The following is a 228,300-nucleotide window of genomic DNA, read 5'->3' as shown; positions in this document are numbered from 1 at the left end:
TTCGCACGATTCCTTGCTGCCGTACTTCATGCGCAGCATGGTCACCGTGCTGCCAAGGCCCAGGAAGCCCATGCCGTGGCGGCGCTTGCGCATGATCTCGTCCCTTTGCTGTGGCAAGGGAAGCCCGTTCACTTCGACGACGTTGTCGAGCATGCGGGTGAACACGCGCACGACTTCCTTGTATTCCTCCCAGTCGAAGGAGGCCTTGTCGGTGAACGGGTCGCGCACGAACTTGGTCAGGTTGACCGAGCCCAGCAGGCACGCGCCGTACGCCGGCAGCGGCTGCTCGCCGCACGGGTTGGTGGCGCGGATGTTCTCGCACCACCAGTTGTTGTTCATCTCGTTGACGCGGTCGATGAGGATGAAGCCCGGCTCGGCGTAGTCGTACGTCGAGACCATGATCATGTCCCACAGGTGGCGCGCGCGGATGTGGCCGTAGATCTTGCAGGCCACCAGGCCGTCGTCGCGCACGATGTAGTTGCGGTGCGTCGGCCAGTCGCGCCACACGACCTGGGTGGCGTCCTCGATGTCGAGGTCGCCGCGCTCCTTGATGTTCACCGGGAACACGAGCGGCCAGTCGGCGTCGTTCTCCACGGCCTGCATGAAGCCGTCGGTGATCAGCAGCGACAGGTTGAACTGGCGAAGGCGGCCGTCCTCGCGCTTGGCGCGGATGAAGTCCTTCACGTCCGGATGGCTGACGTCGAACGTGCCCATCTGCGCGCCGCGGCGACCGCCGGCGGAGGACACGGTGAAGCACATCTTGTCGTAGATATCCATGAAGGACATCGGGCCCGACGTGTACGCGCCGGCGCCGGCGACGAACGCGCCGCGCGGACGCAGCGTCGAGAACTCGTAGCCGATGCCGCAACCGGCCTTCAGCGTGAGGCCGGCTTCATGCACCTTCTCCAGGATGCCGTCCATCGAATCCTCGATGGTGCCGGACACGGTGCAGTTGATGGTCGAGGTGGCGGGCTTGTGCTCGAGCGCGCCGGCGTTGGACGTGATGCGGCCGGCGGGAATGGCCCCGCGGCGCAGCGCCCAGACGAAACGCTCGTTCCAGTACTGCTGCTTCTCGGCGGACGGCTCGGCTTCGGCCAGCGCCCTGGCGACGCGCTGGTAGGTGGCGTCGATGTCGGCGTCCACCGCGGTGCCGTTCTTGGTCTTCAGCCGGTACTTCTTGTCCCAGATGTCCTGGGAGGCGGGCTGCATGGGGATTTCCCGCTCGGCCGCGGCTGTCTTGACCGCCTCGAGGCGCACTGTGCTCATGCCTGTCCTGTCTCCTTTCAATGGCGTTGCCGGGCTCGGGCCCCGGTCACCGCCGGTGGATTCTTATGTTGGCTACCGCACCGTCGGGGACGCGTACTCGGCGCCCGCCGACGGCTATGCCCGCGACCGCGTTTTCAGCGGTCGCGACGGCATGGTTTTTCGAAGGTTCCTGCGCTCATCCTGCTCCGTTCCGGACCTTCCCCCGAAGGCGCCGTCAGTCAGCAAAAAGCAAGCCGAAAACCCAAAGTTTGGGTTTCCGTCGCCGTTGTTACCACTAGATGTAGTGGCGAATGGCGAGGGCTCAAGCTACCCCCGCCTCCGGGATGTGTCAACGGTTTTTTGATGGCAGTCACACGGCTGTGATGACGGTCAAGCACTGCCGCACGGGCGCTTGCCGAAGCTGGCGCGAACGTGCGCGCCGTGCCTTCGGATGGCGTAGGAAACGGCATCGCGGCGGAAAAACTTCATCGCGTATTTAATGCCGTTCAGGGACACTGGCCCGACGCCGCGGCGGGGAGCAGCGGCACGGTGCGGCGATGCCGCCGGCCGGTGCCGACTTCCCGCACGCCCCTTCATCCACGAACCGAACGACGACGCGATGCGCCCGCTTCCGACCCTGCTGACCCTGTCCCTCGCCGCCGCCTTCGGCGGCTTCGCCGCCACCGCGATCCGCGACGGCCTGGAAGCGCCGGCGCAGGCCGCGCCCGCTTCGGCCGTGGCCTCGACGCCGACGGTGGCGGCGCTGCCGGCGATCGTCGGCGGCCAGCCGCTGCCCTCGCTCGCGCCGATGCTGGCCAAGGTGACGCCGGCGGTGGTCAGCGTGCACACCAAGCAGCGCGTGCGGGTGAGCCCGTTCGGCAACGATCCGATGTTCCGCCGCATGTTCCCCGAGCTGACCCAGGAGCGCATCAACGAATCGCTGGGCTCGGGCGTCATCGTCGATGCGAAGCAGGGCTTCGTGCTCACCAACCACCACGTGATCGAAGGCGCCGACGAGGTGTCGGTGACGCTCGCCGACGGCCGCACGCTGACGGCGGATTTCGTCGGCTCCGATCCCGACACCGACGTGGCGCTGATGCGCATTCCCGCGCAGAACCTGACCGCGCTGCCGCTGGCCGATTCCAGCGCGTTGCGCGTGGGCGATTTCGTGGTGGCGGTGGGCAATCCGTTCGGCATCGGGCAGACGGTGACGTCGGGCATCGTCTCGGCCGTCGGCCGCAGCGGCCTGCGCGGGCTGGGCTTCCAGAACTTCATCCAGACCGACGCGTCGATCAATCCGGGCAATTCCGGCGGCGCGCTGGTGAACCTCAACGGCGAGCTGGTGGGCATCAACACGGCCAGCTTCAATCCGCGCGGTTCGATGGCCGGCAACATCGGCCTGGGTTTCGCGATTCCCACCAGCCTGGCGCGCAACATCATGGGCCAGCTGATCGCCAACAACGGTGTGGTGATCCGCGGCACGCTGGGGCTGGAATCGCAAGACGTGGACGAGCGGCTGGCGAAGGCGCTGGGCCTTCCCGAGGCGCGCGGCGCGGTGGTCACGCAGGTGTTCGCCGGCAGCGCGGCGGCGGCGGCAGGGGTGAAGATCGGCGACGTGGTGCTCGCCGCGAACGGCCAGCGCATCGACGGTCGCGACGAGCTGCGCAACTTCGAAGGCCTGCAGCCGGTGGGCAGCCGCATCACCCTGGACGTCCGCCGCGACGGCAAGCCGCTCACGCTCGCCACGGTGCTGCGCGAACAGCCCAAGTCGTACCTGGGCACCGACCTGGATGCGCGCCTGGACGGCGCGACCTTCGCCGAACTGCCCGAACGCCTGCGCCAGGCCGGGCTGTCGGGCGTGATGGTGGAGTCGGTCGCGCGCGGCAGTCGCGCCGAGGCCAACGGCCTGCGCAAGGACGACGTGGTGATCGCCTCCAATGCGGGCAACTTCGAGGACCTGCCCGGTTTCCGCGCGAGCTTCACGCAGCGTCCGGCACAGTTGGTGCTGCGCATTCTCCGCGGCAATCGCCGGGCCGACCTGCTGATGCAGTGAGGCCGCGCGCCGCGCATCGCACGTCCTTCGCACCACGTCCTTCCAGATAGGGAGCCGCTCGATGAATACCCCCGTTGATCCGACCAATCCCGGCGGCACCGCCATCAACACCGGCCCGGGCGCGAGCCTGGGCACGAATGCGGGCACCCACGCCGGCATGAATGCGGGCACCGGCGCCGCGTCTAATTACACCGAAGGCGTTCGCAGCAATCTTTCGCAGGCCGGCGGCCACGTGAAGCAGGCCGCCAGCGACGCCGGCAGCGCGCTGCGCGACGCGGCCGTCGCCGCGGGCGAGGAACTGCGCGTGGGCAAGGCGAACGTCAAGGCGGATCTGGCCGACGGCGCGCTCGCCGGCCTCGCCGCGGCGGAGAACGCCGGCGGCGCGGCGCGCGAGCAGATGGACGCGCTGATGGACAAGGGTCGCGACCTGGTCGACAGCGCCGCCGAGCTCATCCGCGAGCGTCCGCTGGCTTCGTTCGGCGTCGCCTTCGCAGCAGGATGGATCCTGGCCAAGCTCGCCCGCAGCGGCGACAAGTAAGACAGCACGTGAGCGAAGGGGACGAGCGCCGCGAGCACGATCCGGCGGACGAGCCATCGGCCGCCGGGCCGCCGCCGGACCTGGCCGAGTCGCTGCGCGACATCGGCAAGACCGCCAAGGCCAGCCTGGGCGCCGCCGCCGGTTCGGCGCGCGCCCTGCGTTCGCTGGTCGCGGCCGATCTGTCGCTGGCGCGCAGCGCGATGGGACGCGCGCTCGCCTTCGCCGGCGTGGCGGTGGTGTTCGGCGCGTCGGCGTGGCTGTTCCTGATGGCCACGCTGGTGGCGCTGCTGCGCAACTTCGGCCTCTCGTGGCTGATGTCGATGCTGATCGCCGCCGGCCTGAGCCTGATCGTCACCGCCTATGCCGGCCTGCGCGCGATGCACTATTTCGAACACACGCGGTTGCAGGCCACGCGCCGGCAACTGGCGCGGCTGGGCATCGGCGAACTCGCCGACCTGATGCCCACCGCCGATTCGCCCGAATCCGCGCGCGACAAAGCCAAGGACCTGCGCGAGAACGGCGAAGCGCTGAAGCAGCGCAACGACGGCATCGACATCACTCCTCCCTGACGTATTCCTCCCCGACCGCGACGCCATGGTCCTCAAGCCGAAAAAGCCGACGTTCAAGCAGCTGATCGCCAAGGTGCACCAGTGCGAGGACGTCGTGGAGGCGCGCGAGCGCGAGGTGGTCGACGATGTGCGGCAACTCAAGGCGTCGTGGCTGGCGGCGTGGACGCCGGGCCGGATCATCGTCGCGGGGCTCGCGAGCGGGTTCGTGATCGGCCGCGCCGAGCCGATCCGCGCGCTCGGCAAGAGCGGCGGGCTGATGCACATCGTCTCGCTGGTTTCCTCGCTCGTGGCCGGCGGCAGCGCGAAGGTCGCCGCCGACCAGGCGACCGAGGCGAAGGAAGAAGTCGCCGAGGAGAAGATCGCGGCTGGCGTCGCGGTCGATCCGGGCGTGGCCGCCGCGGTGGCGAGCGTGCATCCGGATGCGGTGGCGGACGATCTCGACGACGAGACCTTCGCCCTCGCCCAGGCCGAAGCGCGAGCACGCGCCGCGCGCACCGCCACCGTCGACCAGGTGGCGCCATGAGCGCGCAGCCCCCGGCGCCCGCCGCCGACAACGCGATCGCGCTCGACGAGGACGGCGAGCTTCCTCCCAGTCCGCCAGCCGCGCCGAGGCCGCGTTCGTCCACCGCCGCGGTGGTGCTGGCGACGCTCGCGGTGCTCTTCACCTTGTGGGCGGCACAGGAACTGGTGCTGCCGATCCTGTTGGCGATGTTCTTCGCGCTGATCGGCAACCCGATCATCCGCGGACTGCAGCGCCTGTACGTGCCGCGTTTCCTCAGCGCGCTGGTGGTGCTGCTGGGCGGGCTGTTCGTCGCCGGGGCACTGGCCAACCAGCTGATCGAACCGGCCGGCGAATGGATCCGCCAGGTGCCGCGCGAGATGAAGCAGGTCGCGCCGAAGCTGCGCGATCTCTACAAGCCGATGCTGGATGCGAACAAGGCCGCGCAGAACATCGCGCGCGCGGCCGGTGGCGAGAGCAGCCGTCCGGTGCAGGTGATCCGCACCGAAGCCAACGAACCGTACAAGGTGCTGACCGCCACGCCGCGACGCGCGGCCTCCGTGCTGGCGGTGGTGCTGCTGACGTTCTTCTTCATGGTGTACGGGCAGCAACTGCAGCGCAACGCGATCGCGCTGCTTTCCACGCGGCAGCAGAAGAAGCTCACGGTGGACATCCTCACGTCCATCGAGCGGGCGATCTCGCGCTACGTGCTGACCATCACCGTGATCAACACCTGCCTCGGGCTCGCGCTGGCGGGATCGCTGTACTGGCTGGGCGTGCCGATGCAGGAGGCGCTGCTGTGGGGCACGATGGCGGCGATCCTCAATTTCGCGCCGTACGTGGGTCCGCTGATCGGCATCATCATCATGCTGCTGATGGGCTTCGTCGCCTTCGACGACCTGTGGCCGTCGCTGCTGCCGGCGGGCATCTACCTGGCGCTGCACACGCTGGAGGGGCAGATCGTCACGCCGATCATCCTGGGCCACAGCATGCGGCTGTCGCCGCTGGTGCTGATCCTGGCGCTGATGGTGTTCGGATGGCTGTGGGGGATCATCGGACTGCTGCTCGCCGTGCCGCTGCTGGTGTGCGTGAAGCTGGTGCTGGCGCGCATCGAGGGGCTGACGGGGTGGGCGAAGTTGTTGGAGTGAGCGTTTGATTGAGCCCGTCGCGCTGCGGGGCGTGCGTGCGGTGCGGCTCCTGTAGCTCCTGTAGCCCGGGTAAGCGAAGCGCACCGGGGTGTTGCGTCTCCGGTGACGCTGCCCCGGGTGCGGCCTGCGGCCTTACCCGGGCTGCAAGGGCCACGAAGGCCTTCGTCAGCGGAGCGCGCGTGCGGTACGGCTCTTGTAGCCCGGGTAAGCGAAGCGTACCCGGGTGTTACGTCTCCGGTGACGCTGCCCCGGGTGCGGCCTGCGGCCTTACCCGGGCTACAAAGGCCACGAAGGCCTTCGTCGCGGAGCGTGCGTGCGGTACGGCTCTTGTAGCCCGGGTAAGCGAAGCGCACCCGGGTGTTGCGTCTCCGGTGAGGCTGCCCCCGGCTGCGGCCTACGGCCTTACCCGGGCTACAAAGGCCACGAAGGCCTTCGTCGCGGAGTGTGCGTACGGTACGGCTCTTGTAGCCCGGGTAAGCGAAGCGCACCCGGGTGTTGCGTCTCCGGTGACGCTACCCCGGGTGCGGCCTGCGGCCTTACCCGGGCTACAAAGGCCACAAAGGCCTTCGTCAGCGGAGCGTGCGTTCGGTACGGCTCTTGTAGCCCGGGTAAGCGAAGCGCACCCGGGTGTTGCGTCTCCGGTGACGCTGCCCCGGGTGCGGCCTGCGGCCTTACCCGGGCTACAAAGGCCACGAAGGCCTTCGTCGCGGAGTGTGCGTGCGGTACGGCTCTTGTAGCCCGGGTAAGCGAAGCGCACCCGGGTGTTGCGTCTCCGGTGACGCTGCCCCGGGTGCGGCCTGCGGCCTTACCCGGGCTACAAAGGCCACGAAGGCCTTCGTCAGCGCTGACGTGTCTGATTTCACCCCTCCCCTGCATTCGCAGGAGAGGGCGCAAAAAGCAGCAACAGAAGCAGCAGCTAGCCCCCCGGGCACGCCAACGGCTCGATCGTATAAACCTCCGTGCGCACGCCGAAGAAGCTGTAGCTGTTGTCGCAATGGCCGATCTGCCAGCCGACCGCGTTGCCGGCGTCGTCGAAGAAGGTCTGGATGTACGGCCAGCGGCCGGCGCTGGCGGTGCCGGCCATCGCCAGCAGCAGCGCGACGATGGCGAGGGAACGCACGAAGCGGATGAGCGGGATGTTGCGCATGGAATCCTCCTTGAGTGCGGCAGCGCCGCGACGGGGCGCCCGGGATGCGATCCGCACGCGCGCCGGTGGAGCAGGCTCCGCGCGTGCCATGCCCGGATACACCCGCCGCGCACCCGCGAACCGCGACCGCGTCCGCAAAGCCCATCTCGCGGGCTCGCGCGGGCGACGGACGGTCGTCGCGCCCGGTGAGGCTAAAATCGCCGGATGGCTTTCCCCGTCCGCGCGATCACCCTCGACCTCGACGACACGCTGTGGCCCTTCGCGCCGATCGGTGCGCGGGTCGAGCGCGTGCTGCACGACTGGCTCACCACGCACTGCCCGCGCACCGCGCAGCGCTATCCGATCGAAGCCATGCGCGAGTTGCGCGAACGCATGTATGCCGAGCGTCCCGACCTCGCCCACGACTTCAGCCGGCTGCGCCTGCTGAGCCTGGTGCGCGCGATGGAGGACGCCGGCGACGATCCGCTGCACGCGGAAGCCGCGTTCGAAGCCTTCTACGACGAGCGCAACCGCGTGGAGTTCTACGAGGACACGCTCGACGCGCTGGCGCGCCTGGCCGCGCGCGTGCCGCTGGCGGCGATCAGCAACGGCAACGCGGATCTCGCGCGCGTCGGCATCCACGCGCATTTCGTCTTCCAGCTCGGCGCGCGCGAACACGGCACGCCCAAGCCCCACGCGGGCATCTTCCACGCCGCCTGCGCGCGCTTTCCGTTCGCGCCGCACGAAGTGCTGCACGTGGGCGACGACATCGAGATGGACGTCGTCGGCGCGCATCGCGCGGGGCTGCGCAGTTGCTGGATCAACCGCATCGGCGCGCAATGGCCGCACGACGACGTGCGCCCCGATCTCGAATTCACCACCCTCGCCGAACTGGCCGACTGGCTGGACGCGGCGCAACCCCTGGAAATCGCCGCCGCATGAGCCTGCCGTCCGGATTCGCCGACCCCACCACCGCCCACGCGTTGCCGCTGCACGTCGTCACGCGCGACACCCTCGCCTCGTGGCGTTCGTCGCAGCCCGCCCCCATCGGCGCGTGGCTCGATGCGCAGGGCTTCGACGGCTCGCCGTTCTCCGCGATCACGCTGCCCGGCAGCGACGGCGGCATCGCCGGTGCGGTGATCGGCGTGGGCGACATGCTCGATCCGTTCGCCTACGGCCATGCGCCGCATGCGCTGCCGCCGCGCGCGTTCGCGGTGGCGGGCGACCTGTCGGCGGACGCGCGCTTCGCATTGCAGCTGGGCTGGGGCCTGGGCGCGTACCGCTTCAATCGGTACCGCGCACCGCTGCGCGCGCCGGCGGAACTGGCGATCGCGCAGGCGGATGCGGATGCGTTCGCGCAACTCGCCGCCTGCGTGCGCGTGCGCGACCTGGTCAACACGCCGACCGAGCACATGGGGCCGGACCAGCTGGAACAGGTGGCGTGCGAGATCGCCGAACGCTTCGGCGCGCGCATCGAGGTGGTGAGCGGCGACGACCTGATCACGCGCAATTTCCCGGCGATCCACGCGGTCGGACGCGCGAGCCATCGTGCGCCGCGCCTGATCTCGCTGCAGTGGGGCGACGAATCGCATCCGCACGTGGTCATCGTCGGCAAGGGCGTGTGCTTCGACACGGGCGGTCTGGACCTGAAGCCCGCCGACGGCATGCGCAACATGAAGAAGGACATGGGCGGCGCGGCGCACGCGATCGCGCTGGCCGAACTGGTGATGGCGCGCAATCTGCCGCTGCGCATCACGCTGCTGGTGCCGGCGGTGGAGAACGCGGTCGGGCCGAACGCGTTCCGTCCCGGCGAAGTGGTCGATACGCGCAAGGGCGTGACCGTGGAGATCGACAACACCGATGCCGAAGGCCGCGTGATCCTGTGCGACGCGCTGACCTACGCCGCCGAGATGCAGCCGGCGCTGCTGCTGGACTTCGCCACGCTCACCGGCGCGGCGCGCATCGCGCTGGGTCCGGACCTGCCGGCGCTGTACAGCAACGACGACGGGGTGGCGCAGCAATGGCTCGACGCGGGCATGCAGCTGCGCGATCCGCTGTGGCGGATGCCGCTGTGGCGGCCCTATGTGCGCTATCTCGTCAGCAACGTCGCGGACATCGCCAATGGCGGGCCGTCGAAGATGGCCGGCTCGATCACCGCCGCGGTGTACCTGGACCGCTTCGTGCCGCCGGCGCAGAAGTGGGCGCACCTGGATGTGTACAGCTGGAACGACAACGACCGGCCGGGACGTCCCGCGGGCGGCGAGGCGCAGGGCCTGCGCGGTGCGTATGCGTTGTTGAAGCAGTACGCGGCTGCTTGAGCGCTGCCTGATTCCTCCTGCGTAACCCGGGTAAGCGAAGCGCACCCGGGTTGGCGTGACAGGCCCCGGGTGGCCCGATGGCGTTCATCGGGATGCGCGCCAGCGTTGCCGACATTCCGGCGCCACGCGAATCCCTCCAAGGTGACCCGCCCTCCCGCATCGAATACCCTTGGCACCGTCGCGGCCGTAGAAAGTTACTTCCGGCCCCTTGGCGCGGCTCCGCCCGCTGCCCACACTTGCCCCCCTTCCCATCGTCCGGATCGTCGATGAACAACTCTGCCGATTTGCTGAAGGAACTGCGGATCGACCGCTCGGCACCGCCGCCGCCCACCTCGCATCGCGGGCTGTGGATCGCGCTGGCCGCGGTCGCGGCATTGCTCGTGCTCGCGCTCGTCGCCTGGGCGGTGTTCGGCCGCACGCGCGGCGTGGAAGTGCGCACCGCGACGGTCGCCGCCATCGGCAACGGCAGCAGCAGCGGCTCGGTGCTCGACGCCACCGGCTACGTCGTCGCACGCCGCATGGCGACGGTGTCGGCGAAGATCACCGGCAAGGTGCGCGAGGTGTTCATCGAGGAAGGCATGAAGGTCGAGGAAGGCCAGGTCATGGCCACGCTCGATCCGCTCGACGCCGACGCCGAACGCACGCTCGCCAGCGCGCAGCACAGCGCCGCGCGCAGCCAGGTCGAAAGCGTGCGCGCGCAGCTGTCGGAGGCCGAAGCGAACGCGCGCCGCCTCTCCACGCTGGTACAGCAGCAGCTGGTCTCTAAGGCGCAGTACGACGAGGCCGTCGCCGCGCGCGATTCGCTGCGCGCGGAGCTGATCACCTCCGAACGCAACGCCAAGGTCGCCAGCGACCGCCTGCGCATCGCCGACATCGGCGTGGACAACACCATCGTGCGCGCGCCGTTCGCCGGCGTGATCACGGCCAAGGCCGCGCAGCCAGGCGAGATCGTCTCGCCGCTCGCCACCGGCGGCTTCACGCGTACCGGCATCGGCACCATCGTCGACATGGATTCGCTGGAAGTCGAAGTCGAGGTCGGCGAAGCGTTCATCGGCCGCGTGCAGCCGAAGATGCCGATCGAGGCCACGCTCAACGCCTATCCGGACTGGAAGATTCCCGGCGAGGTGATCGCGATCATCCCCGCCGCCGACCGCGGCAAGGCCACGGTGAAGGTGCGCGTGGCGCTGAAGCAGAAGGACGCGCGCATCGTGCCGGACATGGGCGTCAGCGTGCGCTTCCTGCAGACCGAGCCGCCGAAGGATGCCGCGCCGGTCGCGCGCGGCGTGCGCGTGCCGGCTTCGGCGCTCACGCAGCGCGACGGTGCCGACGTCGCCTTCGCCATCGCCGGCGAGGACGCCGACCGCGTCGAACTGCGCACGGTGAAGACCGGTCGCAGCCTGGGCGACGACCGTGAGGTCCTATCCGGCCTGTCCGCGGGCGACGAAGTGGTACTGGATCCCCCGGCGGAACTGGACGACGGTGCGCGGGTGCGCGTCGCCGGCGCCACCGCGCAGTAGTCCCCGCACGCGCGGGGGAGCGCGGCCCGCAACAACGTTGTCGCTAAAGGCATGTCGAAATGTGCCCCGCCCGTTCGTCGAACGGCCATGGCACGCATCAGCGGGGCGACGTCCCCCGCGTCGTTTTCCGTTCATGTCGGGGACGTCGCCCGACCGTTGACGAGGCAAACGCGATGGCTTCCCTGGTTTCGCTCCGCAATCTGCACAAGACCTATCAGCGCGGTCCGGAAAAGGTGGACGTGCTGCACGGCATCGACCTGGACATCGAGAAGGGCGATTTCGTGGCCCTGATGGGCCCGTCCGGTTCGGGCAAGAGCACGCTGCTCAACCTGATCGGCGGCCTCGACACGCCGACGTCGGGCGAGATCGAGGTCGGCGGGCAGCGCATCGACCGACTCACCGCCGGCCAGCTGTCGCAGTGGCGCAGCGACCACGTCGGTTTCGTGTTCCAGTTCTACAACCTGATGCCGATGCTCAGCGCGCAGAAGAACGTCGAACTGCCGCTGCTGCTCACCAACCTGGGCGCGGCGCAGCGCAAGCGCAACGCCGAGATCGCGCTGCAGCTGGTCGGCCTGGCCGAGCGCGGCAGGCATCGTCCGAACGAACTCTCCGGCGGCCAGCAGCAGCGCGTGGCGATCGCGCGCGCGATCGTCTCCGATCCGATGCTGCTGATCTGCGACGAGCCCACCGGCGATCTCGACCGCCAGTCGGCCGAGGAGATCCTCACGCTGCTGCAGGCGCTCAACCGCGACCACGGCAAGACCATCGTGATGGTCACGCACGACCCGAAGGCCGCCGAGTACGCCTCGCACACGCTGCATCTGGACAAGGGCACGCTGGTCGAGCAGGCCGCGCACGCGGCATGAGCCAGGAGGCAACGCCATGAAATACCTGCACCTGATCTGGGCCGAGCTGTTCCGGCGGAAGACGCGCACCGTGCTGACGCTGCTGTCGATCCTCGCCGCGTTCCTGCTGTTCGGCCTGCTCAACGGCGTGCGCGAGAGCTTCGCCGAAGCCGGCAAGAGCGCCGCCGGCGCGCAGCGCCTGCAGACGGGCTCGCGCCTGTCGTTCATCCAGACCCTGCCGCTCGCGCTGAACGAGCGCATCAAGCAGGTCGACGGCGTGTCCACCGTCACCTACGCCAACTGGTTCGGCGGCGCGTACCAGGACCCGCGCAACCAGATCTTCAGTTTCGCGGTGGCGCCGAATTACCTGGACCTGTATCCGGAGATCGAGGTCGATCCGGCGCAGCGCGAAGCGTTCGACAACACGCGCACGGGCATCCTGGTCGGCGAGACGCTGATGAAGCGCTTCGGCTGGAAGGTCGGCCAGAAGATCCCGCTGCAGTCGACGATCTTCCCCAACAGCGACGGCACCAAGAACTGGAGCTTCGACATCGTCGGCACGCTTCGCGCCAAGGACAAGAAGAGCGGCGGCTGGTACGACAGCCTGGTGCTGATGCAGTGGAAGTACTTCGACGAGTCCACGCCGTACAACCGCGGCGAGGTGGGCTGGTACGTGGTGAAGGTCGCCGATGCGAACCAGGCCGATCGCGTCGCCAAGCGCATCGACGCGCTGTCGGCCAATTCGTCGAACGAAACCAAGACGATGACCGAGCAGGCGGCGTTCGCGTCGTGGATGAAGCAGACGGCGAACATCGGCATGATCGTGACCTCGATCATGGGCGCGGTGTTCTTCACGCTGCTGCTGCTGACCGGCAACACCATGGCGCAGGCGGTGCGCGAGCGCATCCCGGAACTGGCGATCCTCAAGACCATCGGCTTCAGCAACCGCAGCGTGCTCGGACTGGTGCTGACCGAATCGGTGCTGCTGGTGCTGATCGGCGGCGCGCTGGGGCTCGCGCTGGCCGCGGTGCTCGGGCCGATCGTCAATCTCGGCAGCGGCGGAATGATCAACATGCCGCCGGTCGGTCTGAACAGCTGGGCGCTGGGCGTGGCGCTGATGGTCGGCATCGGATTGCTGGTCGGCGCATTGCCGGCGCTGCGTGCGATGCGCCTGAACATCGTCGACGCGCTGTCGGGCCGCTAAGGAGATCCCCATGAAGAAGGTGAAATCGTTCTTTGGCGGCCTCGGCCTGCTGCTGGTCGTGGTGCTGGGCCTGGTCGGCTGGCTGGCGCTGCCGTGGTATGCGCTGCTGGTGCTCGCGGTGCTGTTCGCGCTGTGGGTGCTGCTCACCCGCCGCGGCCGGCAGGCCGGTTCGGTGACGCAGGTGGGCGTGTCGACGCTGCGACAGCGCCTGGGTTCGTCGTCGGTGATCGTGATCGGCATCGCCGGCGTGGTGGCGGTGCTGGTGGCGATGCTGGCGATGGCGGAGGGCTATCGCGAAACGCTGCGCCGCAGCGGCAGCGAGGACACCGCGATCGTGCTGCGCGGCGCGTCGGCGGCGGAGGTGATGTCCACGCTCAGCCTCGACAACATCAACGTGATCGCGCAGGCGCCGGGTATCGCGCGCGATGCGCAGGGGCGTCCGGTCGCGTCGGCCGAGCTGGTCGTCGCGGCCAACCTGCCGTTGCGCGACGGCGGCCCGGACGAGGACGGCAGCGTGCAGCTGCGCGGCGTCGGCGAGCAGGCCTGGGCGGTGCGTCCGAACGTCAAACTGGTCGAAGGCCGCCGCTTCAACACCGGCATGCGCGAGATAGTCGTTGGCGCCGGTGCGCAGCGGCAGTTCCGCGGGCTGGAGGTCGGCAAGCAGGTGCGCATCGGCAGCGATCTGTGGACGGTCGTCGGCGCGTTCCGTTCGGGCGACGCGATGGAGTCCGAGGTCTGGGCCGACGCCGAGGTCGTGGCGACCACGTACCGGCGCGGCAGCACGCGCACGTCGGTCACGGCGCGGCTGGAGAACGCCGGGGCGTTCAAGACGTTCAAGGCGGCGCTCGCGGCCGATCCGCGCCTGGACACCGACGCCACCACCACGCTGGAGTACTTCAGCAAGCAGTCCGAGCAGATGGTGAAGATCATCCGCGTGATCGGCATCGTGGTCGGCGCGATCATGGCGATCGGCGCGGTGTTCGGCGCGCTCAACACCATGTTCGCCACCGTCGCGACGCGTGCGCGCGAGATCGCCACGCTGCGCGCCATCGGCTTCCGCTCGGTGCCGGTGGTGGTGGCGGTGATGCTGGAGACGATGCTGCTGGCGCTGGTCGGCGGCCTGATCGGCGGCCTGCTCGCGTGGCTCATCTTCAACGGCTACACGGCGTCGACGATCGCCGGCGGCGTGGGGCAGCTGACGTTCGAGTTCAAGGTCACGCCGGCCGTGATGTGGACGGGACTGAAGTGGGCGTTGGCGATCGGTTTCGTCGGCGGTCTGTTCCCGGCCCTGCGCGCCGCGCGGTTGCCGGTGACGGATGCGCTGCGGGCGGCGTAAGCCGCGGGCTGTCCGGAAGCAGCACGACGAAGAGGCCGCGAGGGATCGCGGCCTCTTTCTTTGCTGTCGTCTCCGCGCAGTCGCGCGGCCGGCGTCCAGAGTCGGCGATGCTCCGGACAGCGTGACAAGCCGGAGCGATGGTTTCCCGCCTTCGCGGGAAGGCCGGCCTCAGGACGGCGGTTTGGCGCTGGCGAACACGGCAGGGAGCGGCACGCGCTTACACGCCCGCCTTCAGCACCCGCTCCGCTTCGATCTTGCCCAGCAGCCACTGCAACCCCGCCAGGTGCTGCTGGTCATGGCTGCACAGGTAGTGCACCAGGCTGCGCAGGGTGAGCGGGCCGTAGCCTTCGAACTCCGCCGTGCGCGCGAGTTGCGCCTCGTCCAGCCGCGCGATCGTCTCCACCGTGCGCGCACGCGCGTCGCGGAAGGCGTGCAGCACCGCTTCGGCATCGGCGCGCGCGTAGTCGCGTTCGATCGCCAGCGGCTCGCTTTCGATCGACGGCAGCAGCGGATGCGATTCCTCCAGCGTGCGGCGGATGCGTTCCTGGTAGCCCTCGATCTCGATGTCGCGCACGTGGCACAGTTGTTCGATCGCGGTGAAGCGCTCGCTCGGAATGCCGTCCCAGCTGGGCGGCGCCCAATGGCGGTGCGACGCCGGAATCGCCTTGTAGTGCGCCTCCAGTTGCAGCGGGAACAACGCGAGTGCGTTCAGCGTGGTCCTGTCCATGGCCATGCCCTCATGCCGCCGCCGCGATCGCCGCCTGGCGACGCGCCCGCCACAGGCCTTCGCCGGCGAAGATCGCCAGCGCGATCCAGATGAAGACGAAGCCGGTGGCACGGTCGCGATCGAAGGCTTCGCCGAAGAACAGCACGCCCAGCAGGAACTGGATCGTCGGTGCGATGTACTGCATCAACCCGACCACCGACAGCGGCGCGCGCCGTACGGCGTAGGCGAAACCGATCAGCGGGAGCGCGGTCAGCACGCCGGCGAAGATCAGCAGCGCGTCGGCCGCGATCCCGTAACCGCCGCCGAAGCCGCCGGCGCCATGCGTCTCGCTCCACAGCAGCAGCGCCAGCGCGGGCAGGAACAGGTACACGCCTTCCACGCCGAGGCCGCTCACCGCATCCACCGCGACGAGCTTGCGGATCAGGCCGTACAGGCCGAACGAGAGCGCCAATCCGAGCGCGATCCACGGCGGCTGCCCGTACTGCCAGGTGAGCCACGCCACGCCCGCCGTCGCCAGCGCGACGGAGAGCCATTGCATCCGCGTGAGCCGCTCGTGCAGGAACACCACGCCCAGCACGACGCTGATCAGCGGATTGATGAAGTAGCCCAGGCTGCTTTCGACCACGTGGCCGGCGTTCACCGCCCAGATGTACAGGCCCCAGTTGAAGGCGATGAGCACGCCGCTCAGCAGCAGCATCCACGCCGCGCGCGGTCGCGCGAGCGTCGCCTTCAGCCAGCCGCGTCCCTGCTTCCACGCCAGCCAGCCGGCGACGAGCAGCGCGCTCCACACGATCCGGTGCAGCACGATCTGCAGCGACGGCACGTTCTTCAGCAGGTGCCAGTACAGCGGCATCAGGCCCCACAGGACGAAGGACGCCGCGGCGATCCACAGGCCGTTGCGGGTGTCGTGGTGGGGACTCATGCGGCCGGCTCCGAGGACGACGTCGTGGATACGGCGGGCGCCGGCGCGGCGGGCTTCGCAGCGCGCGCCTTCGACAGCGTGATGATCACCACGCCGAGCAGGATCACCGCCATCGCGCCGAGGTCGTGCGCGGTGAAGCGTTCGCCGCCAATCAAGGCGCCGAACAGCACCGCGATCGGCGGGTTCACGTACGCATAGCTGGTCGCCAGCGCCGGGCGCACGTGGTGCAGCAGCCAGATGTAGGCGGTGAAGCCGAAGATCGAGCCGGCAACGACGAGGTAGAACATCGCGGCGGTGGCCGACATCGACGGCATCTGTGTGATGCGCTCGCCGTGGATGACCGCGGCGATCAGCATCCACACGCTGCCGGTGAGCATCTGCCCGGCGGCCGACATGAAGGGCTGCGGCAGGTCCTGGTCGCGGCTCCAGATCGAGCCCCAGGCCCAGGCGATCGGGGCGATCACCAGGCAGATGAGGCCGAGCATGGAGGACGACAGCTCGCCGCCCGCGTTGAGCCAGAGCACGCCGAGGAAGCCGATGATCAGGCCGACCCATTCGACCTTCGACGGATGGCGCCCACGCAGCATCGCGAACACGCCGGCGAACAGCGGCATCGAGGCGACGGCGATCGCGGCCAGGCCGGAGCCGACCTCGGTCTCGGCCAGGTTCACCAGGCCGTTGGACAGCAGCACCATCCAGATCGAAAGCACCCAGAGCGTGCGCCATTGCCGGCCGGTCGGCGAGGCGACCCCGCGTGCGCGCAGCACGACGTACATGATCAGCCCGGCGAGGAACATGCGGCCGGCGCCGAGCAGGAACGGCGGGTAGCTCTCCAGCGCGAAGCGGATCGCCAGGTACGTGGAGCCCCAGAGGATGTAGACCGAGGCCAGGGCGAAGGCAACGGCCAGCGCGCCGGGCGCGGCCCGGCCGGTGGGTGAAGCGGTGCTCATGCGGATTCCATGCGTGGGGTGGAGGTGCGGCACTGCTCTGGATGAACGCGACGGCGGGAAACACAGCGTTGCGCCAGCCGCGAACGCCGGACGACATCGAGGCACCGTGCGGTGGGAGCGTTCCTGCCCGTTGGGACAGAAGCGCCGCACGCGCGGTGCCGGAAGTCGTTCGGATAGGCGAAGCGTAACGCGCGAAGCCCGCGACGTGCTTGATAAATCGTGCGCCTGCACGCAAGAATTTTGCATGCCGCAAACGCCCGTCGCACTGGATGAGTTCGACCACCGCCTGCTCGAGCTGCTCCAGCGCGACAGCGCGGCGACGTTGACCGCGCTGGGCGAGGCGGTCGGCCTGTCGGCCAGCGCCGTGCAGCGGCGCATTACGCGCTATCGCAAGCAGGGGTTGATGCGCGAGGTGGCGGTGCTCGATTCGACGCTGCTCGGCACGACCACGCTGGCGACGGTGCTGGTGGCGATGGAGCGCGAGTCGGCCAAGCTGCACGCCGCCTTCCACGCCCGCATGCGCGCCGCGCCGGAAGTGCAGCAGTGCTACACGCTGGCCGGCGAGTGGGATTACCTGGTGATCCTGTGCACCACCGGCGTCGCGCATTGCCGCGAGGTCGCCGATCGTCTCTTCATGGACGAAGGCAACATCAAGCGTTACGAAACGCGGATGGTGTTCGACGTGGTGAAGTCGGGCCTGCAGGTGCCCACGCGCGTGCCGACGCGGCGTCGCAAGTAACGGCTGCGCACCGCGACCGGTGCGGACGGCTCACGCGGTTCCGCGGAACACCAGCACCGGGATCGTGGAATGGGTCAGCACCTTGACCGTCTCGCTGCCCAGCACCAGCGCGTCGATGCCGCGCCGTCCGTGCGAGGCCATCGCGATGAGATCGCAGCCGCGCTCCCGGGCGATGGCGATGATGGCCCGGTACGGCGATTCGTCCTCGATCACCAGCGTGTCGCAGTGGATGCCCAGCGCCTGCGCCTTGGCGCTCACGTCGTCCAGTTGCCGGCGTGCGGCGTCGTGCACGACGCGGTTGTAATCGACCACGCCGACCATCAGCTGCTCCGGGGTGATCGCGAACACGTGGTAAGGCGTGGTGACGCGCAACGCCGTCACTCTGGCGCGCAGCGAATGGGCGAGCGCCAACGCCTGTTCGACCGCGCGGTCCGACAGCTCCGAGCCATCGGTTGGGACGCACAGATGGCGGTACATGGGGCATCTCCTGATGGCGACGTGGGCCAGCGTCCTCCGGAATGGGTGCTGGTGCCATTGCCGAGCGGCGTTACAGCGCGCGTCGCCGACGAACGGTGGCCTTGCGCTTCTGTAGCCCGGGTAAGCGAAGCGCCCCCGGGGAGGCGTGACGTGCTGACCGGGCGCTGTCGCTTGCGCTTCACCCCTCCCAACCATCCCCTGCATTCGAAGGGGAGGGAGCATTTGGCCCCTCTCCCTTCGGTGACCGAAGGAAGTGCGGAGCTGATAGGGATTGGGTGAGGGGCGGGACGTGCGATGTAGTGATGCGGCTGGCACTTACGTCGCTGCGTTGAAGGTTGCGTCTGCACTCGTCAGCGCTGCGGTGCTTCACTTCACCCCTCCCCAACTCTCTCCTGCATTCGCAGGGGAGGGAGCATTTGGCCCCTCTTCCTTCGGTGACCGAAGGGAGTGCGGAGCTGAGCGGGGTTGGGTGAGGTGTGGGACGTGCGATGTAATGATGCGGCTGGTACTTACGTCGCTGCGTTGAAGGTTGCGTCTGCACTCGTCAGCGCTGCGGTGCTTCACTTCACCCCTCCCCAACTCTCTCCTGCATTCGCAGAGGAGGGAGCATTTGGCCTCTCTCCCTTCGGTGACCGAAGGGAGTGCGGAGCTGAGAGGGGTTGGGTGAGGTGTGGGACGTGATGCGGCTGGTACTTACGTTGCTGCGTTGAAGTTTGCGTCTGCACTCGTCAGCGCTCCCAACCCTCTCCTGCATTCGCAGAGGAGGGAGCATTTGGCCCCTCTCCCTTCGGTGACTGAAGGGAGTGCGGAGCTGATAGGGATTGGGTGAGGGGCGGGACGTGCGATGTAGTGATGCGGCTGGCACTTACGTCGCTTCGTTGAAGGTTGCGTCTGCACTCGTCAGCGCTGCGGTGCTCCACTTCACCCTCCCCAACTCGCGGCCATCGGGCTAACCCGATGGCTCTCGTCGCGACGCGCGCCAGTGGCGCGCAAACGTCCCCTCCTCACCCCTGCATTCGCAGGGGAGGGTGCATCAGTTCGCCATGCTTATCCGGCCACAGGGGAGCTGCCTTCACGCGACGCGCTCACGCTCCAACACCCGCTGCTTCATCGGCAGCCCCCACCGATAACCGCCCAGAGAACCATCGCCGCGCACGACGCGATGGCACGGCACGACGATCGCCAGATGGTTCTGCCCGCACGCATTGGCCACCGCGCGCGAGGCGCGCGGGTGGCCGATCTGCTGCGCGATCTGCGCGTAGCTGCGCGTCTGTCCGCGCGGGATCTTCATCAGCGCGTCCCACACTTTCTTCTGGAACGCGGTGCCGATGAGATCCACCGGCACCTGTGCTTGCCGCCCGGCGAGCGCGTCGGCCACCGCGCGCAGGCGCGGAGCGAGGAACTCGTCGCGTCCGGCGTCCACACGTTCCAGCTGCGCCTTCGGGAATTCCTCGTGCAACCGCGCTTCCAGCATCGCCGCGTCGTCGCCCAGTTCGATCATGCAGATGCCCCGTTCGGTCGTCGCGACCAGCGCCTGGCCGAGCGCGGTGTCGGCGATGCTCCAGCGGATCTGCTCGCCCTCGCCGCCGGCGCGATAACGCGCGGGCGTCATGCCGAGCTTCGCCGCGCCGCCTTCGTAGACGCGCGACGGCGAGCCGTAGCCGGCGTCGTACAGCGCCGCGCTCACGTCGCTGCCCTCGCGCAGCGCGCCCTTCAGCGTGCCGAGCTTGCGTTGCGACAGGTACTCCGCCGGGCTCAGGCCGAAGCGCTCGGTGAAGCGGCGCTGCAGGTGCGAGGCGCTGAGACCGACGTCGGCGGCGAGTTCGTGCAGCGTCGGCTCGCCGTCGTCGAGGAGGCGGCGGGCGTGATCGAGCTTGTCGCGCAGCTGGCGGGCGGTGTTCATGGCCCAAACAGTAACGGGCGCCCGAGGGCGCCCGCTATCCGATTCTTGTTTTGCCTCGCGTGGGGATTTCCCCCGGCGTGATGTCAGTCCGCCCAGTGTCCCAGCGTCGTCGCCGTCGGCAGGACCTGCGCCGAGAGCTGGCGATCGTTGTTCAGCAGGCGCACCGCGTCGGCGAGGATCGCGGCCGATTCGCGAAGCAGCGGGTCGGGACGCTTGTCGGCCAGCTTCTCGCGTTCGGCGTCCTTGGCGATGTCGCGCTCGTTCGCGGCGAGGCCGTCGTCGTTGTAGTCGTCGGCCAGCGGATCGAGGTCCAGACCCAGCGCCTTGCGCTGTTCCTGGCGCGACTTGCGCTTGGCTTCCTCGCGGTCGCGTTCGGCGCGGCGATCGGCCTCGTTGAGGCTGACCCACTTCTTCGCGCGCTCCTCGCGGAACTGCGCGACGTCCTCGCTCCACCACTGGAATTCCTTGTCGCCGGCGATACGCGCGGTGTGCAGCGATTCCAGCTTCGGCAGCAGCGGCGAGAAGTTGCCGTAGGTGGTGTGCGGCACGGCCGAGATGCGGGTCCACGGCAGCGCGTTGTCGTAGGTGCTTTCGCCGTACTCGCTCGCGTCGACCGAGACCGGGAAGGCCACGTCCGGCACCACGCCCTTGTTCTGCGTCGAACCGCCGCTGACGCGGAAGAACTGCGCGATGGTCAGCTTCACCTGCCCGAAGCGGGCCTCTTCATTCGCCGGCCAGCGGTCGAGATCGACCAGGTTCTGCACCGTGCCCTTGCCGAAGCTCGTCTCGCCGATGACCAGGCCGCGACCATAGTCCTGGATCGCGCCAGCGAAGATCTCCGACGCCGAGGCCGAACCACGGTTGATCAGCACCGCCAGCGGGCCTTCCCACGCGATGCCGGTGTCGCTGTCGCCTTCCACGCTGACGCGGCCGCCGGACTCGCGCACCTGCACGACCGGGCCACGGTCGATGAACAGGCCGGTGAGTTCGATCGCTTCGTTGAGCGAGCCGCCGCCGTTGTTGCGCAGGTCGAGCACGACGCCGTCGACGTTCTTGCCGCGCAGCTCTTCCAGCAGCTTGGCGACGTCGCGGGTGGCCGAGGCGTAGTCGTTGCTGTTCTTCCGGCGGCCTTCGAAGTCCTGGTAGAAACCGGGCAGTTCGATCACGCCGATGCGCTGCTCGGGCGCGCCTTCCTTGCCGGGAATGGTGATGACCTTCGACTTGGCGGCCTGGTCTTCCAGGCGCACCTTGTCGCGCACCAGCACCAGCCGCTGCGGCTGGCTGTCCAGGCCCGCTTCGGCCGGGATCACGTCCAGGCGCACCTTGGTGCCCTTGGCGCCGCGGATCTTGGCGACGACGTCGTCGATGCGCCAGCCGATCACGTCCTCCATCGCGCCGCTTTCGCCCTGCCCCACGCCGACCACGCGGTCGCCGGGCTTGAGCTTGCCGGACTTGCCGGCGGGGCCGCCGGGCACGATCTCGCGGATCGCGACCACGTCGTCCTGCTTCTGCAGCACCGCGCCGATGCCTTCCAGCGAGAGCGACATCGACACGTTGAAGTTGTCGGCGGTCTTCGGCGTGAAGTAGTCGGTATGCGGATCGACCGAGTTGGCGTAGCTGTTGAGGAAGGTCTGGAACACGTCCTCGCCCTTCAGCTCGGCGATCGACTTGCCCATGTTGGTGTAGCGCTTGTCGAGCGTCTTGCGGATGTCGTCCGGCTTCTTGCCGGCGAGCTTCAGGCGCAGCCAGTCGTTGCGCACCGACGCCTTCCACAGCGTGTCCAGCGCGGCCTCGTCGGTGGCCCACGGCGCGTCCTCGCGGTCGTACTCGTAGCGATCGGTGCCGGTGAAATCGAAGATGTCCTGCTTGAGCAGCGTGCGCGCGTAGCCCACGCGCTGGTCCACGCGCTGCTTGTAGGTGGCGAAGATCGCGTAGGCCGGCGCGAGGTCGCCGCTCTTGATCGCGTCGTCGAACTTGAGTTTGTGCGCGTCGAACTTGGCGATGTCCTGCGCGGTGAAGAACTGTTTGCCGCCATCGAGCGCTTCCAGGTAGCGCTTGTAAATGTCGGCCGAGAGTGTGTCGTCCAGCGCGACCGGGCGGTACGCGTAGCGGCTGTCGGAGAGCAGGCCGTAGACGAGCTTGGCCGCCGTGGTCTGGTCGGCGGTCGCCGCGCGCGGCAGCGGCGAGGGCTCCATCGACTTGATCAGGTTCGGCTTTTCGTGCTGTGGCCGTTCGACCTGCGAGGTCTTCTGGTCCGCGCTGTCGGACTGCGCGAGCAGTGCCACGGGGGAGGCCAGCGCGAGGGCGACGAGGACGGAGGCGGAAGTGGTCTTGAGTTTCATCGAGGAGGCTTCGCGACCGCGGCGCGGCCGAATGGGGAGTCCTGAGGAGACGAACGCAGAATGGACGGCGGTTCGACAACCCCACAGTGCCGAAAGTTGCAGCGGCTGTCACCCACCGGGGGTGGGAATTACCGTGCCGTCAGCCGCACTTCGCCCATTCACGTCCGCGCGTTCAGCTGGGCGACGGTCGGCGGTCAGGCAGGGGTTAGCGTCGGCCTTTGCCGATCAATGAGATGTGAGCGGTAGACGGGCTCAACCGGCCGCGACGACGCCGGCTTCGATCGCCGAACGGTCGGCGTGGTAGGACGAGCGGACCAGCGGGCCGGAGGCGACGTGGGTGAAGCCCAGCGCGTAGCCGTAGTCCTCCAGCGCCTTGAACTCCTCCGGCGTCCAGTAACGCAGCACCGGATGGTGGTGCGCGCTGGGCTGGAGGTACTGGCCGATGGTGATCATGTCCACGTCGTGGTCGCGCAGGTCGCGCAGCGTGGCCTGCACCTGCTCCATCGTCTCGCCCAGGCCGAGCATGATGCCGCTCTTGGTGGCGACGTCCGGATGCTGCGCCTTGAACTTCTTCAGCAGCGTCAGCGACCACTGGTAGTCGGCGCCGGGGCGGACGTTGCGGTACAGGTCCGGCACGGTCTCGACGTTGTGGTTGAACACGTCGGGCGGATTGGTGGCGAGGATCTCCAGCGCGCGCTCCATGCGGCCCTTGCCGCGGAAGTCCGGCGTGAGGACCTCGATGCGCGTGCGCGGGCTGTGCTCGCGGATCGCTTTGATGCAGTCGACGAAATGCTGGGCGCCGCCGTCGCGCAGGTCGTCGCGATCGACGCTGGTGACGACCACGTACTTCAGGCCCATGTCGGCGACGGTGGTCGCCAGGCTCAGGGGCTCGGACGGATCCGGCGGCTTCGGCCGGCCATGGGCGACGTCGCAGAAGCTGCAGCGGCGGGTGCACACCTCGCCGAGGATCATGAAGGTCGCGGTGCCGTGGCTGAAGCACTCGTGGATGTTCGGGCAGCTGGCTTCCTCGCACACCGTCACCAGACGGTTCTCGCGCAGCTTCGACTTCAGCTGCTGCACCGAGTTGCCCGAGGGGATGCGCACGCGGATCCACGACGGCTTGCGCAGCACCGGCGCGTCGGCGAACTGCACCGGCGATCGGGCGATCTTGTCGCCGGCGATCTGCTTCACGCCCGGCTGCAACGACGGCGCGGCGTCGCCGCTCACGACCGAAAGCGGGATGGTCTTGGGGGCGGTCTCGGACATGGCGTGGGGGAATCTCTGGATCGGCGAAAAGACGGCGCCGGGGAAGGTCAGAACGTCGGCGGCGGGGCCGTTTCGACGGTCAGGCCGAACTGGCGGGCGACGTGCCCGATCAGCACCGGCTTGACCGGCTCCAGCCCGGACGGGCCGCCCAAGTCTAGCATCGAGGTCACCTGCAGCCCCTGGTAGCCGCAGGGGTTGATGCGCCGGAACGGCTCCAGGTCCATGGCGATGTTGAACGCCAGCCCGTGGAAGGTGCAGCCGCGACGCACGCGGATGCCGAGCGCGCCGATCTTCGCCCCATTCACGTACACGCCGGGCGCGCCGTCGCGGCGCTCGGCGTGGAGGTTCCAGTCGCCCAGGGTGTCGATCATCGCCTGCTCGATGCGGTGCACGTATTCCTTGACGCCGATCTTCAGGCGCTTCAGGTCGAGCAGCGGGTACAGCACGATCTGGCCGGGCCCGTGATAGGTCACCTGGCCGCCGCGATCGACGTGGATCACCGGGATGTCGCCGGGGAACAGCACGTGTTCGGCCTTGCCGGCCTGGCCGAGGGTGAACACCGGGTCGTGTTCGACCAGCCACAGCTCGTCGGGCGTGTCGGCGGTACGCGCGTCGGTGAAGGCCTGCATCGCGTGCCAGACCGGTTCATAGGCGCGGCGGCCGAGGTCGCGCAGCTGCGCCGGTGGCGCTGCGCGAAGCGGTTCCTGCGCGATGACGGCCTCGCTCAGAGCGTCCACTTCACTTCCGGGTGGTCGCGCAGCACCTGGTGCGCCTTGTCGTATTCCTCGCGGCTACGCGCGCGGAAGGTGATCCGAACCGAGACGAAACGGCCGTTGCTGGAGAGCTTCCAGTTGACGGTTTCCTGGACCACTTCGATGCCCGCGTCGAGCAGCAGCGTCGGCAGCGCCGTTTCCAGATCCTTCTCGGCAGCGCCCATGGCGCTCAGCTCGAACGTGCCCGGGAACTGGAAGCCGTGCTCGGGGTTGTCGGATTTGATTTCCATGGCGGAATTATGGGTCCGGGCCGGGGCAAACCCAAGGCGGGGACCGGCTCCCACCCGCTCAGGCCAATCGCGTCCTCGCAGGCGTGAGCGTGGCCGCATGCCGCGGCCCCACCCCAACCCCTCTCCCGGAGAAGCTTTAGAGCCGCCCCGCTTTCGGATTCGTCCTATTCGACCGCGAACGCGCGGCGAACAGACTTCGCGCCCTGTTCCACGCCATCCACCGCCACCATGCCCAAGCCGTTATCGCATCGCTCCCTGGTGCTGTTGCTGGTCGTCTACACCGCGTCGATGGCCGCGCTCATGCTGATCCTCGCGCTGATGATCGCCGGCTACGGCGACACCGGCACCGGCGATGCGCTGTCGATCGCCGCGCCCTTCGTCCTGCTGCTGTGCGCACTTGGGCTGGCGACGTACCTGGTCGCGATGCGCATGCTCCGGCAGGGCCGCGAGAAACGCGCGCTGGCGTGCATGTGCGGCTACGCCTGCCTGCCCTGGCCGATGATGGCCGCGCTGCTGTACTGACGCCGGAAGCAGGAAGGCCGGCTTGCGCCGGCCTTCCTCGGGATCGATGCGGAACGCGGACCTCAGTCCGACTCCCACCACATCCAGAACTCGTCCCACAGGCGCTTGAAGAAGCCGCCCTCCTCCACCGCGTTCAACGCGACCAGCGGGCGCTGCGAAACGACCTTGCCGTCCAGCATCACCTTCACCGTGCCGATCTTCTGGCCCTTGGCGATCGGCGCGACGAGTTGCTTGGGCACGTCCATCATCGGCTTGAGCTGGTCGTACTTGCCGCGCTGCACCGTCACCAGCAGCGGTTCGGCAACGCCGAGCTGCACTTCGTCGGCCGCGCCCTTCCACACCTTCTGCTTCGCCACGGCCTTGCCGACGTCGTAGAGCTTGTGCGTCTCGAAGAAGCGGAAGCCCCAGTTGAGCAGCGCCTGCGAATCGACCGCGCGCTGGTTCTCGCTGGTGGAGCCCATCACGACCGAGATCAGGCGCTGGTCGCCGCGCTTGGCCGAAGCCATCAGGCAGTAGCCGGCGCCGGAATGGTGGCCGGTCTTGATGCCGTCGACGGTGGAGTCGCGCCACAACAGCAGGTTGCGGTTCGGCTGGGTGATCGGGCCGACTGTGTATTCCTTGATCTTGTTGTACGAGTACGCGACCGGGTAGTCGTGCACCAGCGCGCGGCCGAGCAGCGCCAGGTCGTGCGCGGTGGAGTAATGCTCCGGCGCGGACAGGCCGGTCGGGTTCACCCAATGGGTGTTCTTCAGGCCGATGCGCTGGGCGTACTGGTTCATCAGCGCGGCGAAGGCGTCGGTGCTGCCGGCGACGTGTTCGGCCAGCGCGATGGCGGCGTCGTTGCCCGACTGCACGACCATGCCCTGTTCCATTTCCAGCAGCGGCGCGGTCTTGTTGACCTCGAAGCCGGAGTAGCTGCCGTCGGTGCCAGCGCCGCCGACGCGCCAGGCGTTCTCGGTCATCATCACCTGGTCGTCGGGCTTGACCTTGCCGGCGGCCATCTCGGCGGCGATGACGTAGCTGGTCATCACCTTGGTGATGCTCGCCGGCTCCAGGCGCTGGTCGTAGTTCTCGCCGGCCAGGACGTTGCCGCTGGCGGCGTCCATCAGCACCCACGCGGTGCCGACGATCTTCGGCGGCGGCGGGACCGGGAGCGACTCGCTGGCGGCCGGCAGCTGCGTGCGCGGCGTCGGGGTCGGCGTGGTCTGGGCGAGGGCGAGGCCGGCCACGAGGGTCGTGGCGGCGGCCAGTACGGCGGCTCTGGCGAGAGCGGGGACTTTCATTTTCTGGACGGCTCCGGCGCCGGCGCGGACCGGCGGTTGACGATGAGTGAGAAGAATTCTAGTCGCGGACGCGCTGCGGCTGCCCGAATCCCAGACCCGCGATGCGCTGCGCAAGTTCCGTGGCCTGCGCGGCCTGCAGCGGACCGACGCGCAACCGCCACACGGTCTGGCCGTTGGCGCTGGCGTCGCTGATCTGGGCCGTATCGATGCCGGCCGCGCGCAGGCGGCCCAGGGCGCGATCGGCGTTGGCACGGGCGGTGAAGCTGGCGACCTGGAAGACGACGTTGTCCCCACCGAGGTCGATTGCCGGTGCGGGAATCGCCGGCGGCGGCGCGGCCTTCGCCGCCGCGACGGCCTGGGCGAACTTGCCGGCCTGGCTCGCGATGGGGGTCGGTTTGCCGGTGGCGATGCGCACGCCGGGCGGGAGCTCCGCGGCGTTCGCGGCCGACACCGGGATCGCCGCGACCAGCCGGTCCATCGCGCTCGGCGGTTTCACCGGTGCCGGCGCCGTGACGGGCGAAGCGGGCTCGGGCGTCTTCGGCGCGGACGCGTAGACGCGTTCCTCGTCCCCCGGCATCAGCGCGCGCACTTCCACCTTGCCGGTGCCGCGCTGGGTGATGCCGAGCTTCACCGCCGCCGCGTAGCTGAGGTCGATCAGGCGTCCATCATGGAACGGCCCGCGATCGTTGACGCGCACCACCACAGACTTGCCGTTGTCGAGGTTGGTCACGCGCGCGAAGCTCGGCAGTGGCAGCGTCTTGTGCGCGGCGGTGAAGGCGTACATGTCGTACACCTCCAGGTTCGACGTGCGGCGGCCGTGGAATTTCTGCCCGTAGTACGACGCCGTTCCGCGCTCGACATAGCCCTTCGGCGTGTCCAGCACCTTGTAGGTCTTGCCGAGCACGACGTACTTGGGCCGGTTCCCCACCGGCGAACGCGGTTCGTTGGTGACGTCCGGCTCGGGGATGGCGTCCACGTCGGGGATGTGATCCGGCGTGCTGTCCTTCACGCCCGGCTTGTACAGGCCGCCGGCGGTGTAGTGGCCGCGCGTGCTGGGATCTTCCTTCGCCGGCGCGTACGGGGATTTCTTCTTGCCGCCGGGCAACGGCGCGTGGTGCACGCCGCGATCGGGCATCGCGACCGACTCGGAGCCGGACTTCTTCGGCGAACTCGCGCACGCCGCGAGGGTGAGCACCGCGACCGCCAGGAGCGTCCGGGCGACCACGGTGCGCAGGGCGGCCGGGCGCATCATGCCGACGGCTGCCCGTTCGGAACGGCGGCGACGTCCGCGTCGCTTCGGCCGGCGATCGCCTCGCCCAGCAGGTACACCGCCATCGCGTAATGCTTGGAGATGTTGTAGCGGGTGATCGCGTAGAAGTTGCGGAAGCCGAACCAGTACTCCGGCCCGCTGGTGCCGTCGAGCATCACCACCGTGGCGTGCTGCGCGGCCGGCGTCACCGGCGTGAGCGGACGGAAACCGCGCTGCGCCAGCTCGTCCATCGTGTACAGCGGGTCCAGGCTTTCCGGCTCGATCGGCTGCGCGTTCGCGGCGGCGTTGGCACGCACCGTGACCGGACCGCCGCGCTCCCAGCCGCCCTTCTTCACGAAATAGTTGGCGATGGAGGCGAACACGTCGTCGAGGTTGTTGAACAGATCGCGCTTGCCGTCGCCGTCGCCGTCCACGGCGAACTCGCGGTAGCTGGACGGCATGAACTGGCCCCAGCCCATCGCACCGGCGTAGCTGCCCTTGAGCGTGGTGATGTCCAGCCCGGTTTCCTTGCCCAGCGCGAACAGCTGCGCCAGCTCGCCACGGAAGAAGGCCTCGCGGCGGTTCTCGCGATCGAGCCTGGCCGGATCGCCGCTGCGCGGATAGGCGAAAGCGAGCGTGTAGAGCGCATCGAGCACCGGGTACGAACCGGTGTTGCGGCCGTAATTGGTTTCCACGCCGATGATCGAGACGATCACTTCGGCCGGAACGCCGAATTTGGCTTCAGCGCGCATGAGTTCGTCGCGATGCTCGGCGAGGAACGCGCGACCGCCGTCGACGCGCGACCGGGTGATGAAGATTGGCCGGTAATCGCGCCATGGCTTGGCCTCGGCCGGCTTCGACATCGCGGCGATGATGCTGTCGCGGATCTCGGCCTGGGCGAGCACCGATTCGATGTACGCCGGATCAATGCCGTACTGCGCGGCGGTCTCGCGCACGAACGCGGCGCGCGCGATGTCGATCGGCTGCTGCACGACGGGCTCCGGCAAGGCCGGCGTGCCCGGCACGGGGCGCGGCTTCGCGGCGGCGGCGGGAGCGGAGGCGGCGGGGGTCTGCGGCGCGGGCGCCTGGGCCTGGGTGGCGCAACCGGCCAACGCGGCAACAAGCGCGCTGATCGCGGCGCTACGGGTGAAGTGGCGTCGGGTCATCGCCGGGAGGGTAGCACGCGTTCCGCGAGGCAAAAACCGCGTGTTCATGCGCGCAGGGGGCATCAGTCAGGTTCGCTCGAGCCCGCTTCGATACGCGCTCCAGGTGCGTATCGCGTCGCCACGCTCGTGCAGGAAAAAGGATCAGCGAAGCGCATCAGCGCGCGTAGATCGGCCGATGCGCCCGCACCGCCATCACCACGCCCAACCCGGCCAGCAGCGACACGGCCGAGGTACCGCCGTAGCTCAGCAACGGCATCGGCACGCCGACCACCGGCAGCAGGCCGGAGATCATTCCGCCATTGACGATCACGTACACGCAGAACGCCAGGCCGAGCGCGCCGGCGATCAGGCGCGAATAGCCGTCGCGCGCCTCGGAGGCGATCCACAGGCAGCGGCCGATCACGAAAAGGTACAGCGCCAGAACGGTGGCCACGCCCATCCAGCCGAATTCCTCGCTCAGCACGGCGAAGATGAAGTCGGTGGTGTGTTCAGGCAGGTAGTTCAGGTGCGACTGCGAGCCCTGCCCCCAGCCCTTGCCGGTGAGGCCGCCGGCGCCGATGGCGATCTTCGACTGGATGATGTTCCAACCGGTGCCGAGCGGGTCGGATTCGGGGTTGAGGAAGGTGAGGATGCGGTCCTTCTGGTACGGCCGCAGCAGCCAGAACCACGCGACGGGCGCGACCGCCGCGACCGCGCCGAACGCCATGCCGAACCACCACCACGGCAGGCCGGCCAGATACAGGGCGAAGGCGCCGCTCATCGCCACCAGCATCGCGGTGCCGAAGTCCGGTTGCAGCAGGATCAGCCCGGTCGGCGCGGCGATCAGCAGGCCCGCCATCAGCACGGTGCGGAAACGCGGCGGCAGCGCCTGGCGGTCGAGGTACCAGGCGACCATCATCGGCAGGCTCAGCTTGAGCAGTTCCGCCGGCTGCACGTAGACCACGCCGAGGTTGATCCAGTGGCGGCCGTGCTTGCCGGTGCCGATCAGCAACACCAGCAGCAGCGGCAGCAGCGAGGCGCCGAACACGATCGGGGTCCAGTTGCGCAGTTGGTTCGGCGGCACGCGCGACAGCGCCCACATCACGCCCAGCCCGGCGACGAAGAATGCGCCCTGGCGCACTACCAGACCGACGGAATGATCGGCGGCGCTGTAGAGCACGGCCAGGCCGATTCCCATCAGCGCGAGCAGCGCGCCCAGCAGCGGCAGGTCGAGCGTGCGCGCGAAGCGCACCAGCAGGTCGAACAGCCAGCGCAGGATCTGCCTCATCGGGTGGGCTCCTGGGGCGGGGTCTGCGTCTGCGGTTGCGACGGTTGCGGCTGCGCTTGCGTCGTTCCGCTCGCGGCAGGCGGAGTTGCGACGACGGCGCGCGGCGTCGGCAGGATCGGTGCCACCGGCGCGCCCTGCGTCGCGGCGGCGGCCACGACCGGCGCCGCATGCGGTTGCGCCGGACGCGTGTACTTCGGATCGGTCGGCACCGGTTCGGGCATCTTGCCCAGCAACCATGCGTCGAAGATCTTGCGCGCGATCGGCGCCGCGGTGCTGCCGCCGAAGCCGCCGTGTTCGACCGAAATGGCCACCACGATCGTCGGGTTGTCGGCCGGCGCATAGCCGACGAACAGCGCCTGGTGACGCAGGTGGTACGGCAGCGAGTGCGGATCGAAACTCTGGCTGCCCTTGCGACTGATCTTCTGCGCGGTGCCGGTCTTGCCCGCCATCAGGTACGGCGCGCCGACGGCCATGGCGCGGCCGGTGCCGCCCGGCCCCATCGTCGCCATCATCCCTTCCTGCACCGCGCGCAGGTTGTCGGGCTTGTCGGTGATGAGCGGCGGCGTCGGCTGCGGCAGCGGCACCCACGGCGTGTCGTAACCGTTGCGGCGTTCCGCGACGAGGTGCGGGCGCACGAGGCGCCCGCCGTTCGCGATCGCCGCCGTCCCGCGCACCAGCTGCAGCGTGGTGGCGATCCAGTAGCCCTGGCCGATGCCGGCGTTGACCGTCTCGCCCGCGTACCACGGCTCCTTGCTGCGCGTGCGCTTCCATTCGGGCGACGGCACCACGCCCTTGTTCTCGCCGGCCAGGTCGATGCCGGTGCGTTCGCCGAATCCATACCTGCGCATGTATTCGTCGAAGCGCTCGATGCCCATGTCGTAGGCGAGCTTGTAGTAGTAGTAGTTCACCGACGCGGCGATCGACTTGCGCAGGTCGGTCCAGCCCGCGCCGCCGTGCGCGTCGCGCCAGCCGCGGCGCTGGCCGGGGATGTAGAACGTACCGGTGGAGAACACCGCGTCCTCGGGCCGGCGCAGGCCGCTGTCGAGGCCGGCGAGCGCGATCAGCGGCTTCACCGTCGAACCCGGCGGCCCGCCGCCGAGCACGTTGCGGTTGAACAGCGGCCGCGACGGGTTGTCCATCAGCGCGCGGTAATCGACGTTCGAGATGCCGTTGACGAACAGGTTCGTGTCGTAGCCCGGCAGGCTGACCATGCCGAGGATCTCGCCGGTGCGCGGGTCCATCGCGATGGCCGAACCGTCCATGTCGCCGAACGCGGTCACCATCGCCTGCTGCAGGTCGAGGTCGATGCTCAGGCGCAGATCGGCGCCCGGTGTCGCCGGCACGTGGCCGACCTGGCGCATCGGGCGGCCGTCGACGTTGGTTTCGATCTGCTCGTAACCGACCTTGCCGCGCAGCGCCTCCTCGTAATAGCGCTCCAGCCCGGTCTTGCCGATGTGGGTCAGCGCCGCTCCGCCCTCGCCGAGTTCCTTCAGGTCGTCGGCGTCGATGCGGCCCACGTAGCCGATGACATGCGACAGCAGTTCGCCATAGGGGTAGCGGCGATTGAGGTACGGGACGAGGTCCACGCCCGGATAGCGCCAGCGATCGACCGCGAACCGCGCGGCCTCCTCCTCGGTGACGCGCAGCTTCAGGGTGATCGGCTTGTAGCCGCGGGTGGCGCGGCGTTCGTCCTCGAAGCGGGCGATGTCCTCGGGCGTCAGCGCGACGATCTTCGCCAGCGACGGCAGCCAGTCGCCGGACTTGCCGGCTTCGAAGGGCGTTACCTCGATGCGGTAAGCCGGCACGTTGTCGGCCAGCACGCGGCCCTTGCGATCCAGGATCAGCCCGCGTCCGGGCACCACCGGACGCAGCTTGACACGGTTGGCTTCCGAGCGCGTGGCGTAGTCGTCGTGCTGCCAGACCTGCAGGCGGAAGTACCAGAACCCCAGGCCCAGGATCGCCACCAGCACGCACAGGAAGGCGATCGCGGAGCGCAGTCGGAACTGGTTGGCTTCGGCTGCGCTGTTCTTCAGGACGCGGCGGCGCGGGCCCATCTCAGCGCGCCCTCCACCGGCCGTGGCGCAGCGAGTCCAGCGCGACGTAGGCCAGCGGCCACAGCACCATGCCGGTCACCGGCGAAAGCCACCGCAGCGGATGCAGCGGCTGGCTGCCGACGGCGATGTGGATCGCGGCGGTGACGATGCAGTCGTTCAGCAGCAGGCCGCCGATCGCCAGCGCCTGCTGCGACATCGGGAAGAAGCGCAGCCGCGCGCGGAAGCGCTGCAGGATGTAGGCCATCACCACCAGCCGCAGCGCCTGTTCGCCGAACAGGCTGCCGGTGACCAGGTCGCCAAGCAAGCCGATGATGAAGGCGACGCCGAGGCCGACGTGGTCGGGGTTCTCGATCACCCAGTACGCCAGCACCAGCGCCAGCCAGTACGGACGCAGCGGCTGCACCGCCGGCGGCAGCGGCATCAGCATGAGCAGGAGCGCGACCAGCAGGCTGACCGGCAGCACCCATTGCGGACGGGCGCGGGTCATCGGCGGGGCTCCGGAGGCGGGGTGCGCGTCGCCGGGGCATTCGCCGGCGGCGTGGGCGAAGGCGTGCGTGTGGCGGGCGCCTGCGGGGCGGCCGGGCGCGTCGCGGGATCGTTCGCGGGCGCGGGGTTCGCCGTGTTCGGAGGAACGGAAGCGCCCGTGTTGGCCGGCTGCGTCGTTCCCGCCGGAACGGCGCCCTGCGGCGCAGCCGTCGTGGCGCCGGGCGTCGCACCCTGCGTGCCCGCAGCGGGCATCGGGCCGGTCCCCGCTGGATCGGCCGGCGTGAACGCGGTCGCGCCCGGCAACGGATTGGGCATCGACAGCAGCACCAGCACTTCGCGACCACGATCGAGCTGCGCCGCCGGCGTGACTTCGCCGACGAGGAACGCGCGGCTGTCGTCGGGCTTGAGCGAGGCGATCTTGCCGACCGGGAAACCCGGCGCGAACCGGCCGCCCAGGCCGGAGGTGACCAGCACGTCGCCGACCTTCACGTCGCTGGACAGCGGCACGCTCGTCAGGCGCAGCTTGTCGCTGCGGCCCTCGCCGTACACGACCAGCCGCACCCCGTTGCGTGCGACCGCCACCGGCACGGCGTGCGAGGGATCGGTCAGCAGCAGCACGTTGGCGTACATCGGCGTCACGGCGATGACCTGACCGAGCAGGCCGTTGGCGTCGATCACGTTCTGCCCGACCTGCACGCGCTCGCGCGTGCCGGCGTTGAGGACGAGGCGCTGCCGCGCCGGGTCCAGGTCGATGTCGAGCACCGGCGCCAGCACCACGTCGAGGTTGCCGGTCTGGGCGGCGTCGAGCAGGCCGCGCAGGCGGGCATTGTCCGCCGCGAGCGTGGCGAGGCGCGCCATCCGCGCCTGGTTGAGCATCGCCTCGTTGCGAAGGCGTCGGTTCTCGGCGGTGAGCTGCGCGAGCGTGCCGGCGTCCTCGCGGACCCGATCGACCACCTGCCCCGGCCAGCCGGCGACCATCCACAGCGGCTGCACCATCAGCGTCACCTGCCGGCGCGCCTGCGCGAGCCAGCCGCCACGATGGTCGAGCACGATCAGCACCACCGCCAGCGCGAGGTACGCCAGCAGCTTGAGCGTGCCGGCCACGTCACCGGAGCGTGCGGAGGTGGGAGGGCCGGCGTAAGTGGGCATCGGGGCCGGAAGAGGCGGATCAGGTGTGGGACTTCGACATTCGCGGCCGGGCGGGAATCCCCCTCGGCCGGCCGCGATGCAGGTTCATGCCGGGACGTGTCGGCTCGGGGCTTGCGAATACCCCGTTCCGGCGCCCGGTTTCGATCATTCCGGCGCGAAGAACTCGTTGCCGTGCATGTCGACCAGCTCCAGCGCGCGGCCGCCGCCGCGGGCGACGCAGGTCAGCGGGTCGTCGGCGACCTGCACGTGCAGGCCGGTTTCCTCGCTGATCAGGCGGTCCAGGTCGCGCAGCAGCGCGCCGCCGCCGGTCAGGACGATGCCGCGCTCGGCGACGTCGGCGCACAGTTCCGGCGGGGTCTGCTCCAGCGCCAGCTTGATCGCCGAGACGATGCCGGCCAGCGGCTCGCGCAGGGCTTCCAGCACCTCGTTGGAGTTGATGGTGATCATCTTCGGCACGCCCTCGGCGAGGTTGCGGCCGGAGACTTCGACCGTCGCCGCCTTCTGCTGCGGGTAGGCGCAGCCGATCTCGAGCTTGATGCGCTCGGCGGTGGCTTCGCCGATCAGCGTGCCGTAGGTGCGGCGGACGTAGCTGATGATCGACTCGTCGAAGCGGTCGCCGCCGATGCGGACCGACGCCGAATAGACGATGCCGTTGAGCGCGATGACCGCCACTTCCGTGGTGCCGCCGCCGATGTCCACCACCATCGAGCCGCGGGCCTCGGTCACCGGCATGCCGGCGCCGATGGCGGCCGCCATGGGCTCCTCGATGAGGTAGACCTCGCGGGCACCGGCCTCTTCGGCCGATTCCTTGATCGCGCGGCGCTCCACCTGGGTCGAGCCGCACGGCACGCAGACCAGCACGCGCGGGCTCGGGCGCAGGAAACGGCTCTTATGCACCTTGCGGATGAAGTGCTTGAGCATTTCCTCGGTGTAGGTGAAGTCGGCGATGACGCCGTCCTTCATCGGCCGGATAGTCGTGATGTGGCCCGGGGTGCGCCCGAGCATCATCTTGGCCTCGCTGCCGACCGCCGCCACCGTGCGGTTGCCGCCGATCAGGCGGTCCTGGCGGACGGCCACGACCGACGGCTCGTTCAGGACGATCCCCTGGCCGCGGACGTAGATGAGGGTGTTCGCCGTGCCCAGGTCGATGGACAGGTCGTTGGAAAACATGCCGCGGAACTTCTTGAACATCGAGGATCGGCCGTCGGAAAGGTGGGCGTGAGAGGCGCGTGAGGGGTTCGCTAGCCTAGCAACCGCCCCCTTGCGGCACAAGGAAAAAACCTGCAATTCCGGGCACTTCGTGCCATCGAAGGTCACGTTTCGGAAGCGTCCTATCCCGAGCCGCCGGAACGGTTCAGCTCCCCGGCGGCTGGCCGCCGGCGCCCCCAGCCGCTACCCTAGCGCCCGCGCGGCACCTGGCCGTCGCTCCGTGACCTCACGCACCACGCCGGAACCGCGCCGCGGACGGCCCTCGACCCTGGGAATTTCGATGTCTGCACTGATCTGCGGCTCGCTGGCCTACGACACCATCATGGTGTTCCCCGACCAGTTCAAGAACCACATCCTGCCCGACAAGGTGCACATCCTGAATGTGTCCTTCCTGGTGCCGCGGATGCGCCGCGAGTTCGGCGGCTGCGCCGGCAACATCGCCTACAACCTCAAGCTGCTGGGCGGCGACCCGATCCCGATGGCCACCGTCGGCCAGGATTTCGCGCCGTACCGCGAGCATTTCGAACAGTGCGGCATCAACCTGTCGCAGGTGAAGGAGATCGAAGAGCTCTTCACGCCGCAGGCCTTCATCACCACCGACCACGACAACAACCAGATCACCGCGTTCCATCCGGGCGCGATGATGCGTTCGTACGAGAACCACGTGCGCGACGTTGCGGGCGTGACCTTCGGCATCGTCAGCCCCGACGGCCGCGAAGGCATGCTGCAGAACGCGCAGGAATTCGCCGACACGGGCATCCCCTTCATCTTCGATCCGGGCCAGGCCATGCCGCTGTTCAACGGCGAGGAACTGCGCAACTTCATCGAGCTGGCCGACTACGTCACCGTCAACGACTACGAGTCCAACCTGCTGCAGGAACGCACCGGCTGGAGCGAGAACGACATCGTCAAGCGCGTGAAGGCGTACATCACCACACGCGGTCCGCACGGTTCGCAGATCCACACGCCGGAAAAGACCATCGACGTCCCGCCCGCGCACGAGCGTCGCGTGACCGATCCGACCGGTTGCGGCGATGCGTTCCGCGCCGGCCTGATCTTCGGCATCGAAAAGGGCTACGACTGGCTGACCATCGGCCGCATGGGCAACCTGATGGGCGCGCTGAAGGTCGAACATCCCGGCACGCAGAACCAGCGCTTCGATTTCGACGAGTTCAACGAGCAGTTCAAGCAGCAGTTCGGTTACGCGCTGTGAAGCCGTGATTCGCGAATGGTGATTCGTGATTCGGGGAGCGCCGTGTTTTCGCTCTTCGAATCACGAATCCCGAATCACCAATCACGGCTCTACATCATGTGCGCCAACCAGAGCATCTCCGGCGCCGCGAGCCGCTCGAACTCCGCATACGGCATGCGCACCACTTCGGTGTGGTTGCCTGCGTTGAACGCGATTTCCTCCTGGTGCGCCAGGCGCGAGTCGATGTAGACCGGCATGCCGTACAGATGGCCGAACGGCGGCATCGCGCCGGGTTCGCAGTCGGGGAAGGCGTCGCGGAATTCGGTCTCTTCCGCCAGTTCCACCGGCACGCCGCCGAGCGCCAATGACAGCCGATACAGATCGGCGCGATACGTCGACGGCATCACCACCATCGCGAGCCGGCCGTCGGCCTTGATCATCACCGTCTTGGCGAAGTGGTTGGGCTCCACGCGCACCGCCGATGCGGTTTCGTGCGCCGTCACCGTGCGCGGGTGCGTGAGCGTCGTGTAGGGCGCCTGGCCCTGGTCGAGCAGGTTGTGCAGACGTGGGGAGAGCATGGCGTCCTCCACCCGATGGGCCACGCCGCCGGCGTTCCGTTCGCGACCGCGTGGCTGGCGAACCGGCGCGCCTTCCGTGTGCGTGCCGCCCGATGCACGGCGAACGCCGGCATCGGTGCGGAGCTTACGAAGGCAATGCGTAAGGCTGCGTGCAGGCGCCGGACGTTCAGGGATGTCCGCGCATCAGTTCCATTTCGACGGCATCTTCGACGAATCCAGCCCGCCCACCTCGAACACCGCGGTGCGCGTGCCGCCGGCCTTCACCGGGAATTCGATCGCGATGACCTTCGCGGACTTCACCGTCTTCCACAGCATCTTCTCGTCCTCGATGAACATCGCGATGGCTTCGTCGGTCTTCGGGCGGCTCGCATCCACGCGCTTCGGCTCGGCGTCGTCGACCTTCAGCTTCACCTTGCAGCCGCCGTAGCAGTCGAAATCGCCCTTCTCCAGCACGAGGTAGCTGCTGCGGCCCCAGTCCGGTCGATCGCGGAAGATCAGCTGCACCGGGCGCGGGCCGCTGCCGTCGGTGTCGACGTAATCCTTCGCGTAGATCGATGCCGACACCTGTTCGCCCTTGTCGAGCGGCTGGGCCTGGTAGGTCCACAAGGCGGCGGTCCGGCGCTGTTCGCGTGCCTGCGCGGCCTTGTCCTTGACCTCGTTGTAACGCGTTTCGATGCGGGCGAACGCGGCGCTCGCCGGATACTTGGCCGCCAGTACGTCGCCGTGTGCACGCGCGAGTTCCCAGTTCTGCTTGCCGTATTCGGCTTCGAACGCCTTCGCCATTTCATCCGCGGCCTGTTCCTGCGCGGCAGCCTGCGCGGCCGCCTCGGCCTTCGGATCGGTGGCCGGCTGGCATGCGGCCAGTGCCCCTGCGAGCACGATGGCGGACCACTTCGGTGCAGCGTGTTTCATCGGTGTTTTCCTCGTTCGATCAGCTCGGTCACGGCGCGCGCGACCGCCTCGGGTTTTTCCATGATCGACATGTGTCCGCAGCCGTCCAGCAGCACGCGTCGCGCCTGCGGCATGCGCTGCGCGTAGAGCTCCAGCGCGCTCGCGTCGATCACCGCATCCTGGCGGCACCATAGCAGCAGCGCGGGCTGGTCGATGCGCGCGGCCTCGTCGCCGGGCAGGAAACGTTCGTCGCCGCGGCCGATGCGGTCGAGCACGCGCTGTTCGAACGCGGCATCGCGCTTGCGGCGCGCGATGTAGATGCGGTCGGCGGGCCACGGAATCAGCGGTCTGGCGTCGTCGTCGAAGAACACCGTGTCGAGATAGCGCTGCAGCGACGCTTCGTCGTACACGGCGAACGGGTTCTTCCCGGCGAGCACGTCCAGGCCGAACCGGTTGTCGTGGAACCGGACGCCGGCGGCGTCGACGAGCCCCACGCGTGCAACGCGCTCGGGATGCCGCGCGGCCGTGAGCGCCGCGACGCCGCCGCCCATCGAATGGCCGAGCAGTACGACAGGTTCTTCCGGAGATGCGGCATCGAGGAAGCGTGCAACGCGTTCGCTTTGCGCGAGGAAGCCGTAGTCGGCGTTTTCGATGCGGTTCGATTCGCCCCAGCCGGGGAGGTCGGGAACGATCACGCGGTAACGTTCGCGCAGAAGGCGCGCGACCGGAAACCAGTTTTCCTTGCTGCCGGTGAAGCCGTGCAGCATGACGATGGTGGGCACGTTGGCCGATGCGGTGTCGTCGTGGGCGTAGACCCAGTGGTCCTCGCCAATCTGCACGCTGGCTTTCGACAGACCCGCGGCGAGGCGCTGGCGGGTGAAGTCGCCGCTGATGAGCGCGTAGGGGTTGTGCCAGAGGGAGGCTGCTGCGAGGAGCAGCAGCGCGGTGGCGATGATTGCAATGAACCGCAGCGATCGAGAACGCACGTGTTCCCTCCCCTTCCCGGCGGACTCCCTCCCCTGCTTGCAGGGGAGGGTTGGGGAGGGGTGGCGTACACGGCGCGGTCACGCTCGGGAACCCGGCGCTTGGGCGCCGCTTACCCCCTCCCAACCTCCCCCTGCACACAGGGGGAGGAGCAGAAGCGCAGCGCTTTTACGACTTCGGCGGCTGTTTCGCCCCAGCGATCGTCTCCTCCACCGACTGCGTCGTGATCGGGTGATACCCCGCACGCGCCTTGGCGAAGGTTTCTTCCGCGAGCTTCAAACCTTCCGGCGTTTTCACCAGTTCCGCATACGTGGGCATGATCAGCTTGCGACGGCCCACGCGTGCGATGAACTCCGCCGCGGCGGCATTGGCCTGCGTGTAACCGCTACGCACGGCCAGCGGATACCAGCGCTGCGCGATCTCGCCGTTGGGCGTCCCGGTGAAGTGGAACGCGGCGTCGAGCGCGGCCAGCTGCCCGGGCTTGAGCGTTTCCGGCATGCCGTCGATGAAGTGCACCCACTCCTGCGTGCTCCACTTCGACGTCGCGTCCTTCACGGGAAGCGTGCCGCTGTCGAGCCACGCCTTGCGCGCGGCGTCCACCGCGTCGAAACGCGGCGACACGGTCTTGGGCGCCGTATCCGGCACGCCCGGTTCGTAGATCCACTGGTCGAGCTCGGCTTCGGTCACCTTGCCCGGGTACTTGTCGAGCAGGTTCGCCTTGGCGTACTCGATGAACTTCGTCGTCGGGATCGACTGGAACGCGAAGTGGTTGAAGTATTCCTTCAGGAACGGGTCGAATGCCTCGCGGCCGAAACGCTCCTCCAGGAACTGCAGGAACCACGCTCCCTTGGTGTACACGGTCGAGCTGCTCTGCCCGTCCGGGTCGGCCAGCGTGCCCGGACGCAGCGCCAGCACCTGCAGCTTGGGATCGAGCTCCTTGTATTCGGCGGCCAGTTCGTTGCGCGAGATGACCTTCTCCATGTCGGCCGCTTCCTTGCCGTACAGGTCCTCGACGATGCGGTTCTCGACGTAGCTGGTGAAGCCTTCGTTGAGCCAGCTGTCCTTCGGCGTGGAGAACGTCACCAGGTTGCCGGACCAGCTGTGCGCCAGCTCATGCGCGACGAGCGAGACCAGCGACTTGTCGCCCACGATCACCGTCGGCGTGGCGAAGGTCAGGCGCGGGTTCTCCATGCCGCCGTACGGGAACGACGGCGGCAGCACGAGGATGTCGTAACGGCCCCAGCGATACGGGCCGTACAGGCGCTCGGCGGTCTGCATCATCTTGTCGGTGTCGGCGAACTCGTCGGCCGCCTTTTCCACCATGCCCGGCTCGGCCCACACGCCGGCGCGTTCGCTGATCGGCTGGAAGACCAGGTCGCCCGCGGCGATCGCCAGCAGGTACGACGGAATCTTCTGCGGCATCTTGAACGTGTAGTCGCCGTCGCGCGCGGCCTTGGGATCGTTGTCGGCGCTCATCAGCACCATCGCGTCCTGCGGCGCGGTCACGTGCGCGGTGTAGGTGAATCGCACGCGCGGCGTGTCCTGCAGCGGCACCCACGAACGCGCGTGGATCTGCTGCGACTGGCTGAACATGAAGGGCGTCTTCTTGCCCTGCGTCATCTCCGGCGTGAGCCACTGCAGGCCCGACGCATCGGGCGAGGTGTGGTAGGTGACGCGGATGCGCGGATTGCGCTGCGGCGTCTCGATGGTGAGCTTGCTGCCGAGCACCTTGTCCTTGTCGGCGAGCGCGAACTTCAGGTCTTCCCACTTGCCGTCGCTGCGTTCGCCAACGACCTTCTCGATGGTGAGATCGCGCGTGTCCAGCACCAGCTGCGTGGCGTTCTGGTCGAGCCACTGCAGCGTGTACGTCGCGCTGCCGCCGAGCTGTTTGTTGTCGAAGTCGACCTTCAGTTCCAGCGCGAGGTCGTCGATGCGGACCTTGTCGGGCTGCGCGAAGGAGTACTCGTCCACTTCGGCGACGTTCTTCTGGTCGGCGGTCGTGGCGGCGGCGGTGTCCTTCGCGGCGGTGTCGGCGGGCGGCGCGGCATCGCGCGAGCAACCGGCGGCGAGGGCGGCGGCAAGGCACAGGGTCAGCATCGAATAACGCATGGGAGGACCGGATATGGCGGGTGAGCGGGCGAGTGTAGCGCGGCCGGGCGCGTCGCCTCACGCGACGGCGATGCGCGCCCGCCTACCCTGCCCGGACCCTCGCCGGGAGCCTGCCTTGAGCCGTCGCGCCTTCGACCACGCCATTCGTCCGTCCTTCGTCGTCCTGCTGCTGGGCGCCCTCGCCGCCTGCACGGGCGCGCCGGTCCAGCAGCGCGCCGCAACCGCCGCGCCGGAAACGTCCGCGCTTGCGCCGGTCGAAACGCCCGATGGCACCTATCCGGCCTTGTTCGCCGCGGTGCAGCAGGCGGGCCTGTTCGACGACCAGAAGACCTTCGCAGACGCACGGCCTTTGCGCGATCCGGCCGCGATCCATGCCGGATTCCTCGCCATGCGCGACGCGCCGGACTTCGACCTGCGCGCCTTCGTGCAGGCGAATTTCGAACTGCCGCCACGGGCGATGACGTCGAAGGTCGCGGTCGGGCGCACGCTCGCGGCGCACATCGACGGACTGTGGCCGCAGCTCACGCGTACCGATCCCGCGCCGCTGCCTTACGACAGCCGGCTCTCGCTGGCGCATCCGTACGTCGTGCCGGGCGGGCGTTTCCGCGAGATGTACTACTGGGATTCGTACTTCACGATGCTCGGCCTGATCGAAAGCGGCCGGCGCGATTCCGCGCGCGACATGCTGGCGAACTTCGCGGCGATGATCGACGGATACGGCCACATTCCCAACGGCGCGCGCACGTACTACCTGAGCCGTTCGCAACCGCCGTACTTCTCGCACATGGTCGAACTGGAAGCGCGCGCGGACGGCGACGCGTTGTATCGCCGTTACCTGCCGCAACTGCGCCGCGAGCACGCGTGGTGGATGCGCGATGCGCAGTCGCTCGCGCCCGGCGAGGCGTCGCGTCGCGTGGTCCGGCTGGCCGATGGCAGCGTGCTCAACCGCTATTGGGACGATCGCGACACGCCGCGCCCGGAAGCATGGCAGCACGACGTGCGCACCGCGGCGGGCGTCCCGGATCGTCCTGCGCCCGAAGTGTTCCGCGAGCTGCGCGCCGGTGCGGAAAGCGGCTGGGACTATTCGAGCCGCTGGCTCGGCGATGGCCGGACGCTGGGCACGATCCGCACCACCGCCTTCGTGCCGGTCGATCTCAACAGCCTGATGCACCACCTGGAAACGACGATCGCGCTGGCATGCCGCAAGGACGCGCAGCCCGAGTGCGCGCGCGAGTTCGACGAACGTGCGAAGCAGCGTGCCGCCGCCATCGCAAAGCACCTGTGGAACGCCGACGGCTTCTACGCCGATTACGACTGGAAGCGTCGCCAGGTCAGCGCGCAGGTGACGGCCGCATCGCTGACGCCGCTGTTCGTCGGCATCGCGTCGCCGCAGCGCGCGAAGCTCACGGCAGCGACGGTCCGCACGCACTTGCTGCAACCCGGCGGACTGCTCACGACGACGTTGCGCACGGGCCAGCAATGGGACGCGCCGAACGCGTGGGCGCCGTTGCAGTGGGTCGCGGTCGAAGGCCTGCGTCGTTACGGCGAGGATGCGCTGGCCGCGGACATCGCGAACGGATTCCTGGGCGAGGTGCGGCGCGTGTTCGAGCAGAAGCACAAGCTCGTCGAGAAGTACGACGCCACGGGCCAGGCGCACGGCGCCGGCGGGGAATATCCGCTGCAGGATGGGTTCGGGTGGACGAACGGGGTGGTGCGCGCGTTGCTGGTGCGCTACCCGCAGGCGCGCCAAAGCGCGCGGTAACAGCATGGGCCTGGACCCCGGCTTTCGCCGGGATGACGTTTACCTCAACGCCCGTTCGCTGCGCTGCTTCAAACTTTGTAGCCGGTGTGGATCGCCACGATCCCCGCCGACAGATTGCGATAGTCGCAACGTCCGAACCCCGCCGCCTGCATCATCGACTTCAGCTCGTCCTGCGGCGGATGCTTGCGGATGCTCTCGGCCAGGTACTGGTAGCTGTCGGCGTCGTTGGCGAACAGCTTGCCCAGGCGCGGCAGCACCTGGAACGAATGGAAGTCGTAGATCGGCTTGAACCAGTCCGCCTTCACTTCCGAGAACTCCAGCACGCGCGCCTGGCCGCCGACTTTCAGCACGCGATGCATCTCGCGCAGCGCGGCGTCCTTGTCGGTGACGTTGCGCAGGCCGAAGGCGATCGTCACCAGGTCGAAGCTGCCGTCCGGGAACGGCAGCTTCTCGGCGTTCATCTGCACGTATTCGAAGCCGGCGACCTTGCCCATGTCGGTCATGCGGTCGCGGCCCACGCGCAGCATCGCGCCGTTGATGTCGCCCAGCACGATGCTGCCCGACTGGCCCACGCGATCGCGCAGCAACAGCGCGATGTCGCCGGTGCCGCCGGCGAGGTCGAGCACGCGGTCGCCGCGCTTGACCTGGCAGGTGCCGACGAAATAGCGCTTCCACACGCGGTGGATGCCCAGCGACATCAGGTCGTTCATCAGGTCGTAGTTGCGCGCGACCGACGAGAAGACCTGCCCGACGAGCTTCTGCTTCTCGCCCGTGGGCACGTCGCGGAAACCGAAGTGGGTCGTGCCGGATGTGGCGCCTGGCTTGTGCTGGGAATCGTTCATGCGGCGATTATCGCACCCCGTGCGAGAATTCACCGTCGCCGGGCGGGCCCGCCTCCTCGCCCATGCCGCTGCCAGGAGGACGTCCGCGCCGATGAGCCGTTACGCGCCGCGCGAGTGGGCCGAGCACGAGCGCCCGAAGGTCCCGGGCTCGCCCTCCACCCCGCTGCACTCGCCGCCCCGCCGGGCCGCCTTCGCCCTGGTGGGGTTCCTCGTGGCGATCACCGGCGGCCTGGGCAACGCGCTGGTCACGGCCAACCTGCTCAACCTGCAGGGCGCGTTGGGGGCGACGTCGGCCGAGGTGCAGTGGCTGCCCGCGGCCTACGTGATGACCAACGTGTCGGTGAACCTGATCCTGGTGAAGTTCCGCCAGCAGTTCGGGCTGCGCGCCTTCACCGAGGTGTTCCTGGCGCTGTACGCGCTGGTGGCGTTCGCGCACCTGTTCGTCCACGGACTGGAATCGGCCATCGCGGTGCGCGCCGCGCACGGCATCGCGGGCGCGGCGCTGAGCACGCTGGGGCTGTACTACATGATGCAGGCCTTCCCGGCCGCGCACCGCTTGCGCGGGCTCGTGGTCGGCATCGGCGTGGCGCAGCTGGCCACGCCGCTGGCGCGCATCTTCTCGGCCGAACTGCTGGAGTTCGGCGAATGGCGCGGCCTGTACCTGTTCGAGCTCGGCATGGCGCTGATCGCCCTCGGCGGCGTGCTGATGCTGCGGCTGCCGCCGAGCGACCGCATGAAGATGTTCGAGAAGACCGACTTCCTCACCTTCGCGCTGTTCGCGCCGGGCATGGCGCTGCTGTGCGCGGTGCTGTCGCTGGGACGCGTGGAATGGTGGTTCGACGCCGAATGGATCGGCTGGGCGCTGTCCGGGGCGATCGTGCTGCTCACCGGGGCGATCGCGGTGGAACACTTCCGCACCAATCCGCTGATCAACACGCGCTGGCTCGCCAGCGGCACGATGGTGCGCCTGGGCGTGTCGGTGCTGCTGATCCGTTTCGCCTTGTCGGAACAGAGCACCGGCGCGGTGGGCTTCATGCAGGCGCTGGGCCTGACCAACGACCAGATGCATGGCATGTTCGCGATGACCGCGCTGGGATGCGCGCTGGGCATCCTCGCCAGCGCGCTCACCATCGTGCCGGGGCGCATGATCATTCCCTCGTCGATCGCCCTGGCATGCATCGCGACCGGCGCGCTGCTCGATGCGCATTCCACCAGCCTCACGCGCCCGCAGGACATGTGGCTCAGCCAGTTCCTGATCGGCTTCGGCAGCACGTATTTCCTTGGCCCGGCGATGATCCTGGGCATGGGCCAGGTCATCGCGCAGCCGCGCAACCTGATCACCTTCGTGGTGCTGTTCGGCATGGCGCAGAACCTGGGCGGGCTGGTCGGCACGGCCGCGCTGGGCACGTTCCAGACGGTGCGCGAGAAGTACCACTCCAGCCAGCTCGTCGAACACCTCACCCTGCAGGACCCGCTCGTCGCCGCGCGCGTGCAGGCCGGCGGCGCCGCGTACGCGCAGGCCATCGCCGATCCCGCGCTGCGCAGCCAGCAGGGCGTGCGTGCGCTCGGCACTGCCGCTTCACGCGAGGCGAACGTGCTGGCCTACAACGATGTGTTCATGCTCATCGCGATCATCGCGCTGCTCACCATGGCGTGGATGCTCGTCCATCGCCTGCGCCTGCTGCGACGCGATCGCGCCGCCGCGCGCGCCGCCTCCTCCGCCCTTCCCGCCACGACCGCCGCTCCATGAATTCACCCACGCCGACCGAACCTTCCCGCACCGACGCCGCCCGCAGGCGCCGACGACGCTGGCAGATGGCCGCCTTCGCCGGCGTCGCGCTGGCGGGCGTGCTGGTCGTGCTCTACGCGTGGCACCTGCCACCGTTCCGCACCCCGATCCAGACCACCGAGAACGCGATGGTGCGCGGGCAGGTGACGATCATCGCGCCGCAGCTGGCCGGCTACGTCACGAAGGTGGCGGTGCAGGATTTCGAGCACGTGAAGCGCGGACAACTGCTGGTGCAGATCGACGACCGCATCTACCGCCAGCGCCTCGAACAGGCCCAGGCGCGCCTGCAGAGCGAACAGGCCGCGCTTGCGAACGCCGCGCAGCAGCAGCGCAGCGCGGCGGCCGGCATCGAGCAGAGCGAAGCCGCCGTGCGCAACGCACAGGCGCTGCAGCGCAAGGCCGCCGCCGACCTGCAACGCATCGAACCGCTCGCGCGCCAGCGACTGCTGTCGCAGGCCGATCGCGACCAGGCGCAGGCGGCGAGCACGCAGGCGCAGGCTGGCGTATCGGAAGCGCAGGCCGGGCTGGAAATCGCCCGCCAGAACGCGCGCAGCGTCACCGTCAACATCGGCGTGCTGGAAGCCGCGGTCGCCAGTGCGCAGGCGGCGATCCGGCTGGCCGAGATCGACCTGGAAAACACCCGCATCCTCGCGCCCCGCGACGGCCAGCTCGGCCAGGTCGCGGTGCGCGTCGGCGCGTACGTCAACGTCGGAACGCAGCTGATGGGGCTGGTGCCCGAGCGCATGTGGGTGGTGGCGAACATGAAGGAAACGCAGATGGAGTTCGTGCGCATCGGCCAGCCGGCGAGCTTCACCGTCGACGCGCTCGGCGGCGCGCGCCTGCATGGGCGGGTGGAGGAGATCTCCCCCGCCACCGGGTCCGAATTCGCCGTGCTCCCGCCCGACAACGCCACCGGCAACTTCGTGAAGATCGCGCAGCGCATTCCGGTGAAGATCGCGATCGACGCCGGCCAGTCGCTAGCGCCGCGGCTGCATCCGGGCATGTCGGTGGAAGTGAGCATCGACACCTCGGGCGCGCGGCGCTGAGGTTGACGACAGTCGAAAAGAGGCATCATTCCGGCATGACCGAAACCGCAGAACCGAACATCCGCTGGCAAACCAGCACCTTCGCCGGACTCGACGCCGCCACGCTCTACGCGCTGCTGAAGCTGCGTTCGGAGGTGTTCGTCGTGGAGCAGCAATGCGTCTACCTCGACCCCGACGGCAAGGACGCGCATCCCGGCACGCTGCACGTCATCGGCCGCGCCGAGGACGACGGCATCGCCGCCTACCTGCGCATCCTGCCGGCCGGCCTCGGCTATCCGCAGGTGAGTTTCGGCCGCGTGCTCACCGCGCCGGCGTATCGCGGGCGTGGACTCGGCGATCCGCTGGTGCGCGTCGCGCTGGAACAGATCGAACATCGCTGGCCCGGCAGCGACGTGCAGATCGGCGCGCAGGCGCACCTGGAGCATTACTACGCGCGGCACGGATTCGTGCGCAATTCCGACACCTACCTCGACGACGGCATCCCGCACATCGACATGCTGCGACGTGCCGCTGGAGCCTCCGCATGATCGAAACGCCCGACTACCGCGCCCTGCTCGCCACCGCCGTGGAGGAAGCCCGCAAGGGACTGGCCGAAGGCGGCATTCCGATCGGCGCGGCGCTCTATCACCACGACGGCCGGCTGCTCGGCTGCGGCCACAACCGCCGCATCCAGGAGAACGATCCGTCCGTGCACGGCGAAACCGACGCCTTCCGCAAGGCCGGACGCCAGCGCCGTTATCGCGACACCCTCATGGTCACCACGCTCGCGCCGTGCTGGTACTGCAGCGGGCTGGTGCGGCAGTTCAACATCGGCACGGTGGTGGTGGGCGAATCGGTGAATTTCCGCGGCGGCATCGACTGGCTGCGCGAGAACGGCGTCAAGGTGATCGACCTGGAAGACGCGACGTGCATCCGCATGCTCGGCGACTACATCGCCGCCCATCCCGACGTGTGGAACGAGGACATCGGCGAGGATTGATCGCGCCGCATCCAGGCACAAAAAAAAGGAGGCGCCGCGCGCCTCCCACAACCAATTTATATAGCGCCCCGGGGCTTGCGGCAAGCCGCGGCGCATGGTGCAGCATCGCCGGCCTGTCGAAACGGCAGGCCACCGGAATCCGCGCCATGTCGCATGCACCGACGTACTACCACGGCACGAAGGCCGACCTCGCGGTCGGCGACATGATCGAACCCGGCCGCGTTTCCAACTTCGGCAAGCGCAACGCGGCGAAGTTCGTGTACCTGACCGCGACGCTGGACGCCGCCATCTGGGGCGCCGAACTCGCCATCGGCGAAGGCCGTGGCCGCATCTACCTCGTCGAGCCCACCGGCCCGATCGAGGACGATCCGAACCTCACCGACAAACGTTTTCCCGGCAACCCCACGAAGTCGTACCGCTCTGCGCATCCGTTCCGCGTGGTCGGCGAGGTCATGGAATGGGAAGGGCATTCGCCGGAGCGGCTGCGGGAGATGCGTGCGCATCTGGAGAAGCTCGGGCTGGCGGGGATCGAGGCGATCGAGGAATGAGGCGGACGTCCTGCCGCTTGCCTCAGATCGAGAACCCGCCGTCCATCGTCAGGCTCGCGCCCGTCATGTAGCCGGCTTCCGCGCTCGCTAGATGCGCAGCGAGCGCCGCGACTTCCGCGGGCGTGCCGACGCGTCGCAACGGATTGCGCTCGACCAGTTGCTCGAGGAAGCCGGCCGTGATGTCGGTTTCGATGGGGCCGGGCTGGATGTTGTTGATGGTGATCCGGCGTGGAGCCAGGTCGAGCGCGAGTTCGCGCACCAGCGTCGCGACGGCGGCCTTGGTCATCGCGTAGACGCTGCTGCCGACCACGCCACTGCGCACGGCCGTGTTGCTGCCGATGGTGATGATCCGGCCGCCGTCGACCATCCGGGCCGCTGCCGCCTGGATCGACAGGAACACGCCGCGCACGTTGACCGCGAGCAACCGGTCCAGCATGTCGAGCGGGAAGGCGTCGAGCGGGCTGCCCTGGTAGAGCCCCGCGTTGACGACCGCGATCCTCGGCGGGCCAAGCCGGGCGGTCGCGCTCGCCACGGCCGAAGCGAGCGCGCCCGCCTCGGCGCTGTCGGCCTGCAACGCGAGCGCCGTTCCGCCCTCGGCTTCGATCGCGGCGACCACCTCGGCGGCCTTGTCGGCGCGCGACGCGTAGGTCAGGGCCACGGGATGACCGTCGCGAGCCAGGCGTCGCGCGATGGCGGCACCGATGCCGCGGGACCCGCCGAACACCAGCGCGGCGTTGGCGTGTGAAGGAGATTCGTTCGTCATGGCCTCGTCCTTTCGAATGTCGCCGGCGGGCGATCCGTCGGCGTCGTGGCCATTACGTGCTTTCCATTCGTCCGGCACGTGTCATGGAAACCGGGGTTTCGTAAGCGGGCCGCAGCGATCCGGCATCGGATGCATTGGGATACAAAGCCGGCCACTTCGAACCACGGCCGGACCACGCGGACATCGCCTTTTCAACCCCGGGCCGGGCCCGCGCATCCCAACGAGGACCCAACCTCCGTCACTGGCCGGCGGCCACCGCATTGCCCAGGATCCGCCCATGCACGCCCACACCGGCTTCGAAACCCGCCATGACGCCCGCGACGTGCTGCGCACGCACCGGCACGATGGCGCGTACGCGGCGCTGGTGATCGACGGCAGCCACGTCGAGGCGAGCGCCGACGGCCCGGTCGACTGCGTGCCGGGCACGCTGGTGCTGCATCCGCGCTGGCATGCGCACGGAAACCGCTTCGGCCGGCTCGGGGCGAAGGTGGCGAACCTGGATCTGGACGGCGACCTCGTCGGCGAGTCCCTGCGCGTGTTGCGCGTGCACGATGCGAAGGACGCCTTCGCGGTGTTCACGCGCGCGCCGCATCGGCTGGGCGAGCTGATCGCATCGTGCCGTGCGGCGCCGGCGCCCACGCTGCAGTCCTGGCAGCACGCGTTCCTTCGCGAACTCGAAGGCGGCGACGACATCGCGTCGCTCGCGCGGAAGGCCGGCGTCTCGCTCGCGCATGCCTCGCGCACGTTCGTCAGGTCGCACGGCATGCCGCCGCAGTTGCTGCGTCGGGAATTGCGCTGCCGCCGCGCGTTGCGGCTGCTCGCCGACGGAACGCCGCTGGCCGACATCGCGGCGACGACGGGGTTCGCCGACCAGGCGCACCTCACGCGCACGCTGCGCGCCGCGACCGGCGCCCCGCCCTCGCGGCTGCGCCGGCAGATCAAATCCGTTCAAGACGCCACCGCGCCCGCCGCGCTGCAATGAGCGCGAAGGCGGCCGTCGGTCGTCCAGCGAACGGATCCCCATGAATTCCCGGCACATCGCTCCACTGTTCCTCATGCTCGCCGCCCTGCTGCCGGCCGCGCGCGCCGCCGACACGGCCGGTTCCACGCCGGCGGCGAAGGCCGCCATCGACGAATCCACCAGCTTCATCCTCCAGGGCGACAGCCAGCGCGCGGTGCGTGCGCTGCGTGCATCGCCGGCAAATGGCTTCGAAGGCGACGACGCGGTGTATCGCGCGTGCATGCTGGCGCGTCATGGAGACGCGCCGGTGTTCGCCATCGATGGCGTCGCCGACGGCTTCGTCCGGCAGATCCTGCGCGACTACCAGGACTACTGGTGGCACGCGTTGAAGGCACCTACACAGCGCGCCGCACTGGAAGCGAAGCTGCTGTCCACGCTGCGCCAGCGCCTCGGCGCCGACGCGGCCGGCGCGAAGGACATGGACGCGCTGGAACCGATCCTGCAGGGCCAGCTGCTCGCGCATGGCTATCGGGCGCAGGCGGGCCGCACGTTGCCGCTGCGCGAGCTGATGCTGTGGCGCAAGCAGGAAACCCGTCCGTGGAAGGTCGATCTGCCCGAAGGCCAGTACACGGTGAAGGTGGAGCTGCTCGAGGACTGGGCGAGCCGTGGCTGGATGGGCTATGGCCGTTGCGAACGCGGTGCCGCTGGCGGCTGGGCCACGGCCGATGCGCTGTACGCCGTCGTGCCCCGATACACCGAAGGCCTCGACAGCGAAGCCTTCCGCGTGGTGTTCCTGGGACACGAAACGCAGCATTTCGCCGACCAGAACGCGTTTCCCGGCCTGGCGTCGTGGGAACTGGAGTACCGCGCCAAGCTGGTCGAACTGGCGCAGGCCCGCGAGGTCAGCGCGCAGCGGCTGGGTTACATGCTCACCGCGCAGAGCGACGACATCCAATCGCCGCACACCTACGCGAACAAGCGCGTGGTCGCCGACCTGACCGCACGGCTGGGTGCATCGCCCGACACGGTGAGCATCGAGCGCCTGCAGCAGGCCGCGCACGACCAGCTCGTCGAGGACACGGCCCGCCGCCGCAAGGCCGCCGGCGCATCCCCCGCGCCTGTCGCCCGCTGACGCGGCTGTGGCATGGTGGCGGCCCGCCCACACGGAAGCCGCCGCCATGTCCGAACACCTCGCCTCGATCCGCTGGACCCGCAACGACCAGCCGTTCGACTACGAGCATTACCCGCGCGACCACGAGGTGCGGTTCGAACGTGGCCAGCGCGTCACGGGTTCCGCCGCGCCGGCGTATTTCGGCAGCGCGCAGGGCGTGGATCCGGAGGAGATGCTGGTCGCCGCGCTGTCGTCCTGCCACATGCTGACGCTGCTGGCGATCGCGGCGAAGAAGGGCTGGACGATCGACGCCTACGAGGACGATGCGATCGGCACGCTCGACAAGAACGCGGAAGGCCGCATGGCCGTTACGCACGTGACGCTGCGGCCGAAGATCACGTTCGGCGGCGATGCGCCGGATGCGGCGGCGCTGGAGAAGCTGCACGAATCGGCGCACCGGAACTGCTTCATCGCCAGTTCGGTGAAGACGGACGTGGTGGTGGAGCCGCGTTGAGCATTGCTCCTCCCCTGCTTGCAGGGGAGGAGCAAGGAAACAGCAAGCGCTTACAGGATGTACCGGCTCAGATCCGGATCCTGCACCAGCTCGCCCAGGTGCGAATCGACGTAGGCGCGATCGATCTTCACCGACTGCCCATCGCGGTCCGGCGCCTCGTAGCTCAGCACGTCGAGCAGGCGTTCGAGCACGGTGTGCAGGCGGCGCGCGCCGATGTTTTCCTGCCGCTCGTTCACCTGCGCGGCGATTTCCGCGAGGCGATCCACCGCATCCGGCGTGAACTCCAGGCTGACGCCTTCGGTGCGCAGCAGTTCGACGTACTGCGTCGTCAGCGCGGCCTTGGGCTCGGTGAGGATGCGCACGAAATCGTCCTTGCTCAGCGCCGACAGCTCCACGCGGATCGGGAAGCGGCCCTGCAGCTCGGGAATCAGGTCGCTCGGCTTGGCCAGGTGGAACGCGCCGGACGCGATGAAGAGGATGTGGTCGGTCTTCACCGGTCCGTACTTCGTGCTCACGGTCGAGCCTTCGACCAGCGGCAGCAGGTCGCGCTGCACGCCTTCGCGGCTGACGTCGCCGCCGGTCATGCCGGCTTCGCTGCGCTTGGCGACCTTGTCGATCTCGTCGATGAAGACGATGCCGTGCTGCTCGCAGGCCTCGATCGCCGCCTCGCGCACTTCCTCCTCGTTGACGAGCTTGCCGGCTTCCTCTTCGGTCAGCTGCGTGCGCGCGGTGCGGATCGGCAGCGTCTTCTTGTGCGTCTTCGCGCCGGCGACCTGCGAGAACATCTGCCGCAGCTGCTGGCCCATTTCCTCCATGCCGGGCGGCGCCATGATGTCGACGCCGACGTTCACGGCCGTTTCGATCTCGATCTCGCGATCGTCGAGCGAACCGGTACGCAGCTGCTTGCGCAGCTTCGCGCGCGTCTCGTTTTCCTGCGAGGACGGCTCGTCCTTCGCTTCCTCGGTCGCGCTGAAACCGAACACGGTCGGCGCACCCTGGCGACGCGGCAGCAATGCATCGAGGATGCGCTCTTCCGCGCGTTCCTCGGCCTGCGTGCGCACGCGCTGCTTGGCCTGTTCGCGATACAGCTTGACCGCGGTGTCGGCGAGGTCGCGCACGATCTGCTCGACGTCCTTGCCGACGTAGCCGACCTCGGTGAAACGCGTGGCTTCCACCTTCACGAACGGCGCGTTGGCGAGCGTCGCCAGGCGGCGCGCGATCTCGGTCTTGCCCACGCCGGTGGGGCCGATCATCAGGATGTTCTTCGGCATCACCTCGTTGCGCAGCTCGGCCGGCAGCTGCATGCGGCGCCAGCGGTTGCGCAGGGCGATGGCGACGGCGCGCTTGGCCGAATGCTGGCCGACGATGTGTCGGTCCAGCTCCTGCACGATTTCGCGCGGCGTCATGGTGGCGTTGGAATTATCGGGCTTGATGGGCATGTCGAATGGGGGATTCGGGAGTGGAGATTCGGGATTCGCGAAAGCGCGTGTCGGAACGGGGCTGGAATATCGAATCCCCGATCCCGGATCCCGGCGTCAGAGCTCTTCCACCACCACGTTGCGGTTGGTGTAGATGCACACGTCGCCGGCGATGTTGATCGCCTCGGTGGCGATGGTGCGCGCGTCAAGTCGGGTATGCGTGATGAGCGCGCGTGCGGCCGACAGCGCGTACATGCCGCCGGAGCCGATCGCGATGATGCCGTCCTCCGGCTCGATGACGTCGCCGGTGCCGCTGATGATCAGCGAGGTTTCCCGGTCGGCGACCGCGAGCAGCGCTTCCAGTTTGCCCAGGCGGCGTTCGGTGCGCCAATCCTTGGCGAGCTCGACCGCGGCGCGGGTGAGCTGGCCGTGTTTCTCGAGCTTGGCTTCGAACAGTTCGAACAGCGTGAAGGCATCGGCGGCGGCGCCTGCGAAACCGGCGAGCACCTGGCCGTCGCGGCCGAGGCGTCGCACCTTGCGTGCGTTGGCCTTCATCACCGTGTTGCCGAGGGTGACCTGGCCGTCGCCGGCGACGGCGACGCGGCCTTCGCGGCGCACGGACACGATGGTCGTGGCGTGGAAAACGTTGGGGTTCTGTCGTGGGTCCATGCGACCTCCGGGGGATTTCCCATCGGTGGGGGCATGGACGCGCCGGTTCAAGCAGGCAGGCCGCGCCGATCGTGCCGCCGCATCACGCGCGGACGGTCGCGCGCTATCGATTGGCCTACCCCTGCGCCATGCGTGGATGGTCGGGGCACGGCTCGATGGCCCACTCCTCGTACCACTTCTCCCCCCTGCGTTTCGGCCCGGATGCATGTCGCGGCCGGAGCCATTTCCGCAGGCCGGCGCCTGCGTCGGGCAATGGCGATCGCAGCCCCGGCAGATGCGCTCGGGGTGCTTGGGATTGAGAGGGAAGTCCTTCGCCATGAGCGGGGCTCCACGAGATATTTGCTCGTGCAAACAATGGGCCAGCCCGGATTGGATTGCGACTAATCAGAACAAGCGCGGGAAGTTCGCGAGCAGGGCCTGCCGGGGGCGCCGTACCGGAAGCGTTCAGCCTTCGCCGGTCTTCCGCTTCGCCCGCGGGTGTGCGGCGTCGTACACCTTCGCCAGATGCTGGTAATCCAGATGGGTGTAGATCTGCGTGGTCGCGATGTCGGCATGGCCGAGCAGTTCCTGCACGCCACGCAGGTCGCCGGAGGATTCCAGGATGTGGCTGGCGAAGGAATGCCGCAGCAGGTGCGGATGCACGCGCTTGAACAATCCCTGCTGCTGCGCGAGATGGCGCATGCGCAACTGCACCGCGCGCGGCGTGATCGCGCCGCCTCCGCGTCCGGGGAAGACGTGCGCGTCGTTCGCCGCACCGGTGGACTTTCGCCACTCCGCCAATGCCGCACGCGCATGCGATCCGAGCGGTACGCTGCGCTGCTTGTTGCCCTTGCCGAGCACGTTCACCAGCGCATCGCCCAGGTCGAGGTCGCGCCAGCGCAGCGCGCACAGTTCCGACAATCGCAGGCCGGAGGAATAGAACAGCTCAAGCAGCGCGCGATCGCGCAAGCCGAGAGGCGCGTCGGTGGGCACTTCGACCAGCGCCTTGGCTTCGTCGGGATCGAGCACCTGCGGCAATTTGCGCGGCGCTTTCGGCGAACGGATCGACGCCGCGGGACTGGCGGCGATGCGCCCCTGCTTCAGCAGCCAGGCATAGAAACTGCGGCAGGCCGAAAGCCGGCGTTGCAGGCTCTTGGGCGACAGGCCGCGACGGTGTTCGGCGGCGACGAAACCGCGCAGTTGTTCGCCCTGCAACGAAGCGACATCGCCGCCTTCGTGCCGCGCCCATTGCGCGAGCGCGAGCAGGTCGCGGCGGTACGCATCGAGCGTGTGCGCGGACATGCGGCGCTCGACCTGCAGGTGCGCGAGGTAGTCCTCGATGTCGGCGACCGGCGGTGTTTCGTGCGTGTCCTTCGCGTTCATCGCGCCGCGTTCCTGCCCGCATCCCCGCCCGCATGCGGGAGAGGATGAAACGCGATGCGCGAAGCGGACATCAGCCCTCGAAACGCTTCAGCGCCGTGGCGAGCGATTCGCCCATCATGCGCAGGAACAGCGTGCCCATGCCGGGGAAGAACCGGTTCGCGTCGCGGCTGCCGACGGCGATGAGGCCGACGCCCGGCAGCGGCAGCAATGCGGTGGACTGCACGTCCTCGGCGCGCATGCCGTACAGCAATGCGTGCTTTTCCGGCTGCAGGCGCCCGCACAGCGGCTCGCCGTCGGCGAGGCAGTCACGGAATGGCTGCAGCCGCGCGTCGTCCTGCGCGATCACCTGCAGCCATTCGGTCTCGTCCATGCCCTCGACCGGATGGAACACCACCAGCCGCACCAGATCGCCGTTGAAATCCTCGGCGAGGCTGGCGGCCATCGCGCGCAGGGTGTCGGCGGCGGTCTTCTGCCGCATCAGCGCGAGCGTGAGCTGGTGCGTGCGCACCGACAGCCGCTCGTTCTCCTGCGCGTTGGCGAACAGCTCCTGCAGGCGGCGCGACAGCTCGCGGTTCTTGTCGCGCAGCACTTCCAGCTGATAGCTCGCGAGCGAGGCGGCGGAGCCTTCCTCGCGCGGCACCACCATGCTCAGCGCAAGATCCGGGAACTGCTGCAGAAAGCGCGGATGGCGGCGCAGGAACGCGGCGACCTCGTGGGCTCCGAGCTTTTCCTGGGTTTCATTCATGGTTCCACTCCCCTTCGAACACGAACGCGGTCGGGCCGGACATCGTCAGCGGCGCGTCGTCGGCCGGCCAGGCGATGCGCAGTTCGCCGCCGGGCAGCACGACGGTCACTTCACGATCGACGCGCCCGCGACGCATCAGCACCGCCGCCGCCGCGCAGGCGCCGCTGCCGCAGGCCAGCGTTTCGCCCACGCCGCGCTCGTACACGCGCAGCAGGATGCGGTCGCGCGATTCGACCTTCGCGAAGCCGACGTTCACCGATTCTGGAAACGCCGGATGCGCCTGCAGCATCGGGGCGACGGTCTCGACCGGCGCGTGCCGGATGTCGTCCACTTCGATCACCGCGTGCGGATTGCCCATCGACACCGCGCCGAAGGTGAACACCGAGTCGAAGTGGTACAGCACGTACTCGTCCTGCGCGCCTTCGAAGCCGTGCAGCGGGATGCTCGCCGGCGCGAAACGCGGCAGGCCCATTTCGATGCGGAAACGCCCGCCGTCCAGGCGCGTGACCGCGTGCGCGCCGACCGGGCTGTCGAGCACGAATTCGTCGCCGAGCGTCTCGCCACGCGCCTGCGCGTCGCGCACGACCCACGCGGCGATGCAGCGGGCGCCGTTGCCGCACTGCTGCGAGGACGAGCCGTCGGCGTTCCAGATGCGGTAGCTCGCCACGGCGCCATCGCCTGCGCCTTCGACGGTGAGGATCTGGTCGCAGCCCACGCCCGTGTGACGGTCGGCCAGCGCGCGGCACAACGCGGCGTCCGGCGCCGGCGTGTCGCCGCGCAGGTCGAGGACGACGAAGTCGTTGCCCGCGCCGTGCATCTTGGTGAAGCGGAGCGTCATGGTCGCGGCCCGTTACGGCGTGTCGGTGTCGGTGTTTTCCGGCGGATCGGTGTCGCCGTCGTCCAGGTCCGACTCCGCATTGGTGTCGTCGACCTGCGGAGCCTGGTCGAGCGAATCGCTGGGATCGTCGATCTGTTCGGCCGGCGGTGCGCCGGTCGGCATGGCGACATCGGGCACCGTCTTCGGGGGCAGGATCAGGGGTCCCTTGTTGCCGCACGCCGACAGCAGCAGCGGCAGGGCGACGAGGAGCGCGGTGGCGGAAAGTCGGACGGGATTCATGCCCGAAGTGTAGCCCGCACGGCGCGGGATGGGTCGTCAGGGACCCGGCGGCGACGGCGGTTCAGGCCGGCGCCAGAGCCAGATCGCGACGATCGTCATGATCGCGGTGCCGCTCGCGGCCATCCACCAGCGCGGCGCGGTGAGGAACATGATCACCGCGCAGGCGGCCATCATCGAAACCGCAAGGCGCTTGGCGCGGCGCGAGACCGCACCGTGCGCCTGCCAGTCGCGGATCATCGGGCCGAACCGGGGATGCGCGAGCAGGCGGTCGTGCAGCTTCCGGGAACCGCGCGCGGCGGCGAAGGCCGACAGCAGCACGAACGGGACCGTGGGAAGCCCGGGCACGACGATGCCGATCACGCCGAGCGCGAGGCTCGTGTACGCGAGCAGCCACCAGGCCCAGCGGAAGCGGACCTTGGGGGGCTCGGGCGGGTTGGGGGACGTCGTCACGGGTGGATCATAGGAAAGCCTGGCATCGCGAGTGCGGGCACGTTCGTGCTCCGACCCTCACCCCAACCCCTCTCCCGGGGGAGAGGGGGCTTGAGGCCGTGCGGGCGTTCGACTTACTTCGCGGCCGTTGCAGCCGGGAGATCCGCCAGCCCCAGCTGGTCGAGCATGAACGCATACATCTCCGACAACTCGCGGTAGCGGCGGAAGCGGCCCGACTTGCCGCCGTGGCCGGCGTCCATGTTCGTGCGGAACACGATCGGCGCCTTGCCCTGGTCCAGGTCGCGCAGGCGCGCGACGTACTTGGCCGGCTCCCAGTACTGCACCTGCGAGTCCCACAGGCCGGTGCCGACGAACATCGCCGGATACGCCTGCCTGCTCAGGTTGTCGTACGGCGAGTACGACAGCATGTAGTCGTAGTACTCCTTCTTTTCCGGATTGCCCCACTCGTCGTATTCGTTGGTAGTAAGCGGGATGGTCGGATCGAGCATCGTCGTCACCACGTCCACGAACGGCACCTGCGAGAGGATCACGCGGTACCGGTCGGGCGCCATGTTGGAGATCGCGCCCATCAGCAGGCCGCCTGCGCTGCCGCCGTACGCGGCGACGCGATCGGCCGCCGCGTAGCCCTGCTTCACCAGGTCGTCGGTCACGTCGATGAAGTCGGTGAAGGTGTTCTTCTTGTGGAACAGCTTGCCGTCGTCGTACCACTTGCGGCCCATCTCCTGGCCGCCGCGGATGTGCGCGATCGCATACACCATGCCGCGATCGAGCAGGCTCACCACCGGCCCGTTGAAGCGCGGATCGGTCGAGCTGCCGTAGCTGCCATACGCGTACTGCAGCATCGCGGCCTTGCCGTTCTTCTCGAAGCCCTTCCGGTAGACCAGCGACACCGGCACCTTCACGCCGTCGCGGGCGGTCGCCCACACGCGTTCGGTGACGTACTTCTCCGGGTCGTAGCCGATGACGGGCTCGCGCTTGAGCAGCTTGCGCTCGCCGGTGAGCACGTTGACCTCGTACGTCGTGCCCGGCGTGGTCAGCGAGGTGTAGCTGTAGCGCAGCCACGGTGTGTCGTGTTCGGAATTGACCGACAGGCCCATCGAATACGCCGGCTCGTCGGCCTTCACGTATTCCTCGGAGCCGTCGTTCTTCAGCACGCGCAGTCGCTCCAGCGCGTCGGAGCGCTCGGCGATCGTGGTGAAGCCGTCGAACAGCTCGAAGCCTTCGATGAACACGTCATCGCGGTGCGGCACCCACTCCTTCCACTGCTTGCGCGAGGTCGCATCCGACGGCGCGGTCATCAGCTTGAAGTTCGCCGCGCCGCCTTCGTTGGTGCGGATCACCCAGCGGTCGCCGAGGTGGTCGGCCTGGTATTCGACGTCGCGCTCGCGCGGCGCGAGCACGGTGAACTTCTCCGGATTGGACGCCGGCGCGCAGCGCATCTCGCTCGACACCGTGCTTTCGACGCCGATGCAGATGAACTTGTCGTCGCGCGAGCGATCGATGCCCATGTAGAAGCTGTCGTCCTTCTCCTCGTACACCAGCACGTCCTTCGATGCGGGCGTGCCGAGCACGTGCTTCTTCACGCGCACGGTGAGCAGCGTTTCCGGATCGTTCTCGACGTAGAACAGGGTCTTGTTGTCGTCGGCCCAGACGAGGTTCGGCGAGACGCCCTTGATCTCATCGCTGTAGACCTCGCCGGTTTCCAGGTTCCTGAAGCGGATGACGTACTGGCGACGGCCCACCGCGTCCTCGGCCCACGCAAGGATCCGGTTGTCCTGGCTGACTTCCCAGTCGCCGACGTTGAAGTAGTCCTTGCCTGCGGCCATCTGGTTGACGTCGAGCAGGATCTGCTCGGCGCCCTCCATCGTGCCGGCGCGGCGCGCATAGATCGGATAGTCCTGGCCGGTCTCGAAGCGGCTGTAGTACCAGTGGCCGCGCTCGCGGTACGGCACGGAGCTGTCGTTTTGCTTGATGCGGCCGACGATCTCCTCGTACAGCTTGTTTTCCAGCGGCTTCAGCGGCGCCATCACCGTGTCGGCGTAGGCGTTCTCGGCGTTGAGGTACGCCAGCATTTCCGGGTTCTGGCGCGCGTCGTCGCGCAGCCAGTAGTACTCGTCGTTGCGCTGCGCGCCGAACGGCGCCTTCACGACGTGCGGCTTCTTCGTGGCGTCGGGCGGCGTGGCGATGGCGGCGAGGGTCGGGGCGGTCGTGCTCATGAGAAGGGCCGAAAGCAGGAAGTGGGTCGGATTCATGGATGGGGTCCGGTTGTGCGTTGGACAACTGTGATCGGACTTTCAGCCCCGCCCCTGCTTTCAGGGGGGAGGTTGGGAGGAGGCGATGCGCGACAGCGCCGAGCTCACCGCTACGCGGCTTCGCCCCCTTCCCGACCCTCCCCTGCGGGCAGGGGAGGGAGACTTCGTTACTTGCCGCTCAACTCATTCCACAGGAACGTAAACGCCAGCGCGCTCATATGCGCCGCCTGCGCATTGTTGGCCGAACCGCCGTGGCCGCCCTCGATGTTCTCGTAGTAGCGCACGTCCTTGCCGGCGTCGAGCATCTTCGCCGCCATCTTGCGCGCATGGCCCGGATGCACGCGGTCGTCGCGCGTGGAGGTCATGAACAGCGCCGGCGGATAGCTCTTCTTCGCGTCGAACAGGTGGTACGGCGAGAAGGTGCGGATGTAGTCCCAGTCGGCCGTGTCCGGATCGCCGTATTCGGCCATCCACGACGCGCCGGCGAGCAGGTGGCTGTAGCGCTTCATGTCGAGCAGCGGCACCTGCACGACGACGGCGCCGAACAGTTCCGGATACTGCGTGAGCATGTTGCCGGTGAGCAGGCCGCCGTTGCTGCCGCCCTGGATGCCCAGGTGCTTGGTCGAGGTGACCTTGCGCGCGATCAGGTCCTGCGCGACCGCCGCGAAGTCCTCGTAGGCCTTGTGGCGATTGGCCTTCAGCGCGGCCTGGTGCCAGCGCGGCCCATATTCGCCGCCGCCGCGGATATTCGCGACCGCGTACACGCCGCCCTTCTCCAGCCAGCCCTTGCCGACGCTGCCCGAATACGCCGGCGTCAGCGAGATCTCGAAACCGCCGTAGCCGTACAGCAGCGTCGGCGCGGTGCCGTCGAGCTTCAGGTCCTTCGGACGCACGAGGAAGTACGGCACGCGCGTGCCGTCCTTGGACGTGGCGAAGTGCTGCTCGATCACGTTCTTCGACGCATCGAAGAACACCGGCATCGTCTTCAGCACTTCCGGGTTCGCACCGATCTGCGCCAGCGACAGCGTCGTCGGCGTCAGGTAATCGGTGGCGGTGAGCCACACCGCGTCGCTCTCGTCCGGATCGACCGGCGAAACGGCCAGCGTGCCGAACGTCGGCGCGCCGGTGAATTCGCTGCGCTTCCACTCGCCCGCCGCCGGCGTGAGCACGCTCAGGCGGTTCTTGACGTCATCGAGCACGTTGAGCACGAGGTGCGACTTCGTCCAGGTGTAGCTCGACAGCGACGTGCGCTCGGTCGGCGTGAACAACGCGGTGAACTCGCGCTTGCCGGCGATGAAGGCGTCGAAGTTCGTGGCGATCAGGCTGCCGGCCGGCCAGGCCCTGCCGCCCGCTTCGTACGGTTCGCGCAGTTCCAGCAGCAGCCATTCGCGATGCACCGACTTGCTGACCGAATTGGGCACGTCGATCTTCGCGAGCTTGCCGTCCGCGCCACGGAGGTAGAGCTCATCGTTGTAGAACGCCAGCGTGCGGCTGACGAAATCGCGCTCGAAGCCCGGCGTGTGATCGCGCAGTGCCGCGATGTACATGTCGGTCGGCTTGCCTTCGTACACCACGCGTGCCTGGTCGAGCGGCGTGCCGCGCTTCCATTCCTTGACGACACGCGGATAGCCGGAGCTGGTCATCGAACCGGCGCCGAAGTCGGTGTAGACGTAGACCGTGTCGCGATCGATCCAGCCCAGCGCGCCCTTGGCTTCGGCGCGGAAGAAGCCATCCTTCACCCAGGATTTGGTCGACAGGTCGAATTCGCGCGTGACGTCGGCGTCGGCGCCGCCGCGCGAGAGTGCGATCAGGCAGCGCGTGTAGTCCGGACGCAGGCAATCGACGCCGTGCCACACCCAATTCTCGCCTTCGGTCTTGTTCAACGCGTCCAGGTCGATGACCGTTTCCCAGCGCGGCTTGTCCTTGCGGTATTCCTCAAGCGTCGTGCGCCGCCACAGGCCGCGCTCGTGCTGCTTGTCCTTCCAGAAGTTGTAGTAGTAGTCGCCGATCTTCTCCACGCCCGGGATCTTGGCGTCGGAATCGAGGATCGCGCGGATGTCGGATTCGAGCTGCTTGAACTGTGGCGTGGCGGCCAGTTCGGTCTCGGTCGTCGCGTTGCGCGCCTTGACCCAGTCGAGCGGCTGCTGGCCGGTGACGTCTTCGAGCCAGGCGTAGGAATCGGCGGACACGTCGGGGGACTCCTTGGGTGCGGCGCCGGCCAGGGACGCGGCCGCGAGGCCTGCGGAAATCACCAGGCTCTGGCAGGCGGTCGTCAGCTTCGTCATCGGCGCTCCGGGTACGTGATTGGACCCGGAACGCTAGCACAGCGCGCGAAGGCCGCCGCCGACGCCGGACGTCGCGGCGCCGGAGCGGGCGGCCCGCTCAGGCCGCCTGGGAGTGGCGCCGGCGCAGCATCGACGGACGGCGCCGGCGCGCCTGTGCCCCGCTGCGGCGACGCGCGCGCAGCGGCGCCGCCTCGGCGGCGGCCTCGCGCGCCGGCAGGCGGAAACGGTGCAACGCCCACCACGCGCACAGCGGCATGGCGACCAGCCACAGCGGCATCCAGCCGAAGGTCGGGCTGAAACCGCGCGCGGCCGGCAGCAGCGCGACGACGACGGCGCCGATCGCGACGGCATGGCGCAGGATGGCATCGAGGCCGGAGTGGGTGTCGGAACGGGTCTGCATGGCTGGGGCTCCGTTGGGATGGAGCCAGCGTGCGGGCGGGGGATCTCAGGGGCTGCGACGGTGGGGCCCGGATGGGGAATTCGCAGAAGCGGCTTTTGTACCAATGCGAACACGAGCGTGATCGCACGGCGCGCCTCACCCCAACCCCTCTCCCGGTGGGAGAGGGCCTCAAAGCTCACCGCTCGTAATTACTCAACGCCAGCTGCAGCAACGCGCGCGCCTGCTCGCGCAGCACCGGCGGCTCGACGATTTCCGCGTCGCTGCCGTAATGCATCACGTCCATCAGCAGCTCGCGGCCGGCGCTGTAGGGCACCTTCAGTTCGTAGCGGCCATCCGGCAGGAATCGGCCCTGCTGCTGCGAATGCCAATGCTCGTCCGCCACCCAGCGCGCGGCTTTCGGGCTGAACACGATCGTCGCCCAGCCCTTCGGCGTGCCGGAGAAGATGCCGTAGCTCGACGCCAGGTGCTGGTCGAGTTCCTCGTCGGGCACGTCTCGCGCGGGCTGGTCGGAGATCTTGGCGGCGCTGATGCGGTCCACCGCGAAGCTGCGCAGCGCCTCGCGATTGTGGTCCCAGGCGTCGAGGTACCAGTTCTCGCGATAGTGGGTCAGGCGCTGCGGCGACACGGTGCGGCGCGTCTGCTCGTCGGTGGAACGCGCTCGGTATTCGAAGCTCAGCTGCTTGCGATCCAGCACCGCCGTGGCGACGGTGCGGAACGCGGTTTCGTCCAGGCGGCGCGTGCGATGCGGGATCACGCGCACGCGTTCGACCGGCACGCGACGTCCGCCGGCGTGTTCGTCGAGCAGCTTCTCGATGCGGTGCTGCAGCGGCGCCAGCGCATTGGACAGCACCCCGCCCCCGCTGCGCACCAGCAGCTGTTGCGCGGCCAGCAGCGAGTGCAGTTCCTCGGAGCTGAGCCACAAACCGGGCAGTTCGAAGCGCTCGCCTTCGCTGTGGTCGTAGCGGAATCCGGCCTCGCCGTTGCCGACCACCGGCGCCATCAGGTAATCGCGCAGGTACGCCAGGTCGCGGTAGACCGTGGCCCGCGAGCATTCCAGGTCTTCCTGCAGCCGCTGCACCGTGACCGGATAGCGCGCGGCGCTGAGGATGCGGTGAAGGGCGTGGATGCGTTCGATGCGTTCCATGGTCGCGGTCGGGGGAAGCGGTGAGGAAAGGATCGCACTGCGCCACGGTGGCCGCCAGCGCGCGGGCTAACTCCGGTTTAACCGGGCGCCCACGATACTGCGCCGGCGTCGTCAGGAGGTGTGCCCGCCGTCCCCCTCCGTCGTCCACCTCGACCAGACGCGTGACGTTGCACAACCGGCGATTTCGACGGCCGATCCGCTCGCGGAGCGTCGTGAACGGGATCGGCCGCATGTCCGGCGGTCGCGATCCCGACGAACCTGCCGCAAGAACCGCAGGAACATCGGCGAACTGGCGCTCGACGGCGACAGCGGGGCGCTGCGCCAGCAGCTGGACTACGAACATCGCCTGTGTCGCCCCTGGCGTCGCGCAGGCACAATGTCGGGATGCGCCAGCCCGAGCCCGCCATCGACACCTCGCCCAGCGTCGGCGACGAGGTGAGGACCACCACCTGCTACATGTGCGCCTGCCGCTGCGGCATCAAGGTGTGGCTCAAGGACGGGCAGATCCGCTACATCCAGGGCAATCCGGACCATCCGGTGAACCAGGGCGTGCTGTGCGCCAAGGGGTCGGCGGGGATCATGCAGCACTACTCGCCCGCGCGGCTCGACAAGCCGCTGCTGCGCGTGGGCGAGCGCGGATCGGGCGAATTCCGCGAGATCGAATGGGACGAGGCGCTGGAAATCGCGACCTCGTGGCTGAAGCCGATCCGCGAACGCAATCCCGATGAACTGGCCTTCTTCACCGGCCGCGACCAGTCGCAGGCGCTCACCGGCTGGTGGGCGCAGCAGTTCGGCACGGTGAACTACGCCGCGCACGGCGGTTTCTGCTCGGTGAACATGGCCGCGGCAGGGCTGTACACCGTCGGCGGCAGCTTCTGGGAGTTCGGCGAGCCCGACTGGGACCACACGCAGTACCTGATGCTGTGGGGCGTGGCCGAAGACCACGACTCCAATCCGATCAAGCTCGGCCTGGGCAAGCTCAAGGCGCGCGGCGCGAAGATCGTCGCGATCAATCCGGTGCGCTCGGGCTATGGCGCGATCGCCGACGAATGGATCGGCATCCGCCCCGGCACCGACGGCCTGTTCGCCTTCGCGCTGATCCACGAACTGCTGAACGCCGACCGCATCGACCTCGATTACCTGGTGCGCTACACGAACGCGCACTGGCTGGTGATCGACGATCCGGGTGGCGCGGAAGACGGCCTGTTCGCGCGCGATCTGGAAGGCCATCCGCTGTGCGCAGTCGAATCGCACCGCTTCACGCGGGCGAACGACACCGGCATCCAGCCGCGCGTCGTTGGCGAGTACACGCTGCGCGATGGCCGCCGCGCGGTGCCGGCGTTCCACCTGGTCGCGCAGCGTTATCTCGATCCGCAGTATTCGCCCGACGCGGTGAGCGAACGCTGCGGCATTCCGGCCGATACGATCCGCCGCATCGCGCGCGAACTGGCTGACGCCGCGTTCGATCGCGCGTTCACCCTGCCCGTCGCGTGGACCGATGCATGGGGCCGCCAGCACGACTCGATGCAGGGACGTCCCGTGTCGATGCATGCGATGCGCGGCATCAGCGCGCACAGCAACGGCTTCCACACCTGCCGCGCGCTGCACCTGCTGCAGATGCTGCTCGGCGCGGTGGATGCGCCGGGTTCGTTCCGCTACCAGCCCCCGTTCCCGAAGCCGCTGCCGCCGCCGAATCGCCCGGGCAAGGCGCGCCAGGCGAACGGCGTTCTCGATGCGGCGCCGCTGGGTTTCGTGCACGGGCCGGAAGACCTCGTCGTCGATGACGCCGGCGCGCCGCGGCGCATCGACCACGCGTTCTCGTGGGCGTATCCGCTGTCGGCGCACGGGATGATGCACACCGTCATCCGCAACGCATGGGCGGGCGATCCGTACCCGATCGACACGCTCATGATGTTCATGGCGAACATGAGCTGGAACTCGTCGATGAACACCGCGCAGACCATCGCGTGGCTCACCGACAAGCGCGACGACGGCGAGTACCGCATCCCGCGCATCATCTACGCCGATGCGTACGCGTCGGAGATGGTCGCCTACGCCGACCTCGTGCTGCCGGATACGACCTACCTGGAGCGCTTCGACGCGATCAGCCTGCTCGACCGGCCGATTTCCGATGCGGATGGCGCGGCCGATGCGATCCGTCATCCCGTGTTGAACGCCGCGGAGCAGCGCGAGGGCCGCGACGTTCGCGGCTTCCAGTCGGTGCTGATCGACCTGGGCGCGCGCCTCGGGCTGCCGGGCCTGACGAACGAGGACGGCTCGCCGAAGTATCGCGACTACGCCGACTACATCGTCCGCCATGAACGCGCGCCCGGCGTCGGCCTGCTCGCGGGTTGGCGCGGCGCGCACGGCGACGTCGAGGCGAAGGGTCAGCCGAATCCCGAGCAGTTGCAGCGCTACATCGATCACGGCGGCTTCTGGCGCAGCGAGATCCCCGAGGACGCGCGCTATTTCAAGATGGCCAATCGCGGTTATCTGGATTGGGCGCAGAGGATGGGCTTCCTCGGCCACGCCGATCCGATCGTGCTGCAGGTTTACTCGGAAACGATGCAGAAATTCCGCCTCGCCGCTCAGGGACACGGTTCCGTGCAACCGCCGGACGAACACCGCGAGCGCGTGGCGACGTATTTCGATCCGCTGCCCCTCTGGTACGAACCCTTCGAAGGCGAACAGACCACGCGTGAGGATTTCCCCCTCAGCGCCGTCACCCAGCGCCCGATGTTCATGTACCACGCGTGGGGTTCGCAGAATGCGTGGCTGCGGCAGATCGCCGCGCGCAACTGGCTGTACCTGCATCCGGACACCGCGGCCCGTCACGGCATCAAGGATGAGGACTGGATCGAGGTGACCTCGCACCACGGCACGATCACCGTGCAGGCGAAATTCGCCGCGAACGTGCAGCCCGACACCGTGTGGACGTGGAACGCCATCGGCAAGCGGCGCGGCGCGTGGGGACTGGGCAAGGATGCGCCGGAAGGCCGCGAGGGCTTCCTGCTGAACCACCTGATTTCCGACATCACGCCGCGCGGCGACTACGCCAATGCCGATCCGGTCACCGGCCAGGCCGCGTGGTTCGACCTGCGCGTGCGCATCGCGCGCGTGGCGCGGACCGGGGCGAGTTCGCCGCAGTTCGCACCGTTGCCGATGGGCGCGGCGAACGACGCACCGCTGCGCTACGGCGCGCAGTTCCGCGCCAGACGCGAAGGAATCAAGCAATGAAATCCGTCCGACTCCTGGCCGGCTGGCTGTGCATCGTCGCCGCCTTTGCGGTGATCATCCTGATCAGCTTCGGCGTGTTCGACCCCATCGGCCCCTCGGAAACGACGGGGTCGATCGTGCCCGTGCTGGTCGGCATGCTGCCGAGCGTGAGCTTCGGCATCGCCCTGTTCGCGATCGGCGTGTGGCTGATCAGTACCCGCAAACGCTGAAGATCCGCATGACCGACCTGCCGCCGCCGTCGAAGAAGAAACTCGGGCTCGTCATCGACCTGGACACCTGCGTGGGCTGCCACGCGTGCGCGGTCAGCTGCAAGGAATGGAACGCCGGCGGCTTCGCCGCGCCGCTGACCGACGAGCAGCCCTATGGCAAGGACCCGGCGGGCGTGTGGTTCAACCGCGTGCACAGCTACGAGGTCGCCGCGACGGAAGGCTGCGCGTCCAGCCCGGCGCCGCAGCCGGCGATGACGCTGCATTTCCCGCGTTCGTGCCTGCACTGCGAAACGCCCGCATGCGTGACCGTGTGCCCCACCGGCGCCAGCTACAAGCGCGCCGAGGACGGCATCGTGCTGGTCGACGAGGACAAGTGCATCGGCTGCAAGCTGTGCTCGTGGGCCTGTCCGTACGGCGCGCGCGAGTACAGCGCGGTCGAGGGCGTGATGAAGAAATGCACGCTGTGCATCGATCGCATCTACAACGAGAACCTCGACGAAGCCGAGCGCCAGCCCGCCTGCGTGCAGGCGTGCCCGACGCGCGCGCGGCATTTCGGCGACCTTGGCGATCCGGAGTCGAAGGTCTCCAGGCTGGTCGCCGAGCGCGGCGGCGTCGATCTGTTGCCGCAACTGGGCTACCAGCCCGTGAACAAGTACCTGCCGCCGCGTCCGCGCCGCACGGGCGAAGCGTCCGCCGCTCCCGCGCCGCAGGACGAAACCCTCGACACCGCCGCGCTGCCGCCGATGCTGCGCTGGCTCGACCGCGTGCTCAGCCGCTGAGTCCACCGCATGCATCCTGCGTTTTCCGTCCTTTTGTTCACCACGCTTTCGGGTGCGGGCTACGGCCTGCTGATGTGGGCCGGCGTGTTCATCCTGACGCCCTACGTGCAGGGCCGTCCGCCGACCCAGGGCGCACTGCCCGCCCTGTGGGCGGTGATGCTGGTGCTCGGGCTGGTCCTGACCACCGCCGGGCTGGTCAGCTCGATGTTCCACCTCGGCAAACCCGGACGCGCATGGCGGGCCTTCTCGCAATGGCGCACCTCGTGGCTGTCGCGCGAAGGTGTTTTCGCCGTGCTCACCGCGTTGCCGGTCATCGCGCTGCTCGGCTTCGTCGCGGTGCTGGTGGGCACGGGTTCGTATGCGGTCATCGGCAGCATCGCCGTGCCGATCCTCGCGGGCCTGATGGTGCTGCTCTCGGTGGTCACCGTCGCCTGCACCGCGATGATCTACGCCTCGCTCAAGCCCGTCCCCGCGTGGCGCCATCCGCTGGTGCTGCCGGGCTATTTCGTGTTCGCCATCCTCACCGGCTGGCTGGTGCTGATGGCGCTGGTGAACTGGGCCGGGCTGTCGGATGAAACGCTGGGCGTGATCGTGCTGGTCACCTTCGCGCTGACGATCGTCGCGGCGCTGCTGAAGCTCGCCTACTGGTACCGCATCGACCGCCAGCCGCTCGGCGCCACGCGCGGCGAGGCCGTCGGCCTGCCCGGCCGCGAGGTCGATCTGTTCGAACGCCCGAACACGCAGGCGAACTACATCAACAAGGAAATGGGCTACGTGCTCGCGCGCAAGCACGCGCGTCCGCTGCGGGCGGTCGCGCTGCTGCTGTTCGCGGTGGTGCCGATGGTGGCGGCGTGGTTCGCGTGGGCGAATCCCGACTTCGCGGGCCCGGTGCTCACGCTCGGCGCGCTGCTCGCGCTGGCCGGAACGCTGGTGGAACGCTGGCTGTTTTTTGCCCAGGCCCGGCACCTGGTCACGCTTTATTACTGAAGTGGCTGAATGGAAAGCGGTTTTTCGGAGCCGTCCCATTTGCCTGTAACCGTTTTCATGGGCAACATGGCGGCTTCCCAGTTGCCCCATTCACGACGATGCTCGGTGTGCTCGGGCTCGCCCTGCTAGGCGGCCCCTTCGTGACATTGCCGATGCCGGTCACCACCGGCGATCCGACGCTGATGGCCATCGCGAGCGATCCGGCGCAGATGCGGCTGTACTGCTTTTCCACGCGCTGCGGCGACGAGGAATGGCAGATCGCGATGTCCGCGCCGATGCCGGCCGAATCGACGACCGATGCGCGCCAGCGCCCGCTGCGCCTGCCCGGCAGCCAGAGCTTCGCCGCCCTCAGCGCCCCGGCCACGCCGCGCGACAGCAAGGCGCTGTACTCCAACGACTTCCGCATCGGCACGCGCTACAGCGTTCAGGCCGTGCGCAATGGACCGACCCAGCTCGGCCTGACCCTGGGCGCCGGCTACCGTCTTGCGCCGCTGTACGACGACGGCATCAACCAGCCGGGCCCGGTGCTGCGCGGCGAACTCAACCTCGGCCAGCAGATCGGCGAACGCGCGACGTGGACGCAGCGCGTGCAGTTCGAAAGCGGCCGGGGCGAGGCGTTCGTGAAGCAGTCGGTGAGCCTGGACGTGACGCTGGCGCCGAACTGGACGCTGGAAAGCGACTTCGCCATCCGCCACGACACGCAGACCGGCGGCGGCAAGGAAACGGCCGAGAGCAGCATCGAGTTGCGCCGGCGCTTCTGAGCGGACGGCCGTAGCCGAAAGGCTGTCGGCCCGCGCTTAGCCCGACACGAACACCGCGAACAGCAGCAGCACCAGCGCGGTCGCGGCGACCAGCGCATGCACGACCACCAGCCACGCCGGCAGCAGGCGTTGCCGCCACTTGAACGCCAGGCTGAGGATCGCGCCACCGCCCGCCGCCAGCAGGAACAGCACCAGCGCGATCAGCACCATCGGCGGCACCGGCTGCGTGCACAGCGCATAGACCACCAGGGTCAGGCCGGACGCCGCGAGCAGGCCGTGCAGCATCGCCAGCCAGGCCGGCGGATTGCGTTTGGTCGAGAAGCGGATCACGGCCATCGTCAGGCCGCCCAGCGCGGTGATGAGGAACAGGATCGAAGCGGTCTGGAGCATGCGCGGCTCCTCGTCTGGACCGTACTCAGCCTAGGCCCCGTCCGGTGAGCCGACCGTGTTGGGGGCGTGGATGCAGCGTGGTCCGTGGCCACCGGTGTCCGATGGCGGATGCCGGGAGTTCCGCCCCGATCCGCGCGTCTTCGGTGCCGATGCGCCGTCGTTCGACGACGCGTCGAGGACCTGCGGTACGTCAGTGCGAGGCGGCGATCAGCTCGCCGGCGCCCTGCGCCAACAGCTGTCTGGCGACGTCGAGTCCAAGCGCTTCCGGCGCATCGCCCTCACCTTCGCCCTCGGCACGAACGAGCACGCCATCGCTCGCCGAACCGACCAGGCCCGACAGGTGCAGGCGTCCGTTCTCCAGCCGCGCGAACGCCGCCACCGGCACGTGGCAGCTGCCGTGCAGCGCGCGGTTCATCGCGCGCTCGGCTTCGGCGCAGGTACGCGTCGCGGCGTCGTCCAGGCGCGCGAACAGCTCGCGCGTGGCGAAGTCGTCGTCGCGGCATTCGACCGCCACCGCGCCCTGCGCCGGCGCCGGCAACCAGTGCGGCGCCTGCAGGCGATCGCGGATGCGATCGTCGAAGCCCAGCCGTTGCAGCCCCGCGCAGGCCAGCACGATCGCGTCGTACTCACCCGCGTCGAGCTTGGCCAGGCGCGTGTTGACGTTGCCGCGCAGGTCGGCGAGCTGCAGGTCCGGACGCAGCGCGCGCAACTGCGCCTGGCGTCGCAGCGAGGACGTGCCCACGCGCGCGCCCTGCGGCAGCGCGGCGATGTTCGCGTAGTGGTTGCTGACGAAGGCGTCCGCATAGTCGGCGCGCGTGAGGATCGCCGGCAGCGTGAAGCCCGGCTCCAGTTCCATCGGCACGTCCTTGAGCGAATGCACGGCGCAGTCGGCGTCATCGCGCAGCATCGCCAGTTCCAGTTCCTTGAGGAACAACCCCTTGCCGCCGATCGCCGCCAGCGAGCGGTCCAGCACCTCGTCGCCGCGCGTGCTCATCGGCACCAGTTCGACCGTCAATCCGGGATGCGCCTCGCGCAGGCGGTCGGCGACGTGCTCGCTCTGCCACAGGGCGAGCGGACTTTTGCGGGTGGCAATGCGGAGCGTCTTCATCGCGACATTATCGCGGAAAGGCGCGGGGGCCTCACGGCCATGTCAGCCGTCGTAGCCGGGTAAGCGGAGCGCACCCGGGGAACGAGCGCGATCGCGGCTCCGACCCGGGTGCGCTTGAGTACGCGGGACTACAGAAGCGGAGCTTCAGAGGTGCTTGAGGGTTTCCTTCAGCCCCGCCACGCAGCGGCGGCTGACCTCCAGCGGCGCCTTGCCATGGCGCAGCACCGCCTGCACGTGGCCGTCCGGCGCGCGGCGCAGTTCGACGATCTCGTGCCGCGCGACCAGGCAGTTGCGATGGATGCGGACGAAGCGCTCGCCGAATTCGTCCTCCAGCGACTTCAGCGACTCCTCGATCAGGTCCTCGCCGCGCGCGTGATGCACGACGACGTACTTCTCTTCGGCGTGCAGGTAATGCACGTCCTCGATCGGGATCAGCCGCAGGCTGCCGCGCAGGCGCGCGCAAAGATGGCTACGGCGCTGGCCGGTCGGGGTGGCGCCGTTGTCGCCGGTCTTCTCGCGGCCCGCGGCGAAGGTGCGCACGCGTTCCAGCGCGGCGGCGAGGCGTTCGGCGCGCACGGGTTTCACGAGGTAGTCGATCGCCTCGGCTTCGAACGCCGACAGCGCATGCGCGTCGTAGGCGGTGCAGAACACCACCGCCGGGCGCGGCTCGAACGCCGCCAGGTGGCGCGCGGCTTCCAGCCCGTCGATGCCCGGCATCGCGATGTCCAGCAGCACCAGGTCGGGACGGTGTTCGGCGCAGGCGTGCAGCGCGTGCTGCCCATCGGCCGCCTCGGCGACGACCTCGACGCCGCGCTGCTCGGCCAGCAATCCACGCAGGCGCTCGCGCGCCAGCGGCTCGTCATCGGCGATCACTACCCTCATCGGCGCCTCCATCCCCCAGGCCGGCAGAGCCGTTGGGGGGAGGATAGCCCCGGCCGGGGCCGGCTACCAATCGTCGGAAGCGCCTAGCCGGCAAAGCGGCGCGAGAGCCAGTCGCCCAGGTCGCGGATCTCCTCGGCGCAGACCTGGTGGGCCATCGGGTAGTCGTGCCATTCCAGCTCGAAGCCCATCGCCTTCATGGCTTGAGAACTGCGCAAGCCTATCGCCGCCGGAACCACCGGATCGAACTGCCCGTGCGCCATGAACAGCGGCTGCGAGGTCGCCGCCGGCTGCAGTGCGTCGGCGGCCAGCGCGGGCGCTTCGGGCAGGTAGGTCGACAGCCCGGCGAGGCCGGCCAGCGGCACGCGCCGGCGCAGTCCGGCCGACAGCGTGATCGCCCCGCCCTGCGAGAAGCCCACCAGCACGATGCGCTCCGGACCGATCCCGCGCTCGTGTTCGCGCGCGATCAGCGCCTCGACCTGCGCCACCGATTCGGCCACGCCTGCCTCGTCGGCGCGGCTCCTGCCAGCGTCGGTGTGCAGCGCGTCGAAATCGAAATGCACGATGTCGTACCACGCACGCATGCGCATGCCGTTGTTGATCGTCACCGGACGCACCGGCGCATGCGGGAACACGAAGCGCAGCGCGGGCCAGTCGGGGCGGACGAGTTCCGGCACGATCGGCGCGAAATCGTGGCCGTCGGCGCCCAGGCCATGCAGCCAGAGCACCGTCCACGACGGCGACGGGGCGGTTTCGAATTCGACGGTGTCCAGCAGCGGGGCGGTGGCGTTCATGGCCGCATTGTCGCCGCTGTGCGACGGCGCGCCAATCAGCCCTTTGAATCCGGCGGCAGGCGGAACGTCAGCGTGCGCGTGGTGCTCACGCGATGCGGCGTGGGTTCGAACTGCCAGCGCGCGGCCGCGGCGAGCGCGGCCTGTTCGAACAGGCCTTCCGGCTGCGCGGACACGGTGCGCACGTCGGTGACGCTGCCATCGGGCTGGATGGTGAAGGCGACCTGCACACGGCCTTCGATGCGGCGATTGCGCGCGGCCAGCGGATAACGCGGGGCGGCATCGCGAAGCAGGCGCGGCAACGAGGCCGGTTCCGGTGCGCTGCGAACGACGGGTGCGGGCGGCGCGGTGTCCTTCGGCGCGGGCGGCGGTGCGGCTTTCGCGACCACCGGCGCCGGCAACGGCGCACTCGGCGGCACCGTGCGCGCGAGCGCGGACGACGGCGCGGGCTTCGCGGGAACCGGCTTCGGCGCTTCGGCGATGCGCGCGCCTTCGTCGCGATCGGCGCGTTCCTGCGCGACACGCAACGATTCGCGCAGACGCGGCAACGCCGGCGCCTGCGCGTCCATGCGCGCGAGCAGCCCGATCAGGCGGCGCGCTTCGTCGAGCTGCTGCTGCGCGAGCGCCTGCTCGGTGGAGATCAGCACGTACGGCTGCAATTCCGCGAGCGCCGCCGCGACGCCCGCATCGGGCTCGCGTTCGCGCAATGCGAGGTAATGCTCCACCGCGTTGTCGCCCGCCGGCGTGTGCAGGCGTTGCGCGCGCAGCGCGGCTTCGGCGCGTTCGCGCAGCGGTGGCGCGTCCATCCGTTCCTGCACGGGCTCGGGTAGCGAAGCCCCGGTCCCGGCCGACGCCTCCGTGGTGGCCGGCGCGCGCGACCGCTCGCATCCGACCAACATCAACAACAACACACCCGCACCCGCAAGACCGACCCAACGCATCGCGCATTCCCCCGCAAAACGCGCACAGGCTAGGCAGCGCATGTGACGGCAATGCGGCAAGGCGACGGACGCACGCATTCCGGCCGCAACGAAATTGTGTATCGCCACGTCCGGCACGTACCCTTCGCCGGATGTTCCGCATGCGCGCCCGCTTCTTCGTCCAGTTCGTGATGCTCGGCCTGCTGCTGGCCGGGCTCGCGATCAAGCCTGCACTGGCGGCGAGCGAGGAGCTGCACGATCTGGTCGCGCACGCGGCGCTGTCCGACGGCGGCGGCACGCACGAAACGCCGGATGAAGCCGATGCTCCCGACGAAGGCGCGCCCGGCGGCGAGCACGACGACGGCCACATCCACCTGACCCATTGCTGCGGCCACCAGGCCGCCGTGCCCGCGCGCGTGCAGGTTCCCGCGCATGCGCCGCGCAACGCGTCGCCGCTGGAACGCGCGCGCATCGCCTTCGCGCCCACGCCACGCACCGCACCGTTCCGTCCTCCGATCGCGGCCTGACCTCGCCGCCGGTTCCGCACCGGCGTTCCGTCCGTCTTCCATCGGAGAGATTCCATGTCCGTTCGACCCGCGGCATTTGCCGCGCTGGTCGCCGTGCTCGTTGCGGCCCTGCCCGCACGCGCCGGCGATCGCCTCACCCTGGACGACGCATTCGCGCGCGTCGCCCGTTTCCACCCGGATCTTCGCCTCGACGTCCCGCGTGCCCGCACGCTCGAAGCCGAGCGCGACGAAGCCGCGCAACGGCCCGCGTTCACCGCTGGCGCTTCGCTCGAGAACGCCATCGGCACCGGCGACTACGCCGGCCTCGATGGCGCCGAACTGAGCCTCACCCTCGCCTCCGTGCTGGAACGCGGCGGCAAGCGCGAGGCGCGCGTGTTGCTGGCACAAAGCCGCATCGACGCGCTCGCGCTGCAACGCGAAGCCACGCGCCTGGACCTGCTGGCCGAAACCGCGCGGCGTCATCTCGCCGTGGCGGGCGCACAGCGGCAGGCGGAGATCGCGCGTGCCGACATCGAACAACGCCGCCGGGCCGTGACCGCCGCGCGCGAGCGCATGAACGCCGGCGCATCGCCCGAATCGGTGCTGCTGACGGCGCAGGCCGCGCTCGCACGTGCCGAGCTCGACGTGCGACGCGCGGAGCAGGCGACCGTCGCGGCGAAGCAGCACCTCGCCGCGCTGTGGGGCGAACGCGAGCCGCGCTTCGAAGTCGCGGCGGGCGATCCACTCGCGCTTCCCGTCATCGCCGATTTCGACGCGCTCGCCGCCGCGTTGCGGCGCACGCCGGAACTGCTCGCATTCGCCGACCGTCGCCGCGTCGGTGAAGCGCGTCTGCGCCTGGCACGGGCGCAACGCAGCGCGGACCTCGACTGGCAGGTCGGCGCGCGCTGGCTCAATGCGAGCGACGACGTCGCACTGATCGCCAGCGCGTCGATGCCGCTGGGCGCCACACGTCGCGCGCAACCCGGCATCCGCGCCGCCGAAGCCGACCTGGCCGCGCTGGAGATCGAACGCGAATCGCAGGACGTGTCGCTGTATTCGACGCTGGTGGAGGCGCACGGGCGTTATCGCGTCGCGCAACTGGAAGTGTTGCGCCTGGGCGACGACGTGCTGCCGCGCCTTGCACGCGCCGAAGCGGCGGCCGAACACGCATGGCGCGCGGGCGCGACGAGTTACCTGGAGTGGTCGCAACTGCAGTCCGAGCGCACCGCCGTGCGCCGCCAGCAACTCGACGCCGCGCTCGACGCGCAGCGCGCCCTCATCGAAATCCAGCGACTGACCGGCGAGGCGTTCACCACGCCGGCGGTCGCCAGCGGAGTCACGCCATGAATCCCCACGAAACCGCCCTGCCGCTGCGCCTGGTCGCCCTCGCGCTGGCCTGCCTGACCCTCGCTGCGTGCGTCGACCAGGACGTCGCGAACACGCACGCCCACGACGAAGAACGCCACGCCACACGCGAAACGCGCGGCGAACAACAACCCGCCGGCACCGTCATTCCCGCCGCGATCGCCGCGCGTTCCGGCCTGCGCGTCGTGCCGGCCGTCGCGGGCGTGATCGCCGACGAGCATGAAGTCCAAGGCCTGATCACCCCGGTCGAAGGCCGCGTGGCGCGCGTGACGGCGCGTTATCCCGGCCCCGTGCGCGCGTTGCGCGCGAACGTCGGCGACCGCGTGCGCGCGGGGCAGGCGCTGGCGACCATCCACAGCAATCTCAGCCTCACCTCCTATTCCGTGGACGCGCCGATCGCCGGAATCGTCCTGGCGCGCAACGCCTCGGTGGGCGAACTCGCTGGCGAAGGCGCGCCGCTGTTCGAGATTGCCGACCTGTCCACGGTGTGGGTGGATTTGCACGTGTTCGGCGCAGACGCCGCGCACCTCGCGCCCGGCCACGCCGTCACCGTGTCGCGCATGGGCGACGAAAAACGCGCCATCCGCACGACCATCGACCGCATCCTGCCCGGCACGGCGACCGCGAGCCAGAGCACCATCGCGCGCGCCTCGCTGCCCAATCCCGATGGCCTGTGGCGGCCCGGCTCGGCGGTGCAGGCGCGCGTGACGGTGGACGAAACGCCGGTCGCGCTCGCGGTGCCGCTGGCCGCGTTGCAGCGCATGGACGACGCCGACGTGGTGTTCGTCCGCGAGGGCGAACGCTTCCTCCCGCGCAAGGTGAAGCCGGGCCGCCGCGATGCGAGCAACGTTGAGATCGTTTCCGGGCTTCGCGCCGGCGAACGGGTCGTCGTCGAGCAGAGCTTCCTGGTGAAGGCCGACATCGAGAAGGCGGGGGCGTCGCATGACCATTGAACGCGCTCCATCGTCCGGTCTGCTGGAACGCGTGCTGCGCTTCGCCGTCGCCCACCGCTGGCTGATGCTCGCGCTGACGCTGGCGTTGATCGCGGTGGGCGCGTGGAGTTTCCAGCGCCTGCCCATCGACGCCACGCCCGACATCACCAACGTCCAGGTCCAGATCAACACGCAGGCGCCCGGCTATTCGCCGCTGGAGGCCGAGCAGCGCGTCACCTTCCCCATCGAAACGGCGCTGGCCGGCATGGCGAAGCTGGATTACACGCGCTCGCTGTCGCGCTACGGGTTGTCGCAGGTGACGGTGGTGTTCGAGGATGGCACCGACCTGTACTTCGCGCGCCAGCAGGTCGCCGAGCGCCTGCAGCAGGTGAAATCGCAACTGCCGGCCGGACTGGAGCCCGCGCTCGGTCCCACCGCGACCGGCCTGGGGGAGATCTTCCTGTACACCGTCGATGCCGAACCCGGCGCGCGAAAGGCCGACGGCTCGCCCTACACCGCCACGGACCTGCGCACGCTGCAGGACTGGGTCGTGCGTCCGCAGCTGCGCAACACGCGCGGCGTGACCGAAGTGAACACGATCGGCGGCTTCGCGCGGCAGATCCACGTCACGCCCGATCCCGCACGCCTGTCGGCGCTGCAGATCACCCAGCAGGACATCGTCGCCGCGCTGGCGGACAACAACCGCAACGTCGGCGCCGGCTACATCGAACGCAACGGCGAGCAGTATCTGGTGCGCGTGCCGGGCCAGGTGGAGAACCTCGCGCAGATCGGCGCGATCGTGCTCGACCGTCGCGAAGGCGTGCCGATCCGCGTGCGCGACGTCGCCACCGTGGCCGAAGGCGAGGAACTGCGCACGGGCGCGGCGACACAGGACGGCCACGAGGTCGTGCTCGGCACCGTGTTCATGCTGGTCGGCTCGAACAGCCGCGAGGTGTCGAAGGCCGCCGCCGCGCGCCTGCGCGAGGCCAACGCGAGCCTGCCCGAAGGCGTCAGCGCCAACGCCGTCTACGACCGCACCGCGCTGGTGGACCGCACCATCGCCACCGTCGCGCGCAACCTCATCGAAGGCGCGCTGCTGGTCGTCGCCGTGCTGTTCCTGCTGCTGGGCAACGTGCGCGCGGCGCTGATCACCGCGCTGGTGATCCCGCTGTCGATGCTGTTCACCATCACCGGCATGGTGCGTGGCGGCGTGTCGGGCAACCTGATGAGCCTGGGCGCGCTGGATTTCGGCCTGATCGTCGACGGCGCGGTGATCATCGTGGAGAACTGCCTGCGCCGCTTCGGGCAGGCGCAGCTCGCGCTGGGCCGCGCGATGAGCGACGAGGAACGCCACGAACTCACCGTGTCGGCGACCGCGGAGGTGATCCGCCCGAGTCTGTTCGGCCTGTGCATCATCGCCGCGGTCTACGTGCCGGTCTTCGCGCTGGGCGGGATCGAGGGAAAGATGTTCCACCCGATGGCGATCACCGTCGTGCTCGCGCTCACCGGCGCGATGCTGCTGTCGCTCACGTTCGTGCCGGCGTCGGTGGCGATCTTCCTCTCCGGCCGCGTGTCGGCGCACGAGAACCGCGCGATGGCGTGGCTGCGCCGCCGCTACCAGCCGATGCTCGAATGGGCGCTGCGCCAGCGTGCATGGGCGATCGGCGGCGCGCTCGCGCTGCTGCTCGCCAGCGGTGCGCTCGCGCTGCGCCTGGGCACCGAGTTCGTGCCGAGCCTGGACGAAGGCGACATCGCGGTGCACGCGCTGCGCATTCCGGGCACGGGCCTCGCGCAGTCGGTGTCGATGCAGCAGACGCTGGAGAAGACGCTGCTGACGGTGCCGGAGATCGAACGCGTGTTGAGCCGCATCGGCACGGCGGAAGTGGCGAACGACCCGATGCCGCCGTCGCTCGCCGACACCTTCGTGATCTTCAAGCCGCGCGCGGACTGGCCCGATCCCGGCAAGCCCAAGCCGGTGCTGGTGCGCGAGATCGAGGCGCTCGCGCGCACGCTGCCGGGCAACAACTACGAGTTCACCCAGCCGATCCAGATGCGCATGAACGAGCTGATTTCCGGCGTGCGCGCGGACGTGGCGGTGAAGGTGTACGGCGACGACCTCGAGCGCCTCGCCTCGATCGCCGCGCAGATCGAACGCGTGGTGCGCGAGGTGCCCGGCGCCAGCGACGTGCGCAACGAACCGCTGGGCGGACTGCCGATGCTCAGCATCGAACCCGATCGCCGGGCGCTCGCCGCGTACGGGCTGAATCCGGCCGTCGTGCAGGACACCGTCGCCACGGCCGTCGGCGGCGAAGTGGCCGGACAGCTGTTCGAAGGCGATCGCCGCTTCGACCTGGTCGTGCGCCTGCCCGAACACCGGCGAAGCGATGTCGCGGCGCTCGCGGACCTGCCGATCCCGCTGTCGCCGGACGACGCCGGCAATCGCGACGAATCCAGCCTGCAGGCGAACTGGAGCGCCGGCGCGCCGCGCAGCGTGCCGTTGCGCGAAGTCGCCGCGATCCGCACCGTGCTCGGCCCGAACCAGGTCCAGCGCGAGAACGGCAAGCGTCGGGTCGTGGTCACCGCGAACGTGCGCGGGCGCGACCTGGGCGGTTTCGTCGCCGAACTGCGCGGGCGGCTCCAGTCGCAGGTGACGCTGCCGGAAGGCTACTGGATTGGCTACGGCGGCACGTTCGAGCAGCTGATCTCGGCCAGCTGGCGGCTCGCGGTGGTGGTGCCGGCGACGCTGGCGATCGTCTTCGCACTGCTGGTCTGGGCGTTCCGCTCGGCGAAGGACGCCGCGCTGGTGTTCAGCGGCGTGCCGCTGGCGCTGACCGGCGGCGTGATCGCGCTCGCGCTGCGCGGGATCGCGTTGTCGATCTCCGCCGGCGTGGGCTTCATCGCGTTGTCGGGCGTGGCGGTGCTCAACGGGCTGGTGCTGGTGAGCTTCATCCGGCGGTTGCGCGAACACGGCACGCCGTTGCGCGAGGCGATCGTGGAAGGCGCGCTCGGCCGTCTGCGTCCGGTGCTGATGACCGCGCTGGTCGCATCGCTGGGCTTCGTGCCGATGGCGCTGAACGTCGGCGCGGGCTCGGAAGTTCAGCGTCCGCTGGCGACGGTGGTGATCGGCGGCATCGTCTCCTCGACGCTGCTCACGCTGCTGGTGTTGCCGGCGCTGTATGCGTGGGCGCACCGGGGAGCGAGGAACGGGAAGAGCGAGAGAAGCAGGGCCTGAGCCTGTGGAGCCCGGGTAAGGCGAAGCCGCACCGGCACGCGTGTCCGCGATGGTTCAATCCGGGTGCGCTTCGCTTGCCCGGCTACGGGAGCCTGCTTGTTGCGGCCCCAGAACGCACAAGGGCAGAAGGGAAAAGCGACCAGAAAGCGGCAACCCGCTCCTGCCCACTCCTCACTTCCGCCCTTGCTACTGCTGCAACAGGATGCGGTGGCGTCGCGCCACCGCATCCGGCGGTCATCAGGCCGCGGCGTCCTTCAGCTTCTTCAGCGGACGGACCTTGACCTTCACCGTGGCCGGCTTGGCGGCGAACCACTGCTCTTCCTTGGTGAACGGGTTGATGCCCTTGCGCTTCGGCTTGGCCGGAACGTTGACGGCGGTGATCTTCAGCAGGCCCGGCAGGGTGAACGCACCCGCGCCCTTCTTGCTGATCGACGCGTGGACGGCGCCTTCCAGCGCGGCCAGGACGTTGCGGACGTCCTTGGCGACGACGCCGGTCGTTTCCGACAGGTGCGCGACCAGGCCCGACTTGGACAGGACTTCCTTGATCGGCTTCGGAGCGGCCGGCTTCGCAGCGGCCTTCTTCGGGGCGGCCTTCTTTGCCACTTTCTTCGTCTTCGCCATATGTGTCTCGTGATACTCGATGGTTGATGGATGCCCGTAAACCGCAGCCAGGCAAGCGGAATGTAGGGCAACACCATCGCGCCGCCAAGTGGTTTTTTGCGAAAAAGTGCGGGAAATGGCCGCTTTGGCGAATCCGGGCGAATCCAGGTGCCGCAACGGCGGCGAAATGCCGGTTTTTCGACGCGCCGCATCACTGCCCGGCGAGCGCCACCGCCTCGCGCGCGAGACCTTCGATGCGCGCCCAGTCGCCTTCGCGCAGCGCATCGGCCGGCGTCAGCCACGAGCCGCCCAGGCATGCGACGTTGGGCAGCCGCAGGTAATCGCGGGCACGCGCGGCGTCGATGCCGCCGGTCGGACAGAAGCGCGCCTGCGCGAACGGGCCGCGCCAGGCCTTGATGAGTTCGAGCGCGCCGATCGGTTCGGCCGGAAACACCTTCAGCAACCGATGGCCCGCGGCGAGCGCGGCCATGACCTCGCTTCCGGTCGCCACACCCGGCAGGTACGCCAGGCGCAGGTCGACCGCCGCATCGAGCAGTTCGCGCGTGCTGCCGGGCGACACCGCGAAGGTCGCGCCCGCCTCTTTCGCGCCCTGCATCTGTCCGATGTCGAGCACCGTGCCGGCACCGACCTGCATGCCGGGCACCTCGCGCGCGATGGCGGCGATGGCGTCCATCGCCACCGGCGTGCGCAGCGTCACCTCGATCGCACCAAGCCCGCCGGCCTGCAGCGCGCGCGCCACCGCGAGCGCTTCGTCCACGCTGGACGGCGTGTACACGGGCACGATGCGGTGCCCGCGCAGCACCGCCTGCGCGTCAACGGCGGACATGGAAACCCGCCTGCGAAGTGACGTCGGAGATTTCCTGCGCCGACGCCAGGCAGAAATCGCCCGGGATCGAATGCTTGAGCACCGCCGCGCCGAGGCCGAAATGCAGCACTTCCGGCGGCGCCATGCCGTGGATGAGCCCGTGCAGCACGCCGCCGGCGAACGCGTCGCCGGTGCCGATGCGATCGACGATGCCTTCGAGCGCGTAGTCCGGTGCGCGGCGTCGCGTGCCGTCGCGTTCGACCATCACCGCCGACAACGTGTGCCGGTCGACGCTGTGTTGCGTGCGCAGCGTGCAGGCGAGCCATTGCAGGTTCGGGAACGCGGCGAACGCGCGCGTCGCCGCTTCGGCCACGGCCTTTTCGCCCTCCGACGGCACGCGTTCGCCCAGCACGATGGCGATGTCGCGATGATCGGCGAAGACGATGTCGGCTTCCTCGAAGATCCGCCGCAGCAGTCCGGCGGCGTCGCCATCCCACGCCTGCCAGAGCTTGCCGCGGAAGTTGCCGTCGAAGGACACCTTCACGCCGAGCCGGCGCGCGGCGCGCGCGGCATCGATGGTCGCCTGCGCCGTCGCGGCACCGAGCGCGGGGCTCACGCCGGACAGGTGCAGCCAGCGCGCGCCGTCGAGCAGCGCGTCCCAGTCGTAGTCGGCGTTGCGCACGAAGGCCGAATCGGCGCGGTCGTACAGCACTTCGCTCGGGCGCTGCATCGCGCCGTGCGAGAGGAAGTACAACCCCATGCGTCCGGATGCCGCGCGCACCGCGCGCGTGTCCACGCCATGCCGGCGCAGTTCGCCGACCGCCGCCGCGCCCAGCGCGTTGTCGGCGACGGTCGAAACCACCGCCGCGTCGTGCCCCAGCTGCGCGAGCAGGACGGCGACGTTCGCCTCCGCGCCACCGACGTGCACGTCCAGCGCCGGCGATTGCAGCACCCGTTCGCGTCCGGGCGCCGACAGGCGCAGCAGCAGCTCACCGAAACAGACGACGCGGCTCACGCCGGGCTCCTCATTGCGCTCATTCCAGTTCCCCGTTGGTTCTGCAAACCGCACGATTCTGCCTGCTCCCCGGCCCCGCGCGACCGCGCGGCGAGGCGGTCCGCGGACTCATGGCGCACCGCAGCATGCGGTTGGCCATCCCAGGTGCTAGGGTTTTGACCATCGGTGTCATTTCGCCGACAGGACCACCTTAGCAAGCATCGCAAGCCAGTCAACAAGCACCTTTGAAGCTGTTGCCATATGGGAGGGGAGAACCTATGCAATTTCAGCGTGCGCCAAAAAAGACACCGGTTACCTTGCTGGCCGCTTCGATCGGCCTTGCGCTGCAGCTGAGCGCCGCAACCGCCCTCGCGCAGGACGCCGCGCCGACGGTCGACGCCGCCGCGACACCCGCAGCCACCGCCGCCGCACCCCCGACGGATGCACCACCCACCGAGCTGGACACCGTCACCGTCACCGGCTTCCGCGGCGCGCTGGAGAAGGCGCTGGAGAAGAAGCGCAGCGAGATCGGCGTGGTGGACGCGATCGTCGCCGAGGACATCGCCGACTTTCCCGACCTCAACCTCGCCGAATCGCTGCAGCGCATCCCGGGCGTGTCGATCTCGCGCGACGCCGGCGAAGGCCGCAACATCTCCGTGCGCGGCCTGGACAGCCAGTTCACCCGCGTGCGCATCAACGGCATGGAGGCGCTGACCACCACCGGCGGCACCGACAGCTCCGGCGGCGCGAACCGCGGTCGCGGCTTCGACTTCAACGTCTTCGCCTCCGAGCTGTTCAACAGCATCACCGTGCGCAAGACCGCCTCGGCCGACGTCGAGGAAGGCGCGCTCGGCGCCACGGTGGACCTGCAGACCGCGCGTCCGTTCGACTACGACGGCTTCACCTTCGTCACCGGCGCGCAGCTGGGTTACAACGACCTGGCCGGCGACATCGATCCGCGCGCGACCATGCTCATCAGCAGCACCTGGGCGGACAATCGCTTCGGCGCGCTGATGTCGGTGGCCTACACCAAGCGCCGCCTGCTGGAGGAAGGCCACAGCACCGTGCGCTGGGATCGCGGCACCAGCAGCGGCGGTTTCTCCGAGGATTCGCCGTTCGCCGACGCGAACAGCGAGGACGTGTTCCATCCGCGCATCCCGCGCTACGGCGTGATGGAGCACGAGCAGGAACGCCTGGGCGTGACCGCGTCGCTGCAGTTCGATCCCACCGACAAGACGTCGCTGGGCCTGGACGTGATGTACGCCGACCTCGACGCCACGCGCACCGAGAACTTCCTCAACGGCCTGTCCTTCAGCCGCGGCGGCGCGGGCAAGCCGCAGACGGTGGTGCGCGACGGCGCGATCGATGGCCGCGGCAACCTCGTCCATGGCGTGTTCGACAACGTCGACGTGCGTTCGGAAGCGCGTTACGACGAGCTGGAAACCAGATTCACCCAGTTCAACTTCTACGCCGACCACGAGCTGACCGACGACTTCAGGCTGCATTTCGAGGCCGGCCGTGCGAAGTCGGAGTTCGAGAACCCGATCCAGACCACGATCACGCTGGACCACCTCGACGCCGACGGCTACGTCTACGACTACCGCAACGACGATCGCCTGCCGGTCATCACCACTGGGTTCGACGTGAACGACCCGGCGCAGTGGGGCTTCATCGACGGCACCTCCGAAATCCGCCTGCGACCGCAGTACGCCGACAACACCATCGACAACGTGTCGCTGGGCATGGCGTGGACGCTCACGGACCACTTCACGCTCAAGGGCGGCGGCCAGTTCAAGGAATACACCTTCGACACGCGCGAGGAACGCCGCGCGTCCGAGCTCGTCGTGCCCGCGCTGCCGGACGGCACGACGCTGGCCGACCTCACCCGCACGATCGGGCTGGAGGACATCGGCGGCGTCGGCGACGGGCGCTGGCTGATTCCCGACATCGACGCGTTCAACCGCGCGTTCGACATCTACAGCGACGACGGCATCTTCGCCGTCAGCGACCAGGTGGCCTCGGTGCTGGGCAACAACCGTTCGGTGACCGAACGCGACCAGGGCTTCTGGCTGCAGGCGGACTTCAACGCGCAACTGGGCTCGCTGCCGCTGAGCGGCAACATCGGCCTGCGCCAGGTAACGACGCGGCAGAGTTCCACCGGCTGGTCCACGGTGGGCGGCGAGCCCGTGCTGACCACCGTCGAACGCAGCTACGAGGACACGCTGCCGTCGCTGAACCTCGTCGCCGACGTGACGCCGGATTTCCTGGTCCGCTTCGCCGCGGCGAAGGTGATGGCGCGCCCGGGCCTGAACAACCTCACGCCCGGCGTGACGGTGAACGTCTCCGGCGGCAATCGCGTGGTGAACGGCGGCAACCCGCTGCTCGATCCCTTCCGCGCGAAGACCGCCGACCTGTCGTTGGAATGGTATTTCGCCGAGGAATCGCTGCTCGCGCTGGGCCTGTTCTACAAGGACATCGACAGCTTCGTGCAAACCTCGCGCGAAACGCGGCCGTATTCCACCTCGGGCCTGCCGGCGAGCCTGCTGGAAGGCACCGGCGCGACGGTGAACGACGAGTTCCAGTTCAACATCCCGCTCAACACGCCAGGCGGTCCGCTCAAGGGCCTGGAATTCACCTACCAGCAGCCGTTCGTGTTCCTGCCCGGCTTCTGGAGCGATTTCGGCGTGCAGCTGAACTACACCTACGTCGATTCGAAGATCCAGTACATGACCTCGGCCGGCGAGACGTCGCTGCGCACCGACCTCACCGGCCTGTCGAAGAACGCCTACAACGCGACGCTCTACTACGAAGGCGAGAAGTTCAGCGCGCGCGTGTCGGCGGCGTATCGCGACGACTTCCTGACCACCGTGCCGGGCCGCAACAACAACGACGTGGAAGGCACCGCGGAAACGCTGACGATCGACATGTCGGCGTCGTACCGGATCAACGATCACTTCGAACTGACGCTGGAAGGCCTGAACCTCACCGACGAGTTCCAGGACCAGTGGGTCGATTCGATCGGCGACCGCGCCTCGGTCTACCACCACACGGGCCGGCAGTACTTCCTCGGTGCGCGTTACAAGTTCTGAGGAATGGAACGGCGCCGCCGTGATGCGGGCGGCGCTGTTCTCGGCGAACGCGGAGCCGCGCGAATGAGCGATGCGCGGTTGCCGCGATGCGGTGATGCTGTTCCGGATTCGCGACGAAGGTTCCTGCAAACCACCTTCGCGTGCTGCACCGCCGCGTTCCTGCCCCCTCCCCTGCTCGCAGGGGTGAGGAGGGACGCTTGCGCGCCACTGGCGCGCGTCCGGACGAACGCCATCGGGCGATGCCCGATGGCCGCGGGGCGGAGCGGGGCGAAGTCGCTCGCGAAAACGTACGGGCAAACAGCCTTCGACGCCATCGCCGCAAAGACGCCACGCCCCGAAGCCCCTACCTACCCCACCATCGCCGAAGCCCTCGGCGCAGCGCCGGCGAACGGGACGAAAGCCTTCCGCATCCTCGTCACCCGCGGTCGCTGGCACGAAAAACTGCTGGTCGACAAACCGAACGTGCACCTCGTCGGCGAGGATCGCACCGGAAGCGTCCTCACCTTCGACGCCGCCGCCGGCATGAAGCGTCCGGACGGCGAACCCTGGGGCACCTGGGGCTGCGCGAGCGTCATCGTCCGAGCACCGGATTTCAGCGCCACGAACCTCACCATCGAGAACGCCTTCGACTACGTCGGCAATCTCGCCGCACCGAAGTTCGAGCCCATCGGTCCGAACGGCGCGCAGGCGGTGGCGTTGATGCTCGACGCGGGCAGCGATTGCGCCGCGTTCGAGCGCGTGGATTTCATCGGTCACCAGGACACGCTGTTCGCCGATGCCGGCCGCAGCTTGTTCCACGATTGCCGCATCGACGGCAGCGTCGATTTCATCTTCGGCGGCGGCAATGCGCTGTTCGAGCGGTGCCAGCTGCATTCGCGCTACCGCCCGGGAAAGGATCGCCAGGGCTATGTCGCCGTGCCGTGCACCCCATCGGCGCAGCCGTTCGGCCTCACGTTCGTTACTTGCCGGCTCACGCGCGATGCGGCGATTCCGGACGGCAGCGTCGCGCTTGGCCGCGCGTGGCGACCCGGACGCACCTTTCCTGACGGCAAGTACGGCGATCCGGACGCGGTCGGCGCAGCGGTCTACCTGTCGTGCTGGATGGACGCGCACATCGACGCGCGCGGCTGGGACGAAATGGGCTACACCGCGCGCGACGGGCGCCGCGTGATGCTTCGATCCGACGACGCGCGGCTGTTCGAACACGACAGCTCGGGCCCCGGCGCGCACCGCTCCGGCTCGCGTCGCCTCCTTCCGCGCGAACGTGTCTCCGCCTTCGCGCGCGAGCGTGTGCTCGACGCGTGGCGGCCCGGTTGAGGCACTTCATGTTCAAGCACCTCCACGTCGCCCTGCTCTTCCTCGTCTTCATCGCGCCCGCGGTCGCTTGCCCGTTCCGCCGACGACGGACGTGAAGGGCAAAAGCCGTTGTAGACGTTGTAGCCCGGGTAAGCGAAGCGCACCCGGGGACGCGGTCGACTCTCCAACCCGGGTGCGCTTCGCTTACCCGGGCTACAAGAGCAGCCGCGTCGTAGGTCGTCGTTCCGAGAAAAACAGTTCTCTCGATAAAGCCGTCCTCGCGGGATAGTCGTCATCCCAGCAGGAGCAAAAGCAGAGTGGATTCCAGCTTTCGCTGGAATGACGAAGAGGTGGGTCACCACTAACAGAGTGCCCCTGAGATGCGCGCCTGGATCCCGGCCTTCGCCGGGATGACGGAGAGAGGATGGGAGGGCGGAAGGGAGACGGCGGCGAGAAAGGGCGCAACCGCGCACCATGCCTCCCCTACTTCAACGGCTCCCGCCGCGGCAGCGCCTTCAACGGCTCCATCGTCTCCAGGTCCCAATCACCGGGAACGAACGCCTGCCGCGTCTCCTTCTGCACCGGATAGCCCCCCACCTGCTCCTGGCTGTCGATGATCCGCCCGCGTCCTTCGATCGCATCCGCGAGGATGCGCCGGTCCACGTCGTCGCGATCCCACGGACGCGCACCCGCGTTCGCGATCACCGCGTCCTGCACCTTCGACGACGGCAGCAGCGTCACGCCGAACGGCAGCGCCGGCGCGCGCTCCATCGCATCCACGCGGATCGGCGTCGTGGTGTAACGGCCCTGCTGCGGCAGCGGGTTGCCGAGGCGGTCCACCGCCAGGTTGTCCTCGAGGAACACGTCGACATCGCCCGAGCCGCCCACCTGGAAGAACGCGACGTCCTCGGTCGAGAGGCCCGCACGCATCACGTTGCCGCGCGCGACGACCCGCCCACGCGAATACTGATGCCCCCGCCATTCCTCGGCGATGAGGTTGTAGTGCACGGCGCGCTGGCCCGGGTCGTAGATCAGGTTGTTGAGCACCTGTCCGCGCGCGCCGCCCTTGAACAGCGGGTTGCGCTCGTAGTTGTGCGCGTAGAGGTTGCCGATGATCAACACGTCGTTGACGTGGTCGTGGATCAGCGTGCCCTTGGAATGCTCGCCTTTCTTGTGCGTGGCGTTCGCCAGGCCCTCGGCGATGATGTTGTTGCTGTAGGTGATGCGGCGCGAGGCCGCGTCCATCCACGCCTTCTCGTCCTCGCCATGGAAACGCGTGCTCGACGCCGACAGGTTCTCGTCCGTCGCCCACGTCAGCGAACAATGATCGACGATGACGTCGCGCGCGCCGCGCACGGTGGTGATCGCGTCGATGTCGCCGGAAAACGTCGGCATGCCGCCGTCCCCCGGGCGCATGCGGACGTGGCGGATCACCACGTCGTGCGTGGCGATGGTCAGGCCGCCCTTGATGAAGGTGATGCCCGGCTGCGGCGCGGTCTGTCCGGCGATGGTGAGGAAGGGCTCGGTGATGCGCAGCTCCTTCATGCCCAGATCGATCACGCCGCCGACCTCGAACACGACGATGCGCGGGCCCGGCATTGCGATCGCCTCGGCGAAGGAACCGGGGCCGCTCGCGGCCAGCGTGGTCACGCGCAGGATCTTCCCGCCGCGGCCGCCCGGCGTGTGCGCGGCCCAGCCCTGCGCGCCCGGGAAGGCGAGCGCCGCTGTCCCGGGGGACATGGGTTCGGGCGACTGCGTCGCGGCGGAAAGGCCCGGGAGCGCGGCGGACACCAGCAACACGCCCCACGCGAGCGCGCGCGCCGTCCCATGAATCATGCCGTTGCTGCGGTGCTTCCCCATCCGTCCCCTCCCCGAGCCGTGATCCGAGTGTATGCCCCGATTGTCAATGACACCGGTTTCCTATACAACAGGCCCAACAGCCGATCAGCAGGGGACCGCCGCCGCATGGACAGACACCCGCCCGACGCGGGCAGCGACCGCGCAACGATCGCCGGCCGGCTCGTGGACGCGCGCCGCCAGGCGCGGGCGCTCCCCCAATACCCGGGTTCCGTGCCGGCGAACCTGGACGAAGGCTATGCCTGCCAGGACCTCGCCATCGCGCTGTGGGACCGCCCGGTCGTGGGCTGGAAGGTCGGCAGGATTCCGGCGGACTGGGAAACCACGCTCGGCGAGGAACGCCTGGTCGGTCCGATCTTCGAAGGCGCGGTGCAGGCGCCGCGTGCGGGCGCGAGCGGCACGTTCGCGGTGATCCCCGGCGGTTTCGCCGCGGTTGAAGCCGAGTTCGTGTTCCGCGTCGATCGCGACGCGCCGCCGGACAAGACCGCCTACACCGCCGCCGAAGCCGCCGCGTTCGTCGGCGCGCTGCACGTCGGTGTCGAACTCGCCGGCAGCCCGCTGCCGCTGATCAACGTGCTCGGCCCACCGGTGGTGGTGTCGGATTTCGGCAACAACGCGGGGCTGGTGCTCGGCGCGGAAATCCCCGGCTGGCAGCGACGTGCGGCGGAAGAACTCACCTGCGAGACCTTCATCGACGGCCGCCTCGTCGGCGAAGGCGGCGCGGCCTCGATCAGCGGCGGGCTGCTCGCCGCACTGGCGTTCGCGCTGTCGCGCTGCGCGCGTCGCGGCCATCCGCTCAAGCGCGGCATGCTGGTGACCACCGGCGCGGCGACCGGTATCCACGACATCGTCGCCGGCCAGCGCGCGCGGATCAGCTTCGGCGAATGGGGGGAGATCCATTGCGACGCCGTGGCCGCCACGCCATCCGGGGAGCGCGCATGAGCGAAGGCCGACACGACCCGCATCCGCAACGACGCCGTTTCCTCGCCGGATTGGGCGCCGCATGCGTCGCCGGTGCCCTGCCCGACGCACTGCGCGCGGCGGAACCGGCGCGCGTGCTCACCGCCACCGACGTGCACGTGAAGGGTTACCCGACCGTGCAGGCGGTGAAGTGGATCGGCGAGCAGCTGGAACGCGAAACCGAAGGCCGCGTGCGCCTGCGCCAGTACCACGCGGGTCAGCTCGGGCGCGAATCGGAAGCGATCGACATGGCGCGCTTCGGCGCCATCGACATCACCCGCGTCTACACCGGCGCGCTGAACAACGCCTTCCCGCTCACCCAGGCGCTGTGCCTGCCGTACGTGTTCGATTCCACCGAACACCTGCGCCACGCGATCGACGGCGACGTCGGCGCACAGGTGCTGCGCGGGTTCGGAGCGCGCGGCCTGGTCGGCCTTGCGATCTACGACAGCGGACCGCGCTGCTTCTACAACATCAAGCATCCGATCGTGGCGCCGCCCGACCTGGACGGCCTGAAGATCCGCGTGCCGGTGTCGGACATCTTCATCCGCATGCTGCGCCTGTTCGGCGCGAACCCCACGCCGTTGCCGCTGGGCGAGGTGTTCTCCGGCATGGAGACGCACATGATCGACGGCGCGGAGAACAACATCCGCAGCTTCCAGTCCAGCCGCCATTTCGAAGCCGCGCGCTACTGGTCGCACAGCGATCATTCGTGGGCGCCGGACGTGCTGCTGCTCTCGCGCCGGACCTTCGATTCGCTGCAAGCGCGCGACCGCGACACGCTGCTTCGGCTCGCGCGCGAATCGGTCGGCGTGATGCGCACGATGTGGGCGCAGCAGGAAGACGACGCGCGGCGCATCGTGAAGGAGGCCGGCGTGCTGTCCAACGAATGCGACATCCCCGCCTTCCGCGCCGCCGCGCAGCCGCTCCTGGCGTTCTACCGCCAGGATCCGGCGATCGACGCGCTGTACCGGCAAATCCGCGACCTTGCGTGAGGACTCCCATGGTGGCCACCGCACTACCGGTTCCTTCCTCGATCCTGCAACGCACCTGCGATCGCCTGGCCGACTGGACCATCGCGGTGGCGGCCCTCGCGCTGCTCGCGCTGGTGCTGGTGCAGGGCTGGCAGGTGATCGCGCGCTACGTGTTGAACGATTCGCCCAGCTGGACCGAGCCGGTCACGCTGTTGATGCTGAGCACCGCGATGAGCATGGGCGCCGCCGCCGGCGTGCACACGCGCCGGCATTTCGCGTTCTCGTTGCTGGCCGAAGCATTGGGGCCGCGCGCGAAACACGCGGTGCACCTGCTGCAGTCGGCGGTGATCGTGGTGATCGGTTTGATGCTGGCGTACTGGGGTGGCGTGCTGTTCGTCGACGGCGTGCACATTCCCACCGCCGGTGCGCCGCTGCCGGAAAGCATCGACTACCTGCCGCTGGCGGTCGGCGGCGCGCTGATGGCGCTGTTCGGGCTGACCCGGATGATCTTCGACGCGCCCGCGCCGGAGGGCCACTGACATGGCGATCGCATTGCTGTTCGTGATGTTCGGCGTACTGCTGGTGCTGGGCGTGCCGGTGGCGTACGCGCTGGCCGCCGCATCGCTGGCGACGCTGCTGTACCTGGACGTGCCGTCGATCGTGATGGTGCAACAGGTGTCCGCCGGTTCGGGCTCGGCGAGCCTGATCGCGATTCCATTGTTCATCTTCGCCGGCGAGATCATGCTGCGCGGCGGGATTTCCGAACGTCTGATCGGGCTGGCCTCGTCGCTGGTCGGGCGCATGCGCGGCGGACTGGGTCAGGTGAGCATCCTGTCGTCGCTGTTCTTCGGCGGCGTGTCGGGCTCGGCGCTCGCCGACGTGTCGGCCGTCGGCGGCACGATGATCCCGCAGATGGTGCAGCGCGGATACGACCGCGATTTCGCCGTGAACGTGTGCATCACCGCCGCGCTCGTCGCGCTGCTGGTGCCGCCTTCGCACAATCTGATCCTGTATTCGGCCGCGGCGGGCGGCGGCCTGTCGATCGCCGACCTGTTCGCCGCGGGCATCGTGCCCGCGCTGCTGATGACGCTGGTGCTGATGGTCACCTGCTACGCGGTCGCGCGGCGTCGCGGCTACGGCGTGGAGATCTTCCCCGGATGGCGCGCGGTCGCGCTGCGGCTGGTGTCGGCGCTGCCGGGCCTGGGCCTGGTCGCATTGATCTTCGTCGGCATCCGCGCGGGCATCTTCACCGCGGTGGAAAGCGCGGCGATCGCGGTCGTGTACGCGCTGCTGGTCACCAGCGTGCTGTACCGGCAGATGCCATGGCGTGAGTTCCTCGGCACGGTGGTGCATGCGGCGCGCAGTGCGGGGGCGATCCTGTTCGTGATCGCCACGGCGGCGGTGTTCGGCTGGTTGCTGGCGTACCTGCAGGTGCCGTCGGCATCGGTGGATTTCCTCACCGGCCTGACGCAGGACCGCAACCTGATGCTGCTGATGATGATCCTGGTGCTGCTGGTGCTGGGCACGTTCCTGGATCTGGCGCCGATGATCCTGATCTGCACGCCGATCTTCCTGCCGGTGGCGCGCGCCATCGGCATCGATCCGGTGCACTTCGGCGTGATCCTGGTGCTCAAGGGCGGCCTGAGCCTGATCAGCCCGCCGCTGGGGTCGGTGCTGTTCGTCGGTACCGCGATCGGCAAGATCAGCATCGGCCAGAGCATGCGGACGATCTGGCCGTTCTGGCTGGCCGGCCTCGCGGTGCTGCTGGTGGTGGCGTTCGTGCCGGCGCTGTCGCTGTGGCTGCCGGCGGTGTTGAAGGCTTGAGGCGTTTTAAAGCCCGGATTCGGGACTGCGAATTCGGGATTCGCCAAAGCCGGCCGGATCAGGGCGTCGCGCATGCGGCATTCCGGACGATGGGTATCGCGGTGCCTGCTGTTCCAATCCCGAATCCCGGCACGATGCGACAGGCGGCGGCCAAGGCCCGGAGGGGCGGCTAGAATTCCCACATGACCGAACCCGCGCCGCGCACCCGACGTTCCCGCACCGCCTCGCCGCTGCCCGCGCCGGAGGACGCCGCACTGACCGGAAAGGCGACGATCAACGACATCGCGCGGCTCACCGGGGTTTCGAAGAAGACCGTCTCGCGCGTCATCAACAACTCGCCGCTGGTGCATCCGGAAACGCGCGAGAAAGTACTCGCGCTGATGAAGCAGTTGGGCTACACGCCCGATCCGCAGGCGCGCGGACTGGCGTTCCGGCGCTCGTTCCTGATCGGGCTGGTGTACGACAACCCGACCGCGCAGTACATCGTGAACATGCAGTACGGCGCGCTGGATGCGCTGCGCGATTCAGGCTACGAACTGGTGGTGCATCCGTGCGATTCCTCGAAGGAGGACTACATCGACGGCGTGCGCCGCTTCGTGCAGCAGCAGAAGCTGCACGGCGTGATCCTGATTCCGCGCGTGTCCGAGGACGAACAGCTGGCCGCGGCGATGCGCGAGATCGGCGTGCGCTACGTGCGCATCGCCTCGGTGCCGATGGACGCGGCGGCGCACATGCTGGTCACGCAGGACCGCCAGGCCAGCACCGAAGCGGCGAACTACGTCGAATCGCTGGGCCATCGCACGATCGGCCTGATCACCGGTCCGCGCCGCTACCGTTCCACGATCGAGCGCGGCGGCGGCTTCCTGGCCGGCCTCGACGCGCGCGGCATCCAGCTGACGCCGGATTACATTTTCGAAGGCGGGTACACGTTCGACTCGGGCGTGGCGGGCGCGGAATACCTGCTCGCCAAATCGCCGCGTCCGACGGCGATCTTCGCCTGCAACGACGAGATGGCCGCCGGCGTGTACAAGGCGGCGATGCGTCGCGGACTGTCGATTCCGGGCGACCTGTCGGTGGTGGGCTTCGACGACAGCCCGCTCGCCGCGCAGCTGTGGCCCGCGCTGACCACGATCCATTCGCCGACGCGCGACGTCGGCCGCCAGGCGGCGCAGATGCTGCTGGGCGAGGAGCCTTCGGCCGCCGATGCCGCCACCGTCGAGCCGCGCACGGTGAGCCCGCAGCTGGTGGTACGGGATTCGACGCAGCGACCCAGGGGTTGATTCGAACCCCTCTCCCCGCGGGAGAGGAAGCCTTTGTAGCCCGGGTAAGCGAAGCGCACCCGGGGCACCGGGCGCCTCCCCGGGTGCGCTTCGCTTACCCGGGCTACAAGAGCTGGTTCAGCGGTGCGCGCCATGGTGAACCGGCGGCCTCCCTCACCCCATCCACTTCCCACTCTCTCCTCCGCACCCTCCCCAGCCTTTTGACACCGGTTACCAAAACCCGCCATCATCCCCCCAATCACCCGCCGGGCGGCGTCGCGCGCCGGCCCGAACCACCGGAGAGGCCCGATGTTCCGCAAGACCTATCACGCCACCCACCCGGACATGATGGCCGGCGCCAGCAACGACCAGCTGCGCGAGCGCTACCTCATCGACGGTCTCTTCGTCCCGGGCCAGGTCGTCCTGAACTACTCGCACAACGAGCGCTTCGTCATCGGCGGCGCCGCGCCGACCACCGCCTCCGTGTCGCTGCCGCAGCAGACCGAGCCCGCCTCCGCCGCGGGCAAGCCGTTCCTCGAACGCCGCGAGCTTGGCATCGTCAACGTCGGCGCGGGAACCGGAACCGTCACCGTCGACGGCACCTCCTACACGCTGGAACCCAAGGACGGCCTGTACGTGCCGATGGGCAGCGCCGACGTCGCGTTCGCGTCGAACGACGCCACCACGCCCGCGAAGTTCTATCTCGCCTCCACGCCGGCGCACGCGCGCTTCGAAGCGAAGCACATTTCCATCGCGCAGGCCGTGCCGCTGGAACGCGGCGCGCTGGAGACCTCGAACGAACGCACGATCTACCAGTACATCGTCCCGGCGACCGTGAAGTCGTGCCAGCTGCTGCTCGGCCTGACCATCCTCAAGCCCGGCAGCGTGTGGAACACCATGCCGCCGCACCTGCACGACCGCCGTTCGGAGGTCTATTTCTACTTCGGCCTCGACGACCAGCGCGTCATGCATTTCATGGGCGACCCGGCCGACATGCGCCACCTGGTGATCGCGAACGACGAAGCCGTCGTGTCGCCGCCGTGGTCGATCCACATGGGCTCGGGCACGAAGAACTACTGCTTCATCTGGGCGATGGGCGGCGAGAACCTCGACTACACCGACATGAACCAGCTGGACATCTGCCAGCTGAAGTAGGCCTCACACGAAACAGGGGAGACGTCCGTGGCAAATCCGTTCAGTCTGCAGGGCAAGGTCGCGCTGGTCACCGGCGCCAACACCGGTCTCGGCCAGGGCATTGCGGTGGCGCTTGCCGAAGCGGGCGCGGACATCGCCGCCGCCGGCATCCAGGCGCCGCGGGAGACGGAGGAAAAGGTGCGTGCGCTCGGCCGCCGCTTTGTCGCGATCGAGGCGAACCTGTCGAGCGTGGAGCCGATCGGACGCGTCGTGCGCGAAACGCTCGACGGCCTGGGCGGACTGCACATCCTGGTCAACAACGCCGGTCTGATCCGTCGTGCCGACGCGGTGGATTTCACCGAGAAGGACTGGGACGACGTGATGAACGTGAACATCAAGGCCGCGTTCTTCATGGCGCAGGCCGCGGGCCGGCACATGATCGCCAGCGGCGGCGGCAAGATCGTCAACATCGCCTCGATGCTGTCGTTCCAGGGCGGCATCCGCGTGCCGTCGTACACCGCGAGCAAGAGCGGCATCGCCGGCATCACGCGCCTGCTCGCCAACGAATGGGCGAACAAGGGCATCAACGTCAACGCGATCGCGCCGGGCTACATGGCGACCGACAACACCGCGCAGCTGCGCGCGGACGAAGCGCGCAGCGCGGAGATCCTCGGCCGCATCCCCGCGGGGCGCTGGGGCACGCCGGCGGACCTGGGCGGCGCGGCGGTGTTCCTGGCGTCGAGTGCGTCGGATTACGTGAACGGCGCGATCCTGCCGGTGGATGGTGGGTGGCTGGCGCGCTGAGTACCGCGGTGCGCTTCCCCGGGTGCGCTTCGCTTACCCGGGCTACAAGAGCGTAGTTGCCGGAAGGGAGAGATGACGTGAATCGACGCATCCGCTTCATCGCCCACGCATCGATCGTTGCCACGTGCGTGACCACCGCCCACGCCGCCGAACCGCGCCGCGACTCCTACGTCGAGAATGCGCGCGACATCGCGGTGCAGCAACCCGGCCCGCACGAAGGCGAAGGCACCACGACCGCCTACCCCTTCTTCGAACAGGCCGAAGGCTTCGACATCGTCTTCCGCCAGCGCGCACTGCATCCGGGCGCGACGATCGGCGAGCACCGCAACGACAAGGACGAGATCTACTACGTGCTCTCCGGCCGCGGCGAACTGCTGCTCGACGGCAAGCGGCGCGAGGTGGGCGCCGGCGACGCGATCCTCACGCGCGATGGCAGCACGCACGCGCTGGTGCAGCGCGGCGATGAGGACCTCGTGATCATCGTCGTCTATCGCAGGCGCGCGCAGCGCTGAGGCGCATCCGCGCGAAGTCGACGGTGAAGATGCCGTGAGGCGCGCGCACAGCGCATGAAGGCGGCCTTCATTCGCCCTGTCTTAACCGGCGCCGGACCAGCATGAGGCATCGTCCAGCGAAGGAGGCATGCCGATGGCATCGAGCAAGCGCGAACTCATCGCCCCGAACGGCGACAAGCGTTACGTGCGTCGCGACGAGAAGGGACGCTTCAAGGAATCCGACGACGTCGGCCGCTCGTTGTCGCAGGATCGCCGCCGTCATTCCGACACCGAAGTGAAGTCCGGCCAGGGCGATCGCGGCGACCAGAAGCGTCGCTGAGGCCGCACGCATGAACGGACGCCAGATCGTCATCGCGATGGTGATCATCCTCGCCATCGCGGTGATCGCCTACATGTACCTGCACAGCCGCGAAGCGGCGCCGCTGCAGGACCCTTCGCCGGATGCGACGACGACGTCGCTGGTGGAAATGCGCGACGCGACGGTGTGACCGGACGCATCGGCGTCATATCGCCACGCGCCGCCCGATCTCGATCAACCGGTTGTCGGGGATGCGGAAGAACGATGTCGCCGGCAGCGCGTTGCGCGTGAGGTAGGCGAACAGGTGGTCGCGCCAGTGGGCCATGCCCGTGCGGTCGCCGGAAATCACGTCCTCGCGACTGGTGAAGAACGTGGTCTGCATCAGGTCGAAGTGCAGGCCGTGGCCGCCGCAGGCTTCCAGCGCGCCGGGGACGTCCGGCGATTCGGCGAACCCGAAGCGCGCGCAGATGCGATGGAAGTCGTCCCCCTGCGAGTCGATGCGCACGCGCTCGTCCGGCGGCACATGCGGTTCATCCAGGATCACCACGGTCAGCAGCACGTTGCGTTCGTGCAGCACGCGGTTGTGCTTGAGGTTGTGCAGCAGCGCCTGCGGTGCGTAATCGGCATCGTTGGTCAGGAACAGCGCAGTGCCCGGCACGCGCGTGGGCGGGTGCTCGCGCAGCGACTGCATGCACGGCCCCAGCGGCAGGCTGTCGCTGCGATTGCGCTGCGCCAGCAGCTCGCGACCACGACGCCAGGTGGTCATCACCACCAGCGCGACGACGCCCAGCAGTATCGGGAACCAGCCGCCGCTGGCGATCTTCATCAGGTTCGCGGCGAAGAACGCCAGGTCCACCGCGAGCATCGCCGCGCCCAGCGGCACCACCACGCCCCACGACCAGCGCCACACCCGGCGCATCACCACGATCACCAGCACGGTGGTGGCGAGCATCGTCCCGCTGACCGCGATGCCGAACGCCGCGGCGAGCGCGGCCGAGGTGCGGAACCCCAGCATCGCCGCGAGCACCAGCAGCAACAGCAGGCCCGATACCAGCGGCAGATGGATCTGCCCGCGCACGCGCGAGGAGGTGTGCATCACGCGCATGCGCGGCAGGTAGCCGAGCTGGATGCACGCGCGGACCATCGAGTACGCGCCGGAGATCACCGCCTGCGAGGCGATCACCGTCGCGGCGGTCGCGAGCGCGATCATCGGGAACAGCCCCCACTGCGGCACGGTCCGGTAGAACGGCCGCATCGACGCGGCAGGATCGAGCAGCAGCACCGCGCCCTGGCCGAAGTAGCTCAGCAGCAGGCATGGCAGCGCGATCGCGGTCCACGCCACGCGGATCGGCCGCGCGCCGAAGTGACCCATGTCCGCGTACAGCGCCTCCGCGCCGGTGAGCACCAGCACCGTCGCGCCGAGCGTGGTGAATCCGGCGAAACCGTTGCGCTGGAAGAACTCCCACGCGTGCAGCGGATTCACCGCGACCAGCACCCGCGGCTGGCGCAGCATCGCGAAGAAGCCGAGCAGACCGATCGCGACCAGCCACGCCAGCATCACCGGGCCGAACACCGCGCCGACGCGTGCGCTGCCGAAGCGCTGCAACGCGAACAGGCCGAGCACGATCGCCACGCTCGCCGGCAGCACCCAGGGCGCGAGGCCCGGCGCGGCCACTTCCACGCCTTCCACCGCCGAGAGCACCGACACCGCCGGCGTGATCACGCTGTCGCCGAAGAACAGCGCCGCGCCCGCGAGGCCCGCCATCACGACCCAGTTGCGACGGCGCGGATGCTGCATCAGCGACGAACGCGCGAGCGCGAGCAGCGCCATGATCCCGCCCTCGCCCTTGTTGTGCGCGCGCATGACCAGCAGCACGTACTTGAGCGAAACCGCGCCGACCAGCGCCCAGAACGCGAGCGAGACGACGCCGATCACGTTGGCCGGCGTCGGCCGCACGCCGTGCACGCCGAAGGCTTCCTGCATCGCGTACAGCGGGCTGGTCGCGAGGTCGCCGAAGACCACGCCGAGCGCGGCGAGCACGAGCGCGGGGAGCGCGGTGGACGGCGCTACCGGCGTGCTGTCGCTGGGGGTTTCGGCATTCCGCATCGATCCGCGCTGCGTGGGCCTGGCGGCAGTACAGCGGAAGGGCGGTTACGATGGGATGTGGGAGGTGTATGGCGCTGCGTCCGGATGCGGATCAGTTCGCCGCGCTCTTGAGCCCCTCTCCCTGCGGCGGCGTAGAAGCCCCTCTCCCTCCTGCGACCGAAGGGAGTGCAGAGCTGGAGGGGTTGGGGTGAGGGTCGGGGCGTGAGGACGTGCTCGGACTTGCGATGCTCGCTTCACGAAGGCAACGAACACACGCAGAAGAGAAACAGCCTTTGTAGCCCGGGTAAGCGAAGCGCACCCGGGGCACCGGGCGCCTCCCCGGGTGCGCTTCGCTTACCCGGGCTACAAGAGCTGGGATGGGTTGGGTGAGGGTCGGGGCGTGCGACGCGGTGAAGGACGAGAGCAGAAACAACAGCTCAGCCCGGCACCGCCCCACCCTCGCCGTCCGGAGCCTGATCGTCACGCCCAGCACGCCGCCCGCGCAACGCCTCCGCCGCTTCCTCCGACACCGAACGCAGGTGCAGATCCTGCTGCGGGAACGGCAACTCGATCCCCGCCTGGTTCAGCGCGCCGTACACGCGCGTGACCAGGTCGCTGCGGATCGTCGCGGAGTTGTCGTAGTCGTACGTCCACGCGCGGATGCCGAAATTCAGCGCGCTCGCACCGAAGCCCAGGAACAGCACCACCGGTTCCGGATTGGAGACGATCCCCGGCGTCTGCAGCGTCGCGTGATGCAGCAGCGCCGACAGTTTCGCCGGATCGGAGCCGTACGCCACGCCGATGTCCACGTCGAGCCGGCGGTTGCGGTCCAGCAGCGTCCAGTTGGTCAGCTTCTCCGACAGCAGCGTGCCGTTGGGCACCACCACGTCGGCGCCGTCGAAGGTCTTGATGGTCGTGGCGCGCATGCCGATCTCGCGCACGCGGCCGGACGTGCCGGTGATCTCCACCACGTCGCCCGGCTGGATCGGCCGCTCGAACATCAGGATCAGGCCGGAGACGAAGTTGTTCACCACGTTCTGCAGGCCGAAACCGATGCCCACGCCGAGCGCGCCGAACACGAACGCCAGCTGCGTCATCTTGAAGCCCGCCGCCGTCAATGCGACCAGCGCGCCGAGCAGCAGCACCGCGTAGTACGTGAGCGAGGCCACCGAGTTGCCCACGCCGCGCGGCAGCGACATGCGCGTGAGCACTTCCTCCTGCAACAGGTAGCGCGTGGCCTTCGCGGCCCAGAACGCGACGTAGATCGAGACGAAGAACACCAGCACGTGACCGAGGCTCAGCGAGAACTCGCCGACCTGGAACGAATGCGTGAGCACCGATTCGGCGACCGCGTACGCCGGCCGGAACACGCGGAACCGGTTCATGGTGAACACGATCCAGCCGACGATCGCGGCGAAGGTCAGCACGCGCATGATCAGCGTGAGCAGCGGCGTCGCGTGCTCGCGCACCACGCGCAGGCGCGCCTGACCGCCGCGCGCGAGCAGCAACCGCAGCAGCGCGACGATCACCGTCATGCCCGCGTACAGCACCAGGCCGAAGTAGCCGCTGTCGATCACGCCACTGTTGAGCATCTCGGCCAGCGAGACGTTACCGATCACGTTCGCGACGATCGACACCGCCAGCAGCACCACGCTCACCCAGGCGCCCACGTGCACCGCGCGGCCGAAGCCGTCGCGCAGCCACGCGTTGCGCTGCCGGCGCGCGCGCCACAGCAGCCACGACGTCAGCACCAGCGCGAGCGTGGCCAGGCCCAGGTGGTACCAGCGGTACACCAGCGCGTTGGCGAGGAAGAAGAACGCGATGCGGCCCAGCAGGTACAGCGCGGTGGCGACGTACGGCCACACGCCGAGCACCCGCCGGCCCTCCGGCGGCAGCAGGCGCAGCACCGGCACCAGCGCGACCAGCATCGCGAACTGGTGCGCGAGCAGCGGCGCATCCGGCTCGAACGCCAGCACGCCCATCATCGACAGCAGCAGCCACGCGGAGAACGGCCGCTGCAGCACGCGCGTGGTCGCGTCCAGCGGTTCGGGTTCGGCGCCGGCGCGCTCGGCCTCGCGTCGAGCCCGTCGCGCGCGCCACGAGAGCAGCAACAGCACCGGCAGCAGCAGCACCTGCAGGACGTGCAGCGCACGCTGGTTGCCGAAGTCGGACGCGCCGTATTCGGTGAGGAAACGCGCCTCGATGCCCAGACCCTTGCGGATCGAGCTGATCGCATCGTCGGAATCGCCCGTCGGCTGCCGCGCGAGCCACAGCGGGGGCGAGTCGAAGCGGATCAGGCGGCGGTCGATGTACTCGATCGCCTCGGCCACCGAACGCAGGCCGGTCTGGATGCGCGCATCGACCAGGTTCGCGCGGCGGCCGAGCGCGATCTGCCGGGCCAGCGGCGCGGACAGCGCCTGTTCGGCCGTCCTGAGTTTCGCGACCAGCGCATCCACGCGGCTGGCCAGCGCCGCCGGCAGGTTGCCGCCGCGCGCCTGCTCCTGCGTGGCTTCCCAGTCGGCGCGACGCTGCGCGAGCTGCGACGCGCTCTGCGCGTAGGGCGCGGTCGCGGCGCGCATGTCGTCCTGCCAGCGCGCGAACAGGCGCGCGTCGAACTTCCAGTGGCGCTCGAAGCTTTCCAGCCGCATCACCGGCAGCTCGCGCAGCTCCCCGGGGCGGAACATCTTCGCCTTCTCGTCGACGGAGCGCGCGATGGCGTCGAGCCGCGGCGCGAGCTGCTCGCTCGGATCCTCCTCGCGCGCGCGCAGGATGATGGCTTCGGCGAAGCGCTCGTCGGCGTCGGCGCGCAGTGCGATGTCGGCGACGGCGACCGCGGCCGGTTCCTTCGGCGCGGGCGCGGTGCCCGGTACCGGCGTGGCGGCCTTGTCCTGCGCGAACGCCGGCGCGATGGCGAACGCCAGCGACAACAACGCACCCAGCCATCCCGTGGATCGACGCATCGCGCACTCCGGTGTTCTGGGCGGGAGTCTAGGGGAATTCGGGCTTCGCGCGCGCGCGTCCCGCCCTGCCCCTCTCCGCACGCGGGAGAGGGCGCGTCGGCCTTACTTGCGCTGCGTGCGGATCCAGTCGTCCACCGACGCCTCCAGCACCGCCAGCGGCACCGCGCCGTTGCCGAGCACGAGGTCGTGGAAGGCGCGGATGTCGAAGCGGTCGCCCAGCTGGTCGCGCGCGCGTTCGCGCAGTTCGACGAACTTCAGGTGGCCGATCTTGTACGAACACGCCTGACCGGGCTGCACGAGGTAGCGGTACACCTCGCTGCGCACCTCGGACTCCGGCATGCCGGTGTGCGCGCGCATGTAGTCGATCGCCTGCTCCGGCGTCCAGCGCTTGCGGTGCAGGCCGGTGTCCACGACCAGCCGCACGGAGCGGAACAGCTCCGCGCGCAGGCGGCCCAGGTCGCCCCACGGATCGTCGCGGTACAGCCCCATCTCCGCCGCCAGCTGCTCGGCGTACAGCGCCCAGCCTTCGGTGAACGCGCTGGGATTGAGGCTGCGGCGCAGCATCGGCAGGTCGGTCAGCGTCTGCGCGACGGCGATCTGGAAATGATGGCCGGGCGAGCCTTCGTGGTAGGTCAGCGTCGGCAGGCTCCAGCGGGTGTTCGCCTCCAGGTTGCCGAAGTTGACGAAGAAGATGCCCGGACGCGAGCCGTCCATCGCAGGCTGGATGTAGTACGCGCCGGGCGCGTTCGCCTCGGCCTCCTTCGGCACCGGGCGCACGTCCAGCGGCTGCGGCGGCGTGCGGCCGAAGTACTCCGGCACGTGCGGATCGAGCTTCGCGAGGTTGCGACGGATGTCGGCGATCAGCTCCGCGTGGCCGGCCCCGGTGTCCTCGTACTGGAAGCGCGGGTCGGTCAGCAGCGCCGACATGCGCTCGCCGACGGTGCCCTCGTCGCGGTCCTGCGCGCGCAGGCGCGCGTCCATCTCGCCCTCGATGCGGGCGACTTCCGACAGTCCCAGCGCGTGGATCCGGTCGGCATCCATGTCGGTGCTGGTGTTCCAGCGCAGCGCGGCGTCGTAGAACGCGGCGCCGTCCGGCAGCGCCCACACGCCGCGATCGCCCGGCTTCTTCGCGATCTCCTCGTCCAGGCGCGCGAGCAGGCGTGCGTAGGCCGGGTTGGCATCGTCGCGAACGGCCTGCACGGCCTGCCTGAGCAGCTCGGCGCGGCGCGGCTCGGGCACCTTCAGCGCGGCGAGCCTGGGTTCGAACGACGTCACCAGCGGGCTCTTCGCCGGATCGACCGAGATCAGCGCGCGGATCTGCGACGCCGCGCCTTCCATCGCGGTCTGCGGCGGCAGCACGCCCTGCTTCGCCTGCATGTCGAAGTTCGCGCGCACCTGGTCGATCTTCGTTTCCACCGCGTGCAGGCGCGAGACGTACGACACCGCGCCGGCCTCGTCGCGCACGGGATGCTGGTTTTCGAGGAACCCCGGCAGCGACACCGGGATGCTGAAGAGCTGGTCGACGGCGTACGTCGAGGCGCCCGCCGGCAGCCATGCGGGCGTCCAGTCGGGTTTCATCAGGTCGATCTGGGTCTGGTAGAACCAGCTCAACAGCCCGTAATTCCAGCGCTCCTGGCCGGTGAGGCGCTTCGGATCGAAGTGCTTGAGCTCATCGAGGTTGCCCTGCATGCGCGCGCGCAGCTCGGCGCGGCGCGGCAGGCCGACGTCGGTGAGCTGGCCCGACAGGTCGATGCCGTCGCCCGACAGACCAAGCAGCGTGCGCAGCTCCGGGTTGCGCCGGACCTCCTCCATCGTCTGGCGGTCCATCATCGAGCCGACGGTTTCGGCCTGTTCGAAAGCGGCGACCGGCGAAGCCGCCGCGAGCGTCGCCGACAGCACCAGCGCGAGGGAAAGACGGGTCATGCGCACTCCGTTTGCGCCGGGCGGCATGCCCGGCAAGGGCGACATCCTCGTTGCCAATCGCCGCCGCGTCGAGTACCTGCTGTGGCGCGAGTGGTGGGACGTGCGAAGCGGGGCGCGAGAAGTGAGAAGCGGGGAGCAGATCGGCTGCCTCGCCCGCTCCTCACGCCGCATCCGTCACCGCATGGCCCACGCCAGGCCCACGTACCCCGATCGGACGTCGCCCGGCATGAAGTTCGCCTGGTCCTCGCCGGGCGCGTCGGCCATGGGGCGTGAGACTGGAGATTGGAAGAGCCGCTCACGTGAGTCGCCCTTTGCCCTCATCCCGGCGAAGGCCGGGATCCAGACCGCACTCCGGGCACTCCCACACCGTCAACCCACCTCACCGTCATTCCAGCGAAAGCCGGAACCATTCTGCTCTTGCGCGGCGCGTCCAGCGGCAGAAGCGGACATCATGATGGCTTCCCGCTTTCGCTGGAATGACGGAGAAGTGAGCCGCCTTCGCCGCGATGACGAGTCCACGCGCTCCGCCCGACGCACGACGACACCTCACCCGCACGCATGCAAGCGCCCCGACTCACCCCGAATAGAACCGATCCGCCACCCCCAACGCCGCGTCCACGATCGCCAGCCCCTCCCGCAACGTCGCTTCCTCGATATTCAGCGGCGGCACCACATGCAGGCGATTGCCCATCACCAGCGGCCACACGCCCAAACGCCGGCATTCCGCCGCGAACTGCATCATCGGCGCATTCGTCTCGCCGCTCGCGTTGAACGGCACCAGCGGCTCGCGCGTGGTGCGGTCGCGCACCAGTTCGATCGCCCAGAACGCGCCGAGCCCGCGCACGTCGCCGATGCTTTCGTGCCGCGCCATCATCGCGTCCAGCGCCGGCCCGATGACCGTCTCGCCCAGCGCACGCGCACGTTCGACCAGGCTTTCCTCGCGATAGATGCCGATGCACGCCACCGCCGCCGCGCAGGCGAGCGGATGGCCCGCGTAGGTGAGGCCGCCCGGATACGCGCGCGTGGCGAAGCTCGCGGCGATCGCATCGGAAAGGATCACGCCGCCCAGCGGCACGTAACCGGAGTTCACGCCCTTCGCGAACGTGATGAGATCGGGCACCACGTTCCATCGGTCGATCGCGAACCACTGCCCGCAACGACCGAAACCGGCCATCACCTCGTCGGCGATCATCACGATGCCGTGCGCGTCGCACAGCGCGCGCACGCCCTGCAGGTAGCCATCCGGCGGCACGAGGATGCCGTTGCCTCCGACCACACTCTCCATCAGGATCGCCGCGATGGTGTGAGGCCCTTCGACCGCGATCGTGTCCGCCAGGTGCGCCAGCGCGCGATCGCATTCCTCCCGCGCATCGCGGGCGTGGAATGCCGAACGGTACGGATACGGCCCCCAGAAGCGCGCGATGCCCGGCATGCCCGGTTCCGCCGGCCAGCGTCGCGGATCGCCCGAGGCGGTGATCGCGCCCGCCGTCGCGCCGTGGTAGCTGCGATACATCGTCAGCACCTTGTGGCGGCCGGTGTGCAGGCGCGCCATGCGCATCGCGTTCTCGACCGCCTCCGCGCCGCCGTTGGTGAAGAACACGCGGTTCAGGTCGCCCGGTGCGACTTCGGCGATCAACCGCGCCGCCTCGCTCGTCGCCGCGTTCGCATGGTATGGCGCCACGGTGCACAGCGTCTGTGCCTGCGCCTGGATCGCGGCGACCAGTTTCGGATGCTGATGGCCGACGTTGACGTTGACGAGCTGGCTGGACAGGTCGATCCAGCGTCGTCCGTCCTCGTCCCAGAAGTGCGAACCGGATGCGCCGGCGACGACGGTGGGGTTCAGCGTGTCGATCGCCGACCACGAATGCAGCACATGCGCGCGGTCGTCGCGGCGCGCGATCGACGGCGCCGTCGCGCCGGCGCCCTGGGGAGACACTTCACGCATGGCGTTTGCTTCCGCGACGGACTTCAGGGAATGAAGGTCTGTTCGGGATCGTCGAACGACTTGAATTCCAGCGCATTGCCCGACGGATCGAAGAAGAACATCGTCACGTGCTGGCCGGGCTTGCCCTTCAGGCGCAGGTGCGGTTCCTCGGCGAACTCGACGCCGGCGTCCTTCACGCGCCGCGCGAGCGTCTCCCACGACGTGCGGTCCAGGTTCATCCCGAAGTGCGGCACCGGCACCGCTTCGCCGTCGAAACGGCCGGTCTGCAGCGGCGCGCCGTCGGGCGCGATGTGCGCGACCAGATGGTGGCCGAAGAAATCGAAGTCCTGGTACGACACGTCGCTGCGTCCTTTCGGGCAGCCGATCACCTCGCCGTAGAAGCGGCGGGCTTCGTCGAGATCGCGCACGGGAAACGCGAGGTGGAACTGGGTGATCTTCCTGGCCGGGGATTCGCTCACGAGACGGCGCCCCGCTGCGTGGCGCACGCGTCGAAGATGTTCTGCCAGAAGCGGTTCCACGCGGTGATGCTGCGCTCGTAGCCCTGTGCGAGCTCCGGCAGCGCGGAAGGTTCGTCCTGGATGTAGCGGTCGATCGCCGCGCGCGTGAGTTCGCCGTGCACGATGTCCTCCTCGCCGGCATGGATCGTCCAGAACTCCCAGTCGATGCGATCGGCGTTCTCGCGCATGAACGGATGTTCGCGCAGGTGTTCGAACATCACCGACAGGTACGTCTGGCACAGGCATTCGCCGCCCATGCCGCGCAGGCCCACGCCGAACGCGGGCTCGCGTTCCCACAGCTCCTGCGTAAGCTCGCCGAGGATGCGGCGGTTTTCCGGAAGTCCGCGATCAAGACGCTCGCGCGGCACGCCGATGCTGGCGAGGAAGCGGTCGTAGATTTCCGGATGCGCGCGCGACGCATCGCCTTCGCCGAGTTCTTCCGAGAGGATCTGGCTGAGCAGGCTGCGCAGCCCGCCGAAGGGAAGTTTCGCGAGCAGCAACGCGAGATCGCTGATGTACTCGATGGTGAAGAACCGGTACTGCGTGCAGAACTCGCGCAGCGATTCGACCGGCATGTCCTCCAGTGCTTTCATCTTCTGCGCGGCGAGCGCCTCGGTGGCTTCCTTGGCGGCGTCGGCGAAGTTCCAGAAGCTCTGTCTGTCCCATTCACCGTGAGGCATCGCGACGGGAAAGGACGGCGTGGCGAGTGGGCTCAGGCTGTTTTCCAGGGACATGCATCGGGTCCGGTTGGTGCGCATCGCATGCGACGCATGCATTGCGCGAGTTGGCGTGCGAACACGAATTCCGGCTGGAGCATACCCCGCGGAAATCATGGCAAGGTTCACTCGCCGTTGACCCGCAGTTCTCGTTTTTTCGGCCTGTTTCACCTGTTTCGGCGCACTCGCTCAGGTTTGCGAAGACGCCTTCACGGATGCGCGCGCATTCATGTTCGGCAAGCGAACAGCGTGGGTTCATCTTCATTCGCCGGGTGCGTGCGAGGCTCGGACTCGACGACCACGCCTGCTGATGGGGACCGCTCCACCACGGAAAGGTCAAGCGAAGAGGAGCCGCGCCCGATGTCGAACACGCGCGTCCAGGACCACGACAGCGTGAAGCTGCTGTGGACCGGCGGATGGGATTCCACGTTCCGCCTGCTGCAATTGCTGTTGCGCCATCGCGTGCCCGTCACGCCGTACTACCTGGAAGACCCCACGCGTCCGTCGACGGCCACCGAGATCGCCACGATGGCGCGCATCGCCGAGCGGCTGTACGAACGCTTTCCGCACACGCGCGAACTGCTTCATCCGCTGCGTCGCGCGGCGGTCGCCGACATCGAGGTGGACGAGGACATCGCCAGCGCCTTGCGCGAGATCCGCGGACGCATTTTCATCGGCAGCCAGTACGCGTGGCTGCCCGCGTTCTGCCGCCGCGAAGCGCTCGACGGCATGGAGCTGGGCGTGCACGTGGACGACAAGGTGCAGGCGGTGCTGCGCGACTGCACGATGGAGTTCGACCACCCCGCCGGATTCCGCAGCGTGCGCGTGGACCCGGCGCGCGCGGGCGCGGCCGAGCGCCTGCTGTTCGGGCGCTTCACCTTCCCGCTGTTCCAGGTGGACAAGCGCGACATCGAGCGCGACGCGCTCGCGGCCGGCTGGGGCGAACTGATGGAAATGACCTGGTTCTGCCACAAGCCCGTGCACGGCAAGCCGTGCGGCTTCTGTCCGCCGTGCGTGTACACGATCGAGGAAGGCCTGGCGCGTCGCGTGCCGCAGTCGCGGCGGATGCTGTCGTTTTTCTATCGCAGCGTCGCGCTGCCGTTGAAGACGTCGCTGCGGCAGATGCGTGCATCGCGGCAGGGGCGGAGATCGTCGCCGGAGTCGCGGGCGCGGAACGGCTGATCGCCTTTGTAGCTTTTGTAGCCCGGGTAAGCGAAGCGCACCCGGGGACACCTTGATGGAGCGTCAACCCGGGTGCGCTTCGCTTACCCGGGCTACAGAAGCGCGGAACCCGGGTTCTGCGAACCCGGGTTGCAAAACGCGTTTACCAGATACGAACGCGCTTTTCCGGCGGCAGGTACAGCGCATCGCCCGGCTTCACGTCGAACGCGCGGTACCACGGATCGAAATTGCGCACCGGACCGTTCGCGCGGTACATGCCGGGCGAGTGCGGGTTGGTCTTGATCAGGTTGAGCAGCGATTCGTCGCGGTACTTGCCCTTCCAGATCTGGCCGAAGGCGAGGAAGAAGCGCTGGTCGCCGCTGAGGCCGCCGATCACCGGCGCAGGCTTGCCATGCAGGCTCAGCTGGTAGGCGGTGTAGGCCATCGAGATGCCGCCGAGGTCGCCGATGTTCTCGCCCATCGTCAGCGCGCCGTTCACGCACTGGCCTTCCAGCGGGCAGTAGCTGTCGTACTGCGCGCCGAGCGCCTTCGTGCGCTCCTCGAAGCGCGCGCGGTCGGCGTCGGTCCACCAGTTGCGCTGGATTCCGTCGGCATCGGACTTGCTGCCCTGGTCGTCGAAGCCGTGGCCCATTTCATGGCCGATCACCGCGCCGATGCCGCCGTAGTTCACCGCCGCATCCGCATTCACGTCGAAGAACGGAGGCTGCAGGATCGCGGCCGGGAACACGATCTCGTTGAAGGTCGAGTTGTAGTACGCGTTCACCGTCTGCGGCGTCATGCGCCATTCGTCGCGATCGGTCTTCTGGCCGACGCGGCGGTTCTCGTCGCGACGCTCGAAGCGGCGCATCTCGATCGCGTTGGCGAGCAGGTCGTCCGGCACGATGGTGACGCTGGAGTAGTCGGTCCACTTCGTCGGATAACCGATCTTCGGACGGAACGTGGACAGCTTGCGGTAGGCCTCGGCCTTGGTCGCCTCGCCCATCCAGTCCAGCTGCTGGATGTTCTGGCGCAGCGCGGCGCGCAGGTTTTCCACCAGCGAATCCATGGCGGCCTTGGATTCGGCCTTGAAATAGCGCGCGACGTACAGCTCGCCCACGGCATCGCCGAGGCCGCCGTCCTTCGCGCCGACGATCGCGACGGCGCGCTTCCAGTCGTCCTTCTGCGCCTTCTGGCCGGCGAGCACCTTGCCGTTGAACTCGAACGACGCGTTGTCGATCTCGCGGCTGAGCAGTTCGGCGTTGCCATCGACCGCGTGGAAGGCGAGGTAGTCGCGCCACACCGGCAACGGCGTCGCGTTGACGACGTCGAGCACCGGCTGCACGGCGTCGGGCGTGACGACGTTGACGCGGTCGGGCTGCGGCATTTCCTGCGCTTTCAGATGCGCGGCGAAGTCGTAGGACGGGAACTGCTTCTGCAGGCCGGCGAAGGTGGAGACGTTGTAGGTCTTGTCGCGATCGCGACGCTTGGCGCGCTCCCACTGCGGCCTGGCGAGCGCGGTCTCGAGTTCGAGCACCTTCCGCGCGCGCGCTTGCACGTCCTTCGCGCCGGTGAAGGCGAGCATGCGCGCGATGTGCGCGACGTAGGCCTCGCGGATCTTGACGAAGCGGGCGTCCGGATTGGTGTAGTAATCCTTGTCCGGCAGGCCGAGGCCGCTGACGTTGAGGCTCACCAGGTACGCGTCGGGGTTCTTGCGATCCAGGTCCACGCCCAGGCGCACGGGCGAGGCGCTGGCGTCGAGGTCGGCGTTGGCGAAGGCGTTGACGAGGTCGTTCTTCGACCTGATCGCGTCGATGCGCTTCAGCACCGGTTGCAGCGGCGCGATGCCCTTCGCGTCGCGCGCGTCGCGGTCCATGTAGCTGGCGTAGAAGTCGCGGACCTTGCGGTCATTGCTGCCCGGCGCGAGGTCGCCCTTCGTGCGCAGCGCTTCGATCAGCCCGTGCACCTGCTCCTCGGAGCGGTCGCGCAGCGCGTTGAACGAACCGAAGGAAGTCTCGTAGTCCTTGAGCTGGTAGGTCTTCAGCCAGGTGCCGCTGACGTAGCGGTTGAAGTCGTCGCCCGGCTTGACCGAGGTGTCGCGGGCGCTCAGGTCGACGCCGAATTCGCCGAGCTCGGGCTTGCCGGCCGGCGCGTCGGCGGCGATCGAGGCGGTGGAGGCCAGGCCGAGCGCGAGGGCGAGGCTCAGGGACGAGAACTTCATGGGTGGTTCCGGCAAGGATGGAACCGTCGAGGCTAGCCGCGCCGCATGGGGCTGTCGCGTGACTTTGGTGGGGTTTCCAGGGCGCGATCGCGATCTGCGTCGCGGGCGCCCATTGCGGCAAAGCGCACCGCCACGGCCCTCATCTCACCTTGCTGTCGTAGCCCGGGTACGCGAAGCGCGCCCGGGGAGCGCGTGACATCGCTGTGCCCCGGGTGCGGCCGATGGCCTTGCCCGGGCTACAAACGCCGGTCCGGCCATCGCCTAGTGGGAGAGGGGCTCAACCGCCGGCTGCTTCGCCCGCTTGTTTCGCAGCCGTGCCCGACCCCGCACCGCCCAGCTCGTACAGGTAGTCGACGTACGACATCACCGCCCCATCGAAGCCCTGCACCTTCGGATTCGTCGATTCGATGAGGAAGAATTCGTCGGGCGCGTGCGCACCGCCGCCGTGACCGAGGCCGAAATGCCCCGCCGGCAGCGACAGCGGCGGCTGGGTGAACACGAAGCCCGGGTACGAGCCCGCCAGGCGCGGCCACAGCAACGGCTCCACGCCACTGCGACGCAGCACCGCGACCTGCGCCTGGATCAGCTTCGACGCCGCATCGGTCGTGGTCGGGTCGTAGCCGCCGCTCACGTTCACCGCGATGTCGCCGTAGCCGCGCTTGCGCAGATGCGCCTTCAACGCCTCGACCGCGCCGTCGCGCGTCATCGGTGGCACCAGGCGCATGTCGATCTTCGCCACCGCGCGATGCGGCAGGATGGTCTTGCCGCCCGGCCCCGTGTAGCCGCCGACGAGGCCTTCGATGTTGATCGTCGGCTGCGACACCAGGCGTTCGTTCGCCTTCTCCCACGACAGGTCGTCGATCCAGCGCGGCACGCCGAGCGTCCGGCGCGCAATGGCTTCGTCGCGCGCGCCGACGGATTTCGCGATCTGCGCGCGCTCTTCCGCGGTCAGCGGGGCGGGTTTCGGGAAACCTTCGACCGTGATGGTGTTTCCATCCTCCGACACCAGCGTGTCGAGCGCCTTCACCAGCCGCCACGCGGGGCTGTCGACCATCGCCTTGAGCGAGGAATGCACGTCCTTCGACGGCCCGCGTCCCCAGGTCTTTCCGTCGGCGACGAGTTCCAGCTCCACCACGCCCTTCGCGCCGAGGTTCACCGTCACCGCGCCTTCGGGGTCCTGCAGTCCCATCGGCATGAACACGCCGATGCTCTTCTTCAGCGCTGTCTGCACGTCCGGACGCAGCACCAGCTTGCCGATGTTGGGCGAACCGATTTCCTCCTCGCCCTCGGCCACCAGCACGAGGTTCACCGGCATCTTCTGCCGCGCATCGCGGATCGCGTGCAGCGCGGTGAGGAAGGCCATTTCCGGGCCCTTCTGGTTGGTCGCGCCGCGCCCGACCATCGCCTTGCCCAGGCCCGGCTTGTCGACGATGCGCGCCTCCAGCGGCGGCGAGGACCATTCGGCCGGATCGAACTGCTTCACGTCGTACATGAAGTACACGCCGACCGTGGTCGCGGCGCCCGCATCGAGCGTGGCGAACACGCCGGGCTTGCCGCCGGTGTCCACGACCTCCACGTGCTGGAAGCCGGCCTCGCGCGCGAGCTTCGCCATGTGCTCGGCGCCCTGCTTCGCGTTGAGGTCTTCGGCCGCGATCGACGGCAGCGCGATCCATTCCTGCAGCGCCTTCACCGCCGTGTCGTGCCGCTGGGCGACCTGCGCCTGGATCGCGGCGCGGTCGTGCGACTGGGCGAGTGCCATTCCCGATGCCATCGCCGACAGCGCGAAGGCGGTCAACCCGATCGCACGAAGCCGCGCGCGACGCCCGAAAACCGATGCAGCCATACACCGTCTCCCCAGCCGTGGTCGTGTCGCGAGTCTAGCGGGGGATCGGCGCGCGATGTGCCAAGTCTGCCACGTTGCTGGACGATGGCCGCCGCCTTTGGCCGCGCGCCTTTGTAGCCCGGGTAAGCGAAGCGCACCCGGGGGCGCGGGGATCGGCGAACGGATACGCAAAACCCGGGTGCGGCCTTCGGCCTTACCCGGGCTACAGAAGCTGGATGATGGCCATCGCCTTCGCGCGCGCGCCTTTGTAGCCCGGGTAAGCGAAGCGCACCCGGGGGAACGGGCATCGGCGAACGGATACGCAAAACCCGGGTGCGGCCTTCGGCCTTACCCGGGCTACAGAAGCTGGGCGATGGCCGCCACCTGTGCGCGCGCCTTTGTAGCCCGGGTAAGCGAAGCGCACCCGGGGGCGCGGGGATCGGCGAACGGATACGCAAAACCCGGGTGCGGCCTTCGGCTTTACCCGGGCTACAGAAGCCGGACGATGGATCGCCTGCGCGCGCGTGCCTTTGTAGCCCGGGTAAGCGAAGCGCACCCGGGGAACGGGGATCGGCGAACGGATACGCAAAACCCGGGTGCGGCCTTCGGCCTTACCCGGGCTACAGAAGCTGGACGATGGCCGCCGCCTGTGCGCGCGCCTTTGTAGCCCGGGCAAGCGAAGCGCACCCGGGGAACGGGGATCGGCGAACGGATACGCAAAACCCGCGTGCGGCCTTCGGCCTTACCCGGGCTACAGAAGCTGAAAGCAGGCATCGGCCGCAGGCTCAAGCAAGCGCGATCACGCCCGGCGCGGCAGCTTCCAGTCCGGTCGCACGAAGTGGCAGGTGTAGCCGGTCGGGTAGTGCTGCAGGTAATCCTGGTGCTCCGGCTCGGCTTCCCAGAACGGGCCGGCCGGCGACACTTCGGTCACCACCTTCCCCGGCCACAGGCCGGATGCATCGACGTCGGCGATGGTGTCTTCGGCCACGCGCTTCTGTTCGTCGTCCGTGTAGAAGATCGCCGAGCGGTAACTGGTGCCGATGTCGTTGCCCTGGCGGTTCTTCGTGGTCGGATCGTGGATCTGGAAGAAGAACTCCAGGATCTGCCGGTAACTGAGCTTCTCCGGATCGAACACGATCTCGATCGCCTCGGCATGGGTGCCGTGGTTGCGATAGGTGGCGTTGGGCACGTCGCCGCCGCTGTAGCCCACGCGCGTGGAGAGCACGCCGGGCATCGCGCGGATCAGCTCCTGCATGCCCCAGAAGCAGCCGCCGGCGAGCAGGGCGGTTTCGGTACGGGTGCTCATGTGGTTCCTCCGGATCGATGGACGCGCCGGACGCATCGCATCCGGCCCCTCCACGATGGGGGCGCGACGAGCGACCCTCAAGCGCGCGGCGGCTCAGTAGCGGGACGGATCGTCCTGCTCGGGCGGCGTGGTCTCCGGCGGCGGATTCGACGCGCCCGGCGCGGTCGAATCGTTGCTTTGCGCTTCCGGCGCGGGTGCGCCGGGCTGCTCGGACTGCACCGGCTCGGACGCATCGCCCGACGTCGGCGGCGTGGTCGAGTTGCCGTCGCTTTCGCGGCGATCGCAGCCCGGCATCGTCATCGCGACGCCCAGCAGGATCAACAGCACATGCATGCGGCTCATCGTGTCCTCCTCGTCATGTCGATGGATGTCTTCCGTGCATCGACGGGTTCGATGGAACCGCAGGGGTGTGCATGGAATCGTGAAGCCGGGACCCGGGGCTCGCGAATGCGATCGGCGTTTGAGACCGGTTCGACGACGTGGCACGCCGAGCGACATCGTTCCCTTCGGGAACAATCTCCGCCCGAGTTCCGAGTCCCGGCTTCGCAAACAGTGACGACCACGTGATCGCTCCGTTGCGTGGACGGCGCCGCGACGCGGGCGCTTCTAGATTTTCCCGACGACCTTCCATGGAGCGATCGATGAACAGGACGAGACGACTGGCCTGCCTCGCACTGCTGGGCACGCTCGCCGCGCCCGCGTCCGCGCAGGACGAAAAGACCGAGACCCGGCAGAACGAAGCGAAGATCCTGCGTCCGGCGAAGGTCGACGCCACGCCCGAGCGCATCGCGAGCCTGAAGGCCGCCGACGGCCTGGAAGCGAAGCCGTTCGCGACCGGACTGAAGAACGCGCGCATCCTCGTCGTCGCGCCCGACGGCACGGTATACGTGAGCCGCCGCGATCAGGGCGACGTGCTGATGCTGCGCGATGCGAACAGCGACGGCGTGGCCGACGGCGAACCCGCCGTCGTGGCCACGCGCCCGAGCATGCACGGTCTCGCGCTCCACGACGGCCGCATGTACATGGCGACGGTGAAGGAGATCTTCGTCGCCCCGGTGAATCCCGACGGCACGCTCGGCGAGGCGTCGATGCTGGTCGGCGACCTGCCCGACGGCGGCCAGCATCCCAACCGCACGCTCGCCTTCGGTCCCGACGGCATGCTGTACGTCAGCGTCGGTTCGACCTGCAACGCGTGCAACGAAACCCATCCCGAACACGCGACGATCCTGCGCATGACGCCCGACGGCAAGTCGCGCACGATCTTCGCCAGCGGCCTGCGCAACACGATCGGTTTCGGCTGGCATCCGACGACCGGCGAGATGTGGGGCGCCGACCACGGCATCGACCTGCTCGGCGACGACCAGCAGCAGGAGGAACTCAACAAGCTCGAGATGGGAAAGCAGTACGGCTGGCCGCACGTGTACGGCAAGGGCGAGCTGAACGCGCAGAGCGCGCCGCCACCGGGCGGACTCACGCGCGAACAGTGGGCGAAGACCAGCACGCCGATGGCGATGGGCTACATCGCGCATTCGGCGCCGATGCAGATGGCGTTCCATCCCGGCGGCGGCGCGGTGCCGGCCGATTACGCGAACGATGCCTTCATCGCGATGCGCGGCTCGTGGAACCGCAATCCCGCGTCCGGTTATGAAGTCGTGCGCGTGGACTTCGACGACAAGGGCCAGCCGCAGCGGATGGAGCCGATCCTGACCGGCTTCCTCGTCGGTGGCGGGCAGCAGCATTTCGGCCGTCCGGTCGGCATGGCCGTCGCGAAGGACGGCGCGCTGCTGGTCGGCGACGACGTCAACGGCGTGATCTATCGCCTCGCCAGTCGCGACGGAAAGGGCGCGATGAAACCGATCTCGCCACCGGCCAGGGCGATGCAGGCGCAGGCGGCGAAGGGCATCGGCGTGCCGATCGCGATGCAGCGCAGGGAGACCGCGGCCAAGGGCGAACTCGCGGTCGAATCGCCGTCGTTCCCCGCGAACGGGCCGATCCCCGCGAAACACAGCGAGTACAAGGACGGCCTGTCGCCCGCGCTGTCGTGGACCGCGGTGCCGGGCGCGAAGTCGTACGCGATCGTCATGGAAGACCCCGACGCGAAGCCGATCACGCCGTTCGTGCACTGGGTAGCCTGGAACATCCCGGCCGACGTGACGTCGCTGCCGGAAGGCCTGCAGGAGCAGATGCGCCTCACCGAACCGGACGGAACGATGCAGGGCAGGACGAGCCGCGGCTCGGTCGGTTACTACGGCCCGCGTCCGCCGGTGGGCGACCCGCCGCATCACTACCACTTCCAGATCCTCGCGCTGGACACGATGCTCGACCTGCCGCCGGGCGCCGACCGCGACCAGTTGCTCGCCGCCGCGAAGGGCCACGTCATTGCGAAGGGTGAGCGCGTGGGGACGTACGGGCAGACGGACGCGCCTTTGAAGTGACGCGCTGTCGAAGGAACGAGTAGCCAGGAACGGGAAACGAGAGGAGTGCGTGCGCTTGCACTCGGTTCCCGTTCCTCGTTCCTCGTTCCTCTTCAGTCGTTTATCGTTCCTCCCATGCCCACCGCCCACCTCTTCGTCTACGGCTCCCTCGCCCCCGGCCGCGCCAACGCGCACGTGCTCGCCGGCATTCCCGGGCAATGGCGGCCGGCCACGGTGACGGGGACGCTGCACGCGCAGGGCTGGGGCGCGGCGTTGGGTTATCCGGGGCTGGTGCTCGATCCGAACGGCGACGACGTGGCGGGCCTGGTGTTCACCTCCGACGAACTGCCCGCGCACTGGCCGCGCCTGGACGAATTCGAAGGCGACGGCTACGCGCGCGTGACCACCGCCGCGCGCCTGGCCGACGGCACCCTCGTCCAGGCGCACGTCTACTGCCTCGCAGCGACGCCGGGCGCGGCCTGATGCCGGCGACTTGATCCCGCATCGCCCCGGCAGGCACCATGCGGCGCATCCGCGACGCGGGAGGCCGCCATGGCGATGCCCGAAGACGAAAGCCGCGTGCCGCCGGGCATCGGCGACGATCACGACGACGATCCCGCCCACGCGCACGGCCTGACGCAACTGATCCGGCGCTCGCTCGGCGGCGTCGGATCGCTCGCGCGCAGGTTGCTGCTCGGTATCGTCGTGCTGGTCGTCGCGCTGATCGGCATCCGCGCGTACCTGTCCACGCAGGGCCCGCCGCTGCGGCCGTGGCAGACGATCGTGCCGGAGGAACCCACCGCCGAGGCCATCGCCAGGATGGACTGGCGCGCGTACACGGAAGCCGAAGCCGCGATCTTCGACGACGTGCATCGCAAGCTGCAGGCGAAGCTCGTCGCCGCCGATCGCACGCCGCTCAACCGCTATCACGACGCGAGCCTGACCTCGCCGCTGCGTTTCGAGCGCGACTGGAACCGTTCCTTCGTGCTCGAACCCGACGGCGAGCCGCGCGGCGTCGCGGTGATGCTGCACGGCCTCACCGATTCGCCGTACAGCATGCGCAGCCTCGCCGAGCTGTATCGCGCGCGCGGCTTCGTCGTGCTGGTGCCGCGCCTGCCCGGCCACGGCACCGTGCCCGCCGCGCTCACGCGCACGGGCCGCGAGGAATGGAACGCGGTCGTCGCCATGGCGATCCGCGAAGCGCAGGAGCGCGCCGGCGAGGAACGCCCGATCCATCTCGTCGGTTACTCCAACGGCGCCGCGCTCGCGCTGCTGCACGAGCTGCGCTGGATCGGTCGCGGGCATCGCAGCGACGTGGAGCGCATCGTGCTGCTCTCGCCGATGATCGAGGTCAACCGCTTCGCACGTTACGCCGGGCTCGCCGGCGTGCCGGCGTTCTTCAGCCGGTACGCGAAATCCGCGTGGCTCGACCTGCTGCCGGAATACAACCCGTTCAAGTACAACTCCTTCCCGGTGCGCGCGGCGCGCGAGTCCTACCTCGTCACCGCCGACCTGCAGAAGGCGCTGGAATCCGTATCACGCGGCAATCGCATGCAGCACATGCCGCCGGTCCTCGCGTTCCAGTCCGTCGTGGACGACACGGTTTCCGCGCGCGCGGTGATGACGCGGCTGTTCGACGCGCTGCCCGACAACGGCAGCGAGCTGGTGCTGTTCGACGTGAACCGCAGCCGGGTGATGTCGCCGATGCTGCGGCCGAACGCGACCGGCTGGACGCGCGACGTGCTGCGCCAGCCGCGCGACTACACGCTGACCGTGCTGGGCGTGGCCTCGCCGGACGATCCGGCGGTGCTGGCGCGTTCGCGCGCGGCCCATGCCGCCGCGATCACCGCGCATCCCATCGGCACGGCGTATCCGGCCGAGGTGTATTCGCTCTCGCACGTCGCGCTGCCGTTCGCCGACGACGATCCGCTGTACGGGCTGCATCCGAAGGCCCACGAGGGCCTGCACCTGGGCGCCGTCGCGGTGCGCGGCGAGCGCAACGCGCTGCTGGTCTCGCAGGATGCGCTGGGGCGGCTGGGAAGCAATCCGTTCCACGCGTACATGCTGGGGCGGATCGCGGCGACGCTCGATGCGCGCTAGTCGCGCGCTTGCCCTTGCAGCACGGATAAGCGAGGCGCACGCGGGTCGTGCGTGGGGCTCGCCGGGTGCGCTTCGCTTACCCGGGCTACAAAAGCGACAGCGCCTTCGCCGTTGACGCACACCTTCGCGGGCCGTGCGAGGGGCTCCCCGGGTGCGCTTCACTTACCCGGGCTACAAAAGCGACAGCGCCTTCGCCGTTGACGCACACCTTGCCGATCGTGTCGGCAAGCGCGACGCGCGTCGCACGCACGCCATGCGTCACCCGCGCGTCATGCCGGTTTAAGAATTCGTTCCGAACATCGCGGACTTTTCATGCATCCCGATGCGCCGCATCGGTCACCAGGGAAACGTCCGCAATGACCCGCAAGCCACACGCGCGCCGCCGCGCGTTCCGCCACGCCCTCACGCTCGCCGTCGCCACGGCGCTGTTTTCGCCGGCCTTTGCGACCGCGCATGCGCAGACCGCCGCGACGCCCGACGGCAGCCGCGAAGCCACCGAACTCGACGCGGTGATCGTCACCGGCCGCTCCGGCATCCAGGAGCGCAGCAAGGCCGAAACCAGCTATTCGGTCACGCGCATCGACGAGGAACGCCTGCGCATGCAGGCGCCGACCTCGGTGACCGAAGCGATGAAATCCGTGCCGGGCTTCTGGGTTGAAGCCTCCGGCGGCGAGGCCTCGGGCAACATCCGCGCGCGCGGCATCCCGGTGGACGGCTTCGGTTCGGTGAACCTGCTCGAGGACGGCATGCCGGTGCAGCACGATCCCGCGCTGGGCTACCTCAACGCCGACCAGGTGTTCCGCCTGGACGAAACCATCGAACGCGTGGAGGTCGTGCGCGGCGGTCCGTCGTCGGTGTTCTACTCCAACGCGCCGGCGGGCGCGATCAACTTCGTGCCGCGCGTGGTCGGCGACGAGGCCGAAGGCATCGTGAAGTACACCTGGGGCGATTACGGCCTGGGCCGGCTCGACTTCTTCTACGGCACGCCGCTGGGCGCGGGCGACTGGAAGCTCGGCGTCGGCGGCTTCTACCGCCAGGACGACGGGATCCGCGATCCCGGCTTCGACGCGAACAAGGGCGGCCAGTTCCGCGTGAACCTGAGCCGCGCGTTCGAACGCGGCGACATGATGTTCGACTTCAAGCGTGTCGACGACAACGTGGTGCTGTACCTGGGCATCCCGATGCGCACCTACGCCGATGGCGAGATCCGCGCCGTGCCCGGTTTCGACGGCAACCACGGCACCATGGCCGGCCCGGAGACCGAGCGCCTGGGCCTGCGCATGGGCGATGGCTCGTACTACGACTTCGACAACGCGATCGGCACCGGCATCGAGCGCGACCAGTACACGTTCAAGTTCAACTACGACCTCGGCGCGGGGTTCCGGCTCGCCGAATCGCTGCGCTACAGCACGACGGATACCACGCGCAACGGCGTGTATCCGCTGCAGCTGCAGGGTGCGGCGCAGTGGCTCGACAGCGCCGACGCGCGCCGCGCGCTGGCTTCGGTGCCGGGCGCGACGGACCTTCGCCTGGTGTACGCGAACGATCCCACGCAGACCTTCGACGTCGCCAACCAGAACGGCAACGGCCTGCTGGTCGTCGGCGGCCTGCGCGGCATCACCGCGCCGGTGAACGAGCTGACCAACGACACGCGCGTGATGCGCCGCTTCGAGTCGGGCACGCAGAGCCACGACGTCACCTTCGGCTATTACTACGCGAAGTTCGACCAGGATTTCGACCGCTATTCGTCGAACGTGCTGCTCGACGTGCGAGACAACGCACGCCTGCTCGACCTGGTCGCGCTCGACGCGCAGGGAAATCCGGTCCGCACGATCACCGAAGGCGGCATCTTCCGCAACGGCTACGAGTGGGAGAACGCGAGCGGACGCTCGACCACGCACGCGTTCTACCTCTCCGACGAGTGGCAGGTGACCGACGCGTTGCGCCTGGACGCGGGCGTGCGCCACGAGGAAGTGAACGTCGAAGGCTGGATGGAAGTGCGCACCACCGCCGACCTGGGCACGTTCCCGGATTCGAACATGCTCACCGGCTCGGGCCAGTACGTCTCCTACGACGAAAGCTTCAGCAAGACCGGCTGGACGTTCGGCGCGAACTACCAGTTCTCGCCGTACCAGGGCGTGTTCGCGCGCTGGACGTCGGCGTTCCGCCTGCCGAACCTGGGCAGCTACATCACGCGCTGGTCGAACTGCACGGTCAGCGCGATCGAGGCCTGCGTCAACGCCAACTCGAACAAACCGATCACGCAGACGATGGACCTGGCCGAGGCCGGCTACAAGTTCACCCACCAGAACCTGGACCTGTACGCCACCGCGTTCTACACGAAGTACGACAACGTCGGCTTCAGCAACTCGGTGTTCGATCTCAGCGGCACCGTGCAGCGCGTCGAGCAGGGCTATGCGGCGACGAAGACCCATGGCATCGAGCTGGAGGCGGCGTGGTATCCGGTCGACTGGTTCGACATGCAGGTCACCGCGACCCTGCAGGAACCGGAATACGACGACTTGCGCTACACCGAATCGGTCAACGGATCGCCGGTGATCCGCGACTACGTCGGCAACCAGCTGATCCGCGTGCCGAAGCAGAGCCTGCGCGTGGTGCCGGGCGTGAACCTGCTCGACCAGCGCCTGCGCCTGCAACTCGCGTACGAGTACCAGGGCGAGCGCTTCGTCGACACCGCCAACAGCGTGCGCCTGCCGTCGTACGACGTGTGGAGCGCGAGCGCGCGTTACGACCTGACGCCGCAGTGGTCGCTGTTCGGCTACGTCGACAACATCGACAACTCCCTTGGCCTGACCGAAGGCAATCCGCGCGCGGGCGAACTCGCCAACGCCGATGCCGGCGCGAACACCTTCATCGCGCGCCCGGTGCTGGGCCGTTCGTATCGCCTCGCCGTGATGTACAGGTTCTGATGCGCAACGCTTTCGCGCTGGCGATCGCGACGCTGGGGGCGGTCCTGCCATGGACCGCCTCCGCGTGCGATCTGGAACGCCCTTCCGGCATCGCGCCGTGCACGCGCGCGGCGGTGGACGCGCTGCCGATGCAGGCGGTGCAGGCCATCGGCACGCACAACAGCTACAAGCGCGCGATTCCGGCCGATGAACTCGCCGCGCATCGCGCCGTCGACGCGCACGGTGCGGACGGGCTCGACTACGCGCATCCGCCGTTGCGCGAACAGCTCGACGCGGGCCTGCGCGCGCTCGAACTGGACGTCTACCACGACCCCGACGGCGGCCGGTACGTCGCACCGCCCGGCGCGCATCGCCGGGGGTTCGCGACGCCGCCATGGCGGGCGGACGACCTGGCCCGCATGCGTGCACCGGGGTTCAAGGTCATGCACCTGCACGACATCGATTTCCGCAGCCACTGCGTGGGCTTCACGCAGTGCCTGCGCGAGGTCGGCGAGTGGTCGCGCGCGCACCCGTGGCACGCGCCGGTCATGATCTCGATCAACGCGAAGGACGGCGCCGGCGGACCGGGTTCGGTCGCCGTGCTGCCGTTCGATGCCGCCGCGTTCGACGCACTGGATGCGGAAGTGCGCGCCGCGTTGCCCGCGTCGCAACGCTTCGAACCCGCGCAGCTGCGTGGAGGCACCTGGCCGACGTTGGGCGCGATGCGCGGCAAGGTTTTCCTCGTGCTCGACGAATCGCCGGCGAAGAGCGCCGTCTACCGCTCGCGGGCGGGGGCGCCGGCGCTGTTCGTCGCCGGCGACGACAGCGCGTTCCTCGTGCTGAACGACCCCGTCGAACAGCGCGACGCGATCCGCGATGCGCTGGACGCCGGCCGTCTGGTGCGCACGCGCGCCGACGCGGACACGCGCGAAGCGCGCGCGAGCGACACACGGCGACGCGACGCCGCGTTCGAAAGCGGCGCGCAGTTCGTATCGACCGATTACCCCCACGCCGATCCGCGCTGGCCGCGGTATCGCGTCGAGTTCCCCGAAGGCGGCTTCGTCCGGTGCCGCCCCGGACACGCGCAGTGCGCGGCCCTGGAGACGAACGATGAGAATTGAAGCCATCCTGCTCGCCCTGCTGCTCGCCGCGATCGCGCCGGCCGTTGCGAGCGAGACCGCGCCGGACCTCGTGCTGGAGGGAACCCTCGACCGTCGCGACCACCAGCGCTATCGCACCGTGCCGTTCGACGTGCCCGCCGGCACCGAACGCATCACCGTGGAATTCGACCACGACGGACGCGAGCAGAAGACCACGATCGACCTCGGCCTGCTCGCGCCGGGCGGCTTCGCCGATCCGCACGGCTTCCGCGGCTGGAGCGGCGGCAACAAGCGCAGCTTCACCGTTTCGTCCACCGACGCCACCCCGTCCTACCTGCCCGGGAAGATCGAGCCGGGCCGCTGGTCGCTGCTGCTGGGGATCCCGAACATCCGCCCGGAATCGGTGACGCATTACAGCGCGCGCGTGTGGTTCGGCCGCGCCGACATGCCGTACCGGGAGCCGCAATCGTTCGCGCCGCCGCTGCGTGATGGAGACGGCTGGTATCGCGGCGACCTGCACCTGCACGACGCGCACAGCGACGGCAGCTGTCGCAGCCAGAACGGCGCGAAGGTGCCGTGCCCGGTGTTCCTCACCGCGCAGGCGGCGGTCGCGCGCGGGCTGGACTTCATCGCGATCACCGACCACAACACGACCTCGCACGCGAACGCGATCCGCGAACTGCAACCGTACTTCGACCGCCTGCTGATGGTGCCGGGCCGCGAGATCACCACCTTCAGCGGCCACGCCAACCTGTTCGGCACCGTCGCGCCGCTGGATTTCCGGGTCGCGGAAGGCCGCGACTGGAACGACGTGCTGCGCGACGCGCAACGCCTGGGCGGCGTGGTGTCGATCAACCATCCGATCCGCCCGTCCGGCGAACGCTGCATGGGGTGCGGCTGGACGCCCTCGCCCGCCGCCGATCCCGCGCTGCTGCAGGCGGTGGAGGTGGTGAACGGCGCGGATGCGGACACGCCGTACTCGGGCATTCCGTTCTGGCACGCGCAGCTCGATGCCGGACATCGCCTCACCGCGATCGGCGGCAGCGACAACCACGATGCGGGGCAATCGCTGTCCGGGCCCGGTGGTGGCGCGATCGGCCAGCCCACCACCGTCGTGCGCGCGCGTGCGCTATCGATGCCGGCGATCCTCGACGGCCTGCGCGCCGGCGAGGTGTTCGTCGACGTGCAGGGCAGTCGCGATCGCGCGCTCTCGATGCAGGCGCGCGCCGGCCAGCGCAGCGCGTCGATGGGCGGCGCGATCGTCGTGCGCGAAGGCGAGACCGCGCGCTTCCGGATCGCCACCGGCCACGTGCGCGGCGCGCGCGCGACGCTGTGGCTGGATGGCCGCGATGCGACCGCGCTGCTCGCCGACGCCGCCATCGCGAGCGACGCGCACACGCTGGCCTTCGACTGGAAGGGCGACGGCCGCGCGCACTGGCTGCGCGCCGACGTGCGCGGGCCGGACGGAACGCTGTGGCTGATCGGCAACCCGGTCTACATCACCGTCCGCTGAAATCGTCCATGCGCTGCGAGATCGCCCGCATCACTTCGTCGCAGGTGTACGGCTTGTTCACCATCGGCACGCCGCGGTAGCGCTCGGCGATGCCCTCGCTGCCGTAGGCGGAGGCGAAGAAGAACGGCACGCCGCGCGCTTCCAGGCGCTCGCACAGCGGATACACCTGCTCGCCGTGCAGGTTGATGTCGAGGATCGCGCAGTCGATGCGCTCGCGATCGGCCACGCCCATCGCGTCGTCCAGCCGGGCGGCGGTGAAGACCCGGTAGCCTGCTTCGGTGAGCAGGTCGTCCAGGGTCATCGCGACGTACATCTCGTCCTCGGCCAGCAACAGCGTCTTTCCGCTCATCCGCTTCCCGCATCCTTGAGCGGCACCGTGATCGTGCACACCACGCCACTCTCCGGGAACTCCAGCGACACGTCGCCGCCGAGTTCGTAACCCACGCCTTCGGTGATCAGGCGCGAACCGAAACCGCGCGAGGCCGGCGCCATCACCGGCGGGCCGCCGGATTCGGTCCAGACCACGCGCAGCCAGCGCTGGCCGTCGCGATCGAAGGTGTTCCATTCCAGCCGGACCATGCCGTGCTCGCGCGTGAACGCGCCGTACTTGCCGGCGTTGGTCGCCAGCTCGTGCAGCGCCAGGCTCAGCGCGAGGCCGGTCTTCGCGTCCAGGTGCAGGTCGTCGCCGACCAACTGCGCGTGCGAGCCGTCGGCGACCTGGTACGGCGCGAGTTCGGCGCGCGCCAGCTCCGCCAGGCTCACGCCGCGCCAGCCTTCCTTCGCCAGCAGGTCGTGCGCGGTGGAGAGCGAACGCAGGCGCGAGACGAACGCCTCGCGGAACTTGCCCATGTCCGCGGTGTGCCGCAGCGTCTGCAACGCGATGGAGTGCACCGTCGCCAGCGTGTTCTTGACGCGATGGTTCAGCTCGCCCACCAGCATCTCGCGCTGCTGCGCGGCGACGCGCCGCTGGGTGACGTCCAGCGCCATCGCGACCGCGTGCGAGGGCCGGCCGCCTTCGTCGTGGATGAGCGAGACGTGCTTGTTGATCCACACCACCTCGCCATCGGGGCGCAGGCCGCGGTGTTCGATCTGGATCGGCTCGCCATCGGCCACCAGTCCGCGGAACTGCGATTGGAATTCCTCGGCATCGTCCGGATGCACGTATTCGAGCAGGCGATGGCCGATGAGTTCCTCCGAGCTGCGGCCCAGGATCTCGCCGTAGCGCGGATTGACCATCTCCAGGCGCCCTTCCAGGTCGGTCTGCGCGACGCCGACCGTGGTCTGCTCGATGATCGCGGCGAGGCGGCGCTCGCTTTCGTCGAGCATGCGCGCGGCGCGCTTGCGTTCGGTGATGTCGCGCGCGATGGTCGAACCGCCCACGACCGCGCCGCTGGAATCGAGCACCGGCGAGCAGCGCAGCGACACCGGCACCGGCGTGCCGTCCTCGCGCAGCCAGGTCATCAGCAGTTCCTCGGCCTTGGTCTGGCGCGAGGACGCTTCCAGCAGCGTGTCCAGGTCCTTCTTCGAATCCGGCGGCAGCAGCACGGTGAGCGACTTGCCGATCGCGCGCGCCGGCGGATAGCCGAACATGCCCTCGGCGCCGGCGTTCCAGCTGGTGATCGTGCCTTCCAGGCTGTGGCCGATGATCGCGTCCTGCGAGGATTCGACGATCGCCGCGAGCCGCGCGCGTTCGTACTCGTGCTGCTGGCGCTCGGTGATGTCGATGAAGGTGAGCACCACGCCGTCGATGACGTTGTCGGTGGTGCGGTACGGGCGCATGCGCAGCAGGTACACGGCATCGTCCACACCGCCCTGCAGCACGCGCTCGACCATCGCCAGCGTGCGCAGCACCTGCTTCACGTCCTGCTTGAGCTGCGGATACGGGATGCGCGCGGTGATCTCGGTGATCGGACGTCCGTGGTCGCCCTCGCGCAGGTGGAACAGGTCGCTGATGGCGGGCGTGAAGCCGCTCACGTGCAGTGCCGAGTCGAGGAACAGCGTGGCGATCTGCGTGCTTTCCAGCAGGTTCTGCAGGTCGCTGTTGAGCCGCGCGAGCGTCTCGTTCTTGCTGTTGAGCTCGACGTTGACGGTCTGCAGCTCCTCGTTGATCGACTGCATCTCCTCCTTGGAGGTTTCCAGCTCCTCGTTGGAGGACTGCAGTTCCTCGTTGACGGACTGGTACTCCTCGTTGGCCGACTTCATTTCCTCGTTGGCCGTTTCCAGTTCGTCGATCGCGGTGTGCAGCTGCTCGCGCGTGGTCGCCAGTTCCAGCTCCAGGTCGCGGATGCGCGCGGCCTCGCCGCGCACGCGGCGGCCGTTGGACGCGGGCGATTCGGCGACGGCCTGGACCGGTGCGAGTTCCTTGAAGACCAGGATGCACAGCGACGACGGCGCGCGGCGTTCGGCGTTGCCGTCGTCCAGTTCGTGGATCGGTTCGGCGATCAGGCGCACGGGGATGCGCTCGCCGCCGACGCCGCCGAGCTGGCCTTCCTGCACGACCGTCGCATGGCGGATCAGCGCCTGCTGCACCGCGGTGCGCGCCGGGCCACGCAGGCCCTTGTGCAGCAGCGCGAACAGGTTGAGGCTCGCCGCGCCCGACGACGGCCCGAGATAGCGCCCGGTGTCGCCGGAGAAGCGCAGCACGTCGTGGTTCGCATCGATGACGACGTAGGCTGGCGCATGTTTCTCGAGCACGCGCCGCGCGTTGCGATCGATCGCGTCCTCGACTCCGCCGGTACGCGCGACGGGCGCGCGCGTGGTCGCTTCCATGCCGGCCAGCCGCTTGGGCGCGGTCATCGGCAGGCTCGCGCGGCCGTCGGCGCGTCGCGAGTACAGGCGATGTTTCTTGTCCAGCACCGAGAACAGCGAGGTGTTGCGTCCCAGGCTTTCCGACGGCCCGAGCATCAGCACGCCACCCGGCCGCAACGCGTAATGGAACGTGCGGATCAGGTGTTCCTGCAGATCCGAGTTCATGTAGATGAGCAGGTTGCGGCAGGAGATCAGGTCCAGCCGCGAGAACGGCGGGTCCTTGATCGCGCTGTGCGGCGAGAACACCACCATTTCGCGGATCGGCTTGACCACGCAGTAATGCTCGCCGTCCTGGATGAACCAGCGCTCCAGGCGCTGCGCCGAGACGCCCGGCAATGGCGCGCGGAAGCGGCCGGCGCGCGCGGCGTTGATCGCGAGGTCGTCGATGTCGGTGGCGAAGATCTGCACCTTCGGCCCGCCGCGGCGCTGCGCGATGGCCTCGGCGAGCGCGATGGCGATCGAATACGCCTCCTCGCCCGTCGCGCACGCCGGGATCCACACGCGCAACGTGTCGGCGGCGCTCTTGCCGTCGAGCAGCGCGGGAATGGCGAGCGCCTGCAAGGCTTCGAAGGCGTCGGGATCGCGGAAGAACTCGGTCACGCCGATCAGCAGTTCGCGGAACAGGCTGTCCAGTTCGCGCGGCGCCTGCTTGAGGTGCTCGATGTAGGCCGGGACGCTGTCGACCTGCACCACCTGCATGCGCCGCTGGATCCGGCGCACCAGGGTCTTTTCCTTGTACTGGCTGAAGTCGTGGCCGACCTCGGCGCGCAGCAGCGCGCAGATCGCCTGCAGGTGCGCGCTCAGGTCCTGGCGGATGCCGTCGGGGCCCTTCTTGGTGCGCGCGATGGCGAGGTGTTCGCGATAGGCCTTCAATCGCGCCGGCATCTGTTCCACCGGCACGATGTTGTCGACCAGCCCGGTCGCCACGGCGCTGGCGGGCATGCCGCTGATGGCGACGTGGTCCACCGCCGCCTGCGCGAGCGTGAGGCCGCCGCGTTCCTTGATCGCGCTGAGCCCGCGCGCGCCATCGCTGCCGGCGCCGGACAGGATGATGCACACCGCGTTGTCGCCCTGGTCCTGCGCGAGCGAGGCGAAGAAGGTGTCGATGGGGAAGCGGTACTGCCGCGGCGGCGCGGGCTTGCTCAGCTGCAGCACGCCGCCGCTGATGGTGAGGGTGGAATCGGGCGGGATGATGTAGACGTGGCCGGCTTCGACCTCCATGCCGTCGGCGGCTTCCATCACCACCAGCGCGGTGTAGCGCGAGACCAGTTCCGGCAGCATGCTCGCGTGGTCGGGCGAGAGGTGCGAGACGAGGACGAAGGCCATGTCGTCGGCTTCGTCCAGGTGCTCGAAGAACGCCTTGTACGCCTCCAGCCCGCCGGCGGAGGCGCCGATGCCCACGATCAGCGGCAGCGCCGCCGTGGATGCAGGCGGGTTCGCCCGCTCGTCGCCGGCCGAACCGGGCTCCGGATCCTTCTGCTTCCCGGGGCTTGGTGGCTTCTGGGTCATGGTGTCGGCGAACCTCGGGCGAGGCGGTCAGTATCGGCCACGGGTTTTGACCGGGCAATCAGCCGGCGACGAGGCGTTGCAGTTGCTGCGCGTGCAGGGCGAGGTGATCGGCCTCGGCCATCGCGCGCTCGGCGGCGTCGTGCGCGTCGCGGCGGCGGTGGCCCTCGGCGATGGTCCGCAGCAGGTTTTCGCGTTCCTGCAACGCGCGCAGGGCGCTCCACAGCGCCTGGTCGGTGCGTGCGCAGTGCGCCTGTTCGAGCGCGTTGAGCGTGTAGGCGTGCCCGGTGTGGCAGCGGAAGCGCGGCGGTCGCGCGCCCTTGAGTTCCCACAACACGCCGCTGCACTCGGGACAGACGATGCGCGAGCGCTTGCCGATGCGATCGAGCGTCTCCATGGGTTCGTGCGCCTCCCCCGTGGTGAGTGTGTGTTCGTCCAGCAAAGCCGCGGGCACCGCAGGGGCCGCGATCACGTCCTGCGCGACCAGCACCGACAGCGCTTCGGCGAGGTCCGCGGCCGGCAGCAGCGCGTCGACGGCGACGTTGTCGCGCGCGCTCGCCGGCATTTCCGGCTCCTCGGCGTCGTCCGGGTCCTGCACCACCGCCAGCCCGCCGCAGGCCTTGATCGCCTGCAGCCCGGCGGTGCCGTCGTCGAGCAGGCCGCTGAGGATCACGCCGATCACGCGCGGCCCTCTCGCGACGGCCGCGGAGCGGAACAGCGGATCGATCGCCGGACGGGTGAAGTTCTCCTTCGGATCGCGGCTCAGCCGCACCGCGCCGTCGATGACGAGCAGGTGCTGGTCGGGCGGTGCGACGAAGATGACTCCGGGTTCGAGCAGCTGCCCGGAACGCGGGAACATCGCCGGCAGCGGTCCGCGCCGGTTCAGCAGGTCGGGAAGCACGCTCGGGTGCGTGCCGATGTGCTGCACGACGAGCAGCGTGGCCGGAAATCGCGGCGACAAGCGCGCCGCCAGTTCCAGCAGCGGCTTGATCGCGCCGGTCGAGCCCCCGATGACGATGAGGTTACGCTGCGCCGTGGCCTGCATCGCGGGCATCCTTCCGGTGGAAGGCAGAGCCTCGACCATGCGGCGTGACGCAGCGGTGGTGGCGGGGTGAGGGGAGTGTTGGCGCAACCGGCGAACGGCGTCGCGTTCGTCACGTTCGCGACGGCGGCATCACTTGTGACCGCCGCCGGAACTCCAGCCCGAGCGCCCGGACGAACCGCCGCTCCAGTGGCGCGAATCCGAATCCTCGGTGCCGACCGCGATGGTGAGCGCGATGACGAAGATCACGTAGAGGATGTACAGGCCCTTCTTCATCAATCCTCCATCAGCCCGCGCCCGATCCCGCCGGCGCGCCCGCTGACCAGCAGCGGCGCCCAGACCAGCGCGATGCCCAGGAGCACCGCCGGGAACGCCACCGAATCGGTGAGCACGAGCCGCACCATCGTCGCGAGCGAGGCGATCGCCGCGCGGTTGTCGAAGGACCGCTACGGCTTCGACCTGCACCGCATCGAAGTGCGGTGCATCGCCTGCGCCGCAAGGTGCTCCGGCTCACCGGCGGCGAGTTGCCGCTGGATGCGGTGCGTGGATCGGGTTACGTGTTCACGCCGTAGGCGGCGGGGCCGCGCTATTGCCGCTCATCGATCGCCGCATCGATCGCCGCATCGATCGCCGCATCAATCTGCGCGATTCGGCAGCGCGTAGGCGATGACGAAATCGCCCGGCGGCGTTTCCATGAAGTGGTGGCCTGCGGCGACGATCACCAGGTATTCGCGGCCGTCGATGGCGTACACCATCGGCGTCGCCTGTCCGCCGGCCGGCAGCACGTCGTGCCAGAGTTCCTCGCCGGTGTCGATGTCGATCGCACGGATCAGGTTGTCGGTGGCGGCCGCGATGAACACCAGTCCGCTGGCGGTGATCACCGCGCCGCCGTTGTTCGGCGTGCCGATGTCCAGCGGCAATCCCGAGCTGATGCCGAACGGCCCGTTGCCGCGCGCGCTTCCGAACGGGCGATCCCACAAGGTCTGTCCGCTCGCCAGATCGATCGCGCGGATGCCGCCGTACGGCGGTTCCTTGCACAGCAGTTTGGTGAAATCCAGCCGCCAGCCGGCGTTCACGTCGATCGCGTACGGCGTGCCCGCCTGCGGATCGCCCGCGCCTTCCGCGCCGCCCATTTCGCCGCGCACGTCCTCGCGCGGCGCCCAGCCGCGCCGGTCGGCTTCGGCGCGCGGCACGAGGCGGTTGTAGTTCGGCATGTCGTTGTAGTTGGCGATGATGATCCCGCGACGCGGATCGATCGCGATGCCGCCCCAGTCCGAGCCGCCGTTGTAGCCGGGGTACTGGATCCAGTGGCGGTCGGATTCCGGCGGCGTGTAGAAGCCCTTGTAGCTGGCCTCCTTGAAACGGATGCGGCAGTACAGCTGGTCGATCGGCGTCATGCCCCACATGTCGCGTTCGGTGAGGTCGGCCTTGCGCAGCGTGTGGTAGCGCGAGAACGGCTGCGTCGGCGAGCGCCGCTGCGGTTCCACTCCGCCGCCGGGCACCTTCATTTCCTCCACCGGCACCAGCGGCCGGCCGGTGCGTCGATCGAGCACGTACAGGTCGCCCTGCTTGCTCGGCAGCACGACGGCCGGCACGCGTCCGTTCGCGGTGGGGAAATCGACCAGCGTGCCCTGCGAGCCGAGGTCGTAATCCCACACGTCGACGTGCGTGGTCTGGAAATTCCAGCGCGGCTTGCCGGTGGCGACGTCGAGCGCGACCAGCGAGGTCGCGTAATGGTCTTCGATCGGGCGACGCAATCCGCTCCAGTAATCCGCGGCGGAATTGCCCATCGGCAGGTACACCAGGCCCAGCGCTTCGTCGCCCGTCGCCGTCGTCCACATGTTCGGCGTGCCGCGCGAGTATTCCTCGCCCGGCGGCGGCAGGCCCGTGCGATCGGGACGCATCATGTCCCACGCCCAGCGCAGCTGGCCGGTGATCGCATCGAAGCCCTGGATCACGCCCGACGGCGCCCACCGGCGTTGTCCGTCGAGCACCTGGTGGCCGGTGACGATCACGCCGCGCACGATGGTCGGCGCGGAATTCACCGACACATAGCCCGGCGGCGTTTCGCCCATGCCGCGCTTGATGTCGATCTGGCCGTTGTCGCCGAAGCTCGCGCACGCCTTGCCGGTGCGCGCATCCAGCGCGATCAGCCGGCCGTCGAGCGTCGGGCCGATGATGCGCGTGGGGCATTCGCCCGCGCCCTTCGCTTCGAAATACGTCACGCCACGGCACGCGGCGGTGTACGGGATGTCGCTGTCCTTCACGCCCGGATCGAAACGCCAGCGCACCGCGCCGGTGCGCGCATCCAGCGCCATCAACCGGCTGCGCGCGGTGCACAGGTAGAGCGTGTCGCCGACCTTCAGCGGCGTGGTCTCGGCGCCCCAGCGATGATCGGGACGATCGCCGGTGCGCGCCGTCCACGCGCGTTCGAGGCGATCGACGTTCCTGCGGTCGATCTGCACCAGCGGCGTGTAGCGCAGCGCATCGTAGCCGCGACCGTAGGCGACCCAGTCGGCGTCGGCCTGCGGCGTGATCGATGCCGGCGCGGCGGCCGTGGCCACCGGCGGCGCGCGATCCGCCTCCGTCACGCCATGCGGCACGAAGGCCAGTGCGAACGCGACCACGAACGCCGCCACCAGCACGCCCGCGATGCCGTACGACCACCGGCGCCGCATGCCCGGCAACCACGGCTGCACGAGCGCGACGAGAATGCCGAGCGCGAGCATCAATCCGAGTCGCGGCACCCAGCGCCAGTAATCCGCGCCGCTTTCCCACCACGTCCAGAAGAACGTGCCGGCCAGCACCAGCCAGAAGCACCATGCACCCGCCGCGCGCCCGCGCCACAGCAGCACCGCCGAGGCCAGCAGCAGCACGCCGGCGATGAGGTAGTACGGCGATCCGCCCAGCGACAGCAGCCATGCGCCGCCGGCCACGAAGATCGCGCCGAGCAGCGCGATCGCCACCGCCAGCAGCTTCAGGGCGACGTGTCGCCACGTATCGCGCGTTTGAGGCAACGCCGTGGACCCCCGCGTGCATTCGTCGAATGCGGGCGAGTCTAGGCAGCATCAGGTCGGCTTGCGGTGAAGCCCGTTAACGAAGGTGTGCGATTCGTGTGCGCATGGCGTTCGCATGCGTGGCGACGCATGGCGTCGCTACGCGTCGGCCTGCGGTTCGCCCGCGGCGAGCCACGCGTCGTGCACGCGATCGGCGACCTGCGGCCAGCTCAGTCCGGTGGTCACCGCGTACAGGTGCCACAGGCTTTCCGCGCGCGAGCGCACGGCATCCCACGTGGTGTTGCCATGCACCTCGCGAATGCCCTGCCCCACGGACCGGATCAATATCTCGTAGGAAGCCAGTGCGGCTTCGGAAGCGTCTTTGCTCATGCAGCGAACGTCCAGCGCGAAGGACCGTAAACGCATGCCCGTCCGCGAAAAAGAAGACAGCGCCCGCGCCTGCATCAGGCGCGTGCATCGAGTCGGATGTGAGCCCATCCCCCGTCCCACTGTTTTTCAATAAAACACAGCAGGCCGCCCGATGCAAACGTTAAGGCGCGTTTTCCCCGTGTTTTCAGGCCTCCAGCGCATGTTCGCGCGATGCGCGTGCGCGTATCTGCGCGAAACGACATTGCCGATCACGCCTGTCGCCCGGTGCGAGCGGTCCGCCGCCGATCATCGAAAGCAGCGACGAAACGGCCCTTTCCAGCGCTCGTCGCGCCCGCATCTCACGCGAATCCCGCACGCTCGCGCAGGGCATCGCGATGACGACGGCTGCACGGCAGCACCGTGCCATCGGCCAGGTGCACGCGTGCATCGCCGGTATCGAGCGGTTCGATCGACGCGACCTGCGCGAGGTTCACCATGTAGCTGCGATGGATCCGCGCGAAACGCGATGGGTCCAGGCGTTCCTCGATCGCCGCCATCGTGCAGCGCAGCGGATAGTCGTGTCCGCGCACGCGCAGGTTCACGTAGTTGCCGGCGGCCTGCAGCCATTCGACGTCGCTGGCGGCGACGAGGAATTCGCGGCCGAGCTTGCGCACGAGGAAGCGTTCGGGACGTTCGACCGGCTCCACCGGCGGACCTTCGTCCGGCTCGCCCAGCAGGCTCGCCTCGCCCTGCAGGCGACGGCGCATGAAGCGGTAGCCTTCGATCAGCACCACCGTGCCGGCGTAGGTGCGCACGTCCTTCAGGTATTCGTAGACGAACTGGCGCCCCCACGGGCCGAAGTCGTACTCCACGCCATGCGCGGCGTACACGACCTCGCGGATCGCGATCATGCCCAGCACGTGCACGGCGCTGAAGGCGATGCTCGTCAGCACGTGCAACGGCAGCGTGCGGCGCCAGGTGTCCCAGTGCAGGGGCGCGCGGCGGGTGAACCACGCCACCGCCGGCACCAGCGCGAGCAGCAGCGCGCCGCTCGACCATTCCCAGCTGACCGGCTCCCACGCGGCGAACGGCAGGCCGGCGCGGCGGATGTCCATCAGCACGGTCACGCTGTTGACGGCGGCGTTGACCAGGGTGAGGACCACCCAGAAGCCGACCTCGAACGTGCGACGCCACGCGTGCGAGGCGAACGGGGCGGGGGTCGGGACCGGAGCGGAAGGCGCATTCATGCGGCGGAATTGTAGGCACAGCGCGGTCCGGGCCGTCCCGGGTCGTCCCTGCGTGCCCGCGATTCGTCCCCGCGACCCGCCGGTTCGTCACCTCGCGGTGGAAGCGGCCCCGCCACGCGCGAACAGTGGCGGCCACGCCTTCCATGGAGCATGCCGCCGTGAGCCGCCGCTATTTCCTCGACTGGGTCCGCATCGGCGCCTTCGCGCTGCTGGTGCTTTACCACGTGGGCATGTACTACGTGAGCTGGGACTGGCACGTCAAAAGCCCGTTCGCGAGCACGGCGCTGGAGCCGTTCATGCTGCTCAGCTCGCCCTGGAGGCTGTCGCTGCTGTTCTTCATCTCGGGCGTGGCGACGGCCTTCCTGATCGGCAAGGTACCGCGGGGGTTCCTGCGCGGGCGGTCGTGGCGGCTGCTGGTGCCGCTGGTGTTCGGCATGCTGGTGATCGTGCCGCCGCAGTCGTATTACGAAGTGGTCGAGAAGCTGCCGGGCGGTTACCACGACGGCTACCTGGCGTTCTGGGCGCGCTATCTCGCGGCCGATCCCGGTTTCTGTCGCGACGGCGACTGCCTCGTCGTGCCGACCTGGAACCACCTGTGGTTCGTCGTGTACCTGTGGACGTACACGGTGGTGCTGTGCCTGCTGCGCTGGTTCGCGCCGGGCGTGCTGGCGCGCACGTGCGAACGGCTCGCGGGCATGTTCGGACACGGCATCGGCCTGCTGCTGTGGCCGGCGCTGCTGCTCATCGTGCTGCGGATGGCGCTGGTCGGCCGGTTCGAATCGACCCACGCGCTGGTCGACGACTGGTACAACCACGCGCAGTACCTGCCGCAGTTCCTGCTCGGCTATGCGGTGGCGAAGTCGCAGCCGGTGTGGGACCGCTTCGCCGCGCTGCGCTGGCACGCCGCCGCGCTCGCGCTGGCCGCGTATGCCTTCATCGTGTGGTACTTCGGTGTGTACAGCGGCGACACGGTTCCGCCGGATGGGCTGCGCAACGTGCAGCGCGCGGCGTGGGGCACGTTCCAGTGGACCGCGATCGTGGCGATCGTCGGCTTCGCCGCACGCTGGTCGCCCGGCGACAGCGCGGCGCGGCGTTACCTCACGCAGGCGGTCTTCCCGGTCTACATCCTCCACCAGACGATCATCGTCGTGTTCGCGCACAACCTGCAGCCGTTCGGCATGCGTCCGATACTCGAAGGGCCGCTGCTGGTGATCGCGACGCTGGCGCTGAGCTTCGCGGGTTTCGAACTCGTGCGCCGCGCGGATTGGCTGCGTCCATTGCTGGGGCTCGCGCGACGAGAGCGGCGTCCGATGGCGGATGCGGTGGCGGATGCGACGTGAGCGATTGCTTTGTCGCCCGGACAAGGCGAAGCCGCACCCGGGGGAACGTTGCCCGCCTCTGCCTTGGTGCGGCTTCTGCGGAAGGTGGACCAAACGCCTTCGCACGCCGCTTCACCCCAACCCTCCCCGGCGTTCGCAGGAGAGGGAACAAACAGCGCGGAACACCCGCCTCTCCCGGCTTCATTTCCCCCTAACACCCCGAAGCGCCTAGTACCCCCCGTGCCGCACGAGGACGCGAGTCATGGAAGCACGGCCACCCGTCTGCCGGTTCGCGAGCCGCCTCCGGCGGGCCCACCATGGAGCGGTCCTCCTCTTCGTCGCACTCGCGGTCACCGCATGCGCGAGCACGCGTTCGCCCTCGTTCGAACGCGACGACGACGCGCATGCGCTGGAGCGGCCGGGGCGCATCCTGGTGTACGACTTCGCCGGGACGCGCGGCGACCTGCCGCCCGATGCGATGGTCACCGGCTATTTCGAATCCGACGAAGCGCCGCAGACGCCGGCCGATGTCGAGACCGGGCGACAACTGGGACGCGAGGTCGCGCAGCAGGTCGTCGCGCGGCTGCGTGAAGCGGGCATCGATGCGTATCCGGTCGGTGCGGGCCCGGTGCCGAAACTCGGCGATGTGATCCTGCGCGGCGAGTTCGTATCCGTGCGTCCCGGCAGCCGCTCGATGCGCGTGCTGGTGGGCTTCGGCGCTGGGCGCGGCGAGATGAGCACGCTGGTGGAAGCGTTCCAGGTCACCGCGACCGGGCCGCGCGCACTGGCGGCGGCGCAGATGAGCACCGCGGGCGGTCGCCTGCCCGGCGTGCTGGTGCCGCTCGGCGTGGCCGGCGCGGCGGGCTCGATCGCGACCAGCGCCGCGGTGTCGGGCACGTCCAACGTCATGCAGGAGCGCGGGCCCGAATCGCTTCGCGGCGCCGCGCAGCGCACGGCAGCGGGCATCGCCGATTCGATCGTCGGCATCTACCGCGAGCACGGCTGGCTGTAGTCCGATGACCTGCAACGCGATCGAGCGAACGACGCGCCTTCAGCGGATCGTGTTCTTGTAGATCCGGCCGTCCTTGACGATCACGCGGAAGTTCTCCTTCGGCCGCGTGATGAGCGCGATGTCCGACAGCGGATCGCCTTCCACCAGCAGCAGGTCGGCCAGCGCACCGGTTTCCACCACGCCGAGCCGGCCCGGATACGGATTGCGCCTGCCCGACAGCGCGAGCAGCTCCGCGTTGGTGCTGGTGGCCATCGTGAGCGCTTCGGCGGGCGTGTACCACTTCGTCAGGCTCGCGAGCAGGCTGCCCTGCTGGCGCGCGAGCGCGGCGGAGAACAGCACGTCCGTGCCAAACGCGGTCTTGAGCTTGTACTTCTTCGCCAGCTGGTACGCGCGATCGGTGCCCGCGAGCACTTCGCGGCCTTTCGCGTATTCCTCCGAATCGGGCGGGAACGCGCGGAGCAGTTCGTCCGGCAGGGGCTGGATGCTCAGCCAGACGTTGCGGTTGGCCAGCAGCTGCGCGGTGGGCTCGTCCATCAGGTTGGCGTGTTCGATGCACTGCACGCCCGCCTCCACCGCCGTCCGGATGGCTTCGGGCATGTAGGCATGCGCGGTGACGTAGGTGCCCCAGTTGCCCGCGCTGCTCACCGCCGCGCGCAGCTCTTCCGGCGTGAAGGTCACCACGTCCAGCGGGCTGTGCGGCGAAGAGACGCCGCCGCCGGCGGTCATCTTGATCTGCGAGGCGCCAAGCATGAGCTGCTCGCGCACGCGCAGGCGCACTTCGTCCGGCGTATCGGCGATGGCCGAGTCGCCCATGATCTCGGTGCGCGACTCGGACCGTCCCAGCACGCGCGGCAATTCGACGGGACTGCGGAAATCGCCATGGCCGCCGGTGACGCTGATGATCGCGCCGGAGGGATAGATGCGCGGGCCGGCCTGCCAGCCTTCGTCGATCGCGCGCTTGAGGCCGAACGACGCGCCGCCCACGTCGCGCACCGTGGTGAAGCCGCGCTGCAGCGTGTCGGAGGCTTCCGCGCCGGCCATCAGGTTGAGATAGCCCGTGCTGGAATTCATCGCCACCGCGATCGTCGGCCGCACCGCCAGCGCGTGCCAGTGCACGTCGATCAGGCCGGGCATCAGCGTGCGTCCCGCGCCGTCGATGACGGTCATGCCCTGCTCCGCCGCGGGCATGTCGATGCTGCCGATCTCCGCAATGCGGTTGCCGCGCACGAGCACGTCGGTGGCGGCGCCCAGCGTCGGATCGACGCCGTTGAACACGCGCACGTTGCGGAACAGGATGCTGGTCTGCGCGGGTGCAGGCGCAGGTGCGCTCGCGGTCGCCGGTGCGGGCGGTGCGTCGCGCGTGTCGGGTGCGGGCACATCCGGCGACTTTCCGGAACACGCGGCCACGCAGAACGCGGCAGCCACCACGACCATCCTCAGCGTATCCATTCGCGTGGTCCCGGAGTGAGCTCCGGTCCGCTGTACGCTCGCAGGTGTTATGCGACCGTGACGATCCACGCCCCTTGAGCGCCTCCTCGCCGCATCGCGGAACGCACGGACGAACCCGTCGTCATGCGGATTTCACCGACGCGTCACACCCCCGGGCGTACGCCCTCCTGACCGGAGTTCCACGCGTCTGGAGGGTTCGCTCATGGACACCCTGTTTCGGGCAGCGACACTGTGCTTCGTCCTCCTTCTCGTCCCCGCCTTCGACGCGTCGGCGCAGGCCGTCGGCAGTTCGGAAGCCGGTACCGCGCGTTCGGTCGAATGGGGCAAGGTGCGCCGCGTGCTGGCGGTGACCATCCAGAACGACTCGCGCAACGTCGGCACCGCGACCGGCGCGGCGCTCGGCGGCATCGCCGGCAGCACCATCGGCGGCGGACGTCGCGCGAACACCGCGGGCGCGGTGGCCGGCGCCGTCGCCGGCGGCGCGATCGGCAACCGCATGACGCGCGGGGCGCAGCCGGGCATCGAGATCACCGTCGAACTCGAATCCGGGCGCACCATCGCCGTGACCCAGCAGGGCAACGTCAACGACTTCCGCGTCGGCGACCGCGTGCAGGTCGCCTCCGACGGCACGACCACGCGCGTGACCCGTTGACGCACGACCCGCGCCGGACCGACGTGCGATGAAGATCAGCGCCGGCGCCATCGCGGGCTGGATCACCGTCGTCGCGCTGCTGATGGCGCCGGAGCTGCGATCGCCGACGCTGCAGACGGGGTTGTTCGCGTGGCTGGTGATCGTGGTGCTGTGGAGCGCCTTCGACGCCGTGCAGGAAGCCGAGGCGCTGGCGCGCGAACTGCGCGAACCGTTCGGCACGCTGGTGCTCACGCTGTCGGTGTCGGCGATCGAAGTGGTGCTGATCTGCGCTGCGATGTTCGTCGACGAGGAAGTCTCCACGCTCGCGCGCGACGCGATGTTCTCGGTGTTGATGATCGTGCTCAACGGCGTGGTCGGCGTCGGCCTGCTGATGGGCGGCTACCGTTACCACGAGCAGCTGTTCAATCTTCAGGGCGCGACGGCGTACCTGTCGGTCGTCATCCCGTTGTCGACCATCGCGCTGGTGCTGCCCAGCTTCACCACGTCCACGCCGGACGGCACGCTGACGATGCTGCAATCGGTGTGCTTCTCGATCATGACGCTGCTGCTGTACGGGCTGTTCCTGTCGCTGCAGGTGGGCCGGCACCAGGCGTACTTCGCCGAGGCGAGCAACGCGCCGACGCTCACGCCCACCGTCACGCCCACGCCTGCCGAAGATGCGACGCCGCCACGCGAAGGCCGGCCCCGGCGCCTTGCGATGCACACCGCCGGTTTGCTGGCGTGCATGGTGCCGATCTCGCTGCTGGCCACGCCGCTGGCGGACCTGCTCGATCGCGGGCTCGCGCATTTCGGCATTCCGAATGCGGTCGGCGGCGTGGTGATCGCGCTGCTCGTGTTCGCGCCCGAAGGCATGTCCACGCTGATCGCGGTCGGCGCGAACCAGCTGACCAAGGCGATCAACGTCAGCCTTGGTGCGGCGACGTCGACGCTGGGCATCTCGGTACCGGTGACGTTGTTCATCGGCCTGGCGCGCGGCCAGCCGGTGCTGCTCGGGCTGCCGCCGGTAAGCATCGCGCTGCTGGCGGCCACGCTCCTGCTGACCACGCTCACCTTCCTCAGTGCGCGCACGACGATGCTGGTGGGCGCGGTGCATCTGTCGCTGTTCGTGGCATTCCTGGTGCTGGCGTTCAATCCCTGAGGTCGTAGTGCGGGAGGGGCGGTTTGTGGCGCCTTGCGTGCCGGCTCCTGTAGCCCGGGTAAGCGAAGCGCACCCGGGGAAACGCTGCCGGAATCCCCCCGGGTGCGGCTGCGCCTTACCCGGGCTACAAAGGCTGTCGCTGTTCGTGGCGTTTCTGGTGCTGGCGTTCGATCCTTGAGGTCGCAGCGGTTTGTGGCGCCTTGCGTGCCGCCTTACCCGGGCTACAAGGGCTGTCGCTGTTCGTGGCGTTTCTGGTGCTGGCGTTCGATCCTTGAGGCCGCAGCGGTTTGTGGCGCCTTGCGTGCCGGCTGCTGTAGCCCGGGTAAGCGAAGCGCACCCGGGGAGACGCTGCCGGAAGCCCCCCGGGTGCGGCTGCGCCTTACCCGGGCTACAAAGGCTGTGAGGTGAGGGGAAACAGACGCCTTCGCGCGCCACTTCACCCTCCCCAACCCTCCCTGCATCCGCAACCGCTGCCCGCTACTGAAACGCAAGCGCAAGCACCCGCAACGCGTCGCGCGTTCGGCGGTCGCTGAGGTTGCTGTACAACATCACCTCCTGCGAGCGGATCGCCGGCAGCGACAGCATGCCGCCGACGTCGACCGTATCCGGCGGCGCAGCGCGTCGCGCGAGGACCGCGACCGCAAGGCCCGCGACCGCGGCGGCGCCCAGGATCGCCGCGCCCTTGCCGACGAAGACTTCGCGCCATTCGATGCCCGCCCGGTCGAGCGCACGCACCGCCTCGGCGCGGGTGCGGCACGACTCGCCCTGCGTCGCCAGCGGCAACGGCTGGCCGGCGCGCGGCTCCCAGCCGGGCGCCGCGAACCAGGAGAAGGGTTCCGCGAACACCACCTTGCCCCGCTTGCCGCGATCGTCAGGACGCAGCACCAGCACCGCGTCGAGTTCGCCCCGCTCCTGGCTTGCCATGAGTTCCTTCGTGCCGGCGACGCGCATCTCGACGAGCAGGTTCGGATCGTGGTCCCGCATGCGCCGCAGCAGCAGCGGGAGCTCGCGGCCGACCAGTTGCTGGTTGATGCCGATCGCCAGCCGGCGCTGTTCGGTATCGAAGGCGGCGGCGGCGCGGTCGTGGGACGACACCAGTTCGCGCGCCACGTCCAGGAAGGCCAGCCCCTCCACCGACAGGCGGACGTGTCGCGGCGTACGTTCCAGCAGGCGGCGACCAAGCTGCTCCTCCAGCCGCCGCAGCTTGAGGCTCACCGCGGACTGCGTGGTGCCCAGCACCTCGGCGGCGCGGGTGAAGCTCTGCAGATCGGCCGCGAGCAGGAACGCCCGGACCGCATCCACGTCCATCGACTTCATCTGCATGGATTCGATTTCGAAATGACAGATATCTTTGTAGATGCGTTTTTCGCATCGGGCAAGCCGGCCTAGGATGGCGCCGGTCGATCATCGATCCCCACGGAGCCAACGCAATGAATCCACTGACGGGCGCACTCGTCGCACTGCTGGCGGGCCTGGCCGCGCGCGACGCGCAGGTGCCGCAGCACGCCTTCCCGCTGCAAGGCACCTGGACGCTCGTTGCCGCGGACAAGATTCTGCCGGACGGCCGGACGACGCGCGACTACGGCGATCACCCGATAGGCCGGCTCGTCGTCGACGGCATGGGGCGCTACTCGTTGCAGATCTTCAAGTCCGAACGCGCGCGCTTCGCGCGCGACAGCAAGGCCGATGGCAGCGCGGAGGAATTCCGGTCCGCGGTGATGGGCAGCAGCACCCACTACGGCGCGCTGGCGATCGACGAACGCGCGGGCGTGCTGGTGTTCTCGATCGAAGGTTCGTCGTTCCCCAACTGGGAAGGCACGGTCCAGAAGCGCCAGTACCGCCTGGACGGCGCACGGCTGCGTTACGAGGTGCCGCCGCGCGCGGACGGGAGCATTCCGGTGTCGGTGTGGCAACGGCTCGATTGAGCCCCTCCTTCCGATTCACCACCTCACGGCCGAGCCCGCCATGCCGCACTTCGTGGTCGACTGTTCGCACGACCTGCTCCAGATCCACGACGAAGCAACGATCATCGCCCGCCTGCATCGCGCGGCGACCGCGTCCGGACTGTTCGACGAGGCGGACATCAAGGTCCGCGTGAACCCCTACCGCATTCACGCCGTGGGCGGCGCGCGGGAGGATTTCATCCACGTCTTCGGCTGGATCATGCAGGGGCGCAGCATCGAGCAACGCGCCGCGCTGTCGAAGGCGATCGTCGGCGAGCTGGCCGGGATGTTTCCCGCGCTTGCGCGCATCGCGGCGAACATCGCCGAGTTCGAACGGGCGACCTACTGCAACCGCGCGATGCTGTGACGGACGCCCGGGCCATCCCGGCGCGCCACTGTGCCGGCTCTGTCCACACGCGCGAAATACGGCAAACGTCGAGTCCGCTCGCATCCGCCGCACCGGGTGCGCGATACGCTTGGGCCGTCCAGTCCCGAGGCTCCCATGCGCCACACCCTGCTTGCCCTTGCCTGCCTGGCCGCCGGCCCGGCCTTCGCCCTCGATGCCCCGCCGCCGGCGGAAGCGCCCGTACTCCACGACATCGGCACCGCGCCTTCGGCCACGCGCATCGAGAAGGACGTACGCAAGCTCGTGTCGTTCGGCACGCGGCACACGCTGTCGAGCCAGACCGACCCGAAGCGCGGCATCGGTGCGGCGACGCGCTGGATCCACGACGAGTTCGAACGCATCTCGCGCGAGTGCGGCGGCTGCCTGGACATCCGTTACGTGAAGGGCACCGTGCAGGGCGAGCCGCGCATTCCGCAGGCGACCGAAGTGGTCAGCGTGATCGCGATCCAGCGCGGCACCGCCGACCCGAACCGCTACGTGATCATGAGCGGCGACATCGATTCGCGCGTGAGCGACGTGATGAACGCCACCGCCGATTCGCCCGGCGCGAACGACAACGCGTCCGGCATCGCCGGCACGCTCGAAGCCGCGCGCGTGCTCAGCAAATACAAGTTCCCCGGTTCGATCGTGTACGCCGCGCTGGCCGGCGAGGAACAGGGCCTGTTCGGCGGCAAGTTCCTCGCCGAAGAAGCGAAGAAGAACGGCTGGCGCATCGAAGCCGTGCTCAACAACGACATGATCGGCAACAGCGCCGGCATCAACGGCGTGGTCGACAACACCACCGCGCGCGTGTTCGCCGAAGGCACGCGTGCGAACGAGAGCGCCGAAGAGGCACGCCAGCGCCGCTTCACCGGCGGCGAGGTCGATTCGCCCACGCGCAACCTCGCGCGCTACATCGACGTCATGGCCGATTACGTGCCCAACCTCGACGTGATGATGGTGTACCGCCTCGATCGCTTCGGGCGCGGCGGACATCACCGGCCGTTCAACGACCTCGGCTATCCCGCCGTGCGCGTGATGGAGACGAACGAGCACTACGACCGCCAGCACCAGGACCTGCGCACCGAGAACGGACGCGTCTACGGCGACACCATCGAAGGCGTGGATTTCGCCTATGCCGCCAAGCTCACCGCGCTCAACGCGGTGAGCCTGGCCGGCATGGCGCTCGCGCCGCCGCCGCCGGCGAAGGTCGGCATCGAAGGCGCCGTGAGCGCCGACACCACGCTCAAGTGGGCGCGCCCGACCGCCGCCCAGGCGCCGAACCTCGCCGGCTACAAGGTGTACTGGCGCCTCACCACCGAACCGCGGTGGACGCACAGCCGCTGGGTGGGCGACGTCACCGAATTCACGCTGGAGAACACGGTGATCGACAATTACTTCTTCGGCGTGGCCGCGGTGGCGAAGGACGGCACCGAGAGCCCGGTGGTGTTCCCGGGCCCGGCGGGCAGCTTCGGCGGATATTGATGGGATGCGATGACGCAGCAGGGAGCACGCCCTGCTGCGTCGTTTGAAGCCGGCGTCAGCGTTCCGCCCATCCGAGCGAATCGGGTGAGCCGTCCGGATGCGACGCCCAGAACAGCCGGTTGATTCCGCCCGGGCAGTTCACGCCCGTGAGCGTGCTGGTGACCACGCCGTCCTGCGTCGCCAGGTCGGTACGCCAGCAGCTTCCCTGCGAGTCGCGGAAGCCATGGCTGTGCTGGCCCTGCCACAGCGTCGGCTGGTGCGCCTCGTCCACCGCGAACGTCAGGCCGGCTTCGTGGTTCAACCGGGTGATGTGGCGGCCGATGGCGGGACGCCAGCGTTCGGTCTGCTGCACGAAGCGCTGTTGCAGGTCGGCCGAACGGAACGCATAGGCGAGCATCAGCGGATAGCGCGTGACTTCGCGGTCCTCCGCGATCAGCCGGCCAGCGAGATAACGTCGGCTGACGCCGTTCACCGTGTTCTGGTGGTCCACCGCGAGGCGATACGCGTCGTCGTCGAGGCCGGGCGGATCGAACGAGTAAGGCGACAGCACGTTCTCGAAGCGTACGTTCCGTTCGACGGTGCTGCGGACGCGTCCGCGCGCGGTGTCGATATAGCCCTCGATCGCGTAACTGCGCACCGACGTGGTCCGCACTTCACCACTCACCTCGCCCGCGGCGTTGCGCGCGAGCGTGCTGGTGACGGTCGGCGCCGGCGGCTGGCCCGCGAGTGTGTTGCGCGTGACCTGGCCGGTGACCTGCGCGGTGTCGGGGTCGCGATAGATCAGCAGCGCGCCCATCGTGGCCATGTCGTAACGCTCGCGCATGCCGGCCACCTCGAGGCCGATGAGATGGCTCGCGCCGTCGCTCAACACACCGGCGAACGGGGTCAGGTCCACGCGATACGGCATGAGGTTGAGCGCCTGCGGCGACGGCGCAGGCCGCTTCAGGCGTGTCGTGTCCCAGTACACGTTGAAGTACGGATACACGCGCGGGAACACCGGCACGACACCGGCGGCCTGCCCATCGAGGGTGACCTGCACCTCGCGGAACGCACCACCGCGGCAGCCCTGCGGCGGCGGCTCGCCTTCCAGGCCGAAGCGGTTCGGCCCGATGGCGAGGCGGTTCGCCAGTTCCGGGAACTGCGTCATCGCCGCATCGGGCATGCAGGTGAACCAGAACAGGTCGTTGCCGTGGTTCTGATGCACCATGACGTCGAGGTACGCGCGCTCGACATTGCGCGGCAGCACGACTTCCGGCCCGCCCTCGCCCCAGCCGGTGAGATCGTGGACTTCGTCCGGCACGCGCGACGCGGGATTCGTCGCGGTCGCCGGATAGAACTGCATCGTCGCCGACACGTAGTACGGCGAGGAGAAGTTCGGCCCGTAGCGCGGCGTGCCGTCGATGCGGAGCGTGCCGTCGCGCGGCGCCTTCAGGTGAGCGCTGTAGTCGGTCACGTCGCGCTCGATGTCCCAGCGCGTCGGCCCGAGGTTGTCCTGCGCGCCGCCGCTGTAGAGCGGCACGCCGTCCAGCCACAGGCTCGCGTACATGAAGCCGTCGAGGTAGGAGTTGGTGCTGTCGCTACGCAGCGTCATCTTCAGCACCACCTTCGCCCACGGCCCCGGGCATGCGGCGGGCGGCGCGTACGGAAACACGCCCTCGCCGTCGAACCAGGCGATGCCGATCGAGATCATCTCCACGTCGTGGAACAGTTCGACCTCGCACGGCGTGCCGGCGGGTCGCGGCACCTGCGGGCCGGGCGAGACGACATCGCCCGCGCTGGCCGCCGATGAAGTCGTGCGTGGTGCGTTGACGTCCGGTGACGACGCGGCCGTCCGGAGCCAGCCGGTCGATGCGGTCCGCTGCACGGCTTCTGGCGAACGCGGGCCCTGCGCCGCGTACACGCCCATGACGATCGTGGCGAGCAGCCCGACGACCGCGAGACTGCGTCCTGTACCTGATGGGTTCTTCATGCCTGTTACCTCGAAGGTCGCGCCCTGCCGCGCGGAGCCTGGCAACGGAATGGAAGCGTTCCTTCGCCGACAGGCAGGGCGCTCGGCGAAGCGGCGGAAGTCCGCCCGATGGTCCACATCGATGAGGCGCTTCGCGATCCGCTCCGCCGCGTTCGATACGCGTTGCACGGGCATGGCGTCGCCATGCCGTCGTGCGGTGCGCACGACGTGCCGATCGACACGACGGATCCGGATTACGTCAGCGAGGGACGGTACAGATACGATCGCGCGACAGGTCGGGGGCCGTGCCGCTATCGCGAGGCGAAGGCCTGGAACGCATGACGTTTCCTCCAATGAAAGTCGACCCGTCGCGGCGCGGAGCCTAGCACCGGCGCTTTCGATGAAGGCTCACCCGCCTGCGACAACGCTTAAACCCGTCCTTGCGTCACGGTTCTCGACCGAAGACAAGACTCTTCGGCGCATAAGACGAGCGTTGCGGCGTTCACGCGGCGCGCGCTGGAGGCACGCGCCACTGCCTTGCAGCGCGCGTGCGACGTATTCAGATCGCTCAGGGAGCTTCAGGTCGCGTTGGCTGCATCGATGCGCGATGACGCATCGACGCGGCGCGCGAGACGGCCGCGTGAAGGCTGAATCGATCAGGATTCCGGGTCGTACATGATCTCGCGCACCTCCTGCGCGCAGCGGCACGCGGCGGCGATCCGTGCCGCCCACATCAAAGCGTCCTCGCGCGAGGGCACTTCGATGATCGAGAAGCCGCCGATCACGGCCTTGGTTTCCGGGTATGGACCGTCGGCGACCGAGCCGTCGGGTGCGACGACGCTCGCCCGCTGGCGCTCGATGCCGGCGCCGAAGATCCACGCGCCAGCGGCCTTCGCCTCGCGCACCACCGCGCGGGATGTCTCGCCCGCAATACGCAGGTCTTCCCCGGACAACCGCATCCAACCGTCGTCGAACGAAATCAGGTATCGCGCCATCGCAGCTCTCCTTCGCTTCGCAAGTCACCCCGGTGAGTCGAACGCAGATCCCGTGCACGACCGGAACGCTACAACGATCCGATCGCAACGACCGCCAGCGTGGCCAAGCCCGTCGTGAAGGTGGCGATGCGCTGCCAGGTCCGCGCGACACGGGACGTGGCGAGCGCGTAGCCGGACGCCACGACCAGGCCCAGCAGCGCGAGGAGCGCCGCCACGAGCGTCCACGCCGAGACCTGCCACACGAGCAGGTTGCCCGGAAACACGATGAGCACGCCCGTCGCGATGAACGCCACGCCCATCGCGCCAAGCAGGACCGCGTTGGGAACCAGGAAGGTGCGAGCCGTCATCGCGCTGTTCCCTGCGGAACGGTCGTCGTGCGCGATCACTTCAATACCTGCTGCGCATCGACGATGTCCACGCCCTGCAACTGGCCGAGCCATCCGTCGAACCACGGCTTGTGCGCGACGCCCACGATGGAAAGCACGCGCGCGCCCGGTCGTTCGCGGAACGCCTCGCGGATGTTGGCGACCATGCGCAGGTTGCGCGTCTCCCATCCGGCGACCCACATCTGCGGGTAGCGCTCCGGCGCGGCTGCCCGCATCGGGCCGACGATGTTGTGTTCGGCGTTCACGCGCATGCTTTCGGGCGTGTTGATGTAGCGATACAGCGCGAGCATGTCGCCGCGTTCGATGAGCGCCTTCTCCTGCGCTTCGCGCTCGGCCATCGACGTCCCGGACGCGTTCCACGCGTCCTGCAGCGCCTTGCCGAACGCTTGGCCGTCGTCGACCTGCACGTTGTCGCCGGTGTGGTTGTCCACCGGATACAGGCGTTGCAGACCGAGTCGTGCCGCCAGCCGCGCGGCGATCCGGTAGCTCTCGCTGTTGCTCGCGGCGATACCCGCGAGCCTGGATACGAGCGCATCGTCCAGGCCGTCGCCCGCGCGACGTTCGGCGGCGGGCAGTTGCAGCCATTGCACGTACGCGGAGGCAGGATCGCCGGCCGCGAGGAACAGCGCCGCCAGATGCCTGCGCTGCGCGGGCGACGGCTGCGCGGCCCAGTTCTTCAGCGTCGTTTCGATCTGCGCGCCCGCGGCGACGACATCCAGACCGGTGGCCTGCCTGGCATCGTCGGTGCGCGGGCAGAACCGCGGACCGTACAGCTCGGCATAACGCGCACATTCCTCGCCGGGCAGCTGTTCGATGGTGATGATGTCCGGCTTGAACGCAGCAAGGCGTTCGATCACCGGCGCCAGCGTTTCCTCGCGAAGCCCCTCGGGCAGTTCGCCCAGATGCACGCTTCCCAGCACCAGCACCTGCGCACGCGGGCCGGTCGCCGCGCTGTCCAGCGAGGCCAGGTCGACCTGTGCCTGCGTCGCGAACGGCAGCGCCAGCGCGCAGGTCCACAGCCACCGCATTGCTTTCATGCTCATGCACGATTCCCGTCCGGCGCCGGCACGGCGCGCGCACATTCTTGCAAGGCCATGCGCGGCGGCGCGCGTGACTTTCGACATGCGCGCGCTCGCGGCGTCAGGACGCCGGCGCGTTGATGACCGCCTCGATGCGGTGACCGTCCGGATCGACCAGGAAGGCGGCGTAGTAGTGATCGCCGTAATCCGGACGCAGGCCGGGCACGCCGTGGTCGAGGCCACCGATCTTCAGCGCGGCGGCATGGAACGCATCGACCGCCGCCCTCGACGACGCGCTGAACGCGATGTGGAATCCGGCGCCGGGTGGCTGCGCGTCGTCGCGCAGTTTCAGGCAGAGCAGGTCCTCGTCGTCGATGACGCCGTAGCCGATCGCGGTGTCGTCCTCGAACACGCGGCGGTAACCCAGTGCGCCGAGTGCCGCGTCGTAGAAGCGCCCGGCGAGGTCGAGATCGCGAACGCCGATGGAGAGGTGATGGAGCATGGTGATGTTCGATGAAGTGGGGGAAGCGACCGTAGCCATCGAACCCGGATACTGCAACCGCGTCTGGTCCGGCGCATCAATCGCCAAGGGAACCGGAAAGCGCTTCAAGCACCGCATCCGCCACCGCCCGCGGCTGGTCGAGTCCGATGTCGTGCGAGGTCTCCGCCACGGCGACGCGCCTGGCGCGCGTGGACGATGCGGCCAGGCGCGACTGGGTCTGCTCGCGTGCGGCCCGCATCGCCTTGCGCACGTCGTCCGGTACGCCGGGGAAGTCCTGCGGCGCGGTCAACACGACGACGGGAATCGAGCCGTAGGTTTCGTTCGACGGCACCGGTTCGGCGAACACCGCCGTGTTTCCGTCGAGTTCGGAACGCAGCGTGCGCCAGTACGCCGGCTTGAGCTTGTTCGCGCGCGCCGCCGTGGCGACGGCGGCGCTCTGCCACGGCGGCGGCGCGCGCAGGCAGGCTTTCAGCGGGCCGTCGGCCGCATCCAGCGTGCCGGCTTCGGCCGCCTTCGCGCAGGCGTCGAGGAAGGCGTTGCGCTGCACGCGTGCGGCTTCGCCATCGCGTTTCCACTGTTCGGGGAGCTGCGCGCCCTGCTCCGGCGGATCGACCAGCACCAGCGCGGCGACGTCGTCCGGATGCTGCTGCGCGTAGCGACGCACGATGTTGCTGCCGAGCGAGTGGCCGACCAGCACCAGCGGCCCGCGCAACTTCGCCTTCGTCGCCAGCGCGTGCAGGTCGTCCGCATCGGCCTGCACGCTGCGCGGCAGCGGGCCTTCGTCGCTGAAGCCGTAACCGGCGCGATCGTAGGCGCAGACCCGCGCATGTTTCGCCAGCAGCGGCTGCACGCGGAACCACACCGTCGAATCCGCATTGCCGCCCGCTTCCAGCAGCACCGTGCGCGGTCCCTTGCCGCTGCAGCGCAGATTGAGCGCGCGGCCGGGCGCGATGGTCACGCGTTCGCCGGGCTGCGCGTAGGTGTCGGGCGTCTGCTGCGGAGCCGGCGTTGCCGCGTGCAGCGGGGCGCCGGCGATGAGGGAAACGAGCACCAGACTGCGGCACATCGACGGCATGGGCATTCTCCGGCGTGGGGTGGCGACGACGATCGGCAAGATCGCTAGTGCGGGTCCAGGTAACGGATCCTCGTGGCGCCGCCGTGCTGCAGGATCAGCCCGGCACGCATCGGCGGCAGCAGGACGGCGACGGGATGGGTGGTGTTCGCCTTGTAGCGCCAGGCTTCGCCGCCCTGGAGATCGATGAGTTCGATCTTCCCGCGCCTGGACAGGTTCCCGGCCAGCACGAGCCACGGCTCGCCGGGCGTGTACGACGCCCGGTGCACCGCTTCCAGGGTCAGCGGAAAGGTGCGCTCGCGCCGCCACGTCTGCGTGTTCCATTCGACGATTTCGGCCTGTTTTCCGGTGACGCTGGGCGGTGTTTCCCTGCGCGTGCGGCTCGGCAGCCAGTGCACCGTGACCAGACGCCGGCCTTCGTCGCGCAGCATCGTCGCGAGCACGTCGGTGCGCGACTCCAGGCCGTGCGTCGTAGTGCTGCGTACGACGCGCAGGCGCGGGACGACGCCGGCGGTGTCCAGCCGCAGCAGCCTGAGTTCGCCGCTGCTGCTGCCGGCGGCGATCAGGCCCGAGGCCCGATCCGAGCCCAGCGCCGTCACCGATCCATCGAAATCCACCGCCTCGCCCACCACCGCGCGACGCGCGTGGTCGTACAGGCGAAGCTCGTCGGCGCTGGCGATCAGGTAATAGCCCTTGACCGGCGCGGCGCTCACGGGGCCGCCGTGCCATTCGCCCGGCAACGAGGCGAGCAGTTCGCCGCTGCGCGCGTCCCACACCTTCGGCATGCCCTTCGGATCCAGGCCCATCGCCGTCGTCCCGGCCGACGTGGTCAGCACGATGCCGTCCTCGCTGCCGATCGCAACGTGGTCGATGCGGACGGTGTGCGCCTCGCGCGACATGCGCGAATCGATCCTGCGCGTGTCCCAGATCTCCAGCCGGCCGCTGTCGCGTCCGATGGCGAGGACCTTCGAACGCGGGTCGTACGCGACCGCCGTCGCATCGTCGTCCATGCCGCGATTGAGGTCGACGAAGTTCTCCAGGAACACCTCGCCGGGCGGCGCGCCGCGGTAAGCGAGGCCACCGCCGACGGGCACGAAGGCCGCGCAGGCGAGCGCGGCGATCCACTTCCATGCCGATCTGCCATCCATGTGATCGCTCCGAATCGCGCGTGCGGCGAAGGAATGCGGCCGGCGCGATGCCGGCGTCCGCCGATGCTACCAAGCCCGCGCCTTCGCTACCGGCCGTACGGCGTGGAGGGATGTTCCGGCATTTCGGCCGTGCGTGATCCCAAATCACTCAACGGATGCCCATGGCAAGTGACTCGCATCACAGAATGTCCGGCGTCGTCCCGGTCGCGTCGTTACGCTCGCGATCCGCCGCGAAGACGCGATCAGGGCAAGCTCGCGCACGTTCTTGACACGCGGCGCGGACGCGGCCGATTCTGCCGCGGGGAAGGCCGGATGAGTCTGCATGTCGCGACCCATGTCGTTGACCACCATGAACGACCTGTGGGAGGGTCGCGCCGGTCACGCGCATGCTGCGGTGCCGTGGCAGCGCAGCCTCCGCACGCGGCTGGTGCTGTGGTTCGGCGCGCTGTCGCTGGGTCTGATCGCGCTGATCCTGATCGCGGCGTACTGGATCGGCCGCCAGCAGCTGATCGACAACGCCGCGCAGCGCGTGCGCTTCGATGCGATCCGCACCGCCGACCGGTTCGACGCCGCCGCGCGTTCGCTCAACCTCACCGCCGAAGGCATCGCCGCGATGGCGATGGACACTTCGATGGATCGCGCGGGCGTGATCCGCATGTTGCAGACGCTGGTCGACACCGATCGCCGCGCGATCGGCGGCCTCGTCGCGCTGCAACCGGGCGTGCTGCCGGACGGCCAGCCGCTGGCATACCACGCAGGATTGCCGTCGGCCGGCGTCGCCGATCGCGACATGCTCGCGACCGGCTACGACGTCTTCAGCAAGGACTGGTACCTGCGCACCGTGCGCGGCGGCGAAGCCTGGTGGTCGGAGCCCTACCTCAACGAATCCGCCGGCGGTCGCTGGATGACCACGCTGAACCTGCCGCTAAGCGATCCGTATCGCCAGCGCACGGTCGGCATGGTCAGCCTGGACGTGCCGATGGAAACCCTGTCGGATCTGCTCGCGCCGATGAACGACCTGCCCGGCGTGCAGGCCACGCTGTACACGCCGCAAGGGCGGGTGGCGGTGGATCCGACGCCCGGCGTGGCGTTGAAGCACGACATCGCGCAACAGGTCGCGACGTTCGATCGTCCCGATCTGCTCGCCATCGAACAGGCGCATCGCGCGCGCCGCGAATACCTCAGCGCGGCGGCGGCGCGGTCCGGCGACGGCGGCCATCTTGCGCTGGTGCCGGCCGATGGCGGCTGGAGCGTGCAGCTGTGGGTGTCCGATGCCACGGTGATCGAACAGCTCGGCGAACGCTTCCGCATGCTGCTGGCGGGCGGCCTGCTGACGATGCTCGCGCTGGCACTGGTGGTGATCCGCCTGAGCCGGCGCATCACCGATCCGCTGGTGTCGTTGACCGACGTGGCGCGACGTTTCGCTTCGGGCGAATTCGATTCGTCGATCCCCAAGTCACCACGCGGCGATGAAGTCGACGTGCTTTCGCATGCGTTGGAACGTGCCGGCGAATCGATCCAGTCGCAGATGGCGCAGATCGACCGCATGGCCGCGGCGCGGCAGAAGCTCGACAGCGAACTGTCGATCGCGCGCGACATCCAGCGTTCGATGCTGCCGACCGCGCCGTCGCTGCGGCACGGCTCGCGCAACCTGAAGACCTTTGCCGCGCTGGAACCGGCGAAGGCGGTCGGCGGCGATTTCTTCAACTTCTTCCTGCGCGACGGCCGGCTGTGGTTCGCGATCGGCGACGTGTCCGACAAGGGCATTCCCGCCGCGCTGTTCATGGCGCGCAGCCTGGCGGTGCTGGAAGCGGCGATCCATCGCGACGGCGCCACGCCCGCGCAGGCATTGAAGGAATCGGCGCAGATGCTCGCGCAGAACAACGAGACCTGCATGTTCGCCACGGTGCTGTGCGGCACGGTGGACATCACCAACGGCGAGCTCGCCGTCGCCAGCGCCGGCCACGACGCGCCCGTGCTGCGCCGCGCGGATCGCAGCGTCGTGCCGTTGCCGCTGGAATCCGGCCCGCCGCTCGGCTTCGAAGTCGCCGAGGCGTACGCGCAATGGCGCGGCCGTCTGGAGCCGGGCGAGGCGTTGCTGGCCTACACCGACGGCATCACCGAAGCCTTCGATGCAAGCAACGAAGCCTTCGGCGAACACCGCCTGTTGCAGGCCGCCGCCACCGACGGCGACGCGACGGTGCTGTGCGAACGCGTGCTCGCGGCGGTCGCGGGATTCGCGATGCAGGCGCCGCAATCGGACGACATCACCGTGCTTGCCGTCAGCATGGACCCGCTTCCCGAACTCCAACCCTGTTGAGGACCTGCCGTGCAGATCCGGATCACCGTTCCCAACGAACTCGTGCGTTTGCGCGATCTCACCGCGGCGGTCGACGCCGTGCTCGACACCAACGCGGTGGCGCGCGAAGTGCGCGACGACGTGCGGCTGATCGCCGAGGAGATCGTCGCCAATGCGATCGAACACGGCGGCTGCGACGCGCAGACCGAGATCATCGTCGACATCACCTCGCGCGGCGAACACCTGCAGATCGAGTTCCGCGATTGCGGTCGTGCGTTCGATCCGCTCACGGTGGCGCCGCCGGAACTCGACGCCGACATCGACGAACGCGGCGTGGGCGGGCTCGGCCTGCACCTGGTGCGCGAACTCGCCGAGAACCTGAGCTACACGCGCGAAGAACCCTACAACGTGTTGCGCGTCACCGTGCGTGGCGCGACGCAACTTCCGAACTGAGAGGACGCCCCGTGGACCTGCACATCAAGCTCGAAGAACCCAAGGCCCACACCTGCCTGGTGACGCTGTCCGGGCGGCTGGACACGCACACCTACGAGGAACTGGACCGGCAGATCGCACCGGTGCTGGCCGGCGACGTGAACGCGATGGTGTTCGACCTGGAACACCTGGACTACATCAGCTCGGCCGGCATCCGCTCGGTGTTCAAGGCGCGCAAGGCGATCGAGGGACGCGGCGGCAAGGTGCTGGTGACGCACCTGCAGCCGCAGATCCAGAAGGTCTTCGACATCGTCAAGGCCGTGCCGCTGTCGTCGATCTTCTCATCCGTCGCCGAGGCCGACGAATACCTGGACGCGATGCAGAAGCGCGTGCTGGAGCAGCGGGAGGATTCGTTCTGAGCGATGCGACAGCGGCGCGCACCACCCGGGTGCGGCCTTCGGCCTTGCCCGGGCTACAGGGGCGACGCCCGCGAACCGCGATGCTGCTTCTGCTCGTGTAGCCCGGGTAAGCGAAGCGCATCGGGGTCCGACGCGACACCGCCAAGCGAACCCCGATCGCATCGCAACCGCGATGACACGGGCCGCGCTTGTTTCAACCCGCCGGCACCCTCGCAAACCCGTTCTGCGCAAGCCACCCCGCCAGCGCGAAGAAGTACTCCGCAGCCTCCGGCTGGTATTGCCTGCTCAACTTCGGATCGATCTGCTGCATCGGCGACATCGACTTCATCATCGCGTGATCCGCGCCATCGATCGCCACCACGCTCACGTTCTCCCTGCCCAGCGCGCTGGCGCGATCGACCGAAATCTGCACCGGAATCCAGACGTCCTTCCGGCCGAACACCAGCAAGGCCGGCGCCCGCACCTTCGTCAACGCATCGAGCGGGTCGTTCGATATCTCCTTCAGCCAGCGCGACGTCTTCGGATCGCCCAGCGTGCCGCCCATGTAGATCAGCGGAAACCACGGTTTGGATTTCGCGCGGTCGTGCTTCGCCTGCGCGGGTTCCGGTGCCATCTGCCCGCGGATGTGCGCGTCGACGGCTTCGCGCGCTTCGGTCGCGATGGCGATGTCCGCCTCGCTCACGCCGTGGATGCGCAGGATGTTGCGGGTGGCTTCGATCATTTGCACGTCGGCGGTCACCAGCGGCGCCGACACGGAGACGACGAAGCCGGCCTGCGGATCGCGCGAACCGGCGAGCGTCGCGATCCATCCGCCCTGGCTGTAGCCCCAGTAGCCGACGGAAACGCCACGAAGATCCGGCTGCGAGGCGATGAACTTCCGCGCGGCAATGGCATCGTCCGCGAGCACCGTGTAGTCGGAATTCTTCAACTCGCCACTCGAACGGCCCGCGCCACGACGATCGAACACCAGCACCGCGACGCCAATGCCCGGCAGGCCTTCATGCAGGTGCCGGAAAATCGCGCTGGATCGTTCGCCACCCGATGCGCCGTGCGCCGCGACCAGTGCGGAGACGATCTTGCCGCTCTTCGGCCGGTACAGCGTGCCCGCAAGACGCACCTCGCCGTTCATGAACGTCACCTCCTGCGCGCATACCGCTCCGGCGCAGGAGGAGGATTCCTGCGCCGACGCTGGATGCAGCGCGAGGAGCAGCAGTGTCGTGAGGAGTGCGGAGAGGATCCGTCGCATGGGGCCGTCACCGGGAAGGAGTGCGCGGCTCGCACGAATACCAGACAACGCCGCGCGTGACACCCATCCAATGACCCATGCGTGACGCGGCCACGCATGCCCGCTTCGATCGGAAACGCCCTCCGTGGCGCGCGCGACGAGCGCTTACGCCGCCTTCAATCGCTCGGTGGCGAGCTTGGCGATCTGCCAGAACATCGACGCGTCCCCCGCTGCGCGCGCGGCGAGCATCGCGCCGTGGATCGACGCCATGTACGTGGCGGCTTCGGCCGGAGGGGAATCGGTCAGGCGCATTTCGCCCTTGGCGACGCCCTCTTCGAGGGTAGCCGCGATCCAGGCCTGGAGGTCGTCGAAATGCGCCCTCACCTCGGTGGCGACTTCGGCGGGAACGGTCGGCAGTTCCGCCGCCAGCAGCGCGCAGATGCAGATCGGCGGACTCGAACGCTCGATGCATTCCGCCCAGACCCGGCTGTAGGCGACGAGCCGCTCGAACGGTCCGGGGCTCGCCTGATCGAGCGATTGCAGGCCGCGCCGCATCGCATCGCGATGCAGCACGACGGTCGCCTTCACCAGCTCCGCCTTGCTGGGGAAGTGATGGTGGATGCTCGCCTTCCGCACCTCGACGAGTTCGGCGATGTCCGCGTAGCTGAAACCGTTGTAGCCGCCGACGGCGATGAGCTCGTTCGTGCGCTGGATGATCTCCAGCGCCTTCGGGGAATACTGCGAGGTCGCGCGGGACATCAACTTCCTGCCTTGTTCAACACCAGTGGCTGCCGCTTCAGCGCGCGCAGCTGCAAGGGAATACCCACGATCAGCGCCAGCAGCAACACACCCTGCGCGCCCAGCAGCAGCGGATCCTTCATGTCGGTGACCAGCGGGTTGCCGGCCGGCAGCCGCCGCAGGGTCTCGCTCACCGTGGGCACCATCAGCAGGAAGACGCTGAGGCTCAGCGCGATGGTTTCGACGTAACGGACCGATCGCATCGCCGTCGGCCATTTCGAGATGCCGAACCCGACCAGCAACGCCACCAGCGTGACGGTGGCGATGATCGAGCTGACGGGCTGATGGGCGATCGGGTAGACCGTGAGCACGCCCAGCAGCATGAACCAGAAGTACGCGCGACCCGCCCGGGAGTGCGGGGTGATGCGTCCGTGCCGGAACAGCATGTGCGCGGCCAGCGGAATGGCCGGGAGGCTGCCGAGCGTGTGCAACCAGCCGAGAGGCGAAATGCTCATGGGGTCGTTCCTGGTGGGGTGCGGCGAACACTACCTACCAGTAGGTAGGCTGTCAACGCCTCGGTTCGACGAGCGGCGGAATGCCCCCCCCTGCCGGACGAAACCCCCCGCCAAACCGACTTCAACGCCCGCGGTCGCGCCGCCACCATGCGCGCAAGGCCAGCGCGATGAGCGTGGCGAACACCACCCACGACACCGCGTCGAACACGCCGTCGCCGATCAGTGCGCTGACCAGCCCGACGAGGCTGGCGAGCGCGATCAGGAATGGCGCGACGAAGGGATTGCGCGGCGCGCCAGGGACGCCGCTCATGCCGTCGCTCCGTTGCGACCGTTGGCGTCCAGGCCGGCGCGCTCGATCTCGGACACGCGCGCTTCGGTGCTGCCGCGCTTGAACCACAGGACCAGGCCCGACACGAGCACGGCGATGGTGAGCAGGTCGAGCAACGCCCACAGGATCTTCAGCGGCATGCCGCCGTAATCGCCGAAGTGCAGCGGCTGCGAGAGCAGCAGCGTGGTCATGTAGCCGGGCAGCTGTGGTCGCGCCGTCACCGCGCCGGTTTCGGCATCGATCAGGACCGGGCGGTACAGGCGTTCGGTCAGTGGCGTGTTGCCATGCATGAACACACCGTAGTGATGATCGCCGCTGTAGCCGGTGCCAGGGAAACTCACGAACGCGGGCGTCATGCCGGGTTCGACCTTGCGCGCTGCGGCGACGGCGGCGTCCAGCGGGGTCAGCTGCGCCGGGCGTGGCCGGCCTTCGTATTGCCGGGCGAATTCGCCGAGCTGTTCGGCCTGCCACGCCGACTCCAGTGGCTGCGCGAGCGTGTTGATCGCGCCGGTGATGCCGACCACGAAGGCCCAGCCCAGCGTGACCACGCCCAGCACGTTGTGCAGGTCCAGCCAGGCGAGTCGTCGGCTGCGTCCGGCGCGCAGCGTGCCGAATGGCAACTTGCGCATGAAGGGACCGTACAGCACCAACCCCGACACGATGGCGACGGCGAACAGCAGCGCCATGACGCCGAGGAACAGCATGCCCGGCAGCCCGACGAAAACGTCGGTGTGCAGGCGGTACAGGAAATACATCACGCCTTCGTTGAACTGCGCCGCCGGCAGCACCTCGCCCGTGTACTGGTGCAGCACGGCCGTGTGCATTTCCGGCGGCGGCGTGTCGGGCCGCGCGCCGGTGTTCACGTAGACGCTCGGCGAATGGTCGTCCCAGCCGAAGAACAGCGGCACGTCGCCCGGGTACTTCGCCAGCGCCTTCGCCACCAGCGCGTCGAGGTTGGCCGGTTGCGCGCCGGCCGGCACGGGCGCGACTTCGGGAGCGGCGCCGGTGAGGTGGCTGATCTCCTCCCAGAACACCAGCGGCAACCCCGTCAGGCACAGCAACAGCAGGAACGTCGTGCACATCAGGCTGGTCCACTTGTGGACCAGGAACCAGGCCTTGAGCGTGCTTCGCTGCATGCGTCGCCTCAGAAGCGCCAGGTGACCGTGCCGACGACGGTGCGCGTGTTGCCGCTGAAGCAGTCGCCGAAGTAGCGGCAGGGCGCGAAGTACTCCTTGTCGAACAGATTGGTCACGTTGAGCGAGAACACCCATTGCGGCATCTGCAGTTCCAGCATCGCGTCGGCCAGCGTGTAGCTGGGCGTGCGGATCGACGTGAACTCGCCGGCCGACACCGTCGAACCCACGTACCGGCCGCCAAGACCTGCGCGCAGGCGCATGTCGTCGCCCACCTGGAAGCCCTTGGCCAGCCATACCGACGCCAGGTCCTGCGGCGTGTCGTTGAGCGGCTTGCCGACTTCCCAAGCGATGTTGCTGCGCGTCACCTCGGCATCGTTGTGGCTGTAGCTGGCGGTGATGGTGAAGTCGTTGTCGAAGGCGTAGATGCCTTCCAGCTCGTAGCCTTCGGACTCGATCTCGCCGGTCTGCACCACGTTGAGCACGTTCTCGGGATCGTTGGTCTGCCGGTTGGTGTCGGTGATCCGGTAGAACGCGGCGCTGAACATCGCATTGCGCGTGGGCTGCCACTTCACGCCGGTCTCGACCTGGTGGCCTCGCATCGGCACGAAGGCGTTGCCGTACAGGTCCTGGCCGAGGATCGGCAGGAACGACTCGGTGTAGCTGACGTACGGCGACACGTTCGCGCCGACGTCGCCGATCAGACCAACGCGGTACGTGGTTTCGTTGTCGGTCTGGTCGGACTGGCCCTGCGTTTCGGAAACGACGCGGTCGCGCCGCGCGCCCAGCACCAGGGTGACGCGGTCGGCCCAGCGGATCTGGTCCTGCACGTAGACGCCGGTCTGCGTGCTGCGCTGGTCGGGCAGTGCGACGTACTCGGGAATGGCGACGCCGCTCGACACCGGATCGTAGATGTCGATAGGCGTGGTCGTGCCCGAGAACGTGGTGGATTCCTCGCGGAAGTCGGTGTAGTCCACGCCCGCCAGCAGCAGGTGCCGGAACGCACCGGTGGCGAAGTCGAACTGCAGCGAGTTGTCCGCGGTGAGGATGCGATCGTCGGGCTTCACGCCATAGGTCAGGCGGTTGACCACGCGGTCGTCCTCGTCGATGAAGGGATCTTCCGGATTGCTGTACGTGTCCGGGAAGATCTCGCGGAAATCGGTCTTCGAATCGATGTAGCGCAGGTTCGAGCGCCACGTCACCACATCGTTGAACGCGTGGTCGAACAGCACCGTCGCGCTGGCGACGCGTGCGTCGAGCTTGTCGAAGCCCTTGTCGCCCAGGAAGGTCGACGGGTCCAGCCGGCGCCCCGGCGGCGCGTGCAGCGTCGCGGCGACAGGCAGGAACTGCTGGCTCGACGCGGTCCTGTCGCGCTGGTAGCTCGCCAGCACGGTGAGGTTGCTGCGCTCGCCGCGCCAGGTGATCGACGGCGCGATGTAGACGCGGTCGTCGTCGATCTCGTCGGTCTGCATGCCCGAATCGCGCACCACGCCGACCAGGCGACCGGCGAGGTTGCCGGAATCGCCGAGCTGGCCGGTGACGTCGCCCTGCAGCTGCCTGCGATCGAAGTTGCCGACCTGCAGGCCGATTTCGCCGCCGTCCTGGAAACCCGGGCGCTTGCTGATCGCATTGATGATGCCGCCGGCGGCACCGGCCCCGTAGAGCATCGAGGAAGGGCCGCGCAGCACTTCCACGCGCTCCAGCCCGTACACCTCCGGCCGCGCCGCCGGACTGAAGTTGAACAGCTTGCGCATGCCGTCGACGTACTGCACGGGATCGAGGCCGCGGATCGTGCTGGCGTCGCCACGCGTGTCCAGGCCCCACGCGTCGGCGGTGACGCCGGCGCTGTAGCGGAGCGTCTCCTGCAGGTTGCGCGCACCGCGATCGGTGAACAACGCCGAGGTCACCACGCTGATCGCCTGCGGCGTTTCCATCAGCGGCGTGTCGGTCTTGGTGGCGGTGCTGGCGCGCTCGGCGACGACAGTGACGCTGTCCAGTGCATAGGCGTCGTCGGTCGATTGCGCCTGCGCGATGGCCGAAGCCAGCACGGTGGGCGCCAGCAGAGCCAGCATCAAGGCGGCGCGGTGCTGCGTGGAGCGGGTGGAACGGGTCATCGGTCGCTTCCCCAGGCGAACTTCGAGACCCCGCATTATGGGAATCGCTCACGTCAAACGCAAATGATTCTCAAAAGCAAGCGCGGCGTATGCAGCCGACGACACCGCGTGGCGGCCTACGCAGCGCATTCGGCCGGCACGAATGCGCTTGCGATTGCGACGCGATCGGCTACGGGTTCGGGGTGGGCAGGTCGATGGCGCCGATGTCGGTGAACGCGCCATGCGTTCGCGGGAAGCCCGGCCCACGCTGGTCGTACTGCAGGCCCAGTGCGTTGTTCCCGCGCTCGAGCAACGGGCTGTTGCGCTCCGGCAGGTGCGTCGGCGTCGGCCCGCCGTTGCTGGCGAGCGGTAACAGCAGCGGCTCCTCGGTGATGATGGTGTCTGCCGGAAGTGGCGCGCGCGAACGTCCCACCAGGTTGTGGCTTCCGGTCACTGCCTCGCCGTCGAGCAGCGGGAAGATGTCGATGCCTGGTCCCGCGCTGCACAGGTTGCCGGCGACGACCGTGCTTTCCAGGTGCAGGCCGGTTGTGCCCTCGACGGCGCCGTTGCAACCGCCGTCGCGTTCATCGTTGAGGGTGATGGTGCTGTTGTGGATGCGCGTGTTCGCCGGCAGCGAGCCGACGCTGTGGTAGTACGCGATGTTGCCTGAGAGGGTGCTGTCGACGATCTCCGCGTTGTTGACGGGGCCGCGCAGCGAGATGCCGCCACCGCCGTCGATGGCGCGATTGCCGGCCAGGGTGCTTTTGTTCAACAGCAGGCCCAGGCCCGGCAGGCCGCTGGGAAAGAGCACGATGCCGCCCCCGGTCGAGGCGACGTTGTTGCGGATCTGCGAGTAGGTGACCGCTACCTTGCTGCCGGAAATGCCGCCACCTCCCAAGGTCGCCGCGTTGCCCACGACCTGGCTGTGGTACAGCGTCAGGCGAAACCACGCGTGCACGGCCCCGCCCCAGCCGCGGTCCGCGAGGTTCGCGTATGCCTGGCTGTGCGCGAGCAGCACGCTCTCCCCGATGATGGCGCCGCCCGCGCTCGAGGGTTCCGCGCCGGCGCCAGGGATGGCCTGGCAATGGTGGACCGAGGAGCTGATCACCTCCACCGTGCCCGAGGATTTGATGCATCCGCCATCGGCGTAGGTGGTGGTCAAGCGCCCATTGGCCACGCTCAGCCGGTACACGCGCAACGTGCCCGTGCCGATGTGGCGGATCGCGCGGCCCTTCGCGTTCGCATCGATCGTGAGCGCGTGGCGGCTGCGACCCAGCAGCGTCAGCGAGCCCTGCGGAACGACCAGTTCTCCCGACGTGAGGACGATGCGGTCGCAGCGCAAGCCGATCAGGTCGATGTTGTCGCCGCTCTGGGCGATGGAGATCGCGTTGCGGAGACTTCCCGCGCCGCTGTCGTTGCAGTTGGTGACCACGCGCGTGGCCGCACGCGCATCCTCAACGGGAACCAGCGCGCCGCCAGCCAGTGCTGCGGCGAACGCGACGATCGAAGTGGAAGCGGGACGGGACATGAGCGCACTCCTTCGAAATGCGATGTGTGCGGTCGAGCCCGCTTCCGTTGCAGCGAACCGCGGACGGAAGTATTGCCATCGAATCCGGTGCCGTGGTGAAGCCGCGAGCGCATCGCCGCGGCGGTCGCGCAGTCAGCCATGGTGGCGCATGCAATGCGCGTGCTTTTCCGACAAGCGGTTCTTCGATTGCAGAGATCTCGCCAGCGACGACACGTCCTGGGAGCCCGATCGGCGTCGGCGCACGAACCAGTGCGCGTTCCTGCTTCACGAACATGATGAGCACGTGCACTGCACACTGCGCGACAGACTGCTGGGTCGATCCGACCAGTCGCGCGACGACGAGCACCGGCGTCAGGTAGTCGATCGGGACCAAGCTCAGCACGCCAAGGCTCGTCTTCCAGGGGCCCGCCAACCACGCGCGAAAGCGGAAGAAGAAATGCGGATCCTTGGCGCGCGGCAGGCAGAACACCGATAAAAGCCGCGCTGGGGATCGCCAGGTGGAGGTTGCGGGGGGACCTAATGTCCGCTACCGGCCAGAAGCGGACCTTAAAGGGTGCGGATCGTGCGGAATCGAACGCTACATTCACTTTTCACTGGTGCGCGTGATCTCAGTTGTTCCCGTCGAGTCAACGATGACCCCGTACAGATAAGTCCGCGACTCATACTCCACAAGCCAGAGCTTTCCATCACTCTCTGCACTGGTGAATTTGAGGCTCCCGCACGCCACGCGGTTCGAAGCGCAGTGCTCAGCCATAGCTGCATCAGCCAGCGCCCGAACGTTGTCCTCCGTTAGGTCGCCAAGGCCGCAGGCAGATACGATTGCGAGCGACGAGACGAGTGACGCGATGCGAGACCACTTCTTTAAGAGCCTCATCATGGGTACGCACGTCCGCTAAGGGTCGGAACCGGACATTAGCACCGTCAAGGCGAGCTCGCCCGAGCAGGAGTCCGCTATCGGCCAGAAGCGGACATCCAACAGGTGACTTCTCCACGCTTAGAGGACGTGACCAAGCACACCCGACAACTAAGCCGTTGGCGGTTGTAGTGCCAACAATCCGGCGCTTGCGAAAGGTGCAACTGCATGATCGGGACAATCGCTGTGATGTAGTTGAGGATCAGCGGCCGATCAACCCCGTACGGTACCCGGTTGGCACCGTCTGGAATCGCGCGGTGGCCTACTTTGCTTAGCCTTGGCCGGTATCCCTAACGACATGGTCACGAGAGTCAGAGCACACTGCAGACATCATCAACTCTCCAGACCGAACTACTTCAGCGCACGCGCATAAAGCGCTCTAGGCCATAAGAACGGCCAAGCCTCACGGTTCGAGTCGAACGGGGCCATCGGCGAAGCTGAATCGCTTCGCCGATGCCGTTAGCCCCCGCTGGCGTGTAATGGAGCTGCCACGAGAATGCCCATGAAGCCGGTAACTGTCAGCGCCTGCATTCTGTTTGCGAGCGCGATCGCAATTGAAACCATCGTATGGATGACGTTTCTGAGGGGCTTGAAGTTGCGGCATCCTGAACAGTGGATGCACGCGGCTCAGCCTACTCGCTGGCACGATCGCACCGTCCTAAGCGCGCGCAGCACGATGCTCTATCTGCTGACGCGAGAATATATGGACAGCATAGACGAAGCGGGTACACGCTACTGCTCTCGCTATCGCTCGATCTTGCTGTTGGCGTATTGGTGCACGGTCTTGGCAGGCATCGCCGCCGTAGTGGCGCTCGCGGTCGAGAGCTGATACTCCGATGTCTCTCCGCGCGACTCCAGGCGATGTGACTGCGCAGATGCTGCGGGAGTGCGGACGCGTCTACGTGACTGACGATAAGCGATTCGCTCTACTCTCCAAGGATAGGCTACTGCCGCGGTTCAGGACGTCCAGGGCCGAAGGCAGGATGAGTCCGCCGGAGCTTCAGGTGATCGTTCGCGATCTCACACGGGAGGAGTTCGAGCGGGTATCGGCAACCCTGCAAGCACTGGATTCCGATCGAAGCTACGAAGACTTCGCAACGGCGCAGATACCACAGCGCTCGACACACTGAAGGCGGGCAACAACGTGGTGACGAGCGAGCCGTGCAGTTGTCCCGTATCGTCGTCTGAGTAGATGATCGTCACAGCAAACCGCACGAGTGAGTGCGGACGAATCTACTTCGTAAGGAACGACTCTTGATCAAGCTAGGCGAAAACTGGATCAACCCCCGCCACATCGTCCACATGACTGTCGTAGAGCCAACGTCGGATGGCGGCGGAAAGTTCACCATCTTCTTCGTTAATGGCCGCGAGTTCGCGGTTCGAATGACGGAACTGGCGCAGGCTGTCTACGAGCAGGGGCTTATAGTCAAGTCGCTCGGCGGCAAACCCTAATGGATGACTGGACTATTCGGCGAATGGCCGTTCGCGCCTCTGGTCCACTTCATCTCGGGCCGAAGCGACCGGAGCGAAACGGAGACAACTCTATGAGGAGGACAAGCGGTGTTAGTCCTCAAGGAGCGCCCCAGGCTCATGCCTTGCGGGGTTGCTGATGCGCGACATTGACGTTGTCACTCATGCCCTTTGTGCCCGGTACCCGGGTCTCACAGTTTCGCAACTGGGTGTTCGTCACCTGAGCCCTGACGATCGCGGAGTTTGGTTCGTACGACATCCCGCAAGCCCCTTCGAGGTTCGCCTGCAGGCTTCGGCCGGAAGCTTCCCGCTCGAGCTGGCATCAGACGCTGATACGTCGCGAACCCTCATCACGATGACCGACACTGCCATAGACGTCGTGGCTGAGAAGCTAGGATTGACTGGGCAATCCGCGTCACTTGGTGACGAGAGCTAGCAACCCGTCCCGGACATTCGCGAGATCGTATGCGGCGGCTTCGGAGCTGACAATGTGTCAGCCTAAGTCGGGAGTCGCGCTAATGGTTGCACCTTCCGGATGAGCTCCGCTCGTCCACGAGAACCCCTCACGGCTGCGTGAGGTCACCCCTACCTCACGCACGAGGGCGCACTCTCATTTGCGACGCGATGTCAAAGTCCGATCGGCCGGCGGGGCGCTGCGAGCCCAGGGCCGCATCAGTATCCAATCCCCGCACCGGGGGTTGCACTACCCGCGAGATCGCCGCTGGGTAGGAAACTGCAGGGAGATCTCTTGAAGACGCGCACAGATCTGCTTGGCGCGATCGAAATGATCGACGCAGCAATGCTGCGTGCAGCAAATGAAACATCCGACACCCCGCAGCATTGGAACGCTTGGAATCTCGCAGTGTCCGGGGTGCCGCAGATGGATGAGGTTCCGAGCGACCTCGGCTACTGGTGGCAGAATCAGCTATTGGATGCTAGCAGTCGCGCATTCGAGAACAAGGAATTGCGGCGGCGCTATCACAACGGTGATTTTGATGCAGGGGGGCTGTCTAGCGAGGGCGTGGTCTGGAACAACGGCCCCTGCGCATACCGTGGCCGCGAGATCCGTGTCGAGCTTCGCAGGGAGACCTTAGGGGCATCCTGGACCGCGGCAGTGACCATATCCAATCGGCATGAGCTGAGGATTAGCGCGCGAATGTTCTTAGCGGGACTACCTAGTTCTGTAATGGGCGCGATCGGCGCATACGCGTTGGTCCTGGAAGAGGCGCGCCACAACATTGATCGCATGGACACTCCAATCAGTTGACCACCAACGTCGGCAACGATCAGCACGCTGCGTAAACACGCTCACCACGCCCTCGAAGGACTCCAAACCAGTGCCCGGCAAGCTTCAGTTCACGGCCCCGACGGAGATCGTAGAACCCCGGCGACTATCCGCCTCGGGCAAGAAGCGAAGGTTCTGAGGGCATTCCTAGGCCGCCAACGGAAGCTTCCGCACCCTACGATTAGGTTGCCGCAGGCACAGGATCGCATGCACCTTAAATGGAAGGACCGAACGGCGGGAGCCGGGCGCTGGTATTCACACCGGAGATGGCAGAGCCAATGTTGGTCGCCTGCCTTTGGAATCACTCACCGGCTTACGAGGGCGCGCCCACCCTGTACCCGTTCGCCGGCCTCACCGATGAACCAGAGCTGGAGGTCTGAGACACGCTGCAGAACCTTAGTGCGCGTTCGAGGTCACTCAAATCGTAGGGCTTTCGAACGTGCCACTTTCGCGATAATCCTGCAGGCATATCGCTGCGGGCGTAACCGCTCGTCATGGCGTACGGGACATTTCGCTCGTCCAAGAGCTGTGCGATGCCGGTGCTTTTCTGACCTGCGACATCGAAATCCAGGAGGGCTGCGTCAATGAGCTCCTCGTTGCGAATTAAGGTTCCGGCCTCATCAATGGTTGAGGCAAGGACCGTTGTGTGGCCAAGGTGCGACAACGCATTGGCGACGCACGAAGCGAGATCCTTGTTGTCTTCTACAAGCAGTACATTCACCTAACCGACCTCATCACGTAGTTCTTAGGGAGTCGCACACCCTCATATACGTGCGGGGCTGTGACGGGAGCGAAGACCAGCTCATCAATTCTGCCGCTCATGCTCCGATGCCGAACCGTGTTCTCCACGATTGTAGTTTCAGCTCGGCGCGATGGGCCTCCTCGGCGACCCGCCGCCATACCGCCATCGCCTCTTGATCCGGTGATGCGACTCACAAGTCGTGCCAAGGACCAGGCCGCCCGCGGGAGCTCAGCCCGTTCCGCAAGCTTCAGCCAGGCCGCACCCGGATTCCTCTTCCCTTGTCACCAGCTTTGGACGGCGGGCGCTCCGACGTGAAGAGCCTCCGCGAGCCGGGTGTCGGACTCGTGCCGTATCAGCGCACGTTAGACCCAGGAGGTCATTGATGCACACTCTTCTTCCGTACGAGGCCTCGCTCATGCCCGTATGCGCCGAGATCCAGTGGACCAGCAGCGGCCATGCTGTATCCCCGCCAGTGGAGTGGTAAGAGTCTTGTTCTAGGCCGCTCTCGAAGCGCGGCTCACACTCTGAAGATGAGGGCACAGAAGAACGGCGAGGGAAGCCCCCGCCGTTCTCGTTGACACCCGTTGGCGGTTACTGCTTGGTCGGCATGTTGACCTTGTCGATACCATGGATCAGACCATTGCTCGACCCGATGTCGGCAGAGGTGACCAGCGCTCCATCAATGCTGAGCTGGTCGTCCTTCAAGATGATCGGGGCCGACTGGCCGTTGACGGTCCGAGCCGCTTCCCACTTGCCAACGTCGGCCGTGGTCTTGCGGCCGCTGACAACGTGGTAGTTCAGCACCGAGACGAGTTCTTCCTTGTTCTCGGGCTTGAACAGGCTTTCCAGCTTGCCAGCCGGAAGCTTCTCAAATGCCGCATCGGTCGGTGCAAACACCGTGAAGGGGCCCGCCCCGCGCAGGGTTTCGGTCATGCCCGCGCGATCAAGCGCCTTGCCAAAAGTCTTGAAGGACCCATTGGCGGCGGCGGTGTCGACGAGATTCTTGCTGTTGGGAATGTTGGTTACGGTGTTCATACAGGATTGCCTTTTTTATGGTCCGCTTTCTTGCGGATCCAGGGCGGCCGAAGCCAGACCCCGCTGGAAGCGGGGCGAGTGGGGCTCAGTGCGGAGGAGGAGTGGAATTGCAGCGCGGCTGAGTGGCCGTTGCGACGTTGCGTCGCAGTGCACAAGGATCGTGCGCCATTGAGCGTGAGTTAGGCGTGACCTAAAGGTTCATCGCGGAACGGTGCTTGGTTGGCCACGCGCCGCGGCTGCTCTCAACAACCAGGAAAGTGATCACCATGCATGTTGGTGCCGTCTCCAGCATGAACGTTATTGGTAGAAGCCTCAGTCATTCGACGAAATGAGCGCATAGTGCTGCAGGTTGCGAGCATTTAGCGCTCCGTCTCAGTTGTGTTAGCCCCCCAGGCTGTGACCTCGAATCAAAACAGCCAATCTCGGGGCTGAGGAGATCAACCATGAGAACGCTCATCGAAATGTTCGTATCGCAGGTCATACAGGCGATCGGGTCGCTGATGCTGGATCGGCGATCGCAGCTGCCAGACCCCGTTCGCGACGGGTGGCCAACGCTAGCATTCACGCATCCACATTCGAGCCGAATGACTGCAAACCTTCGATCCTCATCATTGCGGCGCAAATCCTTCCGCAAGTTCCTCCATATTGATCGACCCACGCCGTAACGCGGCGCCCGGCCACTGATAGTCTCACGCTGACCGAAAAGAAGGCGGACCGCTTCTTTAAGTCACGAGTTAGTAACAGCCGTTGGCGCACGCTCCAATGGCACTACGGCGCAACGTCGTACTGGCCATCCGGCCGCACAGCACGCCCCGCTCCTACCTTCCCTGAGCTCAAGCGCCCCATGTCGGTCGGGTTGGCTACTCGTTGGCGCTGCGGGCCATTTGCATCACACACCCATCGCCGCCGTGTTACGGGTTCGTTTTCCGACGATGCCGCGGCGACGGCTGAACGGAGATCATCATGAACGGTGCAACTGCCCCGTTGTTCACAGACGTACTAAAGTCGATACCGAGGTTCTTCGGCATCCGACTCGACGCGAGGCCAGCCTACCGAATGGAGGACCTCGTCGGCCCCGTGGAGATCAGGCGCTACGCCCCAGCCTTGTTTGTGCATACCTCTGCGGACGGAAGCCATGACGCGGCGGTGCGTGTCGCACGCGAGAAGCTAGAGGATTACATCTACGGTGACAACGAAGCCTTAGAGAAGATGGAGATGACCTATCCGACGTACCAGGGCGACGACGAGTCCACGATGTTCCCCAGCGCCTTACGCATGCGCGAGAGGCACGGCTGGAGAGTTGCATTCTTCCTCTCCAACAACTTGGCCGCTGGGGAGGCACCGCTACCGGACGATCCGACGGTAAGAGTCCATGAATCGCCGGAAACATTGGTTGCCGTACTTGGATACCGCGGTGCTGACACGGAGGAGAGCCGCACCGCTGCTAAGCGTGACCTAATGCAAGCACTGTCAGGGTCACGGTGGTCGGTAGACGATCAGGTGTACTGGGCAACTTACGACCAGGCGTTTGCTATTCCCTATCTCAAGAAGAATGAAGTTCATGTCCGTGTAGCGAACTCGGAGACGGAGATTGTCGTCTCGGCCAAGGTCGACGAGGCATGCAACAGCGACGGTGCAGCCGCAAACCAAGCCTAACCGCAGTAAGCTCCGGAGAACTGAAATGCAAATCTTCACGAATGAAAAGAGAGATCGAAGTTTCCTACGCCCGGTCACTGAGGACGATTTGGCATTGCAGCGCGCCGAGAACGAAGGGCTGCCCTTCTTGTCGCACCGCGATGAAGCGAGCCATCTCTTCGCCCGCGTGTCGATGAGGCTGCGAAAGGGGCTTAGTCCAGTCGCGGATGGGAACTTGTTGACCCTTGAAGAGCTCCTCGCCGCGGTCAACAAGGTGACGCATAGCGACACACAATTGCGTCAGCAGTGCGCCAACCTGATTGCACTCCTGGCATCGGACATTCGGAATGCGAAGCAATTCTCCTTGGATAGTTGTCTCCGCGCCAGGCCGCTGCGCGATTGGCGCGAGCGCTACAACGGCCTGGAGGTCCTGCGATGACCCTCGCCGAAACCGCATCCTTCTGCGCTAGCGGATGCTGACGCGCTAAGTGCTGGGCTCTCGCGTCACCTGGACGTTGCCGCTGCCGGCCAGACAGCCAGGCTTGCTTTCCCGCAGATGGCAGAGCGCGGCCATTAGCTGACATCTCTTGCGGAACGCCAATCATTCTTCTGCACTGCTTTTACGATCGGCCGGCTACCTTGCCCGCAGGAGGGTCAGATGCCGGCGCCCCTGAACTCGGAGCGAGAAGACCAACGTGACGCCGCGGCGCGGCTCGTGCAGGCGCTCGCTCAGCTCGCCGAACAGCGCGACGCCCTCATCTGGCACCGCCAGAAATCGCGCCAGCTAACAGACCAGTCCGGCAGCCTGGTTAGCGCAAGCCAGTTGCTCCGAGAAAAGATTGAGGAGTCGTGGTGACGCCCGGCTGAGAGTAGGCGGGTCGCGGCAATGCGCCGATCATTGCGTGGCGACGACCAACGGGGTCAGCCACGTCAACTTCCCTGCCGAGCACGCCCCACCCGATAAGCGAGCTCATCGGCGCAGACCTGATCGTCACGTGCCCGTGTCAGGGTAGCCGGCCCCGGAGGGAGAGTCTGTAATGCGTCTTGCCGACTTCATCGAACAAAACGTCTGTCTAATTGCCGATGGGGCGCAGGCGTTTGCCGCAACGCAGGCTCCCCACGGCGTGCACCTAGACGAAACCGCGCTGAGGGATCACATCCCGGAAATTCTGTTGGCCGTAGTTGCAGACCTGCGAACGAAGCAGTCCACCGAGGCACAGCTGCTTGAATCGGAAGGCCGCGTATCTGTACTGGATGGACCTCGGACCCCTGCAAGCACCCACGGCATGTTGAGGGCTAAGGGCGGCTTCGACATCAATCAAATGGTTGCGGAGTACAGAGCTCTAAGAGCTGCAGTGCTTCGACTATGGATTGATGCGCATGAGCCTTCAAAGCAGTCGTTCGACGACATGATCCGATTCAACGAAGCTATCGATCAGGCCATTTCAGAGTCCGTCTCGTATTTTTCGAAGGAAGCAGAGTCTTGGCGCCAGGTGTTCCTCGGCGTTCTCGGACACGATCTCCGCGCGCCCTTGAGTGTCATCGTGACAACTTCGGACCTGCTGTCCCGGATGACGCGCGATGGCCCCTACTCCGAGCAGACGCAACGCATCGTCCGCAGCGGGATGCGCATGAGCAAGCTGCTTGACGACCTTCTTGACTACAGCAGGACCCAACTCGGCGTCGGAGTGCGCATTGTGCGCTCGGAATGCTGCCTCAGTGAGGTTCTTAGCGAAGAAATCGACCTGCTGCGCACAGCACTTCCCGAAGCGACGATCAGGTTCTACAGATCGGGGCCTGTTCGCGGCAGCTTTGACGCCTCACGCATGCGCGAAGTGCTAGCGAATCTAGTTGGCAATGCTTACAAATACGGCGAGGGTGGGTCCGCGATTCTGGTTTCTCTAGCGCGAACTGCCGGGGGCGTTGAACTTGTGGTACGCAATCGCGGCGCCCCACTCCCGTCTTCCTCACTGGACGAACTGTTCAACCCTCTACGACGAGGCCTGCAGCCGGCGACAAGCGGCGAACGTACGAGCCTCGGCCTGGGCCTCTTCATTGTCCGAGAGATCGTGAAGGCGCATAGGGGCGAGGTGGTCGGCGAATCAGCGCGAGGGAAGACCACCTTCACCGTTCGAATTCCGCTCCAAGCTTAACTTTCTCAGCACGTGCTGCCGCGAGCTGGGCAGGCCAGATCCAGGGCCCGCTCAAGGTCATCTATCAGATATGGCTTGCGCAGGTGCGGTTTTCCCACCATCTCAAGCGGCGTATCGGCTCTAGGTTGGCCGCTGGCAACGACAAACGGGATCGATCTCTCATTCAGAACGGATGCCACATCCGCGCTGGTGCCGCCGCCAAGGTCCACATCTAGCACCGCGACATTGGGGCAGGTCACATCGATAAGCTTGAGAGCTTCAACAACCGACGATGCATGGCTTACAGAGTGTCCAAGGACAGCGAGCGCGTCCGCAACGCTCTCCGCGACTTCCTTGTCATCCTCGACGAGTAGAATCTGCATGCCTCTCTGCCCCCAGTGGGACATTCGACGCTCCCACATGCAGTGTGAGCAACTGGTCGAAGTAGCCCTCAGCTTATAGCTCGTTCGTCGAGGAGGCTCTTCACCGTCCTACGAAGCGGTGGAGTACAGACGAACCCATGCCTCCATCCATCAAACTGGCGCCACATGGATCTGGTTATGCTGCGCCACTCAGCATCGCATTCAACGCTGCGATCAGCTGTGGAAAACGATAAGGTTTGGGGAGATATGTTACGCCGTCAGGAAGCGGGGGCAGTTGCCCGCGCGCGTAGCCCGACACAATTAGGACGCGCGCCGACGGGTCGCGCCGGAGCGCCTCTTCAGCGACCTCTATTCCGCTCACCCCGTTGGGCATGCTGACGTCGGTCACTACCCGTCGTAAGTGTCTTCTCGATGTGCTTGCATAGCGACAACTCCGTCCTCCGCCAAGCGTACGCTGAAGCCGGCAAGTCGGAGTCCGTCAGCAACGAGAAGGCGAGCATCCCCCTCATCCTCCACAAACAAGATGCGCATGTACGTTCTCCGGGCCGGCAATCGCGTCACCTGCCCGAAGCAAGCGCACTCTTCCCTATTGCTCACGCTAGAACCAAATCGGTTACGAGCTCGTAGACACGCGCCGGTCTTTGCCCGCCATCGTCTTTTTGAGGCCGTCTGTTGTTCGCGCGATCCCCGTTCAGCTTGACGGCTTTGAAGGCCGCTTTGGGTCGAAAGCGGACATTAGCACCAGCTCTGCCGGCGCGGCAGCTCAAACGTCCGCTTCGGCCAAAAGCGGACGTTTGGCCAAGTTGAAGGCCGCCAGCCATCACGCTGCCGGCGTGCGGATACAACAGCTCCCTCAGTTGCTTTGAGGCGCCCTGAAGGTGACCTTGCCGTCGGCGTCGAGAACTTCAATGCGCGCCTGCCCCTTCCGATCGACCATGAGTCGAATGCGATCTCGTCCCTGCGGATCCGCCATCAGAATTTGAGCGTCCTCGTTCTGGTTCTGGATCGCGATCCGTGTGTGTGCCACCTTACCCGCCGCGATCGGGTCCAAGTTGGCCGGTGGGCGTGCGTTGATTGCCAAGGCGGCCAGTGCGTCGCTGCCGTCCGGGCTGACACGGGTCATCAGGCCGATCGCATCGTAGTTTGGGTAGTCAAACGCCAGCACATTCGATTTGCCGAACTTCGCATCGCTGGCCGCGATTCCGCCGACTTCGTTTCCTTTTGAATCGTAAAGCGCGATGCCCGCGGGCGCCATGGCACGCGGAAGCTCGCGTCCCTCCACCTTGGGTAGCGGGAAGCGCTCGGCATTCGAGATCACCACGCGCTTGACTCCCGTGGGATCGACAATGTTGATTCGCTCTACCGTGATCTCTGCAGACGCATCCGGGGACTTGGCCGCAGTAATGCCAAACACCGCCAAAGCGATAGTCGTGATAGCGGCATAGCACTTGAGAATCCGAACATCCCGGGCCAGCCGAGCGGTTATAGCGAAGTCTTCTTCAATGACGGTCATGTATCCATCCCTTGGTCACATCACTGGGAGGCGCGACGCATCAGCGCCGCGCCATGGGTGCGATTCTTATCGCGTGCGCCGGCGCCATTACTGGATCACTGCTCTGCGTTTGACCGAGGCAGGGCGCCAAGGTGCCAACGCAAGACCAGGCCATGCTCCCGACCCTCTCATGGGCGCAACCGGCCGGCGGGACGGCGGGCCCGCCGCTGACCGCCAGCTCCGCGGCCATATCCGCTAACGGCCAGAAGGGGACATCTCTGGCATTAGCCAGCGCCGATTCGGCTTCTCATTTCTCTTCCCCTGCAAGAACCTGCCTATAGAGTGTCTTTCCGTGGCTTCTGCCGGCGGCTGCAGTGTCATTTTCGCCAGGATGGGGGCCGGAAAAGTTCGAATGCAATTTCAGTTGATGCCAACGCCATCACCTTGCACTAACACTTGCTGGAGCTTCCTATGCCGACCGCCGCCCGGGCGGTCCTGTGTATTCCCCCGATTTCCTCTGCTGAAGGAGAAGGTCCGTGAATACGAGACTGGCCAGGCTGGCCGCAATGTCGTTGTGCATGTCGCTGACGTTCTTGACGCTTTCATGCTCCCGCGACGGTGGGCGGCAAACCGAACAAACCGAACAAACCGAAACGGTGCAGAAGCAGGACGCGCCTGTCCAAGGTGCGGGAGGACTGAGCGACAAGGAAGTGGTCGATATCGCGACCGACGCATACATCTACGGCTATTCGCTGATCACCACCGAAGTCACACGGGTGCAGATGTCGAATGTCGCCAAGGCCGACGCCCTGCACGCGCCGCCGAACCAGTTCGCGAATGTTCCGCGTTATCCACCCGGCGACTATCGGGGCGTATCGGCACCGAACGCGGACACGCTTTACTCCGTCGCGTGGGTCGACCTGCGCAAGGAGCCGATGGTCTTCAGTCATCCCGACATGGGCAAACGCTTCTTCCTGTTTCCGCACTACAGCCTGTGGATGCCCGTCGTCGCGTCACCAGGCAGCCGCACGATGGGTGGCAAGGCCGCCGACATCCTGATCAGCGGGCCCGGCTGGAACGGGCAGGTTCCTGCCGGCATGGAACACGTGAAGTCGCCCACGCAACACCTGGTCATCCTCGGGCGAACGTATGCCGACGGCACCGAAGCGGACTACAAGGCCGTCAACGCGTTGCAGGCCCAGTACAAGCTCGTGCCGCTATCGGCGTTCGGCAAGCCGTATACCTACACCGCACCGCCGGTTGATCCGAACCCCGGCTTTTCGATGACGGACAAGCCGCAGAAGATCATCGACGAGATGGACCTGTCCGCGTACTTCGGGATGATGGCGCGTCTGATGGGCACTACCGCACCACCGGCACCGGAGGACGCCGCGATCGTTGCCCGCATGGCGAAGATCGGGCTGGAGCCCGGCAAGCCGTTCGACATGGGCAAACTGTCGCCCTCGGCGCAGGCTGCGCTGAAGGATGTCACCAGGACGGCGCAGCAGAAGATCTTTGCACGGCGGGAGACGTCGGGAACCAAGCAAAACGGGTGGTTCATTCCTGCAGCGGCCGGGACGTACGGAACCGATTATCTCCAGCGTGCCCTGATTGCCGCGTTTGGATGGCCCGCAAACCTCCCGGAGGACGCGATCTATCCCTACGCGTTGACCGATGGCAATGGCGAAACGCTCAACGGCGCGAATTCGTACACGCTGACGTTCCCGAAAGACCAGACACCTCCGGTCAACGGCTTCTGGTCGATCACGATGTACATCGACGATGGAGGCTGGTGGTTCAATCCGAACCCGCTGGACCGGTTCACCATCAGCATGCGCAACAAGCCGAAGTTCAACGACGATGGCTCGCTGACCTTGTACTTCCAGAACAAGTCGCCGGGCAAGGACAAGGAAAACAACTGGCTGCCGGCGCCGCAGGGCAAGTTCATCCTGATGTTGCGCACGTACTGGCCGAAGGACACGCCACCATCGATCCTGCCGCCGGGCAAGGGCACATGGCAGCCACCGCCGGTGGTCAAGACATCGAATCCGACGTCGTAGCTTCCACTGCGGCGGCGTGTGGAACAACCGGACGGCCCGGTGCATGGGCCGTCCTGCACCACGCGAAATCGGAGCGACGGTTTGCTCCCATGTCCATGATCGACAACGTCGGACCATGGGTCCGCGAATGGGAGGCCCGACGATGAGCAACGATCTGCGATCGTTCGCGACTGCTGCCATGGCCCTGTGCATGATGGGCGCACCGCTTGCATCCCACGCCCAGGAAAGGGAAGCGTGGGAGTGGACGATCGCGCCCTACCTCTGGGCTCCGAGCATCGCGACGGATCTGCGCACTGGTCAGCCACCCGCAGAAACCGATTCGGCATTCTCCGACATCATCGACAAGATCGATGGTGCGTTCCTGATACATGCCGAGGGACGGGGCGATCACTCCGGTGTGTTCGCCGATTACATCTTTCTTGGCCTGGCGGACGACAGGGAGTTTCCGCGGATCAGGACCCAGTCTGATCTCGATTCGCAGCTGTTCGAGTTGGCCGCTTTCTGGAGTCCGGGCCAGGAGCGCTTCCGCGGACTGGATGTGTTCGGCGGCCTGCGTTACGTCGACGTGGACCTCAAGATCAGGTTCGACCCCGTCAATCCGGTCTTCTCCCCGTCGGAGCGCAGCATCGACAAGTCCTACAGCGACTTCATGCTCGGAGCGCGATACACGTGGACGTTGGCCGATCGCTGGCAGCTCACGTTGCGCGGCGACGGCTCGTTCGGCGAAACGGAGGGGACGCACAGCGCCAGTGCCGTGGTCCGCTACCACGTGAAGCAAGGCGCGTGGATCATCGGCTACCGATACCTAGCGATAGAAGTCGAGGCCGGCAGCAACAATACCGATATCACCTTGAGCGGTCCGCTCGCCGGGTTTGAGTTCGCTTTCTGAAGGACGCGGCGCCGAGGCATCAGATCGCGCAACGGTTGATATAAGCGCAACGTTGTATCGCTGCGCGCATCCCTCGCTCGCTTCAACTCCGCCTTGCGAGTAGACAACAATTCCTCGGCAACTGTGCCACCAAATGCCGCTCAAGTGCCGAGTAGTACGGTTGCCTGAGCGCATAAACCCCTTCGCCCGGACCGGACGTTAGTCAACGACGGCGCGAGCCGTTCAGGGATCGAGTGAGAGATGCGACCCGACTGCCTCCCAAGCCCGCTTTGGGTCGGAAGCGGACATTAGCAGTGCTGACCAAATTCCCGGCTCGCCGCGCCAGCCTCTGCCCTGCTGGTCATCCACCAGAAGAGCAGCGCCAACACGCTGACGCTTGCCCCGAGCAGGCACACCCCCGGCCAGCCGGCGCTGGCGTAACTTGCCGTTGCACTGATCGCCCCCAGTCCGCTACCAATCGCGTAGAACAGCATGTAGAGACCAAGCAGTCGGCTGTGCGCTTCAGGGCGGTCGCGGAGAATCATGCTTTGGCTGGTGACATGCAACGCTTGTGCCCCGAGGTCAAGGAGCACGATCCCGACGACCAGCGCGCCGAGTGACCATTGCATCAGCGACAACGGCCACCAGGCTAGCAGCAACGTCACGAGTGCCGCCGCGCTGGTGCGCTGGGCGTGGCCGCGATCGGCCCATTGTCCGGCCCGCGCGGCAGCCAGCGCGCCGACCACACCAACCAAGCCAAACGCTCCGATGGCGGTGTGTGAGAGGCCAAAGGGCTGTGCGCTCAATGGAAGCACAAGTGCGCTCCAGAAGATATTAAGCGCCGCGAACATCAGCAGGGCCAGTACGCCACGCACCTGCAACGCACGGTCCCGACGCAGCAGCGTCAACATGGAGGCGATCAGGCGCGGGTAGCTCATCGCGCTTGGCGTTGCGGCCAGCGCAGGCAAGCACGGCAGGAGCGCCAGCGCAATGGTCAGCATCAATGCGGCAGCGCACAGGTAAACGCCGCGCCATCCGCCAATGTCGCTGACACCGCCGGCGAATACCCGCGCGAGCAGCAGACCGATGAATACACCGCTTTGGGCCATGCCGACGACATGCCCTCGTTCGTGAGGCGCGGCCACGCTGGCTGCATAGGCAATCAGACCCTGCGTCATCGCCGTACCCAGCAGCCCCACGGCGAGCATGCCAGCCAGTAACGCAGGCGTTGACCGCACCAGACCGACCGTGGCCAGCGCGATGACCAGCGCGAACGCCTGCACCGTCATCAGACGGCGGCGACCCATCAGATCGCCCAGCGGAACGACGAACAACAACGAGACGGCGCAGCCGATCTGCGTGGCGGTAACGACTCCGCCAACCGCCGCCTGTGTGATCCCGAAGTCTCGCGCCAATGTGTCCAGCAAGGGTTGCGCGTAGTAGACGTTCGCCACACTTGAGCCGCTGGCGATGGCGAACAACCACGCAAGGCCACGGGGCACCTGCGAAGGTCGGGCCACCGCGTCGCATCGATCCAGGGACTGCGGGCTGTGCGAGACACCCATGATTCCCAGCCTCTCACCAAGTTGCAAATCGCAACCGTTTGAATACTGGCTCACATGGTTTTAAAATGCAACCGAATCGACGCGACGGCACTTCCCGGAGGCTCCATGACAATCCGCAAGGCCACGGATGAAGAGCCTTGTCCTGTTGCCCGCTCCGTCGATCTGATCGGTGACCGGTGGTCGCTCCTCATCGTGCGCGACGCCTTTGATGGCGTACGCCGTTTCGGCGATTTCCAGCGCAGCCTGGGCGTGGCGCGGAACATCCTCGCCGACCGGTTACGCAAACTGGTGGATGCCGGCATCCTCGAGATGCGTGATGCCTCTGATGGAACGGCGTATCAGGAGTATGTGCTGTCGACCAAGGGAGAAGGCCTCTTTCCCATCGTGGTCGCGCTGCGGCAATGGGGCGAGTTGCATCTGTTCGCACGGGGCGAGCGCCATTCGGTGCTGATCGACACGCGCACGCGCAAGCCGATTCCACGCATGACACCTCAGGCCAAGGACGGCTCTACGCTGATGCCTGCGTTTACCGAAGTGCGGAAGGTGACGTAGAGCGAAGCCGCATGCGTCCGCTTTCGGCCAGAAGCGGTCACTCGCCAGACAGTTGGATGTAGGTAATACCGGTCAAGTCGTTTCGATAAATGCAGATGTTTCCATCAGGATGGCCGTCAACCAGATGCAACGAGTACTGGGTTGGAGGGTAGTCCCACGAAGCGTCCTCTATTTCCTTGTGCGGCCACCAGTCTGGCGAGTTCGAACTGTCTAGACCGAGGCATCCCGACATGGATCTCTTGACCGGGGTTTCCGCGTCCGTTTGTTGAAGCAGTGTGCGGAATGCCTCCGCGCTCACTGGCGCAAGCTGCCAAAGCTCGTATCGGTCAGGCCCGATTGCACCGCTCCAGTGACGCGCGATCTCAACTTCGTCTGGAATGCTAACGATACCGAGCCGCCGAGCGAGCGCGTCCGACTTCTCGCAAGCACCGAGGAGGAGAGGCAAAAGCACTGGTAACAGGATGAAAGGTTTGCGGAACGCCACCAACCCATCTTGAATTCGAATCCATGGGCGAAGCACCCGTGCGACTCCAAGTTTGAAAGTCATTCGGCCCAATTCCCAAGGCAGAAAGGCAGCTCGGCCGCCCGTGAAGCGTGTCCGCTTTGGGTCGAAAGCGGACATTAGCACCGCCCTGCGTCGGTGCTCCCGTCCCACGTCCGCCATCGCCAGATGCTGCCACTCACGAACTCCCTCACACCCGCACCGCACCCTCCCTCGCCACGCTTCCGCCCTGCCCGCGCACCGCGCTGGGCGGTATGCCCATGATGCGCTTGAAGGCGCGGCTGAAGGAGGCTTCGGAGTCGTAACCCAGGCGCTCGGCGGCGACGGTCACGCGCATGCCTTCCTGCTGGATCCAGCGGCGCGCCTGGAACATCTTCACCTTTGCGACATATCGCGCCGGGCTCTCGCCGACGGTGCGCGTGAACGCTTCGGCGAAGCGCGAACGCGAGGCGCCCATGAGCCTTGCCAGCGCGGGCACGTCCCAGTCGCGTTCGGGTTCGGCATGGATCGCCGCGATGACCTTGCCGATCTTCGGGCACTGCACCGCCGCGATCCAGCCGGTGGAATCGCTGCAGCCGCATTCGACCCACGCGCGGATGATGCTGGCGGCCAGCACGTCGGCCAGCCGCGCCAGGATGCCGCAGGCGCCGATGCGGTCCAGCGACACTTCGCGCTCCATCGCCTCGAGCAGGGCGAGCACCGCCGGATCGCGCTTGACCAGATCGCCCGCGTGCATGAGCTCCGGCATCATCGCCAGCAGCGGATGCAGCGGGTCCAGGTTGAAACGCATCGCGCCGCAGAACATCACGCTCGATATGGCCTGCGCCGCCTGCGTTCCATCGGGCGACGCGGAGCGCACGAGGTACAGGTTCTCCGACACGGCTTCGCGCGAGAGCTGGTCGATATCGACCGCCGGCACGTCCGGCGAACTCGCCATGACGTGGAAGCTCCCGCGCGGCAGCAGCACGGCGTCGCCCGGAGGCAGCTGCTTCCACCCGATGGCCGGCATCCACAACCATGCGCCACCGCGTGCGACGAAATGGAAGCGCGCATCGTGCTGCGCGGGGAACGCGATCGCCCAGGGCTCGCGCATCACGCAGCGACCGTATTCCACGCCGTCCAGGCGTAGGCCGAGCAGCACGCGGGTCAGCAGGTCGCCCGGTTCCGGTGGCTGCACGGACGACAGGAAACGGGAGGAATGGTCATGCATTGCGGCCGTTCCGGCATGGAAACGCCTGCATCGTACGCCTAACCTGCCCTGCCCCACCCCATTGGCAGCCCTTCGTGTCCTCAACCGAGTGTTCCGTTTGCGACTACGACGCCGCACCGCCGGCCGAGTCCGCACCCACGCATTGGCCCGCGATCGCCTCCCTCACGCTCGGCGTGTTCGGGCTGGTCACCGCCGAATTCCTGCCCGCGAGCCTGCTCACCGCGATGGCCGCCGACCTTCGCATCAGCGAAGGCGCGGCGGGCCAGACGGTGACCGCGACGGCGCTGGTCGGCGCGATCGCCGCGCCTTCGATCCCGGTACTCACGCGCCGCATGGATCGCCGCCACGTGATGATCGCGCTCACCCTCGCGCTGCTGGCGTCCAACGCGATCGCCGTGTTGGCGTCGAACCTGGCGACGCTGCTCGTCGCCCGCGTGTTGCTGGGCATCGCGCTGGGCGGGTTCTGGTCGATGGCCGCGCCGCTCGCGCTGCGCCTCGTGCCGGACGACCTGTTCCCGCGCGCGATGTCGCTGATCCTCACCGGTGTTTCCGTCGCCACCGTGTGCGCGGCGCCCATCGGCGCGTGGATGGGCGATACGTGGGGGTGGCGCAGCGCGTTCGTCGCGGCCGGCGCGGTGGGCGTGGTCACGCTCGTCGCGCAACTGGCCACCCTGCCCGCCCTGCCGCCGAAATCGCAGCCGGACCTGCGCGTGCTCGGCCAACTGTTCGCGCGCGGCCCGGTGCGCGCCGCGCTGGTCGTCGTGCTGCTGGTGATCTCGGGCCACTTCGCCGGCTTCACCTACATCCGTCCGCTGATGGAGAACGTGACGCACCTTTCGATCGGCGCGATCTCCGCCGTGCTGCTGGGCTACGGCATCGGCGGATTCTTCGGCAACCTGGCCGGCGGCCATGTCGCGGGCCGCAGCGAGCGCAACGCGATCGTGCTGGGCAGCGTCATCATCGCCACGCTGGCCGGCGCGCTGCTGCTGGCGGGGCAATCGGCCAGCGTCGCGTCGGTGGCCATCGTGCTGTGGGGCTTCGCGTTCGGCGCGTTTCCGGTCGGGTTCCAGATCTGGATCGTCCGCGCCGCACCGGACCAGGCCGAAGGCGCGAGTGGCCTGCTCGTCGCGGCGTTCCAGACCGCCATCGCCACCGGGGCCATCGGCGGCGGCGTGCTGGTCGATCATGTCGGCGCACTCGGCGGCCCGCTGTTCGCGGTGGTCGCGATGACGCTCGGCGCCTTGCTGACGCTGCGTTACGGTCCGCGCGGTTCCACTCCGATCACCGTCTCTGGCCACTGAGGGCCCACCATGAGCGAACCACGCCTCAATCGCCGCATCACGCTGATCGCGCGTCCGCAGGGACTACCGACCACGCGCGACTTCCAGCTGGAGACGCATGCCGCGCCCGAACCCGCCGAAGGCCAGGTGCTGCTGCGCACGCGCTTCCTTTCGCTCGATCCCTACATGCGTGGAATGATGGACGAAGCCGGCCCCGGCTATGCGCCGGGCGTGCGCCTGGGCCAGGTGATGGTCGGCGGCACCGTCAGCGTCGTGGTCGAATCGCGCAATCCCCGGTTCAAGGCCGGCGACACGGTGCTGTCGAACGCGGGCTGGCAGGACTACGCGGTCTCGGACGGCACCGACGTCACGCCGTTGGGCGATCTGCCCCGGCCATCGCTCGCACTCGGCGGACTGGGCATGCCCGGCTTCACCGCGTATGTCGGGCTGCTCGACATCGGCGACCCCAAGGCCGGCGACACCGTGGTCGTCGCCGCTGCGACCGGCGCGGTGGGTTCGGTCGTCGGGCAGTTGGCGAAGCTCAAGGGCGCGCGCGTCGTCGGCATCGCCGGCGGTGCGGAAAAATGCCGGCATGCGGTGGAGGTGCTGGGCTTCGACGCATGTCTCGACCATCGCGAGCCCGCACTGAAGGAACGCCTCGCCGTGGCCTGCCCCGACGGCATCGATGTGTACTTCGAGAACGTCGGCGGCGACGTGCTCGACGCCGTGCTGTCGTTGCTGAACCTGCATGCGCGCGTTCCGGTGTGCGGTTTCATCGCGCATTACAACGAGGAAGGCGGCGCACGCGGCAGCGACAAACGCACGCAACTGCTCGCGACGATACTGGCCCGGCGCGTGCGCATGCAGGGCTTCATCATCCTCGACCACTACGCGGACCGCTTCGACGCCTTCCGTCGCGACATGTCCCAATGGATCGCGCAGGGGCGCGTCAGGCTGCAGGAGGACATCGTGGATGGACTGGAACAGGCGCCCGCCGCGCTGATCGGCCTGCTGCAGGGCCGCAACTTCGGCAAGGTGGTGGTGCGGGTGGCCGACGAATAGCGCTCGTTGCGAGCCGTGCGGAACCCGGTCGTCCTCATGGTTTCGATCGGGCAGCGTGAGTGCTGGCACGAGCAGCCATGGGATGCAGTGCATCGATGGGAGCGTCGCGCCCGATGTCTCCTGCGGGTACCCGCTACGCAAACGGTCAGGCGCGCGCGTGCAGGCAGGCTACTCTTCGGGACTGTTGCCATGTATCGGCACGCACACGAAACACCATGGAGATCGGCATGAAGTACGAGGGCTCGACGGCGTCGGGACCCGCGCGACGGAAACGCGCTGCGTGGAGAATCCTCATCCCGGGCGAACTCAATGCACGCGTGCACGCGTTGAGTGCGAAGGTCGCCGCGGGCCGCTCCACTGCCGCCCCGTAGCATTCCGCGTGCAGCCTGACCCGGTGAGTCGCATCAACGGAACCGGGTTCTTCCGGTTCGAATGGCGGCCTTCAAAGGATCGCTTCGGACGATGATCCAGCAGTCCAGGAAGTAGAGACCTGTTGCCATCGGGAGGCACGCGGCGAAGTAGATGAGCGGCTTGACGTTCGCGCCCAGGCTCGCTTCGCGCATGGCATCGGCGAAAGGTGCCATCAACACGGGCGAGAACAGGAAGGACATCAGGTAGTACAGTCCAAACACCAGATACCGGTAGCCGAATCTCCGCCACGGCGAGGGGCTTCTTGTCGACTCCGTGGAAAGCAGGTAGCCACCGATGTACAACCGGCCGAAGAAGCCGGCCACTCCTGCCAGGAACGTGTGCGCCAACAGGATCTTGTACAGAACGCCGGCTTCGTCCGACATTGCGCTTCCTTGCAGGTCCGTTGGCAGCGGACATTAGCATCCTGGCAGGCCAGATCGGGTGCCGTTGCACACGGCCGCAGCCGGGCATGGGCAGCGGGGGCCCTCCCGCAACATGTCGATCCGCACCCCCCTGGTTCGTCATATCCACGAACCGCCCCGATCCGTCACCGGAAAACCCGCCATGCACAGCGGCACGCAACGAACGAGCGCCCCCACGATTCCCACCATCACCGCCTTCGAACGATCCCCCGACCGTGGGCAGGGACTGTCGCGCGACATGCGCGTGCGCTGGGCGCTGGAGGAAGTCGGGCAGCCATACAACGTGCGCCTGCTTTCGTTCGAGGCGATGAAACAACCGGCGCATCTTGCGCTGCATCCGTTCGGGCAGATTCCAACGTTCGAGCAAGGCGATCTCGTCCTGTTCGAAACCGGCGCGATCGTGCTCCACATCGCACAGCATCACGCGGGCCTGTTGCCGGACGACGCGAACGCGCGCGCACGTGCGATCGCTTGGATGTTCGCCGCGCTCAACGCGGTGGAGCCGCCCATCCTGGAACTGGTGACCGTCCGGATCCTGGAACGCGACAAACCCTGGAGCAGCGAGCGTCTGCCGCTGGTGCAGGATCGCATCCGCGAGCGATTGGTCCCGCTGTCCACCCGCCTGGGCGATGCCGAATGGCTCGATGGTGCGTTCACCATCGGCGATCTGATGATGGTGTCGGTGCTGCTCCGCTTGAAGCCCTCCGGCATGCTGGGCGAATTCCCGGCGCTTTCCAGCTACGTCGCCCGGGCCGAAGCGCGGCCCGCGTACCGGCGGGCGTTCGATGCGCAACTGGCGGTGTTCAACGCCACGCAGCCCCGGAAATGAGCATTCCGGACGGATCGCACTCACCCGGCTGCATGCGCACAAGTGATACCTTAGTGCGCTTGTTTACTTGGGTGATGATCGGACATGCCGAATCTGGGCTCTGTACTGAAGGCTGAAATCTCCAGGCTCGCGCGCAAGGAAGTACGTGCGGAAGTCGAAGCGCTACGGAAGGCCAGTGGCACTTATCGCAGGGAAATCGCCGAGCTGAAGCGGCAGGTCGTGCAGCTGGAACGCAGGCTCAGGCAGGCGTCGAAGGCGGCCCCGGCCGCCGCTGCGGCAAGCAACGAAGAGGAGCCCGCGCGCATGCGTTTCAGCGCCAAGGGCCTGCAATCGCTGCGCGCCCGGCTGGATCTTTCGGCCGCCGACTTCGGGAAGCTGGCCGGCGTGAGCGGCCAGTCGATCTATCACTGGGAACAGGGCAAGTCCGTTCCGCGCAAGTCGCAGCTGCCCAAGCTCGCCGGCCTGCGCGGCCTCGGCAAGAAGGAAGCCCGGGCGCGCGTCGACGCGCTTTCCTGATCGGGGACCGCTGGCACCGCCGGCCGCTCCCACCTTGATACCCGCCTGCTGATCCGGGCGCGGCCATGTGCCGCGCCCGGATGTTCCTGTGTGCCTCGGCGAGCAACGTTTCGTCAGGCCGTCATCGCACGCGGACCTGTAACAAACCCGCGTTGACGCCGAATTCACTTCGTACTCGCGATGCCTCTGCTAAGCAGGGGAGCCGGCCGCGACCCATCGTGTCGCCAAGCGCCCCCCTTCTCCACCGGTTCGAGGGCAGAGAATGAAATTCGACGAACGCGGCCTGCGGGCCACCCGGCGCGAAGTGCTCAAGGCAGGCGCGGTCACCGTCGCCGCCGGCGTGATGCCGGCCGGCACCGTCGTCGCCGCGCAGACGGACGACGCGCAGGACATCGCACCGGCCAGCGCCAAGGTGGCGTTCAAGGTCAACGGCAAGGCGCACGAACTCGACGTCGACACGCGCACCACCCTGCTCGACGCGCTGCGCGAACACCTGCATCTCACCGGCACCAAGAAGGGCTGCGACCACGGCCAATGCGGCGCGTGCACCGTCATCGTCGATGGCCGCCGCATCAATTCCTGCCTGTCGCTCGCGGTGATGCACGAAGGCAGCGAAGTCACCACCATCGAAGGCCTGGGCACGCCGCAACGCATGCATCCGATGCAGCGCGCCTTCGTGAAGCACGACGGCTACCAGTGCGGCTACTGCACGCCGGGGCAGATCTGTTCGGCGGTCGCGGTGCTGGACGAGATCAAGGCGGGCGTTCCCAGCCATGTCACCGCCGATCTCACCGCACGACCAAGGCTCACCACCGACGAACTGCGCGAGCGGATGAGCGGCAACATCTGCCGCTGCGGCGCGTATTCCAACATCGTCGATGCGATCTCCGAAGTCGCGGGGGTGAAGGCATGAAGGCATTCACCTACGAGCGTGCGCGAAGCCCCGCCGAAGCCGCGTCGGCCGCCAGCAATCATCCACGCGCGGGCTTCATCGCCGGCGGCACGAACCTGCTGGACCTGATGAAGCTGGAGATCGAGACGCCCGCGCATCTCATCGACATCAACCACCTCGGTCTCGACACGATCGAGCAGACGCGCGACGGCGGTCTGCGCATCGGCGCACTCGTCCGCAATACCGATCTGGCCGCCGACGAACGCGTGCGTCGCGATTACGCCGTGCTCTCGCGCGCACTGCTTTCCGGCGCGTCCGGACAGCTGCGCAATCGCGCGACCACCGCCGGCAACCTGCTGCAACGCACGCGCTGCCCGTACTTCTACGACACCAACCAGCCGTGCAACAAACGTCGTCCCGGCAGCGGTTGCGCGGCGCTCGAAGGTTTCAGCCGTCATAACGCGATCGTCGGTACCAGCGACGACTGCATCGCCACGCATCCCAGCGACATGGCGGTGGCGATGCGCGTGCTCGATGCGACGGTGGACACCGTGCAGCCCGACGGCAACGCACGCTCGATTCCCATCGCCGAGTTCCACCGCCTTCCCGGCAAGACACCGCACATCGAACACGTGCTCGCGCCCGGCGAGCTGATCACCGCCGTCACGCTGCCCAGGCCCGTCGGCGGTCGGCACGTGTACCGCAAGGTGCGCGATCGCGCGTCGTACGCGTTCGCGCTGGTGTCGGTGGCCGCGATCGTGCAGGACGACGGACGCGGGCGCATCGCCGTCGGCGGCATCGCGCACAAGCCGTGGCGCGTGGAATCGGCGGAAAGCGAACTGCCGCGCGGCGCCAAGGCCGCGACCGAAGCCCTGCTGCAAGGCGCGCGCACCACCCGCTACAACGAGTTCAAGCGACCGCTGGTGGAGCGCACCATCGCGGCGGTGCTGATCGACGGGGAGAGCCAGGCATGAAGTTCGACACGCCCGCCACCACCAATCCCATCGACAAGGGCCTGGTCGTCGGCAAGCCGACCGACCGCATCGACGGCCCGCTGAAAACCACCGGCACCGCGCCGTATGCCTACGAACGCCACGACGTCGCGCGCAACGTCGCGTACGGCTACATCGTCGGCGCGGGCATCGGCAAGGGCCGCATCGCGCTGCTCGACGACACCGCCGCGCGCAAGGCGCCCGGCGTGCTCGCCATCGTCACCGCGAAGAACGCGGGCGAACTGGGCAAGGGCAATTTCAACACGGCAAAGCTGCTCGGCGGGCCGGAGATCGACCACTACCACCAGGCCATCGCGATCGTCGTCGCCGAGACCTTCGAACAGGCGCGCGCCGCGGCGAACCTGATCCGCGTCGATTACACGCGCGGCAAGGGACGTTTCGACCTCGCCGCCGCGAAGGAATCGGCGCCCGCTCCGACGCCGAAACAGGACCCCAAGCCCGACACGTCCGTCGGCGATTTCGAAGGCGCGTTCGCATCGGCGCCGGTGAAGCTGGACGCGACCTACACCACGCCCGACCAGTCGCACATGATGATGGAGCCGCACGCGACCATCGCCGCGTGGGAAGGCGACAAGCTCACCGTGTGGACCTCCAACCAGATGATCAACTGGAGTCGCGGCGACCTCGCGAAGACGCTCGGCATTCCCAAGGAGAACGTGCGCCTGGATTCGCCCTACATCGGCGGCGGCTTCGGCGGAAAGCTGTTCATCCGCTCGGACGTCCTGCTCGCCGCGCTGGGCGCGCGGGCCGCGAAGCGCCCCGTGAAGGTCGCGCTGCAACGGCCGCTGATGGCGAACAACACCACGCATCGGCCGGCGACGATCCAGCGCATCCGCATCGGCGCGAACCGCGACGGAAAGATCACCGCCATCGGCCACGAAAGCTGGAACGGCGACCTGCCCGGCGGGCAGCCCGAAGTCGCCGTGCAGCAGACGCGCCTGTTCTACGCCGGCGAGAACCGCATGACGCGGATGCGCCTGGCCGAACTCGACCTGCCCGAAGGAAACGCGATGCGCGCGCCCGGCGAAGCGCCCGGGTTGATGGCGCTGGAAATCGCCATGGACGAGATGGCCGAAAAACTCGAGATGGACCCGGTGCAGTTCCGCATCGTCAACGACACGCAGGTCGACCCGGAGAATCCGCAGCGTCCGTTCTCGCAGCGCAACTTCGTCGAATGCCTGCGCAAGGGTGCGGATCGTTTCGGCTGGAGCCGCCGCGCATCGAAGCCCGGCACCGTGCGCGACGGCCGATGGCTGGTCGGCATGGGCGTGGCCGGCGCGTTCCGCAACAACCTGCTGCAACCCTCCGCCGCGCGCGTGCGCCTGGACCCGCGCGGCATCGTGACGGTCGAAACCGACATGACCGACATCGGCACCGGCAGCTACACCATCGTCGGCCAGACGGCGGCGGAGATGATGGGCGTGCCGCTGGATCGCGTGGTGGTCAAGCTGGGCGATTCGGATTTCCCCATCTCCTGCGGTTCCGGCGGGCAATGGGGCGGCAACAATTCCACGGCGGGCGTGTTCGCGGCGTGCGTGAAGTTGCGCGAAGCCATCGCGACGAAGCTCGGCTTCGACCCGGCGCAGGTGGAATTCGTCGACGGACAGGTGCGTTCCGGTTCGCGTCGCGTCGCGCTGACGGACGCGGCGAAGGACGGCGAGATCGTCGCCGAGGACCGCATCGAGTACGGCGACCTCGACAAGCAGTACCAGCAGTCCACCTTCGGCGCGCACTTCGCGGAAGTGGGCGTGGACCGCATCACCGGCGAAATGCGCGTGCGCCGCATGCTGGCGGTGTGTTCGGCGGGACGCATCCTCAACCCGAAGGCGGCGCGCAGCCAGGTCATCGGCGCGATGACGATGGGCGTGGGCGCGGCGCTGATGGAGGAACTCGCGGTCGACAAACGCTTCGGCTTCTTCGTCAACCACGACCTGGCGAGTTACGAGGTGCCCGTGCATGCGGACATCCCGCACCAGGAGGTGATTTTCCTGGACGAAACCGACCCGATCTCCTCGCCGATGAAGGCCAAGGGCGTGGGCGAGCTGGGCATCTGCGGCGTCGGCGCGGCGGTGGCGAACGCGATCTACAACGCGACGGGTGCGCGCGTGCGCGATTATCCGATCACGCTGGACAAGCTGTTCGCCAAGCTGACGCTTCCGGCCTGAGGCACGTCGCGCCATGACGCTCGTCTCCACCGCCTTGCCCGCGCACGACGCGTCGCGCACGCGGGGCGCATCGCTGCAGGTTGCCAGCGGCAACGCGATCCGCATCATCGACGCGGCGCTTCGCGGCATTCGCGCCGGTGAGCGCGCGGTGCTGGCGATCGTGCTGGAAACGGAAGGCTCGACGTACGCAGGCACGGGCGCGATGGCGGTCTTCGGCGAAGGCGGACACGTGGGCTGGTTGAGTGGCGGATGCCTGGAGCCGGAGATCGAGCAATGCGCGATCGCCGCAGCATCGAGCGGCGCGATCGGCTGGCTGGAGATCGACACGCGTGCCGACGAATCGCTGCTGAGCGGTTCGGCCGTGGGATGTCGCGGACGTCTGCGGATGGCGCTGCTGCCGTTGCATGAACTCGCGGGCATCGAGTCGGTGCTGGAGCGCTGGTTGCTGGGCCATGCACACGTGATGCTGGAGGTAACGGCCGGCGGTGTCGTTCGCATGGAGGCATCGACGCTTCATCGCGAATGGTCGCTGCATGCGCAGCCCGTCGCGTGGCCCGCGCAACGATGGTCGGTCTCGATCCCGCGCCCGCCGGACGTGCTGATCCTTGGTGCGGGTCCGGAAAGCGCGACACTGGTGCCGCTGTTGCGGGAACTCGGCTGGCGCGTGCGCGTGGCCGAACGCCGGCCGCGATGGCGCGACGATGCGGCGCTCGCCCGGCTGCGCAACGCCGCCATGCTGCTCGACGCGACGCCACGCGACGCGCTCGTGCAGGCGGGCGACGTGGACGCGGCCCTGGTGATGCATCACCACTTCGAACTCGACCGCGAAGCGCTTGACGCACTGGCCGCATCCACGATTCCGTTCATCGGCCTGCTCGGCCCCGTGCGGCGGCAGGAAGACCTGTTCAAGCTGCTGCGCCCGGAACAGCGCACCGCATTGCAGCCGCGCCTGCGTTCGCCGGTGGGCATCGACCTGGGCGGTCGCGGTCCGGAGACGATCGCGCTCAGCATCGCCGCGCAGATGCAGGCGTGGCGACACGACGCGGGCGCGTAAGCCGACGATGGCCACACCCGCGAAGCACGTCGGCGTGGTGCTCGCCGCAGGTGGAAGCTCGCGCTTGGGCCAGCCGAAGCAGTTGCTCCGACGCGACGGCGAAACGCTGATCCACCGCACCGTGCGGCTGGTCGCGACGACCGGTGCCGAATGCATCGTCGTCGTCCTTGGCGCCGGTCACGAACGATTCGCGGACGAACTCGCGGACCTGCCCTGCACGATCGTCGTGAACGCCGGATGGTCCACGGGCATCGCGGGCAGCCTGCGCAGCGCCGCGACGCACGTGCCCGCTGATGCGTTGGCGTTGATCGTCGCCTGCGACCAGCCGACCCTGGAATCGCACCATCTACATGCATTGCTGACTGGCGCATGCAGCGTCGTGTCGCACAGCGCGGCCACCGACACCGGACGCGTGATCGGCGTTCCCGCCGTCGTCCCCGGCGCGTGGTTCGCGGACATGGAGGCGACCGGCGACCACGGCTTCCGCGACCGCCTGCGCGCCCTCGCCCCCGACGCGGTGTTCCGGCTGCACGCCCCGGAACTCGCCCGCGACATCGACACACCGGCGGACCTGCACGACGCCGTCGCAGCCGGATGGCTGGACCCCGTCGCGACGAACGAACCCCATCGCGACATGTCGCCTTTGTAGCCCGGGTAAGCGAAGCGCACCCGGGGTGCCCGTCACGCTCACGCATCGCGGCGCGCGCAATGAACGTCGGCGCTATCGCGTTGATGGTGGCCCGGAAAGCGAGGCTCTGAGCCCCGTACGCCGAGCAATCTGCTCGAAACACCGGGCTTCGCGCTCGACACCCGGAGCGAATGGCTGGTCATGCCGAGCTCCAAGCCCGGCATGCGGAGCAGATGACTCGAAGTACGGAGCTCGAAGCGCGGCGTGCCAAGCGAGCAGCTCGAAGTTCCGAGATCCGAGCTCGGCACATCGACGGAACAGCTCGACACATCGAGCCTTGAGCTCGGCCATCGGACCAACGGCCCATCGCAACGGGCTCCAAACTCGACACGCGGGACAGCAAGCCCGCGCCGTGGGTCGGCCCCATGAGCCGGCCGCATCGAATCACAGAGCCGGCCGACTGAACCACCGCCCCCAGCGAACCAAGTGCCCGGGCCGCCGTAACGCGTCCGCCTGTAACCAATGGATCGCGCATTGGGTCAACAGACCGACACATGCCAGCACCAAGCCGATCAGATACACAAGCTTCATTCCTTGCCCCAGTCCGTTGTTGAGCTCACATCGATTGTGCCCATGGCCGCTATGGGTCGGGCGCGACATTACGATCGCGGGCGGGTCCTGCCAGCAGGCGTGTCGGCGTCGGCAGTCAGCCCGTTGCGTGGAATGCTGGCCGGGCAGGGGATGTGGACGATCACGCGTCATCAGACGGCGTCGCCATGTCCGCGCAAATGACCACTGAAGGTCGAAGCGGACATTGCCTTCGCTCGCGTGGCGGCGATGGTTCTAACGCCGTGGCAGGCCGCAAGCTGCATTCACGCGGGCACCACCGACCGCCTCCCAGTCCTTCGGAATGTCCGCTAACGGCCAGAAGCGGACATTCAAAGGCTGGACTGAGCACGAGCCGCGAAGCGGCTTCGGGTTGAACAGTTAGACGCGCTCTAGGCCAGCATCGGTGCGTGCGCCGCTAGCGAGACCACGAAGCTCGGGCAGGAAGTTGTCTAGCAGGATCGGCTCACTTGCAAGGAACATCTTGGCCTCACTTGCAACCTGGCCTATCGCAAAATCAGCGAACTCCGACTGCTGATGGGTAGACACGAAGAGCTTGCCGGGGCTCCGGAAGTGCAGCCTGGCGTGAAAGGCCCCATTGGCGTACTCAGGACCAAACTCCCCAAACCTAATGTCCTTGATTCCGCCATGAATGTGGTCTCGGAAGGCGGTGAGTTCTTTTGCCAGATTCTGGAGCGCAGTCTGGGAGGTGTACACAGTATTGGAGAAGCACGAATGGCCGTCTTCCACGACGATGCGCAGCTCGATCAGATCGTCGTCGGACCAAATGCGGGTGATAGAGATGCCTTTCTGCATCGTGCGCCCAGCGTCTTGAACTCGAAGAAGAAGGGCAGATTAACAGTTCCGAGCGTTCGCTTCGGGTCGGAAGCGGACATTAGCAGCCCTGTCGCCGGCCGTCCCGTCCCAATGTCCGATATCAGCCAGGAGCGGCCATTCGCCGATGCCAGAGTCAACCGGAGCTGCGAAGCGGCTTCGGCTTCAAGGAATGCTCAGGTCTCACCCCAAGGCAGAACGCGGCGCCGGAAACGAGGCCGATGAAACCCGCAAGCAGGCCTTGAGGAAACTTTGTGAGTTCCCCTGAGACGAGCCAAACGAGCAAGATGTCAATGAGGACGCCAATCAGGGATGCGCCGACACAGACATACGTCCAGTTGAGTATCTTCAGGGCGCGCAGCAGAAGGACGAAGGGAAGCCCAAGGACAGTTGTTGCGAGGAATGAGACGGGCGTGGCTATTACGAAGATTCCGCCTATTCCGATCAGAAGATTGGCTGAGGATGGGGCACGGGCTTGAGAGATCAGCGCGTTGAAGATCAGGGTGATCGGCACCACAAGCGAGGCGAATAACACTCCGATCCAGAGAGAACGTTTGTGCTGGAGATCAGTCATAGAGACCAAATTGAGCAGATGGACGCGTGGTTGGATAATACGACCGACGCCGCCCGAGCGAATGGGATGCAACCCTGATAGGCATGAGCTCATGCAAGCTGGGCCCGCCGGCCTACCGTCGAACCCGGCGGATCGGCTTCGATGATTTGCACATGCCACTTCGAGCCGGAAGCGGATATCAGCATCGCCGAACGCCACGATGTCCGCTATCGGCCAAAAGCGGACCTTCAGTCCTCCGACCGCACAGTGGTGGGGAAACTCCATAGACTCCGTCCAAACTGCGGCCCCACTTCTGAACAGAAGGAGGACATAGAAGAACGGCGAGGGAAGCCCTCGCCGTTCTCTTCACCGATGCAGGCCGTTACTGCTTGGTCGGAATGTTGACCTTGTCGATACCATGGATCAGGCCGTTGCTGGACCCGATGTCGGCAGAAGTGACCAGCGCTCCGTCAATGCTGAGCTGGTCGTTCTTCAGCATGATCGGGGCTGACTGACCGTTGACGGTCCTGGCAGCTTCCCATTTGCCAACGTCGGCTATGGTCTTGCGGCCGCTGACAACGTGATAGTTCAGCAGCGAGACGAGTTCTTCCTTGTTCTCGGGTTTGAACAGGCTTTCCAGCTTGCCAGCCGGAAGCTTCCCAAACGCAGCATCCGTCGGTGCGAACACCGTGAAAGGGCCCGCCCCGCGCAGCGTTTCGGTCATGCCAGCGCGATCGAGTGCCTTGCCAAAAGTCTTGAAGGACCCATTGGCGGCGGCGGTGTCGACGAGATTCTTGCCGTTGGGAATATTGGTTACGGTGTTCATACAGGATTTCCTTTTAGATGGTCCGCTGTTCTGCGGAATCCAGGGCGGCCGAAGCCAGACCCCCGCTGGAAGCGGGGGCGAGTGAGGCTCAGTGCGGAGGAGGAGTGGAATTGCAGCGCGGCTGAGTGGCCGTTGCGACATTGCGTCGCAGTGCCCACGGATCGTGCGCCATTGGGTGTGAGTTGCGCGTGACCTACTGTTCACTGCAGCGCAGCGTTGTCTTGACTGCGCGTCTTACTTGTTCGCATCAACTCGGACAAAGTAGTGCCCGTCGCGCTCTTGCTTGCCGTATCCACCATGAACGTGATGGGAGGCAAGCGGCGTTGATTCAACAGAATGGGCGCATAGTGATTGGAGGCTGCGAGCCATGTGCCGCTCCGTCTCAGTCCGCGCCGCCCCCAACGCTGTGACTTCTAACCGGAACAGCCAAGCTGCGGGGCTAAGGACATCAACCATGAGAACTCTCATCGAAATGCTCGCATCACAGATCGCAAATGCAATCGGGTCATTGAGGTTGGATCGGCCGCGACAGCCGCCAGACCCCGTACGTGACGGTTGGCCAACACCGGCATTCACGCATCTGCATTCAAGCCGGGCGACTGCAAACCTTCGATCCTCCTCTTTGCATCGCAAGTCATTCCGTAAGTACCTCCGTATCGGTCGGCCCACGCCGTAACACTGTATCCCGTAAGCGCAGCGTTGCCGGTGGCCGGTCAACAAGAAGAGCATTCGCTGGTCCGGATCACGAGTTAGTAACTTCAATTGGCGCATTGTCTGGTGGCACTACGGCGCAACGTCGTACTGGCCACTCAGCCGCGCAGCAGGCATGCTCCAACCTACTCGGAGCTCAAACGCCTTCCTTGCCGGAAGGAGGCGGGCCGCTCCTTGCCGCTGTGGGCCATGCACCACACAACAGCCAATCGCCGCCGAACTACGAGCTTCGTTCTCCTACGAGGCCATGGCGGCGCCTGGAAGGAGATGATCATGAACGGAGCAACTGCCCCGTTGTTCACAGACATTCTCAGATCGATACCGCGGTTCTTCGGAATTCGGCTCGACGCGAGACCTGCCTACCGCATGGAAGATATCGTTGGACCAGTCGAGATCAGACGCTACGCGCCAGCGTTGTTTGTGCACACGTCCGCGGATGGGAGCCATGATGCGGCCGTGCGTGTCGCGCGCGAAAAGCTAGAGGATTACATCTACGGTGACAACGAAGCCCTAGAGAAGATGGAGATGACGTATCCGACGTACCAGGGCGACGACGAGTCCACGATGTTCCCTAGTGCGCTACGCATGCGCGAGAGACATGGCTGGAGAGTCGCCTTCTTCCTGTCCAACAACTTGGCCGCCGCGGAGGCACCGCTGCCTGACGATCCGACGGTAAAAGTCCATGAGTCGCTGGAAACATTGGTTGCCGTACTTGGATACCGCGGTGCCGATACAGAGCAAAGCCGCACCGCTGCTAAGCGAGACCTGATGCAGGCACTGTCTGGATCACGGTGGTCGGCAGACGATCAGGTGTACTGGGCAACGTATGACCAAGCGTTCGCCATCCCCTATCTCAAGAAGAATGAAGTTCATGTCCGTGTAGCGAACTCGAAGACGGAGATTGTCGTCTCAGCCAAGGTCGATGAGGCCTGCAACAGCGATAGTGAAGCCGCAAACCAAGCCTGACCCTAGTACGCTCCGGAGAAACGAAATGCAAATCTTCACGAATGAAAAGAGAGATCTAAGCTTCCTACGTCCAGTCACTGAGGACGATTTGGCATTACAGCGCGCCGAGAACGAAGGGCTGCCTTTCCTGTCGCACCGCGATGAAGCGAGCCACCTCTTCGCTCGCGTGTCGATGAGGCTGCGAAAGGGGCTTGGTCCGGTCGCCGATAGAAACGTGTTGACCCTGGAGGAGCTTTTCGTCGCGGTCAGTAAGGTGACGCATAGCGACACACAATTGCGTCAGCAATGCACAAACCTAGTTGCACTCTTGGCATCGGACATTAGACAGGCGAAGCAGTTCTCCCTGGATAGCTGTCTCCGCGCCAGGCCGCTGCACGAGTGGCGCCAGCGCTACAACGGCTTAGAAGTCTTGCGATAACCATCAACCCACTCGCGAGCTGACTCGACGTTCGCCTGCATCAGGCCGGCCGACGTAGCCGGGTTTCTGCCCAAACGGTGAGGCGTGCAATTGCAGCGCTGGCGATGGCGCGCAGCGCTGGAGGGCCGCACATGCGCATGGATCATTGCGCCGCAAGGTCCGCTTTGGGTCGAAAGCGGACATTAGCGTCGGGCGAAGCGGGCGGCTTAGCCGCCCCGCCGGGTCGCTTAAAGGGCCGGCACCTCCAAAAACGACAAACTTTGCGGACGTCCATCAAAGGTTGGCGCAAAACGACAATCTTTGATGGAACCCGCAGCCTGCCGATCGAGTAGCAGCGAGAATGGGCCCACCAGGATTCGAACCTGGAACCAAGGGATTATGAGTCCCCTGCTCTAACCGTTGAGCTATAGGCCCGTGGGCTGCGGAGTTTAGCAGCCGGCGGGGGTGGGTCGGGCGCGCGGGAGTCGCACGTGCGCGCTGGTCGCGTTCCCCGGGTGCGCTTCGTTCACCCGGGCGGCAGGAGCACGGATCGCGATGACGCGGCGGAGTCGCGCCGAGTCCCGTGCGACTTCATCGTGTGGACATCGAGTACGGACGCTGCTTCGGATCCGTCGCCCACGCCTTGTTCGGCTGCGCCTGCATGGTGAAGCGCAGCTCGCCGCCGGCCATGAGTTCCTCGTGACGCACGAAGGCACGGTCCAGCGGTCTGCCGTTGAGCGTCGCGCTTCCGATGTAGAGGTGCGCGTCGTCCAGGCCGTCGGCGATCACGGTGAAGCGCTTGCCGTTGGGCAGGTTCAGCGTGGCGCGCGGCAGGAACGGGCGGCCGATGACGTACTCGTTGCTGCCCGGCGCCACCGGGTAGAAACCCAGCGCGGTGAACACGTACCACCCCGACATCTGGCCGAGGTCGTCGTTGCCGGCGAGGCCATCCGGACGCGGCGCGTACTGCGTCTTCATGATGTGGCCCAGGCGCGCCTGCGTGCGCCATGGCTGGCCGGCGTACGCATACAGGTACGCGACGTGATGGCTCGGCTCGTTGCCGTGCGCGTACCAGCCGATGAGGCCGGTGATGTCTTCCATGTGTTCGAAGATCTTCGGATCGACCTTCGCGTCGAACACGGCGTCCAGGCGCGCGAGCAGCTGGTCTTCGCCGCCGTGCGCCTTCGCGAGGCCCGCGACGTCCTGCGGCACGTACCACGAATACTGCCACGCGTTGCCTTCGGTGTAGTCGGTGCCGTAGCCGCTGGCGCTGGGATCGAACGGTTCGCGGAAACTGCCGTCGCGCTTGCGCGCGCGCATGAAACCGGTGGATGGGTCGAACGCGTGCTTCCAGTTCCCGGCGCGCTTTTCGAATTGCGATGCTACGTCCTTGCGGCCCATCGCGTCGGCCATGCGCGCGATGGTCCAGTCGTCGAATGCGTATTCCAGCGTTTTCGACGCGGCTTCGCCTTCCTCGTCGATCGGCACGTAGCCCAGCTGCATGTACTGCGCGATGCCGTCGTACGGGCCGTAACTGGCGCTGGCGACCATCGCGTCGAGCGCCTCGTTCGCGTCGAATCCGCGAATGCCCTTCATGTATGCATCGCTGATCACCGGCACCGCGTGATAGCCGATCATGCACCACGTTTCCAGGCCATGGAACGACCACACCGGCAGCACGCCGTACGGGCTATGGCGGTGCGAGGCGAGCAGCGAATTGACGAAGTCGCTGTTGCGCTGCTCCGGCTGCACCAGCGTGAGCAGCGGATGCAACGCGCGGTACGTGTCCCATAGCGAGAACGTCGAGTAGTTCGTGAAGCCCTTCGCCTGATGCACGGCGTTGTCGGGGCCGCGATAGCGACCGTCGGCATCCATGAACAGCGACGGCCCCATCAGCGTGTGGTACAGCGCGGTGTAGACGCTGCGGCGCATCGGCTCGGGCGCATCGACGTCGAGCGCGCCGAGCGCCTGCGTCCACTGCGCCTTCGCCTCGCTGCGAACGGCGTCAAAGTCGAAACCGGGCACTTCGGCGTCGAGGTTCGCGATCGCGCCCTCCTCGCTCACTGGCGAGATGGCGACCTTCACGACCATCGTTTCGCCCTGCGCATCCTTGAAATCCAGCGCGCCGACGAGCTGGCGTCCTTCGATCTGCGCACGCTGGCGCGGGTCCTTCTCGCCAGGCGGCGGGAAGCCCTTGTAGACCACATTCTCTTCGGTGTCGTGGAACTGATGTCCGCTGACAGGTTTGGAGAATCGCATCGCGAAGTACAGCTGACGCCCCGGCGCCCAGCCGCGTGTTTCGCGGAAACCGGTGAGCGTGCCATCCGGACGCAGCCGCATGCGCGACCACAGCACCTTGCTTGGATAGTCGTACATGCTCGTGCGCAGATCGACGAGCACGTGCGCGGGCTTGCCCTTCGGGAAGCGATAGCGATGCACGCCGACGCGCGGACTCGCGGTGAGTTCGGCGCGGATGCCGTAGTCCTGCAGCGTCACGGCGTAATAGCCGGGCTCGGCCTTCTCGTCCTTGTGATCGAAGCGCGACGTGTAGCCGCTACCGGGCTTGTCGACGTCGCCGCGTTCGAGCTTCACCTCGCCGGCGATGGGCATCACCAGCACGTCGCCGAGATCGGAATGGCCGGTGCCGGAGAAGTGCGTGTGCGAGAAACCGACGATGGTGTGGTCGTCATACCGATAGCCCGCCGCCCAGCCATAGCCTTCCTTGCGCGATTTGATCTGCGTGTCGGGGCTCAGCTGCACCATGCCGAAGGGGACCGTCGCGCCGGGGAAGGTGTGGCCTTCTCCGCCGGTGCCGATGAAGGGGTCCACCGAGGCGAAGGCCTTCGCGCCCGCGCTGCCGTCGGGCGTCGCCGCGGCGGCCAGCCCGCCGGCCAGGCAGAGGGCCGCGCCGGCCAGGCGCAGGGAATGGGAACGGGCACGACGGGACATGGGCGCTCCTGTTCGGATCAATTTGGATCGTTCTAAACGGCGGACCCTAGCACGACGCCGGCGGAAATCTCATGTTGCATCGCAAGATTGCGTCCGGACGCCCGGCCCAGCAGGATGCGCGATTTGGAACGATCCAAATGCCGGAGCCGAGCCCCATGAGCGCCCCCGCCGCACGCGGACGCGTGACGCTGACCGACATCGCGCAGGCCTGCGAGCTGTCCCGCGCGACGGTGTCGCTGGTGCTGCGCGGCAGCCCGCTGGTCAACGCCGACACGCGCGCGCGGGTGGAAGCCGAACTCAAGCGGCAGGGCTACGTCTATCACCGCGGTGCGGCGAACCTGCGGCGCAAGGTGTCCTCGACCATCGCGCTGGTGATCAACGACCTGTCGAATCCGTTCTTCGCCGAATTCGCCGCGGGCGTCGACGAGGCGCTTGCCGCGGCCGGCTACGTGACGCTGCTCGGCAGCACGGGCGAATCCAGCGAACGCCAGCAGGCGGTGCTCACCTCGCTGCTCGAACACGATCCGGCCGGCATCATCCTCTCGCCCGCCGAGGGCAGCGATGCGGCGCGATTGCGCCCGCTGCTCGCGTCGCGCACGCCGATGCTGGTGTTCAACCGCACGCTGGGCGAGGAGTGGGATTACCTCGCGCTCGACAACGCGCATGGCGCGCGCCTCGCTACGCAGCACCTGCTTTCGCAGGGGCATCGCCGCATCGCGTTCTTCGGCGGACATGGCGATTCCAGTTCGTGCTTCGAACGACGCGAAGGCTGGCGCGCCGCGCTCGCCGATGCAGGCGTGACGCCGGAGCCGCAGTGGATCGTCGAATGCGCGCCGACGCGACTGGAAGCGGCGCGGCAGACGGGCGCGTTGTTCGTGCGCGATCCCGTGCCGACGGCGGCGGTCTGCTACAACGACGCGGTCGCGCTCGGCCTTATCGCAGGCCTTGCCACGCGGGGCCGCCGCGCCGGACACGACTTCGCCGTCACCGGATTCGACGACATTCCCGAAGCGTCGGTGAGCGCGCCGCCGTTGACGACGGTCGCGGTCGATCCGCGCGCACGCGGACGGCAGGCGGCGGAGCTGATCCTGCGACGCCTGCGCGAACCGTCGACGCTCGCCACCACCACCATCGCCCCCGTGCGCCTGCATGCGCGCGCGAGCAGCCAGTTCACCCTGCCCGGAGACGCCGCATGAGCGGTCGACCGCTGTCCAACGGCACCGCGATCGCGGTGCTCACGATGATCTTCTTCACCTGGGGCGCGCTGACGAGCCTCAACGACGTGCTGATCCCGCACCTGAAGGCCGTGTTCGAGATGAACTACGCGCAGACGATGCTGATCCAGTTCACCTTCTTCAGCACGTACCTGCTGATGTCGGTTCCGGCGGGGAAAGTGGTCGCGATCGCCGGGTACAAGCGCAGCATCGTGATTGGCCTGTGCGTGGCGGGCGTGGGCGCGCTGACGTTCTTTCCGGCGGCGAAGATCCCGTCGTATCCGCTGTTCCTGTTCGCGCTGTTCGTGCTCGCCAGCGGCATCACGCTGCTGCAGGTGTCGGCCAATCCGTACATCGCACTGCTGGGCAACGCGCAGACGGCGTCGAGCCGGCTGACGCTGGCGCAGGCGTTGAACTCGGCCGGGCACACGCTCGCGCCATTGCTGATCGGGCCGCTGATTCTTTCCGTCGCCGTGATCGGCAGCGCGGATCTGGTCTTGATGCCGGAAGCGCAGCAGACGGCGTATCGCGTCGCCCAGTCCGAATCGGTGCAGTTGCCGTACCTGGGCATCGCGGCGGGGCTGTTCGTGCTGGCGCTGCTGGTGGTGCTGTTCCGCCTGCCCGCGCTGACGGAAGCGACCGAACGCGCCGACCATCAGCGCCACACGTTCGGCGAGGTACTGCGCCATCGTCACCTGCGCTTCGGCGTGGTCGGCATCTTCGTGTACGTCGGCGCGGAAGTGGCGATCGGCAGCTTCCTGATCAACTACATCAGCGATCCGCGCATCGGCGCGCTCGATGAAGCCACCGCGACGCGTTACGTCGCGTGGTACTGGGGCCTGGCGATGGCGGGACGCTTCATCGGCTCGTTCCTGCTCCGCCGAATCGAACCGCGCGTGCTGCTGGGCTTCTTCGCGATCGGGGCAATGGCGCTGCTCGCGACGACGATGCTCAGCGAGGGCCGCACTGCCGTGTGGAGCGTGGTCGCGATCGGGCTGTTCAACTCGATCATGTTCCCGACCATCTTCACGCTCGGTATCGACGGCCTCGGCCCGCTGACGAGCAAGGCGTCGAGCCTGCTGGTGATGGCCATCGTCGGCGGCGCGGTGGTGCCGCTGCTGCAGGGCGTGCTGGCCGATCGCATCGGCGTGCAGATGGCGTTCGTGCTGCCGCTGGTGTGCTATGCGTTCGTCGCCTGGTACGGATTCCGTGGCGCGCGGCGCGTGCATGCAGACGCCGTGGCGGTCCCGGTGGCGCAGCCATGATCGCCGCGGTGAAACGCGACGCCATCGTCTGCTTCGGCGAGGCGCTGATCGACTTCCTCGCGCTGCCCGCATTGCCCGGGCAGCCGCGCCATTTCGTCGAGTTCGCCGGCGGCGCGCCGGCCAACGTCAGCGCGGCGGTCGCGCGCCAGGGCGGCAATGCGCGCTTCGTCGGCATGCTCGGCGTGGACATGTTCGGCGAGTTCCTGATGTCGCAGCTGCGCGCGTTCGACGTGGACACGCGCTTCGCGGTGCACACCAGCCAGGCGCGCACGGCACTGGCGTTCGTTTCGCTCGACGAGGAAGGCGAACGCAGCTTCAGCTTCTATCGTCCGCCTGCGGCCGACCTGCTGTTCCGCGTGGAGCACTACCGCAGCGAATGCTTCGTCGACGCGGCCGTGATGCACGTGTGCTCCAACAGCCTGACGGAGCCGGAAATCGCGCAGACCACCGTCGCCGGCATGCAGCTGGCGCGCGAGCACGGCGCGCTGGTGAGCATGGACCTCAACCTGCGGCCATCGCTGTGGCCGGAAGGCAGCGACCCGGCGCCGCGCCTGTGGCAGGCGCTGGCGGAAGCCGATGTGATCAAGCTGTGCCGCAGCGAAGCGGATTTCCTGATCCGTCGCGCCGGCCATCACGAGGCGATGCTGCAACGGCTGTGGCAGGGGCATGCGCGGCTGGTGCTCATCACCGACGGCGGCAAGCCAATCCGCTGGCATACGCGCGATGCGCAGGGCGAAGTGCCGGCGTTCCGCGTGTCGGCGGTGGACACGACCGCCGCGGGCGACGCGTTCGTCGCGGGCCTGCTGCTGCGGCTCGTCCAGCGCGGCGTGAGCGCCGACACCTTCGACGACTGGCTCGGCGATGCCACCGCCATCGCCGACGCATTGCGGCACGCCGCCGCCGCGGGCGCACTCGCGGCGACGAAGCATGGCGCCTTCGCCGCGATGCCGCGTCGCGAAGACATCGAACAACTGCTGCGAGACCAACCATGACGACTCCGACCGGGACGGCCACGCCCGAGTTCCGCAGCGAATCCTTCCTGCGCGCGCACATCGCCGACACGATGGCGTTCTATCACCCGCGCGCGATCGATCCGGCCGGCGGCTTCTTCCACTACTTCCGCGACGACGGCAGCGTTTACGACGCCTCGCATCGCCACCTCGTGAGCAGCACGCGCTTCGTCTTCAACTACGCGATGGCGGCGCGCGAGTTCGGCAATGCCGAGTATCGCGACGCCGCCCGCCACGGGCTGCGCTATCTGCGCGAAGTGCATCGCGATGCGCGCACCGGCGGCTACGCGTGGACGATCCGCGACGGCATCGCCGAGGACCGCACGAATCACTGCTATGGCGTCGCGTTCGTGCTGCTCGCGTACTCGACCGCGCTGAAGGCGGGCATCGAAGAGGTTCTTCCGTGGATCGACGAGACGTGGAACCTTCTGGAGTCGCGCTTCTGGGATGCGGACGCCGGGCTGTATCGCGACGAAGCCGATGCGCAATGGACCTTCTCCGACTACCGCGGCCAGAACGCGAACATGCACATGTGCGAGGCGATGCTCGCGGCGTATGAAGCGACGCGGGATTCGCGCTTCCTCGATCGCGCGCTCGTGCTCGCCGACCACATGACGCGACGCCAGGCGGCCAAGGCCGAGGGGCTCGTGTGGGAGCACTACGATCGCGAGTGGAACGTCGACTGGGATTACCACCGCGACGATCCGAAACACCTCTTCCGGCCATGGGGTTACCAGCCGGGGCATCAGACCGAGTGGGCGAAGTTGCTGGTGATCCTCGACTGCCATCTGCGCGAGCGCGGCATGCCGGCGGATTGGACTATCGCGACGGCGCGGCATCTGTTCGACGTCGCCGTGCAGCGCGCGTGGGACGCGGAGTCCGGTGGCCTCTGCTACGGCTTTGGCCTGGGGCCTGAGTTCGCCGTGTGCGACGACGACAAGTACTTCTGGGTGCAAGCCGAGTCGCTGGCTGCGGCGGCGCGATTGGCCGAGGCGACGGGCGAGGCACGCTACTGGCAATGGTACGAGCAGCTGTGGGGGTATTCGTGGACGCATTTCGTCGATCACGAACACGGCGCGTGGTATCGCATCCTCGATCGCCGCAATCGCAAGTACAGCGACGAGAAGAGTCCGGCCGGCAAGACCGATTACCACACCATGGGCGCCTGCTACGACGTCCTCACCGTTTTGCGCAACCGCGGAGAACACTGATGCGACTGCACGCTGCGTTGTTGTCCCTGCTGCTGGTGTCCACGCCCGACGTGGCGGCCGAGTCCCCGCACGCGACCGCGCCTGTCGCCTTCACCGATGCGCGGGCCGCACGCAGCGCGGAGGAAGTGAGGGCGCAGTTCCTGCACGCGTGGCGCGGCTATCGCGAGTACGCATGGGGCCACGACGCGCTCAAGCCGCTCAGCAACACGCCGTCGGACTGGTATGGCGAACCGCTGCTGATGACGCCGGTCGATGCGCTCGACACGATGATCCTGATGGGGCTGGATCGCGAGGCAGACGAGGCGCGCGAACTGATCGCGACGAAGCTGTCGTTCGATCGCGACCTGGACGTGAAGCACTTCGAAGTCGTGATCCGGCTGCTCGGTGGCTTGCTGTCCAGCTACCAGATGACGAACGACAAACGGCTGCTCGACCTGGCCGAAGACCTCGGCACGCGCCTGCTGCCGGCGTTCGATTCGCCCACCGGTCTACCCTATGTGTACGTCAACCTGCGCACGGGCAAGGCGCACGGCAACGAAAGCAATCCCGCCGAGGCCGGCACGCTGCTGCTCGAGTACGGCACGTTGAGCAAGCTCACCGGCAATCCGGTGTTCTATGAGAAGGCCAAGCGCGCGCTCGTGGAAACCTACGAACGTCGATCGAAGATCGGCCTGGTCGGCGAGCGTTTCGACGTCACCACGGGCGAGTGGACGAACAAGCGCAGCCACGTCGGTGCGCGCATCGACTCGTATTACGAGTACCTGTGGAAGTGCTGGACGCTGTTCGGCGATGAGGACTGCCACGCGATGTGGAAGGAGGGCATCGCCGCGGCCAACCGCTATTACCCGGAAGAAGTCGACGGCGCGCTGTGGGTGGGCCACGTCGACATGGACAGCGGTGAACGCGTGGCCAGCCGCTACGGCGCGCTCGATGCGTTCTGGCCGGGCCTGCTGGCGCTGTCGGGCGATGTCGCGCAGGCGCGCCGCCTGCAGGATTCGTCATTCAAGATGTGGCGCAAGTGGGGCATCGAGCCGGAGGCGTACGACTACCGCAAGGGCGAAGTGACGTCGGCGGGGTATCCGCTACGCCCGGAGATCATCGAATCGGCGTGGTACCTGCACCGCCTCACTGGCGATGCGAAGTACCGCGCGATGGGCCGAGAGATGTTCGACGATTTCGTCCGCTACACGCGCACCGATTCGGGCTTCGCGGCGCTCGACAGCGTGATCACGAAGGACAAGGACGACGACATGGAGAGCTTCGTCCTCGCCGAGACCTTCAAGTATTTCTACCTGCTGTTCGCGCCGCCGGAAACGCTGGACCCGGCGAAGGTCGTGCTGACCACCGAAGCGCACCCGCTGCGGCGGACGTGGTGAGGATCACCCGATCACACCGGCCAGCGCGAGCGCGATGACGATCGGCACCAGCACCACCAGCACGGCGAGGCAGCACAGCAGCCCAACGCCGACGGCGCGCCAGTTCGAGTAGGTGCGATCGCTCGCCTCGTACTCCGCGATGCGGTCGCCCTGGAAACGCTTCGCGATATGCGAGGCGACCAGCAGCTGCGGGATCGTGAAGACCATCGCCGGCACGTTCTCGGGCAGGACGTATACGAGTGCGAGAACGAGCGCGCACGCAATCGCACCGTAGGTCAGTGCCTGGCGCGCACGCGCGTGATCGCCCAGCGCGCGGTAGTTGCGCGACATCAGCCACCCGGTCGCCAGAGGCGTACCCATGAACGTGCCCAGCACGATGCCCGAGACCCGGTACAGCCGGGCGGCTGCCGCGGGCACCGCGACTGCCACCGACGCGGTGGCCGGGCTGCGGTACGGATTCGTGTCTTCCATCGGATTCCCCATGCATGGCCGCCCCCGCGGCCGGATCCGAGCTTGCCGCCAGCGCATGCTGCTGACAGCACGCTGTCAGTCTCTCCCGCCCATGCTGGGCGTCCCAACCGAAGGAACCTCGCATGGACACGAAGACCAACGACATCGCCGCAGTCGCCAACCGCCTCGTCGAACTCTGCCGCACCGGCCAGTACGACCAGGCGCAGCAGGAGCTGTACGCCGAGGATGCCGTCAGCATCGAAGGCACCGGCCAGGACGCGGAATCGATCGCGCGCGGTATGGCGGCGATCCGCGAGAAGGGCAAGCAGTGGGCCGACAACCTCGTCGAGGTGCACGGCGGCAGCGTGAGCGACCCGGTCATCGCCGATGGCTGGTTCAGTGTCGCGATGGGACTGGACGCGACCTACAAGGACATGGGCCGCGTGGCGATGAAGGAGATCGCGGTGTACCAGGTGCGCGACGGCAAGATCACGCACGAACAGTTTTTCTACAACACCGACAAGCCGTAACGCAGCGGGCCGGGCCGACCGCCCCGCGGAGGTCGCCATGAACGCGAAGTCGACCACGCCTTCCACGAACAATGGCTGGAAGACCTGCAGCCGCGGTCACAAGTACCGCGGCACCGGACCCTGTCCTATCTGCTGGCCTGGCGGCGCGGGAAAGCGCGCATCGAAAACGACGAAGCCCCGCTGAGCGGGGCTTCGTGGTGACACATCGGCGGTGTTGCCGCGTCAGTCGATGTCGAGGAACGAACGCAGCTGTTCCGAACGGCTCGGGTGACGCAGCTTGCGCAGCGCCTTGGCCTCGATCTGGCGGATGCGCTCGCGCGTGACGTCGAACTGCTTGCCGACCTCTTCCAGCGTGTGGTCGGTGTTCATGTCGATGCCGAAGCGCATGCGCAGCACCTTGGCTTCGCGCGGCGTGAGGCCTGCGAGGACATCGCGCACGGTCTCGGTCAGGTTGATGTTGGTGGTCGCCTCGACCGGGGACTCGATGTTCGTGTCCTCGATGAAATCGCCCAGATGGGAATCCTCGTCGTCGCCGATCGGAGTTTCCATCGAGATCGGTTCCTTGGCGATCTTCATGACCTTCCGGATCTTGTCCTCCGGCATGTCCATTTCCTTCGCCAGCTCTTCCGGAGTCGCTTCGCGGCCGTACTGCTGCAGCATCTGGCGGCTGATGCGGTTGAGCTTGTTGATCGTCTCGATCATGTGCACCGGGATACGGATGGTGCGCGCCTGGTCGGCGATCGAACGCGTGATGGCCTGGCGGATCCACCACGTGGCGTAGGTCGAGAACTTGAAGCCGCGACGGAACTCGAACTTGTCCACCGCCTTCATCAGGCCGATGTTGCCTTCCTGGATCAGGTCGAGGAACTGCAGGCCGCGGTTGGTGTACTTCTTGGCGATGGAGATCACCAGGCGCAGGTTCGCCTCGACCATCTCCTTCTTCGCCTTGCGCGCCTTCGCCTCGCCGTAGGCCATCTGGCGGGAGATGTCCTTGATGTCGGCCAGGGTCAGGTAGGAGGCCTTCTCGATCTCCATCGTCGCCTGCTGCTCGGCGATGATCTGGTCCTTCACCTCGCGCAGGCCCGACGACCACTTCTGCTTGCGCTTGAGCAGCTCGTCCACCCATTCCAGGTTGGTCTGGTTGCCTTCCCAGGCGCGGATGAAGTCCTTGCGCGGCATCTTGGCGACGCGCGTGGACAGGTCGAGGATGCGGCGCTCGTGGTCCTTGATGCCGTTGACGACCTCGCGCATGTTCCTGACCAGCACGTCGGTCAGCGGCAGCGGCAGCTTGAAGGTGACGAACACCGCGGCCATGTCCTCGCGCAGCTTCAGCACCGACTTGTGCGCCGGGCCGTGCTTGGCGTAGGCCTTGAGGAACTTCTGGTAGTTGTCGGCCAGGGATTCCATGCGCGCGGCGACTTCGACCGGATCCGGACCGGTCGCCACTTCCTCGGTGTCGCCGTCGGCGACGTCGTCCTCGTCCTCGTCGGCCTCGGCGTCGCTGTCCACGGCTTCGGCGACCACCGGTGCCGGCGGCTCGGGCGTTTCGTCCAGATGGTCGTTGAAGCCGACGATGATCTCGGCCAGGCGCTTCTTGCCGGCCTTGTGCTGTTCGTAGTCCTCGAGGATCGACGCGATCGTCGCCGGGAACACGCCCAGCGAGGCCTGCACCTGGCCGAGGCCTTCCTCGATGCGCTTGGCGATGGCGATCTCGCCCTCGCGGGTGAGCAGTTCGACCGTGCCCATCTCGCGCATGTACATGCGCACCGGGTCGGTCGTGCGACCGCCTTCGCCGTCGAGCGCGGTCAGCGCGGCGGCGGCTTCTTCGGCGGCGGTGTCGTCGACTTCACGGTTGCCCGTGCCGCCGTCGGCGAGCAGCAGCGTTTCGGCGTCGGGGGCCACTTCGTGGACCTCGATGCCCATGCCGTTGATCATGCCGATGATGTCTTCGATCTGCTCGGCGTCGACGAGGTCGTCGGGCAGGTGGTCGTTGACTTCGGCGTAGGTCAGGTAGCCCTGCTCCAGGCCCTTGCTGATCAACTGCTTGATGTCGGAGGAGGGGGGCTGACGTTCGTTGGCCATGGGTTGCGCCACCGCGCTGATGGGAAGGGATGGGGAACGTTCCAGTATATCAGGCCGGACCGGTCGGATTGGCCTTCAGGACCGCAGGAGGAAGGTGACCGGGCCGTCGTTGACCAGGCTGATCACCATATGGGCACCGAACCGCCCCGTTTCCACCCCCCCGGCGTGTTTTTGCCTGCAGATCCCGACCAGCCTGCTGAACAGCGGTTCAGCGACCTCCGGCGCGGCGGCCGTGCTGAAGCCCGGACGCATGCCGCTGCGGGTGTCCGCGGCCAGGGTGAACTGGCTGACCAGCAGCAGGCCGCCGCCGGTCTGGGCCAGGCCCAGGTTCATTCGGCCTCCCTCGTCGGCGAATACACGGTATCCGAGCAGCCGGTCGGCCATCCGCGCGATCTGCACCTCGCCGTCGCCGGGTTCGACACCCACCAGGGCGAGCAGCCCCGGTCCGATCGCCCCCACCACCTCGTCGTCCACCCGGACGCTGGCTTCGGTCACGCGCTGGATCAGGGCGAGCATGGCGTCCCGGGAATGACGGAGGGAGCGCCGATGCTGTCGGCCCCGACGCGACCGGTCAACCGGCGCCGGCGAAGGCGAAGGCGCCGTTAGACTGAATGGATGACCCGCTTCGCCGCACGCCTGCTGTACTTCGTCGCTTCCCTGATCGGTCGCCTGCCCTGGCCGGTGCTGCTGCGCCTGGGCGATGCGCTGGCGGCGTGGTGGCGCTGGCGCGACGTGCGCGAGAGCCGCGTCGCGCGGATCAACCTTGAACTCGCCTACCCCGACCTGCTCCCCGCCGAGCGCGCGACGCTGCACGCGGCGATCCTGCGCACCACCGCGCGCCAGGTGCTGGAAACCATCCGCCTGTGGACCCGGCCGCATCCGGAAAACCTCCGCCTGCTGCGCGAGCAGCACGGCACCGCGCTGATGGACGAGGCGATCGCCGCCGGCCGTGGCGTGATCATCGCTGCGCCCCACCACGGGAACTGGGAACTGCTGAACCAGTGGCTGGCATGGCGTACGCCGCTGGCGATCCTGTATCGCCCGCCGGAATCTGCGGTGGTCGAGCACTTCCTCAACCTCGTGCGCGCCGACCACGAGAGGGGCGATGAGGAGCGCGTCACCCAGGTCCGCGCCGAAGGCCCGGCGATCCGCCAGCTGTTCAAGCGCCTCAACGACGGTGGCGTGGTCGGCATCCTGCCGGACCAGCAGCCCAAGGCCGGCGACGGCGAATTCGCCCCGTTCTTCGGCGTGCAGGCGCTGACGATGACGCTGATCGGCCGGCTCGCCTCGCGCACCGGTGCGACCGTGCTGTTCGCGTGGTGCGAACGCATCGACACGCACGCCGATCACCCCGGCTTCGCGCTGCATCTCCAGCCGGCGCCAACGGCGATGTCCGATCCGGATCCGAAGGTCGCCGTGGCCGCGCTCAACGCGGCGGTCGAAGCGATCGCCCGGCGCGATCCGGCGCAATACCAGTGGACCTACAAACGCTATACGCTCAGGCCGCCGGGTTCGGGGGAAGAGAACCCGTACTGGAACCGCTGACGGCGCGCCGTCGCGAACGAGGACGGAACGACACCATGGCCGACCACGACGAGACCGCCGCCGCGATCCAACCCGCCGACTGGCACGCCCTGCCCGACCGCGCGCGCCTGCCCAGCATGCTCACGCCGATGCTGCCGCTGGCGATGCCGGGGCTGGTCGGCGGCTTCGTGCTCGCGGGGGTATCGGGACTGTGGTTCGCGCCACCCGTGCTCGGACTGGCCGGCGCGGCGCTCGGCGCATGGATCGGCCTCAAGCACCATCGCCACACCTTCTGGCGCCTCGACGAAGACGGCCTGGCGGTTCGCCGCGGCCGTCTATGGCAGCGCGAAACGCGCGTGCCCGCCACGCGCGTGCAGCACCTGGACATCAAGCGCGGACCGCTGCAGCGCCAGCGGAACCTGGCCACACTGATCGTGCACACCGCCGGCACGCGGCACAGTTCGGTGAGCGTGCCGCACCTGGACGCCGACGACGCCGAACGCCTGCGCGACCTGCTCGCGCGCCAGATCGACGCCGATGACGACGCCTGAGCCCGGCGGCGTCGAGACCACGCCGGAAGTCGCCGCGCTCGCCGAACGCCGACTGCATCCGATGTCGTGGCTGTTCGTGCTGCTGCAGCAGCTGAAGCAGTTCATCCTGCCGCTGCTCGTGCTGGTGTTCGCCGGGCGTGGCGACCGCAACGAGCTGTGGCCGCTGATCGGCGTCGCCGTGCTGGTCGTGCTCTCGCTGTGGCAGTACTTCACCTATCGCTACGGCGTGGCGGGCGATCGGCTGGTGATCCGCAGCGGCCTGTTCGAACGCAGCCTGCGCGTGATCCCGTTCGCGCGCATCCACAACGTCGCGCTGCAACAGTCGGCGCTGCACCGCGTGTTCGGCGTGGCCGAGGTGCGGCTGGAATCGGCGGGCGGCAGCAAGCCCGAAGCGCAGATGCGCGTGCTCAAGCTCCACGACGCGCTGGCGCTGGAAGCGCTGGTGCGTGATCGCGGCGCGGCGGCGACGGTCGCGGGCGAGCCCGAAGCCGCCACGCTGCTCGCCATGCCGCTGGGCGAAGTGATCCGCCTGGGGCTGGTATCGAACCGCGGGTTGATCGTCGTGGGCGCGGCGTTCGCGGCGGTCGTGCAGATCAGCCAGCGCGCGGTGCTCGACGTGTTCCGCACGGTCGGCGAATGGCTGTTCGGCTTCGCCGGCGAACACCATTTCGGCCCGATGCAGTACGTCGTGTCCGCGCTCGCCGTGGTCGTGTTCGCCATCGCGCTGCTGCGCGCGTTCTCGATCCTGTTGGCGCTGTTGCAGTACCACGGTTTCCGGCTGAGCGAGATCGGCCGCCGCCTCACCGTCGAACGCGGCCTGCTGGCGCGATGGCGCACCAGTGCGTCGCGCCGCCGCATCCAGGCGTGGACCCTGCGCGAAGGCACGCTGCATCGCCTGCTCAAGCGCCGCAGCCTCGACGTCGACACCGCCGTCGCCGAGGAGCAGCAGCAACAGCGCGCCCTGCGCGAGCTCGCGCCGATCGCCACGCCCGCCGCGTGCGATGCGCTGATCGAACACCTGCTGCCGCGCGCCGGCTGGACGCAGCTCGACTGGCGCGCGTTGCCGGCATCGAACTGGTGCCGGCTGGTGCTGCCGACGCTGCCGGTCGTCGCCGCCGTCGCCATCGCCGCAAGCTGGCGTTTCGGCGCGTGGGGGCTGCTCGTGCTGGCGTGGCTGCCGTGGGCGGCGTTCGTCGCACATCGGCGCGCGCATCGCATGGCGTACGCGGCGAATCCGGAACTGATCGCCGTGCGCGAAGGCTGGTGGACGCGCCACTGGCGTTTCGCCGAACTCGACAAGCTGCAGGCGCTGCAACTCACGCGCTCGCCGCTGGATCGCCGCTGCGGCACCGCGACGCTGCACCTGGACACCGCCGGTAGCGGCGCGCTCTCGCCGCCGCTGCGCGTGCGTTTCCTGCCCTACGATGAAGCGCTGGCGCTCTACGCGTCGCTCTCGCGCACGTTGGCGCGACGGCCGTTGCGCTGGTGAAGCCTCAGCCGGCCGGGCCCCAGTAGCCCAGTTCGCGACGGATCTGCCATCCGCGCAACCACGACGACAGCGGCTTGCGACGCAGCCGGCCCAGATCGCCGCGCAGCAGCGATTGCGTCGCCGCGATCACGCGCTCGGACGAATGCCCGTCGCGATACGGATGGATCGCATCGCCATACGCCGCCAACGCGGTCTTCAGGGCATCGTCCGGCGCGAACGCGCGCGCGAGCATCTCCGGCAATCGCGCCGCATCGTCGAAATCCAGCATGTGCGGCTTCGGCGCGCGGTTGCGGAACGTCACCACCGGCTTGCGCTGCACGACGAACTCGGACACGACGGAGGTCGTATCGGCCAGCAGCACGTCGGCGGCGCGCTGCGCGGTGACGAGCTGTTCGGTCTCGAAGAACGCGGCGTTCGGGCCGGCCAGCGCGCGGTAACGCTCGAACAGCTCCGGCGCGCACTTGGGGTGCAGCGTGAGCAGCCAGTAACGATCGCCACGCGCGACCTCCGCGGCGATGGCGTCGAACAGGTGCGGCGCGGCGCTCAGGCGTTCGGTGAAGGTCGAGGCGAACATCACCACGGACCGGTCGCCAGCGGGCGCGCGCATCGCCGCGGCGGCGCCCGCGTCGTCGCGGAACAGCGGATCGAGCTTGGGCCAGCCGGTTTCGACCACGGCGAAATGGCCGGCCTGCGCGGCCAGGGCCTGGAACGGCGCGGTCGTGGCCGGGCCCTGCGTGCAGTACAGGTCGAACAGCCCGCGCACGCGGAAATGCCCGCGTTCGTCGGAGCGCTTCTCCACGTTGAAGCCGTGGAAGAGCTGGACCTTCGCACCGGAAACGAAGGTGGGCACCCAGTTCGCCGCGCTGAACACGGCGACCGGTTTCAGCGCGACCGCCTCGCGCAGGCCTATCATGCGCACCGGCGACGGCAGCGCGGCTCCCGCGGCGCCGTCGACGAACCAGGCGTGAACGCCGTATCCCGCGGCTTGCAGCGCCTGCGCCAGCGGTTGCAGGATGGGCAGCGCGTACCGCTCGCTCGCGAACAACAGGGTGTCGGCCATCAACGCTTCCTCGGATCCATCGCTGCAGGGCTCACCGGCGACCGCGCCACGCGCGGGCGGCGGCACGCCCCTGTCGGCCTGCATTATCGCGTTCAACGAAGCCGACCGCATCGCCGACTGCATCGCCTCGCTCGCCTTCTGCGACGAGGTGGTCGTGGTCGATTCGCATTCCACCGACGCCACCGCACGGATCGCCGCGGAGCTGGGCGCACGCGTGATCCAGCGTCCGTTCGATGGTTTCCGCAGCCAGAAGCAGTTCGCCGTCGAACAGGCCGCGCACGACTGGGTGCTGTGCCTGGACGCCGACGAACGCGTCGGCGACGCGCTGCGCACCGCGATCGAAGCCGAACGCGCGCGCGGTTTCGAAGGCGCGGCGGGATACCGTTTCGCGCGGCTGAGCGAGTACTTCGGCAAGTTCCTGCGCCACGGCAACGCGTATCCCGATCGCGTGCTACGCCTGTTCGACCGCCGCCGCGGTGGCTGGCGCGGCAAGCGCGAGGTGCATGAGGCGGCCAGCGTCGACGGCCCCGTGCGCACGCTCGCCGGCGACCTCGTCCATCATCCGTACCGCTCGCTCGAAGCGCAGTTGCAGAAGACGCAGCGCTACGCGCGGATGATGGCCGAGCACGACTTCGCGCGCGGAAAGCGCGCGACGCTGGGCAGGCTGATCCTCTCGCCGGCGTGGCGTTTCTGGCGCGGATACCTGCTGCGTGGCGGTTTCCTCGACGGCTGGCACGGCCTCGTCTACGCCTACGTTCGCGCGAACTACGTGCGACAGAAAACCATCATGTTGTGGCTGTTGCAGAACGGCCGTCCGATCAACGATCCAAAGCCATGAACACCTCGAAGAACCCACGCGTCAGCGTCGTCATCTCCACCTACAACTGGCCGCAGGCGCTGGAACTCGCGCTGGAAGCGCTGGCGCGCCAGACCGTGCTGCCGCACGAGGTGATCGTCGCCGACGACGGCTCGCGCGAGGACACGCGCGCGATGCTCGAGCGCCTTGCGCGCGATTACCCCGTGCCGCTGCGGCACAGCTGGATCGAGGACAAGGGTTTCCGCCTCGCGCTCGCGCGCAATCGCGCCATCGCCGCGACGACGGGCGACTACGTGCTCATCCTCGACGGCGACATGGTGCCGCATCCGAAATTCGTCGAAGACCAGATGCGTGCCGCGCAACGCGGCAGCTTCGTACAGGGCATGCGCGTGCTCACCGACGAAACCGGTCGCGACCGCCTGCTCTCGCGCGAGGTCCAGCAACTGGGTTTCTTCGACCGCGGCCTGACGCGGCGCCGGCACACGCTGCGCATTCCCGCGCTGGCGGCGTTGTCGCTGCGGGTGACGCGCAACCAGAAGACCAGTTCGATCAAGGGTTGCAGCCAGGCGTGGTGGCGCGACGATCTGGTCGCGTTGAACGGCTTCGACGAACGCTTCGAAGGCTGGGGCCGCGAGGACAAGGATCTGGCCGTGCGCGCGTTCCACCATGGGTTGATGCGGCGGATGCTGCGCTTCGGCGGCCTCGCCACGCACCTGTACCACCGCGAACGCCACGAAGAGGGCGCGAGCCCGAACGACCCGCTGCTCGCCGACACGAAGGCGACGAAGCGCGTGCGCAGTCCGCTGGGGCTGGATCGGCATCTGGCGGAGTTCGCGCGCGAGCCGTTGCCGGATTTGCGCGAGGGTGTGCGTGGGGTGTGACGTTCCCTGCTGATTTCCGGTAATCGGGCCGCCCGCCGCTTCGGTCAGCGGTTGCCGTTGTAGCCCGGGTAAGCGAAGCGCACCCGGGGCGCGGTCGCCTCTCCCACCCGGGTGCGCTTCGCTTACCCGGGTTAAAGAGCGATCGCTTCGTCAGCGGCACCCTGCCGTCGCAGCGCCCGGCACCAGCGTCCACCCGCGACGGTTCGCATTCCCCAGATGCTGCGTCAGCGATACGTCGATGCACGCCGCCAGCGCCACGTCCTGCACCAGCAGCCAGCGCGTCGCCGGCGCCTCGCGCTGCCATGCCAGGCCGCGCCGCATCTGCTCGTCGAAATCCACCTTGAAGCCGAATTCCGCGACGCGGCGATCGGCCATCAGCAGGTTCTGCTCGCGCCACGCGACCAGGCCCAGCTCCGCATCCGGGCCGATGCGGCGACCGACCTCCGTCATCAGGCCGCGCGCCGACGAGGAATCGTTGAGCAGCGGCGCGATCATCAGGCCGAACGCCACCCACAGCCCGGACAGCAGCGCGATCATCCCCGCGAACGGACGGCGCCGGCCGGCCCACAGCAGGCACAGCACGCCCCACACGCCGATCGCGGTGATGCACATCGCCAACGCGGCGGATTCGAGCTGGAGCCCACGTTCCTCGACGAACCGCCGCTCGAAGCCCGGATCGCCGAACCACGTCGCCAGCCCGCCCAGCAGCAGCGCGATCGCGAACACGACGGTGAAGCCGAACGCGGTGCGGCGCACGCCGCGCTTGCGCATCAGTCCCGGCAGCAGCGGGCCGAGGGCCAGCGCCATCATCGGCAGCGCGGGCAGGATGTACATGTCGCGCTTGCCGGCCGGAATGCTGAAGAACACGATCACCAGCACCCACCATGCCAGCGGCAGCAGGTAACGCGGATCGCGCCGGCGCAGGCGGCGGCGCCACGCGGGGATCGCCCACGGTAGCGCGAGCACCGTCGGCAGCCACATCGTCGCCATCACTTCGAGGAAGTACCACACCGGCTGGCCGTGATCCCACGAGGCGCCGTAACGCTTCGCGGTCTGGCGCACGAGGATGTCGTCGACGTAGGCGCGGTACTCCGGCCCCGCGTTGCCCATGGCGGCGATCAGCATCGGCACCAGCCACACGCATGCGGCGAGCACGAAGGCGAGCGGACCGAGCCAGAACTTCGGATTTCGCACGTGCACCTTCACGTTCCAGCCGCGCAGCGAGGCGATGCCCGCCGGAACCAGCATCAGCAACGCGAGGATGCCCACGCCCTTGCTGATGACGCCCATCGCCGCCGCGGCCCAGCCGAGCATCCACATCGGCCAGTCCGGCCCGCGGTTGCGCGCGACCTGCAGCACGTGGCGCAGCAGGCCGTAATTGCCGAGCGTGATCCAGAACACCACCAGCGGATCGATCTGCGCCTTCTTCGATTGCCAGGTGAACTGCAGCGCGAACAGCAGCGCGTAGCCGGCGTAGGTGCCGACGCGACGCGTCCACAACCGCGAGCCCAGGTCGACCACGCACCACAGCGTGCCCAGCGCCGCGAGCAGCGACGGCAGCAGGAAGGCCACGCGCCAGTTGCCGAAGATCGTGTACGCGATCGCCTGCAACCACATGAAGACCGGCGGCTTGTCCGAATACAGCTCGTGCCCGCGATGCGGGAACAGCCAGTCGTCGCTTTCGACCATCTGCCTGGCGACGAGGGTGAAGCGCGGCTCGTCGGCCGGCCACGGATCGCGCAGGCCCAGGCCGGCGCCGAGCACCAGCAGGGCGATGATCCAGAACAGCCAGGTGTCGCGGGATCGGGCGGTGGTCGGCAGCATGCGCGGATTCTATCCGCGCGATGTGGTCGTAACGTCGGAACGATCCGGGGCGGCGCAGGCCGTGCGCCAGGCCGTCGGGTGTCGCGCGTTCGTTACGCCGGCCGCTTGCGCAGCCGCGCGTAGTAGAAGCCGTCGAACCCGCCCTCGCCCGGCAGCCGCTGCCGCCCGGCACCGGCGACGCGGCCGAAGCGCTCGTCCAGCGGTTCGGCCACGGCATCCGGGGTGCGCGCGAGGAACGCCTCGACCTGCGCCTCGTTCTCGGCCTTCAGGATCGAACACGTCGCGTACAGCAGCACGCCACCGGGCGCGACCGTGGTCCACAGCGCATCGAGCAGGCGCGCCTGGGTCGCGGTGAGCGAATCGAGATCGGACTCGCGCCGATGCTGCAGCACGTCCGGTTGGCGTCGCACGATGCCCGTCGCCGAACACGGCGCGTCGAGCAGCACCGCATCGAACGGCACGCCGTCCCACCACGCCGCCGTCTGCGCCGCATCGACCGCGGCAAGCTGGATGCTGCCGCCGAGCTTCAGCCGCGACAGGTTCTCGCGCACGCGATCGAGCCGCTGCGCGTCGATGTCGATGGCGCTCAGGCGCACGGTCGCATCGCGTTCGAGCACGTGCGCGGCCTTGCCGCCGGGCGCGACGCAGGCGTCGAGCACGCGCGCGCCGGCCGCGGGCGAGAGCGCGTCGACGACCAGCTGCGCGGAAGCGTCCTGCACCGACGCCTCGCCCTCGGCGAAGCCCGGCAATGCGGCGACGGCGACGGGCGTGTCGAGGCGCACCGCATCGCCGGCGGCGTCGTCGAGCCGCGCGGCGATGCCGGCATCGTGCAGGCGTTGCAGGTACTGCGCGGGCGTGGTGCGACGACGGTTGACGCGCAGCCACATCGGCGGCTCGGCGACGCTGGCGTCGAGGATCGCGGCTTCGTCCTGCGGCCAGTCGGCGGCGATGCGGTCGCGAAGCCATTTCGGCCAGTGCGCGTGCGCCTCGATCTGCGCAATGCCTTCGCGCTGGGCGCGTCGCAACAGGGCGTTGACCATGCCGGCCTGGTGCGTGCGGCCGATCGCGCGCGCCGCATCGACCGTGGACGCGAGCGCCGCGTGCGCCGGCAACTTCAGCGGATCCAGCTGCGCGAGCCCGGCGAACAGCAGCGCCTTGAGTTCGCCGTCGCGGTATCCCAGTGGCTTGCTCATCCATGCCGACAGCGCCGCTTCGAAGCGCGCGGGCTGGCGCAGCACGGCGAAGCAGATCGCTTCCACCAGCGCGCGGTCGCGCGGATCGGGCAATGCCGGCAGCGCCTGCGCGAGTTCGGCCTTGAGCGAACGGCCGCGATGCAGCACCGCGTCGAGCACGCGCGCGGCGATCACGCGGGTCTGCACGCCGGGCGGCAGCTTGCGGGGGGCGGGTTTCATCGGTCGGCGACCAGATCGCGGCGGCCGTTGAGGTAATCGGCGGCGGTGATCGCCTTGCCGCCTTCGCGCTGGAGCACGCGGATGCGCAGCACGCCGGCACCGCAGGCGACATCCAGGCCGTCGCGCGAGGCACGCAGCAGCGTGCCCGGTTCGGCGCCATGCGCTTCGTCCAGCGCGATCGCGCCGTGCAGGCGCAGGCGTTCGCCGGCGACGCTGGCTTCGGCCATCGGCCACGGATTGAACGCGCGCACCTTGTTCGCCAGCGCATGCGCGGGCTGCGACCAGTCGAGCCGCGCCTCGCTCTTGTCGAGCTTGTGCGCGTAGGTGACGCCGTCTTCCGGCTGCACCTGCGGAACGGGATGGATGTCGGCGCGCAGCAGCCCGAGGCCGTCGCTCAGCACCTGCGCACCGAGCGCGGACAGCCGGTCGTGCAGCTGCCCGCCGGTTTCCTGTTCGCCGATGTCGATGGCCTGCGAGAGCAGCACCGGGCCGGTGTCCAGGCCTTTTTCCATCTGCATCAGGCACACGCCGGTGCGCGCGTCGCCGGCTTCGATGGCGCGCTGGATCGGCGCCGCGCCGCGCCAGCGCGGCAGCAGCGAGGCGTGCACGTTCCAGCAGCCGTACGTGGGAATGTCGAGCACCGACTGCGGCAGAATCAGGCCGTAGGCGACGACGATCATCAGGTCGGGCTGCAGCGCGCGCAGCGCCTCCTTCGACGCGGCGGACCTGAAGTTCTCCGGCTGCAACACCGGGATGCCGCGCAGCAGCGCCTCGCGCTTCACCGGCGAGGGCGTGAGTTCGCGACCGCGGCCGGCGGGGCGATCTGGCTGCGTGTAGACGGCGACGACTTCGCCCTTCTGCGCGGCGGCGCGCAGGCAGGGAACGGCGAAATCGGGGGTTCCGGCGAAAACGAGTCTCATGGTCGCGGTGCGGTGCCTGCGAAGTGGCCGTGCCACGTGGAAAACGAAGAACGCGGGTCACCCCGCGTTCGTGTCGTGCGTGGCGCCGGCGCGACGGCCGGCGCGACGATCGCTCAGGCCGCGGCCTGGCGGCGCTGCTTGGCGAGCTTCTTGCGCACCATCTCGCGCTTGAGCGGCGAGAGGTAATCGACGAACAGCTTGCCGGCCAGATGATCCATCTCGTGCTGGATGCACACCGCCAGCAGGCCGTCGACGTCCAGCTCGCATTCCTTGCCGGTGCGGTCGAGGTACTTCACGGTGATGCGGTTGGCGCGGGTGACGTCGGCGAAGATGCCCGGCACCGACAGGCAGCCTTCCTGGTACACCTGCTCGCCATCGCGCGCGACGATCTCCGGATTGATGAAGACCATCGGCTGGTCCTTCTCCTCGCTCACGTCGATGACCATGAAACGCTGGTGCACGTCGACCTGGCTGGCGGCCAGCCCGATGCCCGGCGCTTCGTACATGGTCTCGAACATGTCGTCGATCAGCGCCTGGAACTGCGCGTCGGCGATATGCGCGGGATCGACCTTGGCGGCGACGGTGCGCAGGCGCGGATCGGGGAATTCGAGGATGGGAAGCAGGGCCATGGCGTCGAAATGGGGGCGTGTGTCACAACCGCAAGAAGTAGCGTGATTGTAACCCCGTTATGGCGGTCCGACGCTTGCAACCGTGCGGTTCTTCTGGGCTATAGTGCCGCGGTGCCCCGCCTTCACGGCGTGTATTTTGGGGAAGCTGCCCGAGGCAGCGGGGCCGGAACAGTACGTTCAGGGGCGGTAAGGGGAATTGCCAGATGGCCTTGATGCTTAAACCGTTGCGCACGGTGATGACCGCTGCGCTGCTCACGATCGCCACCTACGGCGTCGCCGCGGAACTCGCGGGCGGCCATCCGGACACCTACGTGGTGAAGAAGGGCGACACCCTGTGGGACATCGCCGGGCGCTTCCTGAAGAAGCCGTGGCTGTGGCCCGAAATCTGGCAGGCCAATCCCCAGGTCAAGAACCCGCACCTGATCTTCCCGGGCGACGTGCTGTCGCTGGCCTACCTCGACCGCGTCGCCGTGCAGGAAGGCCCGCGCGAGGAAGCGCCGATCAACGCCATCCCGCTGTCGGAAGTGGAGTCCTTCCTGAAGGACCTGCGCGTGGTGGACGAATTCGAAAGCCTGCCCTATGTCGTCGGCCTGGAAGAGGATCGCCTGCGCAGCGCCGGCAACCAGCTGGTGTACGTGAAGGGACTGGATGGTGCCGAGCCGGGCCAGCGCTACATGGTCGTGCGCCCGAGCCAGCGCTTCCAGACGCTGGATCCGGATCGCTGCTGCGAGCCGTCGGGTCGTCGCGCCGAAACGCTGGATTTCCGCGGCAAGCGCAACTGGGGCACCGAGAGCCTGTGGGCCTACCAGCTGCCGCCGGGCGGCGGTGAGTTCCTGGGCTACGAGCTGGCCAAGGTCGCCACCGCCACCGTCACCCGCGGCATCGTCGGCGATGCCGAGGCCGTCACCGTGCTGGTCGACGACAACGGCAAGGAAGTACGCGCCGGCGACCGCCTGATCCCGGTCGAGGCGCAGGCCTACGACCTGCAGTTCATGCCGCACGCCCCGGCGCAGGAGCCGGCGGTGGAGAAGGCCCGCGTCATCGCCGTGGCCGACATGGTCAGCAGCGGCGGCACGCGCGACGTGGTCGCGCTCTCCGTCGGCGCGGCGGACGGCGTGGACAACGGCACCGTGTTCTCGGTGTGGCGCCAGGGCAGCATCGAGGTCGACCGCGTCCGCGCGGGCATCGACCGCAGCCCCGACGCGCACAGCCGCGGCGAGAAGGTGAAGATGCCGGACGAGTTCGCCAGCCACGTCATGGTGTTCCGCACCTTCGACAAGGTCAGCTACGCGCTGGTGATGGACGGCATCCGTCCGACCCACCTGGGCTATCGTCTGAAGCATCCCGACGCAACGAACTGACATCGCGTCCGGGAGTTTCCTGATCGAACCACGCGACGGCGCCTGACGGCGCCGTCGTCGTTTGCGGGCGATGCTGGTCGCATGACCGGCCCGCCCCCACCCGATACCGACGACCACGCGGAAGCGCTCGCCCTGTTGCGTCTGATCGCCGCCGGCGGCTCCACCGCCGCGCGCTGTGCGCTGATCGAACGGTTCGGCGGCGCGCGGGAGGCGGTCGCCGCCGGTCCCGCCGGCTGGCGCGACGCCGGGTGGACGGACGAACACGTCTCCGCGCTTTCGGCCGCCATCGCAACGCCGGCGGCGTTGGCGTGGCTGCAGGCGCCCGGCTGCAGCCTCATCGGCTGGCATCAATCCGATTACCCGCCGCTGCTGCGCAGGTCGCCGAACCCGCCGCTGGCGCTGTTCGTCGCGGGCGACCCGGCGTTGTTATGGCGGCCGTCGATCGCAGTGGTCGGCAGTCGCGGCCCGACGCCGGGCGGACGCGACAACGCGCGCGACTTCGCCCGCGCGTTCGCGGCGTCCGGACTGGTCGTCGCGAGCGGCATGGCCGCCGGCATCGACACCGCCGCGCACCAGGCGACGCTCGACGTCGGCGGGCGCACCGTCGCGATCCTGGGCACCGGCCCCGACGTGCCCTACCCGCGCGCGAACACCGGCCTGCACGCGCGCATCGCGGAGACCGGCGCGATCGTCAGCGAGTACCTCCCCGGCACCCGACCGGTGCCGTTCCACTTCCCTGCACGCAACCGGATCCTGGCGGGGCTGTCGGTCGCGACGGTGGTGATCGAGGCGGCCGAGCGCTCGGGGGCGCTGATCACCGCCCGGCTGGCCGCCGAAGCCGGACGCGACGTGTTCGCCGTGCCAGGGTCGATCCACAACCCGCTCGCGCGCGGCTGCCACCGGCTGATCCGCGACGGCGCCACCCTGGTCGTCTCGGCGCAGGATGCGATCGACGCCCTGGCGCCGCAGATCTCCGCGCTCGCCCAGGACTTGCGCCGGGAGCTCGGCGCCCCCATCCAGCCCCCTCAGGCGCCCGGGGCGGATGCCGGCGACGGTCAGACGATTCACGACCCCGACTACCAGAAGTTGTGGAACGCCCTGGGCCATGACCCAACCGCTATGGATCAGCTGGTGCAGCGGACCGGATTGACGGCCGCGGCAGTGTCCTCCATGCTGCTGCTCATGGAGCTTGATGGCCGTGTTTTTTCGCAACACGGCCGGTATTTCCGCAGTCGCTGACGGCTCCCGTTCAGGGAATCCCGGTCGCGGCGGCGGGCCTTCCGCAAGTTCTGCCCACCGCGCCGCGTGCGGCGCAGGCCGAGGGAAATGAAAGAGAGCATCCTGGACGTCCTGCTGTACCTGTTCGAGCATTACTTCACCGACGATGCGGACCTCGTCCGCGACCGCGATTCGCTCCGCAGCGGCCCCCTCTTCGACGAACTCGGCAAAGCCGGCTTCAGTCCCGCCGAGATCAACAAGGCCTTCGAATGGCTCGACGCGCTGGCCCAGCAGCGGCCCAGCGCCGCGGCTCCGCGCGCGAACGGGCCGGTGCGCGTGTTCTTCGGGCCGGAGCTGGACAAGCTCGACGTGGAATGCCGTGGTTTCCTGCTGTTCCTGGAACAGCACGGCGTGCTCGACGCCGGCCAGCGCGAGCTCGTGCTCGACCGCGCGATGGCGCTGGACCAGGACGAGATCGACCTGGACGACCTGAAGTGGGTCGTGCTGATGGTGCTGTTCAACCAGCCGGGCTCGGAAGCCGCCTATGCCTGGATGGAAACGCAGATGTTCGAGGACGAACCCGAGCCGGTGCACTGAGCGCCGCCGGACGCAGGTAACGCGCCTGGGGAGGCGCATGCAGGCCGGTCCGCACGGGCCGGCCTTCGACAATCAGGGGACAACATGACGGACTGGTACTACCACCTGCCGGGACAGGGGCGCGTCGGGCCGATGGCCGCCGACGACGTGCGCGAGGCCTATCGCGACGGCCGCGTGCAACGCGACACGCTCGCCTGGCACGTCGGCGCGCGCGACTGGCAGCCGCTCGACCGTTTCTCCGATTCGCTCGGTCTCGACGAGGTGGCACCACCGCCGGTCGTGTCGCCCTCGGCCTTCGCGACGCCCGCGGCGGTGGCCGGCGACGCGGTCGACCGCGCTTCGCCGTACGCGCCGCCGCGCGCCAGCCTCAACGAAGTGGACGACTACCAGGCCGCAGCCGGCGAGGTCGTGTACGCCGGCTTCTGGAAGCGCCTGGCCGCGCTGATGATCGACTCGCTGGTCGTGAGCATCGGCTACTACGTGGTGCTGGTCATCGCGATGGTCGTGTTCGGCCTGGGCATGTCCGGGCTGTTCTCCGCCGAGTCCGCCCCGCCGACCGGCATGGTCGCCCTGCTCGCGCTGGTCTACCTGCTCTATCCGGTCATCAGCGGGCTGTACTACATCGGCATGGAGTCCTCCGGCACGCAGGCCACGCTGGGCAAGATGGCGGTGGGCATCAAGGTCAGCGACGACGCCGGACGGCGCCTGGGCCGCGGCCATGCCTTCGGCCGCTGGGCCTCGCACCTGCTGTGCTACTTCACGCTCTACATCGGCTACTTCATGGCGGGCTTCACCCAGCGCAAGCGTGGCCTGCACGACATGGTCGCGAGCACGCTGGTGGTCGACCGCTGGGCATACACCGCCCATCCGGAACGGCAGCGCCGCGGGCTCGGCGCCGTCGCGCTGGTGCTGCTGATCCTGGGCGGCCTGGCAGTCGTGGCCTACGTGGGAATCATGCTCGCCATCGCCATCCCGGCGTACCAGGAATACGTGCGGCGCGCCGCCGGTGCTGGCTGAAGTCCAGGCTGAACGGGACCGTCGCAGGGCGGCGGCGGTCCCGGCTTCACGCGGCCATGCTTGACAGCCCCGGCCGACGCATGGCCTCAATAGAAAAAAGAGAAGCCCCCGAACGCCCGCGCCGCATGTCGCGGGCGTAGTCTTCTCCCGCTTCCATCCGCCCCCATCGCAGCGCCGGGACAGGCCCTGCGGAGCCCCCATGGCCAAGAACCTCCTCATCGTCGAGTCGCCCGCCAAGGCCAAGACGATCAACAAATACCTCGGCAAGGACTTCACCGTCCTGGCCTCCTACGGCCACGTCCGCGACCTGGTGCCAAAGGAGGGCGCGGTCGATCCCGAGCGCGGCTTCGCCATGCGCTACGACCTGATCGACAAGAACGAGAAGCACGTCGACGCGATCGCCAAGGCGGCCAAGGGCGCCGAGGCGCTCTACCTGGCGACCGACCCGGACCGCGAGGGCGAGGCGATCAGCTGGCACATCGCGGAAATCCTGAAGGAGCGCGGCCTGCTGGAAGGCAAGCCGCTGCACCGCGTGGTGTTCACCGAGATCACCCCGCGCGCCATCAAGGAAGCGATGACGCAGCCGCGGTCGATCGCCTCCGACCTGGTCGACGCGCAGCAGGCGCGCCGCGCGCTGGATTACCTCGTCGGCTTCAACCTCAGCCCGGTGCTGTGGCGCAAGGTGCAGCGCGGCCTGTCCGCCGGCCGCGTGCAGTCGCCGGCGCTGCGCATGATCGTCGAGCGCGAGGAGGAGATCGAAGCCTTCGTCGCGCGCGAGTACTGGACCATCGAGGCCGAGTGCGCGCATCCGACGCAGGCCTTCACCGCCAAGCTCATCAAGCTGGACGGCAAGAAGTTCGAGCAGTTCACCGTCACCGACGGCGACACCGCCGAGGACGCCCGCAAGCGCATCACCGCCGCCGCCAACGGCGCGCTGCACGTCACCGACGTCGCATCGAAGGAGCGCAAGCGGCGTCCGGCACCCCCGTTCACCACCTCCACGCTGCAGCAGGAAGCCGCGCGCAAGCTCGGCTTCACCACGCGCAAGACCATGCAGGTCGCGCAGAAGCTGTACGAAGGCGTGGCGATCGGCGAGGAAGGCACGGTCGGCCTGATCACCTACATGCGTACCGACTCGGTGACGCTGTCGCAGGACGCCGTGACCGAAATCCGCGACGTCATCGCCCGCGACTACGGCACGCGCGCGCTGCCGGACAAGCCCAACGCGTACCAGAACAAGTCGAAGAACGCGCAGGAAGCGCACGAAGCCGTGCGTCCCAGCTCGGCGCTGCGCACGCCCTCGCAGATCGCGCGCTTCCTCAGCGACGACGAACGCCGGCTCTACGAACTGATCTGGAAGCGCGCCGTCGCTTCGCAGATGGTCCCGGCCACGCTCAACACCGTGTCGGTCGACCTGGCCGCCGGCAGCGAGCACGCGTTCCGCGCCTCGGGCACGACAGTGGTCGATCCGGGCTTCCTCGCCGTGTACGAGGAAGGCAAGGACACCAAGGCCGCCGAGGACGAGGACGAAGGCCGCAAGCTGCCGGCGATGAAGACCGGCGACCGCGTGCCGCTGGATCGCATCCACGCCGACCAGCATTTCACCCAGCCGCCGCCGCGCTACACCGAAGCGGCGCTGGTGAAGGCGCTGGAGGAATACGGCATCGGCCGTCCGTCCACCTACGCCTCGATCATCCAGACGCTGCTGTTCCGCAAGTACGTGGAGATGGAAGGCCGCAGCTTCCGCCCGTCCGACGTGGGCCGCGCGGTGTCGAAGTTCCTGTCGTCGCACTTCACGCGCTACGTGGATTACGACTTCACCGCCAGGCTCGAGGACGAACTCGATGCGGTGTCGCGCGGCGAGGAGGAATGGGTCCCGCTGATGGAGAAGTTCTGGGGCCCGTTCAAGGAACTGGTCGAGGACAAGACCGAATCGGTCGATCGCAGCGAGGCCACCGGCGCGCGCGAGCTCGGCACCGATCCCAAGTCCGGCAAACCGGTGAGCGTGCGCCTGGGGCGCTTCGGGCCGTACGCGCAGATCGGCGACAAGGACACGGACGAGAAGCTCGAGTTCGCGTCGCTGCGCCCGGGCCAGTCGATGCACACCATCACGCTGGAAGACGCACTGGAGCTGTTCAAGCTGCCGCGCAAGCTCGGCGAGAACGAGGGCCATGAGGTCAGCGTCGGCATCGGCCGCTTCGGCCCGTTCGCCAAGCGCGGCAGCACGTACGCTTCGCTCACCAAGGAAGACGATCCGTACACGATCGACCTGGCGCGTGCGGTGTTCCTGATCGAGCAGAAGGAAGAGATCGCCCGCAACCGCATCATCAAGCAATGGGACGGCAGCGACGTGCAGGTGCTCAACGGCCGCTTCGGGCCGTACATCAGCGACGGCAAGCTCAACGGCAAGATCCCGAAGGATCGCGAGCCGGCCTCGCTGTCGCTGGAGGAAGCCACGCAGTTCCTCGCCGACACCGGCAAGCCGGTGCGCCGCGGCTTCGGCAAGAAGGCCGCGAAGAAGGAACCGGCGGTGAAGGTGAAGAAGGAAGCCGCCGCGAAGAAGGCGCCGGCCGCGAAGAAGGCTCCGGCGAAGAAGGCGCCCGCGAAGAAGACGGCTGCCAAGAAGGCGGCGAAGAAGACCACGACCGCTGCCACAAAGAAGACCGCGACGAAGAAGGTCGTGAAGAAGGCGAGGGCGTAAGGCGCCTTCGCTGCTTCGACGGTTTCCACCGCTGTGAAGCGTGATCCCGGCGAACGCCGGGACGCGCCCCGCAAGATCCCACGCGCCGAACGCCCCTGCTGGCGCGCATCGCGCCCCGCGTTATCCTCGCGCCATGTCCCCGCCGCTCACTTCGAACGAAGCCGCCGACGCGCTCCGCCGCGGCGGCGTCATCGCGTATCCGACCGAAGCCGTCTGGGGGCTGGGCTGTGATCCGTTCGACGAGTCGGCGGTGCTGCGGCTGCTGGCGATCAAGCAGCGGCCGGTCGACAAGGGCGTGATCCTGATCGCCGCGTCGCGTTCGCAGTTCGACGGCCTGCTCGATTGGGAGGCACTCACCGAAGCGCAGCGCGACGCGGTGCTCGCCAGCTGGCCCGGGCCGAACACCTGGATCATCCCGACCACGCCGCGCGTGCCGCGCTGGATCACCGGCACCCACGACGGCGTCGCCGTGCGGGTGAGCGCGCATCCGGACGTGGTCGCGCTGTGCGACGCGTTCGGCGGACCGCTGGTATCGACCAGCGCCAACCTGGCGGGCGAGCCGCCGGCGTTCACCCGCGAAGCACTCGATCCCCGCGTGCTGGCGCGACTCGACGGCGTCACCGGGGGCGAAACCGGCGGCCTCGCCTCGCCCACCGCGATCCGCGACGCCCGCACCGGCGCCCGGATCCGCGCCTGAGCCCGCCCGAAACGCCACCGCCGGACAACCGGACGCCCGGCGCCGCGCTTCCTTCGTCACCACGGGCGACGCAAGATGCGCGCATGGCCTCCGGCGTCCGCATCGTCGCGCTCCTCGCACTGCCGCTGCTCGCGGCGGCGGCCGCGCATGCGGCGGAGATCACCATCTACCGCTGCACCGACGCGCAGGGCCAGCTGACGTTGCGCGATACGCCGTGCAGGAAAGGCGAGAGGCAGCAGACGCAGGAGATGGTGCGCCCGAAGGACGCACCGCCGTCCGTGCGCCGCGAAGCCGCCGCGCCGAAGGCCGAACCGCCGCCCGCCGCGCCGCCGCCGCGCTACGTTGCCTCCACACCGGCGCGGCCGATGTACGAATGCACCACGCCCGATGGCAACCGATATCTCAGCGACACCAGCGCCGGCAATCCGCGCTGGGTGCCGCTGTGGACGCTGGGCTATCCCGGCTATTCGGGCCTGCTTCCGCCGCCGCGCCCGTTCTACCCGGGCGGCGTCCACGCCCGTGTGCGCGGCACGTTCGATGGCGGCGACGGCCGCTATTCGGTTCGCATCGGCGATCGCCCGCCGCCGCCTCCGCGTCCACCCGATGGCGTGCCGCCGCCGGGTTACGCCGCGTACGGCACGGGCACCTGGGTCCATGACGAATGCCATGCGCTGCCGCAGGCGGAAGTCTGCGCACGCCTGCGCGACGAACGATGGGAACTCGGCCGCCGCTACAACAGCGCGTTGCAGAGCGAACGCGGAGAGATCGACCGCCAGCAGCGCGGCATCGACGCGCGCCTGGCCAGCGACTGCGGAGGCGCCTGATGCGGGCGTTGGCTGGCGCCGCGTTGCTGCTCGGCGCCCTGGCGATCGCGCCCGCGCATGCGGAGGTGGTCATCTATCGATGCACCGACGCCTCGGGTGCGGTGACGTTGCAGAACGGCACGCCCTGTCCGAAGGGCAGCCGGCAGCAGAAGAAGGTGATGGACACGCCGACGACCTCCGCGCCCGCGCACGCCCCGCCGCCCGCACCACCGGAACCGGCGCCCGCCGCACCCGTCGCCGTGCCTGAACCTGTCGCGGCACCGGAGCCGGAGCCCATCAGCCCTCCCCGGCAACCGCCGCCCGCGCTGTTTGCCTGCCAGACCTGGAACCGCGAGCGCTACTTCGGCGAAACCGCGCAACCGCCGCCGCGCTGCGCGCCGTTGCAGGTCACCGGCCTGGACGGCACCGGCGCGATGGCCGGCGGCACCGCGTGCCAGATGATGGAAGACCGCTGCGAGCCCGTGCCCGCGTTCGCGCTCTGCGACGCATGGAAGCAGCGCGTGCGCGATCTCGACGCCCTTACGACCTTCGGCGGCGGCGAGCCCGTCGCGCCGGCCGAGGCCGAGCGCATCCGCCGCACGTTCGCGGAAAGCACCTGCGCCCCCTGACGCGCTGGCCGCCGGCACGTCCCGTACGCGTTTGAACACAGGGCGAAGCGGCTCCGCGCCGCCGACCCGGACGGCCGTCCCGCGGTCGCCACGAGCGCAAGGGAACGATTCTTGGAGATGGACTTGTCCGCAGTGCGCCCCGCGCTCGGCTGGTGGCTGGTGCTGGTCCTCGTGCCGGCCGCGCTGCTGCTCACCGCGGCGGCCCTGTTCGTCATGCGCGAACGCATCCCCGCGCACTGGCAGCAACCGGTGCGCGCGCTGGTGTTCGGCGTGCGCATCGACGACGACGTCCGCATCCGGATGTCCGACGGCACGCAGCTCGCCGGCACCCTGTACCGTCCGCGCAACGCGGAGGGCCCGTTACCCACCGTGTACGTCCGCCTGCCGTACGATCGCCGCCGCTACGGCGAGGCCATCGGCGAAGGCCTGTTCTTCGCGCGCAACGGCTACGCCGTGCTGGTGCAGGACGTGCGCGGCAAGTTCGGCTCCGAAGGCGACGATTTCCTCCCCTGGCGCCACGCCACCAGCGACGGCGTCGACACGCTCGACTGGATCGTCCGCCAGGGCTGGTCGAACGGGAAGGTCGGCACGATCGGCTGTTCGGCGCAGGGTGAACTGCAGTACGCGCTGGCACGCGCGAACCATCCCGCGCACGCGGCGATGATCCCCATCGCCGCCGGCGGCGCGGCCGGCGACGTGGACGGCCACGCCGGCTATTTCGGCGCGTTCGAAGGCGGCGTGTTCCAGTTGGCCGGCGCGGCCGGCTGGTTCGCCAAGCACGGGATGAAGTCCGATCACGGGCCCTGGCCGAACGATCTCGACATGGCGAAGGCGCTGCCGACGTTGCCCATGCTCGACGTGGTCCGCCAGGTGCGGCCCGGCGCGAACGGCTTCGAGGATTTCCTGCAGACGCCGCTCGGCGACGCGCACTGGCGCGCGCTGGACTACGTGTTCGCGGACGATCGCCCGCGCACGCCCGCGCTGGTGATCGACACCTGGGGCGATCCGAGCCTGTCGGGCACGCTGGCGCTCACCGGATCGGTGCTTCGCAATTCGCCCGAAGCCGGACGCGTGCAGCACGTGATCATCGCGCCGGGCAACCACTGCGAACAGGAACTCGTCGCCGGCATGGGCCGCTTCGGCGACCTGCCGGTGCGCAATGCCGCGCAGCCCTATCGCGAGTGGTATCTGGCGTGGTTCGACCACTGGCTGCGCGGACGCGGGGACGGCCTCAAGGCGCTGCCGCCGTACCGTTACTTCGTGCTCAACGAACAGCGCTGGCTCGACGCGACGCAGTGGCCGCCAGCGGAGGCGCGACCGCAGTCGTGGTACCTGTCGGGCGGCGGCCACGCGAACGGCCGCGACGGCGACGGCGTCCTAGCGCTGGAAGCCGCACGCGAGACGCGATCGGACGACTACATCCACGACCCGCTGGATCCCGTTCCCTCCCGCGGCGGGCCGCTGTGCTGCACGGGCGATCCGGCGCAGCGTTCGGGGCCGGTGGACCAGGGCGACGTCGAAACGCGGCAGGACGTGCTCGTCTACACCTCCGCGCCCTTGCAACAGCCGCTGCGAATCGTCGGCGAACTGCGTGCGCAGCTGGTCGTGTCCTCGACCGCGCCCGACACCGACTTCATCGCGCGCCTCGTGCACGTATGGCCGGACGGCCGTGCGACGAACATCCAGGAAGGCGCGCTGCGCGCGCGCTACCGCGACGGTGTCGAACGTCCCAGCCTGATGACGCCGGGCGACCGCTACGTGCTCGACGTGCCGATGCGCTCCATCGCCTACCTCGTCCCCCGCGGCCATCGCATCCGCCTGGACATCAGCAGCTCAAGCTTCCCGCGCCTGGAACGCAACCTCGGCACGGGCGGTCGCAACTACGACGAAACGCGCCCGTCGAAAGCACTCAACCGCATCTTCCACGGCGGCGATGCGGTGAGCTTCGTGGAGATCCCGGTGCTGGACCTGCCGGTGCCGGAAGACAGGCCGTTCGCGGGGCCGCGGTAGGCGCATCGCCTCGGGGGCATAGCTCGCTCGGGCATGCGGCAAGGCGTGGCAGGTTGCACCGCCGCCCCGCTACCCGTGCTCGCAGCCCAGCGCAGTTCCGCAGTGATCGGTCCGAAGTACGCACCGCCCGCAGGCTTTTTGACGACGCGCCATCCGTTCTTTACCGACAGCATCGCCACTCCGGCAGTAGCACTGAAAGTTGAATGGAACTGCACGGAGGCAAGGCCAGTGCCGGGATCAGCTCGTCCAGCAACATTGTCGACGTCCGTTTCACAATCGATCGTGGCGCCGTATCTGGTTACGAAGCAGTAACGCCCCGTGACCTTCGCGCCCGCAGTATGCAACGTCAGCTCGAAGGTCGAGAATGGCACGCGAGCCACTGTCTCCGTCAATACCCACGGGCCCGGTCGCGCGACAAAAACCAACAACTAACAGAAGCAGAGCGAAGGACAGTTTTCGAATGCTGCAGACCCTCTCGGGTTCGCCATCATTTCTCATTACATCTCTATGGCTCCCTGTCGCCATCTTTAGCACCCAATCAGCTGTTCTGCACACACATTCAGAACGATCCACTGACGCCCGCCGTTATAACCCATTGGACAGCGCCCTCAGCTCCTTCACTCTTTGGATGTTCAGCGTCATCGGACAAACAGAATTCATGGGCGATCCCACACGGCGACCCGCGATCGCGCAATGGAGCGTGCGATACGAGAGCCAAGTTTTCTGACTCTTTTCCAGGTTATCCGCGTCGTCTGGAAATCTAACCAAGTACTCGCGATGTAATGTCGCGTAAAGCGAGTTCATCTCAGATTTTGCCTTGCTGGAGATGCCCTCAGCACATGCAGTTACAACACCATTACTGATCGGCCCAAGTTCGCGCAAACACGCCTTATACTGCGCGTCGTAGTCGCCTTGATTTCCTTTCGCGCTCGCAAGACACGGAACCAACACAAGCATCATGAGCAAATGCTTAGAGCTCATTAGTTATTCCTTCCTTGTCGAATCTCTTCGAGAATTGATCGTAGATCGGATGTTGACTTCCCATTGGCGCTATTAGCGCTTCCGGCGTAGTACGACATCGAACCGTTTGATACTTCACCATTAAAGATGGTTCGCCCGGCTGGCGTAGCGATGGAAGCCCACTCTTTAGCTGCTGCATGCTGTGCGTCGTCAACGGTCCCCTCCCCGTTGATCACGAATCTTGCGAGGCGGCCACCGCCGGCCTTGTGCAGGAGAAATTCACGGAACGTTCTCTCCTGCATGTCGGCGTCGTACAGCTCATCGCCAGTTAGCCGCATTGTCCTTTTAGCTTCCTTCAAAGTAGCGAATACGGTTTGATACTTTCCGGTGGCGAACATCCGACCCCTATCGGTCCCCGAGAGTGGTTCGGTGGCAAGTATTTCGTTGATTGTTTTTGACGTCACCGTTCCCGGCGGCGGACTGATGAAGCCATGTCCGACCCGGCCACCTGCTACCCCCTTGGTCCCTGTGTTGTACGACTCGTAGCCTCCTTCTCCATGCGAAATGATGTCCCCGATTCGCTGAATCAAATCATTTAACTTACTCGCCCGAAGAGCCAGGAAATTCATGCCCAACGCACCCGGATGAAAGTGGTACACGCGGGGACTCGTCGGAAAGCCTTCGGCGCCGTCTGCCACCTCATCCCACCACGGCAGGCGCGCCGCACGCGGCATTTCGTCTCTACCTGCTTGACCAC

At 67.9% G+C, this 228,300-nt stretch carries 201 protein-coding genes, 1 tRNA gene and 3 pseudogenes (2 of these 205 only partly in view); 103 read left to right on the top strand and 102 right to left on the bottom strand.

Annotated elements, in window-relative coordinates; translation table 11 throughout:
* Positions 1–1,266: the 5' portion of an adenosylcobalamin-dependent ribonucleoside-diphosphate reductase gene (locus tag AC3ANK_RS01995; RefSeq protein ID WP_484171997.1), read on the bottom strand. It extends 888 nt beyond the left edge of the window; the window shows 1,266 of its 2,154 coding nt (coding positions 1–1,266); the start codon lies at positions 1,264–1,266; the stop codon falls past the left edge of the window.
* Positions 1,267–1,864: 598 nt separating this feature from the next.
* Between AC3ANK_RS01995 and AC3ANK_RS01990 the strand changes: the two genes are divergently transcribed.
* The 5 genes from AC3ANK_RS01990 (at position 1,865) to AC3ANK_RS01970 (ending at position 6,052) form a co-directional block, all read left to right on the top strand.
* Positions 1,865–3,298, top strand: coding sequence for a trypsin-like peptidase domain-containing protein (locus AC3ANK_RS01990; RefSeq protein ID WP_484171996.1), 1,434 nt, complete (start codon positions 1,865–1,867; stop codon positions 3,296–3,298).
* Positions 3,299–3,455: 157 nt separating this feature from the next.
* A complete protein-coding gene (locus AC3ANK_RS01985; RefSeq protein ID WP_206860429.1) occupies positions 3,456–3,836 on the top strand; it encodes a hypothetical protein in 381 nt (126 codons plus the stop codon).
* An 8-nt stretch (positions 3,837–3,844) separates the two neighbouring features.
* On the top strand, positions 3,845–4,405 hold the full coding sequence (locus tag AC3ANK_RS01980; RefSeq protein ID WP_484171995.1) for a phage holin family protein: 561 nt from the start codon (positions 3,845–3,847) through the stop codon (positions 4,403–4,405).
* 25 nt (positions 4,406–4,430) lie between these two features.
* A complete protein-coding gene (locus AC3ANK_RS01975; protein ID WP_206860215.1) occupies positions 4,431–4,928 on the top strand; it encodes a hypothetical protein in 498 nt (165 codons plus the stop codon).
* Complete coding sequence (locus tag AC3ANK_RS01970) at positions 4,925–6,052, top strand: AI-2E family transporter (protein ID WP_484171994.1); 1,128 nt, start codon at positions 4,925–4,927, stop codon at positions 6,050–6,052. Before AC3ANK_RS01975 ends, AC3ANK_RS01970 begins: the two co-directional genes overlap by 4 nt.
* Before the next feature lie 916 nt (positions 6,053–6,968).
* Here AC3ANK_RS01970 and AC3ANK_RS01965 read toward each other — a convergent pair.
* Positions 6,969–7,199, bottom strand: coding sequence for a DUF6289 family protein (locus tag AC3ANK_RS01965; RefSeq protein ID WP_484171993.1), 231 nt, complete (start codon positions 7,197–7,199; stop codon positions 6,969–6,971).
* A gap of 204 nt (positions 7,200–7,403) precedes the next feature.
* Between AC3ANK_RS01965 and AC3ANK_RS01960 the strand changes: the two genes are divergently transcribed.
* The 6 genes from AC3ANK_RS01960 to AC3ANK_RS01935 all read left to right on the top strand — a co-directional run bounded on the left by AC3ANK_RS01960 (position 7,404) and on the right by AC3ANK_RS01935 (position 14,398).
* Positions 7,404–8,120, top strand: a complete 717-nt coding sequence (locus tag AC3ANK_RS01960; RefSeq protein ID WP_206860218.1) for an HAD family hydrolase — start codon at positions 7,404–7,406, stop codon at positions 8,118–8,120.
* Complete coding sequence (locus tag AC3ANK_RS01955; protein ID WP_484171992.1) at positions 8,117–9,496, top strand: leucyl aminopeptidase family protein; 1,380 nt, start codon at positions 8,117–8,119, stop codon at positions 9,494–9,496. The genes AC3ANK_RS01960 and AC3ANK_RS01955 overlap by 4 nt, the downstream gene beginning before the upstream one ends.
* Before the next feature lie 266 nt (positions 9,497–9,762).
* Positions 9,763–11,013 (top strand): efflux RND transporter periplasmic adaptor subunit, encoded by a 1,251-nt coding sequence (locus AC3ANK_RS01950; protein ID WP_484171991.1) that lies wholly within the window; start codon positions 9,763–9,765, stop codon positions 11,011–11,013.
* Between the two features lie 173 nt (positions 11,014–11,186).
* Complete coding sequence (locus tag AC3ANK_RS01945) at positions 11,187–11,879, top strand: ABC transporter ATP-binding protein (RefSeq protein WP_206860221.1); 693 nt, start codon at positions 11,187–11,189, stop codon at positions 11,877–11,879.
* A 16-nt stretch (positions 11,880–11,895) separates the two neighbouring features.
* Positions 11,896–13,062: an ABC transporter permease gene (locus AC3ANK_RS01940; RefSeq protein WP_206860222.1), complete on the top strand. Its 1,167-nt coding sequence runs from the start codon at positions 11,896–11,898 to the stop codon at positions 13,060–13,062.
* Between the two features lie 10 nt (positions 13,063–13,072).
* Positions 13,073–14,398 carry an ABC transporter permease gene (locus AC3ANK_RS01935; protein WP_484171990.1) on the top strand — a complete coding sequence of 442 codons (1,326 nt, stop codon included), beginning with the start codon at positions 13,073–13,075 and terminating at the stop codon, positions 14,396–14,398.
* Between the two features lie 217 nt (positions 14,399–14,615).
* On the opposite strand, the gene AC3ANK_RS01930 is transcribed toward AC3ANK_RS01935, so the two are convergent.
* The 3 genes and pseudogenes from AC3ANK_RS01930 to yedA all read right to left on the bottom strand — a co-directional run.
* Entirely contained in the window at positions 14,616–15,131 is a 516-nt protein-coding gene (locus tag AC3ANK_RS01930) for a DinB family protein (protein WP_484171989.1), read from the bottom strand.
* A gap of 4 nt (positions 15,132–15,135) precedes the next feature.
* Positions 15,136–16,047 (bottom strand): EamA family transporter RarD, encoded by a 912-nt coding sequence (gene rarD / locus AC3ANK_RS01925; RefSeq protein WP_484171988.1) that lies wholly within the window; start codon positions 16,045–16,047, stop codon positions 15,136–15,138.
* Between the two features lie 62 nt (positions 16,048–16,109).
* A pseudogene (gene yedA, locus AC3ANK_RS01920) lies at positions 16,110–16,997 on the bottom strand (drug/metabolite exporter YedA); the annotation flags it as partial.
* Positions 16,998–17,241: 244 nt separating this feature from the next.
* Here yedA and AC3ANK_RS01915 point away from each other — a divergent pair.
* Entirely contained in the window at positions 17,242–17,736 is a 495-nt protein-coding gene (locus AC3ANK_RS01915; protein WP_206860226.1) for an Lrp/AsnC family transcriptional regulator, read from the top strand.
* A 30-nt stretch (positions 17,737–17,766) separates the two neighbouring features.
* Here the strand turns inward: AC3ANK_RS01915 and AC3ANK_RS01910 are convergent, their stop codons facing one another.
* The 6 genes from AC3ANK_RS01910 to AC3ANK_RS01885 form a co-directional block, all read right to left on the bottom strand.
* Complete coding sequence (locus AC3ANK_RS01910; protein ID WP_484171987.1) at positions 17,767–18,213, bottom strand: universal stress protein; 447 nt, start codon at positions 18,211–18,213, stop codon at positions 17,767–17,769.
* Positions 18,214–19,285: 1,072 nt separating this feature from the next.
* On the bottom strand, positions 19,286–20,116 hold the full coding sequence (locus AC3ANK_RS01905; RefSeq protein WP_484171986.1) for a methylated-DNA--[protein]-cysteine S-methyltransferase: 831 nt from the start codon (positions 20,114–20,116) through the stop codon (positions 19,286–19,288).
* Positions 20,117–20,199: 83 nt separating this feature from the next.
* Positions 20,200–22,458 (bottom strand): carboxy terminal-processing peptidase, encoded by a 2,259-nt coding sequence (locus AC3ANK_RS01900; protein WP_484171985.1) that lies wholly within the window; start codon positions 22,456–22,458, stop codon positions 20,200–20,202.
* A gap of 252 nt (positions 22,459–22,710) precedes the next feature.
* Positions 22,711–23,724, bottom strand: coding sequence for a lipoyl synthase (gene lipA, locus AC3ANK_RS01895; RefSeq protein WP_484171984.1), 1,014 nt, complete (start codon positions 23,722–23,724; stop codon positions 22,711–22,713).
* Positions 23,725–23,771: 47 nt separating this feature from the next.
* Entirely contained in the window at positions 23,772–24,452 is a 681-nt protein-coding gene (lipB, locus tag AC3ANK_RS01890) for a lipoyl(octanoyl) transferase LipB (RefSeq protein WP_484172918.1), read from the bottom strand.
* Positions 24,449–24,727: a DUF493 family protein gene (locus tag AC3ANK_RS01885; RefSeq protein WP_206860232.1), complete on the bottom strand. Its 279-nt coding sequence runs from the start codon at positions 24,725–24,727 to the stop codon at positions 24,449–24,451. Before AC3ANK_RS01885 ends, lipB begins: the two co-directional genes overlap by 4 nt.
* Positions 24,728–24,955: 228 nt before the next feature.
* Here AC3ANK_RS01885 and AC3ANK_RS01880 point away from each other — a divergent pair, with 228 nt between their 5' ends.
* Entirely contained in the window at positions 24,956–25,249 is a 294-nt protein-coding gene (locus AC3ANK_RS01880; protein ID WP_484171983.1) for a hypothetical protein, read from the top strand.
* Positions 25,250–25,311: 62 nt separating this feature from the next.
* Here AC3ANK_RS01880 and AC3ANK_RS01875 read toward each other — a convergent pair whose 3' ends face one another.
* The 8 genes from AC3ANK_RS01875 to AC3ANK_RS01840 form a co-directional block, all read right to left on the bottom strand.
* Positions 25,312–26,532 carry a D-alanyl-D-alanine carboxypeptidase family protein gene (locus tag AC3ANK_RS01875; protein WP_484171982.1) on the bottom strand — a complete coding sequence of 407 codons (1,221 nt, stop codon included), beginning with the start codon at positions 26,530–26,532 and terminating at the stop codon, positions 25,312–25,314.
* A 58-nt stretch (positions 26,533–26,590) separates the two neighbouring features.
* Complete coding sequence (locus AC3ANK_RS01870) at positions 26,591–27,784, bottom strand: septal ring lytic transglycosylase RlpA family protein (RefSeq protein WP_484171981.1); 1,194 nt, start codon at positions 27,782–27,784, stop codon at positions 26,591–26,593.
* Positions 27,781–28,947: a lytic murein transglycosylase B gene (mltB, locus tag AC3ANK_RS01865; RefSeq protein ID WP_484171980.1), complete on the bottom strand. Its 1,167-nt coding sequence runs from the start codon at positions 28,945–28,947 to the stop codon at positions 27,781–27,783. Before mltB ends, AC3ANK_RS01870 begins: the two co-directional genes overlap by 4 nt.
* Before the next feature lie 154 nt (positions 28,948–29,101).
* Positions 29,102–30,214, bottom strand: coding sequence for a rod shape-determining protein RodA (gene rodA, locus AC3ANK_RS01860; RefSeq protein WP_206860236.1), 1,113 nt, complete (start codon positions 30,212–30,214; stop codon positions 29,102–29,104).
* Positions 30,211–32,268, bottom strand: coding sequence for a penicillin-binding protein 2 (mrdA, locus tag AC3ANK_RS01855; RefSeq protein ID WP_484171979.1), 2,058 nt, complete (start codon positions 32,266–32,268; stop codon positions 30,211–30,213). The genes rodA and mrdA overlap by 4 nt, the downstream gene beginning before the upstream one ends.
* 1 nt (position 32,269) lies before the next feature.
* Positions 32,270–32,755 carry a rod shape-determining protein MreD gene (mreD, locus tag AC3ANK_RS01850; protein ID WP_206860238.1) on the bottom strand — a complete coding sequence of 162 codons (486 nt, stop codon included), beginning with the start codon at positions 32,753–32,755 and terminating at the stop codon, positions 32,270–32,272.
* Complete coding sequence (gene mreC / locus AC3ANK_RS01845) at positions 32,752–33,858, bottom strand: rod shape-determining protein MreC (protein ID WP_484171978.1); 1,107 nt, start codon at positions 33,856–33,858, stop codon at positions 32,752–32,754. The genes mreD and mreC overlap by 4 nt, the downstream gene beginning before the upstream one ends.
* Before the next feature lie 189 nt (positions 33,859–34,047).
* Positions 34,048–35,094 carry a rod shape-determining protein gene (locus tag AC3ANK_RS01840; protein WP_115841168.1) on the bottom strand — a complete coding sequence of 349 codons (1,047 nt, stop codon included), beginning with the start codon at positions 35,092–35,094 and terminating at the stop codon, positions 34,048–34,050.
* Between the two features lie 298 nt (positions 35,095–35,392).
* Between AC3ANK_RS01840 and AC3ANK_RS01835 the strand changes: the two genes are divergently transcribed.
* Positions 35,393–36,325, top strand: coding sequence for a carbohydrate kinase family protein (locus AC3ANK_RS01835; RefSeq protein WP_206860240.1), 933 nt, complete (start codon positions 35,393–35,395; stop codon positions 36,323–36,325).
* Between the two features lie 89 nt (positions 36,326–36,414).
* Here the strand turns inward: AC3ANK_RS01835 and AC3ANK_RS01830 are convergent, their stop codons facing one another.
* The 4 genes from AC3ANK_RS01830 to AC3ANK_RS01815 all read right to left on the bottom strand — a co-directional run bounded on the left by AC3ANK_RS01830 (position 36,415) and on the right by AC3ANK_RS01815 (position 40,866).
* Positions 36,415–36,882, bottom strand: a complete 468-nt coding sequence (locus AC3ANK_RS01830) for an aminoacyl-tRNA deacylase (RefSeq protein ID WP_206860241.1) — start codon at positions 36,880–36,882, stop codon at positions 36,415–36,417.
* A gap of 183 nt (positions 36,883–37,065) precedes the next feature.
* Positions 37,066–37,794 carry a hypothetical protein gene (locus AC3ANK_RS01825; protein ID WP_484171977.1) on the bottom strand — a complete coding sequence of 243 codons (729 nt, stop codon included), beginning with the start codon at positions 37,792–37,794 and terminating at the stop codon, positions 37,066–37,068.
* Entirely contained in the window at positions 37,791–38,759 is a 969-nt protein-coding gene (locus AC3ANK_RS01820; RefSeq protein WP_484171976.1) for an alpha/beta fold hydrolase, read from the bottom strand. Before AC3ANK_RS01820 ends, AC3ANK_RS01825 begins: the two co-directional genes overlap by 4 nt.
* A gap of 166 nt (positions 38,760–38,925) precedes the next feature.
* Complete coding sequence (locus AC3ANK_RS01815) at positions 38,926–40,866, bottom strand: M1 family metallopeptidase (protein WP_484171975.1); 1,941 nt, start codon at positions 40,864–40,866, stop codon at positions 38,926–38,928.
* 70 nt (positions 40,867–40,936) lie between these two features.
* On the opposite strand from AC3ANK_RS01815, the gene treA reads away from it, so the two are divergent.
* Positions 40,937–42,628 carry an alpha,alpha-trehalase TreA gene (treA, locus tag AC3ANK_RS01810; RefSeq protein ID WP_484171974.1) on the top strand — a complete coding sequence of 564 codons (1,692 nt, stop codon included), beginning with the start codon at positions 40,937–40,939 and terminating at the stop codon, positions 42,626–42,628.
* A gap of 68 nt (positions 42,629–42,696) precedes the next feature.
* Here treA and ubiE read toward each other — a convergent pair whose 3' ends face one another.
* Entirely contained in the window at positions 42,697–43,470 is a 774-nt protein-coding gene (gene ubiE, locus AC3ANK_RS01805) for a bifunctional demethylmenaquinone methyltransferase/2-methoxy-6-polyprenyl-1,4-benzoquinol methylase UbiE (protein ID WP_484171973.1), read from the bottom strand.
* Between the two features lie 91 nt (positions 43,471–43,561).
* Here ubiE and AC3ANK_RS01800 point away from each other — a divergent pair.
* The 5 genes and pseudogenes from AC3ANK_RS01800 to arr form a co-directional block, all read left to right on the top strand.
* Positions 43,562–45,209 (top strand): annotated as a pseudogene (locus AC3ANK_RS01800) (MFS transporter); the annotation flags it as partial.
* A 7-nt stretch (positions 45,210–45,216) separates the two neighbouring features.
* Positions 45,217–46,305 (top strand): HlyD family secretion protein, encoded by a 1,089-nt coding sequence (locus AC3ANK_RS01795; RefSeq protein WP_484172917.1) that lies wholly within the window; start codon positions 45,217–45,219, stop codon positions 46,303–46,305.
* A 35-nt stretch (positions 46,306–46,340) separates the two neighbouring features.
* A complete protein-coding gene (locus AC3ANK_RS01790; protein WP_484172916.1) occupies positions 46,341–46,832 on the top strand; it encodes a GNAT family N-acetyltransferase in 492 nt (163 codons plus the stop codon).
* Positions 46,829–47,284: a nucleoside deaminase gene (locus AC3ANK_RS01785; protein WP_484171972.1), complete on the top strand. Its 456-nt coding sequence runs from the start codon at positions 46,829–46,831 to the stop codon at positions 47,282–47,284. The genes AC3ANK_RS01790 and AC3ANK_RS01785 overlap by 4 nt, the downstream gene beginning before the upstream one ends.
* Positions 47,285–47,430: 146 nt before the next feature.
* The gene (arr, locus tag AC3ANK_RS01780; protein WP_484171971.1) at positions 47,431–47,832 is read left to right on the top strand and encodes an NAD(+)--rifampin ADP-ribosyltransferase; all 402 of its coding nucleotides are present in this window, start codon (positions 47,431–47,433) and stop codon (positions 47,830–47,832) included.
* 22 nt (positions 47,833–47,854) lie between these two features.
* Here the strand turns inward: arr and AC3ANK_RS01775 are convergent, their stop codons facing one another.
* Complete coding sequence (locus AC3ANK_RS01775; RefSeq protein ID WP_484171970.1) at positions 47,855–48,673, bottom strand: SDR family NAD(P)-dependent oxidoreductase; 819 nt, start codon at positions 48,671–48,673, stop codon at positions 47,855–47,857.
* A gap of 199 nt (positions 48,674–48,872) precedes the next feature.
* Between AC3ANK_RS01775 and AC3ANK_RS01770 the strand changes: the two genes are divergently transcribed.
* The 3 genes from AC3ANK_RS01770 to AC3ANK_RS01760 are packed head-to-tail and all read left to right on the top strand — an operon-like array spanning position 48,873 to position 51,181.
* Complete coding sequence (locus AC3ANK_RS01770) at positions 48,873–49,577, top strand: helix-turn-helix domain-containing protein (protein ID WP_484171969.1); 705 nt, start codon at positions 48,873–48,875, stop codon at positions 49,575–49,577.
* A 40-nt stretch (positions 49,578–49,617) separates the two neighbouring features.
* On the top strand, positions 49,618–50,688 hold the full coding sequence (locus AC3ANK_RS01765) for a hypothetical protein (protein ID WP_484171968.1): 1,071 nt from the start codon (positions 49,618–49,620) through the stop codon (positions 50,686–50,688).
* A gap of 46 nt (positions 50,689–50,734) precedes the next feature.
* The gene (locus tag AC3ANK_RS01760) at positions 50,735–51,181 is read left to right on the top strand and encodes an OsmC family protein (RefSeq protein ID WP_206860255.1); all 447 of its coding nucleotides are present in this window, start codon (positions 50,735–50,737) and stop codon (positions 51,179–51,181) included.
* 50 nt (positions 51,182–51,231) lie between these two features.
* On the opposite strand, the gene hslU is transcribed toward AC3ANK_RS01760, so the two are convergent.
* The 12 genes and pseudogenes from hslU to AC3ANK_RS01700 all read right to left on the bottom strand — a co-directional run bounded on the left by hslU (position 51,232) and on the right by AC3ANK_RS01700 (position 63,023).
* Positions 51,232–52,620 (bottom strand): ATP-dependent protease ATPase subunit HslU, encoded by a 1,389-nt coding sequence (gene hslU, locus AC3ANK_RS01755; RefSeq protein WP_484171967.1) that lies wholly within the window; start codon positions 52,618–52,620, stop codon positions 51,232–51,234.
* A 96-nt stretch (positions 52,621–52,716) separates the two neighbouring features.
* Positions 52,717–53,268 (bottom strand): ATP-dependent protease subunit HslV, encoded by a 552-nt coding sequence (hslV, locus tag AC3ANK_RS01750; RefSeq protein WP_206860256.1) that lies wholly within the window; start codon positions 53,266–53,268, stop codon positions 52,717–52,719.
* Positions 53,269–53,523: 255 nt separating this feature from the next.
* A pseudogene (locus tag AC3ANK_RS01745) lies at positions 53,524–53,586 on the bottom strand (DUF3079 domain-containing protein); the annotation flags it as partial.
* A 126-nt stretch (positions 53,587–53,712) separates the two neighbouring features.
* Entirely contained in the window at positions 53,713–54,630 is a 918-nt protein-coding gene (xerC, locus tag AC3ANK_RS01740; protein WP_484171966.1) for a tyrosine recombinase XerC, read from the bottom strand.
* Positions 54,631–54,700: 70 nt separating this feature from the next.
* Positions 54,701–55,375 (bottom strand): DUF484 family protein, encoded by a 675-nt coding sequence (locus AC3ANK_RS01735; RefSeq protein ID WP_484171965.1) that lies wholly within the window; start codon positions 55,373–55,375, stop codon positions 54,701–54,703.
* On the bottom strand, positions 55,368–56,213 hold the full coding sequence (gene dapF, locus AC3ANK_RS01730; protein ID WP_484171964.1) for a diaminopimelate epimerase: 846 nt from the start codon (positions 56,211–56,213) through the stop codon (positions 55,368–55,370). The genes AC3ANK_RS01735 and dapF overlap by 8 nt, the downstream gene beginning before the upstream one ends.
* A 12-nt stretch (positions 56,214–56,225) precedes the next feature.
* Positions 56,226–56,492: an LPS translocon maturation chaperone LptM gene (lptM, locus tag AC3ANK_RS01725; protein ID WP_484171963.1), complete on the bottom strand. Its 267-nt coding sequence runs from the start codon at positions 56,490–56,492 to the stop codon at positions 56,226–56,228.
* A 36-nt stretch (positions 56,493–56,528) separates the two neighbouring features.
* Positions 56,529–56,942 carry a YbaN family protein gene (locus AC3ANK_RS01720; protein ID WP_484171962.1) on the bottom strand — a complete coding sequence of 138 codons (414 nt, stop codon included), beginning with the start codon at positions 56,940–56,942 and terminating at the stop codon, positions 56,529–56,531.
* Between the two features lie 113 nt (positions 56,943–57,055).
* On the bottom strand, positions 57,056–59,194 hold the full coding sequence (locus tag AC3ANK_RS01715) for a S9 family peptidase (protein ID WP_484171961.1): 2,139 nt from the start codon (positions 59,192–59,194) through the stop codon (positions 57,056–57,058).
* A 167-nt stretch (positions 59,195–59,361) separates the two neighbouring features.
* A complete protein-coding gene (locus AC3ANK_RS01710; RefSeq protein ID WP_484171960.1) occupies positions 59,362–61,479 on the bottom strand; it encodes a prolyl oligopeptidase family serine peptidase in 2,118 nt (705 codons plus the stop codon).
* Between the two features lie 97 nt (positions 61,480–61,576).
* A complete protein-coding gene (locus tag AC3ANK_RS01705) occupies positions 61,577–61,879 on the bottom strand; it encodes a hypothetical protein (RefSeq protein WP_206860264.1) in 303 nt (100 codons plus the stop codon).
* 175 nt (positions 61,880–62,054) lie between these two features.
* Positions 62,055–63,023, bottom strand: a complete 969-nt coding sequence (locus AC3ANK_RS01700; protein ID WP_206860265.1) for a helix-turn-helix transcriptional regulator — start codon at positions 63,021–63,023, stop codon at positions 62,055–62,057.
* Positions 63,024–63,407: 384 nt separating this feature from the next.
* Between AC3ANK_RS01700 and AC3ANK_RS01695 the strand changes: the two genes are divergently transcribed.
* From AC3ANK_RS01695 to AC3ANK_RS01675, 5 genes are all read left to right on the top strand, one after another.
* Positions 63,408–66,260, top strand: coding sequence for a molybdopterin oxidoreductase family protein (locus tag AC3ANK_RS01695; RefSeq protein WP_484171959.1), 2,853 nt, complete (start codon positions 63,408–63,410; stop codon positions 66,258–66,260).
* Entirely contained in the window at positions 66,257–66,469 is a 213-nt protein-coding gene (locus AC3ANK_RS01690; protein ID WP_206860267.1) for a hypothetical protein, read from the top strand. Before AC3ANK_RS01695 ends, AC3ANK_RS01690 begins: the two co-directional genes overlap by 4 nt.
* 8 nt (positions 66,470–66,477) lie before the next feature.
* Positions 66,478–67,248 carry a 4Fe-4S dicluster domain-containing protein gene (locus AC3ANK_RS01685; protein WP_206860268.1) on the top strand — a complete coding sequence of 257 codons (771 nt, stop codon included), beginning with the start codon at positions 66,478–66,480 and terminating at the stop codon, positions 67,246–67,248.
* Between the two features lie 9 nt (positions 67,249–67,257).
* A complete protein-coding gene (locus AC3ANK_RS01680) occupies positions 67,258–68,235 on the top strand; it encodes a dimethyl sulfoxide reductase anchor subunit family protein (RefSeq protein WP_484171958.1) in 978 nt (325 codons plus the stop codon).
* Positions 68,236–68,333: 98 nt separating this feature from the next.
* Entirely contained in the window at positions 68,334–68,996 is a 663-nt protein-coding gene (locus tag AC3ANK_RS01675; RefSeq protein WP_484171957.1) for a DUF481 domain-containing protein, read from the top strand.
* Positions 68,997–69,032: 36 nt separating this feature from the next.
* Here AC3ANK_RS01675 and AC3ANK_RS01670 read toward each other — a convergent pair whose 3' ends face one another.
* The 5 genes from AC3ANK_RS01670 to AC3ANK_RS01650 all read right to left on the bottom strand — a co-directional run bounded on the left by AC3ANK_RS01670 (position 69,033) and on the right by AC3ANK_RS01650 (position 72,970).
* Complete coding sequence (locus tag AC3ANK_RS01670) at positions 69,033–69,386, bottom strand: hypothetical protein (protein WP_484171956.1); 354 nt, start codon at positions 69,384–69,386, stop codon at positions 69,033–69,035.
* Positions 69,387–69,576: 190 nt separating this feature from the next.
* Positions 69,577–70,494, bottom strand: coding sequence for a hydroxymethylbilane synthase (gene hemC / locus AC3ANK_RS01665; RefSeq protein WP_484171955.1), 918 nt, complete (start codon positions 70,492–70,494; stop codon positions 69,577–69,579).
* Between the two features lie 144 nt (positions 70,495–70,638).
* Positions 70,639–71,376, bottom strand: coding sequence for a LytR/AlgR family response regulator transcription factor (locus tag AC3ANK_RS01660; protein WP_484171954.1), 738 nt, complete (start codon positions 71,374–71,376; stop codon positions 70,639–70,641).
* A gap of 83 nt (positions 71,377–71,459) precedes the next feature.
* Positions 71,460–72,167, bottom strand: a complete 708-nt coding sequence (locus AC3ANK_RS01655; RefSeq protein ID WP_206860274.1) for an alpha/beta hydrolase — start codon at positions 72,165–72,167, stop codon at positions 71,460–71,462.
* A 35-nt stretch (positions 72,168–72,202) separates the two neighbouring features.
* Positions 72,203–72,970 (bottom strand): energy transducer TonB, encoded by a 768-nt coding sequence (locus AC3ANK_RS01650; RefSeq protein WP_484171953.1) that lies wholly within the window; start codon positions 72,968–72,970, stop codon positions 72,203–72,205.
* A gap of 275 nt (positions 72,971–73,245) precedes the next feature.
* Here AC3ANK_RS01650 and AC3ANK_RS01645 point away from each other — a divergent pair, with 275 nt between their 5' ends.
* The 4 genes from AC3ANK_RS01645 to AC3ANK_RS01630 are packed head-to-tail and all read left to right on the top strand — an operon-like array spanning position 73,246 to position 79,119.
* The gene (locus tag AC3ANK_RS01645; RefSeq protein ID WP_484171952.1) at positions 73,246–73,611 is read left to right on the top strand and encodes a DUF2946 family protein; all 366 of its coding nucleotides are present in this window, start codon (positions 73,246–73,248) and stop codon (positions 73,609–73,611) included.
* Positions 73,612–73,665: 54 nt separating this feature from the next.
* The gene (locus tag AC3ANK_RS01640; RefSeq protein ID WP_484171951.1) at positions 73,666–74,937 is read left to right on the top strand and encodes a TolC family protein; all 1,272 of its coding nucleotides are present in this window, start codon (positions 73,666–73,668) and stop codon (positions 74,935–74,937) included.
* On the top strand, positions 74,934–75,908 hold the full coding sequence (locus AC3ANK_RS01635; protein WP_484171950.1) for an efflux RND transporter periplasmic adaptor subunit: 975 nt from the start codon (positions 74,934–74,936) through the stop codon (positions 75,906–75,908). The genes AC3ANK_RS01640 and AC3ANK_RS01635 overlap by 4 nt, the downstream gene beginning before the upstream one ends.
* Positions 75,898–79,119 (top strand): efflux RND transporter permease subunit, encoded by a 3,222-nt coding sequence (locus tag AC3ANK_RS01630; protein ID WP_484171949.1) that lies wholly within the window; start codon positions 75,898–75,900, stop codon positions 79,117–79,119. Before AC3ANK_RS01635 ends, AC3ANK_RS01630 begins: the two co-directional genes overlap by 11 nt.
* 237 nt (positions 79,120–79,356) lie before the next feature.
* Here the strand turns inward: AC3ANK_RS01630 and AC3ANK_RS01625 are convergent, their stop codons facing one another.
* From AC3ANK_RS01625 to AC3ANK_RS01615, 3 genes are all read right to left on the bottom strand, one after another.
* Entirely contained in the window at positions 79,357–79,740 is a 384-nt protein-coding gene (locus AC3ANK_RS01625; RefSeq protein ID WP_206860434.1) for an HU family DNA-binding protein, read from the bottom strand.
* Positions 79,741–79,930: 190 nt separating this feature from the next.
* Positions 79,931–80,566 (bottom strand): bifunctional 4-hydroxy-2-oxoglutarate aldolase/2-dehydro-3-deoxy-phosphogluconate aldolase, encoded by a 636-nt coding sequence (gene eda, locus AC3ANK_RS01620; RefSeq protein ID WP_484171948.1) that lies wholly within the window; start codon positions 80,564–80,566, stop codon positions 79,931–79,933.
* Positions 80,553–81,560: a sugar kinase gene (locus AC3ANK_RS01615; RefSeq protein ID WP_484171947.1), complete on the bottom strand. Its 1,008-nt coding sequence runs from the start codon at positions 81,558–81,560 to the stop codon at positions 80,553–80,555. Before AC3ANK_RS01615 ends, eda begins: the two co-directional genes overlap by 14 nt.
* 257 nt (positions 81,561–81,817) lie before the next feature.
* On the opposite strand from AC3ANK_RS01615, the gene AC3ANK_RS01610 reads away from it, so the two are divergent.
* Positions 81,818–84,628: a TonB-dependent receptor gene (locus AC3ANK_RS01610; protein WP_484171946.1), complete on the top strand. Its 2,811-nt coding sequence runs from the start codon at positions 81,818–81,820 to the stop codon at positions 84,626–84,628.
* Between the two features lie 246 nt (positions 84,629–84,874).
* Positions 84,875–85,945, top strand: a complete 1,071-nt coding sequence (locus AC3ANK_RS01605) for a pectinesterase family protein (RefSeq protein WP_484171945.1) — start codon at positions 84,875–84,877, stop codon at positions 85,943–85,945.
* Positions 85,946–86,407: 462 nt separating this feature from the next.
* Here AC3ANK_RS01605 and AC3ANK_RS01600 read toward each other — a convergent pair whose 3' ends face one another.
* Complete coding sequence (locus AC3ANK_RS01600) at positions 86,408–87,760, bottom strand: pectate lyase family protein (RefSeq protein WP_484171944.1); 1,353 nt, start codon at positions 87,758–87,760, stop codon at positions 86,408–86,410.
* A 129-nt stretch (positions 87,761–87,889) separates the two neighbouring features.
* Here AC3ANK_RS01600 and AC3ANK_RS01595 point away from each other — a divergent pair, with 129 nt between their 5' ends.
* The 10 genes from AC3ANK_RS01595 (at position 87,890) to AC3ANK_RS01550 (ending at position 95,736) form a co-directional block, all read left to right on the top strand.
* A complete protein-coding gene (locus AC3ANK_RS01595) occupies positions 87,890–88,723 on the top strand; it encodes a 2-keto-4-pentenoate hydratase (RefSeq protein WP_484171943.1) in 834 nt (277 codons plus the stop codon).
* Positions 88,720–89,736: a TRAP transporter substrate-binding protein gene (locus AC3ANK_RS01590; protein WP_484171942.1), complete on the top strand. Its 1,017-nt coding sequence runs from the start codon at positions 88,720–88,722 to the stop codon at positions 89,734–89,736. Before AC3ANK_RS01595 ends, AC3ANK_RS01590 begins: the two co-directional genes overlap by 4 nt.
* An 8-nt stretch (positions 89,737–89,744) precedes the next feature.
* Positions 89,745–90,254, top strand: a complete 510-nt coding sequence (locus AC3ANK_RS01585) for a TRAP transporter small permease (protein WP_206860286.1) — start codon at positions 89,745–89,747, stop codon at positions 90,252–90,254.
* Between the two features lies 1 nt (position 90,255).
* Entirely contained in the window at positions 90,256–91,539 is a 1,284-nt protein-coding gene (locus AC3ANK_RS01580; protein WP_206860287.1) for a TRAP transporter large permease, read from the top strand.
* Between the two features lie 182 nt (positions 91,540–91,721).
* Positions 91,722–92,819: a LacI family DNA-binding transcriptional regulator gene (locus AC3ANK_RS01575; protein WP_206860288.1), complete on the top strand. Its 1,098-nt coding sequence runs from the start codon at positions 91,722–91,724 to the stop codon at positions 92,817–92,819.
* Positions 92,820–93,107: 288 nt separating this feature from the next.
* Complete coding sequence (gene kduI / locus AC3ANK_RS01570; protein ID WP_484171941.1) at positions 93,108–93,953, top strand: 5-dehydro-4-deoxy-D-glucuronate isomerase; 846 nt, start codon at positions 93,108–93,110, stop codon at positions 93,951–93,953.
* A gap of 27 nt (positions 93,954–93,980) precedes the next feature.
* Complete coding sequence (gene kduD, locus AC3ANK_RS01565; RefSeq protein WP_484171940.1) at positions 93,981–94,736, top strand: 2-dehydro-3-deoxy-D-gluconate 5-dehydrogenase KduD; 756 nt, start codon at positions 93,981–93,983, stop codon at positions 94,734–94,736.
* Between the two features lie 77 nt (positions 94,737–94,813).
* On the top strand, positions 94,814–95,248 hold the full coding sequence (locus tag AC3ANK_RS01560; protein ID WP_484171939.1) for a cupin domain-containing protein: 435 nt from the start codon (positions 94,814–94,816) through the stop codon (positions 95,246–95,248).
* Between the two features lie 133 nt (positions 95,249–95,381).
* Positions 95,382–95,567, top strand: a complete 186-nt coding sequence (locus tag AC3ANK_RS01555; protein ID WP_206860292.1) for a hypothetical protein — start codon at positions 95,382–95,384, stop codon at positions 95,565–95,567.
* Positions 95,568–95,577: 10 nt separating this feature from the next.
* Entirely contained in the window at positions 95,578–95,736 is a 159-nt protein-coding gene (locus AC3ANK_RS01550) for a hypothetical protein (RefSeq protein ID WP_484171938.1), read from the top strand.
* A 15-nt stretch (positions 95,737–95,751) separates the two neighbouring features.
* On the opposite strand, the gene AC3ANK_RS01545 is transcribed toward AC3ANK_RS01550, so the two are convergent.
* The 6 genes from AC3ANK_RS01545 to AC3ANK_RS01520 form a co-directional block, all read right to left on the bottom strand.
* Positions 95,752–97,653: a potassium transporter Kup gene (locus AC3ANK_RS01545; protein WP_484171937.1), complete on the bottom strand. Its 1,902-nt coding sequence runs from the start codon at positions 97,651–97,653 to the stop codon at positions 95,752–95,754.
* Between the two features lie 416 nt (positions 97,654–98,069).
* A complete protein-coding gene (locus tag AC3ANK_RS01540; protein ID WP_206860295.1) occupies positions 98,070–100,592 on the bottom strand; it encodes a mechanosensitive ion channel domain-containing protein in 2,523 nt (840 codons plus the stop codon).
* Between the two features lie 102 nt (positions 100,593–100,694).
* The gene (locus tag AC3ANK_RS01535) at positions 100,695–102,515 is read right to left on the bottom strand and encodes a DUF885 domain-containing protein (RefSeq protein ID WP_484171936.1); all 1,821 of its coding nucleotides are present in this window, start codon (positions 102,513–102,515) and stop codon (positions 100,695–100,697) included.
* Between the two features lie 574 nt (positions 102,516–103,089).
* The gene (locus AC3ANK_RS01530; RefSeq protein WP_484171935.1) at positions 103,090–104,460 is read right to left on the bottom strand and encodes an aminotransferase class III-fold pyridoxal phosphate-dependent enzyme; all 1,371 of its coding nucleotides are present in this window, start codon (positions 104,458–104,460) and stop codon (positions 103,090–103,092) included.
* Between the two features lie 23 nt (positions 104,461–104,483).
* On the bottom strand, positions 104,484–104,918 hold the full coding sequence (locus tag AC3ANK_RS01525) for a VOC family protein (protein WP_484171934.1): 435 nt from the start codon (positions 104,916–104,918) through the stop codon (positions 104,484–104,486).
* Complete coding sequence (locus tag AC3ANK_RS01520; protein ID WP_484171933.1) at positions 104,915–105,691, bottom strand: iron-containing redox enzyme family protein; 777 nt, start codon at positions 105,689–105,691, stop codon at positions 104,915–104,917. Before AC3ANK_RS01520 ends, AC3ANK_RS01525 begins: the two co-directional genes overlap by 4 nt.
* 342 nt (positions 105,692–106,033) lie before the next feature.
* Between AC3ANK_RS01520 and AC3ANK_RS01515 the strand changes: the two genes are divergently transcribed.
* Entirely contained in the window at positions 106,034–106,855 is an 822-nt protein-coding gene (locus tag AC3ANK_RS01515; protein WP_484171932.1) for a hypothetical protein, read from the top strand.
* Between the two features lie 142 nt (positions 106,856–106,997).
* On the opposite strand, the gene AC3ANK_RS01510 is transcribed toward AC3ANK_RS01515, so the two are convergent.
* The 4 genes from AC3ANK_RS01510 to AC3ANK_RS01495 all read right to left on the bottom strand — a co-directional run bounded on the left by AC3ANK_RS01510 (position 106,998) and on the right by AC3ANK_RS01495 (position 112,522).
* A complete protein-coding gene (locus AC3ANK_RS01510; protein WP_484171931.1) occupies positions 106,998–109,052 on the bottom strand; it encodes a M13 family metallopeptidase in 2,055 nt (684 codons plus the stop codon).
* A 277-nt stretch (positions 109,053–109,329) separates the two neighbouring features.
* The gene (locus AC3ANK_RS01505) at positions 109,330–110,811 is read right to left on the bottom strand and encodes a M20/M25/M40 family metallo-hydrolase (protein WP_484171930.1); all 1,482 of its coding nucleotides are present in this window, start codon (positions 110,809–110,811) and stop codon (positions 109,330–109,332) included.
* 862 nt (positions 110,812–111,673) lie between these two features.
* The gene (gene msrA, locus AC3ANK_RS01500) at positions 111,674–112,180 is read right to left on the bottom strand and encodes a peptide-methionine (S)-S-oxide reductase MsrA (protein WP_484171929.1); all 507 of its coding nucleotides are present in this window, start codon (positions 112,178–112,180) and stop codon (positions 111,674–111,676) included.
* A gap of 93 nt (positions 112,181–112,273) precedes the next feature.
* Positions 112,274–112,522, bottom strand: a complete 249-nt coding sequence (locus AC3ANK_RS01495) for a hypothetical protein (protein WP_206860302.1) — start codon at positions 112,520–112,522, stop codon at positions 112,274–112,276.
* A 299-nt stretch (positions 112,523–112,821) separates the two neighbouring features.
* Here AC3ANK_RS01495 and AC3ANK_RS01490 point away from each other — a divergent pair, with 299 nt between their 5' ends.
* From AC3ANK_RS01490 to AC3ANK_RS01465, 6 genes are all read left to right on the top strand, one after another.
* Positions 112,822–114,615, top strand: coding sequence for a YbhB/YbcL family Raf kinase inhibitor-like protein (locus tag AC3ANK_RS01490; RefSeq protein ID WP_484171928.1), 1,794 nt, complete (start codon positions 112,822–112,824; stop codon positions 114,613–114,615).
* Positions 114,616–114,729: 114 nt separating this feature from the next.
* The gene (locus AC3ANK_RS01485; RefSeq protein ID WP_484171927.1) at positions 114,730–115,077 is read left to right on the top strand and encodes a gamma-glutamylcyclotransferase family protein; all 348 of its coding nucleotides are present in this window, start codon (positions 114,730–114,732) and stop codon (positions 115,075–115,077) included.
* A gap of 69 nt (positions 115,078–115,146) precedes the next feature.
* A complete protein-coding gene (locus AC3ANK_RS01480; protein ID WP_484171926.1) occupies positions 115,147–116,694 on the top strand; it encodes an alpha/beta hydrolase in 1,548 nt (515 codons plus the stop codon).
* Positions 116,695–117,050: 356 nt separating this feature from the next.
* Positions 117,051–119,624: a TonB-dependent receptor gene (locus AC3ANK_RS01475; protein WP_484171925.1), complete on the top strand. Its 2,574-nt coding sequence runs from the start codon at positions 117,051–117,053 to the stop codon at positions 119,622–119,624.
* Positions 119,624–120,724, top strand: coding sequence for a Ca2+-dependent phosphoinositide-specific phospholipase C (locus AC3ANK_RS01470; RefSeq protein ID WP_484171924.1), 1,101 nt, complete (start codon positions 119,624–119,626; stop codon positions 120,722–120,724). The genes AC3ANK_RS01475 and AC3ANK_RS01470 overlap by 1 nt, the downstream gene beginning before the upstream one ends.
* A complete protein-coding gene (locus AC3ANK_RS01465; protein ID WP_484171923.1) occupies positions 120,714–122,216 on the top strand; it encodes a CehA/McbA family metallohydrolase in 1,503 nt (500 codons plus the stop codon). The genes AC3ANK_RS01470 and AC3ANK_RS01465 overlap by 11 nt, the downstream gene beginning before the upstream one ends.
* Here AC3ANK_RS01465 and AC3ANK_RS01460 read toward each other — a convergent pair.
* The 7 genes from AC3ANK_RS01460 to AC3ANK_RS01430 form a co-directional block, all read right to left on the bottom strand.
* A complete protein-coding gene (locus tag AC3ANK_RS01460) occupies positions 122,203–122,565 on the bottom strand; it encodes a response regulator (RefSeq protein ID WP_206860309.1) in 363 nt (120 codons plus the stop codon). The two genes, AC3ANK_RS01465 and AC3ANK_RS01460, sit on opposite strands and share 14 nt — an antisense overlap.
* Entirely contained in the window at positions 122,562–126,533 is a 3,972-nt protein-coding gene (locus AC3ANK_RS01455) for a chemotaxis protein CheB (protein ID WP_484171922.1), read from the bottom strand. The genes AC3ANK_RS01460 and AC3ANK_RS01455 overlap by 4 nt, the downstream gene beginning before the upstream one ends.
* Before the next feature lie 58 nt (positions 126,534–126,591).
* Positions 126,592–127,575 carry a chemotaxis protein CheB gene (locus AC3ANK_RS01450; protein WP_484171921.1) on the bottom strand — a complete coding sequence of 328 codons (984 nt, stop codon included), beginning with the start codon at positions 127,573–127,575 and terminating at the stop codon, positions 126,592–126,594.
* 129 nt (positions 127,576–127,704) lie between these two features.
* The gene (locus tag AC3ANK_RS01445; protein WP_206860312.1) at positions 127,705–127,848 is read right to left on the bottom strand and encodes a hypothetical protein; all 144 of its coding nucleotides are present in this window, start codon (positions 127,846–127,848) and stop codon (positions 127,705–127,707) included.
* A 359-nt stretch (positions 127,849–128,207) separates the two neighbouring features.
* Positions 128,208–130,589: a membrane-bound PQQ-dependent dehydrogenase, glucose/quinate/shikimate family gene (locus AC3ANK_RS01440; protein ID WP_484171920.1), complete on the bottom strand. Its 2,382-nt coding sequence runs from the start codon at positions 130,587–130,589 to the stop codon at positions 128,208–128,210.
* 138 nt (positions 130,590–130,727) lie between these two features.
* Entirely contained in the window at positions 130,728–130,958 is a 231-nt protein-coding gene (locus AC3ANK_RS01435) for a hypothetical protein (RefSeq protein WP_206860319.1), read from the bottom strand.
* 338 nt (positions 130,959–131,296) lie between these two features.
* A complete protein-coding gene (locus tag AC3ANK_RS01430; RefSeq protein ID WP_484171919.1) occupies positions 131,297–132,184 on the bottom strand; it encodes a LytTR family DNA-binding domain-containing protein in 888 nt (295 codons plus the stop codon).
* Between the two features lie 158 nt (positions 132,185–132,342).
* On the opposite strand from AC3ANK_RS01430, the gene AC3ANK_RS01425 reads away from it, so the two are divergent.
* Positions 132,343–133,524 carry an acyltransferase family protein gene (locus AC3ANK_RS01425; protein ID WP_484171918.1) on the top strand — a complete coding sequence of 394 codons (1,182 nt, stop codon included), beginning with the start codon at positions 132,343–132,345 and terminating at the stop codon, positions 133,522–133,524.
* 241 nt (positions 133,525–133,765) lie between these two features.
* Positions 133,766–134,515 (top strand): DUF4410 domain-containing protein, encoded by a 750-nt coding sequence (locus AC3ANK_RS01420; protein ID WP_484171917.1) that lies wholly within the window; start codon positions 133,766–133,768, stop codon positions 134,513–134,515.
* 39 nt (positions 134,516–134,554) lie between these two features.
* Here the strand turns inward: AC3ANK_RS01420 and AC3ANK_RS01415 are convergent, their stop codons facing one another.
* Positions 134,555–135,964, bottom strand: a complete 1,410-nt coding sequence (locus AC3ANK_RS01415; protein WP_484171916.1) for a metal-dependent hydrolase family protein — start codon at positions 135,962–135,964, stop codon at positions 134,555–134,557.
* 202 nt (positions 135,965–136,166) lie between these two features.
* Between AC3ANK_RS01415 and AC3ANK_RS01410 the strand changes: the two genes are divergently transcribed.
* Both AC3ANK_RS01410 and AC3ANK_RS01405 read left to right on the top strand, forming a co-directional pair.
* A complete protein-coding gene (locus AC3ANK_RS01410; protein WP_484171915.1) occupies positions 136,167–136,616 on the top strand; it encodes an outer membrane lipoprotein in 450 nt (149 codons plus the stop codon).
* 28 nt (positions 136,617–136,644) lie between these two features.
* Positions 136,645–137,754 (top strand): calcium:cation antiporter, encoded by a 1,110-nt coding sequence (locus AC3ANK_RS01405; protein ID WP_484171914.1) that lies wholly within the window; start codon positions 136,645–136,647, stop codon positions 137,752–137,754.
* A 477-nt stretch (positions 137,755–138,231) separates the two neighbouring features.
* Here AC3ANK_RS01405 and AC3ANK_RS01400 read toward each other — a convergent pair whose 3' ends face one another.
* Positions 138,232–139,077 (bottom strand): LysR family transcriptional regulator, encoded by an 846-nt coding sequence (locus AC3ANK_RS01400; protein ID WP_484171913.1) that lies wholly within the window; start codon positions 139,075–139,077, stop codon positions 138,232–138,234.
* A gap of 107 nt (positions 139,078–139,184) precedes the next feature.
* Here AC3ANK_RS01400 and AC3ANK_RS01395 point away from each other — a divergent pair, with 107 nt between their 5' ends.
* The 3 genes from AC3ANK_RS01395 (at position 139,185) to AC3ANK_RS01385 (ending at position 141,567) form a co-directional block, all read left to right on the top strand.
* Positions 139,185–139,679 carry a lipocalin-like domain-containing protein gene (locus AC3ANK_RS01395; RefSeq protein ID WP_484171912.1) on the top strand — a complete coding sequence of 165 codons (495 nt, stop codon included), beginning with the start codon at positions 139,185–139,187 and terminating at the stop codon, positions 139,677–139,679.
* 40 nt (positions 139,680–139,719) lie between these two features.
* Positions 139,720–140,064: a 5-carboxymethyl-2-hydroxymuconate Delta-isomerase gene (locus AC3ANK_RS01390; protein ID WP_484171911.1), complete on the top strand. Its 345-nt coding sequence runs from the start codon at positions 139,720–139,722 to the stop codon at positions 140,062–140,064.
* A gap of 135 nt (positions 140,065–140,199) precedes the next feature.
* The gene (locus AC3ANK_RS01385) at positions 140,200–141,567 is read left to right on the top strand and encodes a M28 family metallopeptidase (protein WP_484171910.1); all 1,368 of its coding nucleotides are present in this window, start codon (positions 140,200–140,202) and stop codon (positions 141,565–141,567) included.
* 55 nt (positions 141,568–141,622) lie between these two features.
* Here AC3ANK_RS01385 and AC3ANK_RS01380 read toward each other — a convergent pair whose 3' ends face one another.
* On the bottom strand, positions 141,623–143,536 hold the full coding sequence (locus AC3ANK_RS01380; protein ID WP_484171909.1) for a peptide-N4-asparagine amidase: 1,914 nt from the start codon (positions 143,534–143,536) through the stop codon (positions 141,623–141,625).
* Between the two features lie 108 nt (positions 143,537–143,644).
* Here AC3ANK_RS01380 and AC3ANK_RS01375 point away from each other — a divergent pair, with 108 nt between their 5' ends.
* Positions 143,645–143,857, top strand: coding sequence for a hypothetical protein (locus AC3ANK_RS01375; RefSeq protein ID WP_484171908.1), 213 nt, complete (start codon positions 143,645–143,647; stop codon positions 143,855–143,857).
* Between the two features lie 314 nt (positions 143,858–144,171).
* On the opposite strand, the gene AC3ANK_RS01370 is transcribed toward AC3ANK_RS01375, so the two are convergent.
* The 6 genes from AC3ANK_RS01370 to AC3ANK_RS01345 all read right to left on the bottom strand — a co-directional run bounded on the left by AC3ANK_RS01370 (position 144,172) and on the right by AC3ANK_RS01345 (position 148,637).
* Positions 144,172–144,510: a YciI family protein gene (locus AC3ANK_RS01370; protein WP_206860330.1), complete on the bottom strand. Its 339-nt coding sequence runs from the start codon at positions 144,508–144,510 to the stop codon at positions 144,172–144,174.
* A gap of 68 nt (positions 144,511–144,578) precedes the next feature.
* The gene (locus AC3ANK_RS01365; RefSeq protein ID WP_206860331.1) at positions 144,579–144,857 is read right to left on the bottom strand and encodes a hypothetical protein; all 279 of its coding nucleotides are present in this window, start codon (positions 144,855–144,857) and stop codon (positions 144,579–144,581) included.
* A gap of 35 nt (positions 144,858–144,892) precedes the next feature.
* On the bottom strand, positions 144,893–145,939 hold the full coding sequence (locus AC3ANK_RS01360) for a DUF5694 domain-containing protein (RefSeq protein WP_484171907.1): 1,047 nt from the start codon (positions 145,937–145,939) through the stop codon (positions 144,893–144,895).
* A gap of 97 nt (positions 145,940–146,036) precedes the next feature.
* The gene (locus tag AC3ANK_RS01355; RefSeq protein WP_206860333.1) at positions 146,037–146,417 is read right to left on the bottom strand and encodes a VOC family protein; all 381 of its coding nucleotides are present in this window, start codon (positions 146,415–146,417) and stop codon (positions 146,037–146,039) included.
* A 76-nt stretch (positions 146,418–146,493) separates the two neighbouring features.
* A complete protein-coding gene (locus tag AC3ANK_RS01350; RefSeq protein ID WP_484171906.1) occupies positions 146,494–147,492 on the bottom strand; it encodes an alpha/beta fold hydrolase in 999 nt (332 codons plus the stop codon).
* Positions 147,493–147,536: 44 nt separating this feature from the next.
* On the bottom strand, positions 147,537–148,637 hold the full coding sequence (locus AC3ANK_RS01345; protein WP_206860334.1) for a WD40 repeat domain-containing protein: 1,101 nt from the start codon (positions 148,635–148,637) through the stop codon (positions 147,537–147,539).
* Positions 148,638–148,971: 334 nt separating this feature from the next.
* Here AC3ANK_RS01345 and AC3ANK_RS01340 point away from each other — a divergent pair, with 334 nt between their 5' ends.
* Genes AC3ANK_RS01340 through AC3ANK_RS01330 form a run of 3 tightly spaced genes read left to right on the top strand, consistent with a single transcriptional unit; the run spans position 148,972 to position 151,787 of the window.
* Positions 148,972–150,957 carry a SpoIIE family protein phosphatase gene (locus tag AC3ANK_RS01340; RefSeq protein WP_484171905.1) on the top strand — a complete coding sequence of 662 codons (1,986 nt, stop codon included), beginning with the start codon at positions 148,972–148,974 and terminating at the stop codon, positions 150,955–150,957.
* A 9-nt stretch (positions 150,958–150,966) separates the two neighbouring features.
* Entirely contained in the window at positions 150,967–151,389 is a 423-nt protein-coding gene (locus AC3ANK_RS01335; protein ID WP_206860336.1) for an ATP-binding protein, read from the top strand.
* 11 nt (positions 151,390–151,400) lie between these two features.
* The gene (locus tag AC3ANK_RS01330) at positions 151,401–151,787 is read left to right on the top strand and encodes an STAS domain-containing protein (protein WP_484171904.1); all 387 of its coding nucleotides are present in this window, start codon (positions 151,401–151,403) and stop codon (positions 151,785–151,787) included.
* A gap of 193 nt (positions 151,788–151,980) precedes the next feature.
* Here the strand turns inward: AC3ANK_RS01330 and AC3ANK_RS01325 are convergent, their stop codons facing one another.
* The 7 genes from AC3ANK_RS01325 to AC3ANK_RS01295 all read right to left on the bottom strand — a co-directional run bounded on the left by AC3ANK_RS01325 (position 151,981) and on the right by AC3ANK_RS01295 (position 159,347).
* Positions 151,981–152,916, bottom strand: a complete 936-nt coding sequence (locus AC3ANK_RS01325) for an alpha/beta hydrolase family protein (RefSeq protein ID WP_206860338.1) — start codon at positions 152,914–152,916, stop codon at positions 151,981–151,983.
* A 261-nt stretch (positions 152,917–153,177) separates the two neighbouring features.
* Positions 153,178–153,771 carry a TetR/AcrR family transcriptional regulator gene (locus AC3ANK_RS01320; protein WP_206860339.1) on the bottom strand — a complete coding sequence of 198 codons (594 nt, stop codon included), beginning with the start codon at positions 153,769–153,771 and terminating at the stop codon, positions 153,178–153,180.
* Positions 153,771–154,265: a hypothetical protein gene (locus tag AC3ANK_RS01315; protein ID WP_242525012.1), complete on the bottom strand. Its 495-nt coding sequence runs from the start codon at positions 154,263–154,265 to the stop codon at positions 153,771–153,773. The genes AC3ANK_RS01320 and AC3ANK_RS01315 overlap by 1 nt, the downstream gene beginning before the upstream one ends.
* A 121-nt stretch (positions 154,266–154,386) precedes the next feature.
* Positions 154,387–154,575 carry a hypothetical protein gene (locus AC3ANK_RS01310; RefSeq protein ID WP_206860340.1) on the bottom strand — a complete coding sequence of 63 codons (189 nt, stop codon included), beginning with the start codon at positions 154,573–154,575 and terminating at the stop codon, positions 154,387–154,389.
* Positions 154,572–155,729 (bottom strand): PepSY-associated TM helix domain-containing protein, encoded by a 1,158-nt coding sequence (locus AC3ANK_RS01305; RefSeq protein WP_206860341.1) that lies wholly within the window; start codon positions 155,727–155,729, stop codon positions 154,572–154,574. Before AC3ANK_RS01305 ends, AC3ANK_RS01310 begins: the two co-directional genes overlap by 4 nt.
* Before the next feature lie 8 nt (positions 155,730–155,737).
* A complete protein-coding gene (locus tag AC3ANK_RS01300; RefSeq protein WP_206860342.1) occupies positions 155,738–157,840 on the bottom strand; it encodes a TonB-dependent siderophore receptor in 2,103 nt (700 codons plus the stop codon).
* A gap of 169 nt (positions 157,841–158,009) precedes the next feature.
* A complete protein-coding gene (locus AC3ANK_RS01295) occupies positions 158,010–159,347 on the bottom strand; it encodes a choice-of-anchor Q domain-containing protein (RefSeq protein ID WP_206860343.1) in 1,338 nt (445 codons plus the stop codon).
* A 1,415-nt stretch (positions 159,348–160,762) separates the two neighbouring features.
* Here AC3ANK_RS01295 and AC3ANK_RS01290 point away from each other — a divergent pair.
* From AC3ANK_RS01290 to AC3ANK_RS01280, 3 genes are all read left to right on the top strand, one after another.
* Entirely contained in the window at positions 160,763–161,089 is a 327-nt protein-coding gene (locus AC3ANK_RS01290; RefSeq protein WP_206860355.1) for a hypothetical protein, read from the top strand.
* Between the two features lie 425 nt (positions 161,090–161,514).
* On the top strand, positions 161,515–161,712 hold the full coding sequence (locus AC3ANK_RS01285) for a hypothetical protein (protein WP_206860356.1): 198 nt from the start codon (positions 161,515–161,517) through the stop codon (positions 161,710–161,712).
* A 766-nt stretch (positions 161,713–162,478) separates the two neighbouring features.
* On the top strand, positions 162,479–162,997 hold the full coding sequence (locus AC3ANK_RS01280; RefSeq protein ID WP_206860357.1) for a hypothetical protein: 519 nt from the start codon (positions 162,479–162,481) through the stop codon (positions 162,995–162,997).
* A 1,351-nt stretch (positions 162,998–164,348) separates the two neighbouring features.
* On the opposite strand, the gene AC3ANK_RS01275 is transcribed toward AC3ANK_RS01280, so the two are convergent.
* Positions 164,349–164,792: a fasciclin domain-containing protein gene (locus AC3ANK_RS01275; RefSeq protein WP_206860358.1), complete on the bottom strand. Its 444-nt coding sequence runs from the start codon at positions 164,790–164,792 to the stop codon at positions 164,349–164,351.
* 963 nt (positions 164,793–165,755) lie between these two features.
* Here AC3ANK_RS01275 and AC3ANK_RS01270 point away from each other — a divergent pair.
* The 4 genes from AC3ANK_RS01270 to AC3ANK_RS01255 all read left to right on the top strand — a co-directional run bounded on the left by AC3ANK_RS01270 (position 165,756) and on the right by AC3ANK_RS01255 (position 168,580).
* A complete protein-coding gene (locus tag AC3ANK_RS01270) occupies positions 165,756–166,448 on the top strand; it encodes an SOUL family heme-binding protein (protein WP_206860359.1) in 693 nt (230 codons plus the stop codon).
* Between the two features lie 25 nt (positions 166,449–166,473).
* Positions 166,474–166,866 carry a hypothetical protein gene (locus tag AC3ANK_RS01265; RefSeq protein WP_206860360.1) on the top strand — a complete coding sequence of 131 codons (393 nt, stop codon included), beginning with the start codon at positions 166,474–166,476 and terminating at the stop codon, positions 166,864–166,866.
* A 219-nt stretch (positions 166,867–167,085) separates the two neighbouring features.
* Entirely contained in the window at positions 167,086–167,283 is a 198-nt protein-coding gene (locus AC3ANK_RS01260) for a hypothetical protein (RefSeq protein ID WP_206860361.1), read from the top strand.
* Positions 167,284–167,464: 181 nt separating this feature from the next.
* Positions 167,465–168,580 carry a sensor histidine kinase gene (locus AC3ANK_RS01255; RefSeq protein ID WP_206860362.1) on the top strand — a complete coding sequence of 372 codons (1,116 nt, stop codon included), beginning with the start codon at positions 167,465–167,467 and terminating at the stop codon, positions 168,578–168,580.
* 5 nt (positions 168,581–168,585) lie between these two features.
* On the opposite strand, the gene AC3ANK_RS01250 is transcribed toward AC3ANK_RS01255, so the two are convergent.
* On the bottom strand, positions 168,586–168,942 hold the full coding sequence (locus AC3ANK_RS01250; protein ID WP_206860363.1) for a response regulator: 357 nt from the start codon (positions 168,940–168,942) through the stop codon (positions 168,586–168,588).
* 853 nt (positions 168,943–169,795) lie between these two features.
* Positions 169,796–170,455: a hypothetical protein gene (locus AC3ANK_RS01245; protein ID WP_206862383.1), complete on the bottom strand. Its 660-nt coding sequence runs from the start codon at positions 170,453–170,455 to the stop codon at positions 169,796–169,798.
* Between the two features lie 515 nt (positions 170,456–170,970).
* On the opposite strand from AC3ANK_RS01245, the gene AC3ANK_RS01240 reads away from it, so the two are divergent.
* Entirely contained in the window at positions 170,971–172,494 is a 1,524-nt protein-coding gene (locus AC3ANK_RS01240; protein ID WP_206862382.1) for a DUF1254 domain-containing protein, read from the top strand.
* Positions 172,495–172,636: 142 nt separating this feature from the next.
* On the top strand, positions 172,637–173,383 hold the full coding sequence (locus AC3ANK_RS01235; RefSeq protein ID WP_206862381.1) for a hypothetical protein: 747 nt from the start codon (positions 172,637–172,639) through the stop codon (positions 173,381–173,383).
* A gap of 287 nt (positions 173,384–173,670) precedes the next feature.
* Here the strand turns inward: AC3ANK_RS01235 and AC3ANK_RS01230 are convergent, their stop codons facing one another.
* Entirely contained in the window at positions 173,671–174,843 is a 1,173-nt protein-coding gene (locus AC3ANK_RS01230; protein ID WP_242525311.1) for an MFS transporter, read from the bottom strand.
* Positions 174,844–175,032: 189 nt separating this feature from the next.
* Between AC3ANK_RS01230 and AC3ANK_RS01225 the strand changes: the two genes are divergently transcribed.
* Positions 175,033–175,479: a winged helix-turn-helix transcriptional regulator gene (locus AC3ANK_RS01225; protein ID WP_206862380.1), complete on the top strand. Its 447-nt coding sequence runs from the start codon at positions 175,033–175,035 to the stop codon at positions 175,477–175,479.
* A 37-nt stretch (positions 175,480–175,516) separates the two neighbouring features.
* Here AC3ANK_RS01225 and AC3ANK_RS01220 read toward each other — a convergent pair whose 3' ends face one another.
* Both AC3ANK_RS01220 and AC3ANK_RS01215 read right to left on the bottom strand, forming a co-directional pair.
* Positions 175,517–176,026 (bottom strand): hypothetical protein, encoded by a 510-nt coding sequence (locus AC3ANK_RS01220; RefSeq protein WP_484171903.1) that lies wholly within the window; start codon positions 176,024–176,026, stop codon positions 175,517–175,519.
* A 145-nt stretch (positions 176,027–176,171) separates the two neighbouring features.
* Entirely contained in the window at positions 176,172–177,191 is a 1,020-nt protein-coding gene (locus AC3ANK_RS01215; RefSeq protein WP_206860344.1) for an AraC family transcriptional regulator, read from the bottom strand.
* A gap of 74 nt (positions 177,192–177,265) precedes the next feature.
* On the opposite strand from AC3ANK_RS01215, the gene AC3ANK_RS01210 reads away from it, so the two are divergent.
* Both AC3ANK_RS01210 and AC3ANK_RS01205 read left to right on the top strand, forming a co-directional pair.
* A complete protein-coding gene (locus AC3ANK_RS01210) occupies positions 177,266–178,492 on the top strand; it encodes an MFS transporter (protein WP_206860345.1) in 1,227 nt (408 codons plus the stop codon).
* Between the two features lie 9 nt (positions 178,493–178,501).
* Positions 178,502–179,533, top strand: a complete 1,032-nt coding sequence (locus AC3ANK_RS01205) for an NADP-dependent oxidoreductase (RefSeq protein ID WP_484171902.1) — start codon at positions 178,502–178,504, stop codon at positions 179,531–179,533.
* A 404-nt stretch (positions 179,534–179,937) separates the two neighbouring features.
* Here AC3ANK_RS01205 and AC3ANK_RS01200 read toward each other — a convergent pair whose 3' ends face one another.
* A complete protein-coding gene (locus tag AC3ANK_RS01200; RefSeq protein WP_484171901.1) occupies positions 179,938–180,327 on the bottom strand; it encodes a hypothetical protein in 390 nt (129 codons plus the stop codon).
* Between the two features lie 181 nt (positions 180,328–180,508).
* Between AC3ANK_RS01200 and AC3ANK_RS01195 the strand changes: the two genes are divergently transcribed.
* The 7 genes from AC3ANK_RS01195 to AC3ANK_RS01165 all read left to right on the top strand — a co-directional run bounded on the left by AC3ANK_RS01195 (position 180,509) and on the right by AC3ANK_RS01165 (position 187,484).
* Entirely contained in the window at positions 180,509–181,195 is a 687-nt protein-coding gene (locus AC3ANK_RS01195; RefSeq protein WP_484171900.1) for a glutathione S-transferase family protein, read from the top strand.
* Positions 181,196–181,279: 84 nt separating this feature from the next.
* On the top strand, positions 181,280–181,711 hold the full coding sequence (locus AC3ANK_RS01190) for a helix-turn-helix transcriptional regulator (RefSeq protein WP_484171899.1): 432 nt from the start codon (positions 181,280–181,282) through the stop codon (positions 181,709–181,711).
* A gap of 262 nt (positions 181,712–181,973) precedes the next feature.
* On the top strand, positions 181,974–182,624 hold the full coding sequence (paoA, locus tag AC3ANK_RS01185) for an aldehyde dehydrogenase iron-sulfur subunit PaoA (RefSeq protein ID WP_484171898.1): 651 nt from the start codon (positions 181,974–181,976) through the stop codon (positions 182,622–182,624).
* Positions 182,621–183,577 (top strand): FAD binding domain-containing protein, encoded by a 957-nt coding sequence (locus AC3ANK_RS01180; protein ID WP_484171897.1) that lies wholly within the window; start codon positions 182,621–182,623, stop codon positions 183,575–183,577. The genes paoA and AC3ANK_RS01180 overlap by 4 nt, the downstream gene beginning before the upstream one ends.
* Positions 183,574–185,781: an aldehyde oxidoreductase molybdenum-binding subunit PaoC gene (gene paoC, locus AC3ANK_RS01175; RefSeq protein ID WP_484171896.1), complete on the top strand. Its 2,208-nt coding sequence runs from the start codon at positions 183,574–183,576 to the stop codon at positions 185,779–185,781. The genes AC3ANK_RS01180 and paoC overlap by 4 nt, the downstream gene beginning before the upstream one ends.
* Positions 185,782–185,794: 13 nt before the next feature.
* Positions 185,795–186,835: an XdhC family protein gene (locus AC3ANK_RS01170; protein ID WP_484171895.1), complete on the top strand. Its 1,041-nt coding sequence runs from the start codon at positions 185,795–185,797 to the stop codon at positions 186,833–186,835.
* 7 nt (positions 186,836–186,842) lie between these two features.
* Positions 186,843–187,484, top strand: a complete 642-nt coding sequence (locus tag AC3ANK_RS01165; protein WP_484171894.1) for a nucleotidyltransferase family protein — start codon at positions 186,843–186,845, stop codon at positions 187,482–187,484.
* A gap of 966 nt (positions 187,485–188,450) precedes the next feature.
* Here the strand turns inward: AC3ANK_RS01165 and AC3ANK_RS01160 are convergent.
* From AC3ANK_RS01160 to AC3ANK_RS01150, 3 genes are all read right to left on the bottom strand, one after another.
* Positions 188,451–188,885 (bottom strand): hypothetical protein, encoded by a 435-nt coding sequence (locus tag AC3ANK_RS01160; RefSeq protein WP_484171893.1) that lies wholly within the window; start codon positions 188,883–188,885, stop codon positions 188,451–188,453.
* Between the two features lie 154 nt (positions 188,886–189,039).
* Positions 189,040–189,477, bottom strand: coding sequence for a hypothetical protein (locus tag AC3ANK_RS01155; protein ID WP_484171892.1), 438 nt, complete (start codon positions 189,475–189,477; stop codon positions 189,040–189,042).
* Between the two features lie 361 nt (positions 189,478–189,838).
* Positions 189,839–190,282: a fasciclin domain-containing protein gene (locus AC3ANK_RS01150; RefSeq protein WP_484171891.1), complete on the bottom strand. Its 444-nt coding sequence runs from the start codon at positions 190,280–190,282 to the stop codon at positions 189,839–189,841.
* Positions 190,283–191,266: 984 nt separating this feature from the next.
* Here AC3ANK_RS01150 and AC3ANK_RS01145 point away from each other — a divergent pair.
* Both AC3ANK_RS01145 and AC3ANK_RS01140 read left to right on the top strand, forming a co-directional pair.
* Positions 191,267–191,959 carry an SOUL family heme-binding protein gene (locus tag AC3ANK_RS01145; protein WP_484171890.1) on the top strand — a complete coding sequence of 231 codons (693 nt, stop codon included), beginning with the start codon at positions 191,267–191,269 and terminating at the stop codon, positions 191,957–191,959.
* 25 nt (positions 191,960–191,984) lie between these two features.
* Positions 191,985–192,377 carry a hypothetical protein gene (locus tag AC3ANK_RS01140; RefSeq protein WP_484171889.1) on the top strand — a complete coding sequence of 131 codons (393 nt, stop codon included), beginning with the start codon at positions 191,985–191,987 and terminating at the stop codon, positions 192,375–192,377.
* Between the two features lie 341 nt (positions 192,378–192,718).
* Here AC3ANK_RS01140 and AC3ANK_RS01135 read toward each other — a convergent pair.
* Positions 192,719–192,791: transfer RNA gene (locus AC3ANK_RS01135), tRNA-Ile, on the bottom strand.
* Positions 192,792–192,947: 156 nt separating this feature from the next.
* A complete protein-coding gene (locus AC3ANK_RS01130; protein ID WP_484171888.1) occupies positions 192,948–195,305 on the bottom strand; it encodes a GH92 family glycosyl hydrolase in 2,358 nt (785 codons plus the stop codon).
* Between the two features lie 155 nt (positions 195,306–195,460).
* On the opposite strand from AC3ANK_RS01130, the gene AC3ANK_RS01125 reads away from it, so the two are divergent.
* Genes AC3ANK_RS01125 through AC3ANK_RS01105 form a run of 5 tightly spaced genes read left to right on the top strand, consistent with a single transcriptional unit; the run spans position 195,461 to position 201,381 of the window.
* Positions 195,461–196,501, top strand: coding sequence for a LacI family DNA-binding transcriptional regulator (locus tag AC3ANK_RS01125; RefSeq protein WP_484171887.1), 1,041 nt, complete (start codon positions 195,461–195,463; stop codon positions 196,499–196,501).
* Complete coding sequence (locus tag AC3ANK_RS01120; protein WP_484171886.1) at positions 196,498–197,784, top strand: sugar MFS transporter; 1,287 nt, start codon at positions 196,498–196,500, stop codon at positions 197,782–197,784. The genes AC3ANK_RS01125 and AC3ANK_RS01120 overlap by 4 nt, the downstream gene beginning before the upstream one ends.
* Positions 197,781–198,776, top strand: coding sequence for a carbohydrate kinase family protein (locus AC3ANK_RS01115; protein ID WP_484171885.1), 996 nt, complete (start codon positions 197,781–197,783; stop codon positions 198,774–198,776). Before AC3ANK_RS01120 ends, AC3ANK_RS01115 begins: the two co-directional genes overlap by 4 nt.
* A complete protein-coding gene (locus tag AC3ANK_RS01110; RefSeq protein WP_484171884.1) occupies positions 198,773–200,005 on the top strand; it encodes an AGE family epimerase/isomerase in 1,233 nt (410 codons plus the stop codon). The genes AC3ANK_RS01115 and AC3ANK_RS01110 overlap by 4 nt, the downstream gene beginning before the upstream one ends.
* Positions 200,005–201,381: a glycoside hydrolase family 47 protein gene (locus tag AC3ANK_RS01105; protein WP_484171883.1), complete on the top strand. Its 1,377-nt coding sequence runs from the start codon at positions 200,005–200,007 to the stop codon at positions 201,379–201,381. The genes AC3ANK_RS01110 and AC3ANK_RS01105 overlap by 1 nt, the downstream gene beginning before the upstream one ends.
* Positions 201,382–201,384: 3 nt before the next feature.
* Here AC3ANK_RS01105 and AC3ANK_RS01100 read toward each other — a convergent pair whose 3' ends face one another.
* On the bottom strand, positions 201,385–201,852 hold the full coding sequence (locus AC3ANK_RS01100) for a hypothetical protein (protein WP_206862478.1): 468 nt from the start codon (positions 201,850–201,852) through the stop codon (positions 201,385–201,387).
* Positions 201,853–201,974: 122 nt separating this feature from the next.
* Here AC3ANK_RS01100 and AC3ANK_RS01095 point away from each other — a divergent pair, with 122 nt between their 5' ends.
* Entirely contained in the window at positions 201,975–202,361 is a 387-nt protein-coding gene (locus AC3ANK_RS01095; protein ID WP_206862479.1) for a nuclear transport factor 2 family protein, read from the top strand.
* A gap of 222 nt (positions 202,362–202,583) precedes the next feature.
* Here the strand turns inward: AC3ANK_RS01095 and rpoD are convergent, their stop codons facing one another.
* Positions 202,584–204,443, bottom strand: a complete 1,860-nt coding sequence (gene rpoD, locus AC3ANK_RS01090; protein ID WP_206862480.1) for an RNA polymerase sigma factor RpoD — start codon at positions 204,441–204,443, stop codon at positions 202,584–202,586.
* A gap of 75 nt (positions 204,444–204,518) precedes the next feature.
* Positions 204,519–204,959, bottom strand: a complete 441-nt coding sequence (gene dtd, locus AC3ANK_RS01085) for a D-aminoacyl-tRNA deacylase (RefSeq protein ID WP_206862481.1) — start codon at positions 204,957–204,959, stop codon at positions 204,519–204,521.
* Between the two features lie 99 nt (positions 204,960–205,058).
* Here dtd and AC3ANK_RS01080 point away from each other — a divergent pair, with 99 nt between their 5' ends.
* Genes AC3ANK_RS01080 through AC3ANK_RS01070 form a run of 3 tightly spaced genes read left to right on the top strand, consistent with a single transcriptional unit; the run spans position 205,059 to position 208,007 of the window.
* Positions 205,059–205,988, top strand: a complete 930-nt coding sequence (locus tag AC3ANK_RS01080; protein ID WP_484171882.1) for a lauroyl acyltransferase — start codon at positions 205,059–205,061, stop codon at positions 205,986–205,988.
* A gap of 35 nt (positions 205,989–206,023) precedes the next feature.
* Entirely contained in the window at positions 206,024–206,518 is a 495-nt protein-coding gene (locus tag AC3ANK_RS01075) for a PH domain-containing protein (protein ID WP_242525344.1), read from the top strand.
* On the top strand, positions 206,505–208,007 hold the full coding sequence (locus AC3ANK_RS01070) for a PH domain-containing protein (protein WP_484171881.1): 1,503 nt from the start codon (positions 206,505–206,507) through the stop codon (positions 208,005–208,007). Before AC3ANK_RS01075 ends, AC3ANK_RS01070 begins: the two co-directional genes overlap by 14 nt.
* A gap of 4 nt (positions 208,008–208,011) precedes the next feature.
* Here AC3ANK_RS01070 and AC3ANK_RS01065 read toward each other — a convergent pair whose 3' ends face one another.
* Positions 208,012–209,070 carry a CDP-glycerol glycerophosphotransferase family protein gene (locus AC3ANK_RS01065; RefSeq protein ID WP_484171880.1) on the bottom strand — a complete coding sequence of 353 codons (1,059 nt, stop codon included), beginning with the start codon at positions 209,068–209,070 and terminating at the stop codon, positions 208,012–208,014.
* A 67-nt stretch (positions 209,071–209,137) separates the two neighbouring features.
* Here AC3ANK_RS01065 and AC3ANK_RS01060 point away from each other — a divergent pair, with 67 nt between their 5' ends.
* Both AC3ANK_RS01060 and AC3ANK_RS01055 read left to right on the top strand, forming a co-directional pair.
* The gene (locus AC3ANK_RS01060; protein ID WP_242525356.1) at positions 209,138–209,905 is read left to right on the top strand and encodes a glycosyltransferase family 2 protein; all 768 of its coding nucleotides are present in this window, start codon (positions 209,138–209,140) and stop codon (positions 209,903–209,905) included.
* Entirely contained in the window at positions 209,902–210,765 is an 864-nt protein-coding gene (locus AC3ANK_RS01055) for a glycosyltransferase family 2 protein (RefSeq protein ID WP_206862486.1), read from the top strand. The genes AC3ANK_RS01060 and AC3ANK_RS01055 overlap by 4 nt, the downstream gene beginning before the upstream one ends.
* Positions 210,766–210,915: 150 nt before the next feature.
* Here AC3ANK_RS01055 and AC3ANK_RS01050 read toward each other — a convergent pair whose 3' ends face one another.
* From AC3ANK_RS01050 to def, 4 genes are all read right to left on the bottom strand, one after another.
* Positions 210,916–212,589 (bottom strand): ArnT family glycosyltransferase, encoded by a 1,674-nt coding sequence (locus tag AC3ANK_RS01050; protein ID WP_484171879.1) that lies wholly within the window; start codon positions 212,587–212,589, stop codon positions 210,916–210,918.
* A 92-nt stretch (positions 212,590–212,681) separates the two neighbouring features.
* Complete coding sequence (gene rsmB, locus AC3ANK_RS01045) at positions 212,682–214,001, bottom strand: 16S rRNA (cytosine(967)-C(5))-methyltransferase RsmB (protein ID WP_484171878.1); 1,320 nt, start codon at positions 213,999–214,001, stop codon at positions 212,682–212,684.
* Positions 213,998–214,921, bottom strand: a complete 924-nt coding sequence (gene fmt / locus AC3ANK_RS01040) for a methionyl-tRNA formyltransferase (RefSeq protein ID WP_206862489.1) — start codon at positions 214,919–214,921, stop codon at positions 213,998–214,000. The genes rsmB and fmt overlap by 4 nt, the downstream gene beginning before the upstream one ends.
* Positions 214,922–215,034: 113 nt before the next feature.
* Positions 215,035–215,550, bottom strand: coding sequence for a peptide deformylase (gene def, locus AC3ANK_RS01035; RefSeq protein WP_206862490.1), 516 nt, complete (start codon positions 215,548–215,550; stop codon positions 215,035–215,037).
* 212 nt (positions 215,551–215,762) lie between these two features.
* Here def and AC3ANK_RS01030 point away from each other — a divergent pair, with 212 nt between their 5' ends.
* The 9 genes from AC3ANK_RS01030 (at position 215,763) to AC3ANK_RS00990 (ending at position 226,583) form a co-directional block, all read left to right on the top strand.
* On the top strand, positions 215,763–216,911 hold the full coding sequence (locus AC3ANK_RS01030) for a LysM peptidoglycan-binding domain-containing protein (RefSeq protein ID WP_206862593.1): 1,149 nt from the start codon (positions 215,763–215,765) through the stop codon (positions 216,909–216,911).
* A gap of 81 nt (positions 216,912–216,992) precedes the next feature.
* The gene (dprA, locus tag AC3ANK_RS01025; protein WP_206862491.1) at positions 216,993–218,150 is read left to right on the top strand and encodes a DNA-processing protein DprA; all 1,158 of its coding nucleotides are present in this window, start codon (positions 216,993–216,995) and stop codon (positions 218,148–218,150) included.
* Between the two features lie 87 nt (positions 218,151–218,237).
* Entirely contained in the window at positions 218,238–218,726 is a 489-nt protein-coding gene (locus AC3ANK_RS01020) for a DUF494 family protein (protein ID WP_206862492.1), read from the top strand.
* Between the two features lie 84 nt (positions 218,727–218,810).
* The gene (locus AC3ANK_RS01015) at positions 218,811–219,743 is read left to right on the top strand and encodes an RDD family protein (protein WP_206862493.1); all 933 of its coding nucleotides are present in this window, start codon (positions 218,811–218,813) and stop codon (positions 219,741–219,743) included.
* Positions 219,744–219,942: 199 nt separating this feature from the next.
* Positions 219,943–222,444, top strand: a complete 2,502-nt coding sequence (locus AC3ANK_RS01010; RefSeq protein ID WP_206862494.1) for a DNA topoisomerase I — start codon at positions 219,943–219,945, stop codon at positions 222,442–222,444.
* A gap of 133 nt (positions 222,445–222,577) precedes the next feature.
* Positions 222,578–223,141: an L-threonylcarbamoyladenylate synthase type 1 TsaC gene (gene tsaC / locus AC3ANK_RS01005; protein WP_206862495.1), complete on the top strand. Its 564-nt coding sequence runs from the start codon at positions 222,578–222,580 to the stop codon at positions 223,139–223,141.
* Between the two features lie 83 nt (positions 223,142–223,224).
* Positions 223,225–223,965: a DUF4124 domain-containing protein gene (locus AC3ANK_RS01000; RefSeq protein ID WP_484171877.1), complete on the top strand. Its 741-nt coding sequence runs from the start codon at positions 223,225–223,227 to the stop codon at positions 223,963–223,965.
* Positions 223,965–224,573 (top strand): DUF4124 domain-containing protein, encoded by a 609-nt coding sequence (locus AC3ANK_RS00995; RefSeq protein WP_484171876.1) that lies wholly within the window; start codon positions 223,965–223,967, stop codon positions 224,571–224,573. Before AC3ANK_RS01000 ends, AC3ANK_RS00995 begins: the two co-directional genes overlap by 1 nt.
* A 117-nt stretch (positions 224,574–224,690) precedes the next feature.
* Positions 224,691–226,583, top strand: a complete 1,893-nt coding sequence (locus AC3ANK_RS00990; RefSeq protein WP_484171875.1) for a CocE/NonD family hydrolase — start codon at positions 224,691–224,693, stop codon at positions 226,581–226,583.
* 585 nt (positions 226,584–227,168) lie between these two features.
* Here AC3ANK_RS00990 and AC3ANK_RS00985 read toward each other — a convergent pair.
* The 3 genes in view from AC3ANK_RS00985 to AC3ANK_RS00975 are tightly spaced (each overlapping or abutting the next) and all read right to left on the bottom strand, a layout consistent with a single transcriptional unit that may run on beyond the window.
* A complete protein-coding gene (locus AC3ANK_RS00985) occupies positions 227,169–227,564 on the bottom strand; it encodes a lysozyme inhibitor LprI family protein (protein ID WP_484171874.1) in 396 nt (131 codons plus the stop codon).
* Positions 227,564–228,172 carry a hypothetical protein gene (locus tag AC3ANK_RS00980; protein WP_484171873.1) on the bottom strand — a complete coding sequence of 203 codons (609 nt, stop codon included), beginning with the start codon at positions 228,170–228,172 and terminating at the stop codon, positions 227,564–227,566. Before AC3ANK_RS00980 ends, AC3ANK_RS00985 begins: the two co-directional genes overlap by 1 nt.
* Positions 228,169–228,300 carry the 3' portion of a hypothetical protein gene (locus AC3ANK_RS00975; RefSeq protein ID WP_484171872.1) on the bottom strand. Its footprint extends 1,011 nt past the window's final position, so only the last 132 of its 1,143 coding nucleotides appear in the window; the start codon falls outside the window, past its right edge; it ends in the stop codon at positions 228,169–228,171. The genes AC3ANK_RS00980 and AC3ANK_RS00975 overlap by 4 nt, the downstream gene beginning before the upstream one ends.

This window comes from Lysobacter sp. SCRH-1R, from assembly GCF_057747855.1.
The sequence above is the reverse complement of the archived record's forward strand: the minus strand, read 5'-3'. Positions and strand labels throughout refer to the sequence as shown.

Coding starts and splice junctions, on each gene's coding strand:
- AC3ANK_RS01790 (WP_484172916.1), top strand. CDS start 46,341: ATGACCGAAACCGCAGAACCGAACATCCGCTGGCAAACCAGCACCTTC.
- mrdA (WP_484171979.1), bottom strand. CDS start 32,268: ATGGGCCCGCGCCGCCGCGTCCTGAAGAACAGCGCAGCCGAAGCCAAC.
- AC3ANK_RS01650 (WP_484171953.1), bottom strand. CDS start 72,970: ATGGACGCGCCACCGCTGCGCGAACGCGCCGAAGCCGCGCTGCGCGCG.
- AC3ANK_RS01595 (WP_484171943.1), top strand. CDS start 87,890: ATGGACAGACACCCGCCCGACGCGGGCAGCGACCGCGCAACGATCGCC.
- AC3ANK_RS01055 (WP_206862486.1), top strand. CDS start 209,902: ATGAACACCTCGAAGAACCCACGCGTCAGCGTCGTCATCTCCACCTAC.
- AC3ANK_RS01505 (WP_484171930.1), bottom strand. CDS start 110,811: ATGGCACTCGCCCAGTCGCACGACCGCGCCGCGATCCAGGCGCAGGTC.
- AC3ANK_RS01465 (WP_484171923.1), top strand. CDS start 120,714: ATGAGAATTGAAGCCATCCTGCTCGCCCTGCTGCTCGCCGCGATCGCG.
- AC3ANK_RS01695 (WP_484171959.1), top strand. CDS start 63,408: ATGCGCCAGCCCGAGCCCGCCATCGACACCTCGCCCAGCGTCGGCGAC.
- AC3ANK_RS01880 (WP_484171983.1), top strand. CDS start 24,956: ATGCCCAAGCCGTTATCGCATCGCTCCCTGGTGCTGTTGCTGGTCGTC.
- AC3ANK_RS01000 (WP_484171877.1), top strand. CDS start 223,225: ATGGCCTCCGGCGTCCGCATCGTCGCGCTCCTCGCACTGCCGCTGCTC.
- AC3ANK_RS01120 (WP_484171886.1), top strand. CDS start 196,498: ATGAGCGGTCGACCGCTGTCCAACGGCACCGCGATCGCGGTGCTCACG.
- kduI (WP_484171941.1), top strand. CDS start 93,108: ATGTTCCGCAAGACCTATCACGCCACCCACCCGGACATGATGGCCGGC.
- AC3ANK_RS01110 (WP_484171884.1), top strand. CDS start 198,773: ATGACGACTCCGACCGGGACGGCCACGCCCGAGTTCCGCAGCGAATCC.
- AC3ANK_RS01950 (WP_484171991.1), top strand. CDS start 9,763: ATGAACAACTCTGCCGATTTGCTGAAGGAACTGCGGATCGACCGCTCG.
- AC3ANK_RS01205 (WP_484171902.1), top strand. CDS start 178,502: ATGAGCGAACCACGCCTCAATCGCCGCATCACGCTGATCGCGCGTCCG.
- AC3ANK_RS01625 (WP_206860434.1), bottom strand. CDS start 79,740: ATGGCGAAGACGAAGAAAGTGGCAAAGAAGGCCGCCCCGAAGAAGGCC.
- rarD (WP_484171988.1), bottom strand. CDS start 16,047: ATGAGTCCCCACCACGACACCCGCAACGGCCTGTGGATCGCCGCGGCG.
- AC3ANK_RS01835 (WP_206860240.1), top strand. CDS start 35,393: ATGTCTGCACTGATCTGCGGCTCGCTGGCCTACGACACCATCATGGTG.
- AC3ANK_RS01075 (WP_242525344.1), top strand. CDS start 206,024: ATGGCCGACCACGACGAGACCGCCGCCGCGATCCAACCCGCCGACTGG.
- mltB (WP_484171980.1), bottom strand. CDS start 28,947: ATGACCCGACGCCACTTCACCCGTAGCGCCGCGATCAGCGCGCTTGTT.
- AC3ANK_RS01910 (WP_484171987.1), bottom strand. CDS start 18,213: ATGTACCGCCATCTGTGCGTCCCAACCGATGGCTCGGAGCTGTCGGAC.
- AC3ANK_RS01550 (WP_484171938.1), top strand. CDS start 95,578: ATGAACGGACGCCAGATCGTCATCGCGATGGTGATCATCCTCGCCATC.
- AC3ANK_RS01405 (WP_484171914.1), top strand. CDS start 136,645: ATGAAGATCAGCGCCGGCGCCATCGCGGGCTGGATCACCGTCGTCGCG.
- AC3ANK_RS01365 (WP_206860331.1), bottom strand. CDS start 144,857: ATGACGGCTCGCACCTTCCTGGTTCCCAACGCGGTCCTGCTTGGCGCG.
- AC3ANK_RS01735 (WP_484171965.1), bottom strand. CDS start 55,375: ATGAATGAAACCCAGGAAAAGCTCGGAGCCCACGAGGTCGCCGCGTTC.
- AC3ANK_RS01965 (WP_484171993.1), bottom strand. CDS start 7,199: ATGCGCAACATCCCGCTCATCCGCTTCGTGCGTTCCCTCGCCATCGTC.
- AC3ANK_RS01370 (WP_206860330.1), bottom strand. CDS start 144,510: ATGGCGCGATACCTGATTTCGTTCGACGACGGTTGGATGCGGTTGTCC.
- AC3ANK_RS01600 (WP_484171944.1), bottom strand. CDS start 87,760: ATGATTCATGGGACGGCGCGCGCGCTCGCGTGGGGCGTGTTGCTGGTG.
- AC3ANK_RS01990 (WP_484171996.1), top strand. CDS start 1,865: ATGCGCCCGCTTCCGACCCTGCTGACCCTGTCCCTCGCCGCCGCCTTC.
- AC3ANK_RS01445 (WP_206860312.1), bottom strand. CDS start 127,848: ATGAAGAAGGGCCTGTACATCCTCTACGTGATCTTCGTCATCGCGCTC.
- AC3ANK_RS01970 (WP_484171994.1), top strand. CDS start 4,925: ATGAGCGCGCAGCCCCCGGCGCCCGCCGCCGACAACGCGATCGCGCTC.
- AC3ANK_RS01355 (WP_206860333.1), bottom strand. CDS start 146,417: ATGCTCCATCACCTCTCCATCGGCGTTCGCGATCTCGACCTCGCCGGG.
- AC3ANK_RS01660 (WP_484171954.1), bottom strand. CDS start 71,376: ATGAGGGTAGTGATCGCCGATGACGAGCCGCTGGCGCGCGAGCGCCTG.
- eda (WP_484171948.1), bottom strand. CDS start 80,566: ATGTCCGCCGTTGACGCGCAGGCGGTGCTGCGCGGGCACCGCATCGTG.
- AC3ANK_RS01495 (WP_206860302.1), bottom strand. CDS start 112,522: ATGAGCCGCATGCATGTGCTGTTGATCCTGCTGGGCGTCGCGATGACG.
- paoA (WP_484171898.1), top strand. CDS start 181,974: ATGAAATTCGACGAACGCGGCCTGCGGGCCACCCGGCGCGAAGTGCTC.
- AC3ANK_RS01580 (WP_206860287.1), top strand. CDS start 90,256: ATGGCGATCGCATTGCTGTTCGTGATGTTCGGCGTACTGCTGGTGCTG.
- AC3ANK_RS01170 (WP_484171895.1), top strand. CDS start 185,795: ATGACGCTCGTCTCCACCGCCTTGCCCGCGCACGACGCGTCGCGCACG.
- AC3ANK_RS01530 (WP_484171935.1), bottom strand. CDS start 104,460: ATGCGTGAAGTGTCTCCCCAGGGCGCCGGCGCGACGGCGCCGTCGATC.
- AC3ANK_RS01510 (WP_484171931.1), bottom strand. CDS start 109,052: ATGAAGTTCTCGTCCCTGAGCCTCGCCCTCGCGCTCGGCCTGGCCTCC.
- AC3ANK_RS01435 (WP_206860319.1), bottom strand. CDS start 130,958: ATGAGCAAAGACGCTTCCGAAGCCGCACTGGCTTCCTACGAGATATTG.
- AC3ANK_RS01875 (WP_484171982.1), bottom strand. CDS start 26,532: ATGAAAGTCCCCGCTCTCGCCAGAGCCGCCGTACTGGCCGCCGCCACG.
- dprA (WP_206862491.1), top strand. CDS start 216,993: ATGACCGGCCCGCCCCCACCCGATACCGACGACCACGCGGAAGCGCTC.
- AC3ANK_RS01325 (WP_206860338.1), bottom strand. CDS start 152,916: ATGAACGGCGAGGTGCGTCTTGCGGGCACGCTGTACCGGCCGAAGAGC.
- AC3ANK_RS01155 (WP_484171892.1), bottom strand. CDS start 189,477: ATGACTGATCTCCAGCACAAACGTTCTCTCTGGATCGGAGTGTTATTC.
- AC3ANK_RS01215 (WP_206860344.1), bottom strand. CDS start 177,191: ATGCATGACCATTCCTCCCGTTTCCTGTCGTCCGTGCAGCCACCGGAA.
- AC3ANK_RS01590 (WP_484171942.1), top strand. CDS start 88,720: ATGAGCGAAGGCCGACACGACCCGCATCCGCAACGACGCCGTTTCCTC.
- AC3ANK_RS01940 (WP_206860222.1), top strand. CDS start 11,896: ATGAAATACCTGCACCTGATCTGGGCCGAGCTGTTCCGGCGGAAGACG.
- AC3ANK_RS01460 (WP_206860309.1), bottom strand. CDS start 122,565: ATGAGCGGAAAGACGCTGTTGCTGGCCGAGGACGAGATGTACGTCGCG.
- fmt (WP_206862489.1), bottom strand. CDS start 214,921: ATGAGACTCGTTTTCGCCGGAACCCCCGATTTCGCCGTTCCCTGCCTG.
- AC3ANK_RS01300 (WP_206860342.1), bottom strand. CDS start 157,840: ATGACCCGTTCCACCCGCTCCACGCAGCACCGCGCCGCCTTGATGCTG.
- AC3ANK_RS01945 (WP_206860221.1), top strand. CDS start 11,187: ATGGCTTCCCTGGTTTCGCTCCGCAATCTGCACAAGACCTATCAGCGC.
- AC3ANK_RS01815 (WP_484171975.1), bottom strand. CDS start 40,866: ATGCGTTATTCGATGCTGACCCTGTGCCTTGCCGCCGCCCTCGCCGCC.
- AC3ANK_RS01975 (WP_206860215.1), top strand. CDS start 4,431: ATGGTCCTCAAGCCGAAAAAGCCGACGTTCAAGCAGCTGATCGCCAAG.
- AC3ANK_RS01960 (WP_206860218.1), top strand. CDS start 7,404: ATGGCTTTCCCCGTCCGCGCGATCACCCTCGACCTCGACGACACGCTG.
- rsmB (WP_484171878.1), bottom strand. CDS start 214,001: ATGAAACCCGCCCCCCGCAAGCTGCCGCCCGGCGTGCAGACCCGCGTG.
- AC3ANK_RS01200 (WP_484171901.1), bottom strand. CDS start 180,327: ATGTCGGACGAAGCCGGCGTTCTGTACAAGATCCTGTTGGCGCACACG.
- arr (WP_484171971.1), top strand. CDS start 47,431: ATGTCGCATGCACCGACGTACTACCACGGCACGAAGGCCGACCTCGCG.
- AC3ANK_RS01700 (WP_206860265.1), bottom strand. CDS start 63,023: ATGGAACGCATCGAACGCATCCACGCCCTTCACCGCATCCTCAGCGCC.
- lipA (WP_484171984.1), bottom strand. CDS start 23,724: ATGTCCGAGACCGCCCCCAAGACCATCCCGCTTTCGGTCGTGAGCGGC.
- msrA (WP_484171929.1), bottom strand. CDS start 112,180: ATGAGCACCCGTACCGAAACCGCCCTGCTCGCCGGCGGCTGCTTCTGG.
- AC3ANK_RS01985 (WP_206860429.1), top strand. CDS start 3,456: ATGAATGCGGGCACCGGCGCCGCGTCTAATTACACCGAAGGCGTTCGC.
- AC3ANK_RS01535 (WP_484171936.1), bottom strand. CDS start 102,515: ATGACCCGTCTTTCCCTCGCGCTGGTGCTGTCGGCGACGCTCGCGGCG.
- AC3ANK_RS01345 (WP_206860334.1), bottom strand. CDS start 148,637: ATGGATGGCAGATCGGCATGGAAGTGGATCGCCGCGCTCGCCTGCGCG.
- AC3ANK_RS01690 (WP_206860267.1), top strand. CDS start 66,257: ATGAAATCCGTCCGACTCCTGGCCGGCTGGCTGTGCATCGTCGCCGCC.
- AC3ANK_RS01900 (WP_484171985.1), bottom strand. CDS start 22,458: ATGAAACTCAAGACCACTTCCGCCTCCGTCCTCGTCGCCCTCGCGCTG.
- hemC (WP_484171955.1), bottom strand. CDS start 70,494: ATGAAGACGCTCCGCATTGCCACCCGCAAAAGTCCGCTCGCCCTGTGG.
- AC3ANK_RS01760 (WP_206860255.1), top strand. CDS start 50,735: ATGTCCGAACACCTCGCCTCGATCCGCTGGACCCGCAACGACCAGCCG.
- AC3ANK_RS01955 (WP_484171992.1), top strand. CDS start 8,117: ATGAGCCTGCCGTCCGGATTCGCCGACCCCACCACCGCCCACGCGTTG.
- AC3ANK_RS01360 (WP_484171907.1), bottom strand. CDS start 145,939: ATGAGCATGAAAGCAATGCGGTGGCTGTGGACCTGCGCGCTGGCGCTG.
- AC3ANK_RS01050 (WP_484171879.1), bottom strand. CDS start 212,589: ATGCTGCCGACCACCGCCCGATCCCGCGACACCTGGCTGTTCTGGATC.
- AC3ANK_RS01390 (WP_484171911.1), top strand. CDS start 139,720: ATGCCGCACTTCGTGGTCGACTGTTCGCACGACCTGCTCCAGATCCAC.
- AC3ANK_RS01575 (WP_206860288.1), top strand. CDS start 91,722: ATGACCGAACCCGCGCCGCGCACCCGACGTTCCCGCACCGCCTCGCCG.
- AC3ANK_RS01020 (WP_206862492.1), top strand. CDS start 218,238: ATGAAAGAGAGCATCCTGGACGTCCTGCTGTACCTGTTCGAGCATTAC.
- AC3ANK_RS01260 (WP_206860361.1), top strand. CDS start 167,086: ATGCCGGCGCCCCTGAACTCGGAGCGAGAAGACCAACGTGACGCCGCG.
- AC3ANK_RS00980 (WP_484171873.1), bottom strand. CDS start 228,172: ATGAATTTCCTGGCTCTTCGGGCGAGTAAGTTAAATGATTTGATTCAG.
- AC3ANK_RS01585 (WP_206860286.1), top strand. CDS start 89,745: ATGGTGGCCACCGCACTACCGGTTCCTTCCTCGATCCTGCAACGCACC.
- lptM (WP_484171963.1), bottom strand. CDS start 56,492: ATGAATCCCGTCCGACTTTCCGCCACCGCGCTCCTCGTCGCCCTGCCG.
- AC3ANK_RS01680 (WP_484171958.1), top strand. CDS start 67,258: ATGCATCCTGCGTTTTCCGTCCTTTTGTTCACCACGCTTTCGGGTGCG.
- AC3ANK_RS01245 (WP_206862383.1), bottom strand. CDS start 170,455: ATGACCGTCATTGAAGAAGACTTCGCTATAACCGCTCGGCTGGCCCGG.
- AC3ANK_RS01250 (WP_206860363.1), bottom strand. CDS start 168,942: ATGCAGATTCTACTCGTCGAGGATGACAAGGAAGTCGCGGAGAGCGTT.
- AC3ANK_RS01070 (WP_484171881.1), top strand. CDS start 206,505: ATGACGACGCCTGAGCCCGGCGGCGTCGAGACCACGCCGGAAGTCGCC.
- AC3ANK_RS01165 (WP_484171894.1), top strand. CDS start 186,843: ATGGCCACACCCGCGAAGCACGTCGGCGTGGTGCTCGCCGCAGGTGGA.
- AC3ANK_RS01915 (WP_206860226.1), top strand. CDS start 17,242: ATGCCGCAAACGCCCGTCGCACTGGATGAGTTCGACCACCGCCTGCTC.
- AC3ANK_RS01480 (WP_484171926.1), top strand. CDS start 115,147: ATGGCGATGCCCGAAGACGAAAGCCGCGTGCCGCCGGGCATCGGCGAC.
- paoC (WP_484171896.1), top strand. CDS start 183,574: ATGAAGTTCGACACGCCCGCCACCACCAATCCCATCGACAAGGGCCTG.
- AC3ANK_RS01140 (WP_484171889.1), top strand. CDS start 191,985: ATGCAAATCTTCACGAATGAAAAGAGAGATCTAAGCTTCCTACGTCCA.
- AC3ANK_RS01225 (WP_206862380.1), top strand. CDS start 175,033: ATGACAATCCGCAAGGCCACGGATGAAGAGCCTTGTCCTGTTGCCCGC.
- AC3ANK_RS01145 (WP_484171890.1), top strand. CDS start 191,267: ATGAACGGAGCAACTGCCCCGTTGTTCACAGACATTCTCAGATCGATA.
- AC3ANK_RS01385 (WP_484171910.1), top strand. CDS start 140,200: ATGCGCCACACCCTGCTTGCCCTTGCCTGCCTGGCCGCCGGCCCGGCC.
- AC3ANK_RS01545 (WP_484171937.1), bottom strand. CDS start 97,653: ATGCGGAATGCCGAAACCCCCAGCGACAGCACGCCGGTAGCGCCGTCC.
- AC3ANK_RS01765 (WP_484171968.1), top strand. CDS start 49,618: ATGAATTCCCGGCACATCGCTCCACTGTTCCTCATGCTCGCCGCCCTG.
- hslV (WP_206860256.1), bottom strand. CDS start 53,268: ATGGACCCACGACAGAACCCCAACGTTTTCCACGCCACGACCATCGTG.
- AC3ANK_RS01125 (WP_484171887.1), top strand. CDS start 195,461: ATGAGCGCCCCCGCCGCACGCGGACGCGTGACGCTGACCGACATCGCG.
- AC3ANK_RS00995 (WP_484171876.1), top strand. CDS start 223,965: ATGCGGGCGTTGGCTGGCGCCGCGTTGCTGCTCGGCGCCCTGGCGATC.
- tsaC (WP_206862495.1), top strand. CDS start 222,578: ATGTCCCCGCCGCTCACTTCGAACGAAGCCGCCGACGCGCTCCGCCGC.
- AC3ANK_RS01350 (WP_484171906.1), bottom strand. CDS start 147,492: ATGCCGTCGATGTGCCGCAGTCTGGTGCTCGTTTCCCTCATCGCCGGC.
- AC3ANK_RS01935 (WP_484171990.1), top strand. CDS start 13,073: ATGAAGAAGGTGAAATCGTTCTTTGGCGGCCTCGGCCTGCTGCTGGTC.
- AC3ANK_RS01255 (WP_206860362.1), top strand. CDS start 167,465: ATGCGTCTTGCCGACTTCATCGAACAAAACGTCTGTCTAATTGCCGAT.
- AC3ANK_RS01265 (WP_206860360.1), top strand. CDS start 166,474: ATGCAAATCTTCACGAATGAAAAGAGAGATCGAAGTTTCCTACGCCCG.
- AC3ANK_RS01840 (WP_115841168.1), bottom strand. CDS start 35,094: ATGTTCAAGAAGTTCCGCGGCATGTTTTCCAACGACCTGTCCATCGAC.
- AC3ANK_RS01010 (WP_206862494.1), top strand. CDS start 219,943: ATGGCCAAGAACCTCCTCATCGTCGAGTCGCCCGCCAAGGCCAAGACG.
- AC3ANK_RS01705 (WP_206860264.1), bottom strand. CDS start 61,879: ATGCAGACCCGTTCCGACACCCACTCCGGCCTCGATGCCATCCTGCGC.
- AC3ANK_RS01485 (WP_484171927.1), top strand. CDS start 114,730: ATGCCCACCGCCCACCTCTTCGTCTACGGCTCCCTCGCCCCCGGCCGC.
- AC3ANK_RS01675 (WP_484171957.1), top strand. CDS start 68,334: ATGCTCGGTGTGCTCGGGCTCGCCCTGCTAGGCGGCCCCTTCGTGACA.
- AC3ANK_RS01785 (WP_484171972.1), top strand. CDS start 46,829: ATGATCGAAACGCCCGACTACCGCGCCCTGCTCGCCACCGCCGTGGAG.
- AC3ANK_RS01290 (WP_206860355.1), top strand. CDS start 160,763: ATGAAGCCGGTAACTGTCAGCGCCTGCATTCTGTTTGCGAGCGCGATC.
- dtd (WP_206862481.1), bottom strand. CDS start 204,959: ATGCTCGCCCTGATCCAGCGCGTGACCGAAGCCAGCGTCCGGGTGGAC.
- AC3ANK_RS01450 (WP_484171921.1), bottom strand. CDS start 127,575: ATGCAGGCCACGGCGCAGCGTAACCTCATCGTCATCGGGGGCTCGACC.
- AC3ANK_RS01795 (WP_484172917.1), top strand. CDS start 45,217: ATGAATTCACCCACGCCGACCGAACCTTCCCGCACCGACGCCGCCCGC.
- AC3ANK_RS01520 (WP_484171933.1), bottom strand. CDS start 105,691: ATGTCCCTGGAAAACAGCCTGAGCCCACTCGCCACGCCGTCCTTTCCC.
- AC3ANK_RS01130 (WP_484171888.1), bottom strand. CDS start 195,305: ATGTCCCGTCGTGCCCGTTCCCATTCCCTGCGCCTGGCCGGCGCGGCC.
- AC3ANK_RS01105 (WP_484171883.1), top strand. CDS start 200,005: ATGCGACTGCACGCTGCGTTGTTGTCCCTGCTGCTGGTGTCCACGCCC.
- AC3ANK_RS01015 (WP_206862493.1), top strand. CDS start 218,811: ATGACGGACTGGTACTACCACCTGCCGGGACAGGGGCGCGTCGGGCCG.
- AC3ANK_RS01190 (WP_484171899.1), top strand. CDS start 181,280: ATGCCGAATCTGGGCTCTGTACTGAAGGCTGAAATCTCCAGGCTCGCG.
- AC3ANK_RS01415 (WP_484171916.1), bottom strand. CDS start 135,964: ATGGATACGCTGAGGATGGTCGTGGTGGCTGCCGCGTTCTGCGTGGCC.
- AC3ANK_RS01320 (WP_206860339.1), bottom strand. CDS start 153,771: ATGTCCCGCGCGACCTCGCAGTATTCCCCGAAGGCGCTGGAGATCATC.
- AC3ANK_RS01030 (WP_206862593.1), top strand. CDS start 215,763: ATGCTTAAACCGTTGCGCACGGTGATGACCGCTGCGCTGCTCACGATC.
- mreD (WP_206860238.1), bottom strand. CDS start 32,755: ATGACCCGCGCCCGTCCGCAATGGGTGCTGCCGGTCAGCCTGCTGGTC.
- AC3ANK_RS01160 (WP_484171893.1), bottom strand. CDS start 188,885: ATGCAGAAAGGCATCTCTATCACCCGCATTTGGTCCGACGACGATCTG.
- AC3ANK_RS01555 (WP_206860292.1), top strand. CDS start 95,382: ATGGCATCGAGCAAGCGCGAACTCATCGCCCCGAACGGCGACAAGCGT.
- AC3ANK_RS01235 (WP_206862381.1), top strand. CDS start 172,637: ATGAGCAACGATCTGCGATCGTTCGCGACTGCTGCCATGGCCCTGTGC.
- AC3ANK_RS01515 (WP_484171932.1), top strand. CDS start 106,034: ATGTCGAACACGCGCGTCCAGGACCACGACAGCGTGAAGCTGCTGTGG.
- AC3ANK_RS00985 (WP_484171874.1), bottom strand. CDS start 227,564: ATGAGCTCTAAGCATTTGCTCATGATGCTTGTGTTGGTTCCGTGTCTT.
- AC3ANK_RS01430 (WP_484171919.1), bottom strand. CDS start 132,184: ATGAATGCGCCTTCCGCTCCGGTCCCGACCCCCGCCCCGTTCGCCTCG.
- AC3ANK_RS01150 (WP_484171891.1), bottom strand. CDS start 190,282: ATGAACACCGTAACCAATATTCCCAACGGCAAGAATCTCGTCGACACC.
- AC3ANK_RS01930 (WP_484171989.1), bottom strand. CDS start 15,131: ATGGCCATGGACAGGACCACGCTGAACGCACTCGCGTTGTTCCCGCTG.
- AC3ANK_RS01640 (WP_484171951.1), top strand. CDS start 73,666: ATGTCCGTTCGACCCGCGGCATTTGCCGCGCTGGTCGCCGTGCTCGTT.
- AC3ANK_RS01295 (WP_206860343.1), bottom strand. CDS start 159,347: ATGTCCCGTCCCGCTTCCACTTCGATCGTCGCGTTCGCCGCAGCACTG.
- AC3ANK_RS01830 (WP_206860241.1), bottom strand. CDS start 36,882: ATGCTCTCCCCACGTCTGCACAACCTGCTCGACCAGGGCCAGGCGCCC.
- AC3ANK_RS01870 (WP_484171981.1), bottom strand. CDS start 27,784: ATGATGCGCCCGGCCGCCCTGCGCACCGTGGTCGCCCGGACGCTCCTG.
- AC3ANK_RS01635 (WP_484171950.1), top strand. CDS start 74,934: ATGAATCCCCACGAAACCGCCCTGCCGCTGCGCCTGGTCGCCCTCGCG.
- xerC (WP_484171966.1), bottom strand. CDS start 54,630: ATGAACGCGAAGGACACGCACGAAACACCGCCGGTCGCCGACATCGAG.
- AC3ANK_RS01605 (WP_484171945.1), top strand. CDS start 84,875: ATGGCCGCGGGGCGGAGCGGGGCGAAGTCGCTCGCGAAAACGTACGGG.
- AC3ANK_RS01395 (WP_484171912.1), top strand. CDS start 139,185: ATGAATCCACTGACGGGCGCACTCGTCGCACTGCTGGCGGGCCTGGCC.
- AC3ANK_RS01540 (WP_206860295.1), bottom strand. CDS start 100,592: ATGCGTCGATCCACGGGATGGCTGGGTGCGTTGTTGTCGCTGGCGTTC.
- AC3ANK_RS01630 (WP_484171949.1), top strand. CDS start 75,898: ATGACCATTGAACGCGCTCCATCGTCCGGTCTGCTGGAACGCGTGCTG.
- AC3ANK_RS01400 (WP_484171913.1), bottom strand. CDS start 139,077: ATGCAGATGAAGTCGATGGACGTGGATGCGGTCCGGGCGTTCCTGCTC.
- AC3ANK_RS01670 (WP_484171956.1), bottom strand. CDS start 69,386: ATGCTCCAGACCGCTTCGATCCTGTTCCTCATCACCGCGCTGGGCGGC.
- AC3ANK_RS01305 (WP_206860341.1), bottom strand. CDS start 155,729: ATGCAGCGAAGCACGCTCAAGGCCTGGTTCCTGGTCCACAAGTGGACC.
- AC3ANK_RS01310 (WP_206860340.1), bottom strand. CDS start 154,575: ATGAGCGGCGTCCCTGGCGCGCCGCGCAATCCCTTCGTCGCGCCATTC.
- AC3ANK_RS01610 (WP_484171946.1), top strand. CDS start 81,818: ATGCAATTTCAGCGTGCGCCAAAAAAGACACCGGTTACCTTGCTGGCC.
- AC3ANK_RS01095 (WP_206862479.1), top strand. CDS start 201,975: ATGGACACGAAGACCAACGACATCGCCGCAGTCGCCAACCGCCTCGTC.
- AC3ANK_RS01180 (WP_484171897.1), top strand. CDS start 182,621: ATGAAGGCATTCACCTACGAGCGTGCGCGAAGCCCCGCCGAAGCCGCG.
- AC3ANK_RS01885 (WP_206860232.1), bottom strand. CDS start 24,727: ATGGAAATCAAATCCGACAACCCCGAGCACGGCTTCCAGTTCCCGGGC.
- def (WP_206862490.1), bottom strand. CDS start 215,550: ATGGCCCTGCTTCCCATCCTCGAATTCCCCGATCCGCGCCTGCGCACC.
- AC3ANK_RS01315 (WP_242525012.1), bottom strand. CDS start 154,265: ATGAGCATTTCGCCTCTCGGCTGGTTGCACACGCTCGGCAGCCTCCCG.
- AC3ANK_RS01475 (WP_484171925.1), top strand. CDS start 117,051: ATGACCCGCAAGCCACACGCGCGCCGCCGCGCGTTCCGCCACGCCCTC.
- rodA (WP_206860236.1), bottom strand. CDS start 30,214: ATGAGGCAGATCCTGCGCTGGCTGTTCGACCTGCTGGTGCGCTTCGCG.
- AC3ANK_RS01195 (WP_484171900.1), top strand. CDS start 180,509: ATGCACAGCGGCACGCAACGAACGAGCGCCCCCACGATTCCCACCATC.
- AC3ANK_RS00990 (WP_484171875.1), top strand. CDS start 224,691: ATGGACTTGTCCGCAGTGCGCCCCGCGCTCGGCTGGTGGCTGGTGCTG.
- AC3ANK_RS01645 (WP_484171952.1), top strand. CDS start 73,246: ATGCGCGCCCGCTTCTTCGTCCAGTTCGTGATGCTCGGCCTGCTGCTG.
- AC3ANK_RS01100 (WP_206862478.1), bottom strand. CDS start 201,852: ATGGAAGACACGAATCCGTACCGCAGCCCGGCCACCGCGTCGGTGGCA.
- AC3ANK_RS01770 (WP_484171969.1), top strand. CDS start 48,873: ATGCACGCCCACACCGGCTTCGAAACCCGCCATGACGCCCGCGACGTG.
- AC3ANK_RS01685 (WP_206860268.1), top strand. CDS start 66,478: ATGACCGACCTGCCGCCGCCGTCGAAGAAGAAACTCGGGCTCGTCATC.
- treA (WP_484171974.1), top strand. CDS start 40,937: ATGCGCGCCCGCCTACCCTGCCCGGACCCTCGCCGGGAGCCTGCCTTG.
- AC3ANK_RS01380 (WP_484171909.1), bottom strand. CDS start 143,536: ATGAAGAACCCATCAGGTACAGGACGCAGTCTCGCGGTCGTCGGGCTG.
- AC3ANK_RS01455 (WP_484171922.1), bottom strand. CDS start 126,533: ATGACCCAGAAGCCACCAAGCCCCGGGAAGCAGAAGGATCCGGAGCCC.
- AC3ANK_RS01115 (WP_484171885.1), top strand. CDS start 197,781: ATGATCGCCGCGGTGAAACGCGACGCCATCGTCTGCTTCGGCGAGGCG.
- AC3ANK_RS01410 (WP_484171915.1), top strand. CDS start 136,167: ATGGACACCCTGTTTCGGGCAGCGACACTGTGCTTCGTCCTCCTTCTC.
- AC3ANK_RS01340 (WP_484171905.1), top strand. CDS start 148,972: ATGTCGTTGACCACCATGAACGACCTGTGGGAGGGTCGCGCCGGTCAC.
- AC3ANK_RS01825 (WP_484171977.1), bottom strand. CDS start 37,794: ATGAAACACGCTGCACCGAAGTGGTCCGCCATCGTGCTCGCAGGGGCA.
- AC3ANK_RS01375 (WP_484171908.1), top strand. CDS start 143,645: ATGGTCCACATCGATGAGGCGCTTCGCGATCCGCTCCGCCGCGTTCGA.
- rpoD (WP_206862480.1), bottom strand. CDS start 204,443: ATGGCCAACGAACGTCAGCCCCCCTCCTCCGACATCAAGCAGTTGATC.
- AC3ANK_RS01080 (WP_484171882.1), top strand. CDS start 205,059: ATGACCCGCTTCGCCGCACGCCTGCTGTACTTCGTCGCTTCCCTGATC.
- hslU (WP_484171967.1), bottom strand. CDS start 52,620: ATGCCCATCAAGCCCGATAATTCCAACGCCACCATGACGCCGCGCGAA.
- AC3ANK_RS01905 (WP_484171986.1), bottom strand. CDS start 20,116: ATGAACACCGCCCGCCAGCTGCGCGACAAGCTCGATCACGCCCGCCGC.
- AC3ANK_RS01270 (WP_206860359.1), top strand. CDS start 165,756: ATGAACGGTGCAACTGCCCCGTTGTTCACAGACGTACTAAAGTCGATA.
- AC3ANK_RS01490 (WP_484171928.1), top strand. CDS start 112,822: ATGAACAGGACGAGACGACTGGCCTGCCTCGCACTGCTGGGCACGCTC.
- AC3ANK_RS01710 (WP_484171960.1), bottom strand. CDS start 61,479: ATGACGAAGCTGACGACCGCCTGCCAGAGCCTGGTGATTTCCGCAGGC.
- AC3ANK_RS01420 (WP_484171917.1), top strand. CDS start 133,766: ATGGAAGCACGGCCACCCGTCTGCCGGTTCGCGAGCCGCCTCCGGCGG.
- AC3ANK_RS01715 (WP_484171961.1), bottom strand. CDS start 59,194: ATGAATCCGACCCACTTCCTGCTTTCGGCCCTTCTCATGAGCACGACC.
- AC3ANK_RS01655 (WP_206860274.1), bottom strand. CDS start 72,167: ATGAACGCCACCGCCCCGCTGCTGGACACCGTCGAATTCGAAACCGCC.
- dapF (WP_484171964.1), bottom strand. CDS start 56,213: ATGACGCTCCGCTTCACCAAGATGCACGGCGCGGGCAACGACTTCGTC.
- ubiE (WP_484171973.1), bottom strand. CDS start 43,470: ATGAACGATTCCCAGCACAAGCCAGGCGCCACATCCGGCACGACCCAC.
- AC3ANK_RS01275 (WP_206860358.1), bottom strand. CDS start 164,792: ATGAACACCGTAACCAACATTCCCAACAGCAAGAATCTCGTCGACACC.
- AC3ANK_RS01470 (WP_484171924.1), top strand. CDS start 119,624: ATGCGCAACGCTTTCGCGCTGGCGATCGCGACGCTGGGGGCGGTCCTG.
- AC3ANK_RS01220 (WP_484171903.1), bottom strand. CDS start 176,026: ATGACTTTCAAACTTGGAGTCGCACGGGTGCTTCGCCCATGGATTCGA.